General features: G+C 30.0%; 216 protein-coding genes, 1 tRNA gene and 9 pseudogenes. 65 read left to right on the plus strand and 161 right to left on the minus strand.

The genetic code is table 11. From position 1 onward, the window contains the following. Positions 1-123: 123 nt before the first annotated feature. The 3 genes from AJ930_RS01230 to secA are packed head-to-tail and all read right to left on the minus strand — an operon-like array spanning position 124 to position 4,722. On the minus strand, positions 124-909 hold the full coding sequence (locus AJ930_RS01230) for an amino acid ABC transporter permease (RefSeq protein WP_002861691.1): 786 nt from the start codon (positions 907-909) through the stop codon (positions 124-126). Positions 910-931: 22 nt separating this feature from the next. Continuing rightward, a complete protein-coding gene (locus AJ930_RS01235; RefSeq protein WP_044779482.1) occupies positions 932-2,137 on the minus strand; it encodes an ABC transporter permease in 1,206 nt (401 codons plus the stop codon). Beyond that, entirely contained in the window at positions 2,134-4,722 is a 2,589-nt protein-coding gene (gene secA, locus AJ930_RS01240) for a preprotein translocase subunit SecA (RefSeq protein ID WP_070274721.1), read from the minus strand. The genes AJ930_RS01235 and secA overlap by 4 nt, the downstream gene beginning before the upstream one ends. A gap of 100 nt (positions 4,723-4,822) precedes the next feature. Here secA and lolA point away from each other — a divergent pair, with 100 nt between their 5' ends. Next, positions 4,823-5,332: a LolA-like outer membrane lipoprotein chaperone gene (gene lolA / locus AJ930_RS01245; protein ID WP_002871477.1), complete on the plus strand. Its 510-nt coding sequence runs from the start codon at positions 4,823-4,825 to the stop codon at positions 5,330-5,332. On the opposite strand, the gene AJ930_RS01250 is transcribed toward lolA, so the two are convergent. Next, the gene (locus AJ930_RS01250) at positions 5,329-6,063 is read right to left on the minus strand and encodes a hypothetical protein (RefSeq protein ID WP_044779484.1); all 735 of its coding nucleotides are present in this window, start codon (positions 6,061-6,063) and stop codon (positions 5,329-5,331) included. The genes lolA and AJ930_RS01250 overlap by 4 nt on opposite strands. Before the next feature lie 9 nt (positions 6,064-6,072). Then, positions 6,073-7,416 carry an ATP-dependent DNA helicase Pif1 gene (pif1, locus tag AJ930_RS01255; protein WP_044794402.1) on the minus strand — a complete coding sequence of 448 codons (1,344 nt, stop codon included), beginning with the start codon at positions 7,414-7,416 and terminating at the stop codon, positions 6,073-6,075. A gap of 48 nt (positions 7,417-7,464) precedes the next feature. Between pif1 and AJ930_RS01260 the strand changes: the two genes are divergently transcribed. Next, a complete protein-coding gene (locus AJ930_RS01260; RefSeq protein WP_044779486.1) occupies positions 7,465-8,811 on the plus strand; it encodes an SH3 domain-containing C40 family peptidase in 1,347 nt (448 codons plus the stop codon). A gap of 11 nt (positions 8,812-8,822) precedes the next feature. On the opposite strand, the gene AJ930_RS01265 is transcribed toward AJ930_RS01260, so the two are convergent. From AJ930_RS01265 to rpmH, 14 genes are all read right to left on the minus strand, one after another. Next, the gene (locus AJ930_RS01265) at positions 8,823-9,695 is read right to left on the minus strand and encodes an N-carbamoylputrescine amidohydrolase (RefSeq protein WP_044779487.1); all 873 of its coding nucleotides are present in this window, start codon (positions 9,693-9,695) and stop codon (positions 8,823-8,825) included. Next, positions 9,692-10,579, minus strand: a complete 888-nt coding sequence (locus AJ930_RS01270; protein ID WP_044779488.1) for a cation diffusion facilitator family transporter — start codon at positions 10,577-10,579, stop codon at positions 9,692-9,694. The genes AJ930_RS01265 and AJ930_RS01270 overlap by 4 nt, the downstream gene beginning before the upstream one ends. Next, entirely contained in the window at positions 10,576-11,553 is a 978-nt protein-coding gene (locus AJ930_RS01275; RefSeq protein ID WP_044779489.1) for an agmatine deiminase family protein, read from the minus strand. The genes AJ930_RS01270 and AJ930_RS01275 overlap by 4 nt, the downstream gene beginning before the upstream one ends. A gap of 98 nt (positions 11,554-11,651) precedes the next feature. Then, positions 11,652-12,086 (minus strand): META domain-containing protein, encoded by a 435-nt coding sequence (locus tag AJ930_RS01280; RefSeq protein ID WP_044779490.1) that lies wholly within the window; start codon positions 12,084-12,086, stop codon positions 11,652-11,654. 9 nt (positions 12,087-12,095) lie between these two features. Continuing rightward, entirely contained in the window at positions 12,096-13,688 is a 1,593-nt protein-coding gene (locus tag AJ930_RS01285) for a methyl-accepting chemotaxis protein (protein WP_070274722.1), read from the minus strand. A gap of 98 nt (positions 13,689-13,786) precedes the next feature. After that, entirely contained in the window at positions 13,787-15,319 is a 1,533-nt protein-coding gene (gene purH, locus AJ930_RS01290) for a bifunctional phosphoribosylaminoimidazolecarboxamide formyltransferase/IMP cyclohydrolase (RefSeq protein ID WP_044779492.1), read from the minus strand. A gap of 2 nt (positions 15,320-15,321) precedes the next feature. After that, a complete protein-coding gene (locus AJ930_RS01295) occupies positions 15,322-16,092 on the minus strand; it encodes a DnaJ domain-containing protein (RefSeq protein ID WP_044779493.1) in 771 nt (256 codons plus the stop codon). After that, positions 16,089-18,275, minus strand: a complete 2,187-nt coding sequence (gene purL, locus AJ930_RS01300; protein ID WP_070274723.1) for a phosphoribosylformylglycinamidine synthase subunit PurL — start codon at positions 18,273-18,275, stop codon at positions 16,089-16,091. The genes AJ930_RS01295 and purL overlap by 4 nt, the downstream gene beginning before the upstream one ends. 10 nt (positions 18,276-18,285) lie before the next feature. Further along, positions 18,286-19,614 (minus strand): tRNA uridine-5-carboxymethylaminomethyl(34) synthesis GTPase MnmE, encoded by a 1,329-nt coding sequence (mnmE, locus tag AJ930_RS01305; protein WP_070274724.1) that lies wholly within the window; start codon positions 19,612-19,614, stop codon positions 18,286-18,288. Next, positions 19,607-20,425 carry a Jag N-terminal domain-containing protein gene (locus AJ930_RS01310; protein ID WP_070274725.1) on the minus strand — a complete coding sequence of 273 codons (819 nt, stop codon included), beginning with the start codon at positions 20,423-20,425 and terminating at the stop codon, positions 19,607-19,609. Before AJ930_RS01310 ends, mnmE begins: the two co-directional genes overlap by 8 nt. A 3-nt stretch (positions 20,426-20,428) precedes the next feature. Continuing rightward, positions 20,429-22,015 (minus strand): membrane protein insertase YidC, encoded by a 1,587-nt coding sequence (gene yidC, locus AJ930_RS01315; RefSeq protein WP_002861707.1) that lies wholly within the window; start codon positions 22,013-22,015, stop codon positions 20,429-20,431. Next, positions 22,012-22,353 carry a membrane protein insertion efficiency factor YidD gene (gene yidD / locus AJ930_RS01320; protein WP_002861708.1) on the minus strand — a complete coding sequence of 114 codons (342 nt, stop codon included), beginning with the start codon at positions 22,351-22,353 and terminating at the stop codon, positions 22,012-22,014. The genes yidC and yidD overlap by 4 nt, the downstream gene beginning before the upstream one ends. Next, positions 22,350-22,676, minus strand: a complete 327-nt coding sequence (gene rnpA / locus AJ930_RS01325; RefSeq protein ID WP_002853349.1) for a ribonuclease P protein component — start codon at positions 22,674-22,676, stop codon at positions 22,350-22,352. The genes yidD and rnpA overlap by 4 nt, the downstream gene beginning before the upstream one ends. After that, the gene (gene rpmH, locus AJ930_RS01330; protein ID WP_002776864.1) at positions 22,673-22,807 is read right to left on the minus strand and encodes a 50S ribosomal protein L34; all 135 of its coding nucleotides are present in this window, start codon (positions 22,805-22,807) and stop codon (positions 22,673-22,675) included. Before rpmH ends, rnpA begins: the two co-directional genes overlap by 4 nt. A gap of 130 nt (positions 22,808-22,937) precedes the next feature. On the opposite strand from rpmH, the gene AJ930_RS01335 reads away from it, so the two are divergent. From AJ930_RS01335 to AJ930_RS01345, 3 genes are read left to right on the plus strand one after another with little or no spacing between them, the layout of a single operon-like run. Next, positions 22,938-23,417 (plus strand): GNAT family N-acetyltransferase, encoded by a 480-nt coding sequence (locus tag AJ930_RS01335; protein ID WP_070274726.1) that lies wholly within the window; start codon positions 22,938-22,940, stop codon positions 23,415-23,417. After that, a complete protein-coding gene (locus tag AJ930_RS10230; protein WP_002881669.1) occupies positions 23,414-24,022 on the plus strand; it encodes a uracil-DNA glycosylase family protein in 609 nt (202 codons plus the stop codon). Before AJ930_RS01335 ends, AJ930_RS10230 begins: the two co-directional genes overlap by 4 nt. Continuing rightward, positions 24,019-25,209 (plus strand): hypothetical protein, encoded by a 1,191-nt coding sequence (locus tag AJ930_RS01345; RefSeq protein ID WP_070274727.1) that lies wholly within the window; start codon positions 24,019-24,021, stop codon positions 25,207-25,209. Before AJ930_RS10230 ends, AJ930_RS01345 begins: the two co-directional genes overlap by 4 nt. On the opposite strand, the gene AJ930_RS01350 is transcribed toward AJ930_RS01345, so the two are convergent. Next, positions 25,201-25,575 carry a YbgC/FadM family acyl-CoA thioesterase gene (locus tag AJ930_RS01350; RefSeq protein WP_002871461.1) on the minus strand — a complete coding sequence of 125 codons (375 nt, stop codon included), beginning with the start codon at positions 25,573-25,575 and terminating at the stop codon, positions 25,201-25,203. The two genes, AJ930_RS01345 and AJ930_RS01350, sit on opposite strands and share 9 nt — an antisense overlap. Before the next feature lie 345 nt (positions 25,576-25,920). Between AJ930_RS01350 and AJ930_RS10455 the strand changes: the two are divergent. The 4 genes and pseudogenes from AJ930_RS10455 to AJ930_RS01370 form a co-directional block, all read left to right on the plus strand. Then, positions 25,921-26,451, plus strand: a pseudogene (locus AJ930_RS10455) (hypothetical protein); the annotation flags it as partial. A 39-nt stretch (positions 26,452-26,490) separates the two neighbouring features. Further along, positions 26,491-26,960: pseudogene (locus AJ930_RS01360) on the plus strand (ShlB/FhaC/HecB family hemolysin secretion/activation protein); the annotation flags it as partial. Between the two features lie 73 nt (positions 26,961-27,033). Next, the gene (gene cmoB, locus AJ930_RS01365) at positions 27,034-27,924 is read left to right on the plus strand and encodes a tRNA 5-methoxyuridine(34)/uridine 5-oxyacetic acid(34) synthase CmoB (protein ID WP_083263143.1); all 891 of its coding nucleotides are present in this window, start codon (positions 27,034-27,036) and stop codon (positions 27,922-27,924) included. Between the two features lie 71 nt (positions 27,925-27,995). Next, a complete protein-coding gene (locus tag AJ930_RS01370; protein WP_002873190.1) occupies positions 27,996-28,574 on the plus strand; it encodes a hypothetical protein in 579 nt (192 codons plus the stop codon). On the opposite strand, the gene AJ930_RS01375 is transcribed toward AJ930_RS01370, so the two are convergent. After that, a complete protein-coding gene (locus tag AJ930_RS01375) occupies positions 28,575-28,748 on the minus strand; it encodes a hypothetical protein (RefSeq protein WP_070242956.1) in 174 nt (57 codons plus the stop codon). Between the two features lie 8 nt (positions 28,749-28,756). Beyond that, entirely contained in the window at positions 28,757-29,284 is a 528-nt protein-coding gene (locus AJ930_RS01380) for a thermonuclease family protein (protein ID WP_002861717.1), read from the minus strand. A gap of 67 nt (positions 29,285-29,351) precedes the next feature. Here AJ930_RS01380 and AJ930_RS01385 point away from each other — a divergent pair, with 67 nt between their 5' ends. Next, a complete protein-coding gene (locus tag AJ930_RS01385) occupies positions 29,352-30,620 on the plus strand; it encodes a M20/M25/M40 family metallo-hydrolase (RefSeq protein WP_002861718.1) in 1,269 nt (422 codons plus the stop codon). On the opposite strand, the gene AJ930_RS01390 is transcribed toward AJ930_RS01385, so the two are convergent. Further along, the gene (locus AJ930_RS01390; RefSeq protein ID WP_002861719.1) at positions 30,603-31,850 is read right to left on the minus strand and encodes an MFS transporter; all 1,248 of its coding nucleotides are present in this window, start codon (positions 31,848-31,850) and stop codon (positions 30,603-30,605) included. The genes AJ930_RS01385 and AJ930_RS01390 overlap by 18 nt on opposite strands. A 40-nt stretch (positions 31,851-31,890) precedes the next feature. Then, positions 31,891-32,730, minus strand: a complete 840-nt coding sequence (locus AJ930_RS01395) for a cysteine ABC transporter substrate-binding protein (RefSeq protein WP_044779506.1) — start codon at positions 32,728-32,730, stop codon at positions 31,891-31,893. Positions 32,731-32,950: 220 nt separating this feature from the next. Between AJ930_RS01395 and jlpA the strand changes: the two genes are divergently transcribed. Next, entirely contained in the window at positions 32,951-34,069 is a 1,119-nt protein-coding gene (gene jlpA, locus AJ930_RS01400) for a lipoprotein adhesin JlpA (RefSeq protein WP_070242955.1), read from the plus strand. Between the two features lie 32 nt (positions 34,070-34,101). On the opposite strand, the gene AJ930_RS01405 is transcribed toward jlpA, so the two are convergent. Both AJ930_RS01405 and AJ930_RS01410 read right to left on the minus strand, forming a co-directional pair. Further along, a complete protein-coding gene (locus AJ930_RS01405) occupies positions 34,102-35,289 on the minus strand; it encodes a phosphoethanolamine transferase (protein ID WP_070242954.1) in 1,188 nt (395 codons plus the stop codon). A gap of 89 nt (positions 35,290-35,378) precedes the next feature. Further along, positions 35,379-35,723, minus strand: coding sequence for a hypothetical protein (locus AJ930_RS01410; protein WP_002861723.1), 345 nt, complete (start codon positions 35,721-35,723; stop codon positions 35,379-35,381). Positions 35,724-35,847: 124 nt separating this feature from the next. On the opposite strand from AJ930_RS01410, the gene AJ930_RS01415 reads away from it, so the two are divergent. After that, positions 35,848-36,588, plus strand: a complete 741-nt coding sequence (locus AJ930_RS01415) for a YaaA family protein (RefSeq protein WP_052857692.1) — start codon at positions 35,848-35,850, stop codon at positions 36,586-36,588. 3 nt (positions 36,589-36,591) lie between these two features. On the opposite strand, the gene AJ930_RS01420 is transcribed toward AJ930_RS01415, so the two are convergent. Beyond that, the gene (locus tag AJ930_RS01420) at positions 36,592-37,743 is read right to left on the minus strand and encodes a M20 aminoacylase family protein (RefSeq protein WP_044779510.1); all 1,152 of its coding nucleotides are present in this window, start codon (positions 37,741-37,743) and stop codon (positions 36,592-36,594) included. A gap of 1 nt (position 37,744) precedes the next feature. Then, on the minus strand, positions 37,745-38,965 hold the full coding sequence (locus AJ930_RS01425; RefSeq protein ID WP_002861726.1) for an MFS transporter: 1,221 nt from the start codon (positions 38,963-38,965) through the stop codon (positions 37,745-37,747). A gap of 232 nt (positions 38,966-39,197) precedes the next feature. Between AJ930_RS01425 and AJ930_RS01435 the strand changes: the two genes are divergently transcribed. Beyond that, positions 39,198-39,404, plus strand: coding sequence for a membrane protein (locus AJ930_RS01435; protein WP_002853356.1), 207 nt, complete (start codon positions 39,198-39,200; stop codon positions 39,402-39,404). 2 nt (positions 39,405-39,406) lie between these two features. Here AJ930_RS01435 and AJ930_RS01440 read toward each other — a convergent pair whose 3' ends face one another. From AJ930_RS01440 to hemB, 6 genes are read right to left on the minus strand one after another with little or no spacing between them, the layout of a single operon-like run. Further along, complete coding sequence (locus tag AJ930_RS01440; RefSeq protein WP_083263144.1) at positions 39,407-40,168, minus strand: DUF5416 family protein; 762 nt, start codon at positions 40,166-40,168, stop codon at positions 39,407-39,409. Beyond that, the gene (locus AJ930_RS01445) at positions 40,165-41,430 is read right to left on the minus strand and encodes a (Fe-S)-binding protein (RefSeq protein WP_070233096.1); all 1,266 of its coding nucleotides are present in this window, start codon (positions 41,428-41,430) and stop codon (positions 40,165-40,167) included. Before AJ930_RS01445 ends, AJ930_RS01440 begins: the two co-directional genes overlap by 4 nt. A gap of 1 nt (position 41,431) precedes the next feature. After that, the gene (gene hemN, locus AJ930_RS01450; RefSeq protein ID WP_002861729.1) at positions 41,432-42,787 is read right to left on the minus strand and encodes an oxygen-independent coproporphyrinogen III oxidase; all 1,356 of its coding nucleotides are present in this window, start codon (positions 42,785-42,787) and stop codon (positions 41,432-41,434) included. After that, positions 42,774-43,265: a DUF2603 domain-containing protein gene (locus AJ930_RS01455; protein ID WP_044779214.1), complete on the minus strand. Its 492-nt coding sequence runs from the start codon at positions 43,263-43,265 to the stop codon at positions 42,774-42,776. Before AJ930_RS01455 ends, hemN begins: the two co-directional genes overlap by 14 nt. After that, on the minus strand, positions 43,262-44,182 hold the full coding sequence (gene argF / locus AJ930_RS01460) for an ornithine carbamoyltransferase (RefSeq protein ID WP_004305704.1): 921 nt from the start codon (positions 44,180-44,182) through the stop codon (positions 43,262-43,264). The genes AJ930_RS01455 and argF overlap by 4 nt, the downstream gene beginning before the upstream one ends. Further along, positions 44,179-45,162: a porphobilinogen synthase gene (hemB, locus tag AJ930_RS01465; protein ID WP_044779212.1), complete on the minus strand. Its 984-nt coding sequence runs from the start codon at positions 45,160-45,162 to the stop codon at positions 44,179-44,181. The genes argF and hemB overlap by 4 nt, the downstream gene beginning before the upstream one ends. A 57-nt stretch (positions 45,163-45,219) precedes the next feature. On the opposite strand from hemB, the gene ribA reads away from it, so the two are divergent. Together ribA and rsmG are read left to right on the plus strand one after the other, a co-directional pair. Next, positions 45,220-45,780: a GTP cyclohydrolase II gene (ribA, locus tag AJ930_RS01470; RefSeq protein WP_053872889.1), complete on the plus strand. Its 561-nt coding sequence runs from the start codon at positions 45,220-45,222 to the stop codon at positions 45,778-45,780. Continuing rightward, positions 45,781-46,347 (plus strand): 16S rRNA (guanine(527)-N(7))-methyltransferase RsmG, encoded by a 567-nt coding sequence (gene rsmG, locus AJ930_RS01475; protein WP_004305702.1) that lies wholly within the window; start codon positions 45,781-45,783, stop codon positions 46,345-46,347. Between the two features lie 15 nt (positions 46,348-46,362). Here the strand turns inward: rsmG and AJ930_RS01480 are convergent, their stop codons facing one another. Further along, a complete protein-coding gene (locus AJ930_RS01480) occupies positions 46,363-46,935 on the minus strand; it encodes a hypothetical protein (RefSeq protein WP_002861734.1) in 573 nt (190 codons plus the stop codon). Positions 46,936-47,027: 92 nt separating this feature from the next. Then, a complete protein-coding gene (locus AJ930_RS01485) occupies positions 47,028-48,125 on the minus strand; it encodes a YeiH family protein (RefSeq protein ID WP_044779211.1) in 1,098 nt (365 codons plus the stop codon). Positions 48,126-48,237: 112 nt separating this feature from the next. On the opposite strand from AJ930_RS01485, the gene AJ930_RS01490 reads away from it, so the two are divergent. Together AJ930_RS01490 and rpoD are read left to right on the plus strand one after the other, a co-directional pair. Beyond that, on the plus strand, positions 48,238-49,119 hold the full coding sequence (locus tag AJ930_RS01490; RefSeq protein ID WP_002932884.1) for a LysR family transcriptional regulator: 882 nt from the start codon (positions 48,238-48,240) through the stop codon (positions 49,117-49,119). 79 nt (positions 49,120-49,198) lie between these two features. Beyond that, positions 49,199-51,067: an RNA polymerase sigma factor RpoD gene (gene rpoD / locus AJ930_RS01495; RefSeq protein ID WP_004305698.1), complete on the plus strand. Its 1,869-nt coding sequence runs from the start codon at positions 49,199-49,201 to the stop codon at positions 51,065-51,067. A 14-nt stretch (positions 51,068-51,081) separates the two neighbouring features. Here the strand turns inward: rpoD and AJ930_RS01500 are convergent, their stop codons facing one another. Continuing rightward, complete coding sequence (locus AJ930_RS01500; RefSeq protein WP_002861738.1) at positions 51,082-51,594, minus strand: SixA phosphatase family protein; 513 nt, start codon at positions 51,592-51,594, stop codon at positions 51,082-51,084. Then, positions 51,591-52,109: a rhomboid family intramembrane serine protease gene (locus AJ930_RS01505; protein ID WP_002853517.1), complete on the minus strand. Its 519-nt coding sequence runs from the start codon at positions 52,107-52,109 to the stop codon at positions 51,591-51,593. Before AJ930_RS01505 ends, AJ930_RS01500 begins: the two co-directional genes overlap by 4 nt. A 97-nt stretch (positions 52,110-52,206) precedes the next feature. Here AJ930_RS01505 and AJ930_RS01510 point away from each other — a divergent pair, with 97 nt between their 5' ends. After that, positions 52,207-52,623 (plus strand): PepSY-like domain-containing protein, encoded by a 417-nt coding sequence (locus AJ930_RS01510; protein WP_002853760.1) that lies wholly within the window; start codon positions 52,207-52,209, stop codon positions 52,621-52,623. Between the two features lie 7 nt (positions 52,624-52,630). On the opposite strand, the gene AJ930_RS01515 is transcribed toward AJ930_RS01510, so the two are convergent. The 5 genes from AJ930_RS01515 to AJ930_RS01535 are packed head-to-tail and all read right to left on the minus strand — an operon-like array spanning position 52,631 to position 59,561. Continuing rightward, on the minus strand, positions 52,631-54,241 hold the full coding sequence (locus tag AJ930_RS01515) for an AAA family ATPase (RefSeq protein WP_070274729.1): 1,611 nt from the start codon (positions 54,239-54,241) through the stop codon (positions 52,631-52,633). Positions 54,242-54,244: 3 nt separating this feature from the next. Further along, on the minus strand, positions 54,245-55,495 hold the full coding sequence (gene mtaB / locus AJ930_RS01520) for a tRNA (N(6)-L-threonylcarbamoyladenosine(37)-C(2))-methylthiotransferase MtaB (protein ID WP_002861742.1): 1,251 nt from the start codon (positions 55,493-55,495) through the stop codon (positions 54,245-54,247). After that, positions 55,492-57,063 carry a mechanosensitive ion channel family protein gene (locus tag AJ930_RS01525; RefSeq protein WP_044793978.1) on the minus strand — a complete coding sequence of 524 codons (1,572 nt, stop codon included), beginning with the start codon at positions 57,061-57,063 and terminating at the stop codon, positions 55,492-55,494. Before AJ930_RS01525 ends, mtaB begins: the two co-directional genes overlap by 4 nt. Beyond that, entirely contained in the window at positions 57,060-58,115 is a 1,056-nt protein-coding gene (gene aroB, locus AJ930_RS01530; protein ID WP_053872347.1) for a 3-dehydroquinate synthase, read from the minus strand. The genes AJ930_RS01525 and aroB overlap by 4 nt, the downstream gene beginning before the upstream one ends. A 45-nt stretch (positions 58,116-58,160) precedes the next feature. Further along, positions 58,161-59,561 (minus strand): COG3400 family protein, encoded by a 1,401-nt coding sequence (locus AJ930_RS01535; RefSeq protein WP_044779205.1) that lies wholly within the window; start codon positions 59,559-59,561, stop codon positions 58,161-58,163. A 29-nt stretch (positions 59,562-59,590) separates the two neighbouring features. Here AJ930_RS01535 and tgt point away from each other — a divergent pair, with 29 nt between their 5' ends. The 3 genes from tgt to AJ930_RS01550 all read left to right on the plus strand — a co-directional run bounded on the left by tgt (position 59,591) and on the right by AJ930_RS01550 (position 61,610). Beyond that, positions 59,591-60,712, plus strand: coding sequence for a tRNA guanosine(34) transglycosylase Tgt (gene tgt, locus AJ930_RS01540; protein WP_053872348.1), 1,122 nt, complete (start codon positions 59,591-59,593; stop codon positions 60,710-60,712). A gap of 1 nt (position 60,713) precedes the next feature. Further along, complete coding sequence (locus AJ930_RS01545) at positions 60,714-61,481, plus strand: magnesium transporter CorA family protein (RefSeq protein WP_053872349.1); 768 nt, start codon at positions 60,714-60,716, stop codon at positions 61,479-61,481. A 52-nt stretch (positions 61,482-61,533) separates the two neighbouring features. Continuing rightward, positions 61,534-61,610 (plus strand) — tRNA-Arg (locus AJ930_RS01550). A gap of 2 nt (positions 61,611-61,612) precedes the next feature. On the opposite strand, the gene AJ930_RS01555 is transcribed toward AJ930_RS01550, so the two are convergent. The 19 genes from AJ930_RS01555 to lepA all read right to left on the minus strand — a co-directional run bounded on the left by AJ930_RS01555 (position 61,613) and on the right by lepA (position 81,349). Further along, positions 61,613-62,062, minus strand: coding sequence for a hypothetical protein (locus AJ930_RS01555; protein WP_074470042.1), 450 nt, complete (start codon positions 62,060-62,062; stop codon positions 61,613-61,615). A 15-nt stretch (positions 62,063-62,077) separates the two neighbouring features. Further along, positions 62,078-65,323, minus strand: a complete 3,246-nt coding sequence (gene ccsA / locus AJ930_RS01560) for a cytochrome c biogenesis protein (RefSeq protein WP_070274730.1) — start codon at positions 65,321-65,323, stop codon at positions 62,078-62,080. Positions 65,324-65,340: 17 nt separating this feature from the next. After that, a complete protein-coding gene (locus AJ930_RS01565) occupies positions 65,341-66,036 on the minus strand; it encodes an ABC transporter ATP-binding protein (protein WP_002852965.1) in 696 nt (231 codons plus the stop codon). Beyond that, the gene (locus tag AJ930_RS01570; protein ID WP_053872352.1) at positions 66,023-66,793 is read right to left on the minus strand and encodes an ABC transporter ATP-binding protein; all 771 of its coding nucleotides are present in this window, start codon (positions 66,791-66,793) and stop codon (positions 66,023-66,025) included. Before AJ930_RS01570 ends, AJ930_RS01565 begins: the two co-directional genes overlap by 14 nt. Beyond that, the gene (locus AJ930_RS01575; RefSeq protein WP_053872353.1) at positions 66,790-67,842 is read right to left on the minus strand and encodes a branched-chain amino acid ABC transporter permease; all 1,053 of its coding nucleotides are present in this window, start codon (positions 67,840-67,842) and stop codon (positions 66,790-66,792) included. The genes AJ930_RS01570 and AJ930_RS01575 overlap by 4 nt, the downstream gene beginning before the upstream one ends. Next, on the minus strand, positions 67,842-68,738 hold the full coding sequence (locus AJ930_RS01580; RefSeq protein ID WP_002852952.1) for a branched-chain amino acid ABC transporter permease: 897 nt from the start codon (positions 68,736-68,738) through the stop codon (positions 67,842-67,844). The genes AJ930_RS01575 and AJ930_RS01580 overlap by 1 nt, the downstream gene beginning before the upstream one ends. 18 nt (positions 68,739-68,756) lie before the next feature. Next, positions 68,757-69,866, minus strand: coding sequence for an ABC transporter substrate-binding protein (locus AJ930_RS01585; RefSeq protein WP_032603343.1), 1,110 nt, complete (start codon positions 69,864-69,866; stop codon positions 68,757-68,759). Positions 69,867-69,887: 21 nt separating this feature from the next. Continuing rightward, complete coding sequence (locus tag AJ930_RS01590) at positions 69,888-71,003, minus strand: ABC transporter substrate-binding protein (RefSeq protein ID WP_070274731.1); 1,116 nt, start codon at positions 71,001-71,003, stop codon at positions 69,888-69,890. A gap of 30 nt (positions 71,004-71,033) precedes the next feature. Further along, positions 71,034-71,468 carry a c-type cytochrome gene (locus AJ930_RS01595; RefSeq protein ID WP_002853959.1) on the minus strand — a complete coding sequence of 145 codons (435 nt, stop codon included), beginning with the start codon at positions 71,466-71,468 and terminating at the stop codon, positions 71,034-71,036. A gap of 8 nt (positions 71,469-71,476) precedes the next feature. Further along, positions 71,477-71,668: a mini-MOMP protein gene (locus AJ930_RS01600; protein ID WP_002853004.1), complete on the minus strand. Its 192-nt coding sequence runs from the start codon at positions 71,666-71,668 to the stop codon at positions 71,477-71,479. A 51-nt stretch (positions 71,669-71,719) separates the two neighbouring features. Continuing rightward, positions 71,720-72,226, minus strand: coding sequence for a YqhA family protein (locus AJ930_RS01605; RefSeq protein WP_002852919.1), 507 nt, complete (start codon positions 72,224-72,226; stop codon positions 71,720-71,722). A gap of 8 nt (positions 72,227-72,234) precedes the next feature. Then, positions 72,235-73,266, minus strand: a complete 1,032-nt coding sequence (locus AJ930_RS01610; protein WP_044779196.1) for an aspartate-semialdehyde dehydrogenase — start codon at positions 73,264-73,266, stop codon at positions 72,235-72,237. After that, entirely contained in the window at positions 73,266-74,567 is a 1,302-nt protein-coding gene (locus AJ930_RS01615) for a sigma-54-dependent transcriptional regulator (protein WP_070210822.1), read from the minus strand. The genes AJ930_RS01610 and AJ930_RS01615 overlap by 1 nt, the downstream gene beginning before the upstream one ends. Before the next feature lie 56 nt (positions 74,568-74,623). Continuing rightward, a complete protein-coding gene (gene flgQ / locus AJ930_RS01620) occupies positions 74,624-75,073 on the minus strand; it encodes a flagellar assembly protein FlgQ (protein ID WP_044779194.1) in 450 nt (149 codons plus the stop codon). Further along, positions 75,049-75,564 carry a flagellar assembly lipoprotein FlgP gene (gene flgP, locus AJ930_RS01625; protein ID WP_002852972.1) on the minus strand — a complete coding sequence of 172 codons (516 nt, stop codon included), beginning with the start codon at positions 75,562-75,564 and terminating at the stop codon, positions 75,049-75,051. The genes flgQ and flgP overlap by 25 nt, the downstream gene beginning before the upstream one ends. 63 nt (positions 75,565-75,627) lie before the next feature. Further along, positions 75,628-78,219 carry a DNA topoisomerase (ATP-hydrolyzing) subunit A gene (gene gyrA, locus AJ930_RS01630; protein WP_044779193.1) on the minus strand — a complete coding sequence of 864 codons (2,592 nt, stop codon included), beginning with the start codon at positions 78,217-78,219 and terminating at the stop codon, positions 75,628-75,630. A gap of 40 nt (positions 78,220-78,259) precedes the next feature. Then, positions 78,260-78,835: a ComF family protein gene (locus AJ930_RS01635; protein WP_002880738.1), complete on the minus strand. Its 576-nt coding sequence runs from the start codon at positions 78,833-78,835 to the stop codon at positions 78,260-78,262. Further along, positions 78,832-79,476 carry an outer membrane lipoprotein MapA gene (gene mapA / locus AJ930_RS01640; RefSeq protein ID WP_002861759.1) on the minus strand — a complete coding sequence of 215 codons (645 nt, stop codon included), beginning with the start codon at positions 79,474-79,476 and terminating at the stop codon, positions 78,832-78,834. Before mapA ends, AJ930_RS01635 begins: the two co-directional genes overlap by 4 nt. A gap of 76 nt (positions 79,477-79,552) precedes the next feature. Then, positions 79,553-81,349: a translation elongation factor 4 gene (gene lepA / locus AJ930_RS01645; protein ID WP_044779192.1), complete on the minus strand. Its 1,797-nt coding sequence runs from the start codon at positions 81,347-81,349 to the stop codon at positions 79,553-79,555. A 125-nt stretch (positions 81,350-81,474) separates the two neighbouring features. Here lepA and cmeD point away from each other — a divergent pair, with 125 nt between their 5' ends. Genes cmeD through cmeF form a run of 3 tightly spaced genes read left to right on the plus strand, consistent with a single transcriptional unit; the run spans position 81,475 to position 86,506 of the window. Beyond that, positions 81,475-82,749, plus strand: coding sequence for a multidrug efflux RND transporter outer membrane subunit CmeD (gene cmeD / locus AJ930_RS01650; RefSeq protein WP_053872357.1), 1,275 nt, complete (start codon positions 81,475-81,477; stop codon positions 82,747-82,749). After that, positions 82,746-83,486, plus strand: coding sequence for a multidrug efflux RND transporter periplasmic adaptor subunit CmeE (gene cmeE / locus AJ930_RS01655; protein WP_002880742.1), 741 nt, complete (start codon positions 82,746-82,748; stop codon positions 83,484-83,486). The genes cmeD and cmeE overlap by 4 nt, the downstream gene beginning before the upstream one ends. 2 nt (positions 83,487-83,488) lie before the next feature. Beyond that, the gene (cmeF, locus tag AJ930_RS01660) at positions 83,489-86,506 is read left to right on the plus strand and encodes a multidrug efflux RND transporter permease subunit CmeF (RefSeq protein ID WP_070274732.1); all 3,018 of its coding nucleotides are present in this window, start codon (positions 83,489-83,491) and stop codon (positions 86,504-86,506) included. A gap of 23 nt (positions 86,507-86,529) precedes the next feature. Here the strand turns inward: cmeF and AJ930_RS01665 are convergent, their stop codons facing one another. From AJ930_RS01665 to AJ930_RS01680, 4 genes are read right to left on the minus strand one after another with little or no spacing between them, the layout of a single operon-like run. Beyond that, complete coding sequence (locus tag AJ930_RS01665) at positions 86,530-87,336, minus strand: adenylosuccinate lyase (protein WP_002861764.1); 807 nt, start codon at positions 87,334-87,336, stop codon at positions 86,530-86,532. Further along, complete coding sequence (locus AJ930_RS01670; protein WP_002870578.1) at positions 87,337-88,056, minus strand: arginyltransferase; 720 nt, start codon at positions 88,054-88,056, stop codon at positions 87,337-87,339. After that, complete coding sequence (locus tag AJ930_RS01675) at positions 88,056-88,307, minus strand: hypothetical protein (RefSeq protein WP_002870577.1); 252 nt, start codon at positions 88,305-88,307, stop codon at positions 88,056-88,058. The genes AJ930_RS01670 and AJ930_RS01675 overlap by 1 nt, the downstream gene beginning before the upstream one ends. A gap of 3 nt (positions 88,308-88,310) precedes the next feature. Continuing rightward, entirely contained in the window at positions 88,311-89,756 is a 1,446-nt protein-coding gene (locus AJ930_RS01680) for an acetyl-CoA carboxylase subunit A (protein WP_002856595.1), read from the minus strand. A gap of 139 nt (positions 89,757-89,895) precedes the next feature. On the opposite strand from AJ930_RS01680, the gene ftsW reads away from it, so the two are divergent. Together ftsW and murG are read left to right on the plus strand one after the other, a co-directional pair. Continuing rightward, positions 89,896-91,059 (plus strand): putative lipid II flippase FtsW, encoded by a 1,164-nt coding sequence (gene ftsW / locus AJ930_RS01685; RefSeq protein WP_002853553.1) that lies wholly within the window; start codon positions 89,896-89,898, stop codon positions 91,057-91,059. Then, positions 91,056-92,084 (plus strand): undecaprenyldiphospho-muramoylpentapeptide beta-N-acetylglucosaminyltransferase, encoded by a 1,029-nt coding sequence (gene murG, locus AJ930_RS01690; protein WP_070274733.1) that lies wholly within the window; start codon positions 91,056-91,058, stop codon positions 92,082-92,084. The genes ftsW and murG overlap by 4 nt, the downstream gene beginning before the upstream one ends. Here murG and AJ930_RS01695 read toward each other — a convergent pair. The 21 genes from AJ930_RS01695 to ileS all read right to left on the minus strand — a co-directional run bounded on the left by AJ930_RS01695 (position 92,055) and on the right by ileS (position 113,369). Further along, positions 92,055-93,221 (minus strand): MFS transporter, encoded by a 1,167-nt coding sequence (locus AJ930_RS01695; protein WP_070274734.1) that lies wholly within the window; start codon positions 93,219-93,221, stop codon positions 92,055-92,057. The two genes, murG and AJ930_RS01695, sit on opposite strands and share 30 nt — an antisense overlap. After that, positions 93,214-93,825: a thiamine phosphate synthase gene (locus tag AJ930_RS01700; protein WP_070274735.1), complete on the minus strand. Its 612-nt coding sequence runs from the start codon at positions 93,823-93,825 to the stop codon at positions 93,214-93,216. The genes AJ930_RS01695 and AJ930_RS01700 overlap by 8 nt, the downstream gene beginning before the upstream one ends. Then, positions 93,815-94,960: a 2-iminoacetate synthase ThiH gene (thiH, locus tag AJ930_RS01705; RefSeq protein ID WP_070274736.1), complete on the minus strand. Its 1,146-nt coding sequence runs from the start codon at positions 94,958-94,960 to the stop codon at positions 93,815-93,817. The genes AJ930_RS01700 and thiH overlap by 11 nt, the downstream gene beginning before the upstream one ends. Positions 94,961-94,962: 2 nt before the next feature. Then, on the minus strand, positions 94,963-95,730 hold the full coding sequence (locus AJ930_RS01710; protein WP_070274737.1) for a type II restriction endonuclease: 768 nt from the start codon (positions 95,728-95,730) through the stop codon (positions 94,963-94,965). After that, the gene (gene dcm, locus AJ930_RS01715; RefSeq protein WP_070274738.1) at positions 95,723-96,685 is read right to left on the minus strand and encodes a DNA (cytosine-5-)-methyltransferase; all 963 of its coding nucleotides are present in this window, start codon (positions 96,683-96,685) and stop codon (positions 95,723-95,725) included. The genes AJ930_RS01710 and dcm overlap by 8 nt, the downstream gene beginning before the upstream one ends. A gap of 2 nt (positions 96,686-96,687) precedes the next feature. After that, positions 96,688-97,464 (minus strand): thiazole synthase, encoded by a 777-nt coding sequence (locus AJ930_RS01720; RefSeq protein WP_070274739.1) that lies wholly within the window; start codon positions 97,462-97,464, stop codon positions 96,688-96,690. 2 nt (positions 97,465-97,466) lie between these two features. Next, the gene (gene thiF / locus AJ930_RS01725) at positions 97,467-98,270 is read right to left on the minus strand and encodes a thiamine biosynthesis protein ThiF (protein ID WP_083263145.1); all 804 of its coding nucleotides are present in this window, start codon (positions 98,268-98,270) and stop codon (positions 97,467-97,469) included. After that, positions 98,267-98,458 carry a sulfur carrier protein ThiS gene (gene thiS, locus AJ930_RS01730; RefSeq protein ID WP_002853007.1) on the minus strand — a complete coding sequence of 64 codons (192 nt, stop codon included), beginning with the start codon at positions 98,456-98,458 and terminating at the stop codon, positions 98,267-98,269. The genes thiF and thiS overlap by 4 nt, the downstream gene beginning before the upstream one ends. A gap of 9 nt (positions 98,459-98,467) precedes the next feature. Then, complete coding sequence (dapE, locus tag AJ930_RS01735) at positions 98,468-99,565, minus strand: succinyl-diaminopimelate desuccinylase (protein WP_070274740.1); 1,098 nt, start codon at positions 99,563-99,565, stop codon at positions 98,468-98,470. A 3-nt stretch (positions 99,566-99,568) separates the two neighbouring features. After that, entirely contained in the window at positions 99,569-100,168 is a 600-nt protein-coding gene (locus AJ930_RS01740) for a LysE family translocator (protein ID WP_002861777.1), read from the minus strand. After that, positions 100,161-100,862 (minus strand): SIR2 family NAD-dependent protein deacylase, encoded by a 702-nt coding sequence (locus tag AJ930_RS01745; RefSeq protein ID WP_044779176.1) that lies wholly within the window; start codon positions 100,860-100,862, stop codon positions 100,161-100,163. The genes AJ930_RS01740 and AJ930_RS01745 overlap by 8 nt, the downstream gene beginning before the upstream one ends. Then, positions 100,859-103,069, minus strand: a complete 2,211-nt coding sequence (locus tag AJ930_RS01750; RefSeq protein WP_079860698.1) for an endonuclease MutS2 — start codon at positions 103,067-103,069, stop codon at positions 100,859-100,861. The genes AJ930_RS01745 and AJ930_RS01750 overlap by 4 nt, the downstream gene beginning before the upstream one ends. Then, positions 103,059-103,409 carry a hypothetical protein gene (locus AJ930_RS01755; RefSeq protein WP_070274742.1) on the minus strand — a complete coding sequence of 117 codons (351 nt, stop codon included), beginning with the start codon at positions 103,407-103,409 and terminating at the stop codon, positions 103,059-103,061. Before AJ930_RS01755 ends, AJ930_RS01750 begins: the two co-directional genes overlap by 11 nt. Continuing rightward, positions 103,402-104,700, minus strand: coding sequence for a UDP-N-acetylmuramate--L-alanine ligase (gene murC, locus AJ930_RS01760; RefSeq protein ID WP_079860697.1), 1,299 nt, complete (start codon positions 104,698-104,700; stop codon positions 103,402-103,404). Before murC ends, AJ930_RS01755 begins: the two co-directional genes overlap by 8 nt. A 62-nt stretch (positions 104,701-104,762) precedes the next feature. After that, the gene (locus tag AJ930_RS01765) at positions 104,763-106,736 is read right to left on the minus strand and encodes an LTA synthase family protein (protein WP_070274744.1); all 1,974 of its coding nucleotides are present in this window, start codon (positions 106,734-106,736) and stop codon (positions 104,763-104,765) included. Between the two features lie 11 nt (positions 106,737-106,747). After that, on the minus strand, positions 106,748-107,524 hold the full coding sequence (locus AJ930_RS01770) for a carbon-nitrogen hydrolase family protein (RefSeq protein ID WP_044779171.1): 777 nt from the start codon (positions 107,522-107,524) through the stop codon (positions 106,748-106,750). After that, positions 107,517-107,690, minus strand: a complete 174-nt coding sequence (gene xseB / locus AJ930_RS01775) for an exodeoxyribonuclease VII small subunit (RefSeq protein ID WP_002853034.1) — start codon at positions 107,688-107,690, stop codon at positions 107,517-107,519. Before xseB ends, AJ930_RS01770 begins: the two co-directional genes overlap by 8 nt. Then, positions 107,687-109,144, minus strand: a complete 1,458-nt coding sequence (gene guaB / locus AJ930_RS01780; RefSeq protein ID WP_002870560.1) for an IMP dehydrogenase — start codon at positions 109,142-109,144, stop codon at positions 107,687-107,689. The genes xseB and guaB overlap by 4 nt, the downstream gene beginning before the upstream one ends. A 9-nt stretch (positions 109,145-109,153) precedes the next feature. Then, positions 109,154-110,515, minus strand: coding sequence for an Asp-tRNA(Asn)/Glu-tRNA(Gln) amidotransferase subunit GatA (gatA, locus tag AJ930_RS01785; RefSeq protein ID WP_002870559.1), 1,362 nt, complete (start codon positions 110,513-110,515; stop codon positions 109,154-109,156). After that, the gene (locus tag AJ930_RS01790; RefSeq protein ID WP_002870558.1) at positions 110,512-110,622 is read right to left on the minus strand and encodes a hypothetical protein; all 111 of its coding nucleotides are present in this window, start codon (positions 110,620-110,622) and stop codon (positions 110,512-110,514) included. Before AJ930_RS01790 ends, gatA begins: the two co-directional genes overlap by 4 nt. Then, positions 110,616-113,369, minus strand: a complete 2,754-nt coding sequence (ileS, locus tag AJ930_RS01795; protein ID WP_070274745.1) for an isoleucine--tRNA ligase — start codon at positions 113,367-113,369, stop codon at positions 110,616-110,618. Before ileS ends, AJ930_RS01790 begins: the two co-directional genes overlap by 7 nt. A 98-nt stretch (positions 113,370-113,467) precedes the next feature. Between ileS and AJ930_RS01800 the strand changes: the two genes are divergently transcribed. The 7 genes and pseudogenes from AJ930_RS01800 to AJ930_RS01835 all read left to right on the plus strand — a co-directional run bounded on the left by AJ930_RS01800 (position 113,468) and on the right by AJ930_RS01835 (position 118,899). Beyond that, on the plus strand, positions 113,468-114,556 hold the full coding sequence (locus AJ930_RS01800) for a CinA family protein (RefSeq protein WP_002853490.1): 1,089 nt from the start codon (positions 113,468-113,470) through the stop codon (positions 114,554-114,556). Between the two features lie 11 nt (positions 114,557-114,567). Continuing rightward, positions 114,568-114,993 (plus strand): GNAT family N-acetyltransferase, encoded by a 426-nt coding sequence (locus AJ930_RS01805; protein ID WP_070274746.1) that lies wholly within the window; start codon positions 114,568-114,570, stop codon positions 114,991-114,993. Positions 114,994-115,056: 63 nt separating this feature from the next. Continuing rightward, a pseudogene (locus AJ930_RS10235) lies at positions 115,057-115,677 on the plus strand (NAD(P)H-dependent oxidoreductase). Next, entirely contained in the window at positions 115,677-116,282 is a 606-nt protein-coding gene (locus AJ930_RS01820; RefSeq protein ID WP_070274748.1) for an NAD(P)H-dependent oxidoreductase, read from the plus strand. Before AJ930_RS10235 ends, AJ930_RS01820 begins: the two are co-directional and overlap by 1 nt. 124 nt (positions 116,283-116,406) lie before the next feature. Continuing rightward, positions 116,407-116,943, plus strand: a complete 537-nt coding sequence (gene pgsA, locus AJ930_RS01825; protein WP_002812871.1) for a CDP-diacylglycerol--glycerol-3-phosphate 3-phosphatidyltransferase — start codon at positions 116,407-116,409, stop codon at positions 116,941-116,943. Beyond that, positions 116,940-118,046 (plus strand): RIP metalloprotease RseP, encoded by a 1,107-nt coding sequence (gene rseP / locus AJ930_RS01830; protein WP_070274749.1) that lies wholly within the window; start codon positions 116,940-116,942, stop codon positions 118,044-118,046. The genes pgsA and rseP overlap by 4 nt, the downstream gene beginning before the upstream one ends. After that, a complete protein-coding gene (locus tag AJ930_RS01835) occupies positions 118,039-118,899 on the plus strand; it encodes a VirK family antimicrobial peptide resistance protein (protein WP_002882614.1) in 861 nt (286 codons plus the stop codon). The genes rseP and AJ930_RS01835 overlap by 8 nt, the downstream gene beginning before the upstream one ends. Here the strand turns inward: AJ930_RS01835 and AJ930_RS01840 are convergent. After that, complete coding sequence (locus AJ930_RS01840; protein WP_053872671.1) at positions 118,892-119,893, minus strand: sugar phosphate isomerase/epimerase family protein; 1,002 nt, start codon at positions 119,891-119,893, stop codon at positions 118,892-118,894. The genes AJ930_RS01835 and AJ930_RS01840 overlap by 8 nt on opposite strands. Further along, complete coding sequence (locus AJ930_RS01845; protein WP_002861796.1) at positions 119,890-121,164, minus strand: MFS transporter; 1,275 nt, start codon at positions 121,162-121,164, stop codon at positions 119,890-119,892. Before AJ930_RS01845 ends, AJ930_RS01840 begins: the two co-directional genes overlap by 4 nt. Positions 121,165-121,381: 217 nt before the next feature. Between AJ930_RS01845 and rpsF the strand changes: the two genes are divergently transcribed. Genes rpsF through rpsR form a run of 3 tightly spaced genes read left to right on the plus strand, consistent with a single transcriptional unit; the run spans position 121,382 to position 122,587 of the window. Then, entirely contained in the window at positions 121,382-121,759 is a 378-nt protein-coding gene (rpsF, locus tag AJ930_RS01850) for a 30S ribosomal protein S6 (RefSeq protein WP_002812868.1), read from the plus strand. 8 nt (positions 121,760-121,767) lie between these two features. Beyond that, the gene (locus tag AJ930_RS01855) at positions 121,768-122,316 is read left to right on the plus strand and encodes a single-stranded DNA-binding protein (protein ID WP_070274750.1); all 549 of its coding nucleotides are present in this window, start codon (positions 121,768-121,770) and stop codon (positions 122,314-122,316) included. A 10-nt stretch (positions 122,317-122,326) separates the two neighbouring features. Continuing rightward, the gene (gene rpsR / locus AJ930_RS01860; RefSeq protein ID WP_002853032.1) at positions 122,327-122,587 is read left to right on the plus strand and encodes a 30S ribosomal protein S18; all 261 of its coding nucleotides are present in this window, start codon (positions 122,327-122,329) and stop codon (positions 122,585-122,587) included. A gap of 60 nt (positions 122,588-122,647) precedes the next feature. Here the strand turns inward: rpsR and lon are convergent, their stop codons facing one another. Beyond that, positions 122,648-125,023 (minus strand): endopeptidase La, encoded by a 2,376-nt coding sequence (lon, locus tag AJ930_RS01865; RefSeq protein ID WP_002861798.1) that lies wholly within the window; start codon positions 125,021-125,023, stop codon positions 122,648-122,650. Between the two features lie 16 nt (positions 125,024-125,039). Next, positions 125,040-125,687: an outer membrane protein assembly factor BamD gene (bamD, locus tag AJ930_RS01870; RefSeq protein WP_002877748.1), complete on the minus strand. Its 648-nt coding sequence runs from the start codon at positions 125,685-125,687 to the stop codon at positions 125,040-125,042. A gap of 160 nt (positions 125,688-125,847) precedes the next feature. Between bamD and fliW the strand changes: the two genes are divergently transcribed. From fliW to AJ930_RS01895, 5 genes are read left to right on the plus strand one after another with little or no spacing between them, the layout of a single operon-like run. Further along, positions 125,848-126,237, plus strand: a complete 390-nt coding sequence (fliW, locus tag AJ930_RS01875) for a flagellar assembly protein FliW (protein WP_002852982.1) — start codon at positions 125,848-125,850, stop codon at positions 126,235-126,237. Next, positions 126,237-126,968, plus strand: coding sequence for a pyrroline-5-carboxylate reductase (locus AJ930_RS01880; protein WP_070210252.1), 732 nt, complete (start codon positions 126,237-126,239; stop codon positions 126,966-126,968). Before fliW ends, AJ930_RS01880 begins: the two co-directional genes overlap by 1 nt. Next, positions 126,965-127,267 (plus strand): transformation system protein, encoded by a 303-nt coding sequence (locus AJ930_RS01885; protein WP_002855822.1) that lies wholly within the window; start codon positions 126,965-126,967, stop codon positions 127,265-127,267. The genes AJ930_RS01880 and AJ930_RS01885 overlap by 4 nt, the downstream gene beginning before the upstream one ends. Next, complete coding sequence (locus AJ930_RS01890; RefSeq protein ID WP_002866103.1) at positions 127,264-127,926, plus strand: hypothetical protein; 663 nt, start codon at positions 127,264-127,266, stop codon at positions 127,924-127,926. The genes AJ930_RS01885 and AJ930_RS01890 overlap by 4 nt, the downstream gene beginning before the upstream one ends. After that, on the plus strand, positions 127,923-128,375 hold the full coding sequence (locus tag AJ930_RS01895; RefSeq protein WP_002869049.1) for a hypothetical protein: 453 nt from the start codon (positions 127,923-127,925) through the stop codon (positions 128,373-128,375). The genes AJ930_RS01890 and AJ930_RS01895 overlap by 4 nt, the downstream gene beginning before the upstream one ends. On the opposite strand, the gene AJ930_RS01900 is transcribed toward AJ930_RS01895, so the two are convergent. The 15 genes from AJ930_RS01900 to yajC are packed head-to-tail and all read right to left on the minus strand — an operon-like array spanning position 128,372 to position 144,308. Further along, the gene (locus AJ930_RS01900; protein WP_002880802.1) at positions 128,372-129,001 is read right to left on the minus strand and encodes a uroporphyrinogen-III synthase; all 630 of its coding nucleotides are present in this window, start codon (positions 128,999-129,001) and stop codon (positions 128,372-128,374) included. The two genes, AJ930_RS01895 and AJ930_RS01900, sit on opposite strands and share 4 nt — an antisense overlap. Beyond that, positions 128,979-129,611, minus strand: a complete 633-nt coding sequence (thiE, locus tag AJ930_RS01905) for a thiamine phosphate synthase (protein ID WP_070274751.1) — start codon at positions 129,609-129,611, stop codon at positions 128,979-128,981. Before thiE ends, AJ930_RS01900 begins: the two co-directional genes overlap by 23 nt. Then, positions 129,601-130,413 carry a bifunctional hydroxymethylpyrimidine kinase/phosphomethylpyrimidine kinase gene (gene thiD / locus AJ930_RS01910; protein WP_070274785.1) on the minus strand — a complete coding sequence of 271 codons (813 nt, stop codon included), beginning with the start codon at positions 130,411-130,413 and terminating at the stop codon, positions 129,601-129,603. Before thiD ends, thiE begins: the two co-directional genes overlap by 11 nt. After that, positions 130,410-131,096 carry an endonuclease III domain-containing protein gene (locus AJ930_RS01915; RefSeq protein ID WP_070274752.1) on the minus strand — a complete coding sequence of 229 codons (687 nt, stop codon included), beginning with the start codon at positions 131,094-131,096 and terminating at the stop codon, positions 130,410-130,412. The genes thiD and AJ930_RS01915 overlap by 4 nt, the downstream gene beginning before the upstream one ends. Next, the gene (locus AJ930_RS01920; protein WP_070274753.1) at positions 131,093-131,854 is read right to left on the minus strand and encodes an ATP-binding protein; all 762 of its coding nucleotides are present in this window, start codon (positions 131,852-131,854) and stop codon (positions 131,093-131,095) included. The genes AJ930_RS01915 and AJ930_RS01920 overlap by 4 nt, the downstream gene beginning before the upstream one ends. 1 nt (position 131,855) lies before the next feature. After that, positions 131,856-134,792 carry a DEAD/DEAH box helicase gene (locus AJ930_RS01925; RefSeq protein WP_070274754.1) on the minus strand — a complete coding sequence of 979 codons (2,937 nt, stop codon included), beginning with the start codon at positions 134,790-134,792 and terminating at the stop codon, positions 131,856-131,858. Next, entirely contained in the window at positions 134,792-135,187 is a 396-nt protein-coding gene (locus AJ930_RS01930) for a bactofilin family protein (protein ID WP_002861809.1), read from the minus strand. Before AJ930_RS01930 ends, AJ930_RS01925 begins: the two co-directional genes overlap by 1 nt. After that, complete coding sequence (locus AJ930_RS01935; protein WP_002861810.1) at positions 135,124-136,026, minus strand: M23 family metallopeptidase; 903 nt, start codon at positions 136,024-136,026, stop codon at positions 135,124-135,126. Before AJ930_RS01935 ends, AJ930_RS01930 begins: the two co-directional genes overlap by 64 nt. Beyond that, positions 136,013-137,197, minus strand: coding sequence for a folylpolyglutamate synthase/dihydrofolate synthase family protein (locus tag AJ930_RS01940; RefSeq protein WP_083263146.1), 1,185 nt, complete (start codon positions 137,195-137,197; stop codon positions 136,013-136,015). Before AJ930_RS01940 ends, AJ930_RS01935 begins: the two co-directional genes overlap by 14 nt. Continuing rightward, complete coding sequence (locus AJ930_RS01945; RefSeq protein WP_070274756.1) at positions 137,163-138,560, minus strand: hypothetical protein; 1,398 nt, start codon at positions 138,558-138,560, stop codon at positions 137,163-137,165. The genes AJ930_RS01940 and AJ930_RS01945 overlap by 35 nt, the downstream gene beginning before the upstream one ends. Further along, positions 138,544-139,056 (minus strand): LPS assembly lipoprotein LptE, encoded by a 513-nt coding sequence (gene lptE, locus AJ930_RS01950; protein WP_002860199.1) that lies wholly within the window; start codon positions 139,054-139,056, stop codon positions 138,544-138,546. Before lptE ends, AJ930_RS01945 begins: the two co-directional genes overlap by 17 nt. Beyond that, a complete protein-coding gene (gene leuS / locus AJ930_RS01955) occupies positions 139,053-141,482 on the minus strand; it encodes a leucine--tRNA ligase (protein ID WP_002880809.1) in 2,430 nt (809 codons plus the stop codon). The genes lptE and leuS overlap by 4 nt, the downstream gene beginning before the upstream one ends. A 9-nt stretch (positions 141,483-141,491) precedes the next feature. Next, entirely contained in the window at positions 141,492-142,463 is a 972-nt protein-coding gene (secF, locus tag AJ930_RS01960) for a protein translocase subunit SecF (RefSeq protein ID WP_002858025.1), read from the minus strand. Then, on the minus strand, positions 142,463-144,043 hold the full coding sequence (gene secD, locus AJ930_RS01965; protein ID WP_070240191.1) for a protein translocase subunit SecD: 1,581 nt from the start codon (positions 144,041-144,043) through the stop codon (positions 142,463-142,465). Before secD ends, secF begins: the two co-directional genes overlap by 1 nt. Beyond that, positions 144,036-144,308, minus strand: a complete 273-nt coding sequence (gene yajC, locus AJ930_RS01970; RefSeq protein ID WP_002786346.1) for a preprotein translocase subunit YajC — start codon at positions 144,306-144,308, stop codon at positions 144,036-144,038. The genes secD and yajC overlap by 8 nt, the downstream gene beginning before the upstream one ends. Here yajC and AJ930_RS01975 point away from each other — a divergent pair. Next, positions 144,281-145,607 (plus strand): annotated as a pseudogene (locus AJ930_RS01975) (apolipoprotein N-acyltransferase). The gene yajC and the pseudogene AJ930_RS01975 sit on opposite strands and share 28 nt — an antisense overlap. A 236-nt stretch (positions 145,608-145,843) precedes the next feature. Here AJ930_RS01975 and metK read toward each other — a convergent pair. Next, positions 145,844-147,040, minus strand: coding sequence for a methionine adenosyltransferase (metK, locus tag AJ930_RS01980; RefSeq protein WP_002861817.1), 1,197 nt, complete (start codon positions 147,038-147,040; stop codon positions 145,844-145,846). A gap of 139 nt (positions 147,041-147,179) precedes the next feature. On the opposite strand from metK, the gene sstT reads away from it, so the two are divergent. The 13 genes from sstT to aat are packed head-to-tail and all read left to right on the plus strand — an operon-like array spanning position 147,180 to position 159,428. Next, positions 147,180-148,403 (plus strand): serine/threonine transporter SstT, encoded by a 1,224-nt coding sequence (sstT, locus tag AJ930_RS01985; RefSeq protein ID WP_070274757.1) that lies wholly within the window; start codon positions 147,180-147,182, stop codon positions 148,401-148,403. A 9-nt stretch (positions 148,404-148,412) separates the two neighbouring features. Next, positions 148,413-149,300, plus strand: coding sequence for an aspartate carbamoyltransferase catalytic subunit (locus AJ930_RS01990; protein ID WP_052857573.1), 888 nt, complete (start codon positions 148,413-148,415; stop codon positions 149,298-149,300). 3 nt (positions 149,301-149,303) lie between these two features. Then, positions 149,304-151,025 (plus strand): M3 family oligoendopeptidase, encoded by a 1,722-nt coding sequence (locus AJ930_RS01995; RefSeq protein ID WP_070274758.1) that lies wholly within the window; start codon positions 149,304-149,306, stop codon positions 151,023-151,025. After that, complete coding sequence (locus AJ930_RS02000; RefSeq protein WP_002861821.1) at positions 151,019-151,456, plus strand: hypothetical protein; 438 nt, start codon at positions 151,019-151,021, stop codon at positions 151,454-151,456. The genes AJ930_RS01995 and AJ930_RS02000 overlap by 7 nt, the downstream gene beginning before the upstream one ends. Then, positions 151,453-153,528: an ATP-dependent helicase gene (locus AJ930_RS02005; protein WP_070274759.1), complete on the plus strand. Its 2,076-nt coding sequence runs from the start codon at positions 151,453-151,455 to the stop codon at positions 153,526-153,528. Before AJ930_RS02000 ends, AJ930_RS02005 begins: the two co-directional genes overlap by 4 nt. Then, entirely contained in the window at positions 153,525-154,343 is an 819-nt protein-coding gene (truB, locus tag AJ930_RS02010) for a tRNA pseudouridine(55) synthase TruB (protein WP_002870522.1), read from the plus strand. Before AJ930_RS02005 ends, truB begins: the two co-directional genes overlap by 4 nt. Further along, complete coding sequence (csrA, locus tag AJ930_RS02015; RefSeq protein ID WP_002852854.1) at positions 154,337-154,564, plus strand: carbon storage regulator CsrA; 228 nt, start codon at positions 154,337-154,339, stop codon at positions 154,562-154,564. The genes truB and csrA overlap by 7 nt, the downstream gene beginning before the upstream one ends. Next, positions 154,561-155,328, plus strand: a complete 768-nt coding sequence (locus AJ930_RS02020) for a 4-(cytidine 5'-diphospho)-2-C-methyl-D-erythritol kinase (protein ID WP_044780194.1) — start codon at positions 154,561-154,563, stop codon at positions 155,326-155,328. The genes csrA and AJ930_RS02020 overlap by 4 nt, the downstream gene beginning before the upstream one ends. Then, positions 155,325-155,777 carry an SsrA-binding protein SmpB gene (smpB, locus tag AJ930_RS02025; RefSeq protein ID WP_070242916.1) on the plus strand — a complete coding sequence of 151 codons (453 nt, stop codon included), beginning with the start codon at positions 155,325-155,327 and terminating at the stop codon, positions 155,775-155,777. The genes AJ930_RS02020 and smpB overlap by 4 nt, the downstream gene beginning before the upstream one ends. Before the next feature lie 10 nt (positions 155,778-155,787). Beyond that, complete coding sequence (locus AJ930_RS02030; RefSeq protein WP_002888338.1) at positions 155,788-156,390, plus strand: TlpA disulfide reductase family protein; 603 nt, start codon at positions 155,788-155,790, stop codon at positions 156,388-156,390. Next, positions 156,390-156,680 carry an ATP-dependent Clp protease adaptor ClpS gene (locus AJ930_RS02035; RefSeq protein WP_044779145.1) on the plus strand — a complete coding sequence of 97 codons (291 nt, stop codon included), beginning with the start codon at positions 156,390-156,392 and terminating at the stop codon, positions 156,678-156,680. Before AJ930_RS02030 ends, AJ930_RS02035 begins: the two co-directional genes overlap by 1 nt. Continuing rightward, a complete protein-coding gene (locus AJ930_RS02040) occupies positions 156,677-158,806 on the plus strand; it encodes an AAA family ATPase (RefSeq protein ID WP_044779144.1) in 2,130 nt (709 codons plus the stop codon). Before AJ930_RS02035 ends, AJ930_RS02040 begins: the two co-directional genes overlap by 4 nt. Further along, positions 158,781-159,428, plus strand: a complete 648-nt coding sequence (gene aat, locus AJ930_RS02045; RefSeq protein ID WP_044779143.1) for a leucyl/phenylalanyl-tRNA--protein transferase — start codon at positions 158,781-158,783, stop codon at positions 159,426-159,428. The genes AJ930_RS02040 and aat overlap by 26 nt, the downstream gene beginning before the upstream one ends. A 22-nt stretch (positions 159,429-159,450) precedes the next feature. Here aat and cetZ read toward each other — a convergent pair whose 3' ends face one another. From cetZ to AJ930_RS02060, 3 genes are all read right to left on the minus strand, one after another. Beyond that, positions 159,451-160,740, minus strand: a complete 1,290-nt coding sequence (gene cetZ, locus AJ930_RS02050; protein WP_070274760.1) for an energy taxis response protein CetZ — start codon at positions 160,738-160,740, stop codon at positions 159,451-159,453. Between the two features lie 81 nt (positions 160,741-160,821). Further along, positions 160,822-161,448 carry a MarC family protein gene (locus AJ930_RS02055; RefSeq protein WP_079860114.1) on the minus strand — a complete coding sequence of 209 codons (627 nt, stop codon included), beginning with the start codon at positions 161,446-161,448 and terminating at the stop codon, positions 160,822-160,824. Positions 161,449-161,462: 14 nt separating this feature from the next. After that, positions 161,463-161,822: a methionine-R-sulfoxide reductase gene (locus tag AJ930_RS02060; RefSeq protein ID WP_002861829.1), complete on the minus strand. Its 360-nt coding sequence runs from the start codon at positions 161,820-161,822 to the stop codon at positions 161,463-161,465. Positions 161,823-161,911: 89 nt separating this feature from the next. On the opposite strand from AJ930_RS02060, the gene AJ930_RS02065 reads away from it, so the two are divergent. Continuing rightward, positions 161,912-162,709, plus strand: a complete 798-nt coding sequence (locus AJ930_RS02065) for a ferritin-like domain-containing protein (protein WP_002870517.1) — start codon at positions 161,912-161,914, stop codon at positions 162,707-162,709. Here the strand turns inward: AJ930_RS02065 and pssA are convergent. The 19 genes from pssA to AJ930_RS02160 all read right to left on the minus strand — a co-directional run bounded on the left by pssA (position 162,700) and on the right by AJ930_RS02160 (position 182,959). Further along, positions 162,700-163,428 carry a CDP-diacylglycerol--serine O-phosphatidyltransferase gene (pssA, locus tag AJ930_RS02070; protein WP_002859122.1) on the minus strand — a complete coding sequence of 243 codons (729 nt, stop codon included), beginning with the start codon at positions 163,426-163,428 and terminating at the stop codon, positions 162,700-162,702. The two genes, AJ930_RS02065 and pssA, sit on opposite strands and share 10 nt — an antisense overlap. A gap of 9 nt (positions 163,429-163,437) precedes the next feature. Beyond that, positions 163,438-164,055, minus strand: coding sequence for a phosphatidylserine decarboxylase (locus AJ930_RS02075; RefSeq protein WP_044779141.1), 618 nt, complete (start codon positions 164,053-164,055; stop codon positions 163,438-163,440). Next, complete coding sequence (gene ftsH, locus AJ930_RS02080) at positions 164,052-165,989, minus strand: ATP-dependent zinc metalloprotease FtsH (RefSeq protein ID WP_070274761.1); 1,938 nt, start codon at positions 165,987-165,989, stop codon at positions 164,052-164,054. The genes AJ930_RS02075 and ftsH overlap by 4 nt, the downstream gene beginning before the upstream one ends. After that, a complete protein-coding gene (locus AJ930_RS02085) occupies positions 165,989-166,837 on the minus strand; it encodes a 50S ribosomal protein L11 methyltransferase (RefSeq protein ID WP_044779139.1) in 849 nt (282 codons plus the stop codon). The genes ftsH and AJ930_RS02085 overlap by 1 nt, the downstream gene beginning before the upstream one ends. A 22-nt stretch (positions 166,838-166,859) precedes the next feature. Then, complete coding sequence (locus tag AJ930_RS02090; protein ID WP_032603349.1) at positions 166,860-167,252, minus strand: chemotaxis response regulator CheY; 393 nt, start codon at positions 167,250-167,252, stop codon at positions 166,860-166,862. A 112-nt stretch (positions 167,253-167,364) separates the two neighbouring features. Then, complete coding sequence (locus tag AJ930_RS02095; RefSeq protein WP_044793933.1) at positions 167,365-168,258, minus strand: PDC sensor domain-containing protein; 894 nt, start codon at positions 168,256-168,258, stop codon at positions 167,365-167,367. Beyond that, on the minus strand, positions 168,258-170,030 hold the full coding sequence (gene pglF, locus AJ930_RS02100) for a UDP-N-acetylglucosamine 4,6-dehydratase (configuration-retaining) (protein WP_044779137.1): 1,773 nt from the start codon (positions 170,028-170,030) through the stop codon (positions 168,258-168,260). The genes AJ930_RS02095 and pglF overlap by 1 nt, the downstream gene beginning before the upstream one ends. Position 170,031: 1 nt before the next feature. Continuing rightward, positions 170,032-171,192 carry a UDP-N-acetylbacillosamine transaminase gene (pglE, locus tag AJ930_RS02105; RefSeq protein ID WP_044779136.1) on the minus strand — a complete coding sequence of 387 codons (1,161 nt, stop codon included), beginning with the start codon at positions 171,190-171,192 and terminating at the stop codon, positions 170,032-170,034. Between the two features lie 93 nt (positions 171,193-171,285). Further along, entirely contained in the window at positions 171,286-171,912 is a 627-nt protein-coding gene (locus AJ930_RS02110) for a hypothetical protein (protein ID WP_261659479.1), read from the minus strand. Then, positions 171,896-172,483 (minus strand): UDP-N-acetylbacillosamine N-acetyltransferase, encoded by a 588-nt coding sequence (pglD, locus tag AJ930_RS02115; RefSeq protein ID WP_070274786.1) that lies wholly within the window; start codon positions 172,481-172,483, stop codon positions 171,896-171,898. Before pglD ends, AJ930_RS02110 begins: the two co-directional genes overlap by 17 nt. After that, on the minus strand, positions 172,470-173,072 hold the full coding sequence (pglC, locus tag AJ930_RS02120) for an undecaprenyl phosphate N,N'-diacetylbacillosamine 1-phosphate transferase (RefSeq protein WP_044780185.1): 603 nt from the start codon (positions 173,070-173,072) through the stop codon (positions 172,470-172,472). The genes pglD and pglC overlap by 14 nt, the downstream gene beginning before the upstream one ends. Then, a complete protein-coding gene (gene pglA / locus AJ930_RS02125) occupies positions 173,065-174,195 on the minus strand; it encodes a N,N'-diacetylbacillosaminyl-diphospho-undecaprenol alpha-1,3-N-acetylgalactosaminyltransferase (protein ID WP_070274763.1) in 1,131 nt (376 codons plus the stop codon). The genes pglC and pglA overlap by 8 nt, the downstream gene beginning before the upstream one ends. A 9-nt stretch (positions 174,196-174,204) precedes the next feature. Then, a complete protein-coding gene (pglB, locus tag AJ930_RS02130) occupies positions 174,205-176,346 on the minus strand; it encodes an undecaprenyl-diphosphooligosaccharide--protein glycotransferase (RefSeq protein WP_070274764.1) in 2,142 nt (713 codons plus the stop codon). Between the two features lie 3 nt (positions 176,347-176,349). Continuing rightward, positions 176,350-177,447, minus strand: a complete 1,098-nt coding sequence (gene pglJ, locus AJ930_RS02135; RefSeq protein ID WP_070274765.1) for an N-acetylgalactosamine-N,N'-diacetylbacillosaminyl-diphospho-undecaprenol 4-alpha-N-acetylgalactosaminyltransferase — start codon at positions 177,445-177,447, stop codon at positions 176,350-176,352. Next, entirely contained in the window at positions 177,435-178,364 is a 930-nt protein-coding gene (pglI, locus tag AJ930_RS02140; protein ID WP_070274766.1) for a GalNAc(5)-diNAcBac-PP-undecaprenol beta-1,3-glucosyltransferase, read from the minus strand. Before pglI ends, pglJ begins: the two co-directional genes overlap by 13 nt. Next, the gene (pglH, locus tag AJ930_RS02145) at positions 178,357-179,436 is read right to left on the minus strand and encodes a GalNAc-alpha-(1->4)-GalNAc-alpha-(1->3)-diNAcBac-PP-undecaprenol alpha-1,4-N-acetyl-D-galactosaminyltransferase (RefSeq protein ID WP_079860937.1); all 1,080 of its coding nucleotides are present in this window, start codon (positions 179,434-179,436) and stop codon (positions 178,357-178,359) included. Before pglH ends, pglI begins: the two co-directional genes overlap by 8 nt. Then, complete coding sequence (gene pglK / locus AJ930_RS02150) at positions 179,433-181,127, minus strand: BC-type lipopolysaccharide transporter PglK (protein WP_070274767.1); 1,695 nt, start codon at positions 181,125-181,127, stop codon at positions 179,433-179,435. Before pglK ends, pglH begins: the two co-directional genes overlap by 4 nt. Beyond that, positions 181,121-182,107 carry a UDP-glucose 4-epimerase GalE gene (galE, locus tag AJ930_RS02155; RefSeq protein ID WP_070274768.1) on the minus strand — a complete coding sequence of 329 codons (987 nt, stop codon included), beginning with the start codon at positions 182,105-182,107 and terminating at the stop codon, positions 181,121-181,123. The genes pglK and galE overlap by 7 nt, the downstream gene beginning before the upstream one ends. A gap of 57 nt (positions 182,108-182,164) precedes the next feature. Then, positions 182,165-182,959 carry a 3'-5' exonuclease gene (locus tag AJ930_RS02160; protein WP_070274769.1) on the minus strand — a complete coding sequence of 265 codons (795 nt, stop codon included), beginning with the start codon at positions 182,957-182,959 and terminating at the stop codon, positions 182,165-182,167. 65 nt (positions 182,960-183,024) lie between these two features. Between AJ930_RS02160 and waaC the strand changes: the two genes are divergently transcribed. The 3 genes from waaC to AJ930_RS02175 are packed head-to-tail and all read left to right on the plus strand — an operon-like array spanning position 183,025 to position 185,619. Continuing rightward, positions 183,025-184,053, plus strand: coding sequence for a lipopolysaccharide heptosyltransferase I (waaC, locus tag AJ930_RS02165; RefSeq protein WP_070274770.1), 1,029 nt, complete (start codon positions 183,025-183,027; stop codon positions 184,051-184,053). After that, the gene (gene htrB, locus AJ930_RS02170) at positions 184,043-184,921 is read left to right on the plus strand and encodes a lipid A biosynthesis lauroyl acyltransferase HtrB (RefSeq protein WP_053872410.1); all 879 of its coding nucleotides are present in this window, start codon (positions 184,043-184,045) and stop codon (positions 184,919-184,921) included. Before waaC ends, htrB begins: the two co-directional genes overlap by 11 nt. After that, positions 184,918-185,619, plus strand: a complete 702-nt coding sequence (locus AJ930_RS02175; RefSeq protein WP_052857542.1) for a glycosyltransferase family 2 protein — start codon at positions 184,918-184,920, stop codon at positions 185,617-185,619. The genes htrB and AJ930_RS02175 overlap by 4 nt, the downstream gene beginning before the upstream one ends. Here the strand turns inward: AJ930_RS02175 and AJ930_RS10240 are convergent. From AJ930_RS10240 to AJ930_RS02210, 8 genes and pseudogenes are all read right to left on the minus strand, one after another. Further along, positions 185,612-186,163 carry a glycosyltransferase gene (locus tag AJ930_RS10240; protein ID WP_186820853.1) on the minus strand — a complete coding sequence of 184 codons (552 nt, stop codon included), beginning with the start codon at positions 186,161-186,163 and terminating at the stop codon, positions 185,612-185,614. The two genes, AJ930_RS02175 and AJ930_RS10240, sit on opposite strands and share 8 nt — an antisense overlap. Continuing rightward, positions 186,124-186,600: a hypothetical protein gene (locus AJ930_RS10245; protein ID WP_171822107.1), complete on the minus strand. Its 477-nt coding sequence runs from the start codon at positions 186,598-186,600 to the stop codon at positions 186,124-186,126. The genes AJ930_RS10240 and AJ930_RS10245 overlap by 40 nt, the downstream gene beginning before the upstream one ends. Before the next feature lie 54 nt (positions 186,601-186,654). Then, positions 186,655-187,434 carry a glycosyltransferase family 25 protein gene (locus AJ930_RS02185; protein WP_052949287.1) on the minus strand — a complete coding sequence of 260 codons (780 nt, stop codon included), beginning with the start codon at positions 187,432-187,434 and terminating at the stop codon, positions 186,655-186,657. Beyond that, on the minus strand, positions 187,431-188,366 hold the full coding sequence (locus tag AJ930_RS10750; RefSeq protein WP_070274771.1) for a glycosyltransferase family 2 protein: 936 nt from the start codon (positions 188,364-188,366) through the stop codon (positions 187,431-187,433). The genes AJ930_RS02185 and AJ930_RS10750 overlap by 4 nt, the downstream gene beginning before the upstream one ends. Further along, positions 188,359-189,570, minus strand: coding sequence for a glycosyltransferase (locus AJ930_RS02195; RefSeq protein ID WP_052949285.1), 1,212 nt, complete (start codon positions 189,568-189,570; stop codon positions 188,359-188,361). Before AJ930_RS02195 ends, AJ930_RS10750 begins: the two co-directional genes overlap by 8 nt. Positions 189,571-190,679: 1,109 nt before the next feature. Next, positions 190,680-191,229 (minus strand): annotated as a pseudogene (locus AJ930_RS10785) (glycosyltransferase family 2 protein); the annotation flags it as partial. Continuing rightward, a pseudogene (locus tag AJ930_RS10465) lies at positions 191,203-191,976 on the minus strand (glycosyltransferase); the annotation flags it as partial. The pseudogenes AJ930_RS10785 and AJ930_RS10465, both read right to left, overlap by 27 nt. Before the next feature lie 53 nt (positions 191,977-192,029). Continuing rightward, positions 192,030-192,839, minus strand: coding sequence for a glycosyltransferase family 2 protein (locus AJ930_RS02210; protein ID WP_070274772.1), 810 nt, complete (start codon positions 192,837-192,839; stop codon positions 192,030-192,032). Between the two features lie 58 nt (positions 192,840-192,897). Here AJ930_RS02210 and waaF point away from each other — a divergent pair, with 58 nt between their 5' ends. Then, a complete protein-coding gene (gene waaF, locus AJ930_RS02215; protein WP_070274773.1) occupies positions 192,898-193,848 on the plus strand; it encodes a lipopolysaccharide heptosyltransferase II in 951 nt (316 codons plus the stop codon). On the opposite strand, the gene AJ930_RS02220 is transcribed toward waaF, so the two are convergent. The 5 genes and pseudogenes from AJ930_RS02220 to AJ930_RS02240 form a co-directional block, all read right to left on the minus strand. Then, entirely contained in the window at positions 193,838-194,596 is a 759-nt protein-coding gene (locus AJ930_RS02220; RefSeq protein ID WP_070210281.1) for a glycosyltransferase family 25 protein, read from the minus strand. The genes waaF and AJ930_RS02220 overlap by 11 nt on opposite strands. Next, positions 194,596-195,156, minus strand: coding sequence for a D-sedoheptulose 7-phosphate isomerase (gene gmhA, locus AJ930_RS02225; RefSeq protein WP_070274774.1), 561 nt, complete (start codon positions 195,154-195,156; stop codon positions 194,596-194,598). The genes AJ930_RS02220 and gmhA overlap by 1 nt, the downstream gene beginning before the upstream one ends. Next, positions 195,153-196,538: a D-glycero-beta-D-manno-heptose-7-phosphate kinase gene (rfaE1, locus tag AJ930_RS02230; protein ID WP_070274775.1), complete on the minus strand. Its 1,386-nt coding sequence runs from the start codon at positions 196,536-196,538 to the stop codon at positions 195,153-195,155. Before rfaE1 ends, gmhA begins: the two co-directional genes overlap by 4 nt. Then, a complete protein-coding gene (rfaD, locus tag AJ930_RS02235) occupies positions 196,531-197,484 on the minus strand; it encodes an ADP-glyceromanno-heptose 6-epimerase (protein WP_070274776.1) in 954 nt (317 codons plus the stop codon). Before rfaD ends, rfaE1 begins: the two co-directional genes overlap by 8 nt. Further along, positions 197,481-198,045: pseudogene (locus AJ930_RS02240) on the minus strand (D-glycero-alpha-D-manno-heptose-1,7-bisphosphate 7-phosphatase). Before AJ930_RS02240 ends, rfaD begins: the two are co-directional and overlap by 4 nt. 80 nt (positions 198,046-198,125) lie before the next feature. On the opposite strand from AJ930_RS02240, the gene AJ930_RS02245 reads away from it, so the two are divergent. Further along, positions 198,126-198,428: a c-type cytochrome gene (locus AJ930_RS02245; RefSeq protein WP_002870485.1), complete on the plus strand. Its 303-nt coding sequence runs from the start codon at positions 198,126-198,128 to the stop codon at positions 198,426-198,428. Between the two features lie 22 nt (positions 198,429-198,450). Here AJ930_RS02245 and ccoS read toward each other — a convergent pair whose 3' ends face one another. Next, positions 198,451-198,657 carry a cbb3-type cytochrome oxidase assembly protein CcoS gene (gene ccoS / locus AJ930_RS02250; RefSeq protein WP_002852798.1) on the minus strand — a complete coding sequence of 69 codons (207 nt, stop codon included), beginning with the start codon at positions 198,655-198,657 and terminating at the stop codon, positions 198,451-198,453. Then, positions 198,654-201,011: a heavy metal translocating P-type ATPase gene (locus AJ930_RS02255; protein WP_083263147.1), complete on the minus strand. Its 2,358-nt coding sequence runs from the start codon at positions 201,009-201,011 to the stop codon at positions 198,654-198,656. Before AJ930_RS02255 ends, ccoS begins: the two co-directional genes overlap by 4 nt. Before the next feature lie 108 nt (positions 201,012-201,119). On the opposite strand from AJ930_RS02255, the gene rho reads away from it, so the two are divergent. Both rho and AJ930_RS02265 read left to right on the plus strand, forming a co-directional pair. Continuing rightward, the gene (gene rho / locus AJ930_RS02260) at positions 201,120-202,418 is read left to right on the plus strand and encodes a transcription termination factor Rho (protein WP_002853705.1); all 1,299 of its coding nucleotides are present in this window, start codon (positions 201,120-201,122) and stop codon (positions 202,416-202,418) included. A gap of 3 nt (positions 202,419-202,421) precedes the next feature. After that, complete coding sequence (locus AJ930_RS02265; protein ID WP_002870483.1) at positions 202,422-203,948, plus strand: DNA polymerase III subunit gamma/tau; 1,527 nt, start codon at positions 202,422-202,424, stop codon at positions 203,946-203,948. Here AJ930_RS02265 and AJ930_RS09930 read toward each other — a convergent pair. From AJ930_RS09930 to AJ930_RS02325, 13 genes and pseudogenes are all read right to left on the minus strand, one after another. After that, positions 203,945-204,318 (minus strand): annotated as a pseudogene (locus AJ930_RS09930) (DUF2165 family protein). The gene AJ930_RS02265 and the pseudogene AJ930_RS09930 sit on opposite strands and share 4 nt — an antisense overlap. Continuing rightward, positions 204,296-204,415: a DUF2165 family protein gene (locus tag AJ930_RS10790; protein ID WP_353477116.1), complete on the minus strand. Its 120-nt coding sequence runs from the start codon at positions 204,413-204,415 to the stop codon at positions 204,296-204,298. Before AJ930_RS10790 ends, AJ930_RS09930 begins: the two are co-directional and overlap by 23 nt. A 90-nt stretch (positions 204,416-204,505) precedes the next feature. Beyond that, a complete protein-coding gene (copA, locus tag AJ930_RS02275; RefSeq protein ID WP_070274778.1) occupies positions 204,506-206,605 on the minus strand; it encodes a copper-translocating P-type ATPase CopA in 2,100 nt (699 codons plus the stop codon). Continuing rightward, positions 206,605-206,799 carry a heavy-metal-associated domain-containing protein gene (locus AJ930_RS02280; protein ID WP_002870481.1) on the minus strand — a complete coding sequence of 65 codons (195 nt, stop codon included), beginning with the start codon at positions 206,797-206,799 and terminating at the stop codon, positions 206,605-206,607. The genes copA and AJ930_RS02280 overlap by 1 nt, the downstream gene beginning before the upstream one ends. After that, positions 206,789-207,739, minus strand: a complete 951-nt coding sequence (gene czcD, locus AJ930_RS02285; protein WP_070261264.1) for a CDF family cation-efflux transporter CzcD — start codon at positions 207,737-207,739, stop codon at positions 206,789-206,791. Before czcD ends, AJ930_RS02280 begins: the two co-directional genes overlap by 11 nt. 74 nt (positions 207,740-207,813) lie before the next feature. Next, positions 207,814-208,077, minus strand: a complete 264-nt coding sequence (locus AJ930_RS02290) for a TFIIB-type zinc ribbon-containing protein (RefSeq protein WP_002870479.1) — start codon at positions 208,075-208,077, stop codon at positions 207,814-207,816. Positions 208,078-208,149: 72 nt separating this feature from the next. Next, positions 208,150-208,644 (minus strand): threonine/serine exporter family protein, encoded by a 495-nt coding sequence (locus tag AJ930_RS02295; protein ID WP_070261265.1) that lies wholly within the window; start codon positions 208,642-208,644, stop codon positions 208,150-208,152. Next, positions 208,641-209,417, minus strand: a complete 777-nt coding sequence (locus tag AJ930_RS02300) for a threonine/serine exporter family protein (RefSeq protein WP_002881600.1) — start codon at positions 209,415-209,417, stop codon at positions 208,641-208,643. Before AJ930_RS02300 ends, AJ930_RS02295 begins: the two co-directional genes overlap by 4 nt. Positions 209,418-209,498: 81 nt before the next feature. After that, entirely contained in the window at positions 209,499-210,098 is a 600-nt protein-coding gene (locus tag AJ930_RS02305) for a DedA family protein (protein WP_002861880.1), read from the minus strand. Between the two features lie 79 nt (positions 210,099-210,177). Further along, positions 210,178-210,405 (minus strand): hypothetical protein, encoded by a 228-nt coding sequence (locus AJ930_RS02310; protein ID WP_002822505.1) that lies wholly within the window; start codon positions 210,403-210,405, stop codon positions 210,178-210,180. A gap of 10 nt (positions 210,406-210,415) precedes the next feature. After that, complete coding sequence (gene omp50, locus AJ930_RS02315) at positions 210,416-211,828, minus strand: outer membrane tyrosine kinase (protein WP_070274779.1); 1,413 nt, start codon at positions 211,826-211,828, stop codon at positions 210,416-210,418. 145 nt (positions 211,829-211,973) lie between these two features. After that, positions 211,974-212,447, minus strand: coding sequence for a peptidylprolyl isomerase (locus AJ930_RS02320; RefSeq protein ID WP_070274780.1), 474 nt, complete (start codon positions 212,445-212,447; stop codon positions 211,974-211,976). A gap of 10 nt (positions 212,448-212,457) precedes the next feature. Next, on the minus strand, positions 212,458-213,165 hold the full coding sequence (locus tag AJ930_RS02325) for a YebC/PmpR family DNA-binding transcriptional regulator (protein ID WP_070274781.1): 708 nt from the start codon (positions 213,163-213,165) through the stop codon (positions 212,458-212,460). A gap of 105 nt (positions 213,166-213,270) precedes the next feature. On the opposite strand from AJ930_RS02325, the gene AJ930_RS02330 reads away from it, so the two are divergent. Continuing rightward, positions 213,271-213,612: a DMT family transporter gene (locus AJ930_RS02330; protein WP_002861885.1), complete on the plus strand. Its 342-nt coding sequence runs from the start codon at positions 213,271-213,273 to the stop codon at positions 213,610-213,612. Next, positions 213,612-213,920, plus strand: coding sequence for a DMT family transporter (locus AJ930_RS02335; protein ID WP_002870473.1), 309 nt, complete (start codon positions 213,612-213,614; stop codon positions 213,918-213,920). The genes AJ930_RS02330 and AJ930_RS02335 overlap by 1 nt, the downstream gene beginning before the upstream one ends. A 17-nt stretch (positions 213,921-213,937) precedes the next feature. Here AJ930_RS02335 and argS read toward each other — a convergent pair whose 3' ends face one another. The 4 genes and pseudogenes from argS to AJ930_RS02355 all read right to left on the minus strand — a co-directional run. Next, the gene (gene argS / locus AJ930_RS02340) at positions 213,938-215,530 is read right to left on the minus strand and encodes an arginine--tRNA ligase (protein WP_070274782.1); all 1,593 of its coding nucleotides are present in this window, start codon (positions 215,528-215,530) and stop codon (positions 213,938-213,940) included. Between the two features lie 11 nt (positions 215,531-215,541). Further along, on the minus strand, positions 215,542-215,781 hold the full coding sequence (locus AJ930_RS02345) for a twin-arginine translocase TatA/TatE family subunit (RefSeq protein WP_002852866.1): 240 nt from the start codon (positions 215,779-215,781) through the stop codon (positions 215,542-215,544). 1 nt (position 215,782) lies between these two features. Beyond that, positions 215,783-216,400: a guanylate kinase gene (gene gmk / locus AJ930_RS02350; RefSeq protein ID WP_070274783.1), complete on the minus strand. Its 618-nt coding sequence runs from the start codon at positions 216,398-216,400 to the stop codon at positions 215,783-215,785. Positions 216,401-216,402: 2 nt separating this feature from the next. Next, positions 216,403-217,260: pseudogene (locus AJ930_RS02355) on the minus strand (highly acidic protein); the annotation flags it as partial.

Consider the following 217,260-nt stretch of genomic DNA (forward strand, 5'->3'; position numbering starts at 1 on the left):
GGATTCGAACCAACGGCCCCCTCCTTAAAAGGGAGATGCTCTACCGGCTGAGCTAACGAGACATTTTCTGAAATAAAAATGTGATTATGCCAAAATTAGCTCTATTTGTCAAGCTTTTTTAAATCATTTTTGGCATTTTCTCTCCAAATAACGAGAAAATATATTTATAGGTAAAGTCAAAACAAGATATGTAATAGCCAAAATTACATAAGCTTCAAGAGTAGCAAAAGTATAAGAATTTATCTCTTGTGCACTTTGGGTTAATTCATTTACAGCAATAACGCTTAATAATGAACTATCTTTAATTAAATTTGCAAATTGTCCACTCAGAGGTGCTAAAATATTTTTTAAAGCTTGGGGAAAAATTACATACGCAAAAACCTGCATCTCTTTTAACCCTAAAGCCCTAGCGCTCTCAAGCTGAGATATAGAAATACTTAAAATTCCAGCTCTAAATATTTCAGCTAAGTAAGCAGCAGAAAAACATGATAAAATAATAACTCCAGCCACATATCGATTATCAAGTCCTAAATTATTTGCAACGATATAATATATCAATAATACCTGCACTAGTAAAGGGGTTCCTCTGATAAGCTCTATGTAAAATATAGATAAAAATCTTAAAAAAACAATTGAACTTAAAGAAAAAGCACAAAAAACTCCACCCAAAATTATACTCAGTAATAAAGAAAAAAAACTGATTATTAAAGTATTTAAAAAACCTTGAAGAAATTTTTCTTTATAGGTCGCAATTGCACTAAAATCAAAATGATAAGCACTTATACTAAAACTACAATAACAAAACAATATTAAAAATAAAATCAAAAGAATTAAATTAGTGATTATTTTTGACTTTGATAGAGGTTTTAAAGGTTTAAAATTCTTATTTTTTTGGATAAACAAAGACAATAAAAATCTCCAAAATTACAATTTATTCATTTCTTAAAGTATCTAAAATATTAATTTGAGTTGCTTTTTTTGCAGGATAAAAAGATGATAAAGCTATGATTATTAAAGCACCCGCAATGGTTAAAGAAAAATCCATTAAAGACAAATCAAGTGGTAATTTACTAGTTCCATAAACATCAGCAGGTAAAGTTACAATATCAAAATTTCCTAAAAGCCATAAAGCAAAAAATGCAAGCACCACACCCACTATCATACCGCCGCCACCAATAAGCATGCCTAAGGCAAAAAAACTCTTTTTTACCTCATTTTTGCTTGCACCTAGAGCAAGTAAAAGTGCTATTTCACTGCGACGATTCATTACTATCATCAATAAAGAACTTACTATATTTAAACTTGCAACCAAAATAATAAGCATCAACACTATAAAAAGCGCTCTTTTTTCAAGTTCTAAGGCTGAAAAGAAATTTTTATTTTGTTCCCACCAACCTACCACAGCATAATCATCTTTTAAATAAGATTTAATTTTTTCAACATCTTTAAAAGCATTATCACTATATACATGAACTCCATCATAATTTGGATTTTTAGGCATTCCAAGTACTTTCTTCAATGCATCAACATCTGTGTACATATAAGCTTTATCATAAAATGCAAGCCCTGAAGTAAAACGCGCTTTAACATCAAAACGTTTAGTTTGCGGTACTAAAGAAAATCCACTAGGATTAAGATTTGAAAAAATAAGTGCAAGTTTGTCATTTTTATGCAAACCAAATTCATCAATAAGTGCTGATCCTACAAGTATATCAAAACCACTTAAATTCTCATCCTTTAAAGCTTTAGCAACCACTTCGTTTATTTTTTTTTCATCATTAAAATTAACGCCAAAAAGCACACCACCTTCAAAACGATTATCTCCCTTTACAACAACTTGAGTGCTTATATAAGGGCTAAATAACAAATTTGGAAATGTTTTTCTTAACTCATCTATAAATTCATCATTTACAGGAGCGTAAAATTTAGGCAAAATAGTAATAGGATAATTCATCACAAAAAAGCGTTTTTCAAATTCTTTATCAAAACCATTCATAATTGCCATAGCTACAAGCAAAACACAAAGTCCTACACAAACTCCTAAAAAGGCCAAAAGCATAGAAAGATTGATAAAGGGTTGTTCTTTATCAAATCTTAAATATTTAAAAAGTAAATATTTTAAAACGCTTTTATTCAAGCTAAAATTCCTTGCTTAGGACCACTTTTTCCATGGCATTCTTTAAATTTTTTTCCACTTCCGCAAGGACAAGGAGCATTGCGTGGAACTTTTTTAAACTCAACTTCGCCAAGATTATCTTCGCTTGCGCCCATTTCTACTGAGCTTTGAAGTAGCTTTTCATTTTCTTCATTGGCTTTATTTTCTAAATTTTGTACCTCTTCTTGATTAAATTGCACACTAAAAAGTAGTTTAATACTATCAAATTTAATACGATTAACTAGCTCCAAGAAAAGATTATAACTTTCTTTCTTATATTCCACAAGAGGATCTTTTTGATTGTATCCGCGAAGTCCTATTCCTGTTTTTAAAATATCCATTTGATACAAATGCTCTCTCCAAGCATTATCCAAAACTTGCAAATATAAAATACGCTCTATATTACGCAATTCTTTAATCTCAAGTCTTGACATCTTTTCGTTATAAGAATTGTCAAGAATTTGACTTAGCTTATCTTGCATTTCAATGACGCTTAAATTTTCAAAATCTTTTTCACTAATCTGAGTTGAACACTCATATAAAATTTTTGCTTTCAAATTTTCAAAATTTACATTAGAACCGCTTTCATCAAGCATATAATCATTCATTACATTTGCGCTATATTCAGCGATATTTTGAGAAATTTTAGCTCTAATATCATAGTTTTCATCTAAAAGCTCATTACGATAACGATAAATAGTTTTTCTTTGTTCATTTGCTACATCATCGTATTCCAACAAATGCTTTCTGCTTTCAAAATGTAAGCTTTCTACTTTTTTTTGCGCATTTTCAACCGCTCTTGTAACGATTCTTGACTCTATGCTTTCGCCCTCTTCTATACCTAAGCGATCCATAATGCTTTTAATACGATCCCCGCCAAAAATTCTTAAAAGATTATCTTCTAAACTTAGATAAAAACGACTTATTCCAGGATCGCCCTGCCTTCCTGCACGACCACGAAGTTGATTATCAATACGGCGGCTTTCATGTCTTTCTGTACCTATGATATAAAGCCCACCCAAAGCCCTAATCTCATCATCGATTTTTATATCCACACCACGACCTGCCATATTTGTAGCGATAGTTACGGCACCTTTTTTACCTGCATCTTGGATAATCAAAGCTTCTTGCTCGTGATTTTTAGCATTTAAAACATGATGAGGGATTTTCTCTTTTACAAGCATATTGTGAAAAACTTCACTGCGCTCTATACTTGCGGTTCCTACGAGCACAGGCTGACCTTTAGCATTGGCTTTTTTAATCTCTTCAATTACGGCTTTAAATTTTTCATTTTGAGTTTTATAGATAAGATCATCTTTATCTTGTCTTTTAATAGGAATATTTGTCGGTATAGAAATAACATCTAAACTATAAATTTGAGAAAATTCAGTCGCTTCTGTTTGTGCAGTTCCTGTCATACCTGCAAGTTTATTGTACATTCTAAAATAATTTTGAAAAGTAATATCTGCTAGTGTTTGGCTTTCTTCTTGAATTTTTACATTTTCTTTGGCTTCTAAAGCTTGATGCAATCCTTCGCTAAAACGACGTCCTTCACTTAAACGCCCTGTAAATTCATCAACGATGATAACTTCATTATTTCTTAAAACATAATGCACATCTTTTTCAAAAAGATTATGTGCCTTTAAAGCTTGATCAAGCTGATGTGCTAAGATAGCATTATCAAGACTGTATAAATTTTCTACACCAAAAAGTTTTTCAGCCTTAGCAATACCTGCTTCGGTAATCAAAACACTACGATTTTTCTCATCTACCACAAAATCACCCTCAGGTTTTGCAGGAGGTAAAACTGCTTCGCCTTTTTGCATTTGCTTAGCTACTTCATTGGCTTTAATATAACCATCTAAAGTGCGATTTGTAGGGCCGCTGATGATAAGCGGAGTTCTTGCCTCATCAATTAAAATACTATCTACTTCATCTACAATAACAAAATTATGCTCTCTTTGAACTTTTTCAACTTTTGAAAATTTCATATTATCACGCAAATAATCAAAACCAAACTCATTATTGGTTCCATAAGTAATATCACAATCATAAGCTTTTTTATGCTCTAAATCACTATTTTGAGAAGAAAGAATCACGCCTACGCTAAAACCTAAAAAATTATAAATCGCACTCATTTGCTCAGCATCTCTTTTAGCTAGATAATCATTCACTGTAACGACATGTACGCCTTTGCCACTCATGGCATTTAAAACTACAGGCAAGGTCGCTACAAGGGTTTTACCTTCTCCTGTTTTCATTTCTGCGATTTTTCCATCGTGCAAAACCATACCACCGATTAACTGCACATCAAAATGACGCATATTTAAAGTTCTCTTACCTGTCTCTCTGACTATAGCAAAAACATCATTTAAGATATCATTTTCGTTTTTTTCTCCACTTAAAATTTGCTCTTTAAATTTTGCAAATTCGGCTTTTAATTCATCATCGCTTAAATTTTGATATTTGCCTTCTAAAGCATTGATTTGTGCTACACGCTTGAAGTATTTTTTAACTTCACGATCATTTTTTGTTCCAAAAACGGCTTTTAAGGTATTTAAAAACATTTTTAAACCTTTATAAATTTTTCAAACTATCATTATAACGATTATTTAATTAAAATTAGCTAGAATGATATAAAAAATATAATTTTTTTAAGGAAAATAAATGAAAAAAACATTCTTGATATTTTTTATTTTTATAGGACAACTTTTTGCCCTTGATCTTAATTTTAATACCTTTTCAAGCGATTTTATCCAAATAGTAAAATCCAAAAACTCTACACTTTCTTATTCTGGACATTTTATACTGAGTAAAGATCAAGCATATTGGAGTTATGATACTCCTAGTAAAAAAGAGATTTATATTAACAAAAATCAAGTAACCATAATAGAGCACGATCTAGAGCAAGTCATTTTCTCTCATCTTGATAACATTCCAAATCTTAATGAAATTTTCAAAAAAGCAAGTCTTATAGATAAAGATAAACTTGTAGCAAAATATGATAATATAAATTATACAATTAAACTCAATCAAGAGCAAATTCAAAGCATATCCTATAAAGATGAATTTGAAAATGATGTTATAATCAATCTAAACAATCAAATTAAAAATCCAAAAATTAATTCCGATGTTTTTAAGGCAAAAATTCCGCAAAATTATGATATAGTTCGCTAATTTTGCGTTGTATTTTCATCAAGCTTTATATCATAACCTGTTTGTGGTAAATGATAAGGCTTGCTTGCGTTATTTTCTTTGAATATTTGTGGAGGATTGGCGATTAAATCTCTTTTAATTTTTTCTTCTATATCTGGAGTCATTTTAGGTGTATTTAAATTATCTATATTGATTTCTCCATTGTCATTTTTATTTTCTTCATCTGAATCTTTGAAAAGCTGTTCAACTTGTTTGACTTCTAAATTTGGAACACTAGGAGTTGAGATCTTTTCAACACTAGGAACTTGAGTTTTAGGAGCTTCTAAGTTTTCAAGTGCTTTTTTTACCTCGCTACCCATACCCTTCTCTTTAGCCTCAGTGCTTTCTAAAAAGCGTTTAAACTCCTCTAAATCAAATTTTTCCACTCCGCTTAAAGATATGATATATATATCATCTAATTTAATCTTATATTTCTTATCTAAAAATTTTTCTAAAGTCTTTTTAAAATTATTTTTTCCAATTTCTGTAAAAATATCTTCGTAAAAAAACCCTGAAATTACTGTATTTACAGCATCAATTAACTTATTTTCATTTTCTTTTAAATTATTCCCATCAAATTCCAAAGAAATTTCAACTTTTTTAAGAACATTTGTCCCACTTTTAGAATACAAATCTGTTCTTATGTTCTCTATTTCAAGATTTTGAGCATTTAAACTCAAAACCAAAAAAACACTTAAAAATATTTTTTTCATTTAATGCCTTTAAATGATTTGTTCTTGCATTTCAAGATCTAAAAAATTATGTTTTTTATAAAAATCAATCACATTAGAATCTATTTTTAAAATATTAGCAAAATAAAATCCAAAATTTATCTTTTTTGTAGAATAAATTTTTAAAGTATTTGGGTTTGTAGCGCGAGAAAGAGCGACATAAAGCTGTCCATTTTCAAAAATATGATCAATATCACACACTAATTTTTCAATACTCATGCCTTGTGATTTGTGTATAGTAATAGCATAAGCTAACTTAATAGGAAACTGTGTAACACTTGCAAGAATATTAACAACAAAATCTTTACCTGATTGCTCAAGTTCTTCCATGAAAAAAGTATAAGGTTCAAGTAAAATTTTCATCCCATTACTTTTAATAATGCTAATATAAATTTTCTCCTCTTCATAAAGAATATCTTCTATAATGCCTTGCTCTCCATTATAATAATTCTTATCCCAATTATTTACACAAAAAATAATACGAGCGCCTATTTTAATATTTAATTCTTCCAATATATTTAAGCTTCTAATCCAAGAATCAAGTTCTTCATCTTTTATTCTCTTATCTTCTTTTTTAACCTGAGCCTTAAAGCATGCAAGCGGAGTCTCAAGTTTGCTTAATTTTTCTTGATTGATATTGTTTACTTTTTTATTGATACCACAAAGTAAAGTATAATCATCTTCTAAATTTTCTAATTCTTTATAATCAATTCGCAAAGATTCAATAAAGCTTAAAATTTTTTCATCTAAAAAACCTTGTCTAATCAAAGATAAATGGTTATAAAATTCCATATTTTGCGTTCTTTTAGGTTGAGAAAGTTTAACATTCTTAAAATTTAAATCTTGCCAAAAAAATGAAGAAAAAGCATAATAAGAATGGTTAAATAAAGTTTCCTTTTTTTCTTTAACTACGGGAGGCAGTTGAAAAAAATCTCCAACAACTAAAATTTTTCCATTAAATTGAGAATTTTTAAGTCTAAAACCTATCATTTCAAAAACACTTGCACTAACCATGGAAATTTCATCGATAATAATAAGCTCAATCGTTTTTAAAAGTTCTTTAAGTTTTGTTAATTTTTCTTTTTGTTTTTGATTGCGATCCAATGCACTTAATTTCATCATATCATCACAATACCCTAAACAAAAAAAGCTGTGTAAAGTAACACCGCCTATATTAAACGCCGATAGAGCACTAGAACCAAGAGCTATGGCTAATTTTTTTTGTTTTCTATAAGATTTGATAAGCTCATTTGTCAAAAAGCTTTTACCAACTCCAGCACCACCACTTAAAAAAACATTATCATAAGCTAAAATTTTTTCTAGTTTATCAAGCATTATATTTCCTTGGCTTTAATTATAACTATTTTTTCTAAAAGGTTGATTATGAAATCTTGTTTATATTTTACTTTTATAGTGCTATTTTTAACAGCTTGTTCAACAAAAAATTTAACTTCACTTCATCGTGAAAATTTAGAACAAAAAAATGAAAATCAATATTATGCAAAACTTGAATACGAACAAAATGTAAGCATTTTGCCACAATTTGCTTACGATATTAATTTTGATGCAAAACGATATAAAAAATATTTCTTTAACCCTTGGCATGATTCATTTAAAAATTACAAAGGACAAAATATTTTTTGGTCCTTTCCTTTATATTTAAATTCAAAAAATACTTATTATTTTTTCAATAAACAAATTATTCCACTTTCATGGTTTAAAAATACTATAAATAACGCAAATATCCAAGAATTTGGCAAACTTAATCAAAAAGCTTTGATTATCCAAAATACAATCATTAAAAATCTTCCAACCCAAAGAGCTATCTTAAAAAATCCTTTTTTTGAAAATGAAGGAATTCCTTTCGACTATGCAAGTGATGGCATTTTAAATGCTGGAACTCCTGTCTTAATTTCACATTTCAGCAAAGATAAGCGTTATGCTTTTGTTTTAGGTGAAGCTGGGTTTGGATTTATTGAAAGTAAAAATTTGGAATTTTTCTCAAATGATAGAGCGAAAATCTATGAAAATCTTAACTTTATCACACCACTAAAAGAAAAATTTCCTATCTATAGCGAAGATGGTAAATTTTTCTTTGAAAGTAGAATTGGCGCTATCTATCCTTACTACAAAGAAGATAAAAACTATTTTTATGGAAAAATAGGCTCTAAAAAATATAAAATTTCTAAAAAAGATGTATCTAAATTTCCTTTACAATTCAATGATAAAAATTTAAAAAATCAACTTTCACAAGTTTTAAATTTACCTTATGGCTGGGGCGGTTATAATTTTGAAAGAGATTGTTCTTTACTAACTCGTGATATCTTTTCAGCTTTTGGACTTTATCTACCAAGAAATTCAGCTGCACAAAAAAATTCTTTTAATCATTTTGATATAAGCACTCTTAGCAATTCTCAAAAAAAAGATTTTTTAAACCGCTTTGGGAAGGCTTATCTTAGCTTACTTTATTTACCTGGACATATTATGCTTTATGCAGGACAAATTACAGATAATAATATTGCTATACATAATATATGGGGCTTAAGAAAAGATACAACCCAAAGACTTCTCATAAGTTCTAGTGTCATCACTTCTTTAGAAATAGGAAAAAATGAAATTTTAGAAGATAATTTGCTTTTATCAAGACTTAAAGAAATAAGTTTTATAAATTTAAACAAACAAGAAAAAGAGCAAATAAAAAGCTATCTTGAAAATATACAAAACAAATAAGATTTATCGATTTAATCAACAAATCTTTTAGTTAAATCTGCAAAATATTCTATGCGTCTATCTCGCAAAAAAGGCCACCAACGACGCACATTTTCACTTCTTTTTTTATCTATTTCTATGATTTTTACACATTCGTTTTGAGAATCTAAAAGACAAAGCTCTTCACCTTGAGGGCCCAAAACAAAAGAATTTCCCCAAAATCTAATACCCTCTTCTACCCCGCTTACATCTTTTTCAAAACCTACTCTATTGATAGCTACTACATATAAACCATTAGCTATAGCATGTCCTTTTTGTACGCCAAGCCAAGCATTGAGCTGTCTTTGTTTTTCTTCATCTTTATCCTTATCAAACCAACCAATTGCCGTAGGATAAATAAGAATCTCAGCTCCTTTTAAAGCCATAATTCTTGCTGCTTCAGGATACCACTGATCCCAACAAATAAGCACTCCAAGCTTACCTAAACTTGTATTTATAGGTTCAAAACCCAAATCTCCAGGAGTAAAATAAAATTTTTCATAAAAACAAGGATCATCAGGTATGTGCATTTTGCGATATTTGCCTGCTATAGAACCATCTTTTTCAAAAACCACTGCAGTATTATGATAAAGTCCAGCACTTCGTTTTTCAAACAATGAAGTAATAAGCACTATTTGATTTTTTTTAGCTATATTTGCCCAAAATTTCACATCTTTTTCATAATCATTAGCATAGTCAAAAAAATCCACATTTTCACTTTGACAAAAATACTCACTTTGATGAAGTTCTCCTAAACAAATAAGCTCAGCTCCTTGTTTAGAGGCTTCTTCTATAAATTCGCAAGTTTTTTTTATAGTTTGTTCTTTGTTTGAGTGAAATTTTTGTTGTATTAAAGCGATTTTCATTGTCTTTGCCTTTCTTGTTCTGCATCATCATAAGGATCTAAATGAATTTGTATATCCCATTTTTCATTTTCAAACATCTTACGCACACCTTCTTCTATTTCATCTGAAATTTTATGCGCATTTAAAAGCGAAATTATAGGGCAAAAAACCAAATGCACGCTTAAATAATTACAACTTGGAGTTTTACGCGTCTTTAATTCATGATAGGAAATTATTCCAGGATTATTAGAAATCAAAGTACAAATCTTATCCACTTGTTCCTTGGGCAAAGCCTCATCCATTAAAAAAGCCAAAGCTTTTTTAATGATTTTAAAAGCAGAAAATGCCGTATAAAGACTGATCACTATCCCAAAAATAGCATCAATAATATGTAAATTTGTAAAATAAATCAAAACCAAAGCTCCCAAAGTGCAAACATTGGTTAGACAATCTGTTTTGTAATGCAAAGCATCACTTTCTATAATCAAACTTTTGGTTTTTTTAGCTGCATAATTTAAAAAAAGCACAAGAAAAAAAGTCATAATTAAAGCAAAAATCATCACATAGATACTTGAATTTAAATCTTTAATTTCTTCTTTATAATAAATCTTTAAAATACTCTCATAAAAAATAAAAATCCCCACGCCAACTATAAAAACACCTTCTAACAAACCCATTAAAGCTTCAATTTTAGAAAAACCAAAATTATAATTTTCATTCGCCTTTTGTGAGCTTTTTTTAAGAGCTAAAAAATTAAAAGCAGAAATAGCAAAATCCATCAAAGAATCAATCGCGCTTGAAAGCACTGCAACAGAACCACTTGTTAAGCCTACTATAAATTTAACCAGGGCTAAAACAATAGCACATAAACTTGCTACAAGAGTTGCTTTTTTTTGCAAACTCATCTTAAACCTTTGAAACGATTTTGACAAGAACAATGCAAAGAACCGTTTTGTCGTAAAAACACTCTTGCATCTACTCCTATAATTTTATGATTGGGTAAAGCTTTAGAAAGTCTTTTAGCTATGATTTCATCATTTTTATCCTTATAAAAAGGCACAATTAAAGCATTATTTACAAAAACAAAATTCGCATAAGTCGCCCCCAATCTTCTTCCTTTATAGTATAAAGGCTTAGGTATAGGAAGTTCTACTAAATCAAAGCCTGTTTTTTTAAGCTCTTCTTTCATTTTTTGCAAAGGCAAATAATGCTCATCCTCTTCATCTTCACAAACACAATGTGCTATGGTATTTTTATCTATAAATCTTGCTAAGGTATCGATATGATGATCTGTATCATCACCTTTTATGAAACCATTTTCTAACCAAATAATTTGCTTTAAACCAAAAAATTCTTTTAATTTTGTATCAATTTGAGTTTTGTTTAGATGAGAATTTCTATTTTCATTTAAAAGACAATGAGAGCTTGTAAGCATCACACCCTCTCCATTAAAGTCAATGCTTCCTCCTTCTAAAACAAAATCCACCTTTTTAAGCCCCTCTTTAAATTTTTCTTTAAAAAGCTTAGAATTTACAGCATTATCAAGCTCACTTTGAAATTTATTTCCCCAAGCATTAAAAGTAAAATCAAGAGCCTTTAAACGACTATTTTCTACTATATCTATAGCTCCAAAATCACGTATCCAAGTATCATTTGTATCACATTTAAAAAACTCTACATTTTTTATATCTTTAAAATTTTCAAAATCACTCTGTTTAGGAGCTATAAGTAAAACTTTTTGAAATTCACTTACCGCTTTTACAAATTCTTTATAACTTTGCAAAATTTCCTCTAAATATGGACTCCAATCGCTTTTTTCATGAGGTAAAGAAAGTATGAGGTATTCTTGCTCGCTCCATTCAGGAATTGATTTTATCATTTAACTACCTTTTTTGATAATAAAATTATAATTGTATCATTTTTTGGAATTTTGTCAAATTTAAGAAGATTGCCTCGATATTTCGAGGCTTTAGTGTATTATTTAAAAAAGATTTTCATTTCATCATTACTTAAAACAAGTTTTCCATTTTCATTTGAAATTTTAAAAGTTCCTTTGAAATTTGAAAGGAAAGAATTTTCAAAATCCATTACATCCATTGGGTGACAAAGCATTTGAGTTGAAGCTACGCGATCACCTTCGATTTGCAAAGTATCTGCCTTAGTTTGGTAAGAACCAAAAAAACGATTACATCCTGAATAACCATAAAATTTATTATTTTCAAAACTAATATTTGGACTTTCCTCTGCGTTTTTTGGATCAAAAGTTTTACCATTAACTATAATTTTTTCTATTTTGAAAAGCTGGTTTTGCACAAGTTCATTATTACCTTTAGAAGTAGATGAAGTAATAGAAGTACTAGCACAACCTGCAAAAAAAGTTGCAGCTAAAGCAATTTGAAGCGTTTTTTTCATTTTATTCCTTTAAATTTGAAATTGGTTAAGTTCACTTTCGAGATTATGACACACTATTTTTAACTCATCTGCAACTTGAAGCAGAATTTTAGAAATTTCTTCATTCTTTTCACTTACTTCGACATTTTTTTGCATACGAGAAAGTAAATTTTGTATATTCTCTTGGGAAATTTTTATTTTTTCAGTACATTGAGTTACCAAAGCCCTAGCATCTTCGTTGCATAATTTAACCTCATTAGCATCATCAACCAATAAAGTGGTGTCATCATTTAAAGCTTGTATACTTTGAGCATTTTTCTTTAATTCTGCGCTAACCTCATTAATACTTTGCAAAAGCTCTTTTGTAATTTGAGCTATATTTCCTAAAAAATCTTCACTGTTCTGAGCCAATTGCCTAACATCCTCAGCAATTACAGAAAAACCTCGTCCAAATGCACCAGCCCTAGCTGCTTCTATGCCAGCATTTAGAGATAGTAAATTTGTTTTATCTGCGATCTCATCCATCATTTGAGTTGCTTTTTGTATATTACCTGCTTGATTAACCATATTTTCAACTTTTTTAGCCAATTCATTTTCATTTTGAGATACTGTTGATACTTTATTAGCAACATTAAACAAAGATTTAAGCATTTGCTCTAATAATAAAAAGGATTTTTCATTGGCACTATTTGCCTTATTTGACAAACTAGCAAGTTCTCCAAGTTCATTGCCAACATTTGCACCAAGCTTAAAACTTTGATCTATTTGTTTATGACTTTGTGAACTAATTTCACTTAAAGAAATAGCATTTGAATTTAAAAGATTGCTTTGTTTTTCTACATTTTTTGAATTATGACTTGCACCGCTAACTGCCTTGTGAGTTTTTTCGATAAATTGATTGATATATCTACAAGCTAAAGCAATTTCATCTTGACCTTTAACTGAAATACGAGCTTTTAAATTACCACTTCCTTGAGCTAATTCTTTAGCATGATTTAAAAGCTCTAAAACAGGCTTTCCAACAACAACTTTAAGCATTAAGAGAACCACACAAAGGGTAAAAATCAAAGCAATAGTAAATATTATAATATAAGATTGACTGGTTTTACTTATATCTTTTTGAACACCTTCTAAAGAATGCGATATATCCATAACCCCTATCACACTCCCTATATTAGCATTTGCATGACAAGCAACACAACTTTCATCTGCAATCAAAGGGCGTATCAATCTTAAATGCACAACACCATTTACATTTTCTTCTAAAGCTTGAATTTTAGGATTTGAAAATTGTTCTATAATACGCTTATCATTTGAAATTTGAGGGGCTTTCATCTCAAAAAGATCTATAGTATCTTTTGAAGGATAAATTTTAATATCACTAATACCCTCTATACTTTTTGCATCTTCAATAGCTTCTTTAATTTTTTCAGGATCTCCTAAATTCATAGCCATTCTCATTGTTTGAAAAACAGAAGTACTTACGGTATCTAAATTTGCCCTGCTCATTTTATTGGCAGTATTTTTAAAATCCAAATTTAAAATCACTTGCATAACAATAAAACTTATAAGCAACACCACAAAAATTGCAGCAGAAACCTTAAATCCTATAGTTTTAAACATCACAATTTCCTAAAAATAAAATTTTTCAGAAATATTTTACACATAATTTATTTAATTTTTATTGAATTATGTGTAAAAAACATAACATTCCATTAAACTTAATGTAAGAAATGTCTTACGCCTGTGAAATAAAGCGCCATACCATACTCATTGGCTGCTTTTACCACTTCATCATCTCTTATACTTCCGCCTGGTTCTACTATAGCTTTAACCCCTACTTTACTTGCTTCATCCATGCTATCTCTAAAAGGAAAAAAGGCTTCACTTGCTAAAACGCAACCTTGCAAATCAAGCCCCATTTCTTTAGCTTTAGTGATCGCTGCCTTTGCTGCATCGATTCTACTTGTCATACCCATACCTATAGCCACCATAGCACCATTTTTTACATAAACAACATTGTTTGATTTGGTAAATGCTGCTATTTTCATAGCGATTTCAAGATCTTTTAATTCTTCCTTGCTTGCCTCTCTTTGACTCATAAGCTTTGCATTTTTAAGCTCATCTTCGCCCACTTCATCGCTGTTTTGATATACAAAACCCCCATCAATATGTTTAAAATCATATTTATCAAAACTACGGATTAAAAACGGACTTTCTTGAGTGAAAATTTTAATGCGTTTTTTACCTTCAAACACAGCTAAAGCTTTTTCATCTACATTGGCTGCTATAATTACTTCTACATAAATTTCATTGATTTTATTTGCTAAAGCCTCATCAAGAGTTCCATTGATTGCAACCACTCCTCCATAAGCACTGACGCTATCGCATTTTAAAGCATGTATATAGCTTTGTACCAAATTTTCTTTTATAGCAAAACCACAAGGATTTCCATGTTTTACTATAGCAATAGCTGGAGCTTTATCAAAACTACTAGCTAAATTTAAAGCTGCATTAATATCGGTTAGATTATTAAAACTTGCTTCGCCTTTAAGGGCTTTGAAATTTGCACTAAAAAAGGCATCAAACTCGTATAAAGCCCCTTTTTGATGTGGATTTTCTCCATATTTTGTATCAAATACTTTTTGTCCTACTATAAATTTACTCGCTCCAAAACCTCCGTTAAAGCGTTCATTCATATAATTTGCAATATAAGCATCATAATTTGCCGTATGCTCGTAAGCTTTTATCATCAATTTCAAACGAAAATTCTCATCATTTTGACCTTTTTTTAAAGTCTCAATCACTTTTTCATAATCAAGCGGATCACAAAGCACCATCACATCTTTATAGTTCTTTGCCGCACTTCTTATCATCGCAGGCCCACCTATGTCGATATTTTCTATAATTTCATCAAAATCATCACTCATAATAGTGGTTTTTTTAAAAGGATATAAATTTACACAAACTAGATCAATGCCTAAAATTTCATTTTCTTTTGCTTGTTTGATATGATTTTCATCGCTTCTTTTATGCAAAATCCCACCATGAATCTTAGGGTGTAAAGTCTTCACACGCCCTTCAAAAAGCTCAGGACTTTTTGTAAAATCACTCACTTCTATAACTTTTATTCCATTTTCTTTTAAAAGCTTAAAAGTCCCGCCTGTTGAAAGAATCTCAAAGCCTAAATTTCCAAGCTCTTTGCCAAATTCTACTATGCCTTCTTTATCACTCACACTAAGTAATGCTCTCATTTTTACCTTTCTAAATGTTTTTTAACTTTTTCGTAAGCTTCATTGATTTTTTGAAATTTCTCTATACCGATCTTAAGTTCTTCTTCGCTGACATTGTTTGCGTTTAAAATGTCAGGATGATATTTTTTTGCTAAATTGCGGTATTGTTTTTTTACTGCATTTAAATCCGCATTATTTGGAAGTTCTAAAATAGCAAAAGCTTCATCAAGACTTAATTCTTTTTTAGCACTTTTTAAATTTGAAAGACTTGCTATAAAAGCGTCTAGTTCGCTTTTTGCTATATCAAAGGCTTTAGCGATTTGCTCTAAAATTTCACGCTTTTTAGCATTAAAATCTGCATCGATTAAAGCCATAAAAACAAGCACACGCAAGACATTAAAACGCTCATTTTTAGGTAAAGGTACTTCTTTTAAAAAATCTTTTGCCACATAAAAAGCATCGCTTAAATTTTCTTTATGTTCATTAAAACTTGCTTTTAAAAAAGCTCTTTCTTTTTCATCTTTAGCATTTGCATCTAAAAGATCTTTGATCATTTCAGCTTCATTTTCACTTACTCTGCCATCGCTTTTTGCAATTTTTGCCAAAAGTGCGATAACATAGTAATTCATACGCCTTTTAAACTCATCCATTCTTTCTTCCATAACTCCACGAGCAAAACCCTTAGCAAAGCCTTTGGCTCCTCTTGTGGCTGAGTTTAAAAAATCCTGTTTTCCCCAAGTTTTATAATACCAGTAAAACACCAAAACAACGAGTATAATTAAAACTAAAGTCATTGGATTTGCTCTTTAAAACTTTCAAAATAAAACTTATCAAGTTCAGCCTTGCTTAACTCAATGCTATCAAGTTTAAAATATTTTTGGCTTGTACTCACACCTAATTTATAAGCTTTTACTCCAAATTCTTTGGCTAAATTTAAAAAAGCTTCTTCATTTTCTTTGCTAAGCCCTACTATAGCACGACTTGCACTCTCATCAAAAATCATTTTTTCATCATCAAAACCACTTGTTAAATTTGCACCCACACTAGAAATAGCAAACATTTTTGCCAAAGTCATAGCAATACCCCCTATTCCTACGCTATTGGCACACTCAAGTAAAGAATTTTGATTGGCTTTATAAAGCAAATTCCAAAGTGCAAGTTCAGCTTTATAATCAAGCTCTTTAAGGCTTCCTGATACTTTTTTATCTTGGATTTTCATTACCATAGATCCACCAAATTCTCCTAAACTTTTACCCAAAAGATAAACGCTTAAATTTTCTTTTTCAAAACTAGCTTTTAAGGTTTTATTTGCATCTTCTAAAACCCCTACGCTTACTATAGTAGGACTTGGATAAATACTTACACCATTGGTTTCATTATAAAGCGAAACATTGCCGCTTACTACTGGGGTATTTAACTCTTTACAAGCTTCTTTAATACCTTCGCAACCTTGTGCGAATTGCCACATCACTTCAGGATTTTGCGGATTTCCATAATTTAAACAATCGCTTATTGCCAAAGGCTTAGCTCCTGTGCAAGCAACCTTTCTTCCTGCAGAAGCTACTGCTAAAGCTGCTCCTATTTTAGGATTTACATAATTTAAGCGTGAGTTACATTCTACAGCCATAGCCACACTTACACCATTTTCTTTGATACGAATAACACTAGCACCTAATCTTCCATCAGCTTTTATGGTATTGGTTTGCACGCTTGAATCAAATTGATCATAAATAAAAGCTTTATTATTAATATTTTCATTTTGAAGCATTTGTATAAAAAGCTCTTGAATACTTGATTTTAGCTCAAATTTATAGTCTTTAATTTCACTTAAATATTTTGGCTCACTTATAGGACGACTTAAAATCGGCGCTTTTTCACTTAAAGGCTCGATAGGAATAAGCCCTACAAGCTCATCATGCCAAAAAAGCTCCATTTTTCCTGTATTGGTAACTTCACCCATAACCACAGCATCTAAATCCCATTTTTTGAAAATTTCTATAACCTTATCTTCATAGCCTTTTTTTGCACAAATAAGCATTCTTTCTTGAGACTCGCTAAGCATTAACTCATAAGGAGTCATACCGCTTTCACGCATAGGAGTTTTATCTAGGTAAAGTTTCATGCCACTGCCACTTCTTCCTGCCATTTCAAAAGAACTTGAAGTAAGCCCTGCAGCACCCATATCTTGAATACCCACAATATAATCGGTTTTAAAAAGCTCTAAACAAGCCTCCATAAGAAGTTTTTCACTGAAAGGATCGCCAATTTGCACTGTAGGACGCAAAGATTTGCTTTCTTCATTGAAACTATCACTTGCCATAACCGCTCCACCAAGTCCATCACGCCCTGTTTTTGAACCCACATAAATCACAGGATTTCCTACACCTTCAGCCTTAGCATAAAAGATATCTTCACTTTTGCAAACCCCTAAAGCAAAGGCATTAACTAAGATATTTCCATTAAAACACTCATCAAAAGCACATTCTCCACCTATAGTTGGCACACCCATGCAATTTCCATAATGAGAAATTCCATTTACTACACCTTTAACAAGGTATTTTTGATGTTTACCGCATTTTTCATCATAAATATCGCCAAATTTTAAAGAATTTAGCCCCGCAACCACTCTTGCGCCCATAGTAAAAACATCACGTAAAATTCCCCCTACTCCTGTAGCCGCACCCGCAAAAGGTTCTATAAAGCTAGGATGATTGTGACTTTCTACTTTAAAAACTGCTGCCATACCTTGCCCGATATCAATAACCCCTGCGTTTTCTCCTGGGCCTTGAATCACCCAAGGTGCTTTAGTTGGAAAACCATTAAGATATTTTTTGCTGGATTTATAAGAGCAATGCTCACTCCACATCGCAGAAATAACCCCAAGTTCTAACAGATTTGGTTCTCGTCCTAAAATTTCTAAAATTTGTGCATATTCTTCATCGCTGATTTTATGTGCTTTTATGGTTCCTTTATCCATTTTTATCCTTTCATTTTCCTAAACAAAAATTACCAAACATTTCGTCTAAAATTTCATCTCTTTGAAAATCTTTGGTAAATCTTGCAAGTTCATTAATAGCTAAATTAAGTTCAAAAGCAAAAAGTTCTAAAGAACTTTCCTCTAAAAGTCCTTTAGCTCTAAAAATCGCTTCGCTTGAAATTTTACAAGCATTAATAAGATCTAAAGAACTTACCATAATACCTTCGCTATCAAAAGAATTAAGATAATTTTGCAATTCTTCTTTTAACAAAGTGATGTCTTTTTGAGCACTAAGCTTGATAAAATTTTTATTTTGAGTATTTTTGAAAACATTTTCTAAATCACTTTTATTTAAAATCCAAAAGATTTTTTTATCAGTATTTGCTAATAAGTCAAAAATTTTCTCATCTTCTTTATCTTGCACTCTTGAAGCATCAAAGACTGCCAAAATAATATCTGCATCTTCTAAACTTTTTTTACTTAAAGCTACGCCGATTTGTTCTATAGCATCTTTACTTTCCCTAATACCCGCTGTATCTATAATGCGTAATAAATGCGTTCCTAGTTTAAAGCTCTCTTCTATAGTATCACGAGTAGTTCCCGCTATATCTGAAACAATAGCTCTTTCATAAGAAAGCAAGGCATTTAAAAGCGAGGATTTGCCTACATTTGGCTTACCTACAATAGCGATTTTAAAACCTTCTATAAGTCCTTTTTTGCTTTGAGAAAGTGTATAAACTTCTTTTAAAATTTTAGAATTTTCTTCACACATAGTAGAAATTTGTTCTAATAAATCAGAAGGTAAATCATCATCAGCATAATCAATGCTAGTTTCTACAAAAGCTAAAGTTTTAACCAAATCTGTACGAATTTTTTCTAAAAGTTCTCCTAGATTTCCTTGCATGTTGCGTGCTATAATTTTAGCTGCAAGCGCAGATTTTGAAAGTATGAGATCTTGTATATTTAAGGCTTTTAAAGGAGTCATTTTGCCATTTAAACACGCTCTTTTGCTAAATTCTCCCGCTAAAGCAAGTCTTGCCCCTAAACTCACAAGTTCTTCGAGTAAAACTTCACTCACACTAAATCCTCCATGAGTTTGAAACTCTACTATATCTTCACCTGTAAAACTATAAGGAGCTTTAAAATATATCATTATAGCTTCATCGATGATTTCATTGTTTTGATTAAAAAGTTTTGTAAAAGTAGCATGGCGGGGGGTGAGTTTGGTTTTGTGGCTAAGCTTTAAGGCAAATTCTAAAGCTCTTTCACCGCTTAATCTTACAATAGAAATCGAACCCACGCCATGAGCTGTGGCAATAGCCGCTATAGTATCACTCATCTTTTTTGAAAAAGTCGTTTATTACAACAAATCTTTGATCATTATTTTGCTTAATTCCTACATACTTATCTGGAAATGCAGCTCTTAACTGCTCTAAAGCGATTTTTATCAAAACCCCATCTAAAGGTTTGGTTTGTCCGCGTCCATGAATTTTAATTTTTTCAATCACGCTTTGTAAATAAAGCTGCATACCTTGAATTTGATTTTCTAAAAATTGAGCGATCTCAAGGCGCACTAAAAGATTATATTTTAAATTGATCCAATTATGCAAAAGATAAGAAATAGCCTTGTAACGATGTGCTTCTTTGCCTATCATCAAAGCAGCATCTTCCCCATCCAATCGAATCAAAACACAATCTTCATCATACATTCTAAGTTCACTAAGCTCTATTTTAAACTGGGAGCTTTCTAAAAGTTTTACAAGCTGAATACGAATCTCATCTAAAATATCCTGAGTATTACGCACTCCTTTGCTTTCTCGATGAAAACTATCAAAAATTTCATCACTTTTTACTGTGTATTTTTCTTTTTGACTTTTATTTTTTTCATTTTTTATTTCAATCTTGTTTTCTTGTTTTGGCTCATGTGTTTCTGGTTTGTGATTTTTTGAACTTGTAAATTCTTTTTTAGGATTTTTTTTCAAAATCCTTTTTTTTGCTTTAGCCTCTATAATTGCCTTTTTTCTTCCAAATCCAAAAAAACCTTTTCTTGGATGCTGAATAATCTCATATTCTAAGTCCATCACAGAACATTCTAAACTTCTTGAAGCTTCTGTTAAGGCACTTTGAAGATCAATGGCTTCGATTTTCATTTTTCATGCTCCACTTGTTTTTTTGTGATGTTCTTTAGCAAATATTTTATTGATAACCCATTGTTGAACCAAAGAACAAAGATTATTTGCAAACCAATAAAGCGTAAGTCCTGCTGGGAAAGTGATAAAGAAAAAAGTAAAAATCACTGGTAAAAATTTCATAATCTTAGCTTGCATAGGATCTTGTATAGTCATAGGTGTGATAAGTTGTTGTAAAAACATCGTTGCACCCATTAAAATAGGCAAAATAAAATAAGGATCCATTACCGATAAATCATGTATCCAAAACGCCCAAGGAGCTGCTTTTAGCTCAATAGCATTAAGCAAAACGCGATAAATAGCAAAGAAAATAGGAATTTGTAAAAGTATAGGCAAACAACCACTCATAGGATTTGCACCATGTTTTTTATAAAGCTCCATCATGTGCATATTCATTTTTTGTGGATCGCCTTTATAACGCTCTCTAATATCTTTCATTTTAGGAGCAAGATCTTTAAGTTTATTCATAGAAATCATAGATTTATAAGTTAGTGGGAATAAAATAATACGCACAATTAAAGTCATCACAACGATAGCCCAACCCCAATTTCCTATATACTGATGTAAGAAATTCAAAAACTCAAACATAGGCTTAGCAATAAAAGTAAACCAACCATATTCAACAACTGCTTCAAGGCGTGGATCTATACTTCTTAAAATCACATGTTCTTTAGAACCTATATAACCCCCTGCTTTAAATTCATTATCACTATAAGCAAAAACTATAGGGTTTTTATTAGCATCCTTGCTGATTGCCACATTTAAAGGTTTATCAAAATTATAAAAGAAAGTTGCATAGTATCTATCAAAAGCCGAAGTCATTACGACATTATTAGCACTTTCATCCTTCTCTACATCTCCATCTTTATAAGTTTCAATGGTTTCTTTATTATCCATTACCAAAGCACCATGAACTGTATAACTATCTACGGCAATATTTGGACGATATCCTGGACTTATAAAATAATTTGCATTTTTGCTGAGTTTAACTTCTATCTCATAATTTCCTTTTGGATAAAAAGTAATATCTTTTTCGATTTTCAATCCGGAAAGATTTTGAGTGAGTTTTAAAACTTGACTTCCATTTTCATCAACAAAAAGATTGCTAGAGTTAGCAATATAAGGAAATTTAAAAGCCTCTGAGTTAATACTTGGATCACTAAAACGCATTTCTAAAGGATAAGGACTATTTTCCTTGCTAACAAGATTTATAAATTCCCCTTTCTCATTTTGGTATTTTTTATCTTTTAAATAAAAAGCAGAAATTCTACCAAAAGAGTCAATTTGTGCTTCAAAATGTTTGCTTTGAACCTTAGATATCACACTATCTTGCGAAACTAAAGCCGCACTTGGAGTATTTGTGGTGGTATTTTGTATATTAGGAGTGTTATTTATGCTTGTGTTTTGTTGATTTTGTTGTGTAATGTTTTGTTCTATTTTTAAAGGTTGCTTTGGAATGAAAAAATAATCATAAACAACAAAAAATAAAAAAGAAATCACAACAGCCAAAAGTATACGCTTTTGCTGAAAAATATTATTTGAATTATTCACTGATTTGTCCTTTTAAAGATGATTTTTATAAGATAAAAACTTTTATTTTTATAAGGTATGTATAAAAAACAAAGTTGTTTTTTTGCTAAAAATATAGGCTTAAAACATAAATTCATAGGATAAAAATTTTTAGAAACTCTAGGATAATCAAATCCCCCTTTAAAAAAAGGGTTACATCTTAAAATTCTAAAAAAAGTAGAAAAAAAAGCTAGAAAAAAATTCTTTTTTTGAAACTGCCAAAGTGCATACTCAGAACAATTAGGATAATACCTACAAGCAGCGGGTTTTAAAGGGCTTAAGAATTTCTGATAAAAACGGAGTATTTTTAGGCATATCATTTGAAACATTCTAGTTTTTTCAATCCCCATTTTAGATTTTTTTCTAACCTAGAAAAAGAAAGTTCAGTGATTTCATTTTTAGCTACAAAAATATATTTGCCATCTTGAAGATATCTTTCAAACTTAGCAAACAAAGCCCTTAAAATTCGTTTTGAACGATTTCTAACCACTGCTTTTCCAACTTTTTTACTAGCAACAACTGCTATTTTTTTTTCATAACTATTCAGATAAAAAATGATCACACCTTCGCAATGCCATTTTTTACCTACTTTATATACAGATGAAAATTCCTCGTTTGTGCTAAATTTATCAAAATTTTTCACACAGCAAGTCTTTTTCTACCTTTAGCGCGTCTTGCATTGATCACCTTGCGACCATTTTTAGTTTTCATACGAACACGGAAACCATGAGTGCGTTTTCTTGGAGTGCCATGCGGCTGATAAGTTCTTTTCATTTGATTTTTCCTTAAAAAATTATAAAATAAACTTGTATTTTATCTTAATCTTACTTATAAATTGCTTTTGATTAAGAGTAATTTTTAAATTCTTTTGATAAATTTTGAAATTATTTTTAAAAGGTTAAAAATGTCAAAATTTAAAATTATTGATTTAAGACAAGAAGATTTAGATATTTTACAAGAAATGATCATAGAATTTGCAAAATACGAAGATATGTTAGATTTTCTTCAATGCACGAAAGAAAAACTAAAACATTCTTTACTAAAAAATAAATTTGCTCGTGCTTTTTTGTTAAAAGAAAATGAAAAAACTATAGGCTATATGATTTATTTTTATACTTTTTCATCTTTTTGGGGTAGCGGTGGAATTTATCTTGAAGATATTTATATACGAGAAGATTTTCGTAAAAAAGGTTATGGAAAAGCTGTTTTTAAATTTTTAGGAGAAATTTGCAAAAAAGAAAATTTAAAAAGACTCGACTGGGTTTGCTTAAATGATAATATTTTAGGTATTAATTTTTATGAAAGTTTAAACGCTAAACATCTTAAACAATGGAGAAATTATCGTCTAAGTGGAGAAAATTTAGAAAAATTGTGTGATTTATGATAAGAAGTCTTTATTATTTAAAAGCTATGGGATTTAACTTTGTTGATACACATACAAACCACTTTGAACAAGTACAAAATTTTCAAGAATTAAAACAACTTGTTTCATCTTGCACCTTATGCCAATTTTCCAAAACAAGAAAATTTAGTCTTATGGAGCCTAAGATAAAAAATGCCAAATTGCTAATTCTTGATGTTTTTGGGCAAAAAAGTGAAAATGAAAGCGGAATTTTACTTAATTCAAAAAAAGGTAAAAAATTAAAACACTATATTTATCAAATTTTAGGGCTTTGCGATGAAGATTTTTATTTTTCTTATTTATTTAAATGTTTTTGTAATGGAAAATTTGATGATTTTTCGCTACAATCTTGCTTACCATTTTTCTGGAACGAACTAAAACTGATTCAACCTGCTTTTTTGCTTTGTCTAGGAGAATACACATTTAAAAGCTTGGGATTTAAAGATTATCACATTTTAAAAGGTGAAGTTTTTGCTTATAAAAATTTTTTCATAATGCCAAGTTATGATTTAGATTTTATAGAAAAAAATCCAAGTTATGAAAAAAATTTCATACAAGATTTAAAAAAAATTAAAGGATTTTTATGAAAAAAATATTTTTAATATTTTTCTTATCTTGCTTTTTGCTTAATGCAAAAGAGCAAAAATTAGTCAATGTAAAACCTGTTGAAAATTTTTATCCTAAATTAAGCGTTCAAGAATGCAACACAAATTGTCTTTTTGATCTTTTAGAATCAAGATTGTATCTCAGTTTTTTAAGTGAATTTGCAGACCAAAACGATCAATTTTTATCTAATGTTTATGCAAAATTATTAAATTCCATTACTGATTTTGAAAAAAATGTTCAAAAAATTACTTCTGTTAAACTTGCGATAATTATCCCAGAAAAAACCATAAAAAGCTACTCAAATACTATAATAAATTCAAGCATAGCCTATCTTTTAAGACAAAGAGCTGAAATCAAAGTAAAAGTTTTTTTAACTGGCACAGAAGATAGTGATAAAATTCGAGCCGCGCTTGATGCAGTACAAGCTCAAGGATATCAGTATGCCATAGCTGGATTTACTCTAAAAGGTGCCAATGAGTTGAAAAATTACTCAGGAAATATGAAAATTTTTATACCGACCATCCATAAAAACAACATACAATTTTCAAATCAAAATATTATTTTTGGAAGTATTGACTATGATGCTCAAATTGCCACACTTTTAAGCAAATCAAATGCTAATATCGCAATATTTAGCGATGGCTCTGCCTTATCAAGCAATCTAAATTCAAGAATTCTTGCTCAAAATAATAATGCTAGAATATATACCATAGAAGGCGAGAAGCTTGATTTTAGCAGACTTTTAAGATCACAAGGCGGAGTTAATAATGCCTCAATATTTTTTAACACTCCATTGATCAAAACAGCTCTAGCAAGTTCTCAACTAAGAATTTATAACATTCATCCTTATGTGCTTTTATCCACTCAAATCAACTATAATCCAACATTTTTAAGTTTAACACAACAAGGAGATAGAGAAAATTTCATCATTGCTAATTCTATCAATAACCACGATGATAACCTAGTCTATCTTAATGAAATTTTTAATCAAAGTATAGATTATAACTGGATTGCTTATGCCACTAGTATAGGAGTTGATTACTTTTATACCGAATTCTTAAATAAAAAAAGTGAAAGTTTATTTGATGAGAAAATCAAAAATTCTCAAGTTGATTACAAAGTGCGTCTTATGCAAGGCAAACAAGCAAGCTTTGAAGAATTAAAATAATTCTTCAAAGAGCTTTTTTAACTGCATATCCATTCTAGCTGGTTTTTCGTTTTTAATAAAAGCTAAAGTTAATTCCATTTTAAAAAGCAAAATTTCATCTTTATAAATTTCTTGTGAAATTTCCACAGAAGCATTTTTGACTTCTAAAATTTTTGTTTTAATCTCTATTATATCTCCAAGTTTTGCAGGTTTTAAGAAATTGCAATTTGCTTTTGCAAGCAAAAAATGTCCCTTAGACGCATCAAAAATATCTACTTTTTTATTGAAAAAAATTTCACTTCTTGCTCTCTCACAAAATTTTAAATAATTACTATGATACACCACTCCACCCGCATCAGTATCTTCATAATACACACGCATTTTCATCGCTTTACCTTAAAAAATATTTTACATTTAAAAAACATTAGATTATACAACGGAAATTCTTTGATATCGCTTTTTAGCTTATATTAAAAAATTCTGTCCAATATTAATTTAATAAAGCTTTTTAATAATATTAAATATATATTATAAAAAAATAAAATTAAAAAATAGCTTTTTATTATTAATATTATTTAAATATTTTATTTATAATTAATATACTTAAGAATATTATAATTACGCTTTCTTTTGATAATATTTACAGATATTGTTAAATAGTTAAAATATAATAATCAATATTTAAGGATATCTATGCCAGCCATTAAGCTTTTTAACTTCACGGGGAGGGGTATAGAGAAATTTTGTTTTAAACTTTCTATTGTTACCTTCTTAAGCATCAATGCTTTTAGTCACTCAAGCAAATACTACAGACAATCGAAATTTAAATATTCCAGAGTATTATTTTAATGATAACAAACTTTATAATAAAACCAATTCTACTTATAAAAACCCCAAGGTATAAATTATTATTCTAAGAGTTCTAAACATGATATTAACAATATTACTTTAATTTATAACAATACTAAAGTAAATATTATAAATATAAACGATTTAAATTTTAAACATTATTTACTTGCTTCTGATATGAGAGAAGATAAAGTTCTTTCTTTTAATAGTGTCAATACAGCTAATCATAGTAATAAAAACAGTTAAAGCACTTCCTTTTTTAATCATAGCAAAAACCGATTATGCTAATGCAAGTTATAATAAACTTATATTAGAACAAGGAGAACTTAGTTCAGTTTTTTATCTTAAACCTAAAGATACTCATATAAAAATCTTAGCAATTCTAAAAGCAATCAACGCATGAATTTCTTAATGAGATATAGAAACAAGCAAAGTAGATGGAGTAGAATTTGAAAATTTGCTAAACTTAATGTCAATCTTAACAATGCTTATTTCTTTAATGATACCTTTACTCATCTTTTTAGCTTAAATTATCAACAAGTTATTAATGAATCTATTTATACTAGATAATAGTAAAACTATATCTTTAGTAGGTCCTTATGGAGTAAGGGTTTATAATAATGAAGATAGAGATAATGCTGTAGTGGCTAGCTTTGGACTTAGAATGGCTACTCCTTTGAAAGATTTTTATATCACTCCTTTTTATGATATAGGTTATTCTTGGTGTGAGAATGTTTCTAAACTATATAGAGCAAGTGAAACAAACTATATGGATGCCTATGATTTGCAACTGCTTTATAATAAAACAGGAAATTTTTATGTTAAGCTTGATTTAGCTAAAGCTTTGTAAAAATGATGATTATAGTTCTAAAGCTTATGTGAGTTTTGGGAAGTATTTTGAATTTTTAAAAATTTATTTTTGATCAAATATTTAATACATATGAGATTTATATTGCCATAAAAGCTTTTAATGTTATAATTTAGCATTAAAAGCAAATGTCAAGGATAAAAATGCAAGAAAATTTACTCGAAAAACAATTTCTAAATCACCCTTTATACGCTAAAATTCAAGAACTTAAAGCTCTCAATCTTGCTTGTAATTTTTCTTTAGATGATAGTGTAAATTTATCTACAAATTCTCAAGCCAAAGATGAAATCCTAGCTATAACAAAAGAACTTAAACCATGGAGAAAAGGTCCTTTTAAAATAGACGATCTTTTCATCGATACAGAATGGCAAAGTTTTATTAAATTTAATATTTTAAAGCCTTTTATGAACGAAATTTCTCAAAAATGCGTTGCTGATATAGGCTGTAATAATGGTTATTATATGTTTAAAATGCTTGAATTTAATCCTGCAAAACTCATAGGTTTTGATCCTTCTATCAAATACCGTTTGCAATTTGAACTCATTAACGCTTTAGCTAAAACTCCTATAGAATACGAACTTTTAGGCATAGAAGATCTTCCAAGCTATGGCTTGAAATTTGATGTGATTTTCTGTCTTGGGGTGATTTATCATAGAAGTGATCCTATAAAAATGCTAAAAGATTTAAAAGCAGGACTTAATAAAAATGGAGTTGTTTTTTTAGATACCATGTATATAGAAGATGAGAGAGAAATCGCTCTTGTGCCTAATAAAACTTATTCTAAAATTCCAAATATTTATTTTGTACCAAGCATTAGTGCATTAAAAAACTGGTGTGAAAGAGCAGGATTTAAAGAATTTGAAGTTTTGGCTACAAAAAAAACCGATGAAAACGAACAAAGAAAAACAGAATGGATAGACTCTTTTTCGCTGGAAAATTTCTTAGATCCAAAGGATAAAAATCTTACCATTGAAGGCTATGAAGCACCCAAAAGAGTTTATGTGCGTATTGGGATATAAATTCTTTTTACTTTTTGTCGATCTAGGCTTTAGATATTTTGAAGTAGATAAGTAGAATTTAAAGGTTAGATATGGCAAAAAAAGATAATTTTGAAGAATATGCACAACTTGAAGAATACGCATCTGCAGAAGATATATCTCGTGTTAGAGCAGAATTACTCACTTGTCCTGAATTAAACACTTCGCTTGCTGGAACCATTATAGAAATTGATAAAAACTATGCCAAATCAATTTTAATAACCACAAGCGAAATGGTAGCAGATGATCAAGGATTGATTTTTGATGCCTTTATTTTCGCTGCGGCAAACTATGTAGCACAAGCCTCTATCAATAAAGAATTTTCAGTGATTATTGGATCAAAATGTTTTTTTTATGCTCCGCTTAAATTAGGCGATGTTTTAGAACTTGAAGCTCATGCACTTTTTGACGAAACCTCCAAAAAAAGAGATGTAAAAGTGGTCGGGCATGTTAAAGAAATTAAAATGTTTGAAGGAACGATACAAGTTGTTAGCACTGATGAGCATATATTTAAACTCAAGCGTCCGCCACTTAATACTGTTAAACCTACAGAAAATCAAGAACAAGGTGCCAAAATCAACAATCCAGAAGCCGTAGCAGCTGCATTAATGGCCTCTGTGGGTGGAAAATAATCAAGGAGTCATTTTAATATCCACCCAATTCTTTGGGCAAACCTTATGATAAGTTCCACTTCCATCATAATATTCTTTGCAATCATCATAAAAACGATTTGAAATTCCTCTTTCATTTACAAAACATCCAGAAATTCCTAAAACTAATAGTATCATTAAAATATATTTTTTCATGTTTTTCCTTAGAATTTATTGTGTTTTCTCCATTTATAAGGCTCTATAGGATTACCCTCTTTCCAAAGACCTAAATGATTTTTCTTAGCATTTTCTTGTTCTTTAATATAAGCGTTACTATAGTAAGTATCAGCCCAAGCATAGCCTTTGCTTACTAAAAATCGATTAATATCAACATTATTAAGCTTTACAATAGCAACAATTCTACCATAAGTATCTTTATTTTTATAAATAATTTCAACTTGTTTACCGCTTAAAATTCTACTTAAAGCTTCTTTTGATTGCTTTCCAAAACTTTGTTTAAGTTCTGGTGCATCTATACCAAAAAATCTTATTCTAGCGAGTTTGTTTTCATGATTAACTTCTATAGTATCTCCATCAATAATTCTAACTACTTTTCCTTCAAAACTAGAATTTTGGGCAATATAATTCTGGATAAAAACAACTACAAGAGTAAAAATTAATACAGAAAAAAGTTTTTTTGGATCACTTAGTAATTTTCTTAAATTAAATAATTTTTTATAATTTATTCTCATTTTTTAATCATTTTGCCTTTAAATTTTAAAAAATATGCCATAATTTTATCAAAACAAAGGAGATAAAATGCAAAATGTTATAGAAAATTTTAAACAATTATGTAAAATTCCTCATTGCAGTTATGAAACAGAACAAATGAAAGAATTTTTAAGCTCTTATGCTAAAGATAAAGGCTTTAAGGTGAGTGTAGATAAGGCAGGAAATATCCATGCCATAAAAGGCAAACCAAAAATTTGCTTACAAAGCCATTATGATATGGTCTGTATGGGCGATGCACCAAACTTAGAAGTTTATGAAGAAAATGGCTTTTTAAGAGCCAAAAATTCAAGTCTTGGCGCGGATAATGGTATAGGTATAGCCATCATGATGAGCGCTATGGCTGAATTTGAAAATTTAGAGTGTCTTTTTACAAACGATGAAGAAGTAGGACTCATGGGGGTGAATTCACTCGAGCACACTTTAGAATCTAAAATGCTTTTAAATTTAGATCATGAAAGCGATGATGAGATCATGATAGGCTGTGCAGGTGGAGTAGATATAGAAGCTAGCTTGCCTTTTAATACCCTTAGAAAAAAGGGTAAAATTTATGAGCTTTGCGCGCAAAATTTTAAAGGTGGACACTCAGGTATAAATATCGTACGCAACGAAAAAAGCTCCATCAAAGAAATGGCTAAATTCATACAAGAAAATAAAGGAGAAATCATTTCTTTTGAAGGTGGAGAAAGAATCAATTCTATACCTAAACACGCCAAAGCTTTAGTGCATTTTAAAAATGAAGTAAAGAGCAATAACTGGATAAAATGCGATTTTAAAGAAGAAGGTGAATTTGAAATTTGCGATCAAAGTAACAAACTTTTAAGCCTTATAAATTCTTTTACTCATGGAGTTAGAGCTTATGATGAAAATCTAGGTATAGTTCAAACAAGCATTAACCTAGCTACTTTAAGAATGCAAGATAAACAAATCAAATTCGCACTTTTTGCAAGATCTAATATACTTGATGGACTTAAGCAAGTAGAATTTGAAACTTTAGAATTTTTCAAGGCTTTTGATTTTAAAGTAAGAAGTTTTAATTTCTATCCACCTTGGGAAGGCAAACCAAACGCACTTAGCGACATGGTTTTTAAAGCGCTTAAAAAAGTATCGCCTAATGCCAAAGTTTCAGCTATCCATGCAGGGCTTGAGTGTGGCATTATAGAGAAAAAACAAGAGCTTTTATGCGCTTCTATAGGTCCAAATATCCATAATCCTCATTCAACTGATGAGCATTGCGAAATCGCTTCAGTTGAAAAAATATCTAAGGTTGTTTTTGAAGTTTTAAAAGACAATGCTTAATTCTTTAATCTTGCTTCTTGCAAAAACGCGTTTTAACAAAAACACGCAAAATAAGGAGCAAGATCCGACTATAGCAAGATAAATACCTAAATACTCTTTATAAAAAGCATTAACTACAAAAGGGGTTAAAAAACCTAAAATCGCATAAGAAATATTATAAGCAAAACTAAGCCCACTAAATTTAAGTTCGCTTTTAAAAATTTGTGTCATAAAAACAGGTGCGAAAGTGATAATACCTTGTGTAAAACAAGCCAGTAAAAAATAAAATAAAAATTTCTCATCATAAAAACTAAAAAGCATACCAAAGATAATAAAAGCTATACTAAAAATAGAACAAATCCTATAGCTTCCCCATTTGCTTGCTAAAAAACCTTGAAATAAAGCTCCAAAAATCACCGCTAAAATAGCAAAATTTTGTACCCATAAAGCAGAAGTTTTACTCATAGCTAAAAGACTTTCAAAATACTTAGGCAAAATCATTAAAGTTGCCACACCGCTTGTTAAAACCATGGTCATTAAAAAACAAACAAGCATGCTCATTTTATGAGTTTTTAAAGCTTCAAACAATGGAAAACTTAAAATTTTCTTTTCATTTTGAACTTTTACAAATTCTGGAGTTTCACTGAGTTTATTTCTTAAAAACAAAGCTAAAATTCCAAAAAATCCTCCTATGATAAAAGGAATTCTCCAAGCATAGCTTTGAACTTCTTCTGGGGTAAAATAAGATCTTATGCCTAAAGTGGCAATATTTCCTAGCAATAAACCTATGGTTAAAGTCGCTGAAATAAAACCAAGAGCTAAAGGAATTTGACGCCCTTTGACAAATTCGCTCACATAAATCCAAGCTCCGCTCACCTCAGTTCCAACGGCTAAACCTTGCAAAATACGAATAGTAAATAAAATCAAAGTAGCAAATATACCTATACTTTCATAACTTGGCAAAAAAGCTAAAGCAAAACTAGGCAAAACCATCAAAAGCATAGAAATATAAAAAATATTCTTTCTTCCATATCTATCAGCAAAATGTGCCATCACAATAGAACCAAAAGGACGCGCTAAATAAGCAGCACCAAAGGCTATATAAGCATTTATCTGCATCCAAAAAGCATCATTTTGCGGAAAGAATACCTTAGCAAAAATATCCAAAAAAAAGGCAAAAAGCACAAAATCATAAAATTCCAAAATTCCACCCAAAGAAGCATAAATAATATTTTTGTATTTTTTTTGCATATTTTATCCTAAATCAATATAAAGGGCAAAAAGCCCTTTGTTAAATTTTTCCACCTTCAATCACTACATCATCAGCCTTAACATCATCTCCAAAATGAGCTTTTAAAGTTTCATCATAAGCCTTGTGAAAAAACTGCTCTTGGCCTAGTTTAATGATCAAGTTATCGATAAATTCTTTAAGTTCTTTATCACCTTTTTTAACTGCTGGTGCGATAACATCTTTGTTGCCTAACTCTTTGATAGCCATTTTAAAATCAGGATGATCTTTCACCCAAGCAAAAAGCAAGGTATTATCATGACTTAAAGCATCGCCTCTTTTATCCATCAAAGCGGCAAAAGTTTCGGTATTTTGATCGTATTTTAAAGTTTTAATATTAGGATAATTTTGCGTAAAATACGCATCCGCTGTTGTGCCTTTGTTTAAAAGTAAAGTTTTATCTTTTAAATCTTCTACGCTAGTTATATTACTATCCTTTGGCACAGCTACGCCTAAAGCTACCTTCATATAAGGCAAGCAAAAATCAACCTGTTCAGATCTTTCTGGAGTTTGAGTAAAATTAGCCAAAATAATATCTACTTTATTTGATTTTAAAAACTCAACCCTATTTGCAGCTTCAACAAGAACAAATTGCACCTTATTTTCATCGCCAAAAAGTTCTTTTGCTATGCGTTTAGCTAAAGCTATATCATAGCCTTGATTGTTTCCTTTTTCATCCACATAACCAAAAGGTGGTTTATCGCCAAATACCCCAATCCTAATAACTCCATTTTGCTTGATCTTATCAAGAGAATTTAAAGTTTTAGAGTCAGAATTTCCTCCACAAGCAGCCAATACTACTGCAACAAAGGCCGTTAAAACACTTAGAAGTATTTTTTTCATACATTTCCTTTCTTTAAAAATAAGCTTAAAGCTATTGCAAAAATATATAATAATTGCAAAGTTAATTATACTTAAAATTATAAATAATGCATTTGAAACAAACTAAAAAGATTTTCCTATGTGTAAAAATGTAATTAATCTCACACTCTCTTTTAGCATTGTTTAAATTTTAAGTAAAAAAAGATATAATCTTTGTTTTAAAATTTTTAAGGAGAAAACTATGAAAAAAGGTATTTTTCTCTCTATTGGAATAGCTGTTTTGTTTTCAGCTTGCGGAAATTCCATAGATGAAAAAACAGTTAAAAAATATGAAAATCAACTAAATCAAACAGTTAAACAAGAAATTGCAAACCTTTCTCAGGATTCTGGAATAAAGATTGAATTTTCTGATTTTAAATGCAATGCAGATGGTGATTTTATAGCGTGTTTAAGTTCAAATTTCAAAACTCTTGCAAAAGATAACAACGATGAGTATCAAGAACTATTTCAAGCAAAAAATATCAAAATTCGCTCAAATGAAATTTACAAAGGCGAAGCAAATACATCAATTAACATTAAAGAATATTACAACGATCTTTTTAAAAACCAAAAAAGCATACAATCAAATTTGGTTTTTGAAGATTTTAAACTTGGAGAAAAAGTTGTTAGTGACATCAATGCAAGCTTATTTCAACAAGATCCAAAAATCAGCTCTTTTATCAATAAATTAAGCTCGGATTCTTATACTTTATCATTTGATAACTCCATAAACAAACAAGAAAACAATTATCTAGATAATCTTAATATAAAATTTTATAACGCAAAATTAAATTTCAATACAAATCTAAATATAAATCTAAAAGAAGATTTTCTTAATTACCTTGATTCTAAGGGTATAAAATTTAACACTCAAACTTTAGCTATGGATGAACAAGCTATCAATGAACTTCTTAATATAGCAAACTACGAACAAGCTTCAGATTTTAGCAATACAATCCAAAAATACATCATCTTAAATAATTTTAAAATTGATTCAACTCTTAAAACCGAAGGCGTATTTAGTAGCTATATAGCAACTGCTAAGGAAAATTTACAAACCTTAAAAGCTCAAAGTCAAAATGAAGAACAAGCATTAATCTTTGATAAAGCTTTAGCTATTTTAAACAATATCACTCAAAATGATGATTATAAACTCAACCTTGATTTAAAATTTAAAAACATCCCTGTTAGTGACTATAGCACACAAGGAATCGACAGCATAGAAAAACTAAGCATCAACAATCAAGACGCCACAGAAGCGTTAAAAATTATACTTCCATTTATCATGTTTTCCATGTTAATGGGCGGAGCGTCATTTTAATCTTTAAGAGGAAATATTCCTCTTAAAGCCAATTATTCTTTATCAAAATATTCAAATTTTGCCTTATCTTTATCTCTTAAAACTTTAATATAACCAGCATTTCCAGAAATATCGACACCATTAATGTAAAACACATTAGGCTCTTCTAAAGAATTATGAATATCATACCCCATTTCCTTAGCTAATAATTTAGCAAGCTCATAATGAGTTGGCAATTTGTTTTGTTTTAGATAAGTTATAAAATCATCATTTTTAACATTAAAAGTGGTGGCAAAAATAGGAATATTAGCCACATTTGCACTTAAAAAAGAATGTCCATATTCAGCATGTCCATCTCTTCCTAATTCTCCCATAGCTTCTGCATGATCAGGTATAAAAATTACATAGGTTGGAATGCCACTTTTTTGACTTAATTCTTTAAAAACTTCAAATACACTAGAAATAAAATAATCGTTAAAAATCATAGCATTATCATAAGTATTTTCACGAGTCATTGGTTTAAAAACATCTGCTTTTTGATACGCTCTATAGCCTCTTTGATAAGGAGAGTGTGCATTTCTTTGATGCAGTATAACAAAATTTTTCCCATTTAAAAATTTATATTGATTTTCTTTTAATTTTTCTAAAACCAACAAATCACCCAACTGTTTGTGTTCAAAATAATAATTTTCTCTTGTAAAAAATTCATCTAAATTTTCAGAACTTATATCACTAAGTTCACTAATGGTTTGTGAACTATAATAAAAAGTTTTAAATCCTGCTTTCTTGGCTAAATATACAAGATGTGTTTTCTCATTTAAAATATGCTTAATATTGTCTGGTTTATAAGCAATATTTAATAAGCTTGGTACAGCCACGCGAGTCAAAACAGCACTTGAAATTGCTCTTTTTGCCACAAAATTTTTATCATTTTTTGCCCATTCACTAAGCAAAGGATTTGTATTTCTTTCATAGCCTAAAAGTCCTATACGATTTGCATTAGTGCTTTCACCTAAAATTAAAACAACATTACGATCTGCTACGTTTTTATAATCATAAGTGTATTCAGGATAATCTGGTATAGGCGCTTGAGGCATGCGTAAATATAAGAAAAAATAACCGCTAAAAGTTCTTAAAGTGTTATATAAAGAAATACTATCATTTTTGGGAGAAAAATTAACAAGCCTATCGGTTTTATAAACTGCCTTATAAGGCAAGATACTTAAAGCAAAAATCGCCAAAACTGTGGCAATAAAATTAGTTCTTCTTGAAATTTTAAAATAAAAAATACTTAAAATAACATAAGTAAGAACTATTATAACTATATGAATTAAGCCTTTAAATAATACCCCCCCCCCGCTAAAGCCGTTTTAGCCACTTCTCCAAATTCAATAAACATTAAATGCAAAGAAAAGATATTTAAGGGTTTATTAAAATAATATAAATGCGAAAATTGGATACACTCCATCAGGGCAAAAAGTCCAAAGACGCAAACTATAAAAATCCTAGGACGTACCAAAGGAAAAATTAAAGCTGCCGCACCTAAAGCTAAAACACTATTCAACTCAAAACGAAATATATAGTCATTATAGAGTGAAAATAAAAATCCAGGTAAAATAAAAGCTATAAAAGTTATAGCTGCTAAAAAAAGATAACTTCTAAAAAAGATTTTCATATATTCCTTTCATTAAAAAGTTCAAAAATTTAGATTATAGCTAAATAATAATAAATTTTAATTAAGCCAAAATTTACAAGCTTTTAGCTACCTTTATTAAAAAATAAATGTTTAAGGAAAAATCTTGAAAATACTTTTCTCCCCTAGTGAAAGCAAAAATGCAAATTGCGTAAAAAATCCCATCAATGAAAACTCATTTATATTTAAAGAATTATTTCCTTATAGAATGGAAGCTTTAAAGCATTATGAAGAATTTATCAAAAACGCAAGTTTACAGAATTTACAAGAACTTTTTGGCATTAAAAACGAAAATGAAATTGATAAATTTAAACACGACTTAAAACAAGCTCCCACCCAAGAAGCTATAATGCTTTACACTGGGGTAAGTTATGAATATCTTAATTTTAAAGCCTTAGATAAAAAAAGCCAAGCTTATATTTTAGAAAACACACTTATATTTTCTAATCTTTTTGGCGTTGTAAGAGCTAATGATACCCTACCCTTTTATAAATTCAAGCAAGGGGCTAAAATAGGAAATTTTACCATAGAGAAATTTTATAAAGAACATTTTAGTAAAGCCTTAGATGAGTACTTAGAAAATGAAGAAATACTTGATCTTAGAGCGGGATTTTATGATAAATTCTACACCCCAAAAAAGAAATTTTATACTTATAAATTTGTAAAAAATGGTAAAGTCATCAGTCATTTTGCTAAAGCTTATAGGGGAATTTTACTCTCCATAAGTGCAAAAAACCAAGTAAAAAACAATAAAGAGCTTTTAGCAAACCTTCCTTCAAACCTAAAACTCAAAGAAATTCAAATCAAAGGTTTAAAGGAAGAAATTGTGCTTGAAATTCTAGATTAGTTTTTATTTTAAGTATTTTAAAGCTAGCTTCGCATAATAACTTGCAGCCCTAGCTAAAAGCTTATCATTAAAAACATAACTAGAATTATGTAAATAAATGTCGTTTTCATTTTCTAAAAAAGCATAGGCACATTTTTTCATTTCGCAAAAAAATCCAAAATCCTCACTTGCCATTAAAGGACGATGATTAAATTCACAATTTTTTTCGCCAAATAATTCTTTTGCAACCTCACTAGCAAAATCCACAGCTTCATCGTTGTTCATAGTCACTGGTGCAACAACATTTTTATTGATTTTAATCTCTATATCATTAGCCTGTGCAATACCTTTACAAATTTTATAAATTTTTTCTTCAGTTAGTTTTCTAGTTTCATTATCTAATGCTCTAACACTCATTTTAATCGTTGCAATATCTGGAATGATATTAAAAGCATGCCCTGCATTAAAAGCTCCTATGCTTATAACTGCTGAATTTTGAGGATCAACATTGCGAGATACTATACTTTGCAAAGCCACCACAAGTAAAGAAGCAGCATAAATAGGATCTTTTGCCTTTTCTGGAGCACTTCCATGACCACCTCTTCCAATAACTTCAATGCTATAACTATCCGAAGAAGCCATCATCGCACCTTTTTTAAGATAAAATTTCTTATCGCTACCAAAAGGCATATTGTGCCATCCAAAAACATAATCACTATCAAATTTTTCAAACAATCCATCTTCTATCATTGCCTTAGCACCACCCAAACCCTCTTCAGCAGGTTGAAAATAAAGATTTAGAGTGCCATTAAAATTCTGATTTGCTAAATACTTTGCAGCAAGCAATAAAGAAGTAGTATGTCCATCATGACCGCAAGCATGCATTACATTTTCTTTTTTGCTTTTATAAGGCAAATTTGTGCATTCTTGTAAAGGCAAAGCATCCATATCTGCACGAAGTCCTATTTTTTTATCGTTATTTCCCTTTTTTAAAACCCCCACAACACCTGTTTTTCCTATTTCTTCATAAACCTCATAACCAAATTCTTTTAATTTTTGCGCCACTAATTTTGCAGTACATAATTCATCAAAACCAAGCTCAGGATTTTCATGAATTTGATGACGAATTTTTTCAAATTCGCCTTGTAAGTCTAGTATTTCTGGAATTAAATTCATTCTATTTTTCTCCTTGTATAAAATTTTCTCTTCTAGGTAAAACAAATTGTGCTAAGATCGCTGAAATAAAAATCAAAGCAAAAATATAAACAAAACCCAAAGTAAAACTATGGGTTTTATCAACACTCCAAGATACTACCCATAGGTTAAATGATAGTATAACAAAGGTAATACTCCAAAAAGCACTCATAATATAAGCAGTTTGATTTGGATTAGAATTTTTTAATTCTGAAGGTAGATTAAAGAAAAATGGAAACCACATAGAATAAAAAATGCCTGATAACACAGCAAAAATCTGTATCAATACTAAATTTTGTAAAAACAACATACAAAATCCGCATATAAAAATACACGCTCCTCCAGACAATAGCATTATTTTAAAAGAAATATTTTTTCTTTTAAAAAATAATCCAAGATAAGGACCAAAAATAATAGCAAAATTAGCCAAGGCTGGAATTTCTTTTTTAGCAAAATCAGCTAATTCTTTACTAAAACCCGCATATTGCGCATAAAAAGTTGGTAAAAAAGTAAAAAGAGAATTTAAAAATAAAATAGGCCCTATGTAAAAAATAATCATACCCCAAGTAACACGAGATTTTAGAGCATAAATAAGATCTTTTGCATTATTCTTTTTTTCTTCTTTTTTATTCTCATCTTTACCTACAAAAAGCCACAAAATCAATAAAATCAAATTAATCCAAGCATAAAATGATAAAGAATCTCTCCAATTTCCAAAATAATTTGAGATACTTTCAGCTAAAACAAGTCCTAGGGTAATGCCTACCAAATTTGAAGTCATATTAAAACTAATTACAAAATGTAAAGCTTTTTTTTCAAACCATTGTTGTGCAATAGGCACTAAACAAACTAAAGCACAAGCTGAACCAAGCCCTGTTAAAAATCTTATAATCAAAATACCACTATAACTATCTACAAAACTTAAAAAGATACCCGAACTCATTAAAATACAGCCTAAAAAATATCCCTTTTTTAATCCGAATTTATAAACCAAAAAAGCAGTAAATGAAGCACCAAAAATTTTCGCAACTACTATCATACTAGTGATTAAAGTAGCTTGCTGAGTATTTAGAGCAAGATCATTTGAAATCAAGGGCATTAAAGACCCTGTTGCTGCCCAAGAGATACTAAAAACAGCATAAACACTAAAAATAATAAATTCAACCCCAATGCGTCTAAAATGAAATAAAAGTGATTTTTCCATATTAAAATCCTTTTTGGATATTTATTAAAATATAACATAAAAAAATGAGATATTTATTATCTTTGATTATTTTTTTAATTTAATTATTTTTTTATATATTTTTTTGTTACTTTTTGAAAATTTATATATAAGTTTAAAGATAAAAAAACTAAAATACAAAATAAAAACCCATAAAAGTTTTTTGAAGTATTTAAATGATATATTTCAAAATCTAGTTTTAAAAAGGAAAAATATGGAATTTTTAGCATTTATTTTTTTGATTATTATATTTTTATTTGTAGTCTTTATCATCGTTACTCGCTATGAAAAAAAGATAAAATTACTCAACCAAAACATACAAAATATGAAAGAAGATATAGCCGATCTTAAAGAAACAACTCAAAAAAATCGCTCTTTAATTGAAAAAAATCGCTCTAATATAGAAAATATAATAAAATAAAACTAAGAAAGATTTGCGACAAGTTTATAGTGCTTTTTCTGATTTATCATTAAAGTAAAAATTTTTTCACTTGAATTTTCGCTTTTATTTTTATAAATCATGCTTTTTAAAAACGGAAAAAGCATCGTACTAGAAGTTTTACCTTGTAAAATAATATGCATAGAACCTTTTAAAATTCCATACTTATAGCTCATACCGCTTGGAAATATATCAAGATTAAAACTTAAACTATCTTCATTACTATCATAATTTAAAATTTCAATTTTAACAAAGCTAATTTCTTGATCTTCTTGAGATAAATTTTTAAAAATTTCAAGTTTTTCATGTTTTTTGATAACAACAACTTCTTGCTTGCTTTCTTTAAAATCAGAAAGAAAATTTTCATTTTTAAAAATTCTTGAAAAAAATTTTAAATTTTTAAATTGCATACTTATTTGTTTTGTGTTTTCATGTATTATTTTTTCAGATTTTAAGATGTCATGTTTTATATTATCTTCTTGGTTTTGATTATCTTTGTTTGATTTCATGTCAAAATCTTCAACGATAATCATATCTTCACTATTACAAATATTAAAATGTTTTACAATTTCTTCAAAAGTAAAACTGTCATCACTAAATTCCAAAAGCTCTATATTTGAAGTGATAAAATCAACACCATCTCGTTCTTCAATCTTATCTTTAATCACAAAAGCATCAACACAAAAGCACGATCTTTGAATTTCATATTCAGAACTTTTGCCTTTAAATACTATCTTCATCATCACAAAGCTTTTGCTATAAGCTCTAAAGAACTAGCAAAAACAACCTTACTTGAATTTTGTTCTAATGCATTTGAAATTTGCATTCTACAAGCTGAACACTCGGCACTTACCACACTAGCCTTACTTTCATCGATCATTTGTGCTTTTTTAAGCCCTACACTTAAGGCTTTATCATAATAATCCGTTTGCATACTCACCCCGCCAAAACCGCAACAAGTATTAGAATTACTCATTTCCACAAAATGATAATTTGTTTTTAAAAGTTCTCTTGGCTCTTTAAAAACCCCTTGCATTTTTCTTGCATGGCAAGGATCGTGATAAGTAATGCTATAATTAAATTTATTTTTTGTTTTTAAAATTTCTTCCAAAGAAGTAAATTTATAAAAATACTCGCTAGCCATATATATCTTAGATGACACACATTTTGCGCGTTTTGCCCAGTCTAAATCATTTTGCATTATAAAAAAATGTTCATAATCTATCTTTAACATAGCCGAACAAGTGGCCTCAGGAACTATAATAGCATCTAATTTTTCTAATTTTTTTTCAAAATACTCAATATTTTTTTTAGCCAAAACTTCAACACTTTTAAAATCACCCGTAAAAAATTGCGGCGCTCCACAACACACTTGTTCTTTCATCAAATCCACATTGATTTTTAATTCCCTAGTGATTTTAAGCACTGCATTAGCCGTATCTATGTAAAAATAATTCGCCAAACAACCTACAAAAAAACCTATTGTTTTTTCTCCATCATTATTGATAAATTTTGGATTAGAATTTAAGAAACTTTTTTTATTAAAACTTGTAAGTAATCTTCCCTTTTTAACAAAAGGCATGGAAAATCTTGCCTTCATACCTGTATTTTCATTCTCATTTTGAATTTTAAACGCACAACTTTGAAACACATAGCCAAGCTTAGCTACCAAATCTAAAATTGTGCGTCTTCTTAAAAAGAAAAAAATAAGTTTTTTATACCAAGCTATACCAAATTTTTTAGCTATGTCATAACGAACTTCTTCTATGGCATTATCTACTCTTAATTTACTTGGACACACTTCAACACAATTGGTACATAAAAAACAAGATTCAAAAACTTTCTTAGCTTCTTTATCAAGTTCTAGAATTCCCTCTTTATAAGCAGATAAAAGATCTAAAAATCCTCTTGGACTGGTAATTTCATCGCGATTTTCTTCATGTATAGTACAAACAGGTATACATTTGCCACATTTAACACAAGCATCACTTATTTGACTAAATTTCATCTTACACCGTTTTTGAGAATACTTTTTTATCTTCACTAATGTTTTTCATATAAGCATCAAAACACATAGCAATATTTCTTATAAGCAAAACACCTGTTTCATTGACTTTGATAAAATTTTCATCAAAATTAATAAAATCTTTGTATTCTTCTAAAGCTTTTAAATCCTCTTTAAAATACTCCTGAAAATCAATGCAAAATTCTTTTTCTATTGACTTGATATCAAGCTTAAAATTTGCCATTAACTCCATAATCACTGCTTTTCTAAGCTCATCATCATCGCTTAAAGCTACGCCTCTTTCAAAAGGCAAAACTCCTCTATCTAATGCAGCCTCATAACTTGACATATCTTTAAAATTTTGCGCATAATGTCTTTGTCCTTCGCCTATACTTGTAAGCCCAACACCGACTAAATCAGCACCACCTTTAGTAGTATAACCTTGGAAATTTCTATGTAAAGTTCCATTTTCTAAAGCTTTAAAAAGCTCATCATTTTCTTTTGCAAAATGATCCATACCTATCATTTTATAGCCGTTTTTACTCAAAAAATTCTCACAAAATTCTAAAATTTCAAGTTTAACATCAGGACTTGGCAAGGTATTTTCATCAAATTTTCTCATATTTTTCTTAAGCCAAGGCACATGAGCGTAATTAAAAATCGCCAAACGATCAGGATTTAAAAGCATAACTTTTTCTAAAGTTTGTGTAAAGCTTTGTAAATTTTGATAAGGCAAACCATAAATTAAATCCATATTTACAGACTTTATGCCTTTACTTCTTACAAGATTTAAAGCATTTTGTGTTAATTCAAAAGGCTGGATGCGATGAATTTCTTTTTGAACTTTTTCATCAAAATCCTGCACTCCAAAGCTGATACGATTAAAGCCATTTTGTGTTAAAACTGTGGCTTGTTCGTCATTTAAAAAACGCGGATCGATCTCACAGCTAATCTCTGCATCTTTAGAAAAATTTCTAAAAATAGATCTGATTTTTAAAATCAAATTTTGAAGTTGTTTAGCACTAAAAAAAGTTGGAGTTCCGCCCCCAAAGTGCATTTGCACCACTTCTCTTTTAGTATCTAAAATAGTACTTAAAATATCAAGCTCTTTAAAAATATAAGTTAAATATCTTTCTTTACTCTCTTCTTTGGCTGTATAAATAACATTGCAACCACAAAAATAACAGGCACTCCTACAAAATGGTAAATGAAAATAAAGCGATAAAGATCTATCTTGCTTTTTTAAAATTTCTATATATTCTTCGTATTTGAAATTTGCATTAAACTCTACTGCTGTAGGATAAGAAGTGTAGCGTGGTCCTGCTTTAGAGTATTTTACAAAAGCTTTATAATCTCTCATTTTGGTTTACCCTTTCTATCATCGCTTGCATATCTACAAATAAATTTGGATGCTTTTGTTTGATTTTAGAAATTAATTTTTCAAGATCAATACTAACTTCCATGGTGCCATTTTGCGCCTTTTGCTTGATCTCATCCATAGCAACCGTCCAAACATCGTTAAAATCTACAGGAATTTGTTGATAAATCGCCTTTTCTAAACGCAATTCAAAATTCTCTTTTTGACTTTGTTTTAAACTTTCAAGTATATTCTTAAGACTTTGTAAAGAAAGCAAAGTGTGAATTTCATCGTTTTCATCAATCACAAACCAAGGCTCAGGAGAATCAAAACTTCCATTTTCAAGAACTAAACATTTTTCGTTTTCATTCTCGCTTTGCTTCATTTTAAAAATCGTTCTATCTTTTTTCTTTATTCCTAGATTTTGACTAAATTCATCAATGCGTTTTAAGCAAATGCTATACTTTTCTAGCTCTTTCATTCTCTTCCTCTCTGATTATCCAAAAAGCAAAGCAAGGCTTTTACCACATAAAGGCGATTTCTTGCTTCTTCAAAAATCACATCTGCATGTTTTTCAAAAATTTCTTCACTCACTTCATAACCCCTATAAGCAGGCAAACAATGAAGCAATATCGCGTCTTTATTGGCAACGCTCATAGCCTTCTCATCGATTATAAATCCTTCAAATTCTTTAATCTTGCGTTCTTTTTCATTCTCTTCACCCATAGAAACCCAAGTATCGGTGATGACTACATCTTTATCCTTTAAGGCTTCAAATTTATCATGACTTAAGGAAATTTTGGCTCCTGAAATCAAAGCCTGTTTCATAGCAAATTCCCAAATTTCAGGGCTAATTTTATAGTTTTTTGGTATAGCTATACTAAATTCAAAGCCCAAAATCGCAGCCGCAATAAGCCAAGAATTGCACATATTGTTACTATCTCCGATAAAAGCAACTTTTGCTATACCATTTTGCATCTTATTCCATTCTTTGATAGTAAGCAAATCTCCTAAAACCTGAGTAGGGTGATAAAGCTCGCTTAAAGCATTGATCACAGGGGCTTTAGAATATCTTGCAAATTCGAGTAAAGTTTCATGTTTATTGACTCTCATCATCACAAAATCAACCATCGCCCCTATCACCCTAGCTGTATCCTTTACAGGCTCGCCACGACTAAGTTGTAAATCATTGCTATTTAAAAATAAAGCCTTTCCGCCAAGCTCTGTTATGGCTAATTCAAAAGCCATTCTTGTTCTTGTAGAATTTTTCTCAAAAATCATTGCTAAAGTTTTATCTTGTAAAAGTTTTTTAGGCTCTTTTTTAAGCTCGCTAGCATGATTTACAAGGCTTAAAATTTCCTCCTTAGAAAAATCTCTTAAAGTTAAAAAATGTTTCATTTTTCTCCTTTTAACATTTTAGCTAATTCTTTGGCATGATAAGTGATGATAAGCTTTGCCCCTGCTCTTTTAAAAGCTATCATAGTTTCATATAAGATTTTTTCATAATCAATCACTCCCGCATTTTTAGCTGCCTTTAGCATAGCATATTCTCCGCTTACATTATAAACACACAAAGGCAAGTTAGAATAAAGGGATATTTCTTTAATTACATCAAGATAAGCAAGAGCGGGTTTTACCATTAAAATATCAGCTCCTTGTGCTTCATCTTCTAAGCTTTCTTCTAAAGCTTCTTTACCATTAGCAAAATCCATTTGATAGCTTTTTCTATCTCCATAACTTGGAGCTGACTCTGCTACATCTCGAAATGGCCCATAATAACTTGATGCAAATTTAGTAGAATACGCCATTATAGGCAAATTTTCAAAACCTTCCTTATCTAAAGCTTTACGCAAAGTAGTGATAATACCATCCATCATTCCACTAGGTGCTATCATATCTACCCCTGCTCTTGCGTGAACTAAGGCTTGTTTGGCTGAAATTTCTAAAGTGGCATCATTATCCACGCTTTTTGTTTTTGGATCGATAATCCCACAATGCCCGTGATCTGTATACTCACAAAAACAAAGATCGCTAATTACAAAAAGATCTGGAAAATTTTTCTTAATCTCTCTTATGCTTCTTGCAACAAGCCCTTCATCATCTAAAGCATCGCTTCCGCAACTATCTTTTTTCTCATTTTCTAAAACGCCAAAAAGTATAATAGCTTTAATACCTAAGTTGACTACATTTTGACACTCTTTTAAAATTTCATCTAAACTCATTTGAAACACATCGGGCATAGAAGAAATTTCTTTTTTTATCCCCGTTCCACTAACCACAAAAAGCGGATAAATCAAATCATTCACGCTTAAAGAATTTTCCCTTACCATAGATCTTAAGTTTTCATTAAGCCTTAATCTTCTAAATCTTTTAAACATTTTTTTGTCCTTTTTTTGCTAAAATCTTAACATAAATTTGATTATAGAGAGTAGTAAATGAAAATAAAAATTTCAGAAATTGCGAATTTACCTAGCAAATGGGGAAATTTCCAAATACAAAGTTTTAAAGAAAATGATAAAGAACATTTATGTATATTTAAAAATACTCCAAAAGACACACTCAATCTAAGAATTCATTCAGAGTGCTTAACAGGAGATGCTTTAGGAAGTTTAAAATGTGATTGTGGAGAACAGCTTGAATTTTCGTTAAAATATATAGACAAAAATGGCGGAATGGTGATTTATCTTAGACAAGAAGGAAGAGGTATAGGACTTTTTAACAAGGTTAATGCTTATGCTTTACAAGATAAAGGTTTTGATACGATTAAAGCAAATCATCAGCTTGGCTTTAAAGCCGATGAGAGAACTTATGAAATTGTAGAATTTATACTCAAACACTATGAAATTTCTAAGGTTAATTTACTCACAAATAATCCCGAGAAACTAGAGTCCATTAAGGAAAAAATCATCACACGCATACCGATTTTAATAGAACCTAACCGTTTTAATGTAGAATATTTAAACATAAAACAAACTCAAATGGGACATCTTAAATAAATGATTTTTAAAGATTATGATTTTTTACAACACTACGATTTAAAAAACTTTAAAGAAAAGGTAAAAATTTATAAAGAATTATTATCTAAATTTAACCGCATTCACAATCTTACTCATTTAAAAAATATAGATGAAAATATCTTTGATAGTATTAAAATTTTAGATTTTTATGATTTTTCTAAAGCAAAAAATATTGCCGATATAGGAAGTGGTGCAGGATTTCCAGCTGTATTTTTAGCCTTTTTACTGCAAAGCAATTTTCATCTTTTCGAACCCAATCCCAAAAAAGCTGCCTTTTTGCGGACACTAAAAATAGAATGCGAACTTTCAAATTTACATATTTACAAAGAAAAAGTTCAAGAGTGTAAAAATACCTTTAAAGCCGATATCATCACTTCAAGAGCCTTAATGGATGTCAAGCCTTTGCTTGAAATTTGCAAAAATCTAAAAGATGAAAATACAATTTTTATTTTATGGAAAGGCAGTGAAATTTATCAAGAACTTGAAAATATAAAAAATTATGAAATTTTTGAAAATAATTTAAGAAAATACTGTATTTTAAAGTAGCCCTAAGGCTACTTTTTATTCTGCTAAATCAGCATTAAAACTGATATCAACCAAAGGCCAAGAGATTCCACCATGTCCTGGAGCAGCATCACTTAATGCTTTTAATGCTTTAGAACCATTTTTAAAAGTATGCAAATCAAGCTGCCCTTTAGCTTCAAATTTATTATCTTTGATAGTATAAGTTAAAGGTACAATAGTACTTTTTTTATCCATGGTAATTTTTGCTGAAATAACGCCTTTGTTTTCACCTACAATCACATCTTGGAAAACAACTTTAATATCTGCATTTCCCAATAAAGCAGGAAAAAACACTTTTGTGATATTATTGGTTATAACATCATTGCCTTCACCCATAAAAGCATTACTTGGCTTTATAGTAGCTTTAGCTCCTTTAAGATAACTTGCAAAATCCTTTGTATTTTTAGAAAATTTATATTCTACATTCTTAAATTCACCTTCTACTCCTACCATATCCTTAGTTTTATACCCTTCAAAAGATATTTTTAAACTATCTTCTTTAAAAGATACGGCACTTAAAGCAGATGCTAATAAACAAGAACTTAAAATACTTAAAACAATTTTTTTCATTTTAACTCCTTCAAAATGAGATTTTATTAAACAAAAACAATTATATTATCACTTGATTAATAAAAATAAATTTTTTCAAAAAATAATTGTTATTACCAAAGTATATCTTTAAAAGTTAAAGTTAAAAAATATCCTCCAAAAATCAAAACAAGCCCTAAAACAAAAGCCAAACCAAATACTCTAGAGCCACTCTTTAAAAATTTTTTAAAGTCAATTTGTAAACCTAAAGCTGCCATAGCAAAAACAATACATAAAGTACAAAGTGTTTTACCTAAAGAAATAATATCACTCGTAGCAATACCTAAAATATTTTCTTTACTTGCTAGATAAGTATTTAAAACTATCATACCTAAAAATGCAAAAGCAAAATAAGGGATAGTGATACTTTTTGCAGTTTTTCCACTGCTTGAATGCTGATTTTTAGCAAAAAAATAAGTCACTATAAGCAAAAAAGGCACAAGTAAAATCACTCTCATCATTTTTATAATCACTGCAACATTAGAAGCACCTTGCTCAAATCCTGCCATATCTTTTGCCATTTCAGCGGCACCTGCAACATTTGCCACTTCATGCAAAGTAGCCCCCATAAAAACCCCCATAGCATTTTGATCAAAAAAAGGAAAAAGATTTAAAGAAAAAGCTATAGGATACAAAAACATAAACACAAGTCCAAAAATCACCACCGTACCTACAGCTAAAATTCCTTTAAAAGGATCACTTTTTAAACTTGACTCCAACGCTAAAACTGCTGCCGCACCGCAAATCGCACTTCCGGCTCCAACAAGCATAGAAGTTTCTTTATCGAGTTTAAAAATTTTCATCCCTACAAATAAAGCAATAATAAAAACAAAAAATATCACTATAGCAGAAAGTAAAAACCCTTTCAACCCTACACTTAAAAGCTCAGTTAAAGTAATATTAAAACCATATAAAACAATACCGAGTCTTAAAAGCTTTTTTGCACTAAAATGCACTCCAGCTTGAAAATGATGTTGGTATTTAAAAAACCAAGGAGAGAGCAACACTCCTATGATGATAGCAAAAGCAGTCGCTGCCAAATGAGTAGTATCTTTGATACTTTGAACACTAGAAAAATACATAGCAAAAATCACTATACAAGCAGTAAAAAGCAAACCCTTAAAATTTGAACGCACTATAGCCATGCTATGTGCTAAAAAACTTGTTTTCATTTATTTTCCTTTTTCTAAATTTTGTGTTATTATATTTTTTTTATTAAAATTATAAAAATATATTATTTTAATTTTTATAATAATTTTTTTTTATTAAATAAAGGAATCACTCATGAAAATCAAAGATATGGAAATATTTTTAGATCTTTTAAACACTCAAAGTCCAACTCATACAGCCAACAATTTTTCCATAACTCAACCTAATGTTTCAATAGTAATTAAAAATTTAGAAAATAAATTTGATGGCATTTTATTTGAAAGACTTGGAAAAAAACTCTTACCTACACCAAAAGCTTTAGAACTAGGAAAAAATTGGTTAAAAATTATACAAGCCTACTACCAAAGCTTAGAAAAATTAAACGACGAAAGCATGCTCTTAGGGGAAATAAAAATAGCCTCAACTCAAAGCATTTCTGAACATTTTTTAGCTCCTATTTTATTTGATTTTAAAGCAGAATTTAAAAACATAGAAATTCACTCTCAAACGCAGAATTCAAAAGAATGTTTAAATTTGCTAAAAAACGGAAATATAGAATTTGCAATCATTGAAGCAGAACTTGATCCAGCTTTAGTGGAGTATGAAAATTTAGAAATAAATTTTTGGCAAGATGATGAACTTATAGTAGCCACAAGTGATAAAAAACTCAATGAAAAAGAATTTTATATCGATGAACTTTTAGAACAAAAGTGGATTTTAAGAGAAGTAGGCTCAGGCTTAAGGGATAAATTTTTAAATGAAATTGGTGCAAGCTCAAAAAAGCTTAATATTTTTCTTGAGCTTGATAGAATGGCTGCGATTAAAGAACTTGTTTTACAAAAAAAAGCAATCTCTATTTTTTCCAAAAAAAGCATAGAAAAAGAATTAAAAAATTCAACACTTTATGAAATCAAGTTAAAAAATATCAACCTAAAGCGTAAATTTTATACCTTAAAAAGAAAAAATTATAATTTTAACAGAGCTTTAGAAAAATTTGAAAAAATATTTAAATCATAAGCATAATAACCGATTTATATAGAAAGTTAAGCAATTTTTAGATAAAATCTAAAGCTTATATAAATTTCAAGGATAATCAATGAACGCCAAAACTCAAGAAGCTGAATTAGAAGAATTATTTCAAGAAAATGCAAAAGATTATATCACATATGAAAAATTGGTAAAATATCTTACAAAACAACCAAGTGCATCAACCGCTAAAAAAGTGCAAGCATTAGTGAAAAAACACAAAGTGCAACTTTTTTCAGCAGCTGAAATTGCACAAATGAAAAACATAGAAGATGCAAAAAGACTTCAAGAAGAAAAACAAAAACTCCAAGATACAAGCCTTGAGAACGAATTTGATTTAGCCAATGAAAACGATTTATTAGAATGGAGCAGATCAGACTCTCCTGTTCGTATGTATTTAAGAGAAATGGGGCAAATTGCTTTATTAAACAAAGATGAAGAAATTGAAATTTCTAAAAAAATAGAACTTGGTGAAGATATTATCATTGATGCTTTTTGTTCTGTACCTTATTTGATAGATTTTATTTTAGATTATAAAGAACCTTTAATAAACAGAGAAAGAAGAGTAAAAGAATTATTTAAAAGCTTTGACGATGAAGAAAAAAATGATGATAAACTTGATGAACTTGATATAGACGAAGATGAAGAAAACGAAACAGAATTAGAAACAGATGAAGAAAATACTAAAAAAAACAGCAAAAAAGAAGATGAAAGAACTTTAAAAGTTATAGAAAAATTTAAAGCTCTAGAAAAAGCTAAAAAAGATTGGCTAAAAACATCCAAAGACAAGGAAAGTGGAGATGAGCTTTTAGATAAATTAAGCATTGCATTCAAAAAAAATATTTTAAAAGAAAAATTAATGGATCTAGGCCCTACTTCAAAACTTATTAGTGAAATCGTAAAATCAATGGAAACTGCACTAAAAAGTGATGAAGAATTTGACAAAGAACTTAAGCGTTTAGAATACCGCTTACCTATGTTTTCTGATGAACTTAAAAAACGCCATGCAGATATTTTAAAAGATATTACAAAATTGAGCAAAGAAGAAATCACAGAGCGAGCTTTAGAAACAACCATGGTAAGCACTTATATGGAAATTAAAAAACTATTTCAAACTAAAGAAGCTAGTGAAAAAAGCTTTGATCTTGAAAAATCACGTTTAAAAGAAATTTTAGAGCAAATTAAACGCGGTAAAAAAATCTCTGATGAAGCAAAAGGAAGAATGGCAAAATCAAACTTGCGTCTTGTTGTAAGCATAGCTAAACGCTACACAAATCGTGGTCTACCTTTCTTAGATCTTATTCAAGAAGGAAATATAGGTTTAATGAAAGCTGTGGATAAGTTTGAATACAAAAGGGGTTATAAATTTTCCACTTATGCAACTTGGTGGATCAGACAAGCTATTTCAAGGGCTATAGCTGACCAAGCAAGAACCATAAGAATTCCAATCCACATGATAGAAACCATCAATCAAATTAACAAAATTATCCGCGAACATCTACAAAAAGATGGAAAAGAACCTGATGTCAGTGTTATAGCTAAAGAAGTAGGTTTAAGCGTAGATAAGGTTAAACAAGTTATTAAAATCACAAAAGAACCAATTTCTCTTGAAGCTCCAATAGGAAATGAAGATGATGGTAAATTTGGAGATTTTGTTGAAGATAGAAATTCACTTTCTCCAATGGATCATATCTTAAAGGATGATTTAAAAGAACAAATTGATGAAGTTTTAGATCAATTAAACGATAGAGAAAAAGCGGTAATTCGTATGCGTTTTGGTTTAATGGATGATGAAAGTGATAGAACTTTAGAGGAAATTGGAAAAGAGCTTAATGTCACTCGAGAAAGAGTGAGACAAATAGAAAGTTCAGCTATAAAAAAACTCAAACACCCTAAAGTAGGAAGAAAACTAAAAAATTATATTGAAGGTTGGAAGTAAGAGTCAATCTCTTGCTAAAAACCCAAATCTTTTTCTTCTTTTAACTTGCGCACATGTTCAAAAAAAACTAATTTTCCGCTATGTTTTTTTAAATTTTTAAATTCCTTAATATCAAATTCTAAACACAAGATAGAAGAAGTTGGAAAAGAAGCTAAACATAGCGAGCTTAATAACTCTCCAAGCTCCATTAAACCAGGATTATGACCCACTAAAAATACTTCGTTAAACTCATCATCAATATCTTGCAGAATTTTTAGCAAATTTTCAACATTACAAAGATACAATCTTTCATCAAAACAAATTTTATTTTTATCAAAATTATAAAATTTGGCTATTTTTTTCGCTGTTTTAGCGGTTCTAACAGCAGGACTTGATAGCACCAAATCAGGATGAATTTCATGTAAGGCAAGATTTTTAAAAAGTTTTTTTAAATCTTCCTTTCCACTCTTAGTAAGTTTTCTTTCAAAATCATCGATATCTCCTCTCTTACTTGCTTTTGCATGTCTTATAATATAAATTTTTTTCATTTTACCTCTTTTATTTTAGCTAAAATATAACCACACATAAACCCGAAAATATGACCATACCAAGCAACATTTACCCCCATAAGCAATGGCGCAAAACTCATAAGTAAAATTGCCACTATAAGTCCTTTTGTGCTATTTTTATCAAGAACAGCATAAAAGCCCATTAAAACACAAATTGCACCACTAGCGCCTATGACATTTATATTTTCTCCGAAATATTTAAAATCAAAATACACATAAAAAACACTTAAAAGTGAACACAACAATCCGCCAATAAAATAAATAAAAATAAAACGCAAAGCACCTAAATAAGTTTCTAATATACGCCCAAATTGAAACAAAACTATCATATTTAATATAAGATGAGTTAAATTTCCATGTAAAAACATTGAACTTAAAAGTTGCCAATAAGCTCCATTAAAAAATAAAATATTCAAACCAAGGATATTATAATAATCATAAGAAATCAAAAAATAACATAAAATATTTAAAAAAATTAAAAAAATTGTAAGCAAAGTATAAAACCTTTATTTTTTATAATATTGTCTTAAAATTCACATAAAATTCACATAAATTCTTTACAATTTTACTAAAAAATAATTAGGAAAAATATTGAAAATTAAATTTTTAAGTATTATTACTATTTTAAGTTTATCTTTAAATGCTGATATAATAATTTCTGCTGATAATTTGCCAAGTGTTTCTAAAGAATTTTTACAACATAATTTCAAAGCACCCATAGGGATCGTACAAAAAGACAAAAATTCCTATGAAGTCTATCTTAGCGATGGGACAGAACTTGAATTTGACATAGATGGAGCTTGGAAGGAAATTGAAAATAAAGCCTTTCCTTTTGATCTAGATTTTTTACCTCAAAATTTAGCCAATATCATTAAAAACGAATTTCCAAATATAAAAGCTAGAGAAATCGAAAGAAAAATCAATCATTACAAGATTAAACTTGATAACGATGTAAAAATTCTTATAGATTTTAATGGAACTATCTTGCACAAAGAAATTGATGATTAAAATATAATCAAACCTGCATTATATTTTTAACATCATCATGTTCTATCTTTTCTTTTTCAAGCAAAAGCTCTGATAATTTTAAAATTTTATCCTTCATAGAATTTAAAAATTCATCCATTTCTTTTTTTTGTTCATTTAAATTTGGCTCTTCTAACATATCAAAACTCAACATATAATCAAGCAATTCTTTAATCTTTAAAAAATCATCTTGCGAGTTAGTATAACTTTCATTATAAATCAATCTCATAGCTCTAGAACCAGCCAAATAAACTTTTATACGATTGATAAGCTCTGATTTTGATCTTATATTATGCTCATATTCTTTAAAACGATCTTCAATGAGAGTGATTTTTTCAAATCCTATGTCAAAATAATACGCACTCAAAGCTTTTGCAGCCTGATAAGTGGCTTGAATTTTCTTCTCTTCATCATTAAAACTTAAAATCTTTTTCTTGCCTAAAAGAACTTTATTTAATACAGCATAAAAATCACTTTCCTCGACTAAAGCACTATTTCTTCTTAAAGCATTAATTGCTGCTTCATTGACCAAAGTTTCAAGCCCTGCTCCACTAAAACCTACGCTTGCTTTGGCGATTTTATTTAAATTGACATTATTGTTTTTATCTTTCATATAAATTTCTAAAATTTTAAGTCTATCCTTAAAATCAGGCAAAGATAAAAAAATTCTCCTATCAAAACGCCCAGAACGCAATAAAGCAGGATCCATAAGTTCGATTTTATTTGTCGCAGCTATAACTATAACCCCACTATTATCCTCAAAACCATCCATTTGAGTTAAAAGTTGATTTAAAGTGCTATCTCTTTCAACATTTGACATTTCTCCTCTTGCCTTACCTACAGCATCTATTTCATCGATAAAAACTATACTAGGAGCCATCATTTTAGCTTTTGAAAAAAGCTCTCTAACTCTTTTTGCACCCATACCTACATAAATTTCAACAAAACTTGAACCGCTTTGATAAAAAAATGGCACCCCTGCTTCTCCTGCAACTGCTTTTGCTATCAATGTTTTTCCTACACCAGGTGGGCCTACCATTAAAACACCTTTTGGCATTTTTACACCAAATTCTTTATATTTTTTAGGATTTTGTAAAAAATCTACAAGTTCGCTTAGTTCCATTTTAACTTCATCAACACCTGCTACATCATTAAAAGTAATATCTGAAATCACAGGTTTTATATGAGAACTTTCTAAATTAATATTTGAATTTTGAGCTTGAATGTGATTCTTATTTGATATAGGATATTTAGCCAATTCTTTTTTACGGGCAAAATAACCAAGACTTATAAAAAGTGCGATAATAAAAACAAGTAAAATAAAAAACACCCAAAGCGTGTTATCTTTTTTAACCTCTATAGGAACTTTTGCTAAAAGTGTTTTTATATCTATGCCATCTTTTATAATTACGTAATTTTCACCTTCTGCCTTAAGCCAAATTTCGTCTTTATCAATCACAGCTTTTTGGATTAAATTTTGGCTTAATAGACTTTGATAAAGATTTTCATCTATATATTTAGGTTCATTTTTAAAATATAAAATTCCCAAAAGCATACATAAAACCATAAAAGATGCTAAAATTATCTTTTTATTTTTCATTATCTAGCCTTTTAAAATTGCAAAGTTAGACTTTTCTTGCACTTCATATTCAGATATAACAATCCATTCTTTAGCTATATCTTTATCACTTTTAATTTTGATCTTGTTAAAAAACTGATCATAACCCTCAAAAAAACCATCTTTTTGATTTTCTATCAAAACTTCAAGTGAAACTTGATTTTTTTTCCTAAATTCATAATTATTTTTTTCTACTATGGATTTTAAAGTGTTTAGCCTTTCTTTAGCTAAAGTTCCATTTATCACATCCTTCATGGTAGCAGAATGCGTGTTGTTTCTAGGACTAAAAATAAAAGCATGAATATGAGTGAGTGGAAATTCTTTAAATTTTTTCAAAGCTTCTTGCCATAGCTCTTCACTCTCACCTGGATGAGCTACTATAAAATCCGTCCCTAAAGCATATCCTTTGCTTGCTATAGTATTAAAAAGCTTTAAATCATTATCCGTATGCGATCTTCTTCGCATTATACGAAGCATTTTTTCACTTGTATGCTGCAATGCAATATGTAAATGCCTTTCAAGCCAAGTTTCATCTAAAATTTCTAAAAAACTCTCATCAATTTGTGCGGGTTCTAAACTACCTAACCTTATGCGTTTTATACCTGAAATTTGTCCCATTTTCCGCAAAAGCTTGCCTAAACTTGTGCCATTTTTAAGCCCATATGAACCTATATTAGTCCCTGTTAAAACAATTTCACTATAACCATTAGCTCCCAAAATTTCAACCTGTTTTAAAAGAGCTTTTTCATCCACACTTCTTGATTTTCCCCTCACGCTAGGGATAATACAATAAGAACAAGCAAAATCACAACCTTCTTGAATTTTCACAAAAGCTTTGGTATGATTTTCATATTCACAAACTATATCTTTATCAATAAAATTTAAATTTCCAAGTTCATAAAAACTTGTCTTTGCTCCTAAAAATTCATTGATTTTATCTTTATTTGACGCTCCAAGCACTCCAAAAACTTGCTTTTTATCTAAAAGCTCCTTACCTTTGCTTACAGCACCACAACCTGTAAGTATAACTTTAATGCCTTTTTTTTGCATGGTATTTACATAAGACTTTATCCCGCTATCAGCTCCATTTGTAACCGTGCAAGAATTTACAACGATAATTTGTGCTTTATTCTCATCATTTATAATCTCATAATCTTTTACATAACTTTTTAAAAGCTCTGTATCATAAATATTTGTGCGACACCCAAAGGTTTTAAAAAAAACTTTTTCTTTCAATCTTTATTCCTTGCATGAAAATGCATATTTTCATGATGTTGTTCAAAATGATTTTGATTTAAATTTCCCAAATATAAATTTTGCGATGGATAAGCAATTTTTATATCTTTATGCTTATTAAATTCTTTTATAATCTCTTTGCTAATCGTACTTCTTAATACCAAAGCCGCATAAGCATTGGTCATATACCATGCAGAAATTCGCATTCCCCAATGTTCAAAAAACATAAAAAACCTTGGCTCCACTTTAGGATTTTTAATACTATATTCATGTTGTAAACGAGCTATATTTTTTCTAGCAAGCTCAGTATAACCTTTGGCATGGCGTGTAACAATATTTTCCACAATTTCTTGCGCCTTATCAAGATTACTATCAAAAGTAACACTTATATCAATGCCATCAAGCACGGTTTTCATACCATGATGAGTATAATTAGCAAGCAAATTTGTAAAAACATAGTTGTTAGGAATAAATATAATACGTCCGCTGCGACGATGTTTACTATAAGTTTCAAGCGTAAGCTCTTCATAAAGAGTAATGCGTAAAAAAGAAATATCTATAATATCTCCTATATAGGTAGTATCATTTTGAAAAACCTTTACACGATCTCCTACTCTAAAACTTCCACCAAAAATAATCACACACCATCCAAGCATAGACATAAACATATCTTTCATAGCAATAGCTAAGCCTGCAGAAGCAAAACCAAGTATAGTTACAAGATAAGTAATATTTTCTATATAAGCAAAGAGCAAAATAAGAAAAATAATATTTATATTAATAAAATTAATAATCTTCGTAGCGGTATAATATCTTTCACTATCTTTAATATATTTTTTAGCAATAAATTTCAACATAAAAGCTATAGCTATAACAATAACAATAGCAACAAGTATATTTACAGCCCTTAAGCTTTGAATTTTAATCTCAGCACTTACTCGAGAAAGCTCTTCATCAATTTTTTTCTCATAAACAGAATAAGAAACACTAGCAAAATTTAAAGCTTGCTCAAATTCTTCTAATTTTTTATCCGAAGCTTTTAAAGCTTCTATATTCTCAACACTTGGTTTAAGCTCAACCAATTCTTTAAGTTCTGAGTTTTTTTCTCTAATTTTATCTACTAAATTTTTAAAATCATTAAATTTAAATATATATTCTTCCTTTTCTCCTTTTAATTTCTTAATATGAGAAAAAGCTCCTATAATAGCCAAAGGATTAGTAAGCTTAGATAAAGTTTCTATATTATCAGGGGCGCTAAGACTTTGTGCAAAATTTAAATCTTTGTATTCTTTAAGCAAGCTCAATTGCTCTTCTAAATTTGCTATCTTGCGTTTAAGTTCTTCTTGTTGGTGAATATCGGAAGTCTTTTTTAAATTAAGATTTAAAATGATTAATTCATCATTTATATCTTGATATTTTATAAAATTTTCATAACGTATATTCCAAATACTAGCACTGATTACAGTATTTAAAGTATTAATTTTCTCATTTATATTATTAATAATAGTCCGATTTACATCACCAAAAGCAAAAACAACAAAAAAGGTTAAAATAATAATTTTTTTCATTGGAATTCTCTTAAAGTTGCAATTATATCTTCTTTAGAAATATCACCTTTTATCAAACCCTTACCCAAAGGACTAGCAAGAACAAAATTGATTTTTTTATTAGAGCTTTTTTTATCCATGAAAAAAGCTTCATAAAATTCATCTACATTGTTGATTTTATATGATATTGGTAAACTGAATTTAAGTAAAATATCTTTTATTTTTTGACTTTGCATTTTATCCAAAAGCCTTAAATTTAAAGCCAATTGATTTGCCATAACCATACCTATAGCCACCGCTTCTCCGTGTAAATAAAGCTTATAATCTGTAAAATTTTCTATAACATGAGCAAAAGTATGACCATAATTTAAAAGCATTCTAAGCCCTGATTCTTTTTCATCTTGTTCAACAACCCTTGATTTAAGTTCTATGCTTCTTGCTATAATTTGAGTAAAAATTTCATTCTCACAAGTAGCATTTAAGAAACTTTTTTCATCAATTTTTTCTATAAAATCAAGTATACTATCATCAAACATTGTTGCCATTTTAATAAATTCAGCCATGCCTGCAGCAAGTTCTCTAGAACTCAAAGTCTTTAAAAAAGAACTCTCACAATATACAGCTTTAGGTTGATAAAAAGTGCCAATAAGATTTTTACCAAAATTATTATTAACACCTGTTTTTCCACCTACTGCTGCATCAACGCAAGCTAAAAGTGTAGTAGGAATATTTATAAAATCAATACCTCTTTGATAAATACTAGCAGCAAATCCGCCCATATCACTAATCACGCCACCACCAAAACTTATAAGCACGCTTTTTCTATCCAATTTAGAATTAAACATTTGGTTTAAAATTTCTTCTATGGTGCTTAAATTTTTATATTCTTCACCATCTTTTACAGTAGCAATAAAAATTTCTTTTGCCTTAATTTTAGAAAGTAATGTTTTCAAATGAAGACCTGAAATCTTAGGATTTGAAAGTATAAAAACCTTACTATCAAATTCTAATTCTTCAAGTTCATCAATATAAACCTTATAAGCATTTTCTTTTAACTTAACTTCTACTTGCATTGAACTACTCTTTTTGTATTTATTCTATCACATTTAATTAATTATTTATTCTACTGGTATGAAAAGTTGATAATTTTGTCTCATTTTATAATAATGCCTATTTAAATTTGTACTTAAATTTCTGCCAAAATCTCTATTTAGTAATTCTTTTTGAAAACTCACAAATTGTAACAAATCTTCGCGATATTGTAAATTTAAAAGAGGGTTTTCATCATTTTTATTAATAATTTGTATATTTTTATCATAAAGCTTAGATAAACTTCTAAAATACTCCTCCATATCTGTAGTATTTTGAGAATTTGGATTATAATAATATAAAATAACTCCAAAATCAAGCTGTTTACTTAAATCAGTAATGACATTTGCATTGTTTTCAAGTTCACTCTCATCGGCACTTAAAATAATCGCTTCTTTAAGCTCATCAAAAGAAGCTTCACCCACCTTCATAATAGGAATTTTTAAATCAAAAAAAGCTTGTTTTTCTTTCTCAAAATTTTTTATATCAGTTACAACTAATCCTATATCATTATTTTGCAACCATGTGGAAATTTGTTTAAAATCCGTGTTGAAATAATCAAAAAACACACCTTCTTTATCCTCAGAAAGTTTTTTTAATTTTTCATACATTACCCCTAATTTAGGATTGATAACATGTATAAAAAATCTTTTTGCATTGCTTTTTTGAGTTAATTTTAAAGTAGTATCAAGCACTCTTTCTTGCATATTTTGATTCATATTTTTCATATCAATTAAAGCAAAAACATTACTTCCAAAAGGTATAGGAAATTGTCCTGCTTTGCCTCTTATATTATGAAAAATACTTTGTAAAACAACAGGATCTCCAACGATCAAAATGCTATCATTTGGCTCTAAAACAAAAGATGGTTTTACAAAATAAATCTTAGAATTTCTATAAACAAGGACTATACGCCACCTTTTTTGTTGTATTGAACTTATGTGCCTATAAGCAAAAATAGACCCTGCTGGAATTTTTACTTCCATAATCTCTCCAACCCCAAGTCCTATATATTGAGCTGTTAAAGCAATATCTGGTAAAAAATCCATAAATCTACGGCTTAAAGTCATTCTAGCATCAGCTAAATTTACATGAGTATCATTAACACTTAACCCCCAAAAATCCATTATTTCTATTTCTAAATTTGGATTTAAAGAACGCAAAGCCTCATAACTTTTTTTAGTTTCAAATTCATCTTGCATATAAATAAAAGCCTGTTTAAAATCTTTACTCATAATATTTTCAAGACGCGCTGTGCTTGTAGGATCAAAATAATGCAAGTCAATATACTCACTAGAAATATTTAAGTTATTTTTTTCACTATTTTGACACACTACTGTAAAAAAGTAACCTAAGCCTTTTTCAAAACAAAGCCTTTCTAAGAAATGCTTTGCTAAAATACCGTCTATTATAATTAAAATATTATTCATTTTAAACTCCAAAAAGGAAATTATAACAAATGGAATTTAAATTAAAGCATAAAGATGGAATGGCAAGGGTTTGTGAAATCACTACCGCACACAGCACTTTTTTAACCCCTGTTTTTATGCCTGTTGGCACAGTAGGAGCGGTTAAAAGTCTTGATGCTAATGATATAAAAAACGAGCTTGATGCAAAAATTATTTTAGCAAATACCTACCACATGTACTTGCGTCCAACTTCCAAAGTGGTAAAAGATTTTGGAGGTTTGCATGGTTTTACGAAATTTGATAGAAGTTTTTTAACCGATAGTGGTGGTTTTCAAGCTTTTTCTTTAAGTAAAAATTCCAAACATTTTAATGAAGGCATAGAATTTAAAAGTCACATCGATGGGAGTCGTCATCTTTTTACTCCAAAAAGTGTTTTAAATACTCAATATGATTTTAACTCTGATATTATGATGATTTTAGATGATTTAGTAGCTCTACCCGCAACCAAAGAAAGGGTTAAAATTTCTGTTGATCGTACTATATTTTGGGCAAAAGAGGCTATTGCTTATCATAAAAGTATGCAAAATAAAGGTATAGGTATAGGGCAAAATATTTTTGGTATTATCCAAGGTGGTACAAATTATGAAGAAAGAAAGCGTTGTGCTTTAAGTTTAAACGAAATGCCATTTGATGGTTTAGCTATAGGTGGGCTTAGCGTGGGCGAAGAAAACGCCTTGATGTATGAAACAGTACAAAACTTAAACCCTTATCTAGATGAAAATCGTCCAAGATATTTAATGGGTGTAGGAACGCCTGAAGATTTAGTAGAAAATGTTGAGCGAGGAGTAGATATGTTTGACTGCGTGATGCCAACTAGAAATGCAAGAAATGGAACATTTTTCACAAGTTTTGGAAAATTTAATATTAAAAAAGCAGAATTTATCAACGATCATGAAGCTATAGATCCTATTTGCTCATGTTATACTTGTCGTAATTTTTCAAGGGGTTATTTGAACCATCTTTTTAAAGCTAAAGAACTTACTTTTTTTCGCTTGGCAAGTTTGCACAATCTACATTATTATCTTGAACTTGCAAGAAAGATGCGTGAAGCAATTTTGAATAATTCTTTTACGCAATTTAAAAGAAATTTTTATCACTTAAGAGGCAAATAAAATGCTAGAACTACATGAAAATCTAAAAAAAATCCTGCAAGCAAAGAATTTAGAAACTTTCTATAGTGAAATTTATGGACAAAAAATTTTTGTTTACGTGGGATTAAATTTGGAAACTTGGCTTTTTAATGATGAAAAAATTTATAAACTTCAAGATGAAAAATTTAAGCTTTCTAGCATAGAAGAATTTTCAAATTTTATTAAATCCATTTTAGAAGATTTTAAAGTACAAAATACTCATTTTCAAAACCTTTTAGAACACAAAGAAGGTATTATCTTAAAAGGTGGTTTTGTTAAAAATTTTTACAAAAAATCCTTTGTGTTAAGACAAAAAATCAACAAAAATCTAAAGCAAATTAATCTTCTAAGCGAAGCTTTCAATCTTTTGCTTAGTGAACAAGCACAATACAAAAAACATTTAAAAATTTTAAATTTATCCATCAGCATCTTAAGTAAAAACACCAAAGAACATCTAACAAGAGTTGATACTCTTTATACATTAACAAGTGCAATTAAAAATGAAAAAATGAATAAAAGTATTTATCTTTTAAGTATACTTTCTTCTATTTTCTTACCTTTAAATTTGATCGTAGGATTTTTTGGAATGAATACTAATAATCTTTTTTTTAAAGATAGCCCTTATGGTACACTTTATATTTTTTCTTTGATTTGCTGTATTTTGATTGTGGGTTTTATATTTTATCATTCAAAAAAGACTAAAGAATTTGATTTAGATGAAGGTAAAAAAGCCAAAAAACAAACAAAATAAGCAAAATTTTGCTTATTTTAAGAATATTTATATATAATTTTAACTTATTTTTGCGCTCATAGCTCAGCTGGATAGAGCATTTGATTGCGGTTCAAAAGGCCAGAGGTTCGAATCCTCTTGAGCGCACCATATTATTTATCTTCTTTAATTTTTCTTTTAGCTAATCCCATATGCTCGTAAGCATCAATTTCTTTTTTGTAAGATCCAGAAATTTTCTTAAGTTCTTTATTTAAGTAACTGACTGTTTGTGCACTTGCATTAATATTTGCAGCCAAAGCAGAAACAAATTCTAGTTTCTTTTTTGTTGCTTCATCTAATTCTTTAGAAGTTTTTGAACCAAGTTTATGTGTCTGCACATAAAGTTTGGCAAGTTCTTTTAATTCAACATCTGTTAGCTTAACATCGGAAGCAGCAATTATCATTTTATCTAAGTCTGTATCAAATTTTTTAGTCTTTTCAGCTACATGCTGCTTTTGGCTAGTTTTTTGCTTTTTAACTGTTTTTTTGCCATCACTTGTAATAAGATAAGCAATTATGCCTAAAAACAATAAAAGCGCTAAAGCAGCACAAAAAATAACCAAAAAAATATGGCTCATTTAAAGTTTGCCCACAAAATTTCGATTCCTTCTTGCAAAAAGAGCTAAAACCACCATCAACGCAAATCCCCAATAAACATAATTAGGAATTTGAGCCGCTTCGCCTGCAGCGTAAGAATGAAGTCCTGTTAAAAAGTAATTTACTCCAAAATAAGTCATAATAATAACCCAATAAGCAAACATACTCCATAAAGCAAACACAAATTGATTGCAATATTTTGGAATCATTCTAAGATGCAAAATTGCTGCATAAACCAAAATGCTAACCAAAGCCCAAGTTTCCTTAGAATCCCAACTCCAATATCTCCCCCAACTTTCATTTGCCCAAATTGCACCTAAAAAATTTCCTACAGTAAGCAAACAAAGTCCAAAAATCATTGCCATTTCATTAATTCTTGTAGCCTCTGTAATATTTCTCAAAATATTAAGATTATATTTTCCATCTTTCTTAAGAAAACACATTAAGAACAGTGTAAAGATACCAAGTAAGGCACAAAGTCCTAAAAATCCATAACTAGCAGTAATAACAGATACATGAATACTAAGCCAATAAGAATTGAGCACAGGAACAAGATTTGTAATTTGCGGATTCATTTCGCTTAAATGTGCAACCATTAATACAACACCGGATAAAATAGAAGTTAATGACAAGGCTATAGGACTTTTTCTAGAGAAAAATATACCCGACAAAGACAATGCCCAAGCTATATACACCATACTTTCATAGCCATTACTCCATGGAGCATGACCTGATAAATAAGCACGAAGTCCAAGACCTAATGTATGAATTACAAAAGCTAAAACATTTAAAACATATACCACTTTAAATATAAAAGAGATTTTTAAATTCGGTATGACCATTTTAGAAAAAACAAGAATCAAAAGTAAAAAACCCGCAATTAAATATACAGGAGCGAGTTTAACGAAAATTTCAGCCTTATTAGAAAAAATTTCCATTTCAACCTTGGTTTTACTAGGCATGACTTTATATCCTATTTTTTCTTGATATTCTTTGATAAATTTCAAGCCTTCATCAGCTCTAGTCCAATTGCCATCTTTAAAAGCATTTTCCACGGCACTAAAATAATTCTGTATTAAAGCCCAAACAATATGCCCTTCATCCCCCTTAAGAGTAGTTACAGCAGAAAAAGGTGCAAGCCAAACATTATTTGGATTATTTTGAACAGGAATAAATTTAAATAATTCACCACTAAAAACTAAATTTACAACATTAGCTCTTTCATCTAGTTTTATAATTTCCTTATCAAAAACTCCTCTTGCATTTGGGTTTTTACGATTTGCATTTTCAACATATTTTTGAAGTTTATAGCGATTATTCTCATCAAAGAAATCTTTATAAGAAATATATTTAGCGCTAGGAATTTCTAAAATATTTGCAATAGCATCACGAACTGCTTGATTTTGTGGCATTAAAATAAAAGGTTCCATTTGCCATTTATTTACATCAACAAGCATGGAAAGCATAACAGCGTTAGAATTTTGACCCTTATAGCTATCGCTTTGATGAATTTTTTCTAAAATTTCTCTTGATAGCGTATCAAAAGGCACCATTCTTCCATCTGCTGATTTTTGAACTATTAAAGTAGCAAGAGCTTTAGCATGATTAGTATTTACCACAGGTAAGGTTGAATTTAAATCTTGAGCAAAAGTCTTTTCAGAACCAAAAGATAGCAATAAAATAAAAATAATCACACTTGTATGTTTTAAAGTGTCTTTATTGATTAATCTTGCCAAAGTTCTAAATCTAGAATGAGGATTTAAAAAATTCATAAACATTCCAAGACAAAGCAAAAAATAACCTATATAAGTTGGTATTTTGCCTGGATCTTTATTTACAGATAAAACAGTCCCTTTTTCATCTTGATCATAAGAACTTTGATAAAATCTATAGCCATCATAATCTAAAACATTATTCATAAAAATTCTATAATCAAAATTTTCATTATTATTTTTTACAGTAATTTCACTTGCATAAGAAGCTGGAGACATAGAACCTGGATAACGATCTAATACAAAATCTCTTAAATAAATATCAAAAGGCAATTGTTCATAAGAAAGTGCCCAAGAAATAAAGAATTTTTGACCTGCAAGTTCTATTATAATAGGTTTATTATATTCAAAAATATAAAATTCTTTACTTTCATTTTTATAGCTTAATTCTAATTTTAAAGCATTAGAGCCAGTTAATTCTAAGTTTTTATTCTCATTGCTTAAAGCAAAATCTTTAAAATGTAATAATAAAGAATTTTTCCAATTTTGAGGCTCGCCAAAAGTAGAAATCAACATAGTTCTACCCACTTCTAACCAAGCAGATTTAAACCATAACCAAAAACTTTCATCTTGAGGTCTATTGGAGCCTTCTAAAGCTTCTTGCGCATGCAAAGAAGCAGCTTTAACTACAAAACTAATATCATTAATTTCATAAAGCCTTCTTTCCTTAGCATTTGCCTTTTCTCCAATTTTAAGGTCTAAATTTTGTCCATCTAACATACTTAAAAAATGTAAGTTTTCACTTGAACTTAAAGTTAAATTTTCATCAATTTTTACAAAAGGTGCTTTAACATTATCATTCATAAAAGCAAAGTTAACCCCTTCTATATTCTTAACTTCACCTTTTTCAAATTTAACATCAACACCTTGAGATCCTTTTTGAGAAAGCATCAAAACCAATAAAGGATCAGAATTATTATTTTCTTTATAAGTATAATGAGCATTTAAAATTAAATCTTTATATTTTAATACAGCTTGATCATCACCTAAATTAAGTTTTAGTTTAAAAGAATTAGCAAAAGGCAAATTTCCTATATAACGATCATTAACCGCACTATAGCGTTCTCCATCTTTTATAGCAGCAATACGCAAAGAAGTCTTAGAACTTTCTATAAGTGAATTTTGAGTATGCTCTCTAATAGGTAAAATACCTTCAAAACCAGCATATCTTGTCATTGCAGAACCCACTAAAATAAATAAAAAAGAAATATGAAAAATCATTAAAGGCAATTTTTTAAGCCCAAACATTTTATAACGAAACATCCCGCATAGTAAATTAATACCAAGTAAAAGTTGTATATATTCAAACCAAAAAGTATCATAAACCATTGCCCAAGCCGTAGGAGTTCCATAAGCACTTTCAATAAAAGTTGCCAAAGCACAAAAAAGCGCGAAAAGCAAAAACAATACAACCGAAACTCTTAAATCCCCTATGCTTTTTATTATATTTTTCATTCTTTTTCCTTTAAATTTTAAAGCCCTAAATATTTCTTTCTAATCTCATCATCACCTATTAAATTTTTAGCCTCGTTTTCCATTACAATGCGACCATTTTCCAAAACATAAGCATAATCACTTATTTTTAATGCAGAATAAGCATTTTGCTCTACCAAAAGAATAGTTATACCCTCTTCTTTTAAACGCACAATAATATCAAAAACTTCGCCCACAATCTTTGGAGCAAGTCCCAAAGAAGGCTCATCCAACATCAAAAGTTTTGGTTCGCTCATTAAAGCCCTTGAAATCGCAAGCATTTGCGCTTCCCCTCCACTCAATGTTCCAGCTAAAGCATGCTTTTTGCTTGCAAGTCTTGGAAAAAGTTTATACATTTGCTCTCTTAAATGCTCATAATTTTCAGCATTATTAAAAGCACCTATTTTTAAATTTTCCTCTACGCTTAAATTGATAAAAACACGCCTTCCTTCAGGAACTAAAGCTATACCTTTTTGAACTAAAGTATGAGTTAAATGTCTTTTAGTATCATAACCTAAGAAATTAACCTCACCAGTTCTTTTAACTGAATTTAAAAGCGCATTTAAAGTTGAAGTTTTACCTGCTCCATTTGAACCTATAAGAGAAACAATATGACCTGTTTCCACTTTAAAATCAATCCCTTTAACAGCTTCAATTAATCCATAATAAACATGCAAATCTTTAACTATTAGCATCAAAATCCCCTAAATACGCAGCAATTACTTCTTTATGATTTACAGCATCGCAAAGTTTACCTTCAAAAATTGTTTTTCCATAATCAAGCACCAATACGCGATCACACAATTTATTTACAAATTTCATATCATGCTCTATAAGTAAAACGCTAATTTTATAATCTTTTCGTAATTTAAAAATGAGCTCAGCAAGTTCATCGCTCTCAGAGCTATTCATCCCAGCGGCTGGCTCATCAAGCAATAATAATCTTGGCCGAGTAGCCATTGCTCTTGCAATCTCAACTTTTCTTTGTTGTCCATAACTTAAGCTAGTAGCCTTTTCATGAGCAAATTCTGCAATACCAAGTTCTTCTAATATTGCATAAGCCTTCTCTTTAAATACTTGTTCTATTTTTCCAAAACGTCCTAAATGCAAAAAGGCTTCAAAAATATTATATTTCATTTGTTTATTAAAACCAATAAGAACATTTTCAAGCACATTCATACTTGAAAAAAGTCTAATATTTTGAAATGTTCTAGCTATTCCTAAATGCACAATTTTATGAGGTTTTAAGTGATCAATTCTTTCTCCTAGAAATTCAACCGAACCTGAACTAGGTTTATAGTTACCTGTTATAATATTAAAAAGAGTTGTTTTACCAGCCCCGTTAGGTCCAATTAAAGCAAAAATTTCACCCTCATTGATTTTAAAAGAAGTTTCATTGATAGCCCTAACACTACCAAAACTTTTTGAAATTTGTTTTAGTTCCAAAATCATTTTTTACTCCTTTTAAAACGCTTTTTAATCCCTCTAATCACATCACTCAACTCGTAATAACCCATTATGCCTTTTCTTGCAAAAAGCATTACTAAAATCAGAACAATAGAAAAAACAACCATTCTAAGTCCTGGTGTTGATTGGATATCAAGATTTAAAGAATCTATTTTTATATTTAACTCATCTAAAAATCTAAGCCACTCGCTTCCACCAATAACCAATATCGCACCTATGATAGCACCTGTAGTAGAACCAAGTCCACCCAAAACAATAATAATCAAAAGCTGGAAAGTAAGTAAAAAATCAAATTGAGTTGGAGATACGGTAGTCAACAGACAAGCTAAAAGTCCACCACCTACACCTTCTAAAAATGCTGAAGTGCCAAAAGCTAAAGTTTTTATCCAAAAAGTATTTATTCCCATGGCACTTGCAGCATCTTCATCATCTCTTATAGCCTTCATTGCACGACCATATTTAGAATAAATTATATTTAAAATTAAAATAACCGCTACAATAGCAATACCACCTGTCCAATAGATCGTGGAGAATTGTGGAATATCTACCAGTCCTCTTGAGCCATTAGTAATAGAAGGAAAATTAATAGCAGCTATTTTAATAATTATTCCAAAGCCTAAAGTTACAATAGCTAAATAATCCCCTCTCACGCGAAATACAGCAAAAGCTAAAATCAGGGCAAGCAAAGATGAACAAATTCCAGCTACAATTAAAGCTAGAATAAAGGAATTTGAATGGATAGCTAAAATAAAAGAACTAGGACCATCTAAAAAAAACTGATCATTTTTTGCATCAGCACTTAAAAGAACTAAAGCAGCTGCATAAGCTCCAATCGCAACAAATCCATTGGGTTCTAGTGAAAATTGTCCAGTTACACCATTAATAAGGTTGTAACTCACAGCCAAAATAATAAAAATAGCAATTTGATTAACAATGTTTAATCCATAGTCCCCAAAAATATAAGGAGAAATGAAAATAAAAATAATTGAAGCAATTAAAAAGATTAAATGTGAAACCTTAATTTTAACCATCATTAAAACCTACTCTTTTCAAAATTTATACCTAAAATTCCCGTAGGCCTAAATAACAATATAAACACCAAAAAAATAAAAGCAAATGCATCTTTAAAGCCTGATAAATCTGGAAAAAAAGCCACAACAACAACTTCAGTAAATCCTATAATAAGTCCACCCAAAACTGCACCTACTACAGAACCTATACCTCCTAAAACGGCAGCAGCAAAAGCTTTCAAACCTATTAAAGTTCCCATAGTAGGTTCAACAGAGTAATAATTTGCAGCCCAAAAAACACCCCCAACTGCTGCCAAAGCTGAACCTAGGGCAAAAACTATAGCAATAATACGATTTGCATCTATACCCATTAAATTTACTGTTTGTATATCAAATGCCAAAGCACGAATAGCTATACCATATTTGCTTTTATACAAAATCCATAACACTGCTATTAAAATAACAAATGTAAGAGCAGGAACCATTAAAGAACCATAAGTTGTTATCACTCCACCAAAATTAACACTTTCCTCAAAATAACTTGGCGGTGTAAAAGTTCTAGGTGTTGAAGTAAAAAGCATATTAAAAAGATTTTGCAAGAAAAAACTAATACCGATTGCTGTAATCAACAATGAAATTCTAGGAGCCTGTCTTAAAGGTTTATAAGCGATTCTATCTGTAGCTATTCCAACACAGGCAGCAAAAATCATTGCCAAAGACAAAGCTCCTAGAAAAGGAACATTTAGATTAGTCATGCAAAAAAGAGCTGCATAAGCACCAACCATCATAATATCGCCGTGAGCAAAATTAATAAGTCTTAACACGCCATAAACCATAGTATAACCAACAGCAATAAGAGCATACATACTACCCAAACTAAGCCCATTAACAAGTTGTTGTAAAAATAAAGTAGAATCCATAATCTTTCTATTTTTCCTTTAAGGATTGATAATATCTTTATAATTTTGCTTTTGATTTTTAATTTCTTTAACCACTACAGAACGAGTTGCATTTCCTGTTTGATCAATGCTAATAACACCAGAAACACCTTGATAATTTTTAGTTTGGTGAATTTTTTCATTGACGCACTTACTAGTAAGATTATCAACGCAAGCATTCATAGCATTTAGCATTACAAAATACGCATCAGCACCCATAGCCGAAAAATTTGGAACTTCTTTTGTTCCTTTAGCTTTTTCATAAACACTGATAAATTCTTTGCTTAATTTTGTAGTTGGATTATTAGCATCAAAACTATCTGTGAAAATATAACCCTCGCTTGCATCTCCAGCTAAACTAATAAAAGTTTGATCAGCAACTCCATCTGCAGAACCCATAGGAATATTTAAACCTGCGAGTTTTGATTGTCTTGCAAATAAAGAAGCTTCGCTATAATAAAGCGGTAAAAAAATAAATTCTGGATTTAAACTTTTAACTTGAGCTACAATAGCTCTAAAATCTTTATCACCTGAATTAACTCTTAAAATTCTAAGAATTTGACCACCATTAGACTTGTACTGTTTTTCAAAAGCTTTTGCTAAACCTAAGGAATAGTCAGTGCTTTGGTCTGCTACAATAACAGCACTTTTGTAATTAAGTTTTGAAAAAACATATTTTGCTAAAGATGAACCTTGAAAACTGTCCATAAAACATACTCGAGAAGAATATATTTTTTTATCAAGCAATCTATCGCCAGTTGCAGCAGGAGCGATCAATGGAATTTTATTATCTTCTGCTACGCGCATAACTTGCAATGTATTAGCAGTAACCATTTCCCCTATAAGACCTATAACTTTATCTTGAGAAACTAAACGATTTGCTCCACTCGAAGATTCTAATTTATCACCTTTAGTATCAATAATAGCAAGAGAAACCTTATCTCCATTACTTAAAGTTGATTGCATTGAATTTGCAAGTTTAATCCCTTCTAGTGCACTTTGTCCATATGCTGCAGTAGCTCCGCTAAGTGGTAAAACAACTCCTATTTTGACTTCCGCAGCGCTTAAACTTAAACTTAGAATACTTGCTAAAATTAAACTTTTTTTCATTCTCTACCTTTATTTTAGTAATTATGGATTTATAATTGTTTTATAATTTTGTTTTTGATTTTGAATTTCTTTAATCACAACAGAACGAATAGCATTACCGCTTTCATCTATGCTAATCACACCACCAACAGCTTGAAAATCTTTAGTTTGATGAATTTTGCTATTAATACATTCGCTGCTAAGATTATCAACGCAAGCATTCATAGCATTCAACATTACAAAATACGCATCAGCTCCCATGGCCGAAAATGCTGGAAGTTCTTTTGTTCCTTTAACTTTCTCATAAGCTGCAACAAAATCTTTTCCTAATTGTGTAGATGGATTGTTATAATCAAAACTATCAGTGAAAACTACTCCATTAACAGCACTTCCGCCAAGATCTATAAAAGTTTGATTATTAACACCATCTCCTGCTGCTAAAAGTTTATCAAAACCAATTTGTCTTGCTTGTCTCGCAATTAAAGCAGCTTCAGGATGATAAATAGGCATATAAACAAAATCAGGCTTTAAACTCTTAAGTTGAGAAACCACAGCTCTAAAATCTTTATCTCCTGAATTAATAACAAGTTTTTTTATAATTTTCCCACCATTATTCTTAAAAGAATTTTCAAAAGCTCTTGCCAAACCTAAAGAATAAACATTGCTTTGATCTATGATGATAACGGCATTTTTAAGCCCTAAATCCTTAGATACATAAGTAGCAAATTTATCTCCTTGAAAACTGTCTTTAAAACAAACTCTACTTGCATATTTCTTTTTATCTAGCAATTTATCTCCAGATGCCACTGGAGCTATTAGAGGAATTTTTTTCTCTTCTGCTATAGAAATAGCTTGAATGGTATTTGGAGTTGTAGCTTCACCAATAATCCCAAAGACTTTATCTGTTGCTATTAAACGATTAACTCCGTTTGAAGTTTCAAGTTTATCTCCTTTTGTATCTATTGTGATAAGTTTAATAACATCTCCATTTGAAAGTTTTGGTTGTAGCTTATTAGCCAGTTCAATTCCGTTAAAAACATCTTGCCCATAAGCTGCCACAGTTCCAGTTAAAGGTAAAACTACTCCTATATTAATATCCTTAGCATATAAGCAATTTACCATAGTTAAAACACTTAAAGTTAAAGTTAGTTTTTTCATAGCATTCCTTTTAATTATAGTTTTTACATTTTATTTTAGAAATATATTATGTTTTGTTTTTTGCGCAGGCTCTTCTTCAAGAAGGTCTTTTACTTGCAAATCAAGAGCAAAATTTCCACCTTTAATATAAGCAATAATATTATCTATATCCTCGTGGCTTAAATTTCTAGCATAAAAAGCCATTTGAGAAGCTGTTGTAGAGCTACTACTATCAAGAGTATAACCTATCAAAGCTCCTTTAATATCCTCAGGAGACATATCTTTTAAAATTCTAGATCCTATAACACTCTTTTCAGCATTATCTCCATGGCAAGTATTGCATTTATTTTGAAAATACAAAGCCTTCGCTTTTTCCATATCATATTGCTTATTTGCATCAAAGGTATAAGTAAAAAATGATTTCAAGTTAATACCAAAAAGCGCAACAACAAATATTGAACTAATAAACAACCATCGTATAATCATGATTTTCCTTATTTTATTGTAATTTCCGTTTGTGTTTTATTTTGATATCTATGTGTTTTTTTATTGTATTTTTTTTCTTTTTTAATATCATAGCGATAACGAACAGTCCCTGAAACTTCTATATCTTTAAAGACTTCATCTAACGGAGCTGCAAAAACAAAATGATTTAAAATCATACCAATTAAAAATATTTTTTTCATTTTTATTCTTTAAACACAAAAAACGATTATATCAAAAAAAGATAATCCTTGTTAATGACCACCTTTATGTAAAAAATAAAGTCCTACACAAAGAGCTAAAATCGATCCAGCAAGAAAAGCCATATCCACAGGAGTAGCAAATTTCATCTGCAAAACCCTTTGAAAGAAATTTACCACTAAGACCATAATGATAACTTTTGCAAGCTTGTCTTTTAATTGATCTAAGCTATGCACCTCTAAAACCTTGCTTTGTTTTGTTTGTTTAAATTCTTCTATTTCGCTGATAAAAAGCTCATAAACTCCAAAAGAAAAAATAAACAAAACTAAAGCCATAAGATAAAGATCAACAGCTCCTATAATTAAAGCCACCACATCCTCATGCAAATCCACATTAGAACCTGCATCAAAAAAATAATTATAAGTATAAAATATAACTTTTAAAACATCATAACTTGCAATAAAAAACAATACAAAAGCTCCAATTAAACCAAAAATTACGGGTAAAATTGTAACAATACGACTTCTAACAAGTAAAGATTCAAATATTTTCTCTAACATTTTTTTCCTTATTTATTTTTTAATTCTAACCATTTTTGTGCAATACGCACAGCATTTGTTGCAGCACCTACACGAATTTGATCTGCCACACACCAAAGATGGAGTGTTTTTTTATCATACACATCAGCACGAATTCTTCCTACATAAGTTTCATTAGTATCGCTAGTCATTAAAGGCATAGGGTATTTTTTATTTTTAGGATCATCTATGACAACAACACTTGGTGCTTTTTCTAAAATTTCTTTAGCTTTTTTTACATCTATTTCTTTTTCAAAATGCATAGTAATGGCTTCGCTATGACTTCTTAAAACAGGCACTCTTACACAAGTTGCCGAAACTTCTAAATTTTTATGTAAAATTTTTTGAGTTTCATTGACCATTTTAAGTTCTTCTTTAGTGTAATCATTATCCATAAAAACATCAATTTGTGGAATAAGATTAAGTGCCAAAGTATAAGGAAAAGTTTGAGGTTCAAATTCATCGAGTTTAAAAGCAAAAAAACTTTGCATGGCTTCGACCAATTCTTGCATTCCTTCTTTTCCTGCTCCACTTGCAGCCTGATAGGTACTTACATCAACACGCTTTAAATTAAATGCATCATTTAAAGGTTTTAAAACTTGTACCATTTGTATAGTAGAACAATTTGGATTAGCAATAATCCCTGTTTTTTTCCAATCTTTAATATCCTCAGGATTGCATTCAGGAACCACCAAAGGAACATCTTTTTCCATTCTAAAATGACTTGTATTATCAATAACAACAGCGCCCGATTCTACTGCAAATTTAGCATATTTTTCACTCACACTTCCACCTGCGCTAAAAAAAGCAATATCAATAGGATTTTCTTTAAATACATTTTCAGTAAGCTCTTTGACTTTATAAGCTTTGCCTTTAAATTCTACTTCACTACCTACACTTTTTGCACTTGCTAAAGGTAAAATACTCTCCACTGGAAAATCAAGTTCATCTAAAACATTTAAAAGCTCTTCCCCAACCGCACCAGTAGCACCCACAATGGCTATTTTTTGTTTTTTTGACATTACTTATCCTTTATTTGATATTTTTTAATTTTTTCATTTAAAATTTTTATATCCATACCTAAAATTTGAGAAGCTTGATCCTTGTCATAATCTACACTTAAAAGAACTTCACAAATCAATTCTTTCTCTAAATTCTTTACATCTTTTTTTATACTTCTAGCTTCTAAGAACAAATCTTCGCTTGAAATTTCATCATCTTCGCTTAAAATACAAGCTCTTTGCACGACGGATATTAATTCTCTAATATTACCAGGAAAATCATATTCAAGTAAAGCATTTTTAGCTTCTTGGCTGAGCTGTTTTTTCTTAAAATCATATTCTTTGCAAGTATCTTCTAAAACCTTTTGAGCTATACCTAAAATTTCTTCTTTACGCTCTCTTAAAGGCGGGATATTAATAGGAACAGTGTTTAAACGATAATATAAATCTGAACGAAATTCGCCATTTTTTATTTTTTCATCTAAATTTGCATTAGTTGCACTGATAATTCTTACATCTATTTTTATGTTTTTCGTACTTCCAAGTCGTGTGATTTCTTTTTCTTGCAAAGCTCTTAAAAGTTTGGCTTGAATTTCATAAGGCATTTCGCCAATTTCATCTAAAAACAAAGTACCCTCATTAGCCATTTCAAAAAGCCCTATTTTAGTTGCATTGGCATCGGTAAAAGCACCTTTTTCAAAACCAAAAAGCTCACTTTCAATCAAATTTGCAGGAATGGCTGCCATATTAATAGCAACAAAAGGCTTATTAAAGCGTTTAGAATGAGTGTGAATATAACGAGAAAATACCTCTTTTCCTACTCCACTCTCTCCAAAAAACATTACAGAGGCATCAGTTTTAGCCGCTTTTTGACTTAAATTTAGTGTTTTTTCTAAATTAGGAGAAGTTGAAAAAAAATCTTTATTTTCTTCTTTTTTTTCATTTTTTTTGCTTTTTTTATCGGCTGTTTTTTCTCTTATGATTTTAGCACGCTTAATAGCCTCGACTAAAGTATCAACATCAAAAGGCTTGGTTAAAAAATCTTTTACTCCCAAACGAACCGCTTCTATAGCACGGTTTAAAGTAGCATTTCCTGTCATAATAATAAAATCATATTTATTTTCACAGGCTTTAACAAATTCTATGCCATCAATTCCTGGCATATTAATATCTGTAATAATCAAATCTGTATTCTCATCTATTTTTTTTAAAGCTTCAGTAGCAGATTTATAAGATTTAATATTAAATTCTTCATACTCTGCTAATGCAATTTCTAAGGATTTGCGCATATTAATATCATCTTCTACTATGACTAAATTCATCCTAAGCCTTTTAAAAAATTTCTGCTATAGTATCGAATTTGCGCTTAATTTTGAATTTACTTTTTTTTAAGATAATAAATTATCGCATTTTGTTCGCCAAATTCCACGGTAAAACGCAAAGGTAAAATTTTAATATAAGTTTCACTTTGAGCACGTAATAAGTCGGTATTAACAATATCCTTAACACTGATTTTAGCTCCTATAAAGCAATCACTTAACTCATCTTTATGAGAATTTAAAAAATTAAATTTAATTGTTTTTAGCATATTATCATCAATTAATCCTAAAGAAGTTCGAGGTAAAACTTTTAAATCTTGATCACTATAAGAAATTTCACATACCCATTGTTCTTCAATATTTTCGCTTTGCGTCATTGCTAAGGATAAATTTTGATTTTGATGAAAGAGAATGAAATTTTTACTAGAAAGCTCTGCCCAAAAAATAAATTCATCTTGGGCAAAAAGCTTAAAGCTAAGAAAAATTAATAAGCAAACAATTCTTTCCACTTGTCTGCATCGATTTTAAGTTCTAAGTTTACTCTATAAAGCCCTTGATTAAAATTCTCATCAATAATACTTGCATTTTTTATCAAACCATTTACTTGCGCAGTAATAGTTGAACTTCTAAGCATTGCATCTTTTACAGTGTCTTTACCATTCACTTTCACACCATAAAGCTTACTTGCAAGCTGTCTGTAAGCATCGGTAATCGCTGCTCTTTTTGCTAAAGCTAGGGCTTGAGCAGTAGAAACTGTATTCATCGGAGCAATCCCTTCACCAACTGCTGTAAAACTAAGTTCCGTTTCGCTAGCATCTGGAGCCAACATTTTTTCTTCTCTGATAATATCACGCACATCATCTTTATCGACTTTTTGCACGATAACATCTTGAGATGGAGCAGTGCTATTTGCACTTGAATTTTTAGTTGCACTGTTTGCACTTGGTACACAACCAGCGAAAATTCCTGCTATTGCTAGCATAAAATAAATTTTTTTCATTTTTACACCTTCAAAATATTGTAATTAGTAAAATAAAAAGCAATAAGCGTTCCAACTTTAAACTTATTGCAAATCTAAACCAAAGTTTTCATCGCTTAACTCATCCTCATCATTTTCCTCTTTAGGACACTTAGCGATGCTAACCACCTCGTCATTTTCCACATTAACCACGATGACGCCACTTGTATTACGCCCTGCCTTTCTAATGCTTTGCATATCAACACGTATCATCTTGCCTGAACTTGTAAGAGCCATCAAATCCATAGTTTCATCTACTATAACTACGCTAATAAGATCTTTGGTTTTTTCTGTAAGTTTCATACAAATTACACCCTTACCACCTCTGCTTTGCAATCTATATTCTCCAGCATTGGTGCGTTTTCCTATACCTTTTGCGCTTATGCTTAAAATTTCTTGCTCATCATTTTCTATAACAACTGCACCTACTAATTCGTCATTTTTCTCTTTAAACTTAATAGCCGTCACCCCACGACTTACACGACCGATTTCACGTACTTTAGCAAGTGGGAATTTGATACACATACCTTTTTTGGTTACTGCAAAGAGCATTTTACCTTGTGTGCTTACACTCTCTTCATTTTCAAGATTTTCATCATCTAAATTTTCAATTTCTTGATTTTCTAAATTTTCTTCACCACCACTGACAAAAATTTCATCTTCATCTCTTTGAACAATAATAGCAGTTACCAACTCATCATTTTCATCCAAGTTGATCGCTCTAACTCCTACACTTCTGATATTTTGATATTCACTCAAATTTGTACGCTTTACAATACCATTTTTAGTAAAGAAACATAAAGATTTACTCTCATCAAAATCCGTGGTTGGAATAATAGCCATGATTTTTTCTTCAGCTTGTAAATTAATAAGATTTACCACTGCTTTTCCTTTAGCCGTTCTTGAGCCTTCAGGAATTTTATAAACTTTAAGCCAATAAAGCTGTCCACGATCTGTTACAAACATAAGCGTATCATGTGTATTTGCCGTAAAGAAACTTTCTATAAAATCATCATCATAAGTCGTAACGGCTAATTTTCCTTTTCCGCCTCGTTTTTGCTTTTCATATTGTTTACTAGGCACACGCTTAATATAACCACGATGGGTAATAGTTACAACCATATTTTCATTAGGAATCAAATCCTCAATATCAATATCATCATAATCATCTTCAATTTGAGTAATACGTGGCACATCAAATTTACTTCTAATTTCTTTTAATTCATCGCGAATTAAATTTTCAAGCAAGGTTTCACTTTTTAAAATTTCTTCAAGTCTTGCAATTTCTTTCATTAATTCTGCAAGTTCATTTTCGATTTTTTCTCTTTCAAGTCCTGTTAAACGACCTAGTTTCATATCTAAAATAGCATTGGCTTGAAGCTCACTAAGACCAAATTTAGCTACCAAAGAATCTCTTGCGGTATTATTATCAGAACTGTTTTTAATTAAAGCAATCACTTCATCTATATTATCAAGTGCAATTTTAAGACCTTCTAAAATATGAGCTCTTGCTCTTGCCTTTTGAAGTTCAAAAATCGTTCTTCTAATAATAACTGTTTTTCTATGGGTTAAGAAAAGATTTAAAAGTTCTAACAAAGAGAAAATTTTAGGTTCTTTATTGTGAATTGCCAACATAATCACACCAAAAGTACTTTCCATAGTGGTAGATTTAAATAGATTATTTAAAACAATTTCACTCATAGCCTCACGTTTAAGCTCTATAACAACGCGGATTCCTTCTTTATTGCTCTCATCTCTTACTTCAGATATTCCTTCAATTTGCTTTTCTTTAACAAGCTCTGCAATCTGCTCTATAAGCCTAGCTTTATTGGTTTGATAAGGAAGCTCATCTATAACAATAACATCTTTATTTGTCCTTTTTTCAATATGAGTTTTAGCTCGCACTTTCACACGACCACGCCCTGTGCGATAAGCTTCTATAATACCTTTTTTACCATAAATTATTCCACCTGTTGGAAAATCTGGGCCTTTAATAAACTGCATAATCTCTTCTAAGCTTGCATCTTTATTATCAAGCAAATATAAAAGCCCATCTATCAACTCATTTAAACTATGAGGCGGGATGTTTGTCGCCATACCTACAGCTATACCACTTGAACCATTTAATAATAAATTTGGAACCCTAGAAGGTAAAACATCAGGTTCACTTTCTGAACCATCATAATTTGGAACAAAATCGACCGTATCTTTATCTATATCTTTTAAAAGCTCATGAGAAAGTTTACTCATTTTTGCTTCAGTATAACGCATCGCAGCGGCGCTATCACCATCTATAGATCCAAAGTTGCCTTGTCCTGTAATACTTGGATATCTCATAGAAAAATCTTGAGCCATTCTAACCAAAGCATCATAAACTGCTGTATCTCCATGTGGGTGATAACGACCTATAACAGCACCCACTATACGGGCTGATTTGACAAAATCTGTTCTACTTTTTGCCTCATCATTTTGCATAGCATATAAAATTCTTCTATGAACAGGCTTTAAACCATCTCTTGCGTCAGGCAAAGCACGACCTATAATAACACTCATAGAATAGTCTAAATAACTACTTTTTATAGAATTTTCTATATCTACAAGTTCAATATCAGAATCTTTGCTAAAAATATTCTCCATAAAAATCCTTCTATTAGTTCAAAGTTTTGATTATAGCATATTAAACTTTTGCATCAGCTAAAACAAGAGCAAAAAGTACAGAAATTTTATTTTCTTCTAAAACTTTTTTAGCTTCCAAAAGGCTAGAACCAGTTGTTACAATATCATCTACTAAAATTACAGGTTCGTGAATGGTTTTTAAGAGTTTGTAATTTCTTTTATGTTTTTGACGAAATTCTAAACTTTTTCCAGAATATTTAATATGATTTTGTGCTTTTAAAATATTAAAAACAGGTTTTACAAATTTTGTTTTAAGATATCTAGCTAAAATAGCAGAATGTGAATAAAGCATATCTTCAACCTTATCATCTAAAGCTATAACATTAATTGTCATTCTAGGATCAAAAAAATCTTTAAATTTTGCAAAACTTAATTTAGCAAGCATTTTATAAACGAAATAACCATAAAAATAATGTTTAGAGTGAAGCAAGTGTTGTATTTCATGGTATTTATAAAAAGAATAGACTTTGAAATTATTATCAAGCTTTCTTACATTTAAGGAAAATTCAGAAAGCTCTAGCTCACATAAATCACAAAAGCAAAGCAGAGCAAAAGCTCCGCAATTTATACACCTCAAAGTTCAGAGATTAAACTAGCTGCTTTATTTGCCATTTGTTTTATTAACAAATGAGTATAAAAAGTTGTTTCTTTTAGATCATCGAAACCTTGTACATCTTGCTTGGTGCGGATTGTAAATTTCTTATTTTTGTTTATATCGCTAACTTGTAAAACTCCTACTAGTTTTGAATGTAATCCTGTAGTATCTTGAGTTGCTCCATAAGATATAAATTCTAAATCAATCTTACTCACATAAGGTGAATTTTGATCGTTATTGTCAAGCACAACTATTCCTCTAGCTTCAAGTTCTTGTTTTAAATAAGTATAAAATACCGCATTAAAATTCACATCAACAAATAACTTTTTCCCTTTAGCATTTAAAACTTTTTGTCCTTCTTTTAAATCATAAAATCTATGCAAATAAACCTTTTTTAAAGCAATACCAGTGTCTAAAGTGCGTTTATTGGCACAACATTGAATTCCAACATCGCTAATGTATAAAAGCCCTTTAATCTTTGCTTCAAAGCCATCAGGACTTTCGCAAGAACTGCATTGAGAATTTCTAGAAATTTGATTAACTTGAGCAAAAGTATCTTGTTTAGTTGCACAAGCACTCAAAAATAAAATAGGCACTATAAAAATCAAAAATTTTTTAAACATTTTTTCTCCTTAGAAAATTATTTTAAAATTGTATTAAAAATACAAGCAAATTTCAAGCCAAGTTTTAAATTTATCATCAATCTATCTTTAAAACACTCAAAAAAGCTTCTTGAGGTAAATTTACCTTACCTATAGCTTTCATTCTTTTTTTACCTTCTTTTTGCTTTTCTAAAAGCTTTCTTTTTCTAGTAATATCCCCACCATAGCATTTTGCTGTCACATTTTTACCCATGGATTTAACAGTCTCCCTTGCGATGATTTTATTTCCAATACTTGCTTGAATGGCCACTTCAAAAAGCTGTCTAGGAACTATTTCTTTCATAGCGCTAACAAGCTCTCTTCCTTTACTTTGTGCTTTCTCATTAGGCACGATAATGCTTAGCGCATCAACATTTTCACCCGCCACTTTAATATCAAGTTTTACCAAATCCCCTACTCTAAATTCTATAGGTTCATAATCAAAACTCGCATAGCCTTTTGTTAAGGACTTTAATTTATCATAAAAATCCATCACAATCTCATTTAAAGGTACATCATATTCTAGCAAAACACGCTCAGGTGTGATATAGTCCATTTTAACCTGTATTCCTCTTTTGCGATTTAAAAGAGTGATTAAATTCCCTAAAAATTCACTTGGAGTAATGATAGTGGCTTTAACATAAGGCTCTTTTATATGATCGATTTTATTAACAGGAGGAAGCTCGCTAGGATTTTGAATTTTAACAAGTTCTCCATCGGTTTGATAAATTTCATAAGTCACAGTTGGAGCTGTAGCAATTAAATCAAGATTAAATTCTCTTTCAAGTCTTTCTTTGATCACTTCCATGTGTAAAAGTCCTAAAAACCCTACCCTAAAACCAAAGCCTAAAGCCAAAGAAGTTTCAGGCTCATAGGTAATAGAACTATCGTTAAGTTTTAGCTTATCTAAAGCATCTCTTAAATCTTCAAATTTATCCGTTTCTATAGGATAAAGTCCTGCAAAGACAAAAGCTTTAGCCTTTTCAAAACCGCCTATGGCTTCTTTAGCCTTGTTTTTTACTAAAGTAATAGTATCGCCTACTTGTACATCACCTACAGTTTTAAGCCCTAAAACCACCACGCCTACTTCACCTGATTGTAAAGATTGAGTTTTAATTGGGCTTAAAGGATGAGGATAAAAAAGATCTTGAACTATATGTTTTTTATCCGTACTCATGACTAAAACTTCATCATTTTTAGCAATACTTCCTTCATAAATCCTAACTAAAGCCAAAGCACCCAAATAATTATCAAACCAAGAATCATAAATTAAAGCCTTAGTAGGAGCTTCATCATCTGTTTTTGGTGCAGGGATTTTAGTAATAATTGTTTCTATAAGCTCTTTTATACCCACTCCTGTTTTTGCACTCACGCAAATGGCGTCTTTACAATCTATGCCTATAATATGCTCGATTTCATGCTTGACTTTTTCAATATCAGCATTAGGCAAATCGATTTTATTAATCACAGGAATGATTTCAAGATTATTTTCAAGCGCTATATAAACATTAGCTATAGTCTGTGCTTCAACACCTTGAGAAGCATCTACTACAAGTAAAGCCCCTTCACAACTTGCCAAAGAACGACTCACTTCATAAGAAAAATCCACATGGCCAGGAGTATCAATAAGATTTAAAACAAAATTTTCGTTATTAAATTTATAATTTAAACGCACCGATTGTGCTTTTATAGTGATACCACGCTCTTTTTCTATATCCATAGTATCCATAACTTGTGAACTCATCTGCCTATCACTAATAGCACCACACTCGCTAATAATCCTATCTGCAAGAGTAGATTTTCCATGATCTATATGAGCTATAATAGAAAAATTTCTAATATTTTTTACCGACAAAATTTCATCCTAAATATAAAATTTTAAAGCTAGGATTTTAACAAAATTTATGTTTAAAACAAATAAATTTTATTTTATATAAAAAACTTCAATTGAAATTTATATAAAGCATACTAAAATATCAAATGTTTGAAAAATATTTAAAATCAGCTATGTTTTTAGCTCTTTATCCCTTAGCAATGTTAGCTTCTAATTTGCACGAATTTATAGCACTAAGTCAAAATAACGAATCCTATCTCATTAAACAAATGCAAAGCGAACAAGCAAATTTGGACAAAGAACAAGCTTTTAGAAATTACCTACCCTCTCTTGGTCTAAACTCAGCTTATGTAGCCAACAATAAAGATCGCTTCATTATCGATCCACAAGAAAGTTTATTTGCTAAAGTTTCTCTTAATTTTTTGCTTTTTGATGGGGGTGCTAGAGAGGCCAATTTAAGGGCTTTAGAAAGCAAAGAAAAATTAAGCCTTTTAGACAAAGAACAAAGCAAAAATTACCTTGCCTTAAATGCAATCACACTTTATTTCAACACCCTAAGTCTTGAAAAAATTTTACTAGCCAATCAACAAAAAGTAGCTTTTTTAAAATCAACTTTTGAAAGATTGCAAAAATTTTACGATGCAGGACTTAGCCCTAAACATGAACTTGAAAGCATTAAAGCCAAATATCATTTAAGCTTATTAGAGCTCAGTCAAAATGAATTAAAACTTGCCAATATACAAAAAGAGATTAAAATTTTAAGCGATACAGATTTTAAAGTGCAAGGGAATGCTTTTTTAGAAAATCCGCAACAAGAAAAAAGTCAAAACTATGAAGTAATGATAGCTAAAGAACAAATCAATCTTGCTAAAGAAAGTGTAAATTTAGCAAAAGCTGAATATTTTCCAAAATTTTATATTCAAGATAATTTTAACTTTTATAAAAACAATTATAATCCAAAAGTTCCGGCTCCTTTTGCAAATTTAGCGGATCAATTCTTAGAAAAATATTCTCAAGGTAATCAGTTTATTTTAGGTATGGAATGGAAAATTTTTGATTTCAATGCAAGGGCTAAAGAAGTTGAAAAAGAGCGTTTAAACGTTCAAATAGCCAATGCAAACGCAAGGTTTAGTGAGAGAAAAAATAAAGAAGAATTAAATTATTTAGACAAAAGTTTAAAAGTTTTACAAGAACAAATTTTAGCTCTTAATCTTAGCTTAAATGCTGCAAATTTAGCTTTTGAAAGTGTAGATAAAAAATACCAAGCAGGACTTGTTTCTTATGTGGAATATCTTCAAGCTTTAGAGGCTAAATTTAAAGCACAAAGCGATTTAGAGCTTGCTAAAAATGAATTTGAAATTACTAAAGCAAATTATTATTTTAATGCAGGTATAGATCTTAATTCAAAGGTTAAAGAATGAAAAAAATTCTATTTTTACTTCTTGCTTTTAATTGCGCCTTTGGCGAAGAAATTTATGCAAGTTTCAATGTAGAAGCATCAAAACAAAGTAAACTTGCCCTTGAAAGCATAGGTTTAGTTCAAAAAATTCCTGTAGAAATTGGACAAAAAGTCAGCAAAGGAGAACTTTTACTTGCTCTTGATCAAGAAAGTGAAAAAATAGCTCTTCAAAATGCCCAAAATTCTTATCAACTTGCTCTTGTAGAATACGAAAATACCAAAAGCAAAATGCAAAAAATCAAAGCTGTAGAAAATGTTATAGACAAACAAAGCTATGAAGATATGAAAGCTAAGTTTGATGCAGCTAATTTAAATTTAAACAAAGCAAAAATCAATATAGCTTATTATAAAAATATCATGACAAAAAAAGAATTGCGCGCACCTTATGATGCTATTATCGCAAATAAATTTATACAAGTGGGTGAAGGAGTAGGAGGAGTAGCTCAACCTTTAATAGAAATTTTTTCCTATCCACAAAGCAAACTGATTTTAAGTTTTGATGAAAAATACAAAGATAAAGTTAAATTAGGCGATGATTTCTTTTACAAAATCGATCAAAATGGTGCAGAATTGAAAGGAAAAATCAGCCTTATCTATCCAAGTATAGAAGTAAAAACAAGAAAAATTTATGCTGAAGTGCAAACTACAAATTTAACACCAGGGCTTTTTGGCGAAGGTAGAATCATCACTAAAGATTAAAAATGTTTAAACTAGCTATAAACCGACCAATTACTGTGCTAATGTTTTTCTTAGCTCTTATGATTTTTGGGCTAATCTCTGCTTTTAGCATGAGTGTAAATTTATTTCCTAATGTTTCCATACCTCTTATAAAGATTACAAGCAAGGTAAATGGGGATTTAAATTTCGTAGAATCAAAAATCACTAAAGAAATAGAAAATGCTCTAAGTGAGATTGATGGAGTAAAGACCATAACCTCAGCTGCGTATGATAATTTTAGTGTGAGTGTAGTCGAGTTTAAACTAGGTAAAAATCTTGAAGTAGCTGCTAATGATGTGCGTGATAAAATAGGAACTTTAAGCCTACCTTCTAAGCCTGAAATTGAAAAAATCAGCTCAGATTCTGGTTCTGCTATTTCGCTTTTTTTATATTCTAAAGATAAATTACAACTCATGCGCGAAATCAATGATAAAATAAAACCTTTTTTGCAAAGAGTTGAAGGAGTAGGTAAAATCGAAGCTAAGGGTTTTTTAGAACCCCAAATTCGCATAGAATTAAAACCAAATGAACTTAGAAAATACAATCTTAACGCCCTTGATGTAGCAAATATCATCAAAAGTCAAAATTTTAAACAAGCCCTAGGCGAACTTAATAACAATCGAGATAACTATATCATCAAAGGCTATTTTGAAGCCACAAATTTAGAAGAACTTAGCAATCTTCGCATAAAAACAGGAGTATTTTTAAGCGATATTGCTAATATTTCAAGCCTTTATGAAGATGAAAAACAAAGTGCTTTATACGAAGGTAAAGAAGGGGTGCTTTTAGAACTCGGAAAAATCACAAATTATAACACCCTTGAAATGATTAAAAATGTCAAAAATGCCTTGCCTATTTTAGAAAAACAAATTCCAAAAGATATAAGCATTAATGTGCTTTACGATAAAAGCTTAAATATCCACAAGCATCTTTCTCAAGTGATTTTTGATATGGTTTTGGGGATTTTTCTAACCCTTGTAATTGTATTTTTATTTTTAAGAAATTTAAGTGCAACTCTCATTGCTTGCATAGCTATACCTACTTCTATCATTTCAACTTTTTTTATTATCGATCTTTTAGGCTATGATTTAAACCGCTTAACTTTCATAGCTTTAACCTTAAGCATAGGAATTTTTATCGATGATGCTATAGTAGTGATTGAAAATATTGCTAAAAAACTAAAAACTTATCCGCCTTTACAAGCTGCTTTTTTAGGTATCAACGAAATAGGTTTTAGCGTTTTAAGCATCAGTATAGTTTTACTTTGTGTTTTTATCCCTATTTCTTATATGAACTCTATACCAGGGCTTTTTTTCAATGCCTTAGGCATAAGCGTTGCAAGTGGGATAGTGATAAGCTTTTTGGTTTCTGTATTTTTAATACCTAGTATTGGAGCAAGATTTTTAAATCCAAAAGAAAGTAAGTTTTATGAAAAAACAGAAGTTTTTTTTGAAAAAATAGAGCAAAAGTATGAAAATTTACTCTATAAAATTTTACAAAATAAAGCAAAATTTATCCTAGCCACTCTTGTTTTTGTAGGGCTTTCTTTTGCTTTAGCTACCCGTATAGGACTTGATTTTTTACCTATGGAAGATGATAGCGAAATTCAAGTTTTACTTGAAAGCAAAAAGGATTTAAGTTTAGAAGCCATGAAAGAAAAAAGTTTAAATTTGCTTGAAAAAATCAAAAATGATAGCAATGTCAAATACGCTTTTTTACTTGTAGGCTATGATGATGCCAAAGATGCTACAAAGGCTAAAATTTATGTTAAACTTAAAAATTTAGACGAAAGAAATTTAAGACAAAGTGCTATAGTAAGTTTATATCGTCAAAAATTTCAAGATGAAAGTTTAAAAATCAAAATTTTAGAACTTCCAAAGATAGAGGGTGCAGGCATTGATGATCCCGTGCAGTTTTTAATCTTAGGAGATGATTTAAACACTCTAAAAGAAGCTGCTTCTCGAGCAAAAGAAATTTTAGGCACTAATGCACGCATTGTAGATATAAGCGACAATGCTAATGCTACAAAAGATGAAGTAGCCTTACACATCAACAAAGAAAAAGCTAAACTTTTAGATGTCAATCCTGAATATATCGCTGGGGTTTTAGGGTATTCTTTTTCGCAACTTAGCGTAGGAAGTATGGATAGAGGCAATTCAAAAGATGATATTATCCTAAGTTTTGCTCCAGAATTTAAAAAAGACATAGAAGCTTTAAAACGCATTAGTATTAAAAACAACCAAGGTGTAAATTTAGAACTTTCAAGCGTGGTGGATTTTATATACAGTAAGGATTTAAAAACTATCAATCGTTACAATAAAAACCGCTCTGTGAAAATCACAGCTGGAGTAAATGATCTTTCCTTAGGAGCGGTGCAAAAACTTTTACTAGATAATATGGATAAAATTTTAAATAATAATGCAAGTCTTAGCTATGCTTTTTCAGGCTTTATCAATCTTTTAGGTGAAACCGTGCAAGGTTTTGCTATGGCAGTAGTACTTGCTTTTGTTTTAATTTATCTTGTTTTAGCCGCACTTTATGAAAGTTTTATTCTGCCTTTAATCATCATGATAACCATGCCTTTAGCCTTTGGCGGAGCTTCTATAGGGCTTTTTATCACGGGGCATAATTTTTCGCTTTTTGTACTTATTGCCATCATCTTACTTTTTGGTATGGTGGGGAAAAATGCTATTTTGCTTGTGGATGTAGCTAATAAAAAATGTCATGAAGGTTTAGATCCCGATAAAGCTCTTTTAATCGCTGGAAAATCACGCTTAAGGGCTATATTGATGACAACTTTTGCTATGATTTTTGCCATGCTCCCACTCGCTCTTTCAAGGGGTGCGGGCTATGAAGCTAATTCTCCTATGGCAATAGCCATTATCTTTGGACTTATAAGTTCGACCTTGCTTACCTTACTCGTAGTACCTGCACTTTTTAAATTTTGTTTTAAGCTAGATAGCAAATTAAGAAAAATTTATGAGAGAGAAAAATTAAATTAACCAAAATGATTAATTTAATTTTTTTAAGTATTATTCTTATAAAGCGCTTTTAAGTTATCATAGGCAATTTGTATTTTTTCAAATTGCTCTCTTGCGTAAGCTTTTTCTATTGCACTTTTTCCTTGATGAAAATCAGGATGATAAAGTTTTACCAAAATCAAATATTTTTGTCTGATTTCACTAAGATCATTTTGCGGAGTACATTCTAAAGTATTAAAATAATTACTAAAAAGCTTAGCTAAAGCATTAAATTTCCATTTCATATTTTCTTTATTGTGAATATTTTGGCGAAATTTTTTATACTCTTCTCGGTCAACTTCAAAATTCACGCAATATTTTAAATGCTCGCTCTCATCTGCAAAAGCTTCAAAAAGTTCAAGAGTATTCTCGTTTTTATATTCTAAAATTAGAATATTTGTCATTTCATTATATTCTATATTATGATCTTGAAAATAATTTCTTATATAGGTAACAAATAATTTTTCATTAGAGCTTAACTTCATCAAAATTCTACCCGCAGCAAAATCAATCTTGATAAACAACATAGGCTTAAGCATATTATTTTGCTCAAAATTTAATCTAAAAGTTTTAAAATGAGCATCTTGTAAATTCTCTATACCTTCATTTGTACTTTTGCGATATTTTTGATCTAAAACTTTTAAGAAATAACGACGCTGTGGAATTTCATTTTCTTCAAAAAAAGAAAAAATTTTATTTTTTCGTCCTATGACCTTTGTGAAATTTTTAGTAATCAAGTCTTTAAAATACTGAAATACGCTAATATCATCTGTATTAACATTGATAGTTTCTAAAGTTTGCACGATTTGCATCTATTTCTCCCATAAAACCTCATTTTCAAAAAGCTCTTTAGTGCCTTTTAAAATTTCATTGGGTGTATAATCGGCTTTATAAGATAAAGATTGACACTTTTTTACAAAATACCCAAGATAAATATAATCTAAGTTCATTTTTTTAGCTATTTGTATTTCATTGAGCAAAGAAAATTTACCCAAAGAAAAATACGAAAAATCAGGATCATAAAAACAATAAATGCTTGAAATTCCATCCTCTAAAATATCAATCAAATCAACACAAACGAGCTTATCTTCTATATAAAATGCAAGCTCATATCCAAAATTCATAAAACCATCGACATAAAGATTATAATACTGCTTAAAGCTTAAATCATAACGCTTCCAGTTCTTTTTTTCTTCCATAAAACGATGGTATTTATCATATAAAAACAAATGTTCATTGCTTAAATTGGGTGTTCTAAGCATAACTTTGGTGTTAATATTTTTATTTATAACCCTTCTTTCACTTTTTGAAAAATTATATTCATTAACTAAAATTCTAAGACTTAAACATTCATCACAATCTTTACAAATAGGGCGTGAAAAATACCTACCAAAACGACGCCAACCTCGTTTTATTAGCCCATTATTGATTTCTTTAGGGCAATTTTCAATGTATTTATACTCTATTCTTGAGCGTTTATCTTTTAAGTAAGGACACTGATCTTCAAGAGTACAAAAACCAATCTCAAGCATTAAATTTTCTTAATATCTGCATTTTTGATAAATTCGGAAAATTCATCCTGTAGTTTTTCTTGCTTTAAGAAAATTTCTTGCATTTCCTTATCTATGTTTGTTTCTTGATTTTTTTCGCGAATATCTTTAGCTAGTTTTTCTAAATTTTTTACACTTGCACCACTCTTGCTTGATTTCTTCGCTAATTTTGGAGTATTGGCGTTAGCTTGCATTTCTTTTTTAATACTTTTAAGACTGTCTAAAAAATCCATCTATTATTCTCTACTTTCTCGTATTTTTTTAAGCGTAGCAGCTATTGCAGCTATAACTTCTTCTTTATTTTCTTGATGACGATCTTCTGTTTTTTCTAATAATTCTTGCATATGTGTTTCTATGAAAGAGGTGTCTAAATACCCTCTTCTAAATTCTCTTGTTTTTGTAATAGCAATTAAAAATGGTATTGTTGTTCTAATATCATCAATCACAAATTCCTTCAAAGCACGCTCAAGTTTATTAACCGCTAAATCATAACTTGTTGCTTTAATAATAAGCTTTGCAAGCATGGAATCATAATAAGGCGGTACAGTATAGTCTTTATAAATATGACTATCAACCCTAACAGATGGTCCAAGAGCTGGGTAGTATTCTCCTATTTTTCCAGGACTTGGAATAAAATTTTTCCATACATTTTCAGCAGTAATTCTAGCTTCAATAGCAAAACCCCTAGGTTTAATATCGCTTTGTTCTAAGTCCAAAATTTCTCCTGCTGCAATACGAATTTGTCTTACAATAAGGTCAATACCTGTAATTTCTTCAGTAATTGGATGCTCAACTTGAATTCTTGTATTCATTTCCATAAAATAAAAGCGATTGTAATCATCAAGCAAAAACTCTATAGTTCCAGCATTTGTATAACCTACAGCCTTAGCAGCTGCCACAGCTGTAACACCCATGGTTTTTCTAAGATTATCTGAAATTCCAGGGCAAGGCGCTATCTCAATTACCTTTTGATGTCTTCTTTGGATAGAACAATCCCTTTCACAAAGATGGATAATATTTCCGTAGTTATCTCCTAAAATTTGAAATTCTATATGCCTAGGATTAACTACATATTTTTCCATAAATACTTCATCATTATTAAAGTATGTTAAAGCTTCTCTTTTGCAAGATTCAAAGGCATTTTCAAGATCTTGTTCTTTATGAACAACGCGAATTCCGCGTCCACCTCCACCACCTGAAGCTTTTAAAATAACAGGATAACCAATCTTCTCAGCAAAAATTTTAATTTCTTCCATGCTATAGGAATTTAATTTTTCAGTCCCTGGAACAATAGGTATGCCATTTTTAGCCATTAACTTACGAGCGATATTTTTATTTCCCATCTTATGGATTACTTCAGATTTTGGACCTATAAAAATAATTCCAGCATCTTCACAAGCCTTAGCAAATTCGTAATTCTCACTTAAAAATCCATAACCAGGATGGATCGCATCAGCACCACAAGCCTTAGCAATCTCGACAATACGAGCAACATCTAAATATCCTCTTATAGCATCCGTTCCTATGCGATAAGCCTCATCTGCAATTTTTACATGCAAACATTCACGATCAGGCTCTGTAAAAACTGCAACACTTTTAATATGTAAATCTCTACAAGCACGGATTACTCTAACAGCTATTTCAGCTCTATTTGCTATGAGAATTTTATGGATTTGATTCATAATTTGCCTTTTTTGTTATATTTTTATTGTTAATTTTAGCAAATTTTCCTTACAAAAACTTAGCAAAAAATTTAATTTATTTTAGTTATAATAAAACTTTTTAAAATTTTAATTCCAATAAAGAAAAGTTATAATTATAATGGTTGCTGATAAAAGATTATTTTATTTAAGTTGTATTTTAATCACCATAGGAATAGTATTTTCATACTCTCTTACAGCTTTTACTGTTCTTTTTCTTGACTATAGCGAGTTTCATTTTTTTATTCGTCAGCTTTTTTTTGGAATTAGTGGCATACTTATAATGTTTTTTATTTCTCGATTGGATCCTGATAAAGCACTTTCTAAAAAAATTATTTTAGCTATTTTGATTATTTCTTTTATCTTTATTATCATTTTACCATTTTTACCTTCTGCATTAGCAACAGCTAGCGGAGGAGCTAAACGCTGGATACGCTTAGGCCCACTCTCTATCTCTCCTGTGGAATTTTTTAAAATAGGATTGATTTATTTTTTAGCATGGAGCTATACAAGGCGTATTGATGATAGCAAAAAAGCTATCAGACACGAGGCTTTAATTCTTCTACCTTATTGTATCTTAGCTTCTATAGTTATAGGATATATTTATATCACTCAAAATGATTTAGGACAAAGCGTAATTTCTTTCTTTTTGATTCTAGCTTTAGCTTTTTTTGCAGGAGCTAGTAAAAGGCTTTTTGCTTTTGGAACTTTAATCATTATGATGATAGGTATAATGGTAATTTTTAGCAACCAAAGAAGAATTCAAAGAATCGCTTCTTGGTGGGGGAATATACAAGATGCTTTTTTACCTATGCTTCCTGATTGGCTAGCAAATGCTTTGAGAGTAAGTAGCAACAGCGAACCTTATCAGATTTCGCACTCTTTAAATGCTATAGCCCATGGAGGAATGTTTGGTGAAGGCCTAGGACTTGGAACTTTTAAATTAGGCTTTTTAAGTGAAGTGCATACTGACTTTGTTCTTTCAGGAATTACTGAAGAAATAGGACTCTTAGGTCTTGGAGTTATTTGCTATATTTATCTTTGGATGATTTTAAGAATTTTTAGAATTGCAGGAAGATGCGAAGCTAAACAAGATTTTATTTTTTGTTCAGGCATAGCCTTACTTTTACTTTTTTCTTTCTTTATGAATGCTTTTGGTATTATTTCTCTTACTCCACTAAAAGGTGTAGCGGTTCCACTTTTAAGCTATGGAGGAAGTTCAATGTGGGCAATTTGCATAGGCATAGGATATGTATTAATGATTTCAAAAAAGGTTAAATTATGACAATAGCTTTAACAGGTGGCGGAACTGGAGGGCATTTAGCCATAGTGCGTTGCTTATTAGAAAGTGCGATTAAAAAAAATATAGAATGTATATATATAGGCAGTCAAAATGGTCAAGATAAAGCTTGGTTTGAAAATGAAGTACGCTTTAAGGAAAAAATTTTTTTAAGCTCTAAAGGAGTGGTTAATCAAAGCAAATTTGGCAAAATCAGTTCTTTACTCCACACCTTAAAACTCTCCAAAGATTGTAGAGAAATTTTTAAAAAATACCACATCCAAGCCGTTTTTAGTGTAGGTGGATATAGTGCAGCTCCTGCATCTTTTGCGGCTTTATTCTCACATTTGCCTCTTTTTATACACGAGCAAAATTCAAAAAGTGGCTCTTTAAACATGCTTTTAAAACCTTTCGCTACAAAATTTTTTAGCGCCTTTGAAAAAGAATTTAGTCCTTATCCTGTGGCAAATAAATTTTTTGATAATGCTAGGACTCGCACAGAATTAAAAAATATTATTTTCCTAGGAGGATCACAAGGAGCTAGTTTTATAAACGAACTAGCTTTAAATCTCGCCCCAAAGCTTCAAGAACAAAATATCAAAATCATCCATCAATGTGGAAAAAATGATTTTGAAAAATGCAAAAAACACTACCAAAGCTTAAATATCCAAGCTGATGTTTTTGACTTTAGTTCAAATTTGGAAGAAAAAATGAAAAATGCAGATCTAGCTATATCAAGAGCAGGTGCAAGCACCCTTTTTGAACTTTGTGCTAACACCTTGCCTGCTATTTTCATACCTTATCCTCATGCAGCTAAAAATCATCAATACTTTAATGCTAAATTTTTACAAGATCAAGCTTTATGTCAAATTTTCACGCAAGATTCGATCAATCTTGATGATTTTTTCAAAGCAATGTTAAAACTTAACTTAGAAGATATTTCCACAAGATTGCAAAATATAGCACAAAAAAATGGTGGGGATATTTTACTAGAAAAAGCACTATCTGATAACTTGGCTTTTATACGATAAATATCCAAAGATATTTACCAAAATCCCTACAAAAATCAACATCAAAATAGCAAGTGAAAAATTCTCAAATTTATCATGTAAAAAGCCTATAATCCACTGCCCTTGTGCTGCGATTAAATACCCAAAACCTTGAGCTAAAGCAGAAAGTCTCGCTGCTATTTGAGCATTAGAGCTTTTTTGTGCGATAAAAAGCAATGCAATACCAAAAACCCCACCCCATGGAAAGCCCATGATAAAAGCACTAATAATAATAGAAGTTTTACTATCAAAAACAAAAAGCATGGCAAAAGCGATTACATACATACTACATAAACTTGCTATATAAGGAGTATGTAATTTTTGCCTTAATTTTCCTAAAAGCAATGGGCCAAAAAGGGACACTGGGGCTGCAACAAGCTGAGCAAAAAGAACCATATTTGTAGCGAATTCTTTATCAAAACCTTTTTCTACAACGATTTGAACATACCAAAAAAACAAAGAATAAGCTAAAAAACTTTGAAATCCCATAAAAAGAGTGATCTTCCAAGTGGTTGCATTTGTAAAAAGATTGATTTTTTTAGAACTTTTTTTCTTAGCACGAAAAAATCTACCATTTTTGGCTTGAGGATAATAAACCACCAAAGCTACAAAAGAAAAAATCGCCCAAAAAAACATAGCACCTGCTAAATCAAACACGCTAAGTAAAGGTATAGCTAAAGCTACCCCTGCTATAGAAGAAATACTTAAAATAAGACTATAAACCCCCATCATACTTGCTATTTTTTTAGGAAATTTTTCTTTAATAAAACTAGGCAATAAAACATTAGCGATTGCTATACCACAACCTATGCCTAACATACCCAAAAATAAGCCATATATCCCTGTATAAGAACGCAAAATTTCGCCAATAAAGATCAAAAAAATCCCCACGATAATAGCCCTAATAGGTGAAAAATATCCCACTATAAAAGAAATACTTCCAAAGGCTATCAAAGGTAAACTTGTAAGCACTCCTGCGAAAGTAGAATTTAACCCATACGCATCTTTAATCACATCTATTATAGGTCCTATAGCGGTAATAGGAGCACGCAGATTAAAAGCTACAATCACAACGATGAAAAAATTAAGCCAAAAAATCTTTTTTTGAATACTACTCATAAGATAATCTTTCTTTGCAAACTTGGATATATGTTTTTAAATCTTTTTCTTTCATTAAAATTTCACGCATACAAACGCCTGCTATATTTATATCTTTAAAATTTTCCATATTTTGAGCATTGATACCGCCTATAGCATAAAGTGGAATTTGACTAAATTCAAGCAGAGATTTTAAAAAATCAAGCCCTTTAGGTTCTAAACCCGCCTTACAAGAACTTTCAAAAATATGCCCTACAAAAGCATAATTTACCTTATAACTCATCGCCTCTAAAAGCTCTTCTTTACTATGGACTGAAGTGCCAAGTATATGAAAACATTTTATTAATTTAGGCTCTTTTCTTAACAAAGAAAGCGGTGCGTGAAAATAACGATGTCCCAATTTTAAACAAACCTTATCAAAAGAATGCAAAAAACAAGTCACTTTTTGCTTTGTGCAAATGCTTAAAACTTCTTTTGCTAAATCATAATACTCAAACTCGCTTAAATCTTTTTCTCTTAAAACTATAGCATCTACCTTAGCCTTAGTAAGTTTTTCAATCTGCTTTAAAAAGTCTATTTGCACACATTTTCTATCGCTTATAGCAATGATTTTTTTATCCCACATAAATACTATCGCTCATCACAGCTTGCAAATTTGATCTTTTAAGCATAGCTAAAATTTCATCCACACTCCTATCATCTGAAATTTCAAACTGCTCATCACCCTTTTTCTCGCCCTTATGTTCACCTATGCCCACACTCACTCCTGCACTCATTTTAGTAGCACCAAGCTTGATAACCTCATCTCTAAAACCTATTCTTTCACGACTTGAAATGGTAATACCCGCGAAAGGCAAAAAGAGTCTATAAGCACAAAGTACTTGTAAAAGGCGTTTTTCACTCACATCTTTAGGATGAATTTTAGCATTATTGATAATAGGTCTTAAACGTGGTACTGAAATAGAAATTTCAGCATGCGGATAAGCTTGTTGTAAAAAATGCGCATGAAGTGCCGTAGCAAGGGCATCTTTTCTAAAATCATCTATACCCAAAAGTGCCGCAAAAGCCACTCCACGCATACCCGCTTTTAAAGCTCTTTCTTGAGCATTAAAGCGATAAGGAAAAATGCGTTTTTCACCACCTAAATGAATTTTAGAATATTTTAAAGGATTGTAAGTTTCTTGAAAAACAGTCACATAATCACAACCCTTTTCATGTAAAATTTTATATTCTTCCACATTCATAGGATAAATTTCAACGCCTACAACCTTAAAATACTCTCTAGCAATCTTGCAAGCATTTGCTATATATTCTACACTTGCAAACTCCCTACCCTCACCTGTTAGCATTAAAATTTCTTCTAAACCACTTTTAGCAATAGCTTGCATTTCTTCGTGAATTTCAACTTCACTTAGCTTAGCTCTTGCGATTTTATTACCTTTTTGAAAACCACAATAAACACATTTAGAATTACAATAATTTGACAAATAAAGTGGGGTAAAAAGAGAGATAGAATTTCCAAAATATTTTTGCTTGACTTTGGCAGATTTAAAGGCTAATTCTTCTATGAAATCTTCTGCCGCACTTGAAAGCAAGGCTTTTAAATGCTCTATGTTTAAATGCGTTTGATTTAAAGCATTTTTAACATCTTTAGCGCTAAATTGACTCTCATCATAACTTTGAACTTGGGTTAAAACCTTGTTTAAAATTTCGCTTTTTATTTCCTGCATATGAGGTAAATACTGCATATAATCTTGCATGATCAATCCCTTTTAATAATTTCAGTAAATAATTCACAAGGATTAATTTTAAATTGCAACATATTTGCACTCATTCTTCCGTTATCTCCACCTTTTCTTTGCATAGTAATCTTACCGATTTTTAAACTTCCCCTATCCGTAATAAGTACTTCCCCGCTATAAAAATTTATCACTTCATTAATAGGTTTTAAAAGCCATTTTAAATCTTGTTTTTCAATCTTTAAAATCACTAAAAACCATTCGCTAGCAAATTGTCCTCTACCTTTTAAAATATCATTAACAACCAAGGCTTGATTTTTAATAAAGAAGTTTATAACCTGCTCTTGCTCTTCTTTTGTGAATTCAGTTAAAAACATTCTTCTTTTATCTTTAGGATTTTTTATTTTTGGACTTTTTTCACCCGTAAAATATTGTAAAATCTCCAAAAGCTCACTAGGAAAATTCCACAATTCATTATAATTTTTTAGCCATCTCTTATCAACTTGATTAAAGCCTTGTGGATTTGATACTAATTTTACTTGTATATTTTGCACATCTTGCAAATTCTGTAATTTAATTTGAACTAAAATAACAACTTGAACATCAGCTTTAAAGCTCCCTTTAATTTTTTGTGCTTTGACATTTTGGATATCGTTTATATTGTAATTCATAGCTTTTAGCCAAGATTGTGCCAAAGTATCATTTTGCCAATTATTAAAAGTATTAACTACGAAATTTTCATTTTTAAAACCGTTTTTAGCTGTATTTGAACCAAGCTCTACCTTATTCATCAATTTGCTCCCTTAAACTTTTAGCAATATATTCTATTACATTAACACTCATTGCATTGCCACATTGTCTTAATATATCGCTTTGTTTTATATTTTTTATTTTATCTTCTAAATTATTTATTTTTCCAAAACCTTGAAGTTTTAATGCTTCAATCTTGCTTAAGATATAGAGATTTTTATTATAAACATATAAAATTCCTTGCCTATCTCTTCTAAGTGTTGGAATTTTATCTTGATAACATCTTAAATCACTTTGTCTAGTATCTAGTATCAAAAAATCATTTTTTAATAATTCTTCTAAACGAAAACGATTTTTATTGTATTTATTTTGTAAATATCTTAAAAAAGTTTCATATTTGTTTTTATTTAAAATATTCTCATCATTAGGATTTAAAAAATCTTTTATGTTAGGCTTTTTTTCTTCTTTAAAATCAAATTTAAAAATCTTATTTAAAGATTTTTTTATTCCTATAAAATAAACCCTTTCTCTGCTTTGAGCCAAAGAAAAATCAAGACTATTTAAGAGCTTTGTGCTTACTTCATAATCTAAAGACTTTAAAAGTTCTAAAATTTTTTGAAATGTTTGCCCTTTATCGTGATTTAATAAACCTTTTACATTTTCAAGTATAAAAAAATTAGGTTGTTTTATCTTTAAAATATCCGCTAAATAAAAAATAATCTGTCCTTTTTCTTTATTATCCAAACCTTCTCTTTTACCAACGATACTAAAACTTTGACAAGGAAAACCACTAATTAATAAATCAAAATCAGGTAAAATTTCAGGATTAATTTTAGTTAAATCACCTAATTCAAGCTCATTTTTAGTATCAAACAATCTTTTATAAGTTTTTATAGCAGCCTTGTCAATCTCACTAAAAGCTATACAAGTAAATCCCGCTTTTTCCAAGCCAAGTCGCCCACCGCCAATACCGCTACAAAAATCTATAAATTTCATCCTTAATCCCTTAAAAAGCCTGTTAATGGGGAACTTGCTTTAGCCTCGCTCACACTTGCCAAACCTGCTAAAAAAGCCGCTCTTCCTGCATTTACTGCCAAAGAAAAAGCTCTAGCCATTAAAGCTATATCTTTAGCTTCAGCTATGGCTGTATTTACCATCACCGCACTTACTCCCATTTGCATAGCTTCACAAGCTTGTGCAGGACTTCCAATACCCGCATCTACAATGATAGGCAAATCAATTTCATTAAGCAAAATTTGTATAAATTCCTTAGCACATAAGCCTTTATTGCTCCCAATAGGCGCTGCCAAAGGCATGATAGCCGCAGCTCCTGCATCACGCATAGCTCTAGCTGTGTAAAGATCAGCATGCATGTAAGGTAGGGGTGTAAAACCCTCTTTAGCTAAAAGCTCACAAGCTTTAATCGTTTCATAATTATCAGGCAGCAAATACCTACTATCGCTTATCACTTCTATCTTGATAAGTTCTCCACAACCAAGCTCTCTTGAAAGCCTTGCAATGCGTAAAGCTTCATCGGCGTTTCTTGCACCTGAAGTGTTGGGTAAAAGTGTGATATTTTTAGGGATATAATCAAGTATATTAGCAATTTCACCTGTATTTGCACGGCGTAAGGCTAGAGTGATGATCTGTGCTTTGGCTTCTTCTATGGCTGATTTTATAAGCTCTAGCGAATATTTTCCAGAACCTAAAATAAATCTTGAATCAAACTCGTATTTGCCTATTTTTAATTTATCATTTTTTAAATTTTCTTGCATTTTTACTCCTTATTTGCTAAAAGCTCTAAAACAAGATTGCTTTGATGCCCTGCACAAATATTTACCCTTGGTGCCATAAGTCCATTTCCTATCTTAGCACCATTTACCAAATCCCCACACACATAGAAATTTTTAGCAATTTTTCTTGTTTGTATGCTGTTGCTATCACCATAGCCTGCAAGTCCTGAAGCACAGATTAAAATACTATCTTTGTAAAATCTATGAAAATTTTGCGCCATCATCGCTTTTGCGATAGCACTATCAAAGGCTTCGCAAACTATATCTATATCTTTAAACAAAGACTTTAAATTATCCTCATCGATTTTTAAAGTGCAAATTTCAACGCTAATATAAGGATTAATCTCGCCAATTTGCTCTTTTAAAGCTTCGGTTTTAAATTTACCCAAATCACTTACACGGTAAGCTTGACGATTCAAATTACTAGGCTCAATCACATCAAAATCAATCAGCTTTAAATACCCCACTCCACTTCTTGCTAAATTTATCGCTATATGCGATCCAAGCCCACCTAAACCACACACCGCCACACTACCATTTTTAAGTTTATCGTGAAGCTTTGGAGTGTGTCTTGCTCTCATCATAGCATCTAGTGCATCTTTTGGAGGCAAAGAGTTTCTTTCTATACAAAAAAGCTCATCATCTTCATTTAAAGCGATATTTTCTTTTGTTGCAAAACCATTGATAATCCAAACATCATTTTCATTTTTGCTGATATTTTCAAAAAATTCCAAACTTGTTTTAAAGTCTGTATCAAGTTCTTTGCCATTGAATTTCACTCTCATCATCCACCCCCTACAAAACTTACGATTTCGGCTTTATCGTTTTCTTTTAAAATCAAATTTTCAAATTCGCTTTTTGGTATGATTTCTCCATTTAATTCTAAAGCTATAAGTTCTATTTTCAAGCCTTTTTCTTTGATAAAATCCATAAATTTAAGCTCTTTTAACTCAAGCTTTTGTCCATTGATAATCATTTTAAACCTTTAAAAATTTTCTATCAAGTCTTTAAAAACAAGGCAAAGTTTTTCAAATTCTTCTATACTTACTCTTTCATCAATAGCGTGAATTCTATCATTGCAAACCCCAAATTCCACTACCTTTACACCGTATTTTGCAAAATACCTTGCATCACTTGTACCGCCTTTGGTATTAAGCTCTGGTACTTCATGAGTGATTTTTTGAACGCTTTCATTCATTTTTTGAACGATTTTATTATCGATATTTGTCAAAAAAGCTTCGCTTGATTGTTTTAGCTCTAACTCATAGTTTAAACCATGACAAATTTTTTCTACATAGTTTTTTACATCTTCTAAGCTTGTATCAGGAGAATTGCGAACATTAAACATAAGTTTTAAATCATTTGGCGTAACATTACACACCCCCATACCTCCGCGAATATCAGTTATAACGATTTTTGAAGGACTAAATTCAGCACTTCCAGGATCAAGATCAAAACCCGCTAAAAGCTTTAAAACTGGTGCAAAATCATGCACAGGATTGATACATTTTTCAGGATAAGCAACATGCCCTTGTTTTCCACGGATTAAAAGTTTTCCATTGATAGAACCGCGACGCCCTATTTTAATGCTATCACCAATTTTTTTAACACAGGTTGGCTCGGCAACCACAGCATAATCAGGTAGCATATCTCTTTCTTGCATCCATTCTAAAACAGCCTTAGTTCCATATATAGCTTCACCTTCTTCATCACTTGTTAAAATAAGACTCAGTCTAGCTCCTTTAAAATCCGCATTCTTTACCGCATCTACAAAAGCCGCTACTCCGCTTTTCATATCTTGAGCACCTCTTGCATAGATAAAGCCTTCTTTTTCCATAGGCACAAAAGCATCACTACTCCAACCCTCGCCTGCAGGCACTACATCTACATGCCCACCAAAAGCTAAATGCTCACCCTCATCTTTAAATTTTTTAGTGAGTAAAAGGTTTTTAATGCCTTCTTTTTCTATGAAAAAAGCTTCAAAATCACTCAGTTCCATAGCGATGAAATTTAAAGCTCCATCATCATTTGGCGTAACAGATTTAAATTTTAAAAGTTCGATTAAAAATTCTTTTGCATTCATTTTTTATCCTAAGAAAGTTTTATATAATAAATTAAGAGCAAAATACTCTATAATTATAGCTGAAATTATATTGATTATAAAAACAACTTTTGCACTAAAAACATGACTATATCTTGCCACCACAAAAGCTAAAGCACTTACCCAAAAAAGTATAGCCACAACAAGCCCTAAAGTCATCAAATAAGCATGATCACTACTTAAAACCACGCTTGCAGCACTAAGCCAAAATCCTATCACAAAAGGATTTGAACCATTTAAAAAAGCTCCTTTAATATAACTTTTCAAAAGACTTTCTTTAAATTCTTTATGCTCTAAATTTAAGCTTTCTTTCTTTTTTCTTAGCATCAAGTACGCCATATAAGTTAAAAAACAAAAACCAAAAATCGCCAAAGAACGCATAAAAATAACATTGTCTAAGAAATTTAAAAGCCCAAATTGAAGCAAAAAAAGATAAAGCATATCTATACTAAATGCTCCAAGTCCTACAGCTATGGAATTTTTAAAAGCTTTTAGTGCATAAGTTAAAATCAAAATATTTACAGGTCCAAAAGGCACACTCACTCCAAAGCCCAAAAAAACTCCACTTAAAAAAGAATCAAACATTACCATCTTTCATAAAATTTTCTATATCAAGTGCGATTTTATCAATAGCGCTTATAATATCTTCTATATAGATTTTATCAAAATACCGCTCTAAATTTGCATCTTTTTCGTAGATATTTAAAATACTTTTTTCGCACATTGAAGCATAACGCCCTACAGGCAAAACCGCCCCACTTGTGCCTACGCTGATAAAAAGCGAAGTTTGATTTAACAAAGAATAAAGCGTAGCATAAGCAGGAGCTTGCTCTTCAAACATAACTATATTGTGTCTTAAATTCTTGCTTTTGCATTTTGGGCATTGTTTATCTGTGATTTTTTCATAGCCTATATTAAAAATTTCTTCGCATTTTAAGCAGCGAAGTTCGGGCAAAAAGCCATGCAAATGTACTACATCTTTACACCCTGCACGCTCTAGCAAATCATCTACATTTTGCGTGATGACAAAAAGATTTTTACCCCATTTTTCTTTTAATTGTGCGATTTTTTCATGAGCATGATTTGGCTTTACATTTTGAAGTTGTGCCCTTCTTGCATCGTAAAAATCAAGTACTTTTTTAGGATTTTTTCTAAAACCTGTTGCAGAGCAAACCTCCATAACATCGTATTCTTCCCAGAGTCCATCATTATCTCTAAAAGTTTTAAGCCCACTTGGAGCAGACAAACCCGCTCCGCTTAATATCATAATGTTTTTCATAATCTCACCACCTTAGCACCAAAGCCACCTTGATTGATCGGTGCGTCATTAAAGCCTTTGACACTTTTGTGAGTTTTTAAAAACTCTCTTACCGCAAAGGCAAGCTTTCCTGTGCCTATGCCATGATAGATCAAAACCTCATCAAATCCTGCAAGCAAAGCATCTGAAATAAATTTATCAAGCCTTGAAATAGCTTCATCACTCCTAAGCCCGTGCAAATCCAAGCTAACGCTAAGATTAGTCGGTTTTGCCACACTAATGCTTGTTTTTGGACTTATTTTAGGTGTAGGAGTGCTTTTTTTAAGCAGTTTTAAAGGCACACGAAGTTTGATCCCATCGCTTTCAACCATAGCATCGTTTTTAGAAATGCTTATGATTTTACCCTTAATTTTTTCATATTTTACAAAATCCCCCACACGCAATTCTTCGTTTTGCTCCATACTTGGCAAAATGATTTCTTTTTTAAGCTCATTGGCTTTATTAAGACTTCTTTGCTTATCTTTTGTGTCTTTAAGCTGTATAGTTTTTTTAGCTTCTTCTATGGCTTTATGAAATTTAAATTCTAAATTTCTCAAACTCGTACGAAATTCTTGTTCATTTTTTTCTTTTTGATCTTTTAAAGAAAGTAAAATTTCATCGACTTTTTGCTCTTTTTTCTCGACATTTTCAAGCTTAGCTTTTAGTTCTAATTCAAGATTGATATTTTTACCCACAAGCTCTTCTAAATTTTCTTTATCCTCGCCATAAAGCTTTTTAGCCTCGCTAACTAAATTCGGCGGAATCTGATAACGCAAAGCCGTTTCAAAGGCATAAGATTTTCCTATAGTACCTTTTAAAAACTCATATTTTGGGCGTGAAAGCTCTTCGTCATATAAAGCAGCGATGAGTTCAACTTGCTCATTCTTTGCTAAAAGCATAGCAAGGCGTTTGTGGTGCGTGGTGATGATGATTTTAAGATTATTAGCTATGAGTTTTGAAATTAACACGCTATACAAACAAGCCGCTTCTTCAAAATCTGTTCCAAGCTCTATTTCATCGATACCTAAAAGCAAATTTTTCTTAGAAAAAAGTCTAGAAAAATGCAACATTCTTCCTGCAAAAGTTGAAATGTCGTTTTTAACATTTTGCGGATCTTCTATGATGGCATCAAATTCTTTAAAAGTACCGATTTTACTTTCACTTGCTTTTATATGCATAGGCAAAAGATGTTTAGCTAAAAATGCTGCGCTTAGCATGGATTTTAAAAGCATGGATTTTCCACCTGCATTTACCCCTGTGATGATTAAAACTTGTTTTTTAAATTCCAAACTCACGCTTTTTGGATTTTTTAAAGCAGGATGGGCGAAATTTTTAAGAACCAAATCCATACTTTGATCACACAAAACAAATTCAAAATCCCTTTTTTTAGCAAGCAAAACCCTAGCACTATAATGATCAAAAAGATCAAAGGCTGTATTGATAAATTTTAAAAAAGGTAGGTTTTTTGCTAAAAAAGCTGAGAAATTTTTAGCGTATTCATAATAAATTTCTTCTTTTTGATTTTTGATTTTTTCTATATCATTTTGCAAATTTTCAACACTTAAAGGCACGATATAAAAGCCGCCGCCACTACTTCTACCTATGATTTTTGCTTTAATAGCGTGATTAAACCCGCCTCTTACAAGCAAGGCTTCAAGATTGTTTATAAGATGGATTTGCGTATCGATAAGATAAGGCATTAAAGCTTTTGTATAGCAAAATTTCTTAAACTCAGCTATTATGCTTTCGTTTTTCAATCTTAAAGCGGCATTAAGATTTACAAGTCTTTCATCTAAACTTTCTTTTAATTCCCCTTTCTCATCGAAATTCAAACAAAGCTCCAAAGCCCCGCTAACAAATTCTATCTTTTGTAGCCAAGAGTCTAAATTTGTTCCTAGTTTTATTTTTTTTAGCTTTTCAAAATAACGAAAAATTTTTACAAATTCAAAAATTTCATCTAAATGCAAAATTCCTTGCTTACTTAAATGTACTAAGGCTTTATCAAGATTGCTAAGCTCTGGCATAGTAGGAAATTCCACCTCACAAAGCTCATGTATGCGTTTAAAATGAAGATTAGAATCTCCTTGTAAAAAAATCTCCTTATCTCTTGCAAAAAGGGCTTTAAACTCTTCTAAATAGCTGTTTAAATCAAGCTTTGAGATCAATTCTTCTTTTGTATCATTCATCATTTAACCTACAATCTTTAATATCTATGATTAAAGAATTAAAACTTTGATTATTATCCTTTGAAATAAAACTTCCTGTTCCAAATTCATAATTAAAATACGCCTTAGAAACATTGATATCTTTACATAAAATATTTTTATTTTGATTAAAAGCTACGATAATATCTGTTCTTAAACGACTTTTTTGCGTATTTTCAAATTCAAAAAATACTGCTAAAACAATAAAAATCACAAGTAAAATACCAAAAAAAGGTTTAGTTTTTTTGCCTAATTTTTCACGCAAAGCAAAAGTGATTAAGGCTAAAATTAAGATGATTAAAAGATATAAAAAAAACCTACTCATTCTTTTGCCTTAATTTGTTGCTGATATCTCCTGCGCCAAAACCTATAATAAGCCCTTCTTCAAAAACCTGCCCCTTAGAAGCCACCAAAAATTTACCCTCTCTTTTAATATCTTCTACAAATAAAGCCTTAGGAAAAACCGCTTTTAAATCAAGCTCTATAGGCTCTTCTCCTGCAGCATAAACAGGTAAAATTACAAGCTCATCAACACCTTCAAAAGCCTTTGCAAATTCCTTTAAATTTGCAGCTAAACGCGTGTAGCGGTGGGGTTCAAAAATGGCTGTGATTTTTTTATATCCACCTAATTTTGCGTATTCTTGTGCTGCACTTAAAGTCGCTTTTATTTCGGTAGGATGATGACCATAATCATCGATTAAAACCAAATTTTCATCAGCATGTAAAATATCAAAACGCTTTTTAATACCTTGATAATTTTTAAGCCTAGTTCTTATCGTTTCTATATCTAAGAAATTTAAAGCCGCCAAAATCGCCAAAGACGCATCAAGGGCTAAATGATATCCCATGCCAAAAACCTTAAATTCACCCCAATCTTTCAACTCAAAGCTTGTAAAAGGTTTGAAATTTTCTATACACATGGTGCAGTTTTTGATATCTTTGCTCGGATAAAGCTTGATTGACTCATTTTTATAATTTTTCAAAAACTCATCTTCAGCATTAATCACGCGAATTTTAGCCGTATCTAAAAACTCCACATAAGCATGATGGAGTTTTGAAACTTCATTGCCATAATGATCTAAATGCTCTGCTTCTGCATTGGTAACTATAGCCAAATAAGGATTTGAATTTAAAAAAGAACTATCGCTCTCATCAGCTTCAAAAACAAGGTTTTGGCTTTCTTTATAAATCATATTTGAACCAAATTCTTTTAAAATTGCTCCGATAATCACAGAAGCATCATCAAGCAAAGAAGCTAAAATGCTTGAAGTTGTGCTTTTTCCATGTGCTCCTGCAACTGCAAAAACACACTTATCTTCTAAAATAAGAGGCAAGGCCTCCTTGCGCGAAAGACATTTAATGCCTAATTCTTTAGCGTGTTTAAATTCAGGATTTTCTTCTTTAATTGCAGCAGAGTAAATAACTAAATCTTTGTTTAAAATATTGTCTTTATGATGAGGGATACTGACCTTAACCCCTTCTTTTTCAAGTTCTTTAGTAATTTTACTTTCCTTAAGATCACTCCCACTAATCTTAAAGCCTTTTTCTTTTAAAAATCTTGCTAAAGCGGAAATTCCTATACCGCCTATACCGATAAAATGGATATTTTGCATCATTTAAACCTTTATACTTTAAAGGCCAAATTTTAGCACTTTTTTACTAAAAAAAAATATAAACCTTAATTTACCAATCCTAAACGCTGACTTAATTGATAAAGATTTAATTCTTTATAAAATTGAGCGAAATTTTTATGGTATTCATCAAGCTCAAAGGCATGATTTGTATCTTTTAAGGTATTATTATTTTCAAAATAATACCCCTTAGCACCGCTATATACTCCATTTTTATCAATCCATACAGCATCGTTGATCCCAAATTCAAATTTCTCATCACTTGGTCTTGCTAACATATTTCTTCCGCCTACGCTTAAATACTTAACATTATTTAAACTTAAAGCATAAAGAGTTGGAAAAATATCCTTATGAGATCCTATACGATTCTTATCATAATAAATATTATCTTGCAAATCCTTAGGAATATAAAGATAAAAAGGCACGCTATAAGCAAAAGCTTTTTGGGAATTTAAATCCATACTCATTTCGCGTACTCTATGATCTCCAGTTGCTGCTATAATGACACTATCTTTAAAAGAACTCTGTTTTATTTTATCTAGAAATTTTCCAAATTCATTGTTTGCATAAACATAAGCTTTGATAATATTGTCTTGTTTATCTTTTTCATAAGGAAGCATATTAAGCAAAGTTTGTGGAATGTTTTGTAATTTTGGCAAATCATTTTGCGGAATTTTATAAGGTGGATGATTAGAAATAGTAAGAGCAATTATAAGGGTGTTGTGTGGATTTTTTTGAAGTAAGTCATAAACTTTTTTATATAAAAACTCATCAGCAATCCCATAACCATTTTCGCTATCTTTTGCTCCATTATACTCTTTCATTAAAATATTTTCATCTATAATATCATCTACTCCCAAAATACTGAGATAATTTTTAATATTTTGCCAAGATCCATTACCTGCACTTACAAAAATCACCTTATATCCTGCTTTCTTATAAACAGCAATAGGTGTTAAATCTAAATAAGTTTTCTGAAATTTACTTGTAGAAATATTAGAAAATGGACTTACAAAAAATAAGTTTGCAAAACTTGGTATAGTTCCATTACTAGAACTCAAAAAACGTTTGAATAAAAAATCTTGCTTAAAATGTTTATCTAACGAACCCAAAAAATTATGTTCTGTATTTGTAAAATCAGCCAAATTAAGCCCAAAACTTTCCATTAAGTTAACAAATACACTAGGATGATTCTTTTCAGCTTTTAGATTTATAGGACTTTGATGCAAATAATCAAAAAGTTTTTCTTTAAGTTCTTGTGCTTTCAAAGGTGTGATAACCTTCAAAGCCGCTTCTTCTTTATATTGTTTTAAAGCCCAAGAAAATGCCATAATTGGATTTAACATTGTATCATTTACAACACTATACTCACTAAAAGAATAATTTTGTACATTTATAGCCACGTGCTTAAATGGACCCCTTAAGGCTATAACATAAACAATAATTAATATTAAATTTAAAGCTATCAAGGGAAACAATCTTAAATTAATAGGTTTTAACTTTAAATTTAATATTTTCAAATTTAAAAAAATACAAAAAATTCCAAAAATCAACATTAAAGCTAAAATTTTTAAAATTGGATAATCATGATAAATAATACTTAAAATAGTTTTTGTATTATCATCTTTTAGAGTAAACATAAAAATATCAAGTTTAGTCTTATAAATTTCGTAATAATAGTATTTTGCATAAGAAAATCCTATACAAAGACAAGAAAGAACAATTATATAAATGCTTGAAAAAATGAAATAAAAATTTTTACTATATATTACTAACTTATTATTTATTTTTATATTAGAAAAAATTAAACTTAAAAAACCACAAAGTAAAAGTGGCAAAAATGCTGCGCTTAAAAATCTTATATCATGAAAAATACCTAAAAGAAACATTAAAAAGATTTCATTTTTATCACTAATTAAACCAGTAGGGATAAAAGAATTTTGCATTAAAATACGATTAATGGTAAAAATTACTATAAATAATACACTAAAAATAAAAATTTGAAGTAAAATTTTTCTCATATTTACCTTCTTTAAAAATTCTTAAGAATTTTATCAAAACCCCAAAGTTTTCTTGCTTCATCACTTTTTTTAGGCTCTATAATAAGCATTTCTTCTTCAGAACCTAATCTACTTTCTATCTCGCCAAAAGCGTTGATAAACAGAGTATCACCGTAAAAATTCCACTCATCTTTTGTTTTGCCTATGCGATTTACTCTTAAAATGCTTGTAGAATTTAAAAAAGCTCTTGTTTTTAAAAGCTCTTCCCATCTTTGTTTGCTTTCAAAGGTGCAAGCACTAGGAACGATAACCAAATCAATTTTTTTCGCCATAATCTGTTGCCAAAAAATATCAAAATGTGTCTCAAAACCAAAAAGCAAAGCACATTTTAATTTTTCATAATTAAAAGTAAAAATTTTTAATTCTGATGGAGTTTTGTTGCTGAAAAATTTTTCTTCACTCCAATGTTCATAAGGCATTAAAATTTGCTGTTCATAACTTTTGACACCATTTGGAGCAACTTTTAAGCAAAGTTTTTTATAACTTTTAGCTTCAACGCTTACATAAGGAGCGATGATTTCTAATTCATATTTTTTAGCAAGTTTAATCAAGCTTTCTTTTTTAGCTTCACTTTGTTCTTTTATCATATTTTTTGGCATGTGTAAAAGTTCTGTAAAAAAACTATTAATCACATATTCGCCCAAAACTACCAAATTTGCCCCATTGTCTTTTGAAGCTTTAAGATAATAATCGAGCCTTGATTCACTTAAAGCTAAAGTTGGAAACTGTAAAGCTGCTATTTTACTCATCGATTTGCTCCACTTCTAATTTTGCTTTTTCAAGCTCAAGTCTTGCTTTTTTGATACTCTCTAAACCTTCTTTGTAAATTTTTACACTTTCATCTAAGGCAAGCTCTTGATTGTTTAATTTTTCCAAAGATTCATTAGCGTGTTTTAAATTTTCTTCAAAACTCATTGATGATTGACCTTGTAATTTGGTGCTTCATGAGTGATAGTAACATCATGTACATGACTTTCTTTAAGCCCTGCAGTAGTGATTTCAACAAATTCAGCTCTTTTTTGAAAATCTTCTATATCTTTAGCCCCAACATAACCCATAGAAGAACGCAAACCTCCTAAAAGTTGATGCACCACGCTTCTTATACTTCCCACATAAGGAACACGCCCTTCTATACCTTCAGGAACAAGTTTATCTTGAGCGGTACCTTGCTGAAAGTATCTATCCGAACTTCCCTTTTGCATAGCCCCAAGCGAACCCATACCACGATAAGACTTATATTGTCTTCCTTGATAAGTAAAAAGCTCTCCTGGACTTTCATCCGTTCCAGCTAAAAGCGATCCTATCATAACAGAACTCGCACCCACAGCTAAAGCTTTTGCAATATCACCTGAATATTTAATCCCGCCATCAGCTATCACAGGAACGCCAAATTTATTTGCTTCTTCCACGCACTCATCAATGGCCGAAATTTGAGGCACACCCACACCTGAAACAATACGCGTAGTACAAATACTTCCTGGCCCAATACCTACTTTAACCGCATCTACTCCTGCTTCACAAAGTGCTTTTGCTGCGGCTGCAGTAGCGATATTTCCTGCGATAAGATCTAAATTTGGATATTTAGTTTTAATTGCTTTTATCGTATCAATAATACCCTTAGAATGTCCATGCGCAGAATCAAGCACAACAACATCAACGCCTGCTTCAACTAAAGCATCCACACGATCCATTTGCCCTACTCCTATAGCCGCACCCACGCGTAATCTTCCAAAATTATCTTTATTGGCATCAGGATATTCTTTGCGTTTTTTAAGATCTTTTATAGTGATAAGTCCTTCCAAGCGTCCTTGTTCATCAACTATAGGAAGTTTTTCTACTTTGTTGGTGCTGAAAATTTTTTCTGCATCATCTAAAGTACAACCCTTTGGAGCAGTAATTAAAGGCATTTTAGTCATAACATTTTCAACCAAATTTGAAAAATCACTCTCAAATCTTAAATCACGATTGGTAAGTATGCCTATTAGTTTCTTATCTTCATCTACTACAGGAACACCTGAAATTCTATACTCTGCCATAATTTCTAAAGCTTCCGCAACACTTGCTTTAGGACTTACAAAAATAGGATCGATAATCACTCCGCTTTCGCTTTTTTTCACTCTTTTTACTTCTCTAACTTGTGAAGCTATATCCATATTTTTATGAATCACTCCAAGTCCTCCAAGTCTTGCCATCATGATAGCAGCTCTGTGTTCGGTAACGGTATCCATAGCCGCAGAGATTAAAGGCATATTTAAAGTGATATTTTTTGTTAGTTTAGTGTGAATTTTTACTTCCTTAGGTAGAACTTCAGAATACCCAGGACGCAGTAATACATCTTCAAAAGTTAAAGCTCTTTTTACAATTTTCATCTTTCATCCTTAATTTTTAATCATTTGTTCTAAACTTAAAGCCCCATCTAACAAGGTTTGTTCATCATAAGCTTTGCAAATCAGTTGTGCTGATATATTAAGCCCTTCTTTATCTTTTGCAACAGGCACACTAATGCCTCCAAGTCCTGCTAAATTTACAGAGATAGTATAAACATCTTCTAAATAAGTTTGCATAGGGCTTTTTTGAGTATCAAATTTAAAAGCCGTTGTAGGAGTTACAGGCATAAAAATAAGATCACAATCTTGCAAAATTTCTTCATATTTTGCCTTGATAAAAGCTCTAGCTTTTTGTGCTTTGATATAATACGCATCATAATATCCACTACTTAAAACAAAAGTTCCTAACAAAATTCTTCTTTTTACTTCTTCGCCAAAACCTTCGCTGCGTGTATTTACATACATTTCTTTTAAATTTTGGATATTTTCAGAACGCTTGCCATAACGCACCCCATCATAACGACTTAAATTTGCACTTGCTTCAGCTGTTGCGATGATATAATACGCTGCGATATCAAACTTAGAATCAAGCAAATTTTTATATACAATCTCATGTCCATTAGCTTTTAACATATCTATGGTTTTTAAAAGTGCGTTTTTTACTTCGCTATCTGCATCATTGACATAATTTTCAATCACTGCAATTTTTAATTTTTTATTTGCATTTAAATTTGGAGCGGTTTTGATAAACTCGATATTTGCACTCGTGCTATCCATTTTATCATATCCTGCGATCGCATCATATAAAATTGCCGCATCTTCTACATTTTGCGTTAAAACCCCGATTTGATCCAAACTTGAAGAATAAGAAGCCAAACCATAGCGACTCACTCTTCCATAACTCGGTTTAAATCCTACACAACCACAAAAAGCCGCAGGTTGGCGTACAGATCCTCCTGTATCAGAACCTAAACTTGCTAAAGCCAAGCCACCCGCTACCGCAGCAGCACTTCCACCACTTGACCCACCTGGAACACGCTCAAAATTTAAAGGATTTAAAGTTTTTCCATAACAAGAACTCGCTGTTGAACTTCCCATAGCAAATTCATCCATATTACAACGCCCAAAAGGAGAAAAACCATTAGCCTTTAAATTAACAATCGCACTTGCATCATAAGGAGCGATATAACCTTGTAAAATCTTACTCGCACTAGTAAGCTCCCAGCCCTTTACACTGATATTATCTTTTATGGCTACAGGCACACCTTCACCTGAAACACTTAAGTCCTTATCTAAAAATTGTTCGATATAAGCACCTATTTTTTTTTCTTTTTTTGCTTTTTCATTGAGTTCTTTTTTTAAATTTTCAAGTTCTTCTTTGGAGTATTTTAAAGCTTCTTTTAAAGTTGTCATTTATTTTCCTTTGTTTTTTTGATCAAAAATACCGCTAAAGCACTAAAAGCCAAAACCACCGCTATAGTTGTGATGATAATACTATTTGAAATAGGATTTTCTAGCATTGAATCCCTTTTAAAACTTCTTCACATCTTAAACAAGGTGTTTCTTCATTTTTACTTTGAAGTTTCCAACATCTTGGGCATTTACAAAGTGAAGCTTTGGTGATTTTAAATTTCTCATTCTCTACTTCAAATTCAGCCAAAATTTCTTCATTTTCATTGCTGATTTGACTTACCATAAACCAATCGGCTAATTCCTCATTTGGGAATTTATTAAAACTGATGTTTAAATTTAATTCCAAAGTAGATTTAATGATTTTATCTTTTTTAAGTATATCAATTTGTTCAAAAAATTTCTCTCTAGCGCTCATTAAAAATGTATCATCTATACCAAAATCATAATCAAAATCTTGAGTTAAACTCAGATCAAATACATCTTTTGCATCGCCTTTGATTAAAACATTAGCATGTTCTAGAGCCTCATCTACACTATAGCTTAAATTTGGAGCAAGTAAATTTAAAAGCTCTTTTGCCATCAAAGCCATAGCCACTTGAGCAGATTTTCTTCTTTGGGCATTTTCACTATCGCAATAAAGCCTATCTTTACTGATATCAAGATAAATCCCACTTAAATCCGCACTTAAGAAATTTAAAAGCAAACTAAAACCTTTGGCAAATTCATAAGCAAAAAATGCTTCTTTACTTGCTTTAAAAACTTTGGTTGCACGACTTAATATCCATTTATCAATAAAACTAAATTCTTTAACTTCTAAATCTTTTAAATCATTGGTATTAGCAAGTAAAAATCTTATAGTGTTTCTTATTTTGCGGTATTGTTCGCCCACTTGTTTTAAGATATTGTCTGAAATTTTTAAATCACTTGAATAATCACTTAAAAGTATCCAAAGTCTTAAAATTTCAACTCCATAGGTTTTTGCTACATATTCAGAAGCAATCACATTGCCTTTAGATTTAGACATTTTTTGCCCTTTTTCATCGGTGGTAAAACCATGAGTTAAAATGCTTTCATAAGGTGCGCTTTCATTGATCACTGTACCTACAAGCAAAGAGCTTTGAAACCAACCCCGATGCTGATCGCTTCCTTCTAAATACATACTTGCTCTTTTTTCTCCTGCGTCATAAAGTCCGCTATTTAAAACTGCATTAAAAGTACTTCCGCTATCAAACCAAACATCTAAAATATCATATACTTTTTCTAAATTTTCAGCTTTGTATTTTGAATTTGTAGGAATTAAATCTTTGATTTCAAACTCCCACCACGCATCAGCACCGTGTTTTTCAAAAATAGCTGCTACAAAGTCAAAAAGTTCATCATCAAAAATCACTTCTTTAGTGTTTTTATCTCTAAAAAAGGCTATAGGCGTTCCCCAGTCCCTTTGTCTTGAAATACACCAATCTGGGCGATTTTCCACCATAGAACCTATTCTTTTTACCCCACTTTGCGGATAAAAGGTTGTTTTTAAAAGTTGTTCTTTTGCACACTCTCTTAAAGTTTTTCCTTGAAGTTTTGGTTCATCCATTAAAATAAACCATTGTTTAGTAGCTCTATAAATCACAGGCTTATGCGTTCTCCAACAAAATGGATAAGAGTGTATAAATTTAGAAGAATGTAAAAGTTTTTCGCCTAAAAGTTCTAAAATTTTTTCATTGGCCTTAAAAATATGAAGACCTATAAACTCTTCAAGCAAATGAGAAGGCAAAAGCCCTTTAGCTCTTAAAGTTTCATCATAACATCCACTATCATCAACAGGCATTAAAACTTCAATATCGTATTTCAAACAAGCATAGTAATCATCTTCGCCATGTCCTGGTGCAGTATGTACAAGTCCACTTCCACCATCCATCAATACATGCTCACCCATGATTAAAACAGATTTTCTTCCATTTAAAGGATTGATAGCTTCAAGTTTTTCAAATTCTTTTGCGTTGAGTTCTTTTTGAATTTCTCCACTTGTAAGTCCTTTTTCTACCATGCTTTTAAGCAAAGCACTTGCAAAAATCAAACCTTCTTTAGTGATCACATAATTTTCGTTAGGATTTAAGGCTATAGCTTGATTAGCCACCAAAGTCCAAGGCGTAGTTGTCCATATCACTGCGCTTGCTTTTGAAACGCCTAATTTTTCGCAAGCTTTTACATCTAAATCAAAAGCCACAAAGATAGAATAATCTTCTTTATCTTGATACTCTACTTCAGCTTCCGCTAAAGCTGACTTTGCCGCCCAACTCCAAAAAACAGGTTTAGAACGCTCACAAAGTAAGCCTTTTTTAGCAATCTCACATAAAGTTCTATAAATCGCTGCTTCAAACTCAAATTTCATAGTCAAATAAGGCTTATCCCAATCCGCAATAATGCCTAAATCTTTAAATTCTTCTCTTTGGATATCTACAAATTCACTCGCATGTTGTCTGCAAAACTCACGAATTTCTTTCTTGCTTAAGCTTTTTTTCTTTTCTCCAAGCTTTACTTCTACTTGTTGTTCTATAGGTAAACCATGACAATCCCACCCTGGAGTAAAACGCACACTCTCACCTTTAAAATAATGCGTTTTGATAATAGTTTCTTTTAAAATTTTATTTAAAGCATGTCCTATATGAATATGTCCGTTAGCATAAGGGGGGCCATCGTGCAAGGTAAAACTTTTTTTCGCATTTTTGCGATTTTCTTTCATTTTTTCATAAGCATAATTTTGCTCAAACCATTTTTTAAATCTTTGCGGTTCAAGTTCCGCTAAATTCGCCCGCATAGCAAAAGTAGTGCTGGGCAAAAGTAGAGTTTCTTTGTAGTCCATTTTTTCCACCTAATTTTTAATAATCTTAAATTCTACTCAAATTAGCTTTAATTTCTACTTTGTTTTTGGCTATAATTATAAGAAAAAAAGGAAAATTTATGAAACATTTGCTTTATCTTATAGGAGATGAGCTTACTATAAACGAAAAATTCAAAAATTATATTTATAGAACTTATGAAGAAAAATTTAAAGAAATTAACGAAATTCGCATACAAAATAAAACCGATAAAGATTTACCCTTTTTGCTTGAAAATCTCTTAAATCAGTATGATTTTATCACTTTATTTACAAGCCCTTTGCATTATGCGACTGTTGCTAAAATTTTAGCAACTTTAAATGATGATAATCTTATCTTAAAAGATGATACCTTGGTTCCAGATAAAGCAGAATTTAGTAAAAATAGCTTTGTATGTAATTTTTCAAATTCAAAAATTAATGTCGTTAAAATAAATCCAAGCGAAAAATTACCTGATCTTCTTGGGCATATAAAATTAAATTTTGCATATTTTTGCATTTTTGGCATGGATGATGAAAGCGCTATATTACTACTGCAAACCCTAACAAAATCTTATGAGATAAGTATAAAATCAACCAAGTTTTTAGATAATCTTGTGCTTATTAAGGCCACTTGCGCTAATTTTGGAAAACTTGATGGTTTTTTAAATAGCGTAAAAAATCTTTTTGGACAAAAGGTGTTTTTAGGTAAAGATCCTATACATTTTATAAGCTCTAAACTTTTAGAAAAAAAATTAAAAATTTCTTTTGCTGAAAGTTGCACAGGCGGACTTTGTGCAAGCACCTTAACCAAAATTTCAGGTGTAAGTGAAATTTTTGAAGGATCTATTGTAAGTTATTCCAACCGCATCAAACACGAATGGCTTGGAATTAGCGAAAGCGTCTTAGAAAATAATGGCGAATACAGTGAACGTTGTGTTTATTTTATGCTAAAAGGTATTTTTAAAACGGCTAATCCTGATTTTGCCTTAGCTATTAGCGGAGTAGTTGGCGAAAAAGATGAGGGAAAAATAAAATCAGGCACTATTTATATAGGCGCAATGTTTAGAGATGGAACTTTTATCCAAGAAACGCTTTATTTAGATGGAGATCGTGAATTTATGCAAGAACAAGCTGTTTTAGCAACTTTTTGCCTACTTTTAAAATTAAAACCTGAGATTTTTGAAATTTAAGGGATTTAAAAATGAAAGAAATTAAGCTAAAAGAAGACTTGGAAAAAATTTATCCCTTGATAAAACAATTAAGAAATAACCTATCTTTGAAAGATTTTTTAGACAAAATCCAACTTGCTACACAAACTCAACATTATAAACTTTTTGCCTATGAAAATGAGGGAAGCTACAAAGCAGCTTGTGGAGTCATGCCCTTTAATGTACTTTATCATAATCATTGTCTTTATATTTGTGATTTTGTCGTAGATGAAACTTTAAGAGGAAAAGGTATAGGTCAAGCTTTTTTGAAAAAAATCCAAATTTGGGCAAAAGATCAAGGATATGAAGAATTAGAACTAAGTTCAAGTTTTTTTAGAACACAAGCTCATGAATTTTATATCCAAAAAATGGGTTTTGAAAAATCCGGTTTTGTTTTTAAGAAAAATATCAAACTATAATATTTTTTGATTAAGCTTTGCATTTTATAATTAATATTATTATTTTTGATTTTAAGGAATAAAATGAATTTTAAAGAACTAATTTCAAAACGCAGAGCTTGTAAACTTTTTAATGATAAAAAAATCAATGAAAAGGATTTGCATTTTATATTAGAAAGTGGAGTCTTAGCCCCGAGCTCACATGGATTTGAGCCTTGGAAATTTGTAGTATTAGAACAAAAAGAACACAATCTTAAACTCTCAACCCTATGTTACAATCAACAAAATGTAGCAAGTGCGAGTCATAATATTATTTTTCTAGCAAGAAAAGATCTTCAAAGCAAAGATGAATTTGCACAAAAATAAGTGCGTCGTTTCTCAGGTTCTAGCGAAGAAAATTTTCAAAAAATTTTAGAAATTTACACCCATAAAACCAATGCAATGAATGATAATGAACTCTATCATTACGCACAACTTCAATGCTATCTTGCTATGATGCAAATGTCGCTAGCTGCAATGAGCTTAGGTATTGATTCTTGTATGATAGGTGGCTTTGAAAAAACTAAGGTTGATGATTTTCTTCATTTAACTTATCCTTTTGAAACTGCTGTAATTTTATCCTTAGGATATAAAGCCCACGAACCAAAATATTCTACTCAACGCTTAAATTTTAATGAAGTCGTCGAATTTTACAAGGAAAAATAATGAAAAAAGAACTTGAAATTTTTAGCACAAGATATTCTTGTAGAAATTTTAAAAATGAAAAACTCAAAAAAGAGGATTTAAATTCTATTTTAGAAATAGCAAGATTAAGTCCCAGCTCCTTAGGACTAGAACCTTGGAAATTTATAGTAGTGCAAGATGAGAAAAGAAAAGAAGAACTTTCTAAAATTTGCAACCAACAAAAACATGTAAAAGATTGCGCTGTATTAATTATCATCATTTCAAGACTTGATTTTTTAGATTATTTTGAAGAAAAACTTAGAAAAAGAGATATGAGTAAAACAGAAATTCAAAAACGCTTAGATACTTATATGCCTTTTTTAAAATCTCTAAATCAAGAACAAAAAATATCTTATGCAAGAGAACAAGCTCATATAGCTCTAGCTAGCATACTTTACAGTGCTAATGCTTTAAATATAGCAAGCTGCACTATAGGTGGTTTTGATAAAGAAAAGCTTGATTCTTATTTATCACTTGATATTCAAAAAGAAAGATCAAGTTTGGTAGTGGCTTTAGGATATTGCAACGATGAAAAAAATCCTCAAAAAAATCGTTTTAGTTTTGATGAAGTTGTAAAATTTATTTAAATTTTGCTTAAAAGCAAAATTTAAATAAAAATAAACTGATTCTTTTTTGTATTTTTACTAAGTCTTTGCTTAAATTTTATACAATTTTGATTATAATTTTACATTTAATTTCACAAGGCTTGTTATGAATTTACCCAATATCTTGGCGATTTTTAGAATGGTTTTAGCACCTTTATTATTTTTTTTATTAATTCATAAATTTGAAAACATTCATCAAAGTTGGATTAACTATTTTGCTGCTTTAACTTTTTCATTAGCGGCTTTAAGTGATTTTTTTGATGGATACATCGCAAGAACTTGGAAACAAACTACAAAACTGGGTGGAATCTTAGATCCATTAGCCGATAAAATGCTTGTTTTAGCAGCTTTTTTAGGGCTTTTACTTACAGGAAAAGCTAATGAATGGGTAATTTATATTATCTTAGTAAGGGAATTTTTTATCACGGGTTTTAGAGTTGTAATGATCAGTGAAAATTTAAATGTCAATGCTTCTTTTGCAGGCAAACTTAAAACCGCTTTTCAAATGACTGCGATAGGATTTTTAATCATGGAGTGGATAGGCGGAGAAATTCTACTTTACATAGCTTTGATTTTAACTCTTTATTCTGGATTTGAATACATCTATACTTATATAAAAGCTCAAAAAAAAGGAGAAAAATGAGATCTTTATTGTTTTTAATTGTTATTTTGATTTTGGGAATTAAATTTTATTCTATTGAATTTTTAGCAACTGTTTTAGTCATCTCATTTTTAATTTTCTTTCACGAATTAGGACATTTTTTAGCTGCAAGATCTTTGGGTGTAAAAGTTGAAGTCTTTAGTATAGGATTTGGAAAAAGTCTTATAGAGCGTGAATTTAAAGGTACAAACTATCGCTTAAGCGCTTTACCACTTGGAGGATATGTTAAACTTAAAGGACAAGATGATATGCGTCCTGGTTTTGAAAATCTAGACAAAGATAGCTATAGCATTTTAAGTCCTTTAAAAAAGATTTATATTCTTTTTGCTGGACCATTTTTTAACCTGATTTTAGCTTTTTTTCTTTATATTATCATAGGAAATTTAGGTCTAAGCAAACTTGCTCCGCAAATAGGAAGCATAGCGCCAAACTCTGCTGCACAAGACATAGGACTTCAAAAAAATGATACTATCTTAGAAATCAACGGTATAAAAATTCAAAGCTTTGATGAAATTTCAAAGCATTTAAGTTTAGAGCCTTTGAAAATATTAATCGATAGAGAAGGAAAAAATTTAGAATTTATTTTAACTCCAAAAATAGGACAAGGATATAATGACTTTGGACAAATCGTTGAAAAACCTCAACTTGGAATCAGTCCAAATGGTACAAGCACTCTTGTAAAACATCAAGGTTTAGAAAGTTTTAAATATGCCGCACAAGAAAGTTTTCAAGCTTCCACACTCATCATCAAGGGTATTGTAAAACTCATAAGTGGTGAAGTTGAAGCAAAAAATTTAGGCGGTATTATCACCATGACTGAAATTACCTCAAAGGCTGCACAAAATAGCTTTACTTTGCTTTTATTTATCACTGCTTTAATTTCTATAAATTTAGGTATTTTAAATCTTTTACCTATTCCTATGCTTGATGGAGGACATATACTTTTTAATCTTTATGAAATGATTTTTAGACGCAAGATTCCACAGCGTGCTTTTGAATACTTAAGTTACGCAGGCATGGCAATACTTTTAAGCTTAATGCTCTTTGCAACTTATAATGATATATCAAGGATTGCAGGTGAATAAAAAATTTTCCTACCCTATTCCAAATTTTACTGATAGAAGAAAAAGTATCATCTTTTGGCGCTATTTGCGTTTTCAAGCAAGAAAAATTCTATATTTTCCTCAAGTAAGGCTTCTAGAAAAAACGCTTAATGAAGAAAAAAATAAACATTTAAAAGACTTTTTCTCTCAAAGACCCTATGCTTGCTACAATGCTATAAGAAGATTTTGCGATAAAAGTTTTAAAGCAAATGAACGCGTTAAAACACTTATTTATGATGTTGATAAGGGACTTACTTGTTTTAAATTTCTTCCCGAAGAACAAATGATTTTTTCTTTTGATGAAGATTTTGAGCTTTTTTTAGGATATAACCATAATGTTTACGAAGAAGGTTTTTGGGCTTTTTCTTTAAAATTTAAAAAATACACTATTTCACAATGTAATTTTTGCTTTACTTTAGAAAATAATCTTCTACTTTCTTGCATACAAGGATATAAATACAAAGATTTTAATATTTTAGAAATTAATAAAATTTTAACTAAAAAATGTCATGGTTTGCGCCCTGTTGCTTTACTTATAGAATGCTCTAAGATGCTTTGTGAAATTTTAAAACTTCAAGCTACTTTAGGTGTACATGAAAAAAATCAAATCCGTTCTCAAAAAGGAAAAGAAAAAGGCTATTTTGTAGATTATCAAAAAATTTGGCTAGAAAATGGTGGAGAATTAATAAAAATCGATAAACACAAATACTACAAGCTCCACCACTCGCAAAAAAACCTAGAAGAAATCCCTTCGCAAAAACGCTCCATGTATAAAAAACGTTTTGCCATGCTTGAAAATATTAAACAAAATTTATTCCAAATTTTATCTAAATAATACTTTTTAAATATTCTACACTTTTCTCGCAACCTTTTTTTTGAAGTTTTAAAAGCCTCTCTAAGCATTCTTGAGATACTTCTTGAGGATAATAATACTGCATAGCTTTTAAATCTTCAAACAAAGATTTTTCTATCTTAAAAGCCCCTTTACCTAATTCTTTAACCCCGCCTGTTCCTTTTTCTCTTTTAAAAGTCGCACAATAAGGATAACATTGCTCTACATTAATACGGTCAAGTCCTTCTTTTTTAAGAATTTCTACACAAGTTTTAATGTCTAAATTTCCTTCTCCCAAAGGAACGCCGCAAACATATTCTACACCCTCTTCAATGAAAACTATATGATCTTTACAATGCGTGCTAAAAGTATATTTAGCCATGTCTTTGCAAGCTTTTATAGGATCTTCATAGGCCATCATAGAATTTCCAAAATCATATAAAAATCCTATTTTAGGATGACTGATCAATTTCAACAAATCAAGCAAATCCTCTGAAGTTTGATACTCATGATTTTCTATAGCAAGTTTTAAATCATATTTTTCCAAAATCGGTATCAAAGCTTTTATTTCATCCTTTGTAGCTAAAAAATCTTCTTTATCGAATCTAGTAGTAATTTTAGAATCATCATAAGCCCCATCGCTAGCATGTTTAACTTTTTTATTTTTATCGGTTAAGGGCACATAAGAGCGTATAATTTTAGCACCTAAAATAGAAGCTACTTTAGCAATTTTTTCAAATTTATCTTTATTAAAACCCTTAGAGTCAATCTCACAATACATATTGTATTCATCCAATTTGGCTTTAATTTTTTTAAGATGATTTTCGTCATCGCTTCCTAAGCATCCCCATTCTTCATCCAAACCAAAATCTTTAATGATATTTATAATCACACCCTCACAGCCCAAATTTTTAGCAAAATCGATATAAGAAAATATATCCATCCTACCATTTTGAAACCATAAATGCATGCTTTCAGTTTCTAAACCTATTTTCATGATACCACTCCTTTTAATGCTTTTTTTCTAGCTATCATCTTAAGCAAAATCGTAGTTACAATCACACCACAAATAGCAAAAATCCCCATTAACGCAAAAACAATTTGATAGCCTAATAAACCTTTAAAACGATCGATCATAAAACCATAAAGTGCAAAACAAAAAAGTTGTGGAGAATAACCAAAAATACAAGCTATACTCATAGCAGCTCCACTAATTTCCCTAGGCATTTCTATCTCATCCACAGGAGCAAAAAATGTCGCACGCATAGTAAAAACAAGAGCGGCAAAACCTAAGGTTAAACTCATACCAAAATAAATATTTAATTTCTCATGAGGCATAAAAACAAAAATTAATATGGCCAAGGCTGCTAAAATCAAAGCAAAACGCAAATATCTTGTTGAAGATTTAAAGGTTTTATCTGCTAAATATCCCCCAATTGGCCCACCTACTAATTTTAAAGTGTATTGATTGATAATACCATAAGCACCGACCAAAGCCACAGGCATACCATAAATATCTTTTAAAAATGGAATAAAATAAGTCAAACCACAATACACAGAATAAATAGTAAAAATGGTCAAAGATACCACCCAAATTTCAGGAGTTTTAATCGCTTTGATAACTCCATTCCAAGCGGCTTTGTTTTTACTGATTTCATTTCCTTGCTCATCTTGGGTATTAATTTTGTCATCTTCAAGTAGAAAATATGCCAAAATACCTGCTATAATCACACAAGCGCTATAAAATAATATAGCAGCCTTAAGTCCACCTGCGCCAGACCCTAAAAGTAAAAAAATTCCCAAAGCACTAAAAGCAACTATAGTATCTATAACACCACGTCCTGCTTCTAAAAATCCAAAAAGTCTTCCTTGTTGAGTAGAATCTCCAAGCAAGCGAATGGCTTTAAGCAAAACAGGCCAATACACAACTTCTCCAAATAAAGAAAGCAAACCCCAAGCTATTAAAATTCCATAAAAAGAAGGAAAAGTAGAAATATAAATTCCAACCAAACCCACACAAACCAATGAAAAAGGAATGAGTATTTTTTTAGAAAATCTATCTGCTATATAAATGGATGCAATATTTCCCACCGTTTGCACTATGCCATAAACTGAGAGCGCGAGTCCAATTTGTGTATTGCTAAGATTCATAAATTCTTGCATAGGCACATAAAAGGCATCTTTTAAAGAGGAAAGTTTGAAAACAGTTCCTCCGCCAATAACTAAAACGATAAAAGTAAACCAACGAATAGGTTTCGTACTATTCATATTCACCCTCCTTTTTTAACAATTCGCAACTTAAATTAATTATATCACGGATTAAGATAAAAGGTTAAAATTTCACCTTTAAATTATAAACAGATAATTACAAAAAGTTACAACACTTATTGAAGTATAAATTAAGTATATTTTGATATAATTTAGTCTTGCTTTATGCAAAATCCTTGCTCATGAAAATGGGCTTTAATATCCATAAGGAGAAAAGATGAAACATTATGAGGTTTTATTTATCTTAAAACCAACACTTACCGAAGAGGAAGTGAATGCGAAGTTGGAATTCGTTAAAGAAGTCCTAACCAAAAATGGTGCAGAAATTGAAACTGTTGTTCCAATGGGCACTAGAAAATTAGCGTATAAAATCAAAAAATACGAAAGAGGAACTTATTTTGTGATTTATTTCAAAGCTCCTACAAACTTGATCGCTGAGCTTGAAAGGGTGTTAAGAATCACTGAAGAAGTAATAAGATTTTTAATCGTAAAATATGAAAACAAAAAAGAAATTGCAGCTTGGGAAAAACTAAGCCACGGGATTAAGCAATCTAAAAAAGAAATCAAACCTTTAGATGCTCCTGAAATTCAATAAGGAAAAAGATGTTTAACAAAGTTGTTTTGGTTGGAAATCTTACACGTGATATAGAAATGCGTTATGCACAAAGCGGTAGTGCTATTGGGGCTTCTGCTATCGCAGTAACAAGAAGATTTACCACAAATGGAGAAAAAAGAGAGGAAACTTGCTTTATTGATATAAGCTTTTATGGTCGCACCGCAGAAGTTGCAAACCAATACCTTACAAAAGGTTCAAAAGTACTCATAGAAGGACGTTTGAGATTTGAACAATGGAGTGATCAAAATGGACAAAATCGCTCTAAGCATAGCATTCAAGTTGAAAATATGGAAATGCTTGGCAATTCCAATGCTCCACAACAAGGTGGAATTGGCAATAATAGCTTTTCAAACAACAATTATAGTGGAAACTATGAAAATCAAAGCTATGATCCTTATATGAGTGAAAATCAAAATTTTAATAAAGCAAAAGCAAACCCTGCTCCACAAAGAAACCAAAACCCACAACACGAAGAAAAATTAAAAGAAATTGATATCGATGCTTATGATAGCGATGATACTAATTTACCATTTTAAAGGATAAACTATGGCAGAAAAAAGAAAATACTCTCGCAAATATTGCAAATACACTGAAGCAAAAGTTGAATTTATTGATTATAAAGATACAGCAATGTTAAAACATGCTTTATCTGAAAGATTTAAAATCATGCCACGCCGTTTAACAGGTACAAGCAAAAAATACCAAGAAATGGTAGAAGTTGCAATCAAACGTGCAAGACATGTAGCTCTTATCCCTTATATAGTGGATAGAAAAGAAGTAATCAATAATCCTTTTGAAGGACTATAATCTTTTAAAAGCAAACTTGTAAAAAGTTTGCTTTCTTATACATTTATTCTCAAAATAAAATTAAACCAAAGTATATTCTAAAACATCACTAAAAGTATCAACAGCAATGATTTCCATATTGTCTCTAACCTCACTAGGAATATCTTTTAAATCCCTTTCGTAATTTTTTCTTGGGATTAAAGCTGTTTTTATATCTGCTTTATAAGCTGCAATTAATTTTTCTTTTAATCCGCCTATTGGTAAAACTTTTCCTTTTAAATCTATTTCACCTGTCATTGCAACATCTGCTTTAACCTTTTTATCACTAAAAATAGAAGCAATGGCTATGCTTATCGTAATGCCTGCGCTTGGGCCATCTTTTGGAGTAGCTCCATCTGGCACATGTATATGAATATTATAACTATCATAAACATTAACTTTAGGATCGATAATTATTTTTTTAGGTATTTTTATTTTTCCTTCATCGATTAAAACTTTTATCATGCTAAAAGCAATTCTAGCTGATTCTTTCATTACATCACCCAAACTTCCCGTGAGCGTTAATTCTCCTTTACCTTTAATTTTTACAGCCTCTACTTTTAAAACATCTCCACCTACACTTGTCCAAGCCAAACCATTAACCTGACCTACTTGATTTTCTCCATTATTTTTTTCTATTTCAAAAACTTTTTTATCTAAAAATTCATTCAAATTTTTTGTATTAATAATGACTTTTTTAATATTTTCTAAAAGTAGTTTTTTAGCACTCTTACGACACAACTCTGCCACTTTGCGACGCAAATTTCTGACTCCTGATTCACGAGTATAATCACTAATGATTAACTCTATAGTTTCATCATCAATAGATAATTCATTGGATTTTAAGCCATGTTTTTTAAGCTCATCTGGAATTAAATATTTTTTCATTATATGAAATTTTTCACTTGGAGTATAAGAGCTAAGTTCTATAAATTCCATTCTATCTCTTAAAGGTGCAGGAATATTGCTAATATCATTTGCCGTTGCTATAAAAATGACTTTACTTAAATCAATATTAAAATTTAAATAATAATCCCTAAATTTAGAATTTTGCTCTGGATCTAAAATTTCTAAAAGCACCGCACTTGGATCGCCTCTAAAACTGCGATTTAATTTATCAATTTCATCCAATACAATTACAGGATTAATTTGTTTTGCCTCTATGAGTCCTTGGGTAATACGTCCAGGCATAGCGCCTATATAAGTTCTACGATGACCACGTAGCTCATTAACATCTTCAAGTCCGCCTAAGGCTATGCGAATAAGCTCTCTTTTTAAAGCTTTTGAAACAGAATTTGCCAGTGAAGTTTTACCCACGCCAGGAGGTCCATAAAGACAAAGTATAACTTTAGCACCATCTTTTTCTGCTATTTTTCTTTTTTCTAAAAGTTCCCTAACTGCAAAATATTCTTCTATGCGTTCTTTTGGTTTATTTAATGCATAATGATCATGGTTGAGCTGTTTTGAAACTTCTTTAATATCAAGTTTTTTCTTAGAAATTTTTTCAAAAGGAATATCTAATGCTGTTTCTATGTAAGTTTGAATCATCGATGCTTCGGAATTATCTTGATGAATGCGTTCGAATTTTTCAATTTGTTTTTTGATTTCTTTATAAGCATCTTCGTGCATAAATTTCTTCTTTAATTCCAGACGCTTTTGATACTCTCTAACCTCATCTTCTTTTTGTGTGTCAGAACCAAGCTCTTTTTGAATTTGTCTTAATTGTTCTTTTAAAAAATATTCTTTATTTACCTTATCAATACGAGAATGTACTTTATTTTTAATTTCTTTTTGAATTTTATTGGCTTCTATTTCTTGGGCAATTAAATCTATTAATTTTACTAATTTTTGCTCAAGATCTGTTAAAACAAAAAACTCATAAGCAACTTGTTTTTTAATACGCACAGTATTTAAAATCAAATCACAAATCCTAGACGCATCAAAACCTTCTTCAATTGTTCTTAAAAGATCCGGAGAAAAATAATGACTAATATTTGCCAAATTTTTTACCTTCTCTTTTAAAACTTCAAGAAGCGCTTCTTTTTTAGTTCCTTCTAAAAAGTCTTCTTTTATAAGTTCTATCTTGGCTTCTAAAGGTTTATTAGAAATTTGCTCTATAATTTTACCCTTAGCATATCCTTGAAAAAGTATTTTCACCCTTCCATCAGGTAAAGGAACTTTTCGCATGATAGTCCCAATCACTCCACAATTATAAATTTCATCAAAATTTCTTCCATTTTCCAACCTTGAAGGCGCAACAAAAAGCATACTATCATTTTTAATCGCAAGATCTAAAGCTTTCATATTGGATGAATCGTTAATAAAAATAGGAGTTATCATAAAAGGATATAAAAATAATTCATCTTCAACCAATACTGGTAAATTTGCTGGATAATTTTGTATCTCTTCAATCTGCATTTATTTTCCTTGTTTATTAAAATCTTTCAAATATACTTCTATACCAAGGAAGCTCAGGTTTGATAATACTTTGCTGATAAAATTCACTTTCTTGAAGTCTTTGTTTATAAATTTGTGCACTTTCATCATGTCCTATGCGCTGGTATAGATTTTCTATAGTACTATTAAGATAAAAAACCGCTAAATTAAATTTTGTAAGCATTGTCTGAACCAAAGGTTCATATTCTGTATAAGGATAATCTTTCAAAAAAGTATCTATTTCTTTTTGGCTTTCAAGCATTAAAGCCTGATTACGATTTGGCACTGCAAATGCATCAAATTTTGCTTTAATTTTAAGATAGCGAATATAATCAGCATTGCGTGAATTTCCAAATTTTTTATTATATTCATCTAAATAAAATTCAGCTAACTTATATTCCTCTTCATCCATATGAGCTTGTGCTAAAATAATTAAAGTAGTTTCCAATAAAGGATCGGCAACGTGCTCACTTGCCATACCATTATAATGATCATCGGCTTTTTCCAAATCCTTGTCCTGTAAATCTTTAATAATTTGCTTATACCACTCACTAGCACTAAGATTGTATAAACCTTCATCATTTTTTGTACTACACGCATTAAAAAAAACACTTAAAAAAACCAATAAAAAAATACCTTTTTTCATACCTCACCTTGATTTATATTCTCAAAAATCTATATTTTAACGATTTTATAATTATGTTCTTCTAAAATTATAATAAAATTAATTAAATAATTTAAAATTTTGGAATGATTATTGCTTATTTTATGTTAAAATATTAAACATTATAACTTGAGGAGAAAACATGACCCTAGCTGTTAAATGCCCTATCTTAGGTTTTGAAGAAACCAAAAATATGGAATTTTCAACTATCGATGAAGTATTTGTAAGACTTAAAAGTCTTGATGGTAAAGACTTTTCTTTTGTTTTAATTAATCCTTATTTGATTAGACCTGATTATGAATTTGATATACCAACTTATTATCAAGAGCTTCTTTCTTTAACACCTGAATCTAATATGAAAATTTTTAATATAGTAGCCATAGCAAAAAGCATTGAAGAATCGACAGTGAATTTTCTAGCTCCAGTAGTCATTAATCTTGATAATAATACTATGGTACAAGTGATACTAGATACAGTTAATTATCCGGACTTTTTTCAAGCTGATCAAATTGCTAATTATATTAAAAAATAATGCTCTATATACTTGCAAATGGAGCTATGGCAACAGCCTTAGCCTATGGATTAAAAGATGATTATGAAATTTGTATAGTAGGAAGAAGTATAGAAAAACTTCAAGCCCTCACCAAAGAAGGCTTTAAAACCTTACTTTACAAAGATTTTAACATAGAAGGTAAAGATGTTATTTTAGCATTTAAACCCTATGCTTTAGAAAATATTGCTCAAATGCTAAAAGGACAAGCACGTATCTTAATCTCTGTTTTAGCCAATGTTGATTTTGAAAAACTACAAACCATCAAAGCTCAAAATTATGTTAGAATAATGCCTAATACAGCAGCCAAATATAAGGCTTCAACTACACCATATATACTTAAAAACTCTCATTTTGAAAATGAAATTTTAGACATTTTAAAAACTTTTGGCTCGGCTTATAAATTAGATAATGAAATACAAATGAATGCAGCTATGGCGATTAGCGGCTGCGCTCCTGCTTTTTTAGCACTTATAGCAGAAAGTATTGCTAATGCTGGAGTTTATGAAGGTTTGTCAAAAGAACTTAGTCTCAATCTTACGCGCTCTTTATTTAAAAGCTCTAGTGCTTTACTAGAATATGAACATCCAGCTATTATCAAAGAAAATATTTGCTCCCCTGGCGGAGTTACAATAAAAGGCATAAAAATACTCGAACAAAAAGGAATTCGCGGAAGTTTTTTTGAAGCCATAAATGCTAGCAGCGCTAAATGAAAAAGGCTTTCATACTTATAGAAAGTATTAGTGCTATAACGATCATATCTTTAATTTTCATTGGCATTTTTTATTACTATACTCAACTTTACAAAAACTATGAAAATTTAAATATTTTTGAAAGACTCTATAAACTTCAAGAAGAATTATATGAAAAGCCCATTTTTAAAACCATCATACTTCAAACTTCAGCCTTAAAACCTATAGTTTTACAAGAACAGTTTGTTAATGATGGTATATTTCAATTTCAAAAATTATACTTTCAAGATCAAAATTATAGCGTTTATTTTAAAGAATGAGCAAAGCTTTTACACTTTTTGAACTTATAATATCACTAATACTTTTTACTTTTATAACTAGCTTACTTTCAAAACCTTTAATGGATTTTTATCATTTAAATTTCACTGCTTTACATACAAACAATCTTATCACTCAAGCACATTTAAACTTGCTTAAAATAGAAAAATTAATACAAAATTGTATTAATATTACATTTTCACAAAATACATTAAAATGTCTTTTAAAAGATGAGTTAATTAGCCTAAAAGATAATAAACTTTATCTTATTAATTCTGCTCTTATTTTAGAAAATAATCATACACTTTATTCACCTCATTCTGATTTTAAAACACAACTCCAAAATAGAAAAGATTTATATAATGACAATGAGCATATTAGCTATGCTTATAAAATTAATAAGATTGAAAAAATATCCATCTTAGAAAATGGTATATCTACAAATTTTACAGGTAGTTTTATTCCTTTGCAAGCTCAATTAGTTATCAAATTGCAAAATGAAGAACTTATATATGAAATAAAGCCAAAATTTAATGAACAATTAAACCAACAAGGATTAATTTCTAAAAACATAAGCTCATTTAACCTGCAAAACAATAAATTAAAAATTTGCCTAAAAAGACAAACAAAATATTGCCTTGAAAAAAGAATTTTACTATGAAAAAAGCTTATGTTTTAATTTGGACAATTTTTTTAATACTACTAATAAGTCTATGGATGAGCTTGACCTTAAACATATCTAGCTACACTCCAAAAATAATCCAAGATAGTTATTACTACCTTCAAGCTCAAATTTTAAGTCACAATGCAACACAATTTTCTAAATATTTTTTATATCAAGCAAAGCAAGAAAATAAAGAATGTTTAGATAATATATATTTTAATTACGCAAAAGCTTTGATTAAAATAAAATATTTTTATCCTATTGCACAATGTGTTAATTTTAAATTTTCCAACTTTAATCCCGATGCAAATTTAAACAAAGATGGTGTTATTATAGCCCACATTAGCATTGCTTTAAATCGTGATAAAAATGTCAATGATGAAATTTTACTCACAAAAAGCATTATCATTTATCCCAAAGAAAATTTTTGGAATTTAAAAAATTAAACCAAAGTCTTAGCAAGCTTAACACACTCTAAAAGACTTTGATTTTCGCATATATAAAGATTTTTAAAATTTAAAAGCTTCTTTGCTGTGCTTTGTCCTATAACTACAACCTTATCTTCTTCTTTTAAGCTATAAAATTTTAAAAAATTTTCTACACTTAAAGGAGAGGTAAATATAAAAATAGCAGGATGAGTAAGTTTTTTGTCACCTTTTTTAAAAACATTTTCATAAACAATCACTTCATCTAAATCCACACCTACATTTTTAAGATCCAAATTTAAAGTTGAAACAATATTTTTAGCCCTTAAATACAAACATTTTTGCGTTTTTAATTCCTCTTTAAATTCAAGAAAAAGATCTTTTCCATAAGCCTTTGATGGAATTTTAATCTTTTTAAAACCTAAATTTTTAGCGTATTGAGCTGTACTTTGTCCTACAGCGTATAAATTGAGTTTAAAATTTAAAGTGATTTTTGCATGTTGTAAAGCTTTTAAAGCATTTTTTGAAGTACAGATTAAAGCATCATATAAACTTAAATCCACACTAAAATCGTAAAAAATAATCTCATTTAAAATAAGATTTTCCACCCCTTTAAAAGGAGTTTCATTTAAGAGGTAAATTTTCATAGATTTTACGCTTTAGCTCTTTAGCTGCCAAAAAAGCATCTTTAGCATCCATGATCGCCCTAACCACAGCCACGCCGCTTAAATTTATACCCTTTAACTCATCAAGCACTGCTTTATCAACCCCTCCTATAGCTACAACCCCTATAGGACTTTTATCACAAATTTGGCTTAAAAGCTCAAGGCTTAAAAGCGAACTTTCTTTAGTAGGCGTTGCCTTGATAGCTCCGCAACCTAGATAATTTACTCCTTGTATAAACTCAAGTTGTTCTAGCTTTTTAAGGCTTAAGCCTATGATTTTTTCATCTCCTAAAAGCTTTCTAGCTAGTTTTACTTCTAAGTCTTCCTGCCCTAAATGCACCCCATCAGCATCTAAAGCTAAAGCTATATCTACTCTATCGTTAATCAAAAAAGGTATTTTATAAGCCTTGCAAAGTTTTTGTACCTTTAAACCTAGTTTATAAAATTCTCTTACATTAAGCTCTTTTTCGCGAAGTTGTATGATACTTACTCCGCCTTTTATAGCATTTTCTAAAGTATTTAAAAAACACTCCTCGCTTTTATTTCCCTTAGTAGCAACCAAATAAAGACTAAGATCTAATTTATTTTTCATCTAAAAACTTGAAAAAATGATTTGTAGGACCACAACCTTTTCCAAGATTGAGCGAATAATAAATCGCATTTCTTACATATTCTTTAGATTCACTAACGGCATGAAATAAATCCTTGCCTTTAGCTAAATTACTAGCAATAGCCGAAGAAAGTGTACAACCTGTACCATGAGTATTTTTAGTTTCTATGCGTTCGCCTTTTAAAATATAAATTTCTTTTCCATCATAAAGCACATCATTGGCATTTTCTTCACTATGCCCACCTTTAAGTAAAACTGCCTTAGCCCCCAAGCTACATAAATGCTTAGCTGCTTTTATCATCTGTTCTTCATCAGCGATCTTAAAACCGCATAAAAACTCTGCTTCAGGAATATTAGGCGTAAGAATGTCTGCAAATTTTACTATGGTTTGTTTGAAAAAATCACAATTTTCTTGCGGCATTAAAGCATAACCATTTTTAGCAAACATTACAGGATCGATCACTATGTTTTGAGGTTTAAACTCGCTTAAATTTTTAGCTACACAGCTCATTAACTCACAAGAACCTATCATTCCGATTTTAGTTGCCTTTGGCACTATATCTTCAAACACGGCAAGCATTTGTTCATCCACGCTTTGAGCAGGTATATCGTGTACAGAAATCACCCTTGCGGTGTTTTCAGCTACCACACTTAAAACCACACTCATACCAAAAAGATTGTATGCGCTAAAGGTTTTAAGATCAGCTTGTATCCCTGCTCCACCACTACAATCACTTCCTGCTATAGTCAAAACAGGTATAAGTTCGCTTCCTTTTGCTTTCATAAATCTTCCTTTAAAATTTTGATCCATTCTTCACCCTTAGAGTTTAATTTTTGTCCTTTAAAACTCTGTTTTGCAAAAGCTACAATCAAAGCATGAAAAATTTGATAAAGTTCGTAAAGTTCGCATTTTTTTCTTAAAATTTTACACAAATTTTCTTGCTCACTCTCTATGCCACTTTGAAAAAATTCTCTTAATTCTTCATAATTTTCAAACTCATAGCCTAAGTAAAAAGCCAAACGCAAGCTATAACTATCTACAACCAAAATCTCTCTTTTGCAAAGATAGTTTAAAATACCATCAACACTTTCAAAACCTAAACCTTTGATATTTAAAAGCCATTCTCTGCTTACATTTGTTTTAAAATTTTCTAAATTTTCATAAGTGTTTATGATACTTTCTACCAAGCCTTTTAAACGCTTGGCTTTGGTATTATAAAATCCGCTAGGCTTAATTAAAGTTGCAAGTTCTAAATTGGATAAAGTATTGATTTGTTCTAAGCTTGCAACATTTTCTTTTTTTAAATTTTCTAAAGCTTTTAAGACATTTTTCCAATTTGTATTTTGAGTTAAAATCACAGAAATTAAAAGCTCAAATTCACTCAATCCTTGATTTTCAAGCCAATCAAAATCATGATAATTTAAATCCAAATTTAAAAGCTTGGTAAAAATTTGTGCTCCAGTCATTTAAAATTCTCCTTAAAAGCCAAATAAAATTGCTTTGCAGTACGACCACTTCTACTTGCTCTTAGAGTAGCAAATTCTTTAGCTTTAGCGTGTAAAGGCTCTTTATCACAAGAATAATCTTTAAAATAAAAATCTATCATCTTTAAATACTCTTCTAAATTTCCCTGATAAAAACTTAACCACAAACCAAATCTATCACTCAAGCTTAATCTTTCTTCGGCAGCATCGCTTAAATGAAATTCTGTATGTGCAATTTGCGTATCAAGATTATCAGCAATGCTTTCACTTAATAAATGCCTACGATTTGAACTCGCATAAATAATTATATTATTTGGGGCTTTTTCTATGCTTCCCTCAAGTAAAGGTTTTAAAAATTTATAACTATCATCTCCCTTCTCAAAAGAAAAATCATCACAAAAAAGTATAAATTTAAAATTTTCCAATCTGATTTCATCGATGATATCTGCTAAGGCAAATAAATCTTCTTTATTTAATTCGACAAGTCTTAAGCCCTGTTCTTTAAATTCATTAAATATAGCTTTAATTAAACTTGATTTTCCAGTGCCCTTAGATCCCCATAAAAGTGCGTGATTTGCTCCCTTATCTTGAATGAAATTTAAAGTATTTTCATAAAGTGCTTTTTTTTGACTTTCCATACCTACTAAATCTTTTAAAGTGATAGGATCAATTTCAAAAATAGGCTTTAAATAGTCTTTTCTTGCTCTATAAATTGCTGCATAAGTTTTATTCCAATCCATTTTAAACCTTTCTTAAATGCGTTAAAATTGCCTCTAAAATATCATCATCGTCTTTGCTTTTTGCTTTGATGAGTTCTTTTTCATCATTTAAAGCAGTAAATTGAATATTTTGCTCATAATTGCTAATACTTTTAAATTTATTTAAAGCTAAAATTTTAATAATAATCAAAGATAAAAATTGCTTAGTATAAATGTCAAGTTTTCCAAAGCGATCTTCAATTTCACCTTCGATCTCATAAACCTCATGAACTTGCTCACACTTACTAAGTCTTCTATAAAGTTCTAATCTTAGGCGATCTTCACTGATAAGATCACTATTTAAAAAGGCATTAACATTGAGTTTTAAATCAAGTTTATTTTCTTTTTGATCCACTTCATTTTTACTTAAAGCATTAAGTTCATCTTCTAACATTTTAAGATATAAACTATATCCAATTTGCTCGATATGTCCACTTTGATCCACGCCTAATAAATTTCCGCCGCCACGAATTTCAAGATCATGATAAGCCAAAACAGAACCTGCTCCTAAAAAAGAATTACTTTCTAAAGAAACAAGACGCTTTAAAGCATCCTTTGTAATAGCATTTTTATCTTCGATTAAAAAATAACAATAACCTTGCTTATCACTTCTTCCCACACGCCCACGCAATTGGTGTAGATCAGCCATACCAAAACGATCGCTTTTTTCTACTATAATAGTATTTGCATTAGGTAAATCAATCCCACTTTCTACTATAGAAGTACTTAAAAGCAAATCATATTCTTTGTTTTCAAATTTTAACATTTCTTCTTCTTGCACCTTGGAATCGATTTTAGAATGCAAAATCAAAATACGCAAAGTAGAAAAAAGTTCTAATAAATGCTTTTTACACTGCTCTATGCTTGCAATATGATTATGAATATAAAAAATTTGCCCGCCACGTCTTAACTCTCTTGCTATAGCTTCTTTTAAAAGTGCGTCATCATTTTCTTTAACAAAGGTTCTTACATCCATTCTATCTTCTGGTGGAGTTTGTAAAACACTATAAGATTTTATAGAACTTAAAGCTTGATTTAAGCTTCTTGGTATAGGGGTTGCTGACATAGATAAAATATGTGAATTTTGAGTGATTTCCTTAAGTTTTTCTTTTTGCTTCACTCCAAATTTATGCTCTTCATCGATAATAACAAGAGCTAAATTTTCACATTCTACACTTAAAAGAGCATGAGTTCCTACAACTACACAAGCTTTATTTTCTTTTAAATTTTGTAAAACTTGTTTTTTTTCTGCACTACTTGTAAAGCGATCAAGTTTAAAAACCTTTATATCAAAAGGATCAAAACGCTTTTTTAAGGTTTTATAATGCTGATGAGAAAGCAAAGTTGTGGGTGCAAATAAAAATGCGCAAAATCCACTTTTAACCACTGGATAAATAGCATTCATAGCAACTTCAGTTTTTCCAAAACCCACATCACCGCTTAAAAGCCTATCCATGACTTTTCCACTTTGAAAATCTTGCAAAATTTCATGACAGGCTTTATCTTGATCGCTTGTATAAATAAAACCTGCACTAGCTATAAAATCAGCTTGTCTATTTAAATCCACTGTGATTTTTTTTGCTTGCATCAAAGATCTTTTAGCGGCCATAATAACAATTTCAGAAGCTATGGCTAAAAGTTTAGTTTTTAATTTTTCTTTAAGCTTAATAAAACTTGTTTTACCTAGTTTATCTAAACTTGGAATAGATCCACTCACGCCCAAATATTTATCAATCAAATAGAGATTTTCCACTGGTAATAAAAGCTTATCAAAATTTTGATACTCTATAGCAACAAACTCTTTTTTTGCTCCGCTTATCACTATCATCTCAAGACCTAAAAATTTACCTACCCCATAATCTTCGTGTACTATATAATCCCCATTTTTAAGCTCATCTATAATCAAACTAGCTTTTTTTCTTGTTTTTTGTTTTTCTTTTTGATTTAAAGAAATGATTAGCTCTTCAGGACTAATAAGATTAAGCCTTAAATCACTTTTTACAAAATGGATATTTTGAGTATCTTCAAGCTCTAAAGCTTTAAACAAAGCTTCGTTTTTAGCTAAAAGTGTGATTTTTTTATTTTTATGAAATTCAAAAAAATCTTTATTGTAAGAACTTTGCAATTCTTTAAATTTTTTAGCTTGAGGTAAAATTTTTACATTCACAAAACTTATATCTTTTTCATATTCATTAATACCAAACTCTTCACAAGCTAAAAAATCAAGTTCTAAATAATCAAAAAAATCATCAATACACCAAAACCCTAAAGAATTAATATCATGTATTAAAGTATCGCTTTGAAAATCTTCTAATTTGTCCTTAAAAATTTCATAATTTTCTTTGTCAAAATATTTTAAAAAAGGACAAATTTCAAAATATTCCAGTTCATTAGGGATAGACTTTTGACTTTGCAAATCAAAATATCTTATACTTTCAATCTCTTCACCAAAAAGTAAAATTCTAATAGGATTTTCTTCATTGATACAAAAAATATCAATAATATCCGCACGAATTGAAATTTCACCTTTATCCTGAACTATATCTACAAATTCGTATCCTAATCTTGAAATTTTATCTTCAAAACATTTCAAATCAAAATTTTGTTTTTTATCGATATGATAATTTTGTAAATGTTTTTTTGAAGGAAGTTTTTTTAAAACAGTATTTAAAGGAGAAATAAGGATTTTTTTTTCTTCTTCTTTATGATAAGCATTTAAAATCTTACAAAGATCAAAAAGTTCTTTAGAAAAAGCCCTTAAATCATCTCCAAACTGCGCTCTAAAATCAGGTAAAACAAAGGTTTTTAAACCCTTAAATCGTGAAACTTGAGCGAGCAAATCTGCTTGTTTTTCATCTTTACAAAGCAAAAGTTCACAAATTTTTGGATTTTGTAGGTATTCATAAAATGAAGCTTGCATTATTCTTCGTTGTTATTTTCAATAAGTTTGATAGTATCTTCTTTAATTTTACTAGTTCCATTAAAGCGACCGCCATTTTCTATAGAAATTTTTTGCGTTGAAATATCGCCATTAACAACTCCGCCCGCTAAAATTTCTAAACTATTGGCCTCAAGTTGCCCTTCAAAATACCCATTTACTACAATTTTATCTGCTTGTAATTCACCTTTTAAATTTCCATTTTTTCCGATAACTACAATGCTTTCAGAATGAATAATACCACTTAACTCTCCATCGACATGAAGCATAGAAGCAAAATAAAATTTACCCTCAATTCTCGCACCTGAAGAAATTACTGTTGTTTCTGAGCTAGGACTGGATGTTGGGCTGATACCGCCTTTATTAAAGATTGCCATGGAACTCTCCTTTCTTGATTAAAAAAATCATTCATATTTTTTCTTTGCAAATTTAAAAAATACAAAGGTTCTAAAGTTTTATTAATAAACCTTACCTCATAGTGCAAATGCGGTCCCGTAGAAAGACCTGTATTGCCACTATAACCTATCAACTGCCCCTTGCTAACAAATTGACCTGCTTTGACTACTTCTTTGCGCATCATATGAGCAAATACTGTTTTAAAACCAAAATTATGCAATAAAATTACATTATAGCCATAGCCATTATCACTATAACCTGAAAATTCCACTACTCCACTTGCTGGTGCATAAATAGGAGTACCAATTTCTGCTCTTAAATCAATACCAGGATGAAATTCCCTTCTTTTTAAAAGCGGATGCTCTCTCCAGCCAAAATTTCCTGTAATGCCTTTATTTTCAATAGGCCATCCATTAGGAATTTGCCCCAAAATTCCAAGCTGCTGCTCATTGGTAAGCTGAAGATTATCAAGTCTTGCACTAATTGTAAGATTATTTTCTGCTTCTAAGCCCAAAGCCTCTTCAAAAGAAGCTATTTTATCTTCTATAGCTGCATACTGCTGAGTTTTTTCTTCTATGCTTTTTTGCATTTGCGAATTAGATAATTCCAATTCTTTGCTTTTTTTCAAAAGCTCCTCACGCTTTTCACTGATATCACTAAGTTTGCTATCGAGATATTTGATATAAAAACCACTAAAAACTAAAAATAAAACAATAAAAGCAATAGTATAAAAAACTATTTTTTTGATTATTTGATTTAAATAAAAATGTCTTGAACCGTTAATATCTGTAATGGTAATAGTGAATTTATTTTTTACCACACCACTCCTTTAAAAAATTTTCTACCAGCATAAAAGAGCCAAAAACTAGATTTTTTTTATTTTCTTCTAATTTTACAAATTCTTTACATTGTATGCCTAGCTTTGATGCAATACTATAAATTTCATCATCAGCCAGCTTTCGTTCTGCACTTTTATATTTATATATTTGTATTGTATCAATAATAGGCTTTAATGCATTTAAAATTTGAAAAATATCCTTATCCAAATAAGCATTATAAATAAGATTTATTTTTTCTCCTTGAAATTTATCAAGCATAGCCTTAGCAGCCATGGGATTATGACCCACATCAACAAAAAAATTTGGAGAAATTTCTTGGCATCTTCCTTGTAAATTTAACTCTTGTAACTTTTTTAAAGCTTCTAAGGTTTTTTCTTGCGAAGTTAAAATTTCACAAGCCTTTAATGCAAGCTTTAAATTATGCTTTAAAAAACAAGGTAAAACAAACTTTTTACAATAAATCTCAAAATTTTCTTTCAAAAAAGGATTTAAGGAAGAAACTTGCAAATCAGCTTTTTTTAAAAAAGCAATTTTTTTTGCTAAGTTTAAAACATTTTGCTCTTGCTCATCACTTATAAGTGCTATAGGTGCCATAATTTTAAGCTTGGTTCTTGCAATATCTTCTAAAGAATTACCCAAAATTTGAACATGGTCAAATCCAATTCTTGTAAAAATATTCATTCTTCTTTCAAAAACAGAAGTAGCATCATATTCTCCACCCACCCCTGCTTCTAAAACAATGAAATCGCATTTTTGAAATAAAATCATAGCTAAAAAAGTAGCATATTCGAAATAACTTAATTTTTGCAAGTCTTGTTTAAAAATTTCTTCAAGTCTTATATGAGCTTGTTCTAATTCTTCATCATTTGCAATCTTACCATCAAGATAAAATCTTTCATTAAAACTGAAAATATGCGGGCTAGTATAATGTCCTATTTTATAATTTAAATTTTCTAAAAGTTGGGTTAAATATCTACCCGTGCTACCTTTACCATTTGTGCCTATAAGTTGGATTATAGGAATATTTTTAAAATATTTCTTATATTTTTCATACATTCTAAACATCAAAAAACGATCAATTTTATCGTAATTTATACTTTTTTGAGCTAAAAAATTCTCAACTTTCATTATATTGTTCATTAACCGCTGCAATTTGCTTTATTAACTCATCTAAAATATTAATACTTGGCTTACTTTGCTTATCAAGATAAGCCACATGAATTTTGGGAGTTATAATATCTTGCTTATAAATAAATCTAAAATTTTCTATAGTTTTAAGATTTGTATTTACAAGCTGTGTAATTTCATCTTTGCTTTTTCCTGGTGAAACAATCAAATAACTCTTTTCATCTATCATCCACAGTTCATCAAATTCACTACAAGAATCTTTTAAAATTTTTTTAAATCGAACAAAAATTTCATTCAAACTTCCCATACCATATTTTTCCATAATGAAACGGTAATTTACTATAGAAAATAAAGCTAAAGAATAATTAACTTTATACTTATTAAAATTTTCATCCATTTTATCAAGCTCTTTAAGAACACTCCAAGCCTCTCTCTCCTCTAAGCTTTGCGTGAATTCAATTTGATTATTTAAAGATGTAATTTTTTCTCCAAGTTGTTTAAATTTTAGTTTTAAATCCTCAAAACTAAGTTTTACTTCCCCATTTTCATCTGGTTTTAAGGTATTGATAAAATCCATATTTTTTTCATTCGATTTATTAAGCAAGATAATCAATTCATAGATTTTTTTTAGATTATCATTAAAAAAAATTAAATTTTTTTGGACATACATATTATCAACCATTATACGATGATTTATAAATTCCATTAGTTCGTTCTTAAAATTTTCTTCGCCTATTGCAAAAGGCTTTTGTGTTAAATTTTGTATAAAACCTTGAATTTTTAAATCTTCCACCAATGAAGGATTTAAACCTAAGCATAATAATTCACTAAAGTGCTCATAACTACGCTCTTCAAGTTTAACTAAGAGTTTTTTAATCACGCTATCATAATCATCATATTTGCTAATGCCATATTTACGAACTTGTTCTTCTAAGTCATTTTCATCGTAATTTCTTTCAAGCTCTTTCCATTTTTTAGTAAGCAAGTAAATACTTTCACTATCCATAGTTTTAGAAATTCTAATCGAAGTCACCTTAGCCAAATCTCTTATCTTTTTATCCTTGCTTATTTGCAAAATTTTAGATATAGTATATAAAAAATCAAAAAATTCACTAAATTGTTTTCCGCTTTGTCTATTTAAAACAGAAATTAAAAAACTAATTAGTTCTTCTAAACTTCTTATAGATTTAGAATTTAATTCTTGTTGATAAATCGGTAAAAGCAAGGTTTTGTATTTGTCAAGTTTAGCTTTATTTGAGCTTGTGATACCATATTTTAAAGATAATTCTTCAAAAATTTCCGTATAATTTTCAGGAGTTGGTTTTAGTTTTCTTTCTTTTAACGCAATTAAAGTTTGCTTTGCTATTTCATTAGTATTTGGAATCACGTTTTTGCCCTTTAATAGCAATTACGGAAATAAACTCATCAAATGCCTCGCTTGAAGCTGCTCGAATAGCCTCATACCTTGCAGAATCACTAATAATACTATTTGGAGAAATTTCAAAATTATAACTTCCACTTGTACTAAAAGCCTGACTTGAACCATCTTTAAAGACAACATTAAAATCTAAATTTAATTTAGCTTTATAACTAATGACATAGCCATTTTTATCATAAGCTAAAGGAATAAATTCTAAATTATTCATTTTAACATTGATTACATCATCTGCCTCGTGTTTTAAAGCAAGTTTACGCCCTAATTTTGAAATTACCATTTCTTTTAAAGTATCGGCAACATAGATACTATTTTTTGGGTCTTGTTGACTTAATTCAACATTAACATAAACCTTCTCATCGAAAATATTATTAGCGATTTTTGATGTAGGAACATATCCACAAGCACCTAAAAATAAACCTATACAAAAAATTAAAATCTTTTTCATTTAATCACTAGATTAACTAGCTTTCCTTCCACATAAATTTCTTTAACTATACTCTTACCTTCAAGCCATTTAGCAGTATTTTCTTTTGCAAAAGCTAAAATTTCTTCTTTACTCGCACTACTTGAAATTTCAAATTCAGCCCTTTTTTTACCATTAATACTTACAGCTAAATTTAAAGTATCTTTTACAAAAACCTCTTCTTTAAGTTCTAATTTTTTGAAATTTTTACATTTAAAAAGCTCCTCGCTAAGCTCAAAACAAACATGAGGAATAATAGGCTCTAAAATATTTAAAATAATATAAAAAGCCTCTTGCTCCAAAGCTTCATTTTTGCAAAGCGCTAAAGCATTTAAAGCTTCCATGCAAGCTGCAATTAAAGTATTGAAAGCAAAACTTTGATGATAAACTTCAAAAGATTTTTTCAAAGCTTCATATACCTTTAATCTTGCATATTTTTCTTCTTTATTTAAATTTTCTTGTTTTAATTCTACAAGCTCACCTTTTTTAACATTTTGCGCCCTATCATAGAGTTTGCAAATAAATCTATAAGCCCCTTCAACCGCATCATCATTCCATTCAAGCTCTTTAGCCGGAGGCGCAGCAAAAAGTATAAAAAGTCTTGCGGTATCAGCACCGTATTTTTCTATAATCTCATCAGGATCTACAACATTGCCTTTTGATTTTGACATTTTAGCACCATCTTTTAACACCATACCCTGAGTTAAAAGTCTATCAAAAGGTTCATTTTGTGTTAAATAACCCAAGTCTCTTAAAGCTTTTTGGAAAAATCTCGCATAAAGTAAATGCAAGATTGCATGTTCAATACCACCTATATATTGATCCACACTCATCCAATACTTTACACTTTTTTCATCTAAAGCTTTTTCCTGCCAAGTTCTCTCATCACTTGCAAAACGTGCAAAATACCAAGAACTTTCAAAAAAAGTATCTAAAGTATCACTTTCTTTTTGAGCCTCTTTGCCACATTTAGGACAAATACAATTTTTCCAAGTTGGATGTTTATCAAGTGGATTACCCTCACCTGTAATTTGCACATCTTCAGGTAAGATAATAGGTAAATTTTCTAGTTTTTGAGGCACTATACCACAAATTTGACATTTAATCATAGGAATAGGCGCACCCCAATATCTTTGGCGTGAAACACCCCAATCACGAATTTTAAAATTTACAACCCTTTTTCCTATATTTTTAGCTTCAAACTGAGAAATGATTTTTAATCTTGCCTCATTACAATCAAGATTATCAAACTCTTGGCTATTAATTAATTTTCCTGATTTTTGCGTATAAGGTAAATTTTCTTGAGTTTGAATAACTTGTTTGATGGCAAGATTATATTTTGTTGCAAATTCAAAATCTCTTTCATCATGAGCTGGAACAGCCATAACCGCTCCACTACCATAATCAGCCAAGACAAAATTAGCCACCCACAAAGGAATTTTTTCTCCGCTTAAAGGATGAATGGCATAAATTCCTAGAAAATAACCTTCTTTTTCAGAACTTTGTCTTTCTCTTGGGCTTTGATTTTGAATAGTTTTGATTTTATTTAATACATCTTGATTTAATAAATTTTGCGAAAGCAAATTTTGAACAATTTTATGTTCTGGAGCTAAAGCGATATACGAAACTCCATAAATTGTATCTGCTCTTGTAGTAAAAACTTCTAAAGAACTTTCTTTGGTTTTTTGCTTGCTTTCTTCGTCTAAATTTAAAGAAAATTCCAAACCTTCGCTTTTACCAATCCAATTTTCTTGCATAGTTAAAACTTGATTAGGCCATTTATCTTTTAATTCTTCTAAATCTTTTAAAAGTTCCTCAGCATAAGCAGTGATTTTTACATAATAACCTGGCATTTTTTTCTGCACCACTTCATGACCACAACGCCAACATTTTCCGTCTTCAACTTGCTCATTAGCCAAAACCGTTTGATCTTGTTCACACCAATTTACATTTGCTTCTTTAGTGTAAATCAAACCTTTTTCAAACATCTTAATAAAAAATTCTTGCTCAAATTTTGTATAAAGTGGATCTGAAGTAGCAAGCATTCTTTTTTTAGAAAAAGAAAAACCTAAAGAAAAAAGTTCTTTTTTCATATAAGCTATATTTTCATAAGTCCATGACTTAGGATGAATTTTATGTTTAATAGCTGCATTTTCAGCAGGCATGCCAAAACTATCAAAACCTATAGGATGTAAAACATTAAAACCTATCTTGCGATAATATCTTGCCAAAGCATCACCTATAGTATAATTTCTTACATGCCCCATATGAATGCGTCCACTAGGATAAGGAAACATCGATAAAATATATTTTTTAGGCAAATTTAAGTCATCTTTTGGCTCAAAATATTCATTTTCATCCCAAATTTTTTGCCATTTTTTTTCTATTAAACTTGCTTCATAAGCCATAAATTCTCCTTACACAGTTCCTTTTTCATACATTGCACGATTGCGTTCTTTATCTTGTTTTCTTTTTGCTTTTTCAATTTCTTTATTTCTAAACTCAAGCACACTAAATTTAAACCATAATAATGTCGGACTTGCAACAAAGATAGAGCTTAAAGTTCCCGCTATAATACCTACAATTAAAGCCAAAGAAAATCCTTGTATCATTTCCCCGCCAAAGAAATAAAGTATCACAACGGTTGCTAAAGTCAACCCTGAAGTTAAAACCGTTCTTGATAAAGTTGCTGAAACACTTTCATTAATAATAGGTGCAAGTTCGGTTTTTTTACTTGTTTTAATACCTTCTCTGATTCTATCAAAAATAATAATTGTATCATTCAAAGAGTATCCAAGCACAGTTAAAACAGCAGCCAAAGTATCTAAATTGACATCAATTTTAAATAAAGAAATTGCTCCTAAAGTAATCACAACATCATGAATTTCACTGATTATAGCCGCAAGAGCAAAACGCCACTCAAAACGCAACGCTATATAAATTAAAATTGCTATCAAAGATACAGCTATAGCCATAAGTCCTTTATTTCTAAGTTCATCACCTACTTTTGGTCCTACCACATCAGCACGACGCACCTCAAATTTTCCCGTATCCTTTAAAAGAGTGCTTATATGCTCGCCTATATCATTGCTTACATTATCATTACTTCCTAAAAAGCGTATAGTTACTTCTTCATTGCTTCCAAACTCAGTTACAGATAAATTTTGAAAAGTTCCTTGATTTTCTAAAATTTCTCGAATTTGCGTTATAGGAGCTGCATTTTCATATTTAAGCTGAACTAAAGTTCCTCCGCTAAAATCAATGCCATATTGTAAACCCCTATCCCAAAGTAAATAAATAGAACCAAAAAACAAAATAAAAGAAAGGGAAATAGCAGCAAAACGCATTCTCATAAAATCATAAATTTTCTTTTCGCTAAAAAACTGCATTATCTTCTCCTATAGCCAAACCAAAATCTTGTATTATTATTTTTTTCTATGCGTTGCATAAAATAATCAAACATTCCGTGAGTTCCTAAAATAGCTGTAATCATAGAAACAACGATACCAATTCCCAAAGTCACAGCAAAACCTTTAACTGCTCCTGTTCCATAGGCATAAAGTGCTACCGAAGTAACTAAAGAAGTGATATTTGAATCTATAATCGCACTCATAGCATTTTTATAACCTTGTTCTATACTAACTCTTATATTTACTCCATCTCGCAAGAGTTCTCGTATACGCTCATTGATAATCACATTTGCATCTACTGCCATACCCACAGTTAAAACAAGTCCTGCCATCCCTGGTAAAGTTAAAGTTGCTCCAAACATAGCCATAACAGCAACTACTACCAAAACATTAACTAGCATTGCAATATTTGCAAAAATTCCTGCCACACCGTAATACATCATCATAAATACTACAATAAAAACCGATGCACCGATTAAGGCTATCATACTCATTTTAATACTATCAGCACCTAAAGATGGTCCTATGCTTCTTTGTTCAAGTAATTTTACAGGCGCAAGCAAAGCTCCACTTCTTAAAGCTACCGCCACATCGCGTGCTTCTTCTTGAGTAAAAGCTCCACTGATTTGCCCACTACCTCCGCCTATGCGTTCATTGATAGATGGAGCAGAATATACTTTATTATCAAGTACAATAGCAAGACGCTTTCCAACATTTGCTCCTGTATAATCAGCAAATTTTTTAGAACCCTCGGCATTTAAAGTAAAATTAATCACAGGATAATTACTCTTATCACTAATCCCTACTCTAGCATCAGTAAGCATAGATCCATCTAAAATAGGTATACTTTTTAAGGTATATTTTAAATTTGGATTTCTAGAATCAGGCACTAAAATCAGTCCATAACTCGCAGCCTCAGCGTCGCTCATTGTGGAAGCTTGACCCATTTTAGAATCATCAACTTCCATAAGTTGTAAATGTGCTGCTTTTGTGATGCGTTCTTTTGCTCTTAGTTCATCTTCTTTGGTTTTAATCCCTGCAAGTTCAACCAAAATCTTATCATTACCTTGTTTAGCAACTGTTGGCTCTGCTAAACCAAATTGATCAAGCCTATTTCTTATGGTTTCAACTGCTTGCAAAAGTGCAAAATTTTCTATATTTTTTACTTCTTCTGAGGTAAAAGAAATTTTATAGTGCATATTTTCACTTTGTATATTAATTCCTTTTATTTCTTTAAGCAAATTTTCAACTTTTGCAATATCCGCATTATCAAGCAAAGTAAATTCTAAAATATCATCATGGGTATTTAAGCCGTCATTTAAAATATTTTCTTTATTAAAAGAATAACTCAATGAAGATGCAATTGATTTTATTTTAGATTTTACAGCTTCTTCATTATCTACACCTAAGAGCATATAAAGCCCACCTTGCAAATCAAGCCCTAAATTAATCTTCACACCACGTTCTGACTGCAAAAAAGAAGGGAGTGAAAAAGCCACTCCAAAAATAAATACCGCTATAAAAATAATCAAGCGATAATTGATTTTAGAATTACGCATCAATTTTCTTTGCTATAAATTCTCTTGAAATTTTTGCAGTAACATTGTCTTCATTAAGCTTAACTTTGATAAAATCCTCCTCTGGTTTTACGACTTCACAAATAAGTCCGCCATTAGTGATGATTTTATCTCCTTTTTGCAAAGACTCAAGCATTTGTTTATGTGCTTTTGCTTGTTTTTGTTGCGGTCTGATCACCAAGAAATAAAAAATTGCAAATAACACTACAAGAGGTAATAATGAAGTTAAAATTGAATTTTCTGCCATATTTTTCCTTTATTCCAAAAAAATTAAACACTAATTCTATCATTTTTAAAATAATAAAAGTCTTTTTTATTGCAATTTTACTTTCAAATTCTATTTATCTATCATTTTTTGAAAATATTTTTACACAAACCATTAGCCCATTTTTAGCTATTTACGGGTTAGTTTTACTTCTAAAAAGTAAAAATTCTAAACAATATTTTTGGATAGGTTTTTTTGTAGGGATTCTTTGGTTTTGGTGGATTGGTTTATCTTCAATTTATTTTAATCTAAACTATTTAGTACCAATTATACCAATTATCATTGGTTTTATTTATGGACTACTTTTTAGATTATGTTATTTATTAAAATTTGATTTTTTAAGACTTTGTGGAATTTTTTGCATAAGTTTTATCCATCCTTTAGGATTTGATTGGCTTAATTGGGGAATTTTTACAGTTTATGGTTTTTTTGACCCAAGTTATCGTGGTATTATTTGCATATTTTTAATAGCATATTTCATCTATGAGGGTTATATATCAAGATATTATAAAATAGCAATTGTTCTTGTTTTATTCTTTAGTGGATTTCAATATAATGAAAAACAAGCTCAAACTCTTAATTTAAACTACAAACTCATCAATACTAATATCTCTCAAGATCAAAAATTTTTACAAGAAAATTTAAAATCAAATTCTGATATCCTAATTCAAGATATATTTCAAGCTATAAATGAAAAAAAAGAACTTGTAATCTTGCCTGAAACCGCTTTTGCTTTTGATTTAAAAAATACCAAATATGAACTTATGCTTAAAGAATTATCTTATAAAATTACCATTATTACGGGAGCATTTTATACTGAAAAAGAGCATACTTACAATAGCACGTATATCTTTAAAAAAGGCAATGTCTATATTTTAAATAAGCATTTTTTAGTTCCCTTTGGTGAAGAAATTCCATTTTTTAAAGACTTAATAAAAAAATATTTTCTTAAAAATATTGAAGAATTTTCCCAAGGTCCTATACAAAGCAAATATAAATTAGACAATCAAATTATTACAAATGCAATTTGTTATGAAGCTACCAAAGAACAAAACTATCAAAATTCACAAATTATTATAGCTCTAAGCAACAATGCTTGGTTTAATAATAGCAGCGAATACAAACTCCAACAACTCTTAATGAAATTTTATGCAAGTAAATATGGGGTTAGTGTTTATCATGCTACAAATGGTAAAGAGAATATAGTTATACTCCCTAAAAAGCTTTTAAGTAAAGATTGGAAAAAATTTATCCAAAGAAATATTTAATGATAAAAAATAATATTAAAATTTTAATTTTAAAGTAATTTAAGTTATTTTATATTATAATTCTGTCAAATAATATTTTGACTTAGAGGGGTTTTTACCCCAAAGCTAAATTAATTTAGCTTCCTTCCTAACTTTTATATTTATGGGGGATATTGAAAAATATCCCTCTAAGTCAAAAATTAATACAACTTCATTAATTCTTTATAATTATACAAGCCTTATTTAAGCTTGTATAATATTGTTAATTTTTTAAAGCAGCTTTTTAAACTGTTCTAGAGCATCAAGTTGTTCCCAAGGATAGTCCTTTTGTCCTACTTGCCCACGAGCCGCTACATCCGCATAAAGAAAAGTTTCTTTACTTGGTTTATCCAGATGAAATTTATCACGGATCCAATTTGGCGTTAAAGAGAAGTTTTGCATAACAAAATCACTTAAAACATCATCATTTACACTGGTATTTGTGCCCATACAATCCACACTTACCGAAGTAGGTTTTGCAACACCTATAGCATAACTAAGTTGAACAATACATTTTTTAGCAAGCCCTGCTGCAACTATATTTTTAGCTAGCCATCTACCTGCATAAAGTCCACTTCTATCAACTTTAGTATAATCTTTGCTCGATTGTGCGCCACCACCTATTGGAGAATAACCTCCAAAACTATCTACTATAAGTTTTCTTCCTGTTAAACCACTATCATGTAAAGAAGAATGATTAATATATTTACCAGTTGGATTGATTAAAATTCTAGTCTTATTAGGGTCAAAAAGTTCTTTTGGTAAATTACTATCTAAGATAAGTTTCATCACCAAAGATCTTAAATCTTCTATTTTCATACTTTCAACACAAGGCGCAGAAACTACTATAGTATGAATACTTTGCGGTTTGCAATTTTCAAAATTCGCCTTAGTGCCATAATCAATAGTTACTTGAGTTTTAATATCCACGCCAAGTTCGTGTGGATTTGCTTTTGCATAAGCGTAGACTTTATCACATAGCATTCTTGCATAGCTAATGGCTGCTGGCATGTATTCTTCAGCCTCACAACTTGCAAAACCAAACATAATGCCTTGATCACCTGCCCCTGTTTCGCCATCTTCTTGATCAACACCTTGATTGATATCAGGGCTTTGTTCATTTAAAAACACCATAACATCAACTTCATCAGGATGCAAACACTGCTCTTTGTTAAAATGCCCTGCCCCATCATAACCAATGTTTTTTAAAACATCTTTAACTAAATTATCGTAATCAGCTTTACTAAGTTTGTGATTTGACTTAACTTCGCCTCCTATCACAACCTTATTTCCTGCGACAAAAACCTCACTCGCCACCCTTGAATTTTTGTCATTTTTCAAGAGTATATCCACTATCGTATCAGCGATTATATCAGCGCACTTGTCTGGATGACCTGCACTTACGACTTCTGAAGTGAATAGATACATAAAAAGTCCTTTCATTTAAAATGAACCACAATTGTATCCAAATAAACTTATCAAAGCTTGATAAATTAAAAATTCTCTAAAATTAAGCAAAAATTAGCTAAAATCAACTTCTGATATAAAAAATATTTAAAAGGTTTTTATGTTTTCTAAAATCATTCAAAGCTACGCTAAAGGCAACCTCATAGTTCAAATTTGCATAGGTATAGTACTAGGAATACTTATAGGCATTAGTTCTAAAGAAATATCTGAAATTGCAAATTTACTCGGAATACTTTTTACAAGCGCCTTAAAAGCTATCGCTCCTATGCTTGTTTTTATTTTAATTTTAACCTCAATTTGCACTAAAGATTTTTCTCAAAGTGGTGCTAAGATCAAAAATATTATTATTTTGTATATAGTAGGTACCTTTCTTGCTTCAGCTTGTGCGGTTCTTGCTAATTTTTTCTTCCCTATAAAGCTTGTTTTAGATGGAGTTCAAACTGCTACAAACTCATCTCCAACCCACATGAGTGAGATTTTTAAAGATCTTTTATTTAAAATTGTCGATAATCCTATAAATGCTCTTTCAAGTGGGAATTATTTAGGAATTTTAACCTGGGCAATAGCTGGAGGCATAGCATTAAAACACTGCTCTAACGAAGCAAAACAAGTTTTTATAGATATCAATGAAGGGGTTTTGAAAATTGTTAAATTTGTAGTAAAACTTGCTCCTTTTGGAATTTTTGGACTTGTGGCTAATTCTGTAGTACAAACAGGAGCACAAGGCTTACTAAGCTATATAAAACTTTTATTTTTACTTGTAGCTACTATGCTTTTTGTTACTTTTGTTATCAATGCCTTAATAGTTTTTTTTTATACAAGAAAAAATCCTTTTCCTTTGATTTTTATCTGCTTAAGACACAGTGCATTTTTTGCTTTTTTCACAAGAAGTTCGGCAGCAAATATCCCTGTTAATATGGCACTTTGCGCCAAACTTGGCATAGATAAAGAATTTTATGGCATTTCTATACCTTTAGGAGCTACTATCAACATGGCAGGAGCGGCAGTTACTATAGCTATTTTAAGTCTTACTGCAGCCAATACCGTTGGTATAGAAATCAGTCTTTTGCAAGCCCTTTTATTAAGCATTATTGCCACCTTTGCAGCTTGCGGGGCTAGCGGAGTTGCGGGTGGATCCTTACTGCTTATACCTTTGGCTTGTTCTTTATTTAATATAGACTATGATATTGCTATGAAGGTAGTTGCCATAGGTTTTATTATAGGGATTATTCAAGATAGTGTTGAAACTGCTTTAAACAGTTCTACAGATGTTCTTTTTACAGCAATTTGTTCTAAAAATGAATTAAATTATAATATCAAATAAGGTAAAAGTATGCGTCATCTCATCACTACAAAGGATTTTAATAAAGTCGAAATTATGGAGCTTTTTAAAGAAGCAAGTGATTTCTTAGATGAAAAACCTAGAACTTTTCTTAAAGGAAAAAGTATCACGACAATTTTTTTTGAAAACTCTACACGCACCCTTTCATCTTTTGAAAGCGCTGCAAGAAGATTAGGTGCTAGGGTTTTACGCCTTGATGTTTCAAGATCAAGCTCTAGCAAAGGAGAAACTCTTTATGATACTGCTGCTAATTTAGATGCGATGAGTCCTAATGCTATTGTTATAAGACACGCAAACTCAGGAGTTCCTTTGATATTGGCAAAGCATATGCATTGTCCAGTTGTTAATGGAGGAGATGGAAAACACGCCCATCCTACCCAAGCTTTGCTAGATTTATTCACTATTTATAATCATTTTCAAGGCGATGTCGAAGGTAAGAAAATTTGCATCGTAGGTGATATCAAAAATTCCCGCGTTGCAGCGTCCAATATAGAACTTTTAAGCAGATTTAATCTTGATATTACCCTAGTAGCTCCACCACATTTTATGCCTAATACCCATCTTAAAAAACATTATAAGCTTGATGAGAATATCATAGCAAATTCAGATATTATCATGAGTCTTAGAACACAAACAGAAAGACATAATAAAACCGTTTATGCTTCACTTAAAGACTATGCAAATGATTTTTGTATTCAAAAAAGCTTGGTAAAAGATAAAAAGCTTATTTTACTACATCCAGGCCCTGTAAATCGCAATATTGACATAAGCGATGAAATGATGAGTGATGAAAGAACTTTAGTTTTAAAACAAGTTAAAAATGGAGTGGCCATTAGAATGGCTGTTCTTAAAAAACTCATATTAGAAAATGAAGGATAAAAAATGTTAGAATGGGATTTAAGTGCTTTATTTCACAATAAAGAAGCGTTGCAAAATTTTACACAAGATCAAATCCAACAAAGTTTAAATTTTAAAAAAGACTATGAAAATAAACTCTATACATTAAATGCTAATGAGTTTTTACAAGCTTTAAAAGATTATGAAAATTTAAATCAAGCTCTTGGCAAAATCATGACTTATGCTTATTTGCTTTTTGCTAAAAACACTCAAAATGGTTCTTTTTACGCACAATACGAAGAAGAATGCAAAAAAATAGAAGAAAATTTACTCTTTTTCGAGCTTGAATTTTGTGAGTTAGTTCCTGAAAAAAGTCAAGAATTTACAACTTTTTGTAAAGATTATGATTTTTATCTTTCTAATTTATTGCAAAACAAACGCTATAATCTTAGCAAAAACGAAGAACGCATTATGCTCTATCTTTCAAATACAGGTGCAAATGCTTTTAGTAGGCTTTTTGATGAAAGTATGAGCGCTTTAAAAATCCCTTTTGAAGGTAAAAAACTTAGTGAAGAAGAAATTCTAAGCAAAATGTATGATGAAGATAGAAAGATACGCAAAAAAGCTGCTAAAAAATTCAGTAAAGTTTTGCAAAAAAATAGCAGACTTTTAAGTTTTATTATCAATATGATAAAAACAGAAAGAAAAAATATAAGCTTATTAAGAGGTTATGAAAATGCTGAAATTTCAAGACATATCAGCAATCAAATTTCACAAAAAAGCGTTGATTCTTTGATAGCAAGTGCGCAAAAACATTTTAACTTAGTATCGCAATTTTACAAAAGAAAAAAACAAATTTTAGGCTATGATGAGCTTAAAGACTACGACAGATATGCGCCCATAGGAAAAGAAGCAAGTTTTGATTTTAAAACAAGTAAAGATATTGTTTTAGAGGCATTTCAAGCTTTTTCTTCTCAATTTTATAATATAGCAAAAAATGCTTTTGATCAAGGCTGGATTGATGTTTATCCACAAGAAAATAAACAAGGGGGTGCTTTTTCACATTCTGCAACTTCTGATGCGCATCCTTTTGTTTTATTAAACTACACCGATAAAAGGCGTGATCTTTTTACACTTGCACATGAATTAGGACATACTATCCATCAAAAACTTTCTTACAATGTAAGCTACTTAAATCAAAACACACCTTTAACCACCGCAGAAACAGCTTCAGTTTTTGCCGAAATGCTCGTATTTGATTTTATTAAAGATAAGTTAAAAAAAGAAGAACTCCTATCTTTATATGCAAATAAAATCGAAGATATTTTTGCAACTTTTTATAGACAAATTAATTTTACTTGTTTTGAAAGACGCTTACATGCTCAAGAAAATGAATTAAGCACCGAAGAAATCAATAAAATTTGGATGGAAGAATCTCAAAAAATGTTTCAAGACAGCGTAAAACTTACAAAAAATTATGCTTCTTGGTGGAGTTATATTCCTCATTTTATCCATTCTCCTTTTTACTGCTATGCTTATGCTTATGCACAACTTTTAGTTTTAGCTCTTTATGGACTTTACAAAAGTAAAAAATGTGAAAATTTTAAAGAACTTTATATCAAAATGCTTTCTTTAGGTGGAAGTGTGAGTCCAAAAGAACTAGTAGGAATGTTTGGCTTTGATATAGAAGATGAAAATTTTTGGGAAATAGGCATAAAAGAAATTCAAAAACTCATCAATGAATTTATGGAGTTACAATCATGCTAGAAACAATCTTAAAAAATGAAAATTTTATCCATACCATGCAAAAGCATTGCTATGAAGTTATTTCACACCTTATAGAAGAAAATATAGAATTTTCCATAGTTGCAAATACAAATTTCATAGATTTTAACCCTGAACTTCCCAAAGAGCTTGATGTTAAACAAAATCCTTATGCTCTTTTTGCTCTTGGAGGATACACCTTTGAATCCATACAACTAAATAAAGATTTCATTCAATTTCACGCAGGTTTTGGAAATGATGATTTTGATAGTTTTGTAAAGGTTGATTTAGGAGCTATCACGCAAATTCAAATAGAAAATAGCATTTTATTTGTTAATTTTAGCCTTTATAAACGCGAAGATAGTAAAAATTTACAAAAATCTAAAAATATATTTTTAAATAATCCAAAAAATAAAGATATTTTCAAAAAATGAATCTATTTGAAGATTTAAATGATAGTCAAAAACAGGCAGTAAGCCACATTGATGGAGCCATGCTTATCCTAGCGGGTGCAGGTAGTGGAAAAACCAAAACTATCACCACTCGTCTTGCTTATCTTATCGGTGAAGTAGGCATCCCCTCGCATAACACTCTTACTCTTACTTTTACAAATAAAGCAGCTAGTGTTATGCGTCATAGAGCATTAAATTTTCTACAAGGCAATCACAATCCTTTGCTTTGCACCTTTCATAAATTTGGACTTTTATTTTTAAAACTCCATTTTGAAAGATTGGAGCGTAAAAATAGTTTTATTGTTATCGATACAGATGATACAAAAAAAATAATTAAAGACTTAATCCATGATAAAAACAAAGATAATGTCTATGATATTATCAAATACATATCTTATTGCAAAAATGAAGGCAAAAAAGTAAGCAATGTCTTTGAAGATTTAAATTTACTAAAAGAACATAATTTTGAAAAATATCAAAATGAATACAAATTTGCCAACTATTACCGTGCTTATGAAGAATACTTATTAAAACAAAATTTTGTAGATTTTGATGATCTTTTATTGCTAAGCAATCTCATTTTAGAAAATGATATAAATTTTGCCAAAGAACAAAGCTTACTTTATAATTACATTACAGTTGATGAGTATCAAGATACTAATACCTTACAATATAAAATTCTAAAAAATCTATGTTGTATGCATGAAAATATCACAGTTGTTGGTGATGATGATCAAAGTATTTATAGTTGGCGTGGAGCAAAAATTGAAAATATTTTAAATTTTCAAAACGATTTTAAAAATGTTAAACTTGTAAAACTTGAACAAAATTATCGTTCAGTAGGGACTATTTTACAAGCAGCAAATAATCTCATATCTCACAATGAACAACGACTTGGAAAAACTTTAATCTGCACTAAAGATACTGGGGAAAATATTAAAATATTAAAAAACGAAAACGAAAAAGATGAAGGTTTATATATCGCTCAAGAAGTGAAAAAATTGCTAAATTCTGGAGTAGAAGCTAAAGAGATCGCCGTTTTATTTCGAGTTAATGCACTATCAAGAGCAATAGAAGAAGCATTTATGAAGGAAAAAATTTCTTATAAACTGCTTAGCGGTATGCGTTTTTATGAAAGATTAGAAATAAAAGATTTAATCTCGTATCTTAGACTTATCTTAAATCCAAACGATGATTTGTCATTTAGGCGTATTATTAATCGCCCTAAAAGATCCATAGGAGAAAAAGCCCTAAAAAATTTAGAAGAATATGCAAAAAAACGTCAAATTTCACTTTTTGATGCCTTATGTGAAAGCGATGGCGGTGTAGGAATTTTAACAACAAAAAAAGCACAAAATGAAGCAAATATTTTTATACAAAATATTCACACTCTAAAAAGCTACGATAATGCAAAAAAGGTTTTTGATAATATAGAAGAATTATTTAAAATCAAAGATTATTTTTCAGAGCAAGATGATGGAGATGAAAGAATCAGAAATCTTGATGAGTTTTATGCTAATCTAAGAGAAAAACTCAAAGAAGATCCCGAAGCTTCTTTAGAAGATCTACTTAGTGAAATTTCTTTATTAAGTGATCAAGATAATTTAGATGAAGAATGTGTTTGCTTGATGAGTATTCATGCTAGCAAAGGTTTGGAATTTGATTATGTTTTTATAATAGGCTTTGATGAAGGATTTTTTCCTTTAAATAGCGAAGAAAATCTCGAAGAAGAACGCCGTCTTGCTTATGTTGCCATCACTCGCGCCAAAAAATTTCTCACAATAAGTGTTGCAAATTCTCGTTTTTATCATGGTTCAAGAGCAAATATCAATCCTAGTCGCTTCTTAGAAGAAAGTAAATTAATCAATGAAAAATCAAAAAATCAAAATATACAAAAAACTAGCTTTTGTAAAGGAGATCTAGTTAAACATAAAATTTTTGGCATTGGCAGGGTTGTTGAAGTTAATAAAAGAGGAAAAGAGGAACAGCTTAATATTAATTTTGGCGGCATAATGCGTGTAATCATGGCAAGCTTTGTGGAAAAAGCAGTATGAACAAGATCTTTGCAGCCTTTAAACCAAGGGGTTTGAGCTCTAATGCCTTTTTAAGCACTTTAAAGAAAAAATATAAAAATAAAAAAGCAGGATATTCTGGCACTCTTGATCCTTTCGCCAAAGGGATTTTAATCGTTGCATTTGGACAATACACAAAACTTTTCCGTTTTTTAAAAAAAACTCCAAAAACCTATAAAGCTACTTTATGGCTTGGAGTTTACTCCTTAAGTCTTGATGATCAAAATATAAAAGAAATTAAAAATATAAAAGAATTTGATCTTGCAAATTTACAACAAATCGTTGATCAAATGCAAGGAATTATCTCCTATACACCACCGCAATTTAGCGCCAAAAGAATCAATGGAACTCGCGCCTATGAACTTGCAAAAAAAGGTATAGAAGTAAATTTAAAACCTTGTCAAATGGAAGTATTTGATTGCAAGATCTTAAGCTATAATCATCCTTTTTTAAATATTGAAATCACAGTCAGTGAAGGTGCTTATATAAGATCTTATTGCGAACTTTTTGCTAGAAAACTAGGTATTAATGCGACTTTAAGCTCTTTAGAGCGCATTAAAGAAGGTAAATTTGTTTATAATAATGAGAAAAGCTTAAATGTGTTAAAATACATTAACCTAAAGCCAAATTTTATCAAGAATTTAAGTAAACTCGAAAATGGTGCTAAAATTTTTGTCGAAGAATTAGAATTTCATGATGAAGGAGATTATTATATTGAAACAGAAAAATATTTTAGCGTAATTAATATTAAAGAAAATACAGTAAAATATCTTCTAAATAAGGTTGAAAAATGTTAATATTATCAAGAAAAGAAAATGAAAGTATAATTATCGGAGAAGGTATAGAAATCAAAGTCGTTCAAACAGGGAAAGGATATGCCAAAATAGGCATAGAAGCTCCAAAATCTCTTATGATACTTAGAAAAGAACTTGTTCAACAAGTAAAGGATGAAAATTTGCATTCTGTTGTTCAGAATGATATTAAACTTGATGACTTAAGCAAAAAACTAATCAAATGAAAGCTTACGCTAAAGCAAATATTTTTTTAAAACTTACCGGTTTTGACTCAAGAAAATATCATCTTTTAGAATCACGATTTATACTTTTAAAAGATCTTTTTGATGAGCTTGAGCTTGTTGATAAAGAATCAGACTCTAAAAAAGAATTTGAAATCATTAGTAATTTTAAATGCGAAAATAATATTATTCAAAAGGCTTACTTGCTACTTTCTAAAAGATATAATAACGAATTAAAAGAATTATTTAGCAAAAAAAGCCTAAAACTCACAAAAAATATCCCAGTATGTGCTGGACTTGGCGGTGGAAGTAGCGATTGTGCGAGTTTTTTACTACTAATGAATGAAACCCTAAATTTAAAATTAAACCTACAAGAACTTATAAATTTAAGCATACAACTAGGAAGTGATATTGCCTTTTTTTTAAGTGGCTTTCACTCTGCTAATGTAAGTGGCTGTGGTGAAATTATAAAAGAATTTGAAGATGACACACCTAATTTAAAATGGACTTTTCCACAAATATCTTGCCAAACTAAAGCTGTTTATGATGAATTTGATAGAGGAATATTTGACTTTCAAAAAAACAATAATCAAGCGCAAATCTACAAAAAACTCAGCACAAAAGAGTTGTTACAAAACTTTAAAAACAAAGAATTAAATGATTTATTTACTCCTTGTGCAACTTTATATCCTAAAATGAAGTCTTACTTACAAGAAGATTTTTTTCTAAGCGGTAGCGGTAGTAGTGTTTTTAAGGTTGATCGATGAAAATTATTGCGAGAAATAAAAAAGCTTTATTTGATTATAGGATCATAGAACGCTTTGAAGCCGGAATTGTCCTTAAGGGAAGTGAAGTTGTAGCTTTAAGAGCAGGAAGAGCAAATCTTAAAGACTCTTTTGTTCGCATTATAAAAAATGAGATTTTTTTACTTAATTCTCATATTTCATTGCTTCATACTACACATTCTTTCTATAAACACGAAGAAAGAGGTGCTAGAAAGCTTTTAATGCATAGAAAGCAAATTGATAAATTATTAGGTAAAGTAAGTATAGAAGGATATACTATCGTTGCATTAGATCTTTATTTTAACACAAAAAATAAAGTAAAAGCCACTCTTGCTTTAGCTAAAGGGAAAAATTTGCACGACAAGCGTGAAACTTTAAAGAAAAAGCAAGCCGATTTAGAAGCTAGAGCTGCTATGAAAAATTATAAATAAAGGAAATTAAATGAAAAAAATTTTAACCCTATTTTTAATAAGTTTAGCATTTTTTCTTAATGCTTGCTCCAAAGAAGAAGAAATTCAAAATGATTTTATGTTTGAAGAGTATCACAAAGGAGATAAAATAGTATTAAATAGTGTAAATGGTGGAAGCAAAACTTTAATAAGAACAGATAAAGGTTTTGTGGTAGAAGGAGAGGAAGGAAAAGTTCTAATGTTTGATTTTTTTGGCACTTTTTGCACCCCATGCAAAGAAGAAGCTTTAGATCTTAGCAAACTTTGGAAAAATAATTCTAGCAAATTTATCATTATAGGACTTACACATTTTGAAGATGTTAGCGATGAAACAGTTAAAAAATTCGCAGATGATTATGGTGCTTACTATTTTCTAAGCAATGGCAGCTCTAACGATCGTATTATTGCTCAAATTTTAAAAGATATAGACTATCAAAATATGGAGCAACTTCCTTTTAAAGTTGTTTTAAAAAATGGAATTTATCAAAAAATAAGCGATTACTGGAATAATAATACTCCAACAAATTTTTATCTTGGCAAAATTCCAACAGAACTCATGCAAGAAGATTTAAATAAAATCTACAAAGGAAAATAATGCCAAAAACCCAAACTCTAGAGCAAATAAAACTTAGTGAACCAAAAATGTATAAAGTTATACTCTTAAATGATGATGTAACAACCATGGATTTTGTCATAGAAATTTTGATGAATATTTTTCATCAAAACCTTGAAAAAGCAAGTCAAACAATGTTAGAAATTCATCACAATGGTTCTGGAATTTGTGGCATTTACACTCAAGAAATAGCTCTTTCAAAACAAAAAAAAGTTATAGATGCGGCTAAACTTGCTAATTTTCCACTACAAGCAAAGGTGGAAGAAGAATGAAATACCAAGAAAATTTACAAAAATATCTTGATAATGCCAAAAATCTAAGCTTAATAAACCACCATGAATTTGTTACCTGTGAGCATGTACTGTTTGCATTACTAAAACTAAGCACTGATTTTAAGGATATATTTGAAGAATTTTCAGATGGAGATCTTGAACTTCTAGAAACTGAATTAAAAAATTACATTTCTCAAAACAATCAAATTATTAAACAAGAAATAGAACCTACAATATCTGTTGTTTTAGATGAAATCTTACTTTCACTTAAAAATAAAAATAATGAAATTAAAATTATAGATTTTTTAGAAAAGCTCATACAGGATTCAAGAAGTTATTCTAGCTATCTCTTAAAAAAACACAACATAAATCTTAACAAAATTCAAGAACTTCAAAATCATGAAAATATACAAAATTTAAGCAACCACACAAGTGATTTAACACTTTTAGCTCAAAATGGCAAGATTGATCCTTTAATAGGAAGAAAATTTGAACTTGAAAGAATGATGCAAATTCTTTCACGTCGCAAAAAAAATAATCCTATTTTAGTAGGAGAGGCAGGAGTTGGCAAAACGGCCATTGTAGAAGGATTAGCATTGGCTATTGCGGAAAAAAAGGTGCCTAAAAACTTACAAAATGCAAAAATTTTTAGTCTTGATATGGCTAGTATACTTGCGGGAACAAAATACCGTGGAGATTTTGAGAAAAGAATTAAAGAAATTTTAAATGAACTTGAGAAAATACCCAATGCTATTTTATTTATTGATGAAATTCACACTATAGTAGGAGCTGGAAGTACAGGAGAATCTCATACTGATTTTTCCAATCTTTTAAAACCGGCTCTAAGTAATGGAACTTTAAAATGCATAGGTGCAACAACTTTTATGGAATATAAAAATACTTTTGATAAAAATAAACCCCTAAGTCGCCGTTTTGCTAAAATAAATGTAGATGAACCAAGCCAAGAAGAAAGCTTGCAAATTCTGAAAGGATTAAAAAACAAATATGAAGAATTTCATCATATAAAATTAAACGATGAAATTCTTCAATATGCTGTAATTTGGGGTAAAAAATTTTTTAATGATAAATTTTTACCTGATTGTGCTATAGATCTGGTCGATGAACTTGGTGCTTCTTTTGCTTTAAATCCAAAAGCTAAAAAAAATGCCAATTTAAAAGATTTAGAAAATGTTTTAGCAAAAATGACCCACCATCACAAAATGTTTGAATTCGATCAAAATAAAGCTTTAATGAATTTAAAAGCAAATTTAAAAGCAAAAATTTTTGGCCAAGATGAAGTTATAGATAGCCTTGTTTCATCACTTAAGCAAAGTTTCGCAGGATTTAAAAATTCCAATACACCACGCGGAGTGTTTTTGTTTACTGGATCAAGTGGAGTTGGAAAAACAGAACTTTGCAAAACTTTAGCTGAATTTTTAGGTTTAAATTTAGAACGCTTTGATATGAGTGAATATGCAGAAAAACATACTATAAGTAAACTAATAGGATCTCCAGCTGGATATATAGGTTTTGAAGAGGGTGGACTTTTAAGCAATGCTATTCGCAAAAATCCTTTCAGTCTTGTTCTTTTTGACGAAATAGAAAAGGCTCATCCTGATTTAAGTAATACCTTTTTACAGATTTTTGACAATGCTGAACTCACCGACAATAGCGGTCTTAAAGTAGATTTTAAAAATACAATCATTATTATGACATCCAATCTAGGACTTAAAGAAAGCAATGAGCTTGGTTTTTTAAGTAAAAATGAAGAAAAAAGTAATCGTGCTATCAAAGATTTTTTTGCTCCAGAATTTATTAATCGCATTGATAAAATTTTGCATTTTAATGATTTAAACGATGCTATACTTGTTAAAATTATCGAAAAAGAACTTGATGAAATTTCTAAAAATTTAAACAATATAAAATTATCAGCGGACGATAAAGCCAAAATTTATTTAGCTAAAAAAGCCTATAATAAAGAATTTGGAGTAAGGCTTTTAAAACGCATAATTTCTGAGGAAATAGGAGAAAAAATCAGTGATGAAATTTTATTCGGAAAGCTTAAAAAAGGCGGTATAGCTAAAATCAAACTTGGTAAAAATGGAAAGCTCGAATTTATATTCTAAATTACTCAATGCACCTAAAAATGCTCCTGTATTTTTAAGTCAAAATTTAGAAGCTGATTTTATTGTAAAAGCTTATACTTTTGGTCTATTCCCATGGACAAGTAAACCTGTAACTTGGTGGTGCCCAGATCCTAGATGCATTTTAAATCCAAATCAAATTCACATCCAAAAAAATATGAAAAAATTTATTAATCTCTATCAAATTAAACTTGATTATGATTTTTTAAAATTAATTACATTATGTCGCGATACACGCTCTCAAAGCTGGATAGATGATGAATTTATTACCACTTATTATAAGTTATTTACCCAAGGCTATGCGCATAGCCTTGAACTTTATGAAAATAATGAACTTATAGGTGGAATTTATGGTTTAATTTTAGGCAAGGTTTTCTTTGGTGAAAGCATGGTAAGCATTAAAAAAAATGCATCTAAAGTTGCCATGATTAAACTTTGTGATTTATTAAAGCCTTATGATTTTATCATAGATTGTCAAGTTTATAACCAACATTTAGAATTTATGGGTGCTCATAATATTTCTAGGAAAGAATTTTTAAATATTTTAAAAGAAAAATGCAATCAAGAAAGTGGTTTTAAAAATTTTAAAGATTTAATTACTTAAAAAATAAGCGTGAAAATCACGCTTATGACATTGCTTTAGCAACTTCAGCAGAGCTTTCACGAATTTTCTCCATACATTCTCTTGCTTCTTTTGCAAGTTCAACACTCTGATTAACATCCTCTAAACCGCTTTTAATACTCTCAACCACTTGTGATGTAACATTACGAATAGAATTAATCGTAGTGGTAATTTCATTAACTGAATGCCCTGTTCTTTCAGCTAAATTTCTTACTTCATCAGCAACAACAGCAAAACCTCTACCATGTTCACCAGCACGTGCTGCCTCAATAGCAGCATTTAAAGCAAGCAGATTAGTCTGATCAGCAATATCACTAATAGTCTGAATAATAGATTTAATTTCATCTGATTGTTGATTTAATGAGGAAACAAGATTTGAACTTTGAGACATCATATCAGCAATATTCTGAACATTTGAAACAGTGTTTTCAATTACACGATCTCCATCTTGAGTAAGATTATCATTTTTTTCTGCAAGTTCGCTTATGAGGCGAAGTTTTTCTTGATCTTTTTTAACTTGTTCGCTTATATCTGTAGCAAATTTAATAACCTTGTAAATTTTCCCATCATCATTTTTAACCGGATTATAACTTGCTTCAAGGTATACTTTTTTATTATTTCTTCCGTATCTTATATATTTACCTGATTGAAATTTGCCCTCTCTTAAATCTTCCCAAAATTGAACATAGTCCTTAGAGTATCTATAATTAGAATCACAGAACATACTATGATGCTTTCCTTTAATCTCATCAATATTAAAATCCATAGTTCTTAAAAAATTTTCATTAGCCGTAATAATAGTCCCATCAGGTTTAAATTCAATAATAGCCATAGAACGATTAGCAGCAGCAATAGTATTTCTAAGATCAAGCATTTCATAATGTCTTTGAGTTATATCATTGGCAAATTTAATAATTTTATAAACATGACCATTATTATCACTAATTGGAAGATAATTTGCTTCTAAATAAACATCTATCCCTCCCTTAGCTATACGTCTAAAAAGACCACTTCTAGCTTTTCCATCTCTTAAATCTTTCCAAAAATCACTATATGCTGAAGAATTAACAACTTCAGGCAAACAAAACATACTATGATGCTTGCCCTTGATCTCTGAAAGGGAGTATTTCATAGTTGTTAAAAAATTTTGATTTGCCTCTAAAATAACGCCATCGGTGGTAAATTCAATTACCGCCATGGTATTCCCAATAGATCTTAAAATATCTCCTAAACCATTACACTTTTTTTCAAGTTGTTCAATTATTTCAGTATTGTTTTTCTTAGCACCAAACATAAAACTCACCTTTTTAATAATAAATTATTTTAAAATTATATCATAATTTATATAGTATTATTTACTTAAAATTATATTAATTTATAAGTTAAATATATCTTTTAAACCTACAATAATCATCTTAAACCCCATAGCAGCAATAAATACTTGTGCTATACGAGAAAAAACATGTAAAATCAATTTTCCAACTATTTTTTCTATAGTAGCTGCAAAATGAAAAAGTATAAACATAAAAATAAAAGCTATCATTACTCCGCCAAGAGCAACATCAAGCCCACCATCTTCGGCTATAACGATAATACTAGCTAAAGTTCCAGGCCCAACAAGCATAGGAAATGCCATAGGTATTAAACTCTGTCTTAAAATTTCCTTATCATCCATATCCTGATAAGAACTAAAATCCTTAGTTGCAATTTTTGTTGAAAAAAGTAAATTTTTAATAGCCATTATAATAAGGACTAAGCCACCAGAAACCCTTAAATCATCTAATGAAACTCTAAAAATATAGTTCATAAATAAAGGTCCTGATAGTAAAAATACCAAAACTATAGTAAAAGCTGTATAGAGAATAGTTCTAAAAAGTTTTTTTCGAAGCATTAAAGGCAATCCATCACTCATAGCCAAAAATTGAGTTAAATTACCAAAAGGATTTAAGATGGCAAGTAAAGTAATTGCAGCAAAAAATATCAAATAAAGCTCAGAACCCATACTAGAAAACACTATCAATCCTTGGTTTTTACAAATTCCAAAGAAATAGAATTTACACAATGTCTTACATTTTTAGCAGAAAACCCTTCTCCTTCAAAAACATGACCTAAATGTCCATTGCAGTTTGCACACACAATCTCGGTTCTAATCCCATCTTTATCAGGAATTCTTTTAATAGCCCCTCTTATTTCATCATCAAAGCTAGGCCATCCACAACCTGATTTAAATTTATCTTCGGATTTATAAAGCGAAGCTCCACATTGCTTGCATTGATAAATTCCTTTTTCATAAAAATCATTATATTTCCCACTAAAAGGAGCTTCTGTTCCTTTATTTAAAATTACTTTTTTTTCTTCTTCATTTAATTCTTTCATGATCTACCCTTGTAAAATAATTTTTATATTATATAATTAAAATTTCAATTTTAAATGATAAATTTTTATAATTTTCAAGAAAGTTTTAAATGCAAAAAGAATTTTTTCAAGAGCTTCAAAATATTTTATATGAAAAAAATACAAATATAAAATTTCACTCTTTTCAAAATTTTTATGAAGACTTTAAAAGCCACAAATTTATTTTTAATCACGAGAATCAAAGCATTTTCAAAAAAAATACATCACAACAAATTACCTTACTTCATCCTACGCGTATAAGAAGACCTAAATTTGTCAATTCAACTCATGCGCTTGCTAAAATAATTCATTCAGTCGCTCATATAGAATTTAATGCAATTAACCTGGCTTTAGATGCGAGTTATCGCTTTAAAAATCTACCTTTGCAATTTTATTACGATTGGCTGGAGGTAGCAGATGAGGAAATTAAACATTTCAAACTTTTAAATTCAGTACTTGAAGAACTTGGTTACAAATATGGAGATTTTCCAGTGCATGATAATTTAGAATCTGCTCTAGAAGCTACGAAAGACTCTTTAAGCTTTAGAATGGGAGTAGTTCATAGAGGTTTAGAAGCTAAAGGGCTTGATGCCAACCCATTTGTTGTTCAAAAACTTGAAAGCTCCAATCACTCCATTAAAAATCTTTTAATGGAATATCTTGAAATTATACTTAATGATGAAATAAAACACGTTAAAAAAGGAGATACTTGGTGGAAATTTTCAAATCAAAACAAGTATGATTTTATCGAGCTTTGCAAAACATTTAAACAATTCTCTCTTGCAGGAAAAAAACTTAACATTCAGGCAAGAATCAAAGCTGGTTTCACTCAAGAAGAATGCGAAGTCATTGAAAAATTTTACTCTTGATTTCTTATCTTAAATTTTGAAACAATAATGGTATATAAAACCCGAATAATTCCATAAAGCACATACAAGCTTGCTAAAATTACTAAACTTTCAAGGGGATAAAGATATAAAAATGAAAATATTATAATTAATATAATTAAAACTTTTAAAACGCTAGAACGATTAAAATCAAGCTTTTTAAAGCTGGGATAGCGTATATTACTTACCATTAAAAGCCCCAAAATTGCTTGAAGCACCAAAAAAACTACACCATAAGGCTTTAAAAAATCATAACTGATAAACGCATAAGTCCATATAGCACTCACAACTGCTGCAGTAGGTATAGGAAGACCTATAAAAACAGAAGGTTCATAAGTGCCTGTGGTAACATTAAATCTCGCCAAACGAATGGCTCCAAAAACCACAAAAAAAGCCGTAATCAAAGATCCAAGTTTTCCAAAATCATAACCTATAGCCATATAAAAAAGAACCGCTGGAGCAACTCCAAAAGCTACTAGATCAGCTAAAGAATCAAATTCTACTCCAAATTTTGAAGTAGAATTTGTAAGTCTTGCAACACGGCCATCAAGCCCATCGCAAATCAAAGATAAAATAATATAAATCAAAGCTGTATAATAATTTCCATGTATTGAAGCTATAATAGAAATAACCCCTAAAAAAGCTGAAGCAGCTGTAAAAAGATTGGGTAAAATATAGATTAATTGCGGTCTGTTATTCATTATTTTTCCTTACGCAAAATAGCCTAACAATGAACCTGCTTTAATTTCATCATTTAAGCCTATATGAATTCTAGTATCTTTTGGTAAAAGTAAACTTATAGAGCCATTAATTAAAAAACCCATTCTATCTCCTGCTTTTAAATCATGAGAAATATTATCGAGCTTTAATTTTCTATCAAAAGAACCTGCATAAATTCGCAAAGCTATCGTTTTATTCTCTTTAACTTTTGCCAAAATAAAAGCTCTTTCATTCATCATTTTTGCAGATTTTAATTCACTGCACAAAAAAAGCCCGTGTCGTAAACGAATATCTATTATAGACATTGCAAAAGGTGTATTAAAATTCCCAGCATCATAAAGAGCATTTTTAATAGTAATTTCAACACATTCACCTAAATCTTTATGATGAATATTTTCTATTTTAGTAACCCTGCCATCTATAGGTGCAAAAATAGCTTTTTCATCACTACAAACAAGTTCTCTTTTGGGTGCTCTAAAAAGAAAAATACAAATTACAATTAATGCTAATAGTAGGATGGAAAAAGAATAAAAAATCCACACAAAAATAAAAATCAAGCTTAAAATAATAAGACTTAAATATCCATCTTTTGCAATAAAATCTTTCATTCTTCTACTTTAACTTCAATTTTAACTTCTTCGAGCTCTTGCAAACGAGTTGGTAGACTATTTTGTTCCTCAAACTCTTTAATAATCTCACGCACTTTAGCGCCTTCAATAGTCTCTTCTTCATAAAGGGCTGCTACCATAGTCTCAATCGCTCCTTTATAAGTATTTAAAGTATCTTTAACATCTTTATAGCGTTCATCTAAGGTTTTCTTTACATAATCATCTAAAGATTCTGCCATCTTTTCAGAATAATCTTTTATGGTTTGTCCACCACTTAAGAAAGTATTTCTTTGTTTTTCAAGCACCATAAGTCCTGCAATTTCACTCATACCATACATAGAAACCATAGCTTTTATGATATCAGTTGCTCTTTCTAAATCATTACTTGCACCCGTTGAAATTTCACCTATAAACACTTCTTCAGCTGCACGACCACCCAAAAGTACATCTACTTCAGCGATAAGCTCATGTTTTTGCATTAAAAATTTATTTTCCTCAGGAGTATTTAAAGTATAACCTAAAGCCGCAAGACCACGCGGAATCACAGAAACCTTACTTACACGTTTTGCACCTTTGGTAGTTTCAGCGATTAAAGCATGACCACATTCATGATAAGTAACAATTTTCTTTTCTTTTTCATTAATACGACGTGATTTCTTCTCAAGTCCTGCTATAGCTCTTTCAACAGCTTCAACTAAATCATTTTGTTCTACATATTTTTTAGAATCCCTACCCGCTAAAAGCGCCGCTTCATTAATAATATTTGCAAGATCAGCTCCTGCAAGTCCTGCGGTTAAGCGTGCTATGTCTTCTACCTTAACTTTTGGGGAGATTTTTACATCTTTCATGTGCACTTTTAAAATATCACACCTACCTTTAAAATCAGGTTTATCAACCAAAACTTGTCTATCAAACCTTCCTGGTCTTAAAAGTGCTGCATCTAAAACTTCTGGGCGATTTGTTGCTGCTAAAACAATGACTGGGGAACTTTCTGTCCCAAAGCCATCCATTTCAGCCAAAAGCTGATTTAAAGTTTGTTCTCTTTCATCGTTTCCACCCATCATGCCACTTGCCGCACGACTTTTACCAATAGCATCTATTTCATCTATGAAAACAATAGCAGGAGCTTCTTTTTTTGCATTTTCAAACAAATCTCTCACACGAGAAGCGCCTACACCCACAAACATTTCTATAAAAGACGAGCCTGAAACACTAAAAAACGGCACATCAGCTTCACCTGCAACTGCTTTTGCAAGCAAGGTTTTTCCTGTACCTGGAGGCCCAACAAGCAAAAGCCCTTTTGGAATTTTCGCTCCCAATTTAATATATCTTTCAGGATACTTTAAAAAATCTACAATTTCTTTTACTTCTTCTTTAGCTTCTTCAACACCAGCTACATCGCTAAATTTTACTTTAGGTTTTTCTGAATTTACAAGTTTCTTAGAACTTCCTATACCCAATATAGAACTTCCCATATTTTTTTGCATACGACTTGCCAAAAACATCCAAATACCAAAGAAAATAAATACTGGCAAAACCCATGAAAAAAGTATATCCGTAAACCAATTTGTTTCAGAATACGCACCATAAGCGATATTTTTACTATCTAGTAAACTCACAAGCTCAGGATCGTTAACTTTTTTTGCTGTATAAACAGTATTGTGAGAGCTTGAAATTGCTTTGATTGTTGTTTGTCCTATACTAACTTGATTGATTTGTCCACTTTCAATAAGCTTTTTTAACTCAGAATAAGGGACATTTTTATTTACTTCATTACCATTCAATGCCCTACCAAAAGAACCATTGCCATCAAAAAATCCCTTAAAAATAATTATCATTATAATTGCAAAAATCGCAAAAATAAAAATGGGATTTTTGTTAAAAAAATTATTACCCTGCGGATTACCCTTATTATTTGGGGTATTATTATTCATTACTTATCCTTTTTATTATTTTTATATACAAAACTACACCACTCATTGATTTGCATTTCATCAATGAGTTCTAAATCTTGAAATTTTTCTTTAATTCTTGTTGAATATTTATCTAAAATTCCTGACAAAATAAGTATAGCATTATCTTCTAAATGGTTTTTAATATCTTTTTCTAAAATTAAAATCACATCTGCAATGATATTTGCAACAATTAGGTTATATAAACCATTTGCTTTATCTATAGATCCACACCAAGTCTTATGAAAATCGACATCATTTAATCTTGCATTTTCCAAAGAACTATCGATAGCCAACTCATCAGTATCACAAATTTCAACATTACAGCCAAACTTTGCCATGATAATACCTAAAATTCCACTACCGCAACCAAGATCTAAAGCTCTTAATTTACTTTTAGAAAATTTTTGTAAAAATTTTACACAAGAATATGTGCTTTCGTGATGTCCTGAACCAAAGGCTAATGCCGGATTAATCTTTATATTTATACAATTCTTTTTTTCTTCTTGCCAAGTGGTATGGATGTAAACATTATCCACTAAAATAGGTTTTATACCTTTTTTATATTCTTGTATCCAGTCCTTGTTTTCTTTCTCTATAAGACTTAAATTAGAAATAATTTTATGGTTTAAATTGAAAGTAGTTGTAAGTTTTTGAGCAAATATTTCAAGTGCCCATGAAAGATCTTCTAAACTTTCATGGGATCTAATGTAAACACCATTATCTTTCTCTTCTATGGCTTCTATACCTAAATCAAAAACAAAATCAAGAAATAAATTTTTATACCGCTCTTCTACGATAAAGAACAATTCGTAATATTTTTTTTGCATTTAGAATTTTAAAAATCAGCCTTTACTCAGCTGCACCTTCTCCACTTCCTATTCCTAAAACATCTTCAAGTTTTTCCTTTAAAACTTGTGGAGTAAAAGGTTTTACAATATAGTTATTTACGCCAGCTTTTAAAGCAGTAATCACTTCAGCTTTTCCGCCCTCAGTTGTAACCATGATAATAGGCATATCTTCATATTTTTTCTCTGCTCTTACTTTTTTTACCAACTCCAAGCCGTTCATTTCTGGCATATTCCAATCTGTAATTAAAACTTTTACATCTTCATTTTTAGTTAATAAATCCCAAGCTTCAACGCCATGCTCAGCTTCTAAAACATCATCGTGTCCAAGTCTTGTTAGGGTATTTTTAATAATCCTTCTCATAGTAGAACTGTCATCAACAACTAACAATTTCACAATTTCGTCCTTTCAAAGTTTTTATAGTTTTATTTTACCCTTTTTAGCCTTATTAATCAAGCTAAAAAATTTTAAAAAATAGCATTATATCATCTTTTATTTAAAATTTTACTCAAATATTATTATTTTTATACTTAACCGTAAATAAATATACACTTAAACCTAAAAGAAGCAAGCTCACTCCACCGATAAGATAAATCGCATAAATCATCTGAGAAAAATCACCAATAGCAAGTTTAAATACCAACATCAAAGCTTCTATAGCCAAAGCAATGATAATAGAACCTAAAAATCTCACCATAGTTTTTTGAATTCCACCTTCTTCTTTTTTTGTCCTTCCTAATACTTCTTGTTCGATCAAAGTTTTTGCCAAATCAAAAATAGCTAAAGCCAAAGTTATAGCAATGGTACTTTCAAACATATGTTCTATACCTATAGCTTGATTATCAAAAAGACTAAAAAAACCTTTTTGAAATAAAAAACAAGTAATCACAAATAAAACCAGTGCGAAGCAAAAATATACCAAACGACTAAATTGAGTAAAAACAAACTCAAATTTTCCTGCTTGAATAATCTTTAAAATATCTTCAAGCTTGATATCAATACAAACAACAAAAAGCAAGTTATTTTTATCATCGTAAATTGGCATAGAAGCTGTCACGCAAAGCTCATTATTTAAAACCGAAGGATAAGGATCGCTCAAAACACATCGTCTTAATTTTACAGCTCTATAAAAATAAGAACGAGTACTTCTATCCTCACCCTGCCCTATTTCATGAGCCTTATTTAAGGAAATCGCATTTTCTATTTGCATGCCTGAAATATCTAAAATATACAAAGCATCAAAAACAACAACTTCATGAGCTATTTTATCTAAAGCTGTTTTAATCGTTTTAAGGTGAATGTCAGGAAGTTTATTAGGTAAATTTCTTGTTAAAATATAACTCATATAAGCTCTAGCGCGATAGCGATTATCTTCAAATCTTTGTATATCTTTTATATACATTATACACCTTCTTTATTGTGTTTAAATTCAGGCACAATCTTTAATAAAGCTTCTGAAATATCTTCACATATTTGTAAATTGTCTATCTCTTTATTAAGCCAATCAAGATCAACCTTTTCATTCTTTGCTACAAAAATACTCTCATATTGCGTTTTAGCATTATTTTCATCAATCAAAAGCTCTTCATAAAGCTTCTCGCCTTTTCTTAAGCCTGTGATTTTAATTTCTAAATCATTACGATTAGAAAGTAAAAGCATTTTTTTAGCTAAATCTATGATTTTTACAGGCTTACCCATATCCAAAACAAAAAGTTCTCCCCCTTTTGCAATAGCTCCAGCTTGTAAAACAAGTTGCACTGCCTCAGCCACAAGCATAAAATAACGCACTATATCAGGGTGTGTTAAAGTTAAAGGCTCATTATTGGCAATTTGTGCTTTAAATTTCGGTATCACACTACCGCTAGAACCTAAAACATTACCAAAACGCACACAAGCAACTTCAAAATTTTCATCACTCATATTTAAAGTATAAAGCTCGCAAACTCTCTTAGTACAACCCATAATATTTGTTGGTCGCACTGCTTTATCTGTACTTATCATCACAAATTTAGCTACTTTATTTTCTTTAGCACTGTCGCATAAAATTTTAGTTCCTAAAATATTATTAATTACTGCTGAATGTGGATTTTGTTCGCAAAGAGGCACATGTTTATAGGCGGCTGCATGTAAAATAAGCTCAGGTTTATAAGTTTTTAATACCTCATCTAAACTTTGCTTATCTAAAATACTCAGTAAAATAGGAGTAATTTTTTCTTTATATAAATTTAAATCATCATTGATCTTATAAAGATTATACTCACTATGATCAACCATAATAAGATGCTTAGCACCAAATTTAATACATTGCTTACAAAGTTCACTGCCTATAGTTCCACCTGCTCCACTTACCAAAACTACCTTATCTTTTAAAAAAGCCGCCACAGCACTATCATCTAAATCTTTTGGTTTTCTAGCAAGCAAGTCTTCTATACTGATATCTCTTGCTTCGTTTCTTGTAAAAGAAAATATTTTTACATCGCAAATACCATAAGCTACAAGTTCTTCAAAAAGTTTTTTAAGCTCTTCTTGTTCAAGTCTTAAAGCAATAATGGCAGTTTTTACCCCTTGTTCTACATAAGATTTTATTTTTTCTTTTTCTTCTACAATAAATTTATCACAATAAGTCCCTATAAGCTCTTTTCTCGCATCAACTACGCCTACAGGAAAAAGCCCTAAAGAACCTTCTTTTGCACCTTTTAACAAATGCAAAGCCTTAGAAGTTGCCCCTACTACAATACAAGGAGTTTCTTCTTCTTTCATTCTAGAAGGTTTAAAATCCACAAGCATTCTTTTGCTAATTCTTAAAGTACCTATAAACATATAAGAAAGAACAAAATCTATCACAATAGCACTTCTTGGAAAAGGATTAAAAAAATCACTAAAAAAATAAAAAATAAGAAAAAAACAAAACTCAGCTAAAAGTAAAGCAATAAAAATTTTTCTTGCTTCATTGAGAGAAAAAAATCTCCAAGCTACTTTATAAATTCTAAAAACAAACAAAAATGAAAGTTTTAAAACAAGCAAAATAATAGCAGAAATCATCATACCATGATAAAAAATACTCGGAATATCTCCACTAAATCTCAAAGAAAAAGCCAGATAAACGCTAAGTAAAATTAAAACAATATCTAAAGTTAAAAAAAATGCTAATCTTTTGCTTTTATAAAAAATCATTTTAAGCCTTTATGCTCTTTAAGATCAGTTTTGAAATTTCATAAACATCATCTTTACTCATCGCCGTGCCACTTGGCAAACAAATTCCTTTTTGGAAAAATAACTCACTATTGCCATTAAGATAAGCCTTAGCTCCTTTAAATACTTCTTGAGTGTGCATAGCTTTCCATAATGGTCTTGTTTCTATTTGTTCATTTTTCAAATCTTCTATGAGTTTTGAAATTTTTGGATGCAAAGCGATATTTTTTTGACTGATATTTATATCTTTTTGACAAGCATTAAGTTCATTTTTATCAAAATCAATCAAAGCTGTACTTAACCAGCGATTGCTTCTTGAATTTTCTAATTCATCTAAAAAGCTAAAATGCTCTCCTAAAAATTCTTTATACCACTCATAAATTTCTCTTTTTTTAAGCACTCTTTGTTCTAAAACCTCCATTTGTGCTACACCAATAGCTCCTAAAACATTGCTTAAACGGTAATTATAACCATAATCTAAATGTTCATAATGCAAACAATTTTCCCTTGCTTGAGTGCTATAAAATCTTGCTTTTTCAATCTTTTCTTTATTTTTTCCTATAAGCATACCTCCACCTGAAGTGGTGATGATTTTATTGCCATTATAAGAATAAGCTCCAAATTCTCCAAAAGTTCCTAAAGCTTTATTCTTATAAAAACTTCCTAAAGCTTCAGCAGCATCTTCGATTAAAACAATTTCATTTTCTTTGCAAATTTTAACAATCTCATCCATTTTTGCAGCATTGCCATAAAGATGAGTTAAAATCAATGCTTTTGGTTTTTTTTCACATTCTTTAATGGCGAGTTTTAACAAATCTACATCAATATTATAAGTTTCATCACAATCTATAAATACAGGCTTTGCTTTAAGATAACAAATAGGTGCTACTGAAGCGATAAAAGTAAAAGAAGAAGCTAAAACGATATCATCTTGTTTTACCCCTGCCACCCTTAAAGCTAAATGCAAAGCCGCTGTGGCTGAATTTAAAGCTAAGGCATTTTCACTTTTGCTATAATCTTTTACACTTTGCTCAAAGCAATTTACAAATTCACCCAAAGGTGCTATATAATTGCTTTTGAAAACTTCTTCTATGTATTTTAATTCATTACCACCCATATGCGGAGGAGAAAGAAAAAATCTCATTTTTTATCCTTTATATAAAGCAGAATTTTTTATCCTTATATATTTTATCTAAAAAAAATTACCAAGATTCAAATATTTAAATTCTTTTTATAGTCAAAGCTTGTTTTCATACCAATTTTTAAGCTTTTCTAAGTCTTCTTCTTTATAAATACTTTCAAAGCATTTAAGGAGTATTTTATTTTTTGTTTTGATAACAAAACAAACTTCAACTTGATTTAAAAATTTCATTTTTTCTATTTTAACAATTTCCAAATCTTCTCGTTTTATAAAATACATATAAAAAAGATTAAATTTACTAACTATATAAATTCCATTTTCACAAACTATTGCTAAATTTATAACGTACATCAACAATAATAACATACCTGTTATCACAGAAGAAACTGATACTTGCAAACTCCAAAGTGTTTTTAAATTTTCATTTTCTAATTCAAAGAAAAAAAGAAGTTGATAAAAACCTTCAAAATTATACCAAATTCCTATTAATCCACCCAAAAAAGCAGCAATACCTGTATATTTTACAATCCTACTATTTTTAGAATTTACATTTGCTTTAAGACTAAAAAGTTTTTTGTGTTTTAAAGAATTTTTCAAAGGAAATATGTAGCATATTAGACATATGGTTAGTAAATTAATGACAATCCACCCCAAAGGCGAAGGATTTACTATATAGTGAACAACAAGATTGTTATTAAAATGCAATTTACATCCTTTTTGCAGGTATTCCTATAAAAACACCTTTTTCATCTTGATTTTTAACTAAAGTTGCTCCACCACCTAAAATACTATCATCTGCTAAGCTTAAATTAGGCAAAACACAAGAATTAATCCCTAAAAAACAATTTTTACCGATTTTTACATTACCCGCACATTTAGCCCCTACGCTTACATGAGAAAATTCCCCTATCATGCATTCATGCTCAATCACACTTGAAGTATTTAAAATCACGCCTTTTTCTATTTTGGCTTTAGCGTTAACTACTACATAAGGCATGATTAAAATCCCTGCATTTTCTTCCACACTTGCACTAGGACTTATAAGCGCGCTTTTATGGATAAGATTAACAATTTTAAAGCCATTTTCTAAAATTTTTTGATAAATCTTTTTTCGAATTTCATTGTTTCCTATGGCTATAAAAATATCATATTTTGGCAAGGTGCTTTCAAATTTCATTCCTTTAAAATCATCTAAAAAAATACATTCTTTATAACCCATATTTTTAGCCACATCTTCACAAACAAGCCCATGACCACTAGCACCATAAATATAAATTTTTTCAGTTCTTGCCATTAAATTTCTCTGTTGTAACATAACCTTCTTTGCTTACCCCGCTTCGTTTTAAAACCTTTAAGGCTGTTAAAAACATGATTTTTAAATCAAGTAAAAAAGAAATATTTTTCACATAATACACATCAAGCTCGAATTTTTTCTGCCAAGAAATAGCATTTCTTCCATTTACCTGCGCCCATCCTGTTATACCTGGACGCACTTTATGACGCAATTTTTGCTCTTCATTATAAAGAGATAAATACTCAACCAAAAGAGGTCTAGGTCCAACAAAACTCATATCCCCTTTTAAAACATTAAAAAGTTGCAAAAGCTCATCCAAACTTAAGCTTCTAACAATTTTTCCAAAAGCTTTCAAACGCAATTCATCGCTTAATAACTCACCCTTTTCATCTCTTTCATCGCTCATGGTTTTAAATTTATAAATTTTAAAAATTTTTTCATCTAAACCAGGGCGATTTTGGGTAAAAAACACACTTCCTTGAGTGATTTTTAAAAGTAAAGCAGTGAGTAAAATCACCGGAGAAAAAAGCACTAAAAGCACTAAAGCTAAAATAAAATCAAAAATTCTTTTAAAAACTTTTTCATACATTCTTAATTACCCTATCATAAAGTTTTAAATAACGCTGTGCGATATTATTTTCATCGTATTGTAAAGCATCTTGGGCGGCATTTTTAGCTAAATTTAATCTTAATTTTTCATCTTCTAATAAAAGTGAAATTTTTTCGCTTAAATCCTTGGCATCTTTTGTTTTTGCCCAAAGTCCATCATAAGCATTAGAAATAGCCTCCACACAACCTTCACAATCACTCACCACTATAGCCTTACCACAAGCTTTTGCCTCCAAAACACTTACAGGAAAGCCTTCTTTATAGCTTGGTAAAACAAAAATATCACAATTTTGTAAAAGCTCGACTATATCACTTCTAGCACCCAAATAATACACCACACCCGAGTTTAAAAACTCCAAACTTGCACAAGAAGGATTTTCATCTCTTCCACCAACTAAAACAAAATTTGCCTTGTCTTTTAGCATAGCAGCACTTTCATAAAATTCTTTTACACCTTTATGCCATAAAGCTCTTGCTATCATAAGCACAATTGGTTTTTTATCTATGTTTAAATTTTTCCAAAAAAGCTCTTTTTTTTCCGATTCTACATAAATAGGAAAAAATTTTTTTAAATTGATCCCTACAGATTTTATCACGCAAATTTTATTTTCTTTAAGTCCTAAATTCCGCATAAACTCAGCATTACTTTCATTGACAAAAATGAACTGGTGTGCAAATTTAAAACTTAATTTATAAAGATTATTAATAACAAAACGCACTAAATTTGCCTTAAAACCTTGATCTATATAAAAAGAACCCAAGCCTTCTACCAAAGCAAAACGATAAGGAATTTTTGCCCATTTTGCTGCTAAAATTCCAAAGGTATTGCTTTTATGTGCCGCACTTTGAATAAGATCAAGATTTAAATTTTTCAAAACCTTAGCAAGATAAAAAAAATTCTTTAAAACCACAAAAGGATTTAAGCTAGCTCTTGAAAGCTCATAAACAATTACTTTTAAGCCAAGATCTCTAAGTTTTTGCGTGTATTCATCTTGTGGCACTATAACAAAAACTTCATCTTTTCTATCTTTTAATGCTTTTATAATAGGCATTCTAAAATGATAAATACTTGCTCCTGCATGTGATAAAAATCCTATTCTCATTTTCAGCCCTTAAATTTTAAGTTTAAAAACCTTAGCATCTCTAGAATTAATCACCAAGTCAAATAAATTCTTATCATAATTTCCTAAAAAAAACATTTGCACATAAGCACTATTAAACATGGTTTTATCCATTAAAATAAATTGTGCGTAAGGAATAGCACTATCCTTTAAATAAAAAATATAAAACTGAGCCTTATCATCGATTGGAGTGATTTTATATTCACCTTGTTTAATAGAATTAATCTCTACGATACTATTTACAGAAACCACATTATCACCTATTTTAAAACTTCTAAAATCATCGCTTAAAACCACTCCATTGCTAAGATAAATTTCTCCATTTTTAACATCAAGTGGATAAGCTGTGCTAAAGGTAAAAGGTTTATCCAAAACTCCTGTATCTAAATTAATAAAAGAAAAACTAGCCACCGTAGAAAAAATCAAAGACATTCTAGCGGGCATATAAAGATAAATATCACGAGTTTTTGGTGTATCGATTTTAAAATCAGGTTTTGATAATGAAGCTAGAAACAAATCCACATTGCTTTGATTATAATCTTTCATCATGGCTTGCAAAATGTCTGTTTTTAAAATATCATTTTGCGGAGCATAAAAGCTTTTTTCTGTATATTCTACACTAAGTCTTGCCATATTAGCTGCAGCTTGTTCATCTTTGCTTAAAGCAAAAGAAGGGAAAAAATTATCCTTACCTAAATGCTTTCCACCATCTACTAAAGTTTTCACATCGCTATAATAACGCACAGGATAACCATAATCCCACCAAGTTACCACATAATCTTCTCTATTGGCTATATTCTTTAATTGATTTAATAATGATGCTTCATTTTGAGAAAAAACTGTTGGTGCTTTATAGTTGTAAATATGGATAAATACTGGAGCTAAAGTCAAAATAGTTGCAAAAACAATACAAACATTTGAAGTTAATTGGCTATATTTTTTAACCAATATAGCCTTAAACTCGCTCAATAAAAAACCAAATCCTAAGGCCATTACAGGTACAGAATAAATGGTAAACCTAAGTCCCCCTTTTAAGGCTAAAAACCCAAGCACCAATATAGGTAAAGCCATAATCATACTTTTATGTTTTCTCAAAAGCCATACAAAACCAAACAAAGAAAACAAAAAAACAATTTCACTACCACTAATTCTTCGCATAAATTCGCTAAGATCTACATTTTCAACTTCTTGTATGGTTTGATTGACATTAAAATACATAAAACCCTGCGTTAAATTCGCACTTTCATCACTTCTAAAAATATAAAATTTAAGCTGATAAAGTATAGGATCAACCCCACCACTTAAAATCAAAAATATCAAAGTTGCACTACCTAAAATTCCTATAATCATAAAATTTAAGCGTTTTTGCTCTAAGACAAATAAAGCAAAAAGTATTACTATAATGGCACTTTGATAAAACCATGCTATATTTGAAAGAGTAAGAGAAGACAAAATCACAGCTATATAAAAAATCTTTTCTTTTCTATGAAAAATAAGCGTATAAATTAAAAAAAGTCCAATTAAAGCTACATTTAAAGTATAACTTGAAGGATACCACCAAAGATAAATTCCTATAAATAACGGCAAGGCAATCAATGAAAAAAAGTCTTTTTTTAAAATCATTCTTACCATAAAAAATAAAATAAACATAGGTAAAACAATTACCAGCATATCCGTATCATAATACCCACTCATAGTGCGATTATAATAACTGTTTGCTATGCTTGCTAAAAGAGCAGCTACAAAGCCCATTAAAGGACGCTTGCATTCATTAGCTAGCAAAATAATAGGAATCACCACCAAAGAAGATAAAAAAGTACTCATATATAAAATGATACTTTCAAAAGAAAAAGGTGTGACTTTATAAAGCCAATAAGTAAGCGCGGATAAAGAAGATCCATAATAACTCAAATCATTAGGCTGATGAAAACCTGCTATCATATCTCTTGCGCCCTCAGCAAAGGCATAGCCATCGTTTGAAATGATCATTAATTGATTATTGAAAAAATACTCATTAAACTCACTTGCCCACCAAACCCAATAAAACCTGCAAAATACACTAAAAACATAAGCTAATATAATCATCGCAAACAAAACTAAATAAGGGTTTTTTAAATACTCTTTTTTCAACATCTTTTATCCTAATAAATATTTCAAAGCATCACGTGCAATTTTTACTTTATCAAAGGCCTTAGCCCTAGTTTTAGCCTTATTTTTATACGCTTTTCTTAATTTATCATCTTCAAGCATAGTCTTTAAACCCTGAAACATAGAGTTTTCATTATCTACTTCTACTAAAAATCCAAATTCATCATCTCCAAAAAGCTCTCTTGCACCACTTTTATGATCAGTGCAAACTACCGCACAAGAACAAGCTAAGCTTTCAATTAAAACATTTGAAAAACCTTCAAACACAGAAGCAAAAGCAAAAAATTCACATTTAGCCATGTATTTATAAGGATTATTATCAAATCCTAAAAGCAAAACCTTTTCTTCTAAATTCAACTCTTTAATCAAAACTAAAAGCTCATCTTTAAGTACACCTTCACCTAAAATCACAAGCTTTAAATCTGTTTTCAATCTCGCATAAGCACGAATTAATAAAGCATGATTTTTACCTTTATCAAGCCTGCCTACACTTAAAATAAATTTATCTTTTAAAGCTATGTCTTCAAGGGCTTTTTGCTCTATGTTTTCTAAATCGATGGCATTGTATAAAATTTCACATTTTTTTGGATTTATATTAAAATTTTGCACTAAATCTTCTAAATTTCCCTTAGAATTAGGCAAGATTAAATCAGCTTTTGGGTAAAGCAAAGAAATTAAAAATTTATTTGCCAAAGAATTAAAATTATTTTTCGCATACATCACACTTGGCGTAGTGCATTCATTGATCACAAGGCGAGTTTTGTTTCCAAAAATTCTTGCCATTAAAGCTATATAATTAGGTCGATTTAAAAAAACAAATTCTGTATCAATGCCTAAATTTCTACAAAGTTTTTTATATTTTAAAGCCAAAAAAGGTAGTTTTAAAAATTTCAAAATAGGATTTTCACTAGGTTTTGAATATTCTAAAAAATGAATTTGACACTCTGGAATTTCATAAGAAATTTTATCATTCATCAAGATCAAATGCACTTCAAATTTCAAACTTAAAATAGGCAATAAAGTCGCCACAACTCTTTCAGCACCACCACTTCCTAAAGAATAAATAAAAATGCCTAATTTTTGCATAAAGCCACCCGAATTTTTGATAATTTTTCAATCATATTATTTGGAATTATACTTAAAATGAGTAATATCAAAGCAGGAGCGTTGATTTTTATACTCAGGCTTTTAAACAAACATTTATAAAGAGCTTTATAATTTTTCGCCAGTTTTGCATAATAAGCTGCCATTTTATAATAACTCGCACAAGTTTTTTTATAATCTTTATCCTTACTCATTCTAAGTTCATTTTCTAAAATTTTAGCAAGCTCTAAATATCCCAAATACACCCTATAAGCATTTTTACTCGCCCCTAAAGTCACGCTATCTTGCCTAAAAATCCTATAAATCCTAAAAGCCTTATGGATATAAAAACTTTTTTCCTTGTATAAATTTACCCAAAGCGTGGCTTCATTGCCATAAAATTCTTCATTAAAACGCTTGTTTTCAAGTAGAGATTTTTTAAAAACAGAAAAAAACTCTCCGCTAAATTTAGCCATTAAAAAATCTTTTTTAGAAATTTCACTATCTTTTTCCAAACCCTTGCCGCTAAATTCCTTGCTTAAATTTCCTTCTTTTTCTATCAAACAATTTCCAAAAACATGAGCATAACCCTCATTTGCTTTTTGCATCAAGGTACTTAAAGCCCCAGATAAAAGCTCATCATCATCATCTAAAAAAGTTACAAACTCGCCACTTGCTTGATCTAAGCCATTGTTTTTATTGCCATTTGGGCCTTGTTTGTAATTTTGATTTAAAAAATACTTAATGCGATCATCATCTTTTTGTAAATTTTGCACCACACTTTTAGTATCATCGCTAGAATTATCATCGCTTACAATAATTTCTAAATCTTTAAAATCTTGATTTTGTATGCTTTTAATAGCCTTTTCTAACAAAACTTGACGATTAAAAGTTGGTACTACAACAGAAAGTTTAGGCATTTTTAACCTCGGCTATAAGCTTAAGCCATTCTTCTTTGATATTAGAAATTTCAAAGTCTTTACACCTTTGTTTGGCATTATTTACAAGTTCTTTTCTAAAATTTTCATCATTTAAAACAAGTTCAAGTTTTTTAGCAAGTGCTATTTCATCATCACAACCTACCAAAAGTCCATCATGATTATCTTTGATCAAATCCTTAGCACCATTATAATAAGAACTTGAAATTCTACAAACCTCAAAATACAAACTTTCAATTAAAACCGTTGGCAAACCCTCTACAAAAGAACAAAGGCAAAGTGCTTTTGCTTTTTCATAAAGAGCCTTGACATTTTCAACGCGTCCTAAAAAATCAACTTTTATTCCTAAAGATTTTACCTTATATTCAAGTTCTTGCCTTAACTCTCCATCTCCTGCTATAACAAATTTATAATTTTCTTGCAAATTTTTATCCAAATGCGCTATAGCTTTTAAAAACATTGCAGGGTTTTTGTTGTGATCTAAACGCCCTATAAAAAGAACCAAATTTTCCTTTTCAAAACTAGAATCAAAAGGAATTTCATCGCTAAAATGACAAGGATTTAATAAAAGCTTAACCCTTTTTACAAATCTTTCATAATACACCTTATCACTGCTTCCAAGCACACTTAAAGCATCACAAAAAGGATAGCTTACCCTTCTTAAAAAACGCCAAATTTTAGGTTTTAAATACGCCTCATTGCTATGCTCACTTATAATGAGTGGAGTTTTAAGCCCTATTTTCGCAGCAATACAAGCAATATTAGTCGTATCCAAAAAAGAAATAAAAACATCAGCCTTACTTTCTTTTAAAGCCTTTCTTAAAGCAAAAAATTTCTTAAAACGACTTGCGATTTTATGATAAAGCGTGTCAAATCTAAATTGTTCTAAACTTGTAACTTTAACTTCATTTTCAAGCTTATAAAAAGATTCTCCTGCATGAAATTTAATAATACTTACTTCATGCTCTTTACAAAGTGCATTAGCCAAGGTTACTAAAACACGCTCAGCGCCTCCTGAATTTAAAGTTGCGATAATAAAGCTTATTTTCATCATTTCTCCTCTTTAAGCTTGCCGTGTTCTAAACGATAAACCTTATCACATTGCGTTATCGTAGAAAGGCGATGTGCGATAATAATCATGGTTTTATCTTTAGAAATTTTATAAATTTCATCCATGATTTTTGCTTCACTTTGAGTATCAAGCGCAGAAGTTGCTTCATCAAGCACTAAAATTTCAGGCTCTAGATATAAAGCTCTTGCTATGGCTATGCGTTGTTTTTGCCCACCGCTTAAATTACTCCCCCCATCACCTACTTTTGTTTGCACTCCTTGAGGTAAATTTTTTATAAAATGCTCTAAATTTGCTTGTTTGATAACCCTGTTAAGTTTTTCTTCATCAACCGCATCTCCAAAAGTAATATTTTTAGCTATGCTGTCATTAAAAAGATAGATATTTTGTGGGATATAGCCTATTTTTTGGCGATAATTTTTTGCATTACTTGCATTTAACTCTTGCTTATCAATTAAAATTTGCCCTTCTTTTGGTTTTAAAAGTCCTATGATAAGATCTACTAAGGTACTTTTTCCGCAACCACTCTCCCCTATAAAAGCGATTTTTTCGCCTTTTTTAATGTTTAAGTTAAGATTTTTAAATAAATATTTTTTTCCCTCATAACCAAAGCTAAGATTGCAAATTTTAAGCTCTTGATTAAAGCTTAATTTTTCCTCGCCCAAATTTTCTTCTTCTTGTCTTAAATTTTGGTAAATAATATCCAAAGAAGAATGATAATAAAGCAAATCATGATAACTTGTAATAATACGATTTGCACTTGGCATTAAGCGATAAAGCGCTAAAACAAAAATAGAAATCGTGGATAAAATACCTGAAATATCACTTTCATTTTTCAAAACCAAAAATACCACGATAAAAACAAGTACACAAAAACCTATTCCTTCAAGATAAATTCTAGGCACTGCAGCTACGCTTTCATTGATAATATTCGCTTTAGAAAAAGCTTCACTTTGTGCTTTAAAAAGGCTTAACACTCCATCTTCTTTGGTTTTAAGCTTGATAAATTTAAAATTATTTAAATTTGTATTTAAAATTTCGAAGAAATTTTTCATCGCTTCTTCACGTTTTAGTCCTGCTTTTTTAATGATAGGACTTAAAATTTTCACTAAAATAAAGGCATTTAACACCATAAAAATACTCAAAAATAAAGTGATTTTATAATTAATCAAAAGCATTAAAGCATAAAGCAAAAGTACTACAAAAATTTCACTCATCAAAAGTAAAAATGATGAAATCATAGTGCTTAGATTATAAACTTCTCCTGTAATGGACTTTAAAATTTCAGATTGATTTTTTTGAGTAAATTTTTCATAATTAATATTTAAAAATTTAGAAAAAACCTTATAAGCAATCGCGTGATAACGCCCTTTAGAAAATCTTGCCAAAAGATGAAAATAATACGCATTTAAGAAAGCTCTAAACACATAAAAAACAATAAGCCCCACTCCAAAATAAACAATGATTTCAAAAACAGGGATATTAAGGTATTCTTTTAGGCTGATTAAATATTTATTACGATCAAAATAAGAAAAATCACTAGCCAAAGTGATAAAAGGCATTACCAAAGAAATTGCAAAAGTTTCCATAAAAGAAACAAATACTGAAAAAACAAGCAAGAAAAATAAAAAATTTTTATCTTCCTTGCTTAAAATAAAAAAAAGTTTTTTTAACACTGTTTTTCCCAATCAAAAGCAGATTTACAAATAAGCTCTAAATCATCATATTTAGGCTGCCAAGAAGTAAGATTTCTGATTTTACTTGCATCAGAAATCAACACACTAGGATCGCCCGCACGGCGTGGGGCAAGTTCTACTTTAAAATCCACTCCACTAACTTTTTTCATCGCTCCAATCACTTCTTTTACACTAAAACCATGTCCATAACCTACATTAAAAACATTGCTTGCATTCTCTTGTAAATAATCCAAAGCTGCTAAATGCGCGCTTGAAATATCATCTACATGGATAAAATCTCTTATGCAAGTACCATCTTTTGTATCATAATCATCGCCAAATATGAAAAGTTTTTCACGTTTTCCTGCGGCACATTCAGCTGCAACTTTTATAAGCAAAGTCGCTTTTGGATAGCGTTGTCCTAAAGTATAATCCATGCAAGCGCCTGCAACATTAAAATATCTTAAAATACAATGCTTAAATTCAGGATTTGCCATACTTGCATCACGCAAAACTTCTTCGCTCATAAGCTTACTACGCCCATAAGGATTAATAGGTGCTAAAGGACTTGTTTCGCTCACAACAGGAGTTTGTGGTTCGCCATAAGTGGCTGCCGTTGAAGAAAATATAAATTTATTCACTCCAGTTTGCAAACAAGTTTCGATGAGATTTGTTGTATTAACAGTGTTGTTTATATAATATTTTAAAGGGTTTTGCATACTTTCAAAAACTTCAATGCTCGCTGCAAAATGCACAATAGCGTCAAATTTTTCTCTCTCAAACAATGCTTTTACACCTTGAAAATCACTTAAATCTTGTTCAAAAAATTTAAAAGCTCTTATTTTTTGCAAATCTTCTATTGCGATTTTAGAGCCCTTAGAAAGATTATCTAAAACACAAATTTCATGATCTGTTTTTAAAAATTGTCTTAAAGTATGAGAACCTATATAACCTGCACCACCGCTAATAAGAATTTTCATCATCATTCCTTTTTTTAAAAATATCAAAAATAAATTTTAATATATTTTCTTAAATACTTAAGATCGAACTTTTGAAATTTCACTCTCGCAAGCTTTTGCAAAAACTTCTGTATAAGAACGATCTGATTTTTTTGCACACAAGAAATCTCTCATATAAGAAAGAAAATCAACATAATCTTCTTCATCAACATTAGTTTTAATAAGTTCATATTTTAAAAAAAGCATATAGGTATTTAAAACATCGCTTTCGCAATATTCGTGGATTTTTTCAAGTTTATTTTCATAAAAAAGTTTCATTACCTCATCGCCATGCACATCATATTTTCCTGGCAAACCCACCATAGAACAAAGTGTATCAAGCTTTATTCCACGCCCGTTAGATCCTAAGGATTCTAATAAATCACAATGTTTTAATTCTGAAAATCTTGTTTTATAATTATTCCATTTATCACTTTGAGTATCCAAATAAGTTGCTGCTTTTAAATTGTATTTTAAAGCTCTTAAAACAAGAACAGGCATATCAAAATTTTTACCATTAAAACTGACTAATTTTGGCTCATAATTTTCTATAAAATTGAAAAAATTAGCAATCATTTCTTTTTCATTTTGCCCATCAATTTTATTTACTTTGATAAATTTTCCAAAATTATCGCTTAAAACCGCACAAATACTGATGATTTTATGATAAGGCAAAGGCAAAAACTCACTCCCACTTTGTTCTTTTTGCCACTGAAGTGCTTTCAAACTTACTTCTAAATCACTTCCTTCAAAACCTAAAGTTTTACGGATAAGCTCAACATCTGGCACACTCTCACAATCAAAAACACAAATATAACCTTCATTTTTTGCCATTTTTAACCTTTTTTTAAATAATTTCGCTAAAATCATAGCAAAAATTTTAAAATATTAGGCTTTTAATGAAAATAGCAATTGTTCGTTTATCAGCACTTGGTGATATTATCCAAAGTGCCGTGGTTTTGCAATTTATCAAAAATTTTAAAAAAGATATAAAAATTCATTGGTTTGTAGATGAAAAATTTGAAGGCATACTTAAAAACCATCCTTTAATAGACAAACTCTATGCCCTGCCCTTAAAAGACAAAAAAATTTTAAAAAGCCTAAAAATTCTTCTTAAAGCAAGAAAAAACAACTATAATGCAGTAATAGATCTACAAGGGCTTATAAAATCTGCTATTGTAAGTCGAATTTTAAGTAGAAATAATTTTGGTTTTGATAAAAATAGTCTTAAAGAAAGTTTTGCTCATAATTTCTACAACCAAAAACTTGAGTTAGATTACAATGAAAATGTATTTGTAAGATACTTAAGTCTTACCTCCTTTATGTTAAATACTGATTTTAATGTCAAAAATTTAGCCTTTAAACAAGATATTTTTAGCGTAGATGAAAATTTAAAACAACTCTTAAACAATAAACTCAAGCTCGACAAAAACGAAAAAAACATACTCATACACGTGGGTTCAAGCGTAGAAAATAAAATCTATCCTAAAACCAAACTTGCTATACTTTGTAAGCTTTTAATCAATGAATTTCAACAAGCAAAAATTTGGCTCGCTTGGGGAAATGTAAAAGAATACGAATTTGCTAAAGAGGTTTTAAATCTTAGTGGTATTGATGAAACACATATAGAATTAGTGCCAAAATTCAACCTTGAAGAGTTAATGGCTTTTACAAAAATGATGGATCTTATCATAGGAAATGATAGCGGCCCAACACATTTAGCTTTTGCTTTAAACAAAGCATCTATTACGATTTTTGGTGCAACACCAAGCTACCGCAATGCTTTTCAAACTCATATCAATAAAATCATTGATGCAGGTAAAAAAATCCAAAATGCCAAGCATATCGATAAAAGTGATTTTTGTATCACGCGTATAGAAGAAGAAGATATCTTCAAACTTGCCAAAGGCTTACTTAATGAAAAATAGTGATAGAATATATCTTAGTCTTTATTATATTTTGAAATTTTTTGTTACTTTTATGCCTGAGTGTATCTTGCATTTTTTAGCTTTGATTGTAGCAAGAATCACTTTTTATCTTAACAAAAAACATCGCAAGATCATCGATATAAATTTGCAAATCTGTTTTCCTCAATACACTCAAAAAGAACGCGATAAACTATCTTTGAAAATTTATGAAAATTTTGCTCAATTTGGAATTGATTGTTTACAAAATCAAAACACCACCAAAGAAAAAATTCTCAATAAAGTAAATTTTATCAATGAAAATTTTCTTATAGACGCTCTAGCTTTAAAGCGTCCTATTATCTTCACAACTGCACACTATGGAAACTGGGAAATTTTAAGCCTTGCTTATGCAGCTAAATATGGTGCGATTTCCATAGTGGGGAAAAAGTTAAAAAGCGAAGTTATGTATGAAATTTTAAGTAAAAATCGCACCCAATTTAACATAGAGCTTATTGACAAAAAAGGCGGTATAAGACAAATGCTAAGTGCCCTAAAAAAGGGGCGAACTTTAGGAATTTTAACCGATCAAGACTGCGCAGAAAACGAAAGCGTAAGATTAAAATTTTTTAACAAAGAAGTGAATTATCAAATGGGAGCAAGCCTTATCGCACAAAGAAGCAATGCTTTGATCATCCCTGTTTATGGCTATAAAGAAGGTGGTAAATTTTGCATAGAGTTTTTTAAAGCAAAAGATTCTCAAAATGCAAGCTTAGAAGAACTGACACTTTATCAAGCACAAAGTTGCGAAGAAATGATTAAAAAAAGACCTTGGGAATACTTTTTTTTTCATAGACGCTTTGCTAGTTATAATCAAGGAATATACTCATGAATATTTCAATAGTAATACTAACTTTTAATAGTCAAAAATATCTTCAAGAAGTATTGCAAAGTGTTAATTTTGCCAATGAAATTATTTTAATAGATAGCGGAAGCACGGATGATAGTTTAATAATAGCAAAAAATTTTAAAAACGTGAAAATTTTCCATCAAAATTGGCTTGGTTTTGGAAAGCAAAAACAATTTGGAGTTGAAAAAGCAAATAATGACTGGATATTTGTTTTAGATAGTGATGAAGTTTTTACTGAAGAATTAAAAGAGGAAGTATTGCAAATAATTAAAAATCCATCATTTAAAGCATACAAAGTAGCAAGATTAAATTTTTTCTTTGGAGAAGCAATAACAAAAATGGGGCTATATCCTGATTATAACATAAGATTATTTCATAAAAAATATGCCAAATTTGATGAAAGAGAAGTTCACGAAAGCATAATCTGTCAAGAAAAAATAGGAAAATTAAAACATCATTTTTTACATTATGCTTATGAAAATATCGAGCAATTTATAGATAAGCAAAACAAATACTCAAGTCTAAATCCTAAAAAAAATAACCTTCTTAAAGCTTTAATAAATCCTTATTGGACTTTTTTCAAGCTTTATTTTGTAAAATTAGGTTTTTTAGAAGGCAAAAGAGGTTTTATCATAGCAAAGCTTTATGCCCAATATACTTTTTGGAAATATATTAAGTAGTTTTAATCATATCAAACAATTCGTCCCATTTTTTCATCACGCCTTCTATTTTATAAGATTCAACTTTTTCTTTGGCCTTTTTAACAATTTCTTGTCTCAAGTTTTCATCTTGCATTAAAAGTGATATTTTTAAAACCATATCATTAAAATCACCCATCTTAAATAAAAGTCCATTATTTTTATCATCGATTAACTCGCTTACACCCATATAATCACTACTGATTCTAGCGCATTCATAAAAAGCAGCCTCAATTAAAACTATGGGCAAGCCTTCTTGTTTGGAACATAAGCATAAAATTTTAGCTTTTTCATAGTAAAAACTTAAGTCTTCTATATAGCCTACAAAATCGATGTGCAAATTTAAATTTTTAGCAAGCTCCATCAAATTCTTTTTTAAAGAACCCTCTCCTGCTATGATAATCTTCCATTTACTTAAAACATCTTTTTGGATACAAAATAAAGCTTTGATAAAAACATCTACAGCCTTTTCCTCTTCTAATCTTCCTACATATAAATTAATGTTTTCTTTATCATTTGTATGAATTTTTTTACACCCAAGGGATTAGGCATGATGATTTTATTTTTTACAAAAGAATAATATTTAAAATCTTCCCCAGTTAAAACACTTAAATAGGTAGCCAAAGGATACAGTTTTCTTCTTAAACGATTGGTTTTTTTAGACTTTTCTCCAAGATGAAAACCATGCTCGCAAATAATATGCTTGATGCCTATATTTTTATTTGCAAGTAGAGTAAATAAATTAGGCTTGGTTTTAAAAGAAATCATAATATCAGGCTTATACTGTTTTATTTTTTTAATTGCACACTTATATATGATTTTATTAATAAGTTTATTTAAAAAACGGATGGGAGTTAAAGCTTTAGTGTTGATAAATTCAACATAAGCATTGTTACAAATATCATCATAAGCTAGAGGCGTCTTTTCAAAAAATAACAAAGAAAGCTCGTGATTTTTTTCCATTCTTTAGCAAGTTGATAAATAACATAACTTACCCCACCTTTGTTAAAATAGTCACTAACAATCAATATTTTCATAAGATCTAACCTTTTTTAAACTAGGTAAAAAATATTTTATAAAAATGTGAATTTTTTTAATATACTTACTTATTTTATTTTTCTTTTTAAGAAATTTTTTATCATCTTGAGTAGAACTTTCAAACATAAAATTTTCATGTGTATAAACAAGTACAGGAAATAAAGCGTAAGTGTTTAAAACTTTTTCATTACAAGTAAGAGCATCTATAGGCAAATAAATTTTTTCTAAATGAGAAAGCAGTTTTAAGGCTCCATTTTTGGTTATAAAATAACCATAAGTACCGTTGCCTCTAGCGATCAAACGACGAATTTTATAATTTAAGATTTTTTTTGCAAATCTTCTTGAGTAAGGACTTTCTATCCTAAAACCATCATCATTATAAACCTGTCTTTGATGCCCTAATAACAAAAGTTCCAAGTCGTTAGGAAATTCATTAAGGTGTTGTAAAAATTCAAGTAAGTTTTCATCAAAATACGCATCATCTTCTAAAATCACAGCGTATTTTAATTTTTCTTGCAATATTTTTTCATAACATTTTTTATGAGATAAAGAACAACCAAGCTCTCCAAGCCCTAATTCTCTTTTATGAAAATTTAGCATTTTGTCATAATCAACTATATTTAAATATTCTTGCTTACTTATAGCTTTTCCTTCTACCGCTTCGATGATTTCATAATCAAGTTGATATTTTTGACACAATTTACTAATGTATTCTTTTCTTTGCTTTGCTTTTTTAAGATTGATGATAAGAAATTTCATTTTAATTTCATTGCTAATTGTTTTATATATTTTTTTCTCTTAAATTTTATTCTCTTTCTTTTTAATTTTATAAATATTTTTTTAAAAAAGCAACTATAAGGAGTACAACAATATTCCAGTTGTAACTTATGTATAAGAAGCTCGTTAGTAAAATATTGGCACAATAAAAAATATATAGGATTTAAAGCATTAGAATATAAATTAAGCTTATGAATAACAAAATTTAAATTTTCTATAAAAAATTGCATCTTATGAAAATTTTTTCTTTCATTGGTTGATGAGCTAATATTTTGCATATTGTAATTAATCAAACATTGTTCTAAAGTTACAATACGCTTGCATTCAAGATAATACAAAGTAAGGATCAATGCATCTTCTGCCATAGTAAGTTTTGGGTTTTCATTGATTTTTTCAAAAGTTTTTAAATATTTTTGTTTTTGAAGAACTTTACCCCATATATTCCAGTGGCAAATTTTAGAACCAATAATCCATTTTGATAAAAATTTCAAATACTCGTCAATATTATAATTACTATCGGTAAAAAAATATTTTTTTTTCAAAGTTGTATCCAAAATATTATAATTAAAACATATCAAATCATTGTTTTGATCTAAATACTTAGATACTTCCTTACAAGCCTCAAGTTCTAAATAATCATCAGGATCTAAAAACATGATATATAAAGAATTAGCTGCCTTAACTCCTTCATATCTAGCCCTTAAAAGACCTAAATTTTTCTCATTGTGGATTATTTTTATCCTTTCATCTTTTTTGGCATATTCTTTAGCCACATCTATACTTTTATCACTTCCACAATCATCAACTACGATTATTTCTATGTCTTTAAAGGTTTGATTTATGCAACTTTCTATTGCTCTTGCTATATACTTTTCTACATTATAAGTTGGCAAGATAATTGAAATTTCAGGCATTATTTCTCCTAAAAATTTGTCTTGGATGTCGAAAATAAAATCTTAGCATTAATTTAAATCTAAAAAGCCTTAAGTTAATACCGACTAAAGAAAATAAATCCTTTATATTGAGATAATTTAAAGGATAATATTGTTCAATATAATAATGAATATAATGTAAAAATATTTTATTTTGGAATTTTTTATCTAAAACATTACTTTCTTTGCAAAAAAGAAAAATATTAACCCCAATCACACACATACAATAAGCCTTAAAATAAGCTCTCAATTCCTTATACCCTCCTCCATTTGATTCAAAATATTTTCTTAATTTTTCTAAATTTTCAGGAAGTTTTTTTGGAATTTTATCTTCAATAATATTAGTAATAGAATTTTGACGAATTCTATAAACCATAAGCTCCTCTTTTAAATAAAAAAAAGTAGGACTCAAAAAAAACAAAATAGTGCCAAAATCATGATCTTCATGATAAATCCCATAAGCAAAACGAAGCTTGTAAGTATTTAACAAACTGGCTCTAAAAGCCCCCTGCCAAGCAAAATAAAATTCATAACATTCATTTTGCAAAAGTAATTCTAAGCCATTTTTACAATTTAAATTTTTCATCTTTAAAATAATATCACATTCTGGACTTATTTTAAATCGTTTTTCTTCTTCTATGAATTCTTTAAAAGAATGAGCTATGAGATCCAAATCACTTTTGTTCATTTCATTTACACATTTTTCAATGCAAGTTGGCTCTAAATAATCATCAGAATCTAAAAAATGAATAATATTGTCAAGCAAATCTTGGATGATAAATTCATTAATGTTTTTTAACTTTGTTTGGATTATGTTTTTACTAAGTTTTATGAAGTTTTTATTTATTTCTTCTTTTGTAAGTTCTTTAGTGTTTTTTTTAAAAGTATTTGTGCTTTCATAGCTTATAATATTATTTTCATTTTCAAAAAATTCTCTTAATTTAGTGCCTTTTATAAATTCTAAACCTGCATTTCTAGCCGAACTTAAACCACCATTTTCTTTTGCTATAATAAAAATTCTTTCATCTTTTTTAGCATATTTTTTAGCTATATTTAAACTATTATCAGTACTTCCATCATCTACCAAAATAATATCTAAATCTTTATAACTTTGATTTATAACACTTTTTAAACACTCGTCCAAATATTTTTCTACATTATAAATTGGAATTATTATACTAACCATATTACAAAATATCCTAATCCTTAATGTATAAATTATACATAATTAAGTTAAAAATTTTAAAAAACAAAGTCATAATTTTTATAAATTTGAATTAAAACAAAAAATAAGAATAATTTAAAATATTAAATTGTGTAAAATAATTCTACTATAAATTACATATGATTTTTTCAAAAAAGTTATAAGCAATATTTATTATAAATAACCTCAAAAATACTCTTTTTTATATTTTATAAACATAAACTCCACCTTCTTTGCATAAAATTAAAAAACTAATATTTACATAAATAACTAAAAATATATAATTTTAAAATAAAATACTGCAAAGATATAATTTATTATTAACTTTTATAAAATATTTAATTGTTTTTTAAATAAGATTATTGTTTATTTTTTTATTTTTGGAATTTCTAATCTAAAAATAATTGTATATAGTATAGCAAATATAAAAAAAATATATCTATAACTTGCAATCTTGCTAAAAAAATAATGCATATATTTTTTATTTATAACATATTTAAACCAACTTTTATCAATTTTAAAAAAAGAAATTTTATACTCTATAGAAATCTTACTACACTTAAATATAGATTGTGAAATATTTCTATAAAAACTGGGTATAAAAAGCTTTTCACAAATAAGTTTACTTTCTAAATCTATTGTATTATCTTTCAAATAAGTAATCAAAGATAAAAGCATTCTTATATTTGAAAGAACATCTATATGCAAATGAATATTTTTTACATTTCCAAATTCTAAAACATATATTGGAGGCGGAAGTATTTTCTTATTGCTATAATTACAAGAACTATAATCCCTTATTCTATATACATATAATTCTTTTTCTAACATATATATAAAGTTACTTTGCAAAAATAACAAAATTCCGAAAATTCTATCTTCGCCTATAATATAATTTTCAAACATCAAAGAAATCTTTTTTAAAAAGTGAAAATTGATTACACCAAAGCATACGAACTGAAAAAAATCATCCTTTATAAACTGTCGTTCTATCCATTCAAATTTTGTTATAATGTTTCTTCCTGTAAAATATTTATCAAAAATACTAGTTGTAGAAATATCCTTAAAAGTTTGATTTATAACTTTCTCCTTAAACCATAATATATCAACCCCATCCATTCTAGGAACACATTCTTCTATGCAATTTAATTCCCAATAATCATCAGAATCTAAAAAGATAATATAATCAATATCAGGGGCTTTAAAATTTAAAAGCTCATCTTTGTTTTTAAAGAAATTTGAACTTTTATATATTTTATAAATATTATAAGGATTATCTTCATTGTCTAGTTTAAATTCTACTAAGGAGTTTTCTTTTAATTCTTGGGTAATGTTTTTAAAATCATATTCTTTACTAAAGAATTCTATGCCTACATTTCTTGCTGTACTTTGTCCCCCGTTTTCCTTATCAAAAAGTATAAATCTTTCATCTTTTAAAGTATATTCTTTGGCTATATTAAGCGAGTTTTCATCTGTGCTACCATCATTTACAAGTACAACTTGTAAATTTTTATAAGTTTGATTGACAACGCTATCTAAACATTCTCTTAAATATTTTTCTACATTATAGATTGGGATAACCACACCTACGGTTTTGGTTTGATTCTTTGTAAAAGATAATCTATTTAAAAGATTTTGTATTTTGTGCCTATCTAAAAGCTGTCCATAAATTGTTTCTTTTAAATAAAAATGATTTTTATTCATTTTATAACTTCTCCACATTTCAGAAAATAAATGCAAACAAGGTCTATTTTCATCAAAAGTTTTTTTCTTATCTATAAAATCTCTAGCATTTTTCCATGGAATTTGACAAGTATCTTTATAGTCTAGAGCATGCTTTTCCAAACCACACTCTTTAACCCATTTAGCCAAAAACCAAGGTCCTATTACTCCCCAAGGGATGGTTTTTCTATTATCTACAATCTTCTTTGCTTCTTCTATAAGTAATTTTCCAAATTCACTTTGTTTTGGAAATTTAAGGAGTGAAGTTGTGATTCTAGCTTTGTTAGGATCATCATCAATTTCCTTAGAAAAAATATATCCTTTTTCATGATAATCATAAGGGCTTAAACACACCATATCTAAATCTACCCATACCCCCCCCCTGAGATAGAGTAGATTAAATCTAAAAAAATCTGAAAAAGCAGCTACTCCAGCTCCCCTATCATCACTAAAATATTCTTCAAAAGGCACAATATCATTTGCATTTTTAAGTGTAAAATTATCAAACAATTCTTGGAATTTTAAAAAGATTCTATCATTTAAATTATAAGTATATAGATGGAATTTATATCCATTGTCAAGCCAAGATTTAATCGTAAGAATTTCCATCAAACCTATGCCCTCATAGCCTTTAGGGGTATACCAAAAACTTGAAATTTCAGTCATTATTAGCCTTCTAGTGTTAAAAATACGAAAATTTAATTATATAAAATTTAATCTTAAATTCTATTTTTTAAATCCAACTCTTCTTTCTTTAAAACTTCAAATAATTTTCGATGAAATTTATCATGTAAAAACTCTTTGGATAGTTTTTTTATAATTTCATTGCTTTTCTTTTTATCTCGATAATTTTGATTTAAAATTTCTTTATTTTTGTTTTCATATCTTCCATTTGGATTAAATTTATAATGATAAATGCAAGTTTTAAAAACGGCTATTTTCTCACAAAACATAAAATAAACATAACAAAAAAGCACATCTTCACCGTAACTTAAATGCTCATCTATTTTAACTTTTTCAAAACTTTTTAAGATGATATCTTTTCTAAAACACTTCGCCCAAACCGACCAGCAAAAATGCCTTTGTTTGCTTAAAAATTCTAAAAATTCCTTTTGATTAAAAACTTCATCTTGTTTAAAACGATAAAATTGTTTGGTTTTTACCCTATGCACAAAGGCATCAAAACAAAGTAAATCAAAACCTTTTTTCACCTCTTTAAACGCTATTTCACAAGCATCAGGTGTTAAAAAATCATCACTATCTAAAAACATTATAAAATCAGAACTAGAATGCAAAACTCCTAAATTTCTACTTGCAAAAGTGCCTAAATTTTCTTCATTTTGAAAGATTTTTATTCTTGGATCTTTTTTTGCAAATTCTAAAACCATATTTAAACTATTATCTTTACTTTTATCATCGATAATCAAAATTTCAATATCTTTTAAAGTCTGATTTATACAACTTTGCAAAGCTCTTGAGATAAAATTGCAAGAATTAAAAAGTGGGATTATGATAGAAAGTTGTGGCATATTTTTCCTAAATTTTGTTAAAATAATAAAAACAATTCTATCAAAGTTTAGGAAATTCATGAAAATTTTTATACATCTTCCCACTTGGCTAGGCGATGCGGTGATGGCTTCACCTGCTTTATACGCTATAAAAGAACATTTTAAAAATGCTCAGTTTATCCTTTATGGCTCTTTGGTTTCCACAGCACTTTTTAAAGAATTTCCTAATTCTAAAATCATCATAGAAAATAAACAATCTCGCTATAAACAAGCCCTATTTTTACGCAAAGAACTTGGTAAAATCAATCTTAGCTTTGCTTTTAGATCTGCGTTTTCTTCTAAGATTATCTTGCATATCCTTAAAACAAAACAAAGATATTTTTTTGATAAAAACAAGTACAAAGAAGAACATCAAGTTTTAAAATACCTTTATTTTATAGAAAACTCACTTGGCATGAAAGCTCATTTTAAGGACTTAAAACTTCCATTTAAGCTAAAATTTCAAAACCCTCTTGTCTTAAAAAATGGTAAAAAAATTCTAGGACTCAACCCTGGTGCAAGCTTTGGAAGTGCAAAAAGATGGAATGCGAGTTATTTTGCTAAAGTGGCTTTAAATTTCAGCCAAAGTCATGAGATTTTAATCTTTGGCGCAGGAAAAGCCGAACAAGAACTTTGTAATGAAATTTATCAAATTTTAAAAGAACAAAACATAAAAGTAAAAAATCTTTGCAATAAAACCACCATCAAAACCCTTTGTCAAAATATCGCTTTTTGCGATCTTTTCATCACAAATGACAGTGGTCCTATGCACATAAGTACGGTTTATAAGATAAAAACCGTAGCTATTTTTGGCCCTACGAAATTTACTCAAACTTCACCTTGGCAAAATGAAAACGCAAAATTAGTGCATTTAGATCTAGCTTGTATGCCTTGTATGCAAAAAACCTGTCCTTTAAAACACCACAAATGCATGAAAGATTTAAAGCCTCAAAGGGTTATAGAAGAGGCTAGAAATTTACTTAAGCTTTAATCGATTTTTTATATATACAATAGATAACAACTAAAATATTTGAGTAAAATCTAAAAATTTCTCTAGCAATTTTTTTATATAATATTAATTTTATTGAAAATTTTCTTCCATATTCTACAATAACACTTGAAAAATTTGCTTGCTTAAGAAATAAAGGCTTTTTCACTATATTTAACACATTATGTTTATAAAACATATCCATATAATCATCTACAGCATAGATCCAATTTTTAGCGCATTTAAGAAATTTCTTTGCAGCACTTACTTGCAGTACATAGCCTTGAGTTCCAGCAAGTTTTTCAAAACTTAAATAATATTCACCCTCACTCAAAAAATACAATCTTTTATCAAATAAGTAGCAAAGTCTTATATATTCATATTTGCTCTTTAATAGCTCATCTATATATTCTGTCCCATTATTTAAAAATTCATCACTAAATTCCACGTCATCTTCTAGGATGATTATAGGCTCATCAAGCTTCACACATTCTTGCCAAAGTTTATAATGACTAGCAAAACAAGCTTTTTCTCCATCAGAAAGCTCTCTACCCAAAATCCAAGAACCCCACCAAGAAAAATGATCTTTAAATTCCAAATGTTCTTTATTTTTAGCATCAATAGCTTTAAAGAAAATAAATTCTAATTTATTTTTTAAACTAGGATTTTTTTCAAAAAGCTTTTGAATTTGTTTTTGCATATACTCTTTTCTATATAAAGAACGCTCTAAATTGATGATAAAAACTTTCATTAAAAACTCTCATCTATGATCTGACAAAGTGTGTGTATGATCAAAATATGCATTTCTTGAATTCTAGCCGTATCATCGCTTGGCACAACAAGATTATGATCACAAAGCTTATTCATTATTCCACCACCTTTTCCGCTAAGCCCTAGACAAAGCATATTAAGCTCTTTTGCTTTTTTTAAGGCTTCTAAAACATTAGGGCTTTTTCCACTGGTTGAAATGCCGATTAAAACATCATTTTCGTTTCCTAAAGCCTCTACTTGTCTTGAAAAAACAAATTCAAAACCATAGTCATTTCCTATAGCACTAAGTGCTGAAGTATCGGTTGTAAGTGCTATGCCTGCTAAAGCCTTGCGTTCTTTTTTATAACGCCCGCTAAGTTCAGCCGCAAAATGCTGAGCATCAGCCGCACTTCCACCGTTTCCGCAAATCAAAATCTTGCCACATTTTTTAAGACACTCGCACAAAAGCTCACCTACTTTAGTGATTTGTCCTTTTAAAATTTCACTTTCTTGAGCGATTTTTTGATGTTCTTGCCATTCTTTTTCCACTAAATTTATCATTTTTTATCCTTAATCTTTTCTATGATCTTACTCGTACTAAATCCTTCTTCAAAGTCGATTAATTCAACCCTTGAAACAATATCTGTACCCACAACAAGCTTATCTTTATAATCAGCTCCTTTAACCAAAATATCAGGTTTTAAAAAGCTTATAAGTTCCAAAGGCGTATCTTCATCAAAAATCACTACAAAATCTACGAAATAAAAAGCTGCCAACATACAAGCTCTTTGAAACTCTGAATTTACAGGACGACTCTCGCCTTTGAGTCTTTTCACACTCGCATCTGAGTTTAAACCTACAATCAAAACATCGCCCAATCTTTTAGCTTTTTCAAGGTATTTTATATGTCCAAAATGCACTATATCAAAACAACCATTTGTAAAAACGATCTTTTTATTATTTTGTTTTAAAAGTGTTAAAAGTTCTTCTTTGCTTTTGATTTTTTTCTCAAAATCCACACGATTAAAACTCTTAATCTCATCAAAACTCACACTCACGCTACCTATTTTACTTACCACAACAGCTGCTGCTTCATTAGCGAGTTCACAAGCTTTAAAAATTTCAATCCCATTTGCCAAACAAAAAGCTAAAACGGCGATCACACTATCACCAGCCCCCGTTACATCATAAACTTCTAAGGCTTTAGCAGGTGCGATTTTTAATTTCTCATCAAAAAGTGCAATCCCCGATTCTGAAAGAGTGATAATAGAATAACGCAAAGCAAAATCTTCTTTTAATTTTTTAATCCCTTTTTCTAAATTTTCACCCTCTAAATTTTCAAATTTCAAAGCCTCTAAAGCTTCTTTTTTATTAGGTGTAAGTAAAGTTGCACCACTGTATTTACTAAAATCACTCCCCTTAGGATCAACTAAAACAGGGATATTTAAAGCCTTAGCCTTTTTTATCACAGCCTTGCAAACCTTAGGCGTTAAAATACCCTTAGCATAGTCACTTAAAACCACAGCTTTAAAATCTTTGATCCTTTCATCAAACAAAGCTATAAGTTCATTTTCAAGTAAAATTTCACTTATATCTTCTTCATCTAGTCTTAAAACCTGCTGATTGTGCGCCATAATGCGATTTTTAAAAGGGGTTTTGCGTCCTTTTTGGATCAAAAATTCTCCTTTTAAATTTTCTTGTAAAAATTTCCCACTCTCATCATCACCCACAACACCGAGTGCAAAAACATCAGCTCCCAAGCTTTTTAAATTTGCATAAACATTCGCAGCCCCACCTAATCTTTTATCTTCTTTAAGAGTTTTAGCTACCAAAACAGGGGCTTCAGGGCTGATACGCGAACAATCACACCAAGTGTAATTATCCACCATAAAATCCCCTATAATTAAAATTTTAGGTTTTTGCTGACTTAAAAACTCAAGCATTTACTTCCTTTTCAAAAAGTCTTTTTATCTCACCTAAATAATCTTTTATACCCTCTTCAAGACTAAATTTTGGCTGATAATCCCAAGTTTGATCTAGTTTTGCTTCAGTGTGGAATTGATAAGATTTTACATAAGGATTTGGGATATATTCGCAAGGCAAATTAGTCTTTAACTCTTTTTGTAAAATATCAACTATATCTTGAAAAGTCCTTGCTTTACCACTGCCCACATTATAAACCCCACATTTTGAGCCAAGAGCGATTAAATTGGCATTAATAACATCTTTGATATAGGTAAAATCTCTATAAATTTTATCACTTCCTTCAAACAAGCGTGGATTTTTTCCTGCTAAAATTTGATGGCCAAATTGCAAAACCATAGAAGCAGTTTTATTTTTATAAAATTCGCCTTTTCCATAAACATTAAAATATCTAAGTCCTACTAAATGGGCTTTATCGTAGTATTTTTTCGCTAGCTTATCCATCATCAATTTTGAAAAAGCATAAGGATTTTTTGGTTCTTCATCTTTACCTACAGTTTGTGGACTTTTTGCATCACCATAAACCGAAGCTGAACTTGCATAAATAAGCTTTGCATTAAGATCTATGCTAAGTTCTATAAAATCTTTAAAAGTATTTAGATTGGTTTGTAAAACCTTAGTTTGATCAAAAACTGTAGTGTCTGAAATTGCTGCTTGATGAAAAATAATCTCTGGCTTAAAATCTTCAATCTTTTTTAAAACTTTTTCATCATTAATATCACCTGCAAAAAGCTCTCCATCAAATTCAAGTAAATTTTTAAAATGCCCAAAACTTTGCAAATTTCCATTTTCAAAAGTCGCACTACTACGCATTTTATCGATGATTAAAATTTCATGTTTTTCTTGCAAATTTAAAGCCAGTTGCGAACCTATAAATCCTGCGCCACCTGTGATTGCTATTCTCATTTAAATGTCCTTTTCTTTAAAAAGCTCAAAATTTCTTTTAAATTTTTAAATTGTCTAAAAAAATCGCCTTCTTTTTTTTCTTCATTCACTAAAATCAAAGTGCCAATATCAGCATTTAATCCTGCTTGCATATCGCTTAGATTATCTCCGATAAAAATAGAATTTTTCATATCTAAATCAAACTCATCTTCTGCTTTTAAAAGCATTCCTGCTTTAGGTTTGCGACATTCACAACCTTCTAAATGCGGACAATGATAAATTTTATCAATTTTTATATCTTGTTTGGCAAATTCTTTAAGCATATAATCACAAAGCTTAAAAAAATCACTTTCCTTGTAATATCCTCTTGCAATGCCTGATTGATTTGTCGCTATAAAAAGCAAATACTTTTTAGCTAAAAAATATCTACAAAGTTCAAAAATTCCATCACAAAATTCAAAATCTTCTATTTTATAAACATATTTTTTATCTATATTAATCACACCGTCTCTATCTAAAAATAATGCTTTTGTTTTCATAAAAAACATTATAATATAGCTTTTTTAAAAAGAAAATAAACATTATCTTTAATTTCTTAAGATTTTTATAAAAATAAAGATATATAATACCTAGCAATCTAATTTTTACTAAGGAGAAAACAAATGAAAAAATTATTAGTAGTTTCTGCTTTGGCATGTCTTGGTGTTTCTGCTTTTGCTGCAGATGGTGCTACACTTTTTAAAAAATGTGCAGTATGCCATGGTGCAAAAGCAGATAAAGTTTATTTAAACAAAGTTCCAGCTTTAAAAACTCTTTCTTCTGCTGAAAGACTTCAATACATGAAAGAATATTCAGAAGGCAAAAGAAATGCTTATGGTCAAGGTGCGATCATGAAACTTAACCTTAAAGGTTTAACTGAAGAAGATTTTAAAGCTATCGAAGCTCATATTGAAACTTTAAAATAATTTCTAAAAAAGGCTTTTCTTTTTAAGAAAGCCTTTTTTTATCCAAAGCTTCTTTTTTACGCCTTTCTAATTCTATAGCATCACGCAAAGAATCCTCATCATCATTTAAAGTAGTAAATTTATAATCATCATCAAATTGTTTATTTTTAATCCCCCAAAGCAAAGTTGCCAAAATGATAAAAAACGCTAAGATAGAAACCCCTATCATCATCATAATTATACTATTCATTCTTTAATCCTTAAAGCATTTAAAATAACTATTATACTACTAAAAGACATAGAAATAGCAGCGAATAAAGGATTAATCATACCCAAAAAAGCCAAAGGTATGGTACAAGCATTATAAAACAAAGAAAAAGCAAGATTTTGCTTGATAATTTTAAAGGTATTTTTAGATAATTTGATGGCTTTTTTTAAAGAAAGCAAGTCATTTTTCAAAAGTAAAACATCACTACTTTCTATAGCTAGATCACTTCCTTCTCTTAAAGTCATCGAAACACTTGCATATTTTAAAGCTAGTGCATCATTTACCCCATCACCTACAAATAAAACTTTGTAATTTTTGCTTAAATTTTCTATAGTTTTCATTTTATCTTCTGGCAAACAAGAAGCTTGATAATTTTGAATTTCTAACTTTTTAGCGATTTTTTCCACTGCTTTTTGATGATCGCCACTTAGTATCATTAATTCTTTCTTTTCTTTTTTAAGATAAGCAATAAGCTCTTTTGCACCTTCTCTTAAAACACTATCAAACTCAAAAGAAGCTAAAATTTTACCTTCCTTAGCAAAAATAAAATGTGTATTATCAAATTCTTTAGCCACAATACCCTTTTCTTGCAAAAATTTAGAACTTCCACCTAAAAGCAACCCTTCATTTAACTCAGCACTTAAACCTTTAGCTTGAATGCTTGAATGCTTTTTAAAATCCAAATTTAAATTCTTAGCTCCTTTTTGCTTTAAATACGACGCAATATTTTGAGAGATAGGATGTTTAGAAAGTTTTACAAAATTATAAAGCTCATTTAAATCAAGTGTTTTATCCAAAAAAATCTCTTTAAGTTCAAGCTCTATTTTGGTTAAAATACCCGTTTTATCAAACACCACGCAATCACATTTGCTTAAATCTTCTATCACACTAGAACTTTTAAACAAAATATGTTTTTTCAAAGCTCTACCTAAAGCTACAAGATTGCTCACTGGTGTTGCTAAAGCCAAAGCACAAGGACAAGCGATAATCAAAACTGCAATCGCATTGACTAAAGAAATTTCGAAACTCTCTTCTTTATAAAAAAACCAAAAAGCAAAACAAATAAAAGCGATCAATAAAACCGTTCTAGAAAAATAAGCCGAAAGACTATTGACCAAACTTTCAAGTTTTGCTTTTTTAGAACTCGCAAGTTCTAAAAGCTGGATAATTTGACTGAGTTTTGAATCCTTGTAAAGCTTTGTTGCTTCATACTCCACACTTCCATCAAGCACTATACAAGCTGAAAAAATTTCATCTTCTTTTTGTATGAGTTTTGGAATACTTTCTCCGTTTAAAGAAGAAGTATCCACACTCATTTCACCACTTTTACAGATCCCATCGATTAAAATTTTATCTCCAGTTTTAAGCAAAATTCTATCCCCTAAACAAACCTTTTGCACTTCTTTAGGAACAAATTCTTTACCATCAAAAACCAAAACTTCATTTTGCAAAAAATCATTAAGCCCATCTATGGTATCTAAAGCACGCTTTTTGCTAAACATCTCAAGATATTTTCCTATAAATACAAAGCAAACTATCATCGCCACAGAGTCAAAATACACTTCCCCCACCCTAAAAAACATAGCCCATAAAGAATAAACATAAGCCAAACTCGCTCCGCTAATCACCAATACATCCATATTTAAACTATGCATTTTTAAAGTTTTAAAAGCGCTTTTATAAAAATGAGATCCCGTATAAAAAAGCACAGGAGAACAAAGGATAAATTCAGCAAAATTTAAAATATCCTTAGTATCCTTATCCATACCGCTAAAAAATCCTGCGTATTTTGCCACTGCTATCCACATGATATTCATCACACAAGCTATAGCCACAACAAGCTTAGAATAAAATTCTCTTTTTAGTAAATCCGCTTTTTTTGAAGCCTTGCTCGCATCATAAGCACTCGCTTTATAGCCTATACTTTCAATAAGTCTTAAAATTTGCACCAAAGAAATACTTTGTTCATCAAAAACAATGCGTGCTTTATGGCTTAAATGATTGATATCAAGTTCTAAAATTCCTTCTTGCTTCGTTAAAATTTTCTCATTAAGCCACACACAAGCTGCACATTCTATACCGTGTATCATGAGATAAATTTCACTAAATCCTTCTTTAGTTTTAGTAATAAACTCATCATAATTTTTCATTTCATTTTGAAAATTTACAGGGCTTAAAGTTTGATTTCCAAGCTTTTCATAAAACTCATCTAATCCACTTTCATGTAAAATTTCCCAAACGCTCTCACAACCCTTACAGCAAAAAAATTTACCCTTATACTTTATCATTTGGGCTTGTTTATAATCAAGTCTACAATGTTCACATTTCATAATCATTCTTTAAAAAAATATTTTTTATAATTATAGACAAATTTGACAAAAAGTGCATTTTTTTACTAAAATCACATTTTACAAAAATTATTCTGCTAAATCTTACGAGGACTCATGGAAAAAGAAAAAAAACAACATCAAAGAACCCACGTTCCAGTGGAAGGTTATAAAATCGAAGAATTAAAATTATTAGATTTAGAAAATCTAGTTAAAATCGCTAATGAATGTGAAATCGAAAACCCAAGAGAATTTCGCCGTCAAGAACTTATTTTTGAAATTTTAAAAGCACAAACAAAAAAAGGCGGTTTCATACTTTTTACAGGGATTTTAGAAATTTCTTCTGAAGGTTATGGCTTTTTAAGAGGCATGGACTCTAATCTTAGCGATAGTGTTAATGACGCTTATGTTTCAAATTCACAAATTAGAAAATTTGCTCTGCGTGTAGGCGATATCGTTACAGGACAAGTTAGAGAACCTAAAGATCAAGAAAAATACTACGCTCTTTTAAAAATTGAAGCGATCAATTATCTGCCTTTACAAGAAGCCAAAGAAAGACCTTTATTTGATAACTTAACCCCTATTTTTCCAACAGAAAAAATCAAACTCGAATACGATGCGATGAAGCTTACGGGTCGTGTTTTAGATCTTTTTACCCCTATAGGAAAAGGACAACGTGGGCTCATCGTTGCTCCACCACGCACAGGTAAAACAGAGCTTATGAAAGAACTTGCTACTGCTATTGCAAAAAACCACCCCGAAATGCATTTAATCGTGCTTTTAGTCGATGAAAGACCTGAAGAAGTTACTGATATGCAAAGATGCGTAAAAGGCGAAGTTTTTAGTTCTACTTTTGATTTGCCTGCTTATAATCATGTGCGTGTAGCTGAACTTGTGATAGAAAAAGCCAAAAGAATGGTAGAAACAGGTAAAGATGTTATTATCCTACTTGATAGCATCACAAGACTTGCACGTGCTTACAATACTGCAACTCCAAGCAGTGGAAAAGTCCTAAGCGGTGGGGTGGATGCTAATGCCCTACACAAACCAAAACGCTTCTTTGGTGCAGCTAGAAATATAGAAAATGGAGGCTCTTTAACCATAGTTGCTACGGCTTTAATTGACACAGGTTCAAGGATGGATGATGTAATTTTTGAAGAATTTAAAGGCACAGGAAATAGCGAAATAGTTCTTGATAGAAATATCGCTGATAGAAGAATTTATCCTGCGATTAATATCATCAAATCAGGAACAAGAAAAGAAGAATTACTCCAAGGCGTAGCAAATCTTCAAAAAATTTGGGCGATCCGTTCGGCGATTTCTCAAATGGATGATGTTGAGGCATTGAAATTTTTATATTCTAAAATGCTTAAAACCAAAGACAATGTAGAACTTTTATCTATAATGAACGAGTAGAAAATGCTTCAAGCTTTAGCGATTAAATACAGACCAAAAACCTTTGATGAACTCATAGGACAAAAAACAGTTAGCGTAAGTTTAAAATACGCTCTAAATCATAATCGCTTAGCTCATGCTTATCTTTTTTCAGGACTTAGAGGAAGCGGAAAAACCTCAAGTGCTAGAATTTTTTCTCGTGCTTTAGTTTGCGAACAAGGACCAAGTGATACTCCATGTGGCACTTGCAAGCACTGTCTTGCAGCACTTGAAGGCAAACATATAGACATTATAGAAATGGATGCTGCAAGCAACCGTGGACTTGAAGACATACAAACCTTAATCGAGCAAACCAAATACACCCCTTCTATGGCAAGATTTAAAATTTTCATCATTGATGAAGTACATATGCTTACCCCACAAGCTGCAAATGCACTTTTAAAAACCTTAGAAGAACCCCCAAGTTATGTTAAATTTATACTTGCAACAACAGATCCTTTAAAACTTCCAGCCACTGTACTTTCAAGAACGCAACATTTTCGCTTTAAACAAATTCCACAAAGTGAAATTTTAAATCATCTTAAAAAAATTTTACTTAAAGAAAATGTTAAATTTGAAGAAGAAGCTTTAAAATTCATAGCAAGAAGTGGCAATGGATCTTTAAGAGATACTTTAACCTTGCTTGATCAAGCCATTATTTTTTGTCAAAATGAAATCAGCATTAGTAAAATTACAGATATGTTAGGCTTTTTAGATCCTCAAAAAATCAAAGCCTTTTATCAGGCTATTTTAACAAAAGACAAAGAAAAAGTTTTTGCATATTTAGAAGAATTGCAAGACTATGAAGCTTCAAGCGTGATTGATGAAATGCTTTTTTATTTAAAAGAAAGTTTTTTTGCAAAAAGTACAGAATTTTCTACTTTAATTTATGAAAGATTTTTCCGTATTTTATCAAAAGCTAAAAATATGCTTTGCGATGATGATGGCTTTACGCTTTGTGTTATGGCTTTTATGATGATGGAAGCAAGTCATTTAAAAGAAATTGACGCACAAATCCAAGAAATCAAACAAGAAAATATAACAAATACTACACCTAAGATCACACCTTCTCCTATCATGCCTAATCTTGAGAAAAAAATAGAAAAAAATGCTTATGAAATCTTGCTTGATAGTATTTATGATAGGGATTTTGATCTTGCAGAATGCTTTAAACAAAGCACAAAATTTATTAGTTTTGAAAGCAATACTTTAAATATAAGCTCAAACGCACAAGGACAAAATCGCGATACGCTCAATAAAGGTTTTAAACTCATACAAGAACTTTTTAAAGCTAAATTTGGAGAAAATGCAAAAATTAATGTGCAAAAAGCACTAACAATTGATGAAAATAAGCTTCAATCCTTAACTCAAGAATTACCAAACAGTGAAAATAAAAACAATATTCAAAGTTCTATTAATATGCTTAAAGAAGGAGCTAAAAAATTTGACCCACAAGAAGATCTTAAAGAGGCTCTTAAAGATTGTTTTGGGGAGCCTAGTATAGAAAATTAATCATCATTTTTAAGAGAGATGAAAATCAAAGCTAAAAACATATAAGTTACCAATCTTGTAGCACCAGGCAAACCATTCCAAACATTACTCATCCACATTTCAAACCATTCTGCAGCAACTACTTGAAAGGCAAACCATAAATACAGCAACAAGTTAAGGAAATAATCCCAAAAATCTTAGCGTTAAGAAAGCTTTGAGCATCTAAATTTCTAGCTTTAAACATATCATAAACACCTTTTAGGGCTGTTAAGGTAATAAAAATTTCAAAAAGAATAATTATTATATAGCCTATATGATGAATCACAGGAGAAGTAATAACCCCATAAACTATAGCATTACCTAAATAATCAGACTTTATATCCGCACTCATCACAATGCGAAACAAATTGGAAATTAGAATTGTAATCTGTCACATTTCTAAAAACCACTATACCTGCTAACGATGCAACGGTAAGCAAAATAATAATTTTTGAAAATCAAATCATTTTACTTATGCAAAAACATTTTTATTACATTTATACCATTTTAATAATATATTCTTAATAAAAATTAAATTTTTAAATTCTTTTAAGCCTTAAAGAATTAAGTACCACAGCAACAGAACTAAAACACATTGCAAGTGCTGCTATATGAGGACTTAAAGTGATAAAAGGTACAAATCCTGCTGCGATAGGAATGCAAAGTACATTATAAATAAAAGCCCAAAAAAGATTTAGCTTGATAATACTGCGTGTTTTTTTAGCAAGTTTAAAACATTTAAAAATCGCTGATAAATCATCTTTTATCAAGATAAAATCTCCTGTTTTTTTTGCAAGTTCATTTGCCTTTGAAAAACTCATACTCACGCTTGCAGCAGATAAAGCCGCCGCATCATTGATCCCATCTCCTACAAAAAGAGTTTTTTTAAATTTTTGAATGATTTGTAGTTTTTCTTCACTCTTAAGTTGGGCATGAAATTCGTCTATTTGTAATTCTTTAGCTATTTTTTCTACATTTTTTATATGATCACCACTTAAAATAAAAGTTTTAAGATCTTGCCCTTTTAAATTTAACACAAGCTCTTTGGCCCCATCTTTTAAAGCATTACTTAACAAAACACCACCTAAACACTTTTTATTCTTAGCAAAATACACCCTAACATATTCTTTAAAAGAATCAAAAAAGATATCGCTTTCTTTTGTGTCAACTTCATTTTTGTGCAAAAACTCCGCACTACCTACAAGATAAATATTATTATCTTCTTTGTATTTTATACCAGAACCCACAATCACTATTCCCTCGCCCTTTAAATCAAAAATTTGATCTTTATGCAAAGCCTTGGCTATAGGATGAGAGCTTAAACTTTCAATTTGACATAATTTATCAAAATCATCTTTAGAAAGATTGTGCTTAAAAATACTCAAATTTTCCTTTGTTAATGTACCTGTTTTATCAAAAAAAGCGTACTTAACTAAGGCTAATTTTTCTAAAGCAGCAGGATTTTTAATAAGAATGAAATTTTTTGCCGCATTTGCACTTGCCACAACCAAAGCTATAGGCGTTGCAAGCCCTAAAGCACAAGGACAAGAAATCAAAAGCACAGCACAAGCGTGTAAAAAAGCTGTATTTAAATCCGCTTTTACCGCCCAAAAAACAAAAACTAAAAAAGCAAAAAATATTATACCCCCTACAAAGTATTTAGAAATTTGATCTGCTAAATTTGCCAAAGGACTTTTGATATTTCCTGCTTCAAAAACTAGATTTTTGATTTGTTCTAAAGTACTATCCATAGCCTTTTTGTTTGCTTTGATCCTTAAAGCGCCATTTAAAACTACTGCTCCTGCTTGAACTTCATCGCCTTCTTTTTTTAAAACAGGCAAAAACTCTCCATTTAAAAAACTCATATCAAGCTCTGCGCTCCCTAAAAGCACTACTCCATCTGCAACAATGCTTTCTCCTTCTTTTACCAAAAGCACATCGCCACTTTTGACAAAAGAACTTGGAATTTCTTTAATACTTTCATCTTCAAGCAAAATTTTTGTCTTTTTTGTATCTATATTTTCCAAAATTCTTTGATAATCTTGTGCTTTAAATTTAGCTTTACTTTCAAGATATTTTCCTAAAAGCACAAAGGAAATAATCATCATTGCACCACTAAAATACAAATCTTCTTCTTTAAAAATTTGCAAATACACTAAAAAAGAATACACAAAAGCACTCAAAGTCCCTAAAGCTACAAGGGTATTCATATCTAAATTTTTACTTTTAAGTCCTAAAAAAGCATGAGAAAAAAAGTCTCTCCCGCAATAAAATATCCCAAAAAAACTCAAAGCCATTTGGATATTTTGCGAAAAAGAAGTTTTAACAAACATTTCAAAATACATAATAATCACACTCAAAACTATACTTAAAAGCAAATTTTTTCTTAATTCTAAGTGTTTTTTTGCCTTGTATGCGTTCAAGCTTTGTTCATCTTCTAAAATTTCAAAGCCTAAATTTTTAATTTTTGCGATGATATCTTTGCGTTTTTCTTGATCTTCAAGTAAAAAAACTCCGCTAGAATTCACATAAGAAACACTAGCATCTTTAACACCATCAATTTTTTTACAAGCTCTTTCTATAGCGTTAGAACAATTAACGCAAGTCATTTTACCTATTTTTATACGCAATTCTTCCATTATAAACGCTCTATGATTTCAAAACCTAAATCTTGAAATTCTTTTGTAAAATTTGATACTTGATTTTCTTCTAAATTTAAACTTAAAATTTTTTGCTCCAAATCTACTTCTATATTACCAAATTCATCTTCAAGAGAATTTTTGATCAAATTTACACAATTCATACAATTAACATTTTTTACTTTAAATTTCATTTTCACTCCTTATAGGATGTATGGTAATGTGCCCGATTTCAAATTCATGTAGTAATTTATGGGATAAATCCTGAGATAGTTTTTCAAATTCCTTTAGATCGCAAACTTTCACTTTTAAATGCATAGAAGCTACTAGCATTTTATTGGTGATTTGAGTAATATGCAAATCCACCACCTCATCCACACTAGGATTTAAAAGTAAAACTTGTCTTACTTTTTCTATATCCACAGGAGAACTTTCAAGTAAGACATTAGCGCTTTGTTTAAGCAAGATAATTGCCCATCTTAAAAGTAAGATTGATAATACAATAGCTAAAATCGTATCTATATAAACAATACCACTGAAATACACCGCTATCCCACCTATAATAACCACTAAAGAACCCAATAAATCACTCATCATATGTAAAAAAGCGGACTTCATATTGACATTTTCTAAATTTGCACCCTTAAACATCATCAAAGCATTAATCCCATTTACCAAAAAGCCCAAAATAGCTACAATTATCATGGTTTTAGCGTCAATTTCTTTTGGATTAATAAATTTTTCTATAGCCTCATAAATGATAAATAAAGCCGATAAAATAATGGTTAAAGCATTGACAAAAGCCACTAAAACTTCAAGACGAAAGTACCCAAAGGTCTTTTGATGATCTTGCCATTTTTCTACAGCTATGATGGCTAAAAAACTAAGAGCTAAGGCAAAAACATCAGAAAACATATGCAAAGTATCGCTTAAAAGTGCCAAAGAATTTGAAAGGATTGAATAAATAAATTGCACAAGCATCATAGAAAAAGTCATTAAAAGAGAAATTTTTAAAATCTTTTTATCCATACTCCTTGCATCAGCATGGGAATGATGATGTTCATGAGAATGTTCTTCGTGATTATGATGACAAGATTTGTTAGCTAAAGGCTCGTGTGATAAAAATTTATACATTTTATATCCTTTTTGCTTGACATTTTAAGATATTAAGCTAAAAAGAATATAAATATTTGTTATTCTTATAAAAATTAAAAGTCAAAAAGTTCGCCTAACCAACTTTCTTTCTTTTTCTTTTTATAGTAATCATTGTGCTGATGATAAGCTGAGTTATTATATCTTGACTCTTGTCTTGAAGCTTGGTTAAAATTTGCTGTATTAGGGACACTGCGTTCTATGATTTTGTCAAGTTCTCCACGATCAAGCCAAACGCCACGACATTTTGGACAATAATCAATCTCAACTCCACTCCTATCGCTCATAACCAAATCCACATTGCAAACTGGACATAACATACAATACCGCCTTTTTTTAAATTTTTGATTTAAAATTATAAAAAGAAATACTAAACAATTTTACAACAAGTTTTAATGTTTTTTTGCATGTCTAGTCATCATAAAACTTTGTTCAAAAAATATAAGCAAAGTAACACTCACTCCTATAGCTAGAGCCAAAGTCACAGAAACAGTTGTAAAAAAATAATCAAAAAATTGAACCAAAAATTCAGACTTAGCCTTCAAATCATCACTGCGTATAAAAGAAATAAGATACAAAATCGCTTTATAGGCATAAATTCCAGGTATCATAGGAATAAGAGCAGGAAAAGCGATAATTTCAGCAGGGGTTTTGATGATTTTTGCTAGAACAATTCCTAAACATCCTATACAAAATGAAGCAACAAAAGTTGCAATTGCTAAAGTTTGAAAATGAAAATATTCCACCAGGGTAAAACGAAGCCCATGCGCAATTGCTGCTAAAATAGCAGATAAAATAAGGGTTTTTAAAGGTGGATTACAAGCATAAGCAAAGCCAAATCCCGCCACAGCAGCAAAAAACATATCTCTTAAAATAAATTCAATCATCTTAAAATCCCAAAATCCGAAATACTAAGTGTCATGTAAATTCCAAGTGCTATACAACAAATCAAAATAGCCACGCTGATAATACGACTAAGCCCCATTAAAATATGATCTTTTAATATATCAATCACAGAATTTATAAAAAATACCCCTGGTATAAGATATAAAATACTAGAACCCAAAGCCACATCAGAAGTATTGGTATATCCCATATCCAGTCCAAAAAATACAAACCACGATGAGATAAAAGAACAAAGGATGTATTGAATTCTTAAATCAATCTTTGCTTTAGTTAAAATATATCTTAACAACAATCCCACAAAAGTTGCAAAAAACACCAAATTTCCAGCGCCAAAATCACCGCCAAAAAGCCTACAAAAAGCCGAATTTGCCATAGAAACAAATAAAAGATTAAGCAAATAAGAATGCTTTTTTTGTTGAGAAATTTTCTCAAAAACAACTTGTGCTTTTTCAAGATCGTATTTGTGATCATATATAGCCCAGCTTAAAGCACTTAAATCAAAAATAAGCTTAAAATTAACATGGGCATGATGATTGGGTATGACATAAGTTCTTTGAATGGAGTTATCATCCATATCTACAACATTTAAAGTAATATGATGAAAAAAGAAATTGATATTTATCTCATAGCCATAAACCTCGGCTATTCTTCCTACGCATTTTGCCACCCTAGCTGTATAAGTTCCAGCACCTAGCAAAGTTTTAGTATATATAATTAAAAAATTAGTTAATCTTTGTATATCAGGTTTTTCCATATTTTGATCATCTTTAACTTGAATTTATTACAATTATAGCAAATTTGAAAATAATAAAGAAAAAAATATTTATAATTTAAATCATTTATTAAAAGGCTTTTTGATTTTGATATAAATTAAACTTGCTAAAATCACAAAAACAATTATAATGATTAAAATTTGAGTCAAATAAGTTTTAATCAACTCTTCATTTTGTCCTATATAATAACCCAAAAATACAAGTATAGCCACCCAAATAGCACTACCAAGTGCAGTAAAAAGTATAAAATTTATAAGTTTCATTTTTACCAAACCTGCAGGCATAGAAATATACTGACGAATTCCTGGTAAAAGACGACAAGTAAAGGTTGAAAATTCCCCGTGTTTGTTAAAAAATTCTTCAAATTTAGCAAATTTGGCTTCATTTATACCAAAATACTTACCCCATTTTAATACAAAATTTTTACCCCAAAAAAAGCAAATATAGTAATTAATCAAAGCCCCTAAAACAGAACCTAAAGTCCCGCTAAGTATACAAAGAGTGATATCAAGTTCGCCTTTATGTGCCAAATATCCAGCAGGTATCATAACAACTTCACTTGGAAAAGGTATAAAACAACTCTCTAAGGTCATTAAGATAATAATACCCAAATACCCCCAAGCACTAGCCGTCTCAACAATAAAAGAAATGATTTCTTGCATATTAGCCTTATTTGAAGAAATTTTAAAAAATTGTAGCTTAAAAGATTAAACAGTAAAAAGCGGTTTTATACCGCTTTTTTTATTTACCTGCAACCGAAACTTGATTTGGATTGTCCGCTGCACGAGCGATCATACACTCTTTTAAAACAGCAGCATCAGCTGGATCGCTAACTTTTTTATTAATCCAGCGTTCAACTTGTTTCATTGTTTTTGACTCTGGCTCTGGAGCTTCGTATTTTGCCATCAAACTTGCACAATCAGCCAAAGCAATGATAGGTAATAAACTTGCAAAAAGTATTTTTCTCATCTTTTGCTCCTTAGAATTTTACATTATACATTAACATGATATTATCAGCTCTTGCTTTATCTTTTTTCGCTCCACCAAATGGTAAGCCACGATTACCCCATTTATTTTGGATATTGGTATAGCTTAAGCGTAAGAATTGATATCTATCAAGTTGATAAATCACATAAACATCGTGAGCCGTTCCTCTTGTCATTCTTATATTAAGTGGATCATTGATACTTGGACGGCTCATAGTATACCAGTATCTACTTCCCCAGAAGAACTCATATCCTACTTTTAAAGCCTTGGTAAAATCATAGCGTCCACCTACATGCACAGCATAGCCATCTTCTTCATTGAAATTTAATTGAGACTGTACAGCAGGAATTGCACTTAGAGTATGTGCGTTTGCTCCGTTAGAATACCCTAAAGATACAAAATAATTAAAATTTGTTCCAAAAGCTTTGTAATTTTCAAAATGAATATTTGCTAAAGTTAAATCCCCAAGATTATAAACACCTTGATTTAATAAAACCATTTGCCCTGAATTAATGCTAGGCAATGGTAATGCAAAATCAGTCATATGAGCCACATTGAAGATAATAAGATTATCTCCCATACCTTCTATAGGAAGCTCTCCTTCTACTGCAGCATAATAAAGATTTGCATCAGCATCTTTTTGATCGCTCATCCAGTCTCTTACTTTGCCTTCTTCATCCCATTGATAAGTTTTACCATAAGCTGCACGGATAGCTATCTTATGATCTTGCAAATTTTCAGGCTTATAAGTGATCACTGCTGCATCACCTAGAGCATTAATCGCTAAGGCTGGATAAGTGGATTGTCTTAAAGCATTGTTTCTAAGATTACTTCCTGGGCCATCGGTTCCTGGCTGTCTTCCTATAGTTGCAATCCACTCAGGCGTGATATAGTAGTCAAGATAAGCTCTATCTACATAAAGTACAGGCCCACTTGTTCTTGTGTTTCTTCCTGCATCTAAGTCATAAGGAGTACCACTCCAACCCATTTGAGACCAGTTTTTAGCCATAGATAAACGACCATAGAATTTGGTTTTATCATTAATATCAGCATTCATATTTAAATGAAGCTCATTCATCCATTTGTTATTAGCACTATAATCTTGTCCGCTAACTTTATAGTTTGTATTTGAAACCGCTGTTGAAAACTCAAGTCCAAATTTAACCTTGCTTAAAGCAGCTTGAAATTCTGTTTCATCAGCTCTATCATTAAGATCAGCAAGTTCAGCTTTTACAGCTTCATTTTGCTTAGCTTGAGCTTCCCTTTCTTTTCTGATTTGTGCAAGTTCAGCTTGAATTTGTGCAAGCTGTTTTTGAAGCTTGGTTATTTCATCATCTGTATTTTTAGCAAAAAGTGAAGATGAAAGAAGACAAGCACTTAAAATAAGTGAAAACTTAGTTTTCATAATCATAACTCCTTGTAATTTTGTTACATTTCACTGAAATAAAATTATAATTATAGAAAAAAAAGCTTTAAAAAAAATTATGTGTTAATTATTTTTAGCTAGTCAAATTTTATGACTAGCTTTACATTATAAGATTTAAATTTAATTACAAAATTTTTATATCTAAAATTTTATCTCCTTGGCGTATAGAGTCTAAAACTTCCAAACTTTCTTCATCTTTTGGATCAATTTGCCCAAAAACAGTATGAACCCCATCTAAATGAGCTTGAGGGCTATGACAAATGAAAAATTGGGATCCACCCGTATCGCGTCCTGCATGCGCCATAGATAAGGTTCCACGCTCATGCTTATGTTCTTGATCATCACATTCACAAATGATTTCATATCCAGGCCCACCTATACCATTGCCGTGTGGACAACCCCCTTGTATGACAAAATTTGGAATCACACGATGAAAATTTAAATCTTTATAAAATCCTTCAATAGCCAAAGTAGCAAAATTACAAACCGTTTGTGGAGCCTCATCACCAAAAAGTTTTAGCTTCATTGTACCTTTTTCAGTTTCTATAAGAGCAAATTTGTATTCATTTACTTTGCTTGTGTCGATTGTTTTTATCATATTTTTCTCCTTAATCTATATTTGTATAAACAGCTTGAACATCATCATCATCATCTAACTTATCTAAAAGTTTTTCTATATCACTAAGCTGTTCTTCGCTAAAGCTTACAGGATTGTTTGGTATATACTCAAGTCCTGCTTTTTTAAGAACTAAACCCTTAGTTTCTATAGCAGAGCTTAGCTCACCAAATGCAGTATAATCACCGCTAATTACCAACTCTTCTTCATTTTGTTCTAATTCTTCAAGCCCTGCATCGATCAAATCAAGTTCTAATTCTTCTAAATCTCCTGCAAATTTTTCAAGATGAAAAACCGCTTTTCTTGTAAACATAAAGCCTAAAGATCCATTTTGTAAAACTTCTCCACCATTCTTGCTAAAAATAGCTTTTACATTGGCCACGGTGCGTGTAGGGTTATCACTCATACATTCAACTATAACTAAAGCTCCATGCGCAGCTTTTCCTTCATAATGAATGTTTTTAATATCTACACTATCTTTTCCACTCGCACGCTTAATAGCTGCATCTATATTATCTTTTGGCATATTATTTGCTTTTGCTGTAGCTATAGCACTTCTTAATTTTGGATTCATATCAGGATCAGTGCCACCTTCTTTAGCAGCTACTTGTATGGCTTTAGCAAGCTTAGGAAAAAGCTTGCTCATTTTATCCCATCTAGCCTCTTTAGAAGCTCTTCGGTATTCAAATGCTCGTCCCATAAATTCTCACTTTCTTTAAAGATTTTCAAACTTAAAAGTATAAACTAAAAAGGCTAATTAAAGCTTTAAATGGTATGATTTTACCATTTATTTTAGGAGAAGTTTTTGAATATCGCAAAAAAAGAACTTTTTGTTGCTTGGTTTTTCTTGATTGTTGCTATTGTATTTGAAGTTTTAGGTACTAGTTTTTTAAAAATGGAAAATCAAATTTTAGGCTATATATTTATGGCTTTATTTATAGCTTTTTCTTATTTTTTTATGGGCAAAGCGATTAAAAAAATTCAAGTAGGCATAGCCTATGCTGTATGGGAACTTTTAGGGATTATTCTTATACTTTTAGTTTCTTTTATAGTTTTTAAAGAGAGTTTAACCTTAACTCAAATTCTAGGCATTGTTCTTTCTATCGTTGGAATTATCATGATTAATATAGGCGAGGTTAAAGAATAATGTATATTTTTATCATTGTTTTATCAGCATTGTTAGATATCATAGCAAATTTATTGCTAAAAAAATCAGATGGTTTTAAACATAAAATTTGGGGCTTGGCTGCGATTGTCAATGCTATACTTGCTTTTTTTCTACTTTCTTTTTCTTTAAAATACGTTCCTTTAAGCATAGCTTACTCAACTTGGGGTGCTATAGGCATCATAGGAACTTGTCTTGGTGGATGGATTTTATATAAAGAAAAATTAAACAAAATAGGAATTTTAGGCATCATTATCGTAATAATAGCAGTATTTTTACTAAATTATTAAAACAGCAAAATGCTGTTTTAATGTTCCATTTTGTTTTTCGCTTCAATACCCATTAAAGAAAATGCGGTTTTAATACTAAGAGCAACCAAAGAAAATAATTTAAGTAAATCATTTTCATTTGCAGAGCCTATAACTTTATTTTCATTGTAGAATTTATGAAAATTTGCAGCTAAATTTTTAAGATAATCAGGAATTTTTTGCAAAGCTCTAGCCTCAAAAGCATCATTTAAAATAGCTTTTAAATTCAAAGCTTCAAAAAGTAAATTTACACCATCTTGATTTAAACTTTGCAAATCAGCTCCCATTACATCATCGATTGTTTTACCAGCTTTAGCAAACACTTGATGAATTCTAGCGTGTGCGTAGTTGATATAATACACAGGATTAGAGCTATCTTCTTTTTGCAAATCACTAATATCAAATTCCAAATGAGTATCGCACTTTTTACTCAAAAAGATATAACGCAAAGCATCACTTCCTATTTCATCAATCACATCGCTCATCAAGATAAAATTTCCTGCTCTTTTACTCATTTTATAAAGCTCTCCATCTTTAAGCAAGGAAACCATTTGTGCTAAAATAATCTCAAGATTATTAGAGTCAAATCCCAAAAACTCCATCGCAGCTTTCATTCTAGGGATATAACCATGATGATCTGCTCCCCAGATATTAATACACTTGCCATAACCACGACTCATTTTATCCTTATGATAAACAATATCTGCTGCCAAATAAGTCCCGCGTCCATCTTCACGGATAATTACCCTATCTTTTTCATCGCCTTTTTGCGAAGAAGCAAGCCAAATTTTACCTTCTTGCTCGTAAATTCCTTTATGTTTTTTTAAAGATTCTAAAGTTGCATTTAAAGCGTCATAATACGATCTCTCGCTTACATAGCTGTCAATTTTAATCTTTGCTTGTTCTAAATTTTGTTTAATCAAAACAAGCATTTTATCTTTTGCCCAATCAGCTAAACTAGGGATATTTTCTTCATTAAAAAATTCTTTACCAAATTTTTCAAAAGCTTCTTTTGCCAAATCTGCTATATACTCACCTTTGTAATATTGCTCTGGATATTCAACATTTTCATGAAGTATATTTTCTTTCACACTTAGTAAAATAGAAAGCCCTAGTAAATAAATTTGATTACCCGCATCATTGACATAGTATTCTGTATCAAATTTATAGCCCAAATGTCTTGCAAGTCTTGTTAAGGTGTCTCCAAAAACAGCGCCTCTTGCATGTCCTATGTGCAAAGGCCCAGTAGGGTTTGCACTCACATATTCAAGTAAAAAACTTTCTTGTTTTTTTTCTCCTTTAGTAAAATCATTTGGATTTGCTAAAGCTTGATTTGCAAGTTCATTTAAAAAAGTTTTGGAAATTCTAAAATTTAAATACCCGTTTACAGCTTCAACCGATTCAAAGCAATCATGATTTTGAAATTTGCTCGCTAAGTCGCTAGCGATCAACATAGGAGATTTTTTTAATTCCTTAGCCAGTGAAAAAGCCAAAGGGGTAGCAAAATGTGCTAAATTTTTATCCTTTGGATTTTCAAGTGTAAAATCACACTCTAAAATCTTTTTAATTTCATTAAAAATAATACTTTTCAAAAGACTAAACCTTAAGCTTTTTTTGTTTCGTCTATACTTGCATCAGCATTTGTATTATTAGTTGTGTTTTTGTTTTCTTCTATTTTTTGAGTATTTTTTGCTACTTCATCATCATTATTCATTTCATCTTTAAAAGTTTTAATACCTTTGCCTAAACCCTTTGCAAGTTCTGGAATTTTTTTTGCTCCAAAAAGCAATACAACAATCAATAAAATAATCAACCAATGACTTGGACTTGACCAACCACCCATTTTATTCTCCTTCATTCCAAATATTTTGAATTTGTCCTAGATTCTGCCCTTTGGTTCTAAATTTATGGGCAATTAAAATCGCTCGCAATGCTTCATAACTTTGCTTTAGCTCATCATTAATGATAAGATAATCATACTCGCTAAGCTCTTTCATTTCATCACTAGCGTTTTGTAATCTTTTTTCTAGTTGTATTATTGTATCAGTATTTCGCTTAATAAGTCTTTTTTTTAACTCATCTTTATTTTTTGTAGTAATAAAAACAGAAACAATCTTATCAGCCATTTTTTGTCTGGCTATTTTAAATCCTTGCACATCAATATCAAAAACAACTATTTTTTCATTATCTAAAGCATCTTGAGTGTGCTTTAAAGAAGTGCCATAAAAATTTTCATGCACTTTAGCCCATTCTAAAAAATGATCACCATCTATACCTTTTTGAAATTCTTCATGGGATATGAAATGATAATGTATTCCATTTTTTTCACCCTCTCTTGGTTTGCGAGTTGTTGAAGAAATAGAAAAATAAAGCTCATCTTCAAATTCATCAAAAAGTTTTTTTAAAAGAGTTGATTTTCCAGCTCCACTAGGACCTGAAATCAACAAAATAAAACCTTGCAATTTTAATCCTCTTTAAAACTAATGTTTATATTTATATTCATATTCATACCCTTAAGAGCAGCTTTTAAGGTATCATCCTTAATACTTGAAGTGATCGCTCCTACTATACTTTGGCTAAGCTCATTAACTATCTCTTCACTATTATCATCTTTAGTTGCATTACTTACTATAGGCTCTTCATTTTTTTCTACAATTTCCTCTCCAAGAGCTTCTTGTATATCACTTTCTTTCAATGCATCAAAATCACTTATATTTAAATTTGGCACAACCACTTCCTCTTCATTTGTTCCTAATTCTGTATCGTCTAAAATTGGCTCATCTTTAAAATCTTCTAAAACCTTGCTACTATTATCACTATCAATACCATAATCAAGCTCATCAAGTTGAGCTAGTTCTTCTTTGATTTGATCTTGAGTGCTTAAATTTGAAATAAAATCATCCATTTCATCTTGAACATCTTCTTCCACAACAGGAGCAAACTCCTCTAAATTTTCCTCTGATTCTTCATTATCTTTTGCTTGACCTAAAAATTCAGCATCCTCAGGAATATCATCAAAATCCATTTCTTTTTCTTGCTCTTCAACCACAGGAAGATCATCAAAGTCGCTTATATTAGCTTGTAATTCTTTGTTATCTTCTAAATCTTCATCATTTTTATCATCTAGTTCATCTAAACTAGGCTCAGTATCCAAAGCTGTATGTTCTTGGCTTAAGTCTTCTTTTTCGCTTCCGCCATCTTCCAAAGTTAAATCTAAATCAGTTTGAATGTCTTCTTGATTCTGTTCTTTAGTTGTTTCTTGTTCTAAATTTTCATCTTCTAAATTTTGAGTTTCTAAAGTTTCGTTTGCATTATCATCTTG

The organism is Campylobacter sp. BCW_6871 (assembly GCF_001762325.1).
GTDB lineage: Bacteria > Campylobacterota > Campylobacteria > Campylobacterales > Campylobacteraceae > Campylobacter_D > Campylobacter_D jejuni.

Excerpts from the sequence above, each read along its gene's own strand:
- secA (WP_070274721.1), bottom strand. The coding sequence starts at position 4,722 with ATGTTTTTAAATACCTTAAAAGCCGTTTTTGGAACAAAAAATGATCGT.
- lolA (WP_002871477.1), top strand. The coding sequence starts at position 4,823 with ATGAAAAAAACATTCTTGATATTTTTTATTTTTATAGGACAACTTTTT.
- AJ930_RS01250 (WP_044779484.1), bottom strand. The coding sequence starts at position 6,063 with ATGAAAAAAATATTTTTAAGTGTTTTTTTGGTTTTGAGTTTAAATGCT.
- pif1 (WP_044794402.1), bottom strand. The coding sequence starts at position 7,416 with ATGCTTGATAAACTAGAAAAAATTTTAGCTTATGATAATGTTTTTTTA.
- AJ930_RS01260 (WP_044779486.1), top strand. The coding sequence starts at position 7,465 with ATGAAATCTTGTTTATATTTTACTTTTATAGTGCTATTTTTAACAGCT.
- AJ930_RS01265 (WP_044779487.1), bottom strand. The coding sequence starts at position 9,695 with ATGAAAATCGCTTTAATACAACAAAAATTTCACTCAAACAAAGAACAA.
- AJ930_RS01270 (WP_044779488.1), bottom strand. The coding sequence starts at position 10,579 with ATGAGTTTGCAAAAAAAAGCAACTCTTGTAGCAAGTTTATGTGCTATT.
- AJ930_RS01275 (WP_044779489.1), bottom strand. The coding sequence starts at position 11,553 with ATGATAAAATCAATTCCTGAATGGAGCGAGCAAGAATACCTCATACTT.
- AJ930_RS01280 (WP_044779490.1), bottom strand. The coding sequence starts at position 12,086 with ATGAAAAAAACGCTTCAAATTGCTTTAGCTGCAACTTTTTTTGCAGGT.
- AJ930_RS01285 (WP_070274722.1), bottom strand. The coding sequence starts at position 13,688 with ATGTTTAAAACTATAGGATTTAAGGTTTCTGCTGCAATTTTTGTGGTG.
- purH (WP_044779492.1), bottom strand. The coding sequence starts at position 15,319 with ATGAGAGCATTACTTAGTGTGAGTGATAAAGAAGGCATAGTAGAATTT.
- AJ930_RS01295 (WP_044779493.1), bottom strand. The coding sequence starts at position 16,092 with ATGACTTTAGTTTTAATTATACTCGTTGTTTTGGTGTTTTACTGGTAT.
- purL (WP_070274723.1), bottom strand. The coding sequence starts at position 18,275 with ATGGATAAAGGAACCATAAAAGCACATAAAATCAGCGATGAAGAATAT.
- mnmE (WP_070274724.1), bottom strand. The coding sequence starts at position 19,614 with ATGAGTGATACTATAGCGGCTATTGCCACAGCTCATGGCGTGGGTTCG.
- AJ930_RS01310 (WP_070274725.1), bottom strand. The coding sequence starts at position 20,425 with ATGAAAATCGAAGCCATTGATCTTCAAAGTGCCTTAACAGAAGCTTCA.
- yidD (WP_002861708.1), bottom strand. The coding sequence starts at position 22,353 with ATGATATGCCTAAAAATACTCCGTTTTTATCAGAAATTCTTAAGCCCT.
- rpmH (WP_002776864.1), bottom strand. The coding sequence starts at position 22,807 with ATGAAAAGAACTTATCAGCCGCATGGCACTCCAAGAAAACGCACTCAT.
- AJ930_RS01335 (WP_070274726.1), top strand. The coding sequence starts at position 22,938 with ATGTCAAAATTTAAAATTATTGATTTAAGACAAGAAGATTTAGATATT.
- AJ930_RS10230 (WP_002881669.1), top strand. The coding sequence starts at position 23,414 with ATGATAAGAAGTCTTTATTATTTAAAAGCTATGGGATTTAACTTTGTT.
- AJ930_RS01345 (WP_070274727.1), top strand. The coding sequence starts at position 24,019 with ATGAAAAAAATATTTTTAATATTTTTCTTATCTTGCTTTTTGCTTAAT.
- AJ930_RS01350 (WP_002871461.1), bottom strand. The coding sequence starts at position 25,575 with ATGAAAATGCGTGTGTATTATGAAGATACTGATGCGGGTGGAGTGGTG.
- cmoB (WP_083263143.1), top strand. The coding sequence starts at position 27,034 with ATGTCAAGGATAAAAATGCAAGAAAATTTACTCGAAAAACAATTTCTA.
- AJ930_RS01370 (WP_002873190.1), top strand. The coding sequence starts at position 27,996 with ATGGCAAAAAAAGATAATTTTGAAGAATATGCACAACTTGAAGAATAC.
- AJ930_RS01375 (WP_070242956.1), bottom strand. The coding sequence starts at position 28,748 with ATGAAAAAATATATTTTAATGATACTATTAGTTTTAGGAATTTCTGGA.
- AJ930_RS01380 (WP_002861717.1), bottom strand. The coding sequence starts at position 29,284 with ATGAGAATAAATTATAAAAAATTATTTAATTTAAGAAAATTACTAAGT.
- AJ930_RS01385 (WP_002861718.1), top strand. The coding sequence starts at position 29,352 with ATGCAAAATGTTATAGAAAATTTTAAACAATTATGTAAAATTCCTCAT.
- AJ930_RS01390 (WP_002861719.1), bottom strand. The coding sequence starts at position 31,850 with ATGCAAAAAAAATACAAAAATATTATTTATGCTTCTTTGGGTGGAATT.
- AJ930_RS01395 (WP_044779506.1), bottom strand. The coding sequence starts at position 32,730 with ATGAAAAAAATACTTCTAAGTGTTTTAACGGCCTTTGTTGCAGTAGTA.
- jlpA (WP_070242955.1), top strand. The coding sequence starts at position 32,951 with ATGAAAAAAGGTATTTTTCTCTCTATTGGAATAGCTGTTTTGTTTTCA.
- AJ930_RS01410 (WP_002861723.1), bottom strand. The coding sequence starts at position 35,723 with ATGAAAATCTTTTTTAGAAGTTATCTTTTTTTAGCAGCTATAACTTTT.
- AJ930_RS01420 (WP_044779510.1), bottom strand. The coding sequence starts at position 37,743 with ATGAATTTAATTCCAGAAATACTAGACTTACAAGGCGAATTTGAAAAA.
- AJ930_RS01425 (WP_002861726.1), bottom strand. The coding sequence starts at position 38,965 with ATGGAAAAATCACTTTTATTTCATTTTAGACGCATTGGGGTTGAATTT.
- AJ930_RS01435 (WP_002853356.1), top strand. The coding sequence starts at position 39,198 with ATGGAATTTTTAGCATTTATTTTTTTGATTATTATATTTTTATTTGTA.
- AJ930_RS01445 (WP_070233096.1), bottom strand. The coding sequence starts at position 41,430 with ATGAAATTTAGTCAAATAAGTGATGCTTGTGTTAAATGTGGCAAATGT.
- hemN (WP_002861729.1), bottom strand. The coding sequence starts at position 42,787 with ATGAGAGATTATAAAGCTTTTGTAAAATACTCTAAAGCAGGACCACGC.
- AJ930_RS01455 (WP_044779214.1), bottom strand. The coding sequence starts at position 43,265 with ATGAAAGAGCTAGAAAAGTATAGCATTTGCTTAAAACGCATTGATGAA.
- argF (WP_004305704.1), bottom strand. The coding sequence starts at position 44,182 with ATGAAACATTTTTTAACTTTAAGAGATTTTTCTAAGGAGGAAATTTTA.
- hemB (WP_044779212.1), bottom strand. The coding sequence starts at position 45,162 with ATGTTTAAAAGATTTAGAAGATTAAGGCTTAATGAAAACTTAAGATCT.
- ribA (WP_053872889.1), top strand. The coding sequence starts at position 45,220 with ATGAAAATAAAAATTTCAGAAATTGCGAATTTACCTAGCAAATGGGGA.
- rsmG (WP_004305702.1), top strand. The coding sequence starts at position 45,781 with ATGATTTTTAAAGATTATGATTTTTTACAACACTACGATTTAAAAAAC.
- AJ930_RS01480 (WP_002861734.1), bottom strand. The coding sequence starts at position 46,935 with ATGAAAAAAATTGTTTTAAGTATTTTAAGTTCTTGTTTATTAGCATCT.
- AJ930_RS01485 (WP_044779211.1), bottom strand. The coding sequence starts at position 48,125 with ATGAAAACAAGTTTTTTAGCACATAGCATGGCTATAGTGCGTTCAAAT.
- AJ930_RS01490 (WP_002932884.1), top strand. The coding sequence starts at position 48,238 with ATGAAAATCAAAGATATGGAAATATTTTTAGATCTTTTAAACACTCAA.
- rpoD (WP_004305698.1), top strand. The coding sequence starts at position 49,199 with ATGAACGCCAAAACTCAAGAAGCTGAATTAGAAGAATTATTTCAAGAA.
- AJ930_RS01500 (WP_002861738.1), bottom strand. The coding sequence starts at position 51,594 with ATGAAAAAAATTTATATTATAAGACATGCAAAAGCAAGTAAGAGAGGA.
- AJ930_RS01515 (WP_070274729.1), bottom strand. The coding sequence starts at position 54,241 with ATGAAAAATAAAAAGATAATTTTAGCATCTTTTATGGTTTTATGTATG.
- AJ930_RS01525 (WP_044793978.1), bottom strand. The coding sequence starts at position 57,063 with ATGAAAAAAATTATTATTTTAACCTTTTTTGTTGTTTTTGCTTTTGGT.
- aroB (WP_053872347.1), bottom strand. The coding sequence starts at position 58,115 with ATGCAAGTAGAAGTTAAGTTAAAAGAAAATGCTTATAAGGTTTATATT.
- AJ930_RS01535 (WP_044779205.1), bottom strand. The coding sequence starts at position 59,561 with ATGAATAATATTTTAATTATAATAGACGGTATTTTAGCAAAGCATTTC.
- tgt (WP_053872348.1), top strand. The coding sequence starts at position 59,591 with ATGGAATTTAAATTAAAGCATAAAGATGGAATGGCAAGGGTTTGTGAA.
- AJ930_RS01545 (WP_053872349.1), top strand. The coding sequence starts at position 60,714 with ATGCTAGAACTACATGAAAATCTAAAAAAAATCCTGCAAGCAAAGAAT.
- ccsA (WP_070274730.1), bottom strand. The coding sequence starts at position 65,323 with ATGAAAAATATAATAAAAAGCATAGGGGATTTAAGAGTTTCGGTTGTA.
- AJ930_RS01565 (WP_002852965.1), bottom strand. The coding sequence starts at position 66,036 with ATGCTAATAGTTAAAGATTTGCATGTTTATTATGGATTAATTGAAGCT.
- AJ930_RS01570 (WP_053872352.1), bottom strand. The coding sequence starts at position 66,793 with ATGATTTTGGAACTAAAACAAATTTCAAAAAGTTTTGGTAGTGTTAGG.
- AJ930_RS01575 (WP_053872353.1), bottom strand. The coding sequence starts at position 67,842 with ATGATGGTTAAAATTAAGGTTTCACATTTAATCTTTTTAATTGCTTCA.
- AJ930_RS01580 (WP_002852952.1), bottom strand. The coding sequence starts at position 68,738 with ATGGATTCTACTTTATTTTTACAACAACTTGTTAATGGGCTTAGTTTG.
- AJ930_RS01585 (WP_032603343.1), bottom strand. The coding sequence starts at position 69,866 with ATGAAAAAAAGTTTAATTTTAGCAAGTATTCTAAGTTTAAGTTTAAGC.
- AJ930_RS01590 (WP_070274731.1), bottom strand. The coding sequence starts at position 71,003 with ATGAAAAAACTAACTTTAACTTTAAGTGTTTTAACTATGGTAAATTGC.
- AJ930_RS01595 (WP_002853959.1), bottom strand. The coding sequence starts at position 71,468 with ATGATTATACGATGGTTGTTTATTAGTTCAATATTTGTTGTTGCGCTT.
- AJ930_RS01600 (WP_002853004.1), bottom strand. The coding sequence starts at position 71,668 with ATGAAAAAAATATTTTTAATTGGTATGATTTTAAATCATTTTGTTTTT.
- AJ930_RS01605 (WP_002852919.1), bottom strand. The coding sequence starts at position 72,226 with ATGTTAGAGAAAATATTTGAATCTTTACTTGTTAGAAGTCGTATTGTT.
- AJ930_RS01610 (WP_044779196.1), bottom strand. The coding sequence starts at position 73,266 with ATGTCAAAAAAACAAAAAATAGCCATTGTGGGTGCTACTGGTGCGGTT.
- AJ930_RS01615 (WP_070210822.1), bottom strand. The coding sequence starts at position 74,567 with ATGAATTTAGTCATAGTAGAAGATGATATTAATATGCGCAAATCCTTA.
- flgP (WP_002852972.1), bottom strand. The coding sequence starts at position 75,564 with ATGAAAAAAATTTATTTTATGCTAGCAATAGCAGGAATTTTCGCTGGT.
- gyrA (WP_044779193.1), bottom strand. The coding sequence starts at position 78,219 with ATGGAGAATATTTTTAGCAAAGATTCTGATATTGAACTTGTAGATATA.
- mapA (WP_002861759.1), bottom strand. The coding sequence starts at position 79,476 with ATGTTTAAAAAATTTTTGATTTTTATAGTGCCTATTTTATTTTTGAGT.
- cmeD (WP_053872357.1), top strand. The coding sequence starts at position 81,475 with ATGTTTGAAAAATATTTAAAATCAGCTATGTTTTTAGCTCTTTATCCC.
- cmeE (WP_002880742.1), top strand. The coding sequence starts at position 82,746 with ATGAAAAAAATTCTATTTTTACTTCTTGCTTTTAATTGCGCCTTTGGC.
- cmeF (WP_070274732.1), top strand. The coding sequence starts at position 83,489 with ATGTTTAAACTAGCTATAAACCGACCAATTACTGTGCTAATGTTTTTC.
- AJ930_RS01665 (WP_002861764.1), bottom strand. The coding sequence starts at position 87,336 with ATGCAAATCGTGCAAACTTTAGAAACTATCAATGTTAATACAGATGAT.
- AJ930_RS01670 (WP_002870578.1), bottom strand. The coding sequence starts at position 88,056 with ATGCTTGAGATTGGTTTTTGTACTCTTGAAGATCAGTGTCCTTACTTA.
- AJ930_RS01675 (WP_002870577.1), bottom strand. The coding sequence starts at position 88,307 with ATGGATTTTTTAGACAGTCTTAAAAGTATTAAAAAAGAAATGCAAGCT.
- AJ930_RS01680 (WP_002856595.1), bottom strand. The coding sequence starts at position 89,756 with ATGAATCAAATCCATAAAATTCTCATAGCAAATAGAGCTGAAATAGCT.
- ftsW (WP_002853553.1), top strand. The coding sequence starts at position 89,896 with ATGGTTGCTGATAAAAGATTATTTTATTTAAGTTGTATTTTAATCACC.
- murG (WP_070274733.1), top strand. The coding sequence starts at position 91,056 with ATGACAATAGCTTTAACAGGTGGCGGAACTGGAGGGCATTTAGCCATA.
- AJ930_RS01695 (WP_070274734.1), bottom strand. The coding sequence starts at position 93,221 with ATGAGTAGTATTCAAAAAAAGATTTTTTGGCTTAATTTTTTCATCGTT.
- AJ930_RS01700 (WP_070274735.1), bottom strand. The coding sequence starts at position 93,825 with ATGTGGGATAAAAAAATCATTGCTATAAGCGATAGAAAATGTGTGCAA.
- thiH (WP_070274736.1), bottom strand. The coding sequence starts at position 94,960 with ATGCAAGATTATATGCAGTATTTACCTCATATGCAGGAAATAAAAAGC.
- AJ930_RS01710 (WP_070274737.1), bottom strand. The coding sequence starts at position 95,730 with ATGAATAAGGTAGAGCTTGGTTCAAATACAGCTAAAAACGGTTTTAAA.
- dcm (WP_070274738.1), bottom strand. The coding sequence starts at position 96,685 with ATGAAATTTATAGATTTTTGTAGCGGTATTGGCGGTGGGCGACTTGGC.
- AJ930_RS01720 (WP_070274739.1), bottom strand. The coding sequence starts at position 97,464 with ATGCAAGAAAATTTAAAAAATGATAAATTAAAAATAGGCAAATACGAG.
- thiF (WP_083263145.1), bottom strand. The coding sequence starts at position 98,270 with ATGATGAGAGTGAAATTCAATGGCAAAGAACTTGATACAGACTTTAAA.
- thiS (WP_002853007.1), bottom strand. The coding sequence starts at position 98,458 with ATGATTATCAATGGACAAAAGCTTGAGTTAAAAGAGCTTAAATTTATG.
- dapE (WP_070274740.1), bottom strand. The coding sequence starts at position 99,565 with ATGAATGCAAAAGAATTTTTAATCGAACTTTTAAAATTTAAATCTGTT.
- AJ930_RS01740 (WP_002861777.1), bottom strand. The coding sequence starts at position 100,168 with ATGTTTGATTCTTTTTTAAGTGGAGTTTTTTTGGGCTTTGGAGTGAGT.
- AJ930_RS01745 (WP_044779176.1), bottom strand. The coding sequence starts at position 100,862 with ATGAAAAACATTATGATATTAAGCGGAGCGGGTTTGTCTGCTCCAAGT.
- AJ930_RS01750 (WP_079860698.1), bottom strand. The coding sequence starts at position 103,069 with ATGATGAATGATACAAAAGAAGAATTGATCTCAAAGCTTGATTTAAAC.
- AJ930_RS01755 (WP_070274742.1), bottom strand. The coding sequence starts at position 103,409 with ATGAGTAGGTTTTTTTTATATCTTTTAATCATCTTAATTTTAGCCTTA.
- murC (WP_079860697.1), bottom strand. The coding sequence starts at position 104,700 with ATGATGCAAAATATCCATTTTATCGGTATAGGCGGTATAGGAATTTCC.
- AJ930_RS01765 (WP_070274744.1), bottom strand. The coding sequence starts at position 106,736 with ATGAGAAAAATTTTACTTCAAATTTTTATTTTTAGTGTATTATTTATA.
- AJ930_RS01770 (WP_044779171.1), bottom strand. The coding sequence starts at position 107,524 with ATGAGTAAAATAGCAGCTTTACAGTTTCCAACTTTAGCTTTAAGTGAA.
- xseB (WP_002853034.1), bottom strand. The coding sequence starts at position 107,690 with ATGAGTTTTGAAGAAAATTTAAAACACGCTAATGAATCTTTGGAAAAA.
- guaB (WP_002870560.1), bottom strand. The coding sequence starts at position 109,144 with ATGAAAATTGTAAAAAGAGCTTTAACTTTTGAAGATGTATTACTGCGT.
- gatA (WP_002870559.1), bottom strand. The coding sequence starts at position 110,515 with ATGACAACTTTAAAAGAAGCTTTAAAATACTCCAAAGAAGAACTTGAA.
- AJ930_RS01790 (WP_002870558.1), bottom strand. The coding sequence starts at position 110,622 with ATGCTAGAAAATCCTATTTCAAATAGTATTATCATCACAACTATAGCG.
- ileS (WP_070274745.1), bottom strand. The coding sequence starts at position 113,369 with ATGGACTACAAAGAAACTCTACTTTTGCCCAGCACTACTTTTGCTATG.
- AJ930_RS01800 (WP_002853490.1), top strand. The coding sequence starts at position 113,468 with ATGAAACATTTGCTTTATCTTATAGGAGATGAGCTTACTATAAACGAA.
- AJ930_RS01805 (WP_070274746.1), top strand. The coding sequence starts at position 114,568 with ATGAAAGAAATTAAGCTAAAAGAAGACTTGGAAAAAATTTATCCCTTG.
- AJ930_RS01820 (WP_070274748.1), top strand. The coding sequence starts at position 115,677 with ATGAAAAAAGAACTTGAAATTTTTAGCACAAGATATTCTTGTAGAAAT.
- pgsA (WP_002812871.1), top strand. The coding sequence starts at position 116,407 with ATGAATTTACCCAATATCTTGGCGATTTTTAGAATGGTTTTAGCACCT.
- rseP (WP_070274749.1), top strand. The coding sequence starts at position 116,940 with ATGAGATCTTTATTGTTTTTAATTGTTATTTTGATTTTGGGAATTAAA.
- AJ930_RS01840 (WP_053872671.1), bottom strand. The coding sequence starts at position 119,893 with ATGAAAATAGGTTTAGAAACTGAAAGCATGCATTTATGGTTTCAAAAT.
- AJ930_RS01845 (WP_002861796.1), bottom strand. The coding sequence starts at position 121,164 with ATGAATAGTACGAAACCTATTCGTTGGTTTACTTTTATCGTTTTAGTT.
- rpsF (WP_002812868.1), top strand. The coding sequence starts at position 121,382 with ATGAAACATTATGAGGTTTTATTTATCTTAAAACCAACACTTACCGAA.
- AJ930_RS01855 (WP_070274750.1), top strand. The coding sequence starts at position 121,768 with ATGTTTAACAAAGTTGTTTTGGTTGGAAATCTTACACGTGATATAGAA.
- rpsR (WP_002853032.1), top strand. The coding sequence starts at position 122,327 with ATGGCAGAAAAAAGAAAATACTCTCGCAAATATTGCAAATACACTGAA.
- lon (WP_002861798.1), bottom strand. The coding sequence starts at position 125,023 with ATGCAGATTGAAGAGATACAAAATTATCCAGCAAATTTACCAGTATTG.
- bamD (WP_002877748.1), bottom strand. The coding sequence starts at position 125,687 with ATGAAAAAAGGTATTTTTTTATTGGTTTTTTTAAGTGTTTTTTTTAAT.
- fliW (WP_002852982.1), top strand. The coding sequence starts at position 125,848 with ATGACCCTAGCTGTTAAATGCCCTATCTTAGGTTTTGAAGAAACCAAA.
- AJ930_RS01880 (WP_070210252.1), top strand. The coding sequence starts at position 126,237 with ATGCTCTATATACTTGCAAATGGAGCTATGGCAACAGCCTTAGCCTAT.
- AJ930_RS01885 (WP_002855822.1), top strand. The coding sequence starts at position 126,965 with ATGAAAAAGGCTTTCATACTTATAGAAAGTATTAGTGCTATAACGATC.
- AJ930_RS01890 (WP_002866103.1), top strand. The coding sequence starts at position 127,264 with ATGAGCAAAGCTTTTACACTTTTTGAACTTATAATATCACTAATACTT.
- AJ930_RS01895 (WP_002869049.1), top strand. The coding sequence starts at position 127,923 with ATGAAAAAAGCTTATGTTTTAATTTGGACAATTTTTTTAATACTACTA.
- AJ930_RS01900 (WP_002880802.1), bottom strand. The coding sequence starts at position 129,001 with ATGAAAATTTACCTCTTAAATGAAACTCCTTTTAAAGGGGTGGAAAAT.
- thiE (WP_070274751.1), bottom strand. The coding sequence starts at position 129,611 with ATGAAAAATAAATTAGATCTTAGTCTTTATTTGGTTGCTACTAAGGGA.
- thiD (WP_070274785.1), bottom strand. The coding sequence starts at position 130,413 with ATGAAAGCAAAAGGAAGCGAACTTATACCTGTTTTGACTATAGCAGGA.
- AJ930_RS01915 (WP_070274752.1), bottom strand. The coding sequence starts at position 131,096 with ATGACTGGAGCACAAATTTTTACCAAGCTTTTAAATTTGGATTTAAAT.
- AJ930_RS01920 (WP_070274753.1), bottom strand. The coding sequence starts at position 131,854 with ATGGATTGGAATAAAACTTATGCAGCAATTTATAGAGCAAGAAAAGAC.
- AJ930_RS01925 (WP_070274754.1), bottom strand. The coding sequence starts at position 134,792 with ATGCAAGCTTCATTTTATGAATACCTACAAAATCCAAAAATTTGTGAA.
- AJ930_RS01930 (WP_002861809.1), bottom strand. The coding sequence starts at position 135,187 with ATGGCAATCTTTAATAAAGGCGGTATCAGCCCAACATCCAGTCCTAGC.
- lptE (WP_002860199.1), bottom strand. The coding sequence starts at position 139,056 with ATGAAAAAGATTTTAATTTTTTGTATAGGTTTATTTTTAGGTGCTTGT.
- leuS (WP_002880809.1), bottom strand. The coding sequence starts at position 141,482 with ATGGCTTATGAAGCAAGTTTAATAGAAAAAAAATGGCAAAAAATTTGG.
- secF (WP_002858025.1), bottom strand. The coding sequence starts at position 142,463 with ATGCAGTTTTTTAGCGAAAAGAAAATTTATGATTTTATGAGAATGCGT.
- secD (WP_070240191.1), bottom strand. The coding sequence starts at position 144,043 with ATGCGTAATTCTAAAATCAATTATCGCTTGATTATTTTTATAGCGGTA.
- yajC (WP_002786346.1), bottom strand. The coding sequence starts at position 144,308 with ATGGCAGAAAATTCAATTTTAACTTCATTATTACCTCTTGTAGTGTTA.
- metK (WP_002861817.1), bottom strand. The coding sequence starts at position 147,040 with ATGTATCTATTCACTTCAGAAGTCGTAAGTGCAGGTCATCCAGACAAG.
- sstT (WP_070274757.1), top strand. The coding sequence starts at position 147,180 with ATGTTTTCTAAAATCATTCAAAGCTACGCTAAAGGCAACCTCATAGTT.
- AJ930_RS01990 (WP_052857573.1), top strand. The coding sequence starts at position 148,413 with ATGCGTCATCTCATCACTACAAAGGATTTTAATAAAGTCGAAATTATG.
- AJ930_RS01995 (WP_070274758.1), top strand. The coding sequence starts at position 149,304 with ATGTTAGAATGGGATTTAAGTGCTTTATTTCACAATAAAGAAGCGTTG.
- AJ930_RS02000 (WP_002861821.1), top strand. The coding sequence starts at position 151,019 with ATGCTAGAAACAATCTTAAAAAATGAAAATTTTATCCATACCATGCAA.
- AJ930_RS02005 (WP_070274759.1), top strand. The coding sequence starts at position 151,453 with ATGAATCTATTTGAAGATTTAAATGATAGTCAAAAACAGGCAGTAAGC.
- truB (WP_002870522.1), top strand. The coding sequence starts at position 153,525 with ATGAACAAGATCTTTGCAGCCTTTAAACCAAGGGGTTTGAGCTCTAAT.
- csrA (WP_002852854.1), top strand. The coding sequence starts at position 154,337 with ATGTTAATATTATCAAGAAAAGAAAATGAAAGTATAATTATCGGAGAA.
- AJ930_RS02020 (WP_044780194.1), top strand. The coding sequence starts at position 154,561 with ATGAAAGCTTACGCTAAAGCAAATATTTTTTTAAAACTTACCGGTTTT.
- smpB (WP_070242916.1), top strand. The coding sequence starts at position 155,325 with ATGAAAATTATTGCGAGAAATAAAAAAGCTTTATTTGATTATAGGATC.
- AJ930_RS02030 (WP_002888338.1), top strand. The coding sequence starts at position 155,788 with ATGAAAAAAATTTTAACCCTATTTTTAATAAGTTTAGCATTTTTTCTT.
- AJ930_RS02035 (WP_044779145.1), top strand. The coding sequence starts at position 156,390 with ATGCCAAAAACCCAAACTCTAGAGCAAATAAAACTTAGTGAACCAAAA.
- AJ930_RS02040 (WP_044779144.1), top strand. The coding sequence starts at position 156,677 with ATGAAATACCAAGAAAATTTACAAAAATATCTTGATAATGCCAAAAAT.
- aat (WP_044779143.1), top strand. The coding sequence starts at position 158,781 with ATGGAAAGCTCGAATTTATATTCTAAATTACTCAATGCACCTAAAAAT.
- cetZ (WP_070274760.1), bottom strand. The coding sequence starts at position 160,740 with ATGTTTGGTGCTAAGAAAAACAATACTGAAATAATTGAACAACTTGAA.
- AJ930_RS02055 (WP_079860114.1), bottom strand. The coding sequence starts at position 161,448 with ATGGGTTCTGAGCTTTATTTGATATTTTTTGCTGCAATTACTTTACTT.
- AJ930_RS02060 (WP_002861829.1), bottom strand. The coding sequence starts at position 161,822 with ATGAAAGAATTAAATGAAGAAGAAAAAAAAGTAATTTTAAATAAAGGA.
- AJ930_RS02065 (WP_002870517.1), top strand. The coding sequence starts at position 161,912 with ATGCAAAAAGAATTTTTTCAAGAGCTTCAAAATATTTTATATGAAAAA.
- pssA (WP_002859122.1), bottom strand. The coding sequence starts at position 163,428 with ATGAATAACAGACCGCAATTAATCTATATTTTACCCAATCTTTTTACA.
- AJ930_RS02075 (WP_044779141.1), bottom strand. The coding sequence starts at position 164,055 with ATGAAAGATTTTATTGCAAAAGATGGATATTTAAGTCTTATTATTTTA.
- ftsH (WP_070274761.1), bottom strand. The coding sequence starts at position 165,989 with ATGAATAATAATACCCCAAATAATAAGGGTAATCCGCAGGGTAATAAT.
- AJ930_RS02085 (WP_044779139.1), bottom strand. The coding sequence starts at position 166,837 with ATGCAAAAAAAATATTACGAATTGTTCTTTATCGTAGAAGAGCGGTAT.
- AJ930_RS02095 (WP_044793933.1), bottom strand. The coding sequence starts at position 168,258 with ATGTATATAAAAGATATACAAAGATTTGAAGATAATCGCTATCGCGCT.
- pglF (WP_044779137.1), bottom strand. The coding sequence starts at position 170,030 with ATGATTTTTTATAAAAGCAAAAGATTAGCATTTTTTTTAACTTTAGAT.
- pglE (WP_044779136.1), bottom strand. The coding sequence starts at position 171,192 with ATGAGATTTTTTCTTTCTCCTCCGCATATGGGTGGTAATGAATTAAAA.
- pglD (WP_070274786.1), bottom strand. The coding sequence starts at position 172,483 with ATGGCAAGAACTGAAAAAATTTATATTTATGGTGCTAGTGGTCATGGG.
- pglC (WP_044780185.1), bottom strand. The coding sequence starts at position 173,072 with ATGTATGAAAAAGTTTTTAAAAGAATTTTTGATTTTATTTTAGCTTTA.
- pglA (WP_070274763.1), bottom strand. The coding sequence starts at position 174,195 with ATGAGAATAGGATTTTTATCACATGCAGGAGCAAGTATTTATCATTTT.
- pglB (WP_070274764.1), bottom strand. The coding sequence starts at position 176,346 with ATGTTGAAAAAAGAGTATTTAAAAAACCCTTATTTAGTTTTGTTTGCG.
- pglJ (WP_070274765.1), bottom strand. The coding sequence starts at position 177,447 with ATGCAAAAATTAGGCATTTTTATTTATTCTTTAGGAAGTGGTGGTGCT.
- pglI (WP_070274766.1), bottom strand. The coding sequence starts at position 178,364 with ATGCCTAAACTTTCTGTTGTAGTACCAACTTTTAATCGTCAAGTTTTG.
- pglH (WP_079860937.1), bottom strand. The coding sequence starts at position 179,436 with ATGATGAAAATAAGCTTTATTATCGCAACTTTAAATTCAGGAGGCGCT.
- galE (WP_070274768.1), bottom strand. The coding sequence starts at position 182,107 with ATGAAAATTCTTATTAGCGGTGGTGCAGGTTATATAGGTTCTCATACT.
- AJ930_RS02160 (WP_070274769.1), bottom strand. The coding sequence starts at position 182,959 with ATGGCAAAAAATGAAGGTTATATTTGTGTTTTTGATTGTGAGAGTGTG.
- waaC (WP_070274770.1), top strand. The coding sequence starts at position 183,025 with ATGAAAATAGCAATTGTTCGTTTATCAGCACTTGGTGATATTATCCAA.
- htrB (WP_053872410.1), top strand. The coding sequence starts at position 184,043 with ATGAAAAATAGTGATAGAATATATCTTAGTCTTTATTATATTTTGAAA.
- AJ930_RS02175 (WP_052857542.1), top strand. The coding sequence starts at position 184,918 with ATGAATATTTCAATAGTAATACTAACTTTTAATAGTCAAAAATATCTT.
- AJ930_RS10245 (WP_171822107.1), bottom strand. The coding sequence starts at position 186,600 with ATGGAAAAAAATCACGAGCTTTCTTTGTTATTTTTTGAAAAGACGCCT.
- AJ930_RS02185 (WP_052949287.1), bottom strand. The coding sequence starts at position 187,434 with ATGAAATTTCTTATCATCAATCTTAAAAAAGCAAAGCAAAGAAAAGAA.
- AJ930_RS10750 (WP_070274771.1), bottom strand. The coding sequence starts at position 188,366 with ATGCCTGAAATTTCAATTATCTTGCCAACTTATAATGTAGAAAAGTAT.
- AJ930_RS02195 (WP_052949285.1), bottom strand. The coding sequence starts at position 189,570 with ATGGTTAGTATAATAATTCCAATTTATAATGTAGAAAAATATTTGGAC.
- AJ930_RS02210 (WP_070274772.1), bottom strand. The coding sequence starts at position 192,839 with ATGCCACAACTTTCTATCATAATCCCACTTTTTAATTCTTGCAATTTT.
- waaF (WP_070274773.1), top strand. The coding sequence starts at position 192,898 with ATGAAAATTTTTATACATCTTCCCACTTGGCTAGGCGATGCGGTGATG.
- AJ930_RS02220 (WP_070210281.1), bottom strand. The coding sequence starts at position 194,596 with ATGAAAGTTTTTATCATCAATTTAGAGCGTTCTTTATATAGAAAAGAG.
- gmhA (WP_070274774.1), bottom strand. The coding sequence starts at position 195,156 with ATGATAAATTTAGTGGAAAAAGAATGGCAAGAACATCAAAAAATCGCT.
- rfaE1 (WP_070274775.1), bottom strand. The coding sequence starts at position 196,538 with ATGCTTGAGTTTTTAAGTCAGCAAAAACCTAAAATTTTAATTATAGGG.
- rfaD (WP_070274776.1), bottom strand. The coding sequence starts at position 197,484 with ATGAGAATAGCAATCACAGGTGGCGCAGGATTTATAGGTTCGCAACTG.
- AJ930_RS02245 (WP_002870485.1), top strand. The coding sequence starts at position 198,126 with ATGAAAAAATTATTAGTAGTTTCTGCTTTGGCATGTCTTGGTGTTTCT.
- ccoS (WP_002852798.1), bottom strand. The coding sequence starts at position 198,657 with ATGAATAGTATAATTATGATGATGATAGGGGTTTCTATCTTAGCGTTT.
- AJ930_RS02255 (WP_083263147.1), bottom strand. The coding sequence starts at position 201,011 with ATGATTATGAAATGTGAACATTGTAGACTTGATTATAAACAAGCCCAA.
- rho (WP_002853705.1), top strand. The coding sequence starts at position 201,120 with ATGGAAAAAGAAAAAAAACAACATCAAAGAACCCACGTTCCAGTGGAA.
- AJ930_RS02265 (WP_002870483.1), top strand. The coding sequence starts at position 202,422 with ATGCTTCAAGCTTTAGCGATTAAATACAGACCAAAAACCTTTGATGAA.
- copA (WP_070274778.1), bottom strand. The coding sequence starts at position 206,605 with ATGGAAGAATTGCGTATAAAAATAGGTAAAATGACTTGCGTTAATTGT.
- AJ930_RS02280 (WP_002870481.1), bottom strand. The coding sequence starts at position 206,799 with ATGAAATTTAAAGTAAAAAATGTTAATTGTATGAATTGTGTAAATTTG.
- czcD (WP_070261264.1), bottom strand. The coding sequence starts at position 207,739 with ATGTATAAATTTTTATCACACGAGCCTTTAGCTAACAAATCTTGTCAT.
- AJ930_RS02290 (WP_002870479.1), bottom strand. The coding sequence starts at position 208,077 with ATGTTATGTCCAGTTTGCAATGTGGATTTGGTTATGAGCGATAGGAGT.
- AJ930_RS02295 (WP_070261265.1), bottom strand. The coding sequence starts at position 208,644 with ATGATTGAATTTATTTTAAGAGATATGTTTTTTGCTGCTGTGGCGGGA.
- AJ930_RS02300 (WP_002881600.1), bottom strand. The coding sequence starts at position 209,417 with ATGGAAAAACCTGATATACAAAGATTAACTAATTTTTTAATTATATAT.
- AJ930_RS02305 (WP_002861880.1), bottom strand. The coding sequence starts at position 210,098 with ATGCAAGAAATCATTTCTTTTATTGTTGAGACGGCTAGTGCTTGGGGG.
- AJ930_RS02310 (WP_002822505.1), bottom strand. The coding sequence starts at position 210,405 with ATGAGAAAAATACTTTTTGCAAGTTTATTACCTATCATTGCTTTGGCT.
- omp50 (WP_070274779.1), bottom strand. The coding sequence starts at position 211,828 with ATGAAAACTAAGTTTTCACTTATTTTAAGTGCTTGTCTTCTTTCATCT.
- AJ930_RS02320 (WP_070274780.1), bottom strand. The coding sequence starts at position 212,447 with ATGATAAAAACAATCGACACAAGCAAAGTAAATGAATACAAATTTGCT.
- AJ930_RS02325 (WP_070274781.1), bottom strand. The coding sequence starts at position 213,165 with ATGGGACGAGCATTTGAATACCGAAGAGCTTCTAAAGAGGCTAGATGG.
- AJ930_RS02335 (WP_002870473.1), top strand. The coding sequence starts at position 213,612 with ATGTATATTTTTATCATTGTTTTATCAGCATTGTTAGATATCATAGCA.
- AJ930_RS02345 (WP_002852866.1), bottom strand. The coding sequence starts at position 215,781 with ATGGGTGGTTGGTCAAGTCCAAGTCATTGGTTGATTATTTTATTGATT.